The organism is Paenibacillus solani, from assembly GCF_050475945.1.
Lineage (GTDB): Bacteria > Bacillota > Bacilli > Paenibacillales > Paenibacillaceae > Paenibacillus_AQ > Paenibacillus_AQ solani_A.
This window is the reverse complement of the sequence record NZ_JBCMXJ010000010.1, coordinates 1-230,686: the sequence shown is the minus strand read 5'-3', so window position 1 is coordinate 230,686 and position 230,686 is coordinate 1. Positions and strand designations below refer to the sequence as shown.

At 45.3% G+C, this 230,686-nt stretch carries 181 protein-coding genes, 7 pseudogenes and 1 riboswitch (1 of these 189 cut by a window edge); of the genes and pseudogenes, 24 read left to right on the top strand and 164 right to left on the bottom strand.

What is annotated here, in order from left to right:
• The 4 genes and pseudogenes from ABEQ74_RS12155 to ABEQ74_RS12140 all read right to left on the bottom strand — a co-directional run.
• On the bottom strand, positions 1-4 hold the beginning of the coding sequence (locus ABEQ74_RS12155) for an alpha/beta hydrolase (protein WP_430122439.1). 785 nt of this gene lie to the left of the window's left edge; only the first 4 of its 789 coding nucleotides appear in the window; the start codon lies at positions 2-4; the stop codon falls past the left edge of the window.
• Positions 5-139: 135 nt separating this feature from the next.
• The gene (locus ABEQ74_RS12150; protein WP_430122572.1) at positions 140-361 is read right to left on the bottom strand and encodes a DapH/DapD/GlmU-related protein; all 222 of its coding nucleotides are present in this window, start codon (positions 359-361) and stop codon (positions 140-142) included.
• Positions 362-589: 228 nt separating this feature from the next.
• Positions 590-751, bottom strand: a pseudogene (locus ABEQ74_RS12145) (maltose acetyltransferase domain-containing protein); the annotation flags it as partial.
• Positions 752-835: 84 nt separating this feature from the next.
• Positions 836-2,212 carry an MATE family efflux transporter gene (locus ABEQ74_RS12140; RefSeq protein ID WP_430122438.1) on the bottom strand — a complete coding sequence of 459 codons (1,377 nt, stop codon included), beginning with the start codon at positions 2,210-2,212 and terminating at the stop codon, positions 836-838.
• A 121-nt stretch (positions 2,213-2,333) separates the two neighbouring features.
• Between ABEQ74_RS12140 and ABEQ74_RS12135 the strand changes: the two genes are divergently transcribed.
• Entirely contained in the window at positions 2,334-3,224 is an 891-nt protein-coding gene (locus ABEQ74_RS12135) for a helix-turn-helix domain-containing protein (protein WP_430122437.1), read from the top strand.
• 511 nt (positions 3,225-3,735) lie between these two features.
• On the opposite strand, the gene ABEQ74_RS12130 is transcribed toward ABEQ74_RS12135, so the two are convergent.
• From ABEQ74_RS12130 to ABEQ74_RS12120, 3 genes are all read right to left on the bottom strand, one after another.
• Complete coding sequence (locus ABEQ74_RS12130) at positions 3,736-4,953, bottom strand: MFS transporter (RefSeq protein ID WP_430122436.1); 1,218 nt, start codon at positions 4,951-4,953, stop codon at positions 3,736-3,738.
• Positions 4,954-5,020: 67 nt separating this feature from the next.
• The gene (locus ABEQ74_RS12125; RefSeq protein WP_430122435.1) at positions 5,021-5,596 is read right to left on the bottom strand and encodes a TetR/AcrR family transcriptional regulator; all 576 of its coding nucleotides are present in this window, start codon (positions 5,594-5,596) and stop codon (positions 5,021-5,023) included.
• 239 nt (positions 5,597-5,835) lie between these two features.
• Positions 5,836-6,042: a hypothetical protein gene (locus ABEQ74_RS12120; protein ID WP_430122434.1), complete on the bottom strand. Its 207-nt coding sequence runs from the start codon at positions 6,040-6,042 to the stop codon at positions 5,836-5,838.
• Positions 6,043-6,187: 145 nt separating this feature from the next.
• Here ABEQ74_RS12120 and ABEQ74_RS12115 point away from each other — a divergent pair, with 145 nt between their 5' ends.
• A complete protein-coding gene (locus tag ABEQ74_RS12115; protein ID WP_430122433.1) occupies positions 6,188-6,796 on the top strand; it encodes a TetR/AcrR family transcriptional regulator in 609 nt (202 codons plus the stop codon).
• An 830-nt stretch (positions 6,797-7,626) separates the two neighbouring features.
• On the opposite strand, the gene ABEQ74_RS12110 is transcribed toward ABEQ74_RS12115, so the two are convergent.
• Positions 7,627-8,697 (bottom strand): serine hydrolase domain-containing protein, encoded by a 1,071-nt coding sequence (locus ABEQ74_RS12110; protein WP_430122432.1) that lies wholly within the window; start codon positions 8,695-8,697, stop codon positions 7,627-7,629.
• Between the two features lie 232 nt (positions 8,698-8,929).
• Here ABEQ74_RS12110 and ABEQ74_RS12105 point away from each other — a divergent pair.
• Positions 8,930-9,372: pseudogene (locus tag ABEQ74_RS12105) on the top strand (Lrp/AsnC family transcriptional regulator).
• Here ABEQ74_RS12105 and ABEQ74_RS12100 read toward each other — a convergent pair.
• The 9 genes from ABEQ74_RS12100 to ABEQ74_RS12060 form a co-directional block, all read right to left on the bottom strand.
• A complete protein-coding gene (locus ABEQ74_RS12100; RefSeq protein WP_430122579.1) occupies positions 9,297-9,620 on the bottom strand; it encodes a hypothetical protein in 324 nt (107 codons plus the stop codon). The pseudogene ABEQ74_RS12105 and the gene ABEQ74_RS12100 sit on opposite strands and share 76 nt — an antisense overlap.
• Before the next feature lie 558 nt (positions 9,621-10,178).
• Positions 10,179-11,051 carry a metallophosphoesterase family protein gene (locus ABEQ74_RS12095; protein WP_430122571.1) on the bottom strand — a complete coding sequence of 291 codons (873 nt, stop codon included), beginning with the start codon at positions 11,049-11,051 and terminating at the stop codon, positions 10,179-10,181.
• Positions 11,052-11,089: 38 nt separating this feature from the next.
• Entirely contained in the window at positions 11,090-11,962 is an 873-nt protein-coding gene (locus ABEQ74_RS12090) for an EamA family transporter (protein ID WP_430122570.1), read from the bottom strand.
• A 143-nt stretch (positions 11,963-12,105) separates the two neighbouring features.
• The gene (locus tag ABEQ74_RS12085; RefSeq protein WP_430122431.1) at positions 12,106-12,873 is read right to left on the bottom strand and encodes a DeoR/GlpR family DNA-binding transcription regulator; all 768 of its coding nucleotides are present in this window, start codon (positions 12,871-12,873) and stop codon (positions 12,106-12,108) included.
• A gap of 259 nt (positions 12,874-13,132) precedes the next feature.
• Positions 13,133-14,170, bottom strand: a complete 1,038-nt coding sequence (locus ABEQ74_RS12080; RefSeq protein WP_430122430.1) for an NAD(P)/FAD-dependent oxidoreductase — start codon at positions 14,168-14,170, stop codon at positions 13,133-13,135.
• A 168-nt stretch (positions 14,171-14,338) separates the two neighbouring features.
• A complete protein-coding gene (locus tag ABEQ74_RS12075; protein WP_430122429.1) occupies positions 14,339-15,925 on the bottom strand; it encodes a helix-turn-helix domain-containing protein in 1,587 nt (528 codons plus the stop codon).
• Positions 15,926-16,077: 152 nt separating this feature from the next.
• Positions 16,078-17,064 (bottom strand): ABC transporter substrate-binding protein, encoded by a 987-nt coding sequence (locus ABEQ74_RS12070; protein WP_430122428.1) that lies wholly within the window; start codon positions 17,062-17,064, stop codon positions 16,078-16,080.
• Positions 17,065-17,603: 539 nt separating this feature from the next.
• On the bottom strand, positions 17,604-18,170 hold the full coding sequence (locus ABEQ74_RS12065; RefSeq protein WP_430122427.1) for an NAD(P)H-dependent oxidoreductase: 567 nt from the start codon (positions 18,168-18,170) through the stop codon (positions 17,604-17,606).
• 429 nt (positions 18,171-18,599) lie between these two features.
• The gene (locus ABEQ74_RS12060; protein WP_430122426.1) at positions 18,600-19,787 is read right to left on the bottom strand and encodes an MFS transporter; all 1,188 of its coding nucleotides are present in this window, start codon (positions 19,785-19,787) and stop codon (positions 18,600-18,602) included.
• Positions 19,788-20,118: 331 nt separating this feature from the next.
• On the opposite strand from ABEQ74_RS12060, the gene ABEQ74_RS12055 reads away from it, so the two are divergent.
• Positions 20,119-20,709, top strand: coding sequence for a TetR/AcrR family transcriptional regulator (locus ABEQ74_RS12055; RefSeq protein ID WP_430122425.1), 591 nt, complete (start codon positions 20,119-20,121; stop codon positions 20,707-20,709).
• A 178-nt stretch (positions 20,710-20,887) separates the two neighbouring features.
• On the opposite strand, the gene ABEQ74_RS12050 is transcribed toward ABEQ74_RS12055, so the two are convergent.
• Both ABEQ74_RS12050 and ABEQ74_RS12045 read right to left on the bottom strand, forming a co-directional pair.
• Positions 20,888-21,559: a hypothetical protein gene (locus ABEQ74_RS12050; RefSeq protein ID WP_430122424.1), complete on the bottom strand. Its 672-nt coding sequence runs from the start codon at positions 21,557-21,559 to the stop codon at positions 20,888-20,890.
• A gap of 296 nt (positions 21,560-21,855) precedes the next feature.
• Entirely contained in the window at positions 21,856-25,182 is a 3,327-nt protein-coding gene (locus ABEQ74_RS12045; RefSeq protein WP_430122422.1) for a chitinase N-terminal domain-containing protein, read from the bottom strand.
• Positions 25,183-25,408: 226 nt separating this feature from the next.
• Between ABEQ74_RS12045 and ABEQ74_RS12040 the strand changes: the two genes are divergently transcribed.
• Positions 25,409-26,998 carry a bifunctional metallophosphatase/5'-nucleotidase gene (locus ABEQ74_RS12040; RefSeq protein WP_430122421.1) on the top strand — a complete coding sequence of 530 codons (1,590 nt, stop codon included), beginning with the start codon at positions 25,409-25,411 and terminating at the stop codon, positions 26,996-26,998.
• A 170-nt stretch (positions 26,999-27,168) separates the two neighbouring features.
• Here the strand turns inward: ABEQ74_RS12040 and phnE (ABEQ74_RS12035) are convergent, their stop codons facing one another.
• The 5 genes from phnE (ABEQ74_RS12035) to ABEQ74_RS12015 form a co-directional block, all read right to left on the bottom strand.
• Positions 27,169-27,975, bottom strand: coding sequence for a phosphonate ABC transporter, permease protein PhnE (gene phnE, locus ABEQ74_RS12035; protein ID WP_430122420.1), 807 nt, complete (start codon positions 27,973-27,975; stop codon positions 27,169-27,171).
• Positions 27,976-27,993: 18 nt separating this feature from the next.
• Entirely contained in the window at positions 27,994-28,812 is an 819-nt protein-coding gene (phnE, locus tag ABEQ74_RS12030; protein ID WP_430122419.1) for a phosphonate ABC transporter, permease protein PhnE, read from the bottom strand.
• A complete protein-coding gene (gene phnC / locus ABEQ74_RS12025; RefSeq protein WP_430122418.1) occupies positions 28,805-29,590 on the bottom strand; it encodes a phosphonate ABC transporter ATP-binding protein in 786 nt (261 codons plus the stop codon). Before phnC ends, phnE (ABEQ74_RS12030) begins: the two co-directional genes overlap by 8 nt.
• 120 nt (positions 29,591-29,710) lie before the next feature.
• A complete protein-coding gene (locus ABEQ74_RS12020) occupies positions 29,711-30,811 on the bottom strand; it encodes a phosphate/phosphite/phosphonate ABC transporter substrate-binding protein (RefSeq protein ID WP_430122417.1) in 1,101 nt (366 codons plus the stop codon).
• Between the two features lie 357 nt (positions 30,812-31,168).
• Entirely contained in the window at positions 31,169-31,432 is a 264-nt protein-coding gene (locus ABEQ74_RS12015) for a hypothetical protein (protein ID WP_430122416.1), read from the bottom strand.
• Between the two features lie 631 nt (positions 31,433-32,063).
• Here ABEQ74_RS12015 and ABEQ74_RS12010 point away from each other — a divergent pair.
• Complete coding sequence (locus tag ABEQ74_RS12010) at positions 32,064-32,987, top strand: alpha/beta hydrolase (RefSeq protein ID WP_430122415.1); 924 nt, start codon at positions 32,064-32,066, stop codon at positions 32,985-32,987.
• Positions 32,988-33,134: 147 nt separating this feature from the next.
• On the opposite strand, the gene rarD is transcribed toward ABEQ74_RS12010, so the two are convergent.
• From rarD to ABEQ74_RS11990, 4 genes are all read right to left on the bottom strand, one after another.
• On the bottom strand, positions 33,135-34,013 hold the full coding sequence (rarD, locus tag ABEQ74_RS12005) for an EamA family transporter RarD (protein ID WP_430122414.1): 879 nt from the start codon (positions 34,011-34,013) through the stop codon (positions 33,135-33,137).
• A 135-nt stretch (positions 34,014-34,148) separates the two neighbouring features.
• Positions 34,149-34,553 carry a hypothetical protein gene (locus ABEQ74_RS12000; RefSeq protein ID WP_430122413.1) on the bottom strand — a complete coding sequence of 135 codons (405 nt, stop codon included), beginning with the start codon at positions 34,551-34,553 and terminating at the stop codon, positions 34,149-34,151.
• Positions 34,554-34,575: 22 nt separating this feature from the next.
• Complete coding sequence (locus tag ABEQ74_RS11995; protein WP_430122412.1) at positions 34,576-35,004, bottom strand: hypothetical protein; 429 nt, start codon at positions 35,002-35,004, stop codon at positions 34,576-34,578.
• A complete protein-coding gene (locus ABEQ74_RS11990; RefSeq protein WP_430122411.1) occupies positions 35,001-35,180 on the bottom strand; it encodes a hypothetical protein in 180 nt (59 codons plus the stop codon). The genes ABEQ74_RS11995 and ABEQ74_RS11990 overlap by 4 nt, the downstream gene beginning before the upstream one ends.
• Before the next feature lie 265 nt (positions 35,181-35,445).
• Here ABEQ74_RS11990 and ABEQ74_RS11985 point away from each other — a divergent pair, with 265 nt between their 5' ends.
• Entirely contained in the window at positions 35,446-35,790 is a 345-nt protein-coding gene (locus ABEQ74_RS11985) for an alpha/beta hydrolase family protein (protein WP_430122410.1), read from the top strand.
• Positions 35,791-36,033: 243 nt separating this feature from the next.
• Here ABEQ74_RS11985 and ABEQ74_RS11980 read toward each other — a convergent pair whose 3' ends face one another.
• The 20 genes from ABEQ74_RS11980 to ABEQ74_RS11885 form a co-directional block, all read right to left on the bottom strand.
• On the bottom strand, positions 36,034-36,243 hold the full coding sequence (locus tag ABEQ74_RS11980; protein WP_430122409.1) for a DUF6366 family protein: 210 nt from the start codon (positions 36,241-36,243) through the stop codon (positions 36,034-36,036).
• A 154-nt stretch (positions 36,244-36,397) separates the two neighbouring features.
• Positions 36,398-36,577 (bottom strand): hypothetical protein, encoded by a 180-nt coding sequence (locus ABEQ74_RS11975; RefSeq protein ID WP_430122408.1) that lies wholly within the window; start codon positions 36,575-36,577, stop codon positions 36,398-36,400.
• A 108-nt stretch (positions 36,578-36,685) separates the two neighbouring features.
• A complete protein-coding gene (locus ABEQ74_RS11970; RefSeq protein WP_430122407.1) occupies positions 36,686-36,895 on the bottom strand; it encodes a hypothetical protein in 210 nt (69 codons plus the stop codon).
• Positions 36,896-37,273: 378 nt separating this feature from the next.
• Positions 37,274-38,581 carry an MFS transporter gene (locus tag ABEQ74_RS11965; protein ID WP_430122406.1) on the bottom strand — a complete coding sequence of 436 codons (1,308 nt, stop codon included), beginning with the start codon at positions 38,579-38,581 and terminating at the stop codon, positions 37,274-37,276.
• Positions 38,582-38,647: 66 nt separating this feature from the next.
• The gene (locus tag ABEQ74_RS11960) at positions 38,648-39,325 is read right to left on the bottom strand and encodes an ArsR/SmtB family transcription factor (protein ID WP_430122405.1); all 678 of its coding nucleotides are present in this window, start codon (positions 39,323-39,325) and stop codon (positions 38,648-38,650) included.
• Between the two features lie 609 nt (positions 39,326-39,934).
• Positions 39,935-40,387, bottom strand: a complete 453-nt coding sequence (locus tag ABEQ74_RS11955) for an HIT family protein (RefSeq protein WP_430122404.1) — start codon at positions 40,385-40,387, stop codon at positions 39,935-39,937.
• Positions 40,388-40,755: 368 nt separating this feature from the next.
• Positions 40,756-41,889 (bottom strand): DNA polymerase III subunit beta, encoded by a 1,134-nt coding sequence (gene dnaN / locus ABEQ74_RS11950; RefSeq protein WP_430122403.1) that lies wholly within the window; start codon positions 41,887-41,889, stop codon positions 40,756-40,758.
• A gap of 16 nt (positions 41,890-41,905) precedes the next feature.
• The gene (locus tag ABEQ74_RS11945) at positions 41,906-42,142 is read right to left on the bottom strand and encodes a CopG family transcriptional regulator (RefSeq protein ID WP_430122402.1); all 237 of its coding nucleotides are present in this window, start codon (positions 42,140-42,142) and stop codon (positions 41,906-41,908) included.
• 652 nt (positions 42,143-42,794) lie between these two features.
• Complete coding sequence (locus ABEQ74_RS11940) at positions 42,795-43,271, bottom strand: GNAT family N-acetyltransferase (protein ID WP_430122401.1); 477 nt, start codon at positions 43,269-43,271, stop codon at positions 42,795-42,797.
• Positions 43,272-43,694: 423 nt separating this feature from the next.
• On the bottom strand, positions 43,695-44,819 hold the full coding sequence (locus tag ABEQ74_RS11935) for a glycoside hydrolase family 88 protein (RefSeq protein WP_430122569.1): 1,125 nt from the start codon (positions 44,817-44,819) through the stop codon (positions 43,695-43,697).
• A 13-nt stretch (positions 44,820-44,832) separates the two neighbouring features.
• Entirely contained in the window at positions 44,833-46,719 is a 1,887-nt protein-coding gene (locus tag ABEQ74_RS11930) for a DUF2264 domain-containing protein (protein ID WP_430122400.1), read from the bottom strand.
• Between the two features lie 32 nt (positions 46,720-46,751).
• Entirely contained in the window at positions 46,752-48,353 is a 1,602-nt protein-coding gene (locus tag ABEQ74_RS11925; protein WP_430122399.1) for a response regulator transcription factor, read from the bottom strand.
• Positions 48,325-50,142 carry a sensor histidine kinase gene (locus ABEQ74_RS11920; RefSeq protein WP_430122568.1) on the bottom strand — a complete coding sequence of 606 codons (1,818 nt, stop codon included), beginning with the start codon at positions 50,140-50,142 and terminating at the stop codon, positions 48,325-48,327. The genes ABEQ74_RS11925 and ABEQ74_RS11920 overlap by 29 nt, the downstream gene beginning before the upstream one ends.
• Positions 50,143-50,275: 133 nt before the next feature.
• On the bottom strand, positions 50,276-51,637 hold the full coding sequence (locus ABEQ74_RS11915) for an ABC transporter substrate-binding protein (protein WP_430122398.1): 1,362 nt from the start codon (positions 51,635-51,637) through the stop codon (positions 50,276-50,278).
• A gap of 129 nt (positions 51,638-51,766) precedes the next feature.
• On the bottom strand, positions 51,767-52,588 hold the full coding sequence (locus tag ABEQ74_RS11910) for a carbohydrate ABC transporter permease (RefSeq protein ID WP_430122397.1): 822 nt from the start codon (positions 52,586-52,588) through the stop codon (positions 51,767-51,769).
• Between the two features lie 138 nt (positions 52,589-52,726).
• Positions 52,727-53,635, bottom strand: a complete 909-nt coding sequence (locus tag ABEQ74_RS11905; protein WP_430122396.1) for a carbohydrate ABC transporter permease — start codon at positions 53,633-53,635, stop codon at positions 52,727-52,729.
• A 311-nt stretch (positions 53,636-53,946) separates the two neighbouring features.
• On the bottom strand, positions 53,947-56,715 hold the full coding sequence (locus ABEQ74_RS11900; RefSeq protein ID WP_430122395.1) for an FIMAH domain-containing protein: 2,769 nt from the start codon (positions 56,713-56,715) through the stop codon (positions 53,947-53,949).
• Between the two features lie 626 nt (positions 56,716-57,341).
• Positions 57,342-57,563, bottom strand: coding sequence for a hypothetical protein (locus ABEQ74_RS11895; protein ID WP_430122394.1), 222 nt, complete (start codon positions 57,561-57,563; stop codon positions 57,342-57,344).
• Between the two features lie 585 nt (positions 57,564-58,148).
• Positions 58,149-58,421, bottom strand: a complete 273-nt coding sequence (locus ABEQ74_RS11890) for a hypothetical protein (protein ID WP_430122393.1) — start codon at positions 58,419-58,421, stop codon at positions 58,149-58,151.
• A gap of 131 nt (positions 58,422-58,552) precedes the next feature.
• Entirely contained in the window at positions 58,553-59,305 is a 753-nt protein-coding gene (locus ABEQ74_RS11885; RefSeq protein ID WP_430122392.1) for a S1 family peptidase, read from the bottom strand.
• A 343-nt stretch (positions 59,306-59,648) separates the two neighbouring features.
• Here ABEQ74_RS11885 and ABEQ74_RS11880 point away from each other — a divergent pair, with 343 nt between their 5' ends.
• Positions 59,649-61,625: an ATP-dependent DNA helicase gene (locus ABEQ74_RS11880; RefSeq protein ID WP_430122391.1), complete on the top strand. Its 1,977-nt coding sequence runs from the start codon at positions 59,649-59,651 to the stop codon at positions 61,623-61,625.
• A gap of 98 nt (positions 61,626-61,723) precedes the next feature.
• Here the strand turns inward: ABEQ74_RS11880 and ABEQ74_RS11875 are convergent, their stop codons facing one another.
• The 8 genes from ABEQ74_RS11875 to ABEQ74_RS11840 all read right to left on the bottom strand — a co-directional run bounded on the left by ABEQ74_RS11875 (position 61,724) and on the right by ABEQ74_RS11840 (position 68,640).
• Positions 61,724-62,449, bottom strand: coding sequence for a hypothetical protein (locus ABEQ74_RS11875; RefSeq protein WP_430122390.1), 726 nt, complete (start codon positions 62,447-62,449; stop codon positions 61,724-61,726).
• The gene (locus tag ABEQ74_RS11870) at positions 62,436-63,158 is read right to left on the bottom strand and encodes an ABC transporter permease (RefSeq protein WP_430122389.1); all 723 of its coding nucleotides are present in this window, start codon (positions 63,156-63,158) and stop codon (positions 62,436-62,438) included. The genes ABEQ74_RS11875 and ABEQ74_RS11870 overlap by 14 nt, the downstream gene beginning before the upstream one ends.
• On the bottom strand, positions 63,155-64,009 hold the full coding sequence (locus tag ABEQ74_RS11865) for an ABC transporter ATP-binding protein (RefSeq protein WP_430122388.1): 855 nt from the start codon (positions 64,007-64,009) through the stop codon (positions 63,155-63,157). Before ABEQ74_RS11865 ends, ABEQ74_RS11870 begins: the two co-directional genes overlap by 4 nt.
• Positions 64,006-64,638: a TetR/AcrR family transcriptional regulator gene (locus ABEQ74_RS11860; RefSeq protein ID WP_430122387.1), complete on the bottom strand. Its 633-nt coding sequence runs from the start codon at positions 64,636-64,638 to the stop codon at positions 64,006-64,008. Before ABEQ74_RS11860 ends, ABEQ74_RS11865 begins: the two co-directional genes overlap by 4 nt.
• A gap of 632 nt (positions 64,639-65,270) precedes the next feature.
• Complete coding sequence (locus tag ABEQ74_RS11855; protein WP_430122386.1) at positions 65,271-66,197, bottom strand: hypothetical protein; 927 nt, start codon at positions 66,195-66,197, stop codon at positions 65,271-65,273.
• Positions 66,181-66,774, bottom strand: a complete 594-nt coding sequence (locus ABEQ74_RS11850) for an RNA polymerase sigma factor (RefSeq protein ID WP_430122385.1) — start codon at positions 66,772-66,774, stop codon at positions 66,181-66,183. Before ABEQ74_RS11850 ends, ABEQ74_RS11855 begins: the two co-directional genes overlap by 17 nt.
• A 215-nt stretch (positions 66,775-66,989) precedes the next feature.
• Positions 66,990-67,739: a MerR family transcriptional regulator gene (locus ABEQ74_RS11845; RefSeq protein ID WP_430122384.1), complete on the bottom strand. Its 750-nt coding sequence runs from the start codon at positions 67,737-67,739 to the stop codon at positions 66,990-66,992.
• Entirely contained in the window at positions 67,714-68,640 is a 927-nt protein-coding gene (locus ABEQ74_RS11840; RefSeq protein WP_430122383.1) for a DUF2268 domain-containing protein, read from the bottom strand. Before ABEQ74_RS11840 ends, ABEQ74_RS11845 begins: the two co-directional genes overlap by 26 nt.
• Positions 68,641-68,975: 335 nt before the next feature.
• Here ABEQ74_RS11840 and ABEQ74_RS11835 point away from each other — a divergent pair, with 335 nt between their 5' ends.
• A complete protein-coding gene (locus ABEQ74_RS11835) occupies positions 68,976-70,148 on the top strand; it encodes a DUF418 domain-containing protein (RefSeq protein ID WP_430122382.1) in 1,173 nt (390 codons plus the stop codon).
• Positions 70,149-70,580: 432 nt separating this feature from the next.
• On the opposite strand, the gene ABEQ74_RS11830 is transcribed toward ABEQ74_RS11835, so the two are convergent.
• The 12 genes from ABEQ74_RS11830 to ABEQ74_RS11775 form a co-directional block, all read right to left on the bottom strand.
• Positions 70,581-73,928 carry a M14 family metallopeptidase gene (locus ABEQ74_RS11830; RefSeq protein ID WP_430122381.1) on the bottom strand — a complete coding sequence of 1,116 codons (3,348 nt, stop codon included), beginning with the start codon at positions 73,926-73,928 and terminating at the stop codon, positions 70,581-70,583.
• Between the two features lie 45 nt (positions 73,929-73,973).
• Entirely contained in the window at positions 73,974-74,966 is a 993-nt protein-coding gene (locus tag ABEQ74_RS11825; RefSeq protein WP_430122380.1) for an LCP family protein, read from the bottom strand.
• Positions 74,967-75,007: 41 nt separating this feature from the next.
• Positions 75,008-75,700 carry an SGNH/GDSL hydrolase family protein gene (locus tag ABEQ74_RS11820; protein ID WP_430122379.1) on the bottom strand — a complete coding sequence of 231 codons (693 nt, stop codon included), beginning with the start codon at positions 75,698-75,700 and terminating at the stop codon, positions 75,008-75,010.
• Positions 75,701-75,745: 45 nt separating this feature from the next.
• Positions 75,746-77,557, bottom strand: a complete 1,812-nt coding sequence (locus tag ABEQ74_RS11815; protein WP_430122378.1) for an acyltransferase family protein — start codon at positions 77,555-77,557, stop codon at positions 75,746-75,748.
• Positions 77,558-77,738: 181 nt separating this feature from the next.
• Positions 77,739-78,878, bottom strand: a complete 1,140-nt coding sequence (locus tag ABEQ74_RS11810; protein WP_430122377.1) for a hypothetical protein — start codon at positions 78,876-78,878, stop codon at positions 77,739-77,741.
• Complete coding sequence (locus ABEQ74_RS11805) at positions 78,871-80,340, bottom strand: ATP-binding protein (protein ID WP_430122376.1); 1,470 nt, start codon at positions 80,338-80,340, stop codon at positions 78,871-78,873. Before ABEQ74_RS11805 ends, ABEQ74_RS11810 begins: the two co-directional genes overlap by 8 nt.
• A 2-nt stretch (positions 80,341-80,342) precedes the next feature.
• Positions 80,343-81,041 carry a response regulator gene (locus ABEQ74_RS11800; RefSeq protein ID WP_430122375.1) on the bottom strand — a complete coding sequence of 233 codons (699 nt, stop codon included), beginning with the start codon at positions 81,039-81,041 and terminating at the stop codon, positions 80,343-80,345.
• A gap of 514 nt (positions 81,042-81,555) precedes the next feature.
• Positions 81,556-81,921, bottom strand: a complete 366-nt coding sequence (locus tag ABEQ74_RS11795; RefSeq protein ID WP_430122374.1) for a winged helix-turn-helix transcriptional regulator — start codon at positions 81,919-81,921, stop codon at positions 81,556-81,558.
• 494 nt (positions 81,922-82,415) lie between these two features.
• Positions 82,416-83,417, bottom strand: coding sequence for an NADP-dependent oxidoreductase (locus tag ABEQ74_RS11790; protein ID WP_430122373.1), 1,002 nt, complete (start codon positions 83,415-83,417; stop codon positions 82,416-82,418).
• Between the two features lie 96 nt (positions 83,418-83,513).
• Positions 83,514-83,837 carry an ArsR/SmtB family transcription factor gene (locus tag ABEQ74_RS11785; protein ID WP_430122372.1) on the bottom strand — a complete coding sequence of 108 codons (324 nt, stop codon included), beginning with the start codon at positions 83,835-83,837 and terminating at the stop codon, positions 83,514-83,516.
• A gap of 714 nt (positions 83,838-84,551) precedes the next feature.
• Positions 84,552-85,640 (bottom strand): stalk domain-containing protein, encoded by a 1,089-nt coding sequence (locus tag ABEQ74_RS11780; RefSeq protein WP_430122371.1) that lies wholly within the window; start codon positions 85,638-85,640, stop codon positions 84,552-84,554.
• Positions 85,641-85,750: 110 nt separating this feature from the next.
• Complete coding sequence (locus ABEQ74_RS11775; protein WP_430122370.1) at positions 85,751-86,686, bottom strand: ketopantoate reductase family protein; 936 nt, start codon at positions 86,684-86,686, stop codon at positions 85,751-85,753.
• A gap of 196 nt (positions 86,687-86,882) precedes the next feature.
• Between ABEQ74_RS11775 and ABEQ74_RS11770 the strand changes: the two genes are divergently transcribed.
• On the top strand, positions 86,883-87,458 hold the full coding sequence (locus tag ABEQ74_RS11770) for a TetR/AcrR family transcriptional regulator (protein ID WP_430122369.1): 576 nt from the start codon (positions 86,883-86,885) through the stop codon (positions 87,456-87,458).
• A gap of 97 nt (positions 87,459-87,555) precedes the next feature.
• Here ABEQ74_RS11770 and ABEQ74_RS11765 read toward each other — a convergent pair whose 3' ends face one another.
• The 12 genes from ABEQ74_RS11765 to ABEQ74_RS11710 form a co-directional block, all read right to left on the bottom strand.
• A complete protein-coding gene (locus ABEQ74_RS11765) occupies positions 87,556-88,314 on the bottom strand; it encodes an ABC transporter permease (RefSeq protein WP_430122368.1) in 759 nt (252 codons plus the stop codon).
• A complete protein-coding gene (locus ABEQ74_RS11760; RefSeq protein ID WP_430122367.1) occupies positions 88,311-89,096 on the bottom strand; it encodes an ABC transporter permease in 786 nt (261 codons plus the stop codon). Before ABEQ74_RS11760 ends, ABEQ74_RS11765 begins: the two co-directional genes overlap by 4 nt.
• Entirely contained in the window at positions 89,093-89,815 is a 723-nt protein-coding gene (locus ABEQ74_RS11755) for an ABC transporter ATP-binding protein (protein WP_430122366.1), read from the bottom strand. Before ABEQ74_RS11755 ends, ABEQ74_RS11760 begins: the two co-directional genes overlap by 4 nt.
• 89 nt (positions 89,816-89,904) lie before the next feature.
• Entirely contained in the window at positions 89,905-90,915 is a 1,011-nt protein-coding gene (locus ABEQ74_RS11750) for a sensor histidine kinase (RefSeq protein WP_430122365.1), read from the bottom strand.
• Positions 90,912-91,589 (bottom strand): response regulator transcription factor, encoded by a 678-nt coding sequence (locus ABEQ74_RS11745; RefSeq protein ID WP_430122364.1) that lies wholly within the window; start codon positions 91,587-91,589, stop codon positions 90,912-90,914. Before ABEQ74_RS11745 ends, ABEQ74_RS11750 begins: the two co-directional genes overlap by 4 nt.
• Positions 91,590-91,658: 69 nt before the next feature.
• Positions 91,659-92,786, bottom strand: coding sequence for a Ger(x)C family spore germination protein (locus ABEQ74_RS11740; protein ID WP_430122363.1), 1,128 nt, complete (start codon positions 92,784-92,786; stop codon positions 91,659-91,661).
• Entirely contained in the window at positions 92,783-93,877 is a 1,095-nt protein-coding gene (locus ABEQ74_RS11735; RefSeq protein ID WP_430122362.1) for a GerAB/ArcD/ProY family transporter, read from the bottom strand. Before ABEQ74_RS11735 ends, ABEQ74_RS11740 begins: the two co-directional genes overlap by 4 nt.
• Positions 93,878-93,880: 3 nt before the next feature.
• Positions 93,881-95,377, bottom strand: coding sequence for a spore germination protein (locus ABEQ74_RS11730; RefSeq protein ID WP_430122566.1), 1,497 nt, complete (start codon positions 95,375-95,377; stop codon positions 93,881-93,883).
• 171 nt (positions 95,378-95,548) lie between these two features.
• Entirely contained in the window at positions 95,549-96,478 is a 930-nt protein-coding gene (locus ABEQ74_RS11725; RefSeq protein WP_430122361.1) for a chlorophyllase/cutinase-like alpha/beta fold protein, read from the bottom strand.
• Positions 96,479-96,739: 261 nt separating this feature from the next.
• Entirely contained in the window at positions 96,740-97,174 is a 435-nt protein-coding gene (locus tag ABEQ74_RS11720) for a universal stress protein (RefSeq protein WP_430122360.1), read from the bottom strand.
• Between the two features lie 5 nt (positions 97,175-97,179).
• Positions 97,180-98,412 carry a CynX/NimT family MFS transporter gene (locus tag ABEQ74_RS11715; RefSeq protein WP_430122359.1) on the bottom strand — a complete coding sequence of 411 codons (1,233 nt, stop codon included), beginning with the start codon at positions 98,410-98,412 and terminating at the stop codon, positions 97,180-97,182.
• 219 nt (positions 98,413-98,631) lie between these two features.
• Entirely contained in the window at positions 98,632-99,198 is a 567-nt protein-coding gene (locus ABEQ74_RS11710) for a helix-turn-helix domain-containing protein (RefSeq protein WP_430122358.1), read from the bottom strand.
• Positions 99,199-100,031: 833 nt separating this feature from the next.
• Here ABEQ74_RS11710 and rsgA point away from each other — a divergent pair.
• On the top strand, positions 100,032-101,105 hold the full coding sequence (gene rsgA, locus ABEQ74_RS11705; RefSeq protein WP_430122357.1) for a ribosome small subunit-dependent GTPase A: 1,074 nt from the start codon (positions 100,032-100,034) through the stop codon (positions 101,103-101,105).
• Between the two features lie 249 nt (positions 101,106-101,354).
• Complete coding sequence (locus ABEQ74_RS11700; protein ID WP_430122356.1) at positions 101,355-102,161, top strand: aminoglycoside N(3)-acetyltransferase; 807 nt, start codon at positions 101,355-101,357, stop codon at positions 102,159-102,161.
• Between the two features lie 150 nt (positions 102,162-102,311).
• Here ABEQ74_RS11700 and ABEQ74_RS11695 read toward each other — a convergent pair whose 3' ends face one another.
• The 3 genes from ABEQ74_RS11695 to ABEQ74_RS11685 form a co-directional block, all read right to left on the bottom strand.
• Positions 102,312-103,370: an alpha/beta hydrolase gene (locus ABEQ74_RS11695; protein ID WP_430122355.1), complete on the bottom strand. Its 1,059-nt coding sequence runs from the start codon at positions 103,368-103,370 to the stop codon at positions 102,312-102,314.
• 323 nt (positions 103,371-103,693) lie between these two features.
• Positions 103,694-104,332 carry a L,D-transpeptidase family protein gene (locus ABEQ74_RS11690; RefSeq protein WP_430122565.1) on the bottom strand — a complete coding sequence of 213 codons (639 nt, stop codon included), beginning with the start codon at positions 104,330-104,332 and terminating at the stop codon, positions 103,694-103,696.
• A gap of 692 nt (positions 104,333-105,024) precedes the next feature.
• Complete coding sequence (locus ABEQ74_RS11685) at positions 105,025-105,453, bottom strand: MarR family winged helix-turn-helix transcriptional regulator (protein WP_430122354.1); 429 nt, start codon at positions 105,451-105,453, stop codon at positions 105,025-105,027.
• A 161-nt stretch (positions 105,454-105,614) separates the two neighbouring features.
• On the opposite strand from ABEQ74_RS11685, the gene ABEQ74_RS11680 reads away from it, so the two are divergent.
• The gene (locus ABEQ74_RS11680; protein ID WP_430122353.1) at positions 105,615-106,925 is read left to right on the top strand and encodes an amidohydrolase family protein; all 1,311 of its coding nucleotides are present in this window, start codon (positions 105,615-105,617) and stop codon (positions 106,923-106,925) included.
• Between the two features lie 86 nt (positions 106,926-107,011).
• On the opposite strand, the gene ABEQ74_RS11675 is transcribed toward ABEQ74_RS11680, so the two are convergent.
• Both ABEQ74_RS11675 and ABEQ74_RS11670 read right to left on the bottom strand, forming a co-directional pair.
• Positions 107,012-108,358: a lytic polysaccharide monooxygenase gene (locus tag ABEQ74_RS11675; protein WP_430122564.1), complete on the bottom strand. Its 1,347-nt coding sequence runs from the start codon at positions 108,356-108,358 to the stop codon at positions 107,012-107,014.
• A gap of 702 nt (positions 108,359-109,060) precedes the next feature.
• On the bottom strand, positions 109,061-111,892 hold the full coding sequence (locus ABEQ74_RS11670; RefSeq protein ID WP_430122352.1) for a hypothetical protein: 2,832 nt from the start codon (positions 111,890-111,892) through the stop codon (positions 109,061-109,063).
• 344 nt (positions 111,893-112,236) lie between these two features.
• Between ABEQ74_RS11670 and ABEQ74_RS11665 the strand changes: the two genes are divergently transcribed.
• Positions 112,237-114,492, top strand: coding sequence for an MFS transporter (locus ABEQ74_RS11665; RefSeq protein WP_430122351.1), 2,256 nt, complete (start codon positions 112,237-112,239; stop codon positions 114,490-114,492).
• 164 nt (positions 114,493-114,656) lie between these two features.
• Here the strand turns inward: ABEQ74_RS11665 and ABEQ74_RS11660 are convergent.
• The 14 genes and pseudogenes from ABEQ74_RS11660 to ABEQ74_RS11595 form a co-directional block, all read right to left on the bottom strand.
• A pseudogene (locus ABEQ74_RS11660) lies at positions 114,657-115,818 on the bottom strand (MFS transporter).
• Between the two features lie 24 nt (positions 115,819-115,842).
• Positions 115,843-116,661: a MerR family transcriptional regulator gene (locus ABEQ74_RS11655; RefSeq protein WP_430122350.1), complete on the bottom strand. Its 819-nt coding sequence runs from the start codon at positions 116,659-116,661 to the stop codon at positions 115,843-115,845.
• A gap of 154 nt (positions 116,662-116,815) precedes the next feature.
• A complete protein-coding gene (locus ABEQ74_RS11650; protein WP_430122349.1) occupies positions 116,816-117,988 on the bottom strand; it encodes a PQQ-binding-like beta-propeller repeat protein in 1,173 nt (390 codons plus the stop codon).
• 236 nt (positions 117,989-118,224) lie between these two features.
• Complete coding sequence (locus ABEQ74_RS11645; RefSeq protein ID WP_430122348.1) at positions 118,225-119,304, bottom strand: WG repeat-containing protein; 1,080 nt, start codon at positions 119,302-119,304, stop codon at positions 118,225-118,227.
• Between the two features lie 373 nt (positions 119,305-119,677).
• Positions 119,678-121,090 carry an erythromycin esterase family protein gene (locus ABEQ74_RS11640; RefSeq protein WP_430122347.1) on the bottom strand — a complete coding sequence of 471 codons (1,413 nt, stop codon included), beginning with the start codon at positions 121,088-121,090 and terminating at the stop codon, positions 119,678-119,680.
• Between the two features lie 367 nt (positions 121,091-121,457).
• Positions 121,458-122,660 (bottom strand): macrolide family glycosyltransferase, encoded by a 1,203-nt coding sequence (locus ABEQ74_RS11635; RefSeq protein ID WP_430122346.1) that lies wholly within the window; start codon positions 122,658-122,660, stop codon positions 121,458-121,460.
• 57 nt (positions 122,661-122,717) lie between these two features.
• On the bottom strand, positions 122,718-123,236 hold the full coding sequence (locus tag ABEQ74_RS11630) for a GNAT family N-acetyltransferase (RefSeq protein WP_430122345.1): 519 nt from the start codon (positions 123,234-123,236) through the stop codon (positions 122,718-122,720).
• Between the two features lie 24 nt (positions 123,237-123,260).
• Entirely contained in the window at positions 123,261-123,713 is a 453-nt protein-coding gene (locus ABEQ74_RS11625) for a MarR family winged helix-turn-helix transcriptional regulator (RefSeq protein ID WP_430122344.1), read from the bottom strand.
• Positions 123,714-123,863: 150 nt separating this feature from the next.
• Entirely contained in the window at positions 123,864-125,012 is a 1,149-nt protein-coding gene (locus tag ABEQ74_RS11620) for a hypothetical protein (protein ID WP_430122343.1), read from the bottom strand.
• A 156-nt stretch (positions 125,013-125,168) separates the two neighbouring features.
• Positions 125,169-127,100, bottom strand: a complete 1,932-nt coding sequence (locus ABEQ74_RS11615) for a fructose-1,6-bisphosphatase (protein WP_430122342.1) — start codon at positions 127,098-127,100, stop codon at positions 125,169-125,171.
• A gap of 263 nt (positions 127,101-127,363) precedes the next feature.
• On the bottom strand, positions 127,364-127,675 hold the full coding sequence (locus ABEQ74_RS11610) for a S41 family peptidase (protein ID WP_430122341.1): 312 nt from the start codon (positions 127,673-127,675) through the stop codon (positions 127,364-127,366).
• A 9-nt stretch (positions 127,676-127,684) separates the two neighbouring features.
• Entirely contained in the window at positions 127,685-129,115 is a 1,431-nt protein-coding gene (locus ABEQ74_RS11605; RefSeq protein ID WP_430122340.1) for a S41 family peptidase, read from the bottom strand.
• Positions 129,116-129,276: 161 nt separating this feature from the next.
• Positions 129,277-130,443, bottom strand: coding sequence for an MFS transporter (locus ABEQ74_RS11600; RefSeq protein ID WP_430122339.1), 1,167 nt, complete (start codon positions 130,441-130,443; stop codon positions 129,277-129,279).
• Between the two features lie 87 nt (positions 130,444-130,530).
• Positions 130,531-130,842, bottom strand: a complete 312-nt coding sequence (locus tag ABEQ74_RS11595) for an ArsR/SmtB family transcription factor (RefSeq protein WP_430122338.1) — start codon at positions 130,840-130,842, stop codon at positions 130,531-130,533.
• A 126-nt stretch (positions 130,843-130,968) separates the two neighbouring features.
• Here ABEQ74_RS11595 and ABEQ74_RS11590 point away from each other — a divergent pair.
• A pseudogene (locus ABEQ74_RS11590) lies at positions 130,969-131,181 on the top strand (MFS transporter); the annotation flags it as partial.
• 120 nt (positions 131,182-131,301) lie between these two features.
• Here the strand turns inward: ABEQ74_RS11590 and ABEQ74_RS11585 are convergent.
• The 20 genes and pseudogenes from ABEQ74_RS11585 to ABEQ74_RS11490 form a co-directional block, all read right to left on the bottom strand.
• Complete coding sequence (locus ABEQ74_RS11585) at positions 131,302-131,853, bottom strand: NADAR family protein (RefSeq protein WP_430122337.1); 552 nt, start codon at positions 131,851-131,853, stop codon at positions 131,302-131,304.
• Positions 131,850-132,743 carry an NUDIX hydrolase gene (locus tag ABEQ74_RS11580; protein ID WP_430122336.1) on the bottom strand — a complete coding sequence of 298 codons (894 nt, stop codon included), beginning with the start codon at positions 132,741-132,743 and terminating at the stop codon, positions 131,850-131,852. The genes ABEQ74_RS11585 and ABEQ74_RS11580 overlap by 4 nt, the downstream gene beginning before the upstream one ends.
• Before the next feature lie 25 nt (positions 132,744-132,768).
• Positions 132,769-133,779, bottom strand: a complete 1,011-nt coding sequence (locus ABEQ74_RS11575; RefSeq protein WP_430122335.1) for an AAA family ATPase — start codon at positions 133,777-133,779, stop codon at positions 132,769-132,771.
• Positions 133,776-134,456 carry a nicotinamide riboside transporter PnuC gene (gene pnuC / locus ABEQ74_RS11570; RefSeq protein WP_430122334.1) on the bottom strand — a complete coding sequence of 227 codons (681 nt, stop codon included), beginning with the start codon at positions 134,454-134,456 and terminating at the stop codon, positions 133,776-133,778. The genes ABEQ74_RS11575 and pnuC overlap by 4 nt, the downstream gene beginning before the upstream one ends.
• A gap of 460 nt (positions 134,457-134,916) precedes the next feature.
• Positions 134,917-135,048: pseudogene (locus ABEQ74_RS11565) on the bottom strand (ATP-binding cassette domain-containing protein); the annotation flags it as partial.
• Positions 135,049-135,274: 226 nt separating this feature from the next.
• Positions 135,275-136,276, bottom strand: coding sequence for an aldose 1-epimerase (locus ABEQ74_RS11560; RefSeq protein WP_430122333.1), 1,002 nt, complete (start codon positions 136,274-136,276; stop codon positions 135,275-135,277).
• 66 nt (positions 136,277-136,342) lie between these two features.
• On the bottom strand, positions 136,343-137,197 hold the full coding sequence (locus tag ABEQ74_RS11555; RefSeq protein ID WP_430122332.1) for an MBL fold metallo-hydrolase: 855 nt from the start codon (positions 137,195-137,197) through the stop codon (positions 136,343-136,345).
• Between the two features lie 53 nt (positions 137,198-137,250).
• Positions 137,251-139,008 carry a glycoside hydrolase family 2 protein gene (locus ABEQ74_RS11550; protein ID WP_430122331.1) on the bottom strand — a complete coding sequence of 586 codons (1,758 nt, stop codon included), beginning with the start codon at positions 139,006-139,008 and terminating at the stop codon, positions 137,251-137,253.
• A gap of 81 nt (positions 139,009-139,089) precedes the next feature.
• Positions 139,090-141,603, bottom strand: a complete 2,514-nt coding sequence (locus ABEQ74_RS11545) for a family 43 glycosylhydrolase (RefSeq protein ID WP_430122329.1) — start codon at positions 141,601-141,603, stop codon at positions 139,090-139,092.
• 96 nt (positions 141,604-141,699) lie between these two features.
• Entirely contained in the window at positions 141,700-143,460 is a 1,761-nt protein-coding gene (locus ABEQ74_RS11540; RefSeq protein WP_430122328.1) for a glycoside hydrolase family 2 protein, read from the bottom strand.
• Positions 143,461-143,476: 16 nt separating this feature from the next.
• The gene (locus tag ABEQ74_RS11535) at positions 143,477-144,520 is read right to left on the bottom strand and encodes an acyltransferase family protein (RefSeq protein WP_430122327.1); all 1,044 of its coding nucleotides are present in this window, start codon (positions 144,518-144,520) and stop codon (positions 143,477-143,479) included.
• Between the two features lie 18 nt (positions 144,521-144,538).
• The gene (locus ABEQ74_RS11530; protein WP_430122326.1) at positions 144,539-145,345 is read right to left on the bottom strand and encodes a carbohydrate ABC transporter permease; all 807 of its coding nucleotides are present in this window, start codon (positions 145,343-145,345) and stop codon (positions 144,539-144,541) included.
• Positions 145,346-145,347: 2 nt separating this feature from the next.
• Positions 145,348-146,235, bottom strand: a complete 888-nt coding sequence (locus ABEQ74_RS11525; RefSeq protein ID WP_430122325.1) for a carbohydrate ABC transporter permease — start codon at positions 146,233-146,235, stop codon at positions 145,348-145,350.
• Positions 146,236-146,314: 79 nt separating this feature from the next.
• The gene (locus tag ABEQ74_RS11520; protein WP_430122324.1) at positions 146,315-147,667 is read right to left on the bottom strand and encodes an ABC transporter substrate-binding protein; all 1,353 of its coding nucleotides are present in this window, start codon (positions 147,665-147,667) and stop codon (positions 146,315-146,317) included.
• A 308-nt stretch (positions 147,668-147,975) separates the two neighbouring features.
• A complete protein-coding gene (locus ABEQ74_RS11515; RefSeq protein ID WP_430122323.1) occupies positions 147,976-148,914 on the bottom strand; it encodes an ArsR/SmtB family transcription factor in 939 nt (312 codons plus the stop codon).
• Positions 148,915-149,121: 207 nt separating this feature from the next.
• A complete protein-coding gene (locus ABEQ74_RS11510) occupies positions 149,122-150,087 on the bottom strand; it encodes a glycoside hydrolase family 43 protein (protein ID WP_430122322.1) in 966 nt (321 codons plus the stop codon).
• Between the two features lie 39 nt (positions 150,088-150,126).
• Complete coding sequence (locus tag ABEQ74_RS11505; RefSeq protein WP_430122321.1) at positions 150,127-152,859, bottom strand: glycoside hydrolase family 2 protein; 2,733 nt, start codon at positions 152,857-152,859, stop codon at positions 150,127-150,129.
• A gap of 147 nt (positions 152,860-153,006) precedes the next feature.
• Positions 153,007-153,551 (bottom strand): annotated as a pseudogene (locus ABEQ74_RS11500) (sugar ABC transporter permease); the annotation flags it as partial.
• 87 nt (positions 153,552-153,638) lie between these two features.
• Entirely contained in the window at positions 153,639-153,776 is a 138-nt protein-coding gene (locus tag ABEQ74_RS11495) for a hypothetical protein (RefSeq protein ID WP_430122320.1), read from the bottom strand.
• Between the two features lie 129 nt (positions 153,777-153,905).
• Positions 153,906-154,268, bottom strand: coding sequence for a hypothetical protein (locus tag ABEQ74_RS11490; protein WP_430122319.1), 363 nt, complete (start codon positions 154,266-154,268; stop codon positions 153,906-153,908).
• Positions 154,269-154,400: 132 nt separating this feature from the next.
• Here ABEQ74_RS11490 and ABEQ74_RS11485 point away from each other — a divergent pair, with 132 nt between their 5' ends.
• Positions 154,401-155,324, top strand: a complete 924-nt coding sequence (locus tag ABEQ74_RS11485; protein ID WP_430122318.1) for an ArsR/SmtB family transcription factor — start codon at positions 154,401-154,403, stop codon at positions 155,322-155,324.
• Here the strand turns inward: ABEQ74_RS11485 and ABEQ74_RS11480 are convergent.
• The 9 genes and pseudogenes from ABEQ74_RS11480 to ABEQ74_RS11440 all read right to left on the bottom strand — a co-directional run bounded on the left by ABEQ74_RS11480 (position 155,299) and on the right by ABEQ74_RS11440 (position 161,561).
• Positions 155,299-155,595, bottom strand: a complete 297-nt coding sequence (locus ABEQ74_RS11480; protein WP_430122317.1) for a hypothetical protein — start codon at positions 155,593-155,595, stop codon at positions 155,299-155,301. The genes ABEQ74_RS11485 and ABEQ74_RS11480 overlap by 26 nt on opposite strands.
• 324 nt (positions 155,596-155,919) lie before the next feature.
• On the bottom strand, positions 155,920-156,192 hold the full coding sequence (locus ABEQ74_RS11475; RefSeq protein ID WP_430122316.1) for a hypothetical protein: 273 nt from the start codon (positions 156,190-156,192) through the stop codon (positions 155,920-155,922).
• 278 nt (positions 156,193-156,470) lie between these two features.
• A complete protein-coding gene (locus tag ABEQ74_RS11470) occupies positions 156,471-157,685 on the bottom strand; it encodes a hypothetical protein (RefSeq protein ID WP_430122315.1) in 1,215 nt (404 codons plus the stop codon).
• 32 nt (positions 157,686-157,717) lie between these two features.
• Complete coding sequence (locus tag ABEQ74_RS11465) at positions 157,718-158,125, bottom strand: hypothetical protein (RefSeq protein ID WP_430122314.1); 408 nt, start codon at positions 158,123-158,125, stop codon at positions 157,718-157,720.
• A gap of 76 nt (positions 158,126-158,201) precedes the next feature.
• Positions 158,202-158,591, bottom strand: coding sequence for an Imm10 family immunity protein (locus ABEQ74_RS11460; RefSeq protein ID WP_430122313.1), 390 nt, complete (start codon positions 158,589-158,591; stop codon positions 158,202-158,204).
• 40 nt (positions 158,592-158,631) lie between these two features.
• Positions 158,632-159,474 (bottom strand): annotated as a pseudogene (locus ABEQ74_RS11455) (ADP-ribosylglycohydrolase family protein).
• 54 nt (positions 159,475-159,528) lie between these two features.
• A complete protein-coding gene (locus tag ABEQ74_RS11450) occupies positions 159,529-160,041 on the bottom strand; it encodes a hypothetical protein (RefSeq protein WP_430122312.1) in 513 nt (170 codons plus the stop codon).
• Positions 160,042-160,076: 35 nt separating this feature from the next.
• Positions 160,077-160,961, bottom strand: a complete 885-nt coding sequence (locus ABEQ74_RS11445) for a YwqG family protein (protein WP_430122311.1) — start codon at positions 160,959-160,961, stop codon at positions 160,077-160,079.
• Positions 160,962-160,994: 33 nt separating this feature from the next.
• Positions 160,995-161,561 (bottom strand): hypothetical protein, encoded by a 567-nt coding sequence (locus ABEQ74_RS11440; protein ID WP_430122310.1) that lies wholly within the window; start codon positions 161,559-161,561, stop codon positions 160,995-160,997.
• A 136-nt stretch (positions 161,562-161,697) separates the two neighbouring features.
• On the opposite strand from ABEQ74_RS11440, the gene ABEQ74_RS11435 reads away from it, so the two are divergent.
• Positions 161,698-163,083: an SMI1/KNR4 family protein gene (locus ABEQ74_RS11435; RefSeq protein ID WP_430122309.1), complete on the top strand. Its 1,386-nt coding sequence runs from the start codon at positions 161,698-161,700 to the stop codon at positions 163,081-163,083.
• Positions 163,084-163,252: 169 nt separating this feature from the next.
• Here ABEQ74_RS11435 and ABEQ74_RS11430 read toward each other — a convergent pair whose 3' ends face one another.
• Entirely contained in the window at positions 163,253-163,930 is a 678-nt protein-coding gene (locus ABEQ74_RS11430) for a hypothetical protein (protein ID WP_430122308.1), read from the bottom strand.
• Between the two features lie 236 nt (positions 163,931-164,166).
• A complete protein-coding gene (locus ABEQ74_RS11425; protein WP_430122307.1) occupies positions 164,167-165,528 on the bottom strand; it encodes a PQQ-binding-like beta-propeller repeat protein in 1,362 nt (453 codons plus the stop codon).
• Between the two features lie 184 nt (positions 165,529-165,712).
• Between ABEQ74_RS11425 and ABEQ74_RS11420 the strand changes: the two genes are divergently transcribed.
• A complete protein-coding gene (locus ABEQ74_RS11420; protein WP_430122306.1) occupies positions 165,713-166,246 on the top strand; it encodes an RNA polymerase sigma factor in 534 nt (177 codons plus the stop codon).
• Entirely contained in the window at positions 166,206-167,603 is a 1,398-nt protein-coding gene (locus tag ABEQ74_RS11415; protein ID WP_430122305.1) for a DUF4179 domain-containing protein, read from the top strand. Before ABEQ74_RS11420 ends, ABEQ74_RS11415 begins: the two co-directional genes overlap by 41 nt.
• A gap of 264 nt (positions 167,604-167,867) precedes the next feature.
• On the opposite strand, the gene ABEQ74_RS11410 is transcribed toward ABEQ74_RS11415, so the two are convergent.
• The 4 genes from ABEQ74_RS11410 to ABEQ74_RS11395 form a co-directional block, all read right to left on the bottom strand.
• A complete protein-coding gene (locus tag ABEQ74_RS11410) occupies positions 167,868-168,929 on the bottom strand; it encodes a suppressor of fused domain protein (RefSeq protein WP_430122304.1) in 1,062 nt (353 codons plus the stop codon).
• Between the two features lie 279 nt (positions 168,930-169,208).
• Positions 169,209-170,240 (bottom strand): aminoglycoside phosphotransferase family protein, encoded by a 1,032-nt coding sequence (locus tag ABEQ74_RS11405; protein WP_430122303.1) that lies wholly within the window; start codon positions 170,238-170,240, stop codon positions 169,209-169,211.
• Positions 170,241-170,479: 239 nt separating this feature from the next.
• Positions 170,480-171,040 (bottom strand): GNAT family N-acetyltransferase, encoded by a 561-nt coding sequence (locus ABEQ74_RS11400; RefSeq protein ID WP_430122302.1) that lies wholly within the window; start codon positions 171,038-171,040, stop codon positions 170,480-170,482.
• Positions 171,041-171,252: 212 nt separating this feature from the next.
• Positions 171,253-172,110 carry a helix-turn-helix domain-containing protein gene (locus tag ABEQ74_RS11395; protein WP_430122301.1) on the bottom strand — a complete coding sequence of 286 codons (858 nt, stop codon included), beginning with the start codon at positions 172,108-172,110 and terminating at the stop codon, positions 171,253-171,255.
• 109 nt (positions 172,111-172,219) lie between these two features.
• Between ABEQ74_RS11395 and ABEQ74_RS11390 the strand changes: the two genes are divergently transcribed.
• Positions 172,220-173,380, top strand: a complete 1,161-nt coding sequence (locus ABEQ74_RS11390) for an epoxide hydrolase family protein (protein WP_430122300.1) — start codon at positions 172,220-172,222, stop codon at positions 173,378-173,380.
• Positions 173,381-173,895: 515 nt separating this feature from the next.
• On the top strand, positions 173,896-174,372 hold the full coding sequence (locus ABEQ74_RS11385; RefSeq protein ID WP_430122299.1) for a GNAT family N-acetyltransferase: 477 nt from the start codon (positions 173,896-173,898) through the stop codon (positions 174,370-174,372).
• A 362-nt stretch (positions 174,373-174,734) separates the two neighbouring features.
• Here the strand turns inward: ABEQ74_RS11385 and ABEQ74_RS11380 are convergent, their stop codons facing one another.
• Positions 174,735-176,504, bottom strand: coding sequence for a glycoside hydrolase family 2 protein (locus tag ABEQ74_RS11380; protein WP_430122298.1), 1,770 nt, complete (start codon positions 176,502-176,504; stop codon positions 174,735-174,737).
• A 135-nt stretch (positions 176,505-176,639) separates the two neighbouring features.
• Between ABEQ74_RS11380 and ABEQ74_RS11375 the strand changes: the two genes are divergently transcribed.
• Positions 176,640-177,437, top strand: coding sequence for a helix-turn-helix domain-containing protein (locus tag ABEQ74_RS11375; protein ID WP_430122297.1), 798 nt, complete (start codon positions 176,640-176,642; stop codon positions 177,435-177,437).
• 109 nt (positions 177,438-177,546) lie between these two features.
• Here the strand turns inward: ABEQ74_RS11375 and ABEQ74_RS11370 are convergent, their stop codons facing one another.
• The 23 genes from ABEQ74_RS11370 to ABEQ74_RS11260 all read right to left on the bottom strand — a co-directional run bounded on the left by ABEQ74_RS11370 (position 177,547) and on the right by ABEQ74_RS11260 (position 223,298).
• The gene (locus tag ABEQ74_RS11370; RefSeq protein WP_430122296.1) at positions 177,547-177,978 is read right to left on the bottom strand and encodes a hypothetical protein; all 432 of its coding nucleotides are present in this window, start codon (positions 177,976-177,978) and stop codon (positions 177,547-177,549) included.
• 449 nt (positions 177,979-178,427) lie between these two features.
• Complete coding sequence (locus ABEQ74_RS11365; RefSeq protein WP_430122295.1) at positions 178,428-179,795, bottom strand: M20/M25/M40 family metallo-hydrolase; 1,368 nt, start codon at positions 179,793-179,795, stop codon at positions 178,428-178,430.
• 93 nt (positions 179,796-179,888) lie between these two features.
• Positions 179,889-181,169: an ACP S-malonyltransferase gene (fabD, locus tag ABEQ74_RS11360; protein ID WP_430122294.1), complete on the bottom strand. Its 1,281-nt coding sequence runs from the start codon at positions 181,167-181,169 to the stop codon at positions 179,889-179,891.
• Positions 181,170-181,191: 22 nt separating this feature from the next.
• The gene (locus ABEQ74_RS11355) at positions 181,192-181,908 is read right to left on the bottom strand and encodes a thioesterase II family protein (protein WP_430122293.1); all 717 of its coding nucleotides are present in this window, start codon (positions 181,906-181,908) and stop codon (positions 181,192-181,194) included.
• A 40-nt stretch (positions 181,909-181,948) separates the two neighbouring features.
• A complete protein-coding gene (locus tag ABEQ74_RS11350) occupies positions 181,949-182,920 on the bottom strand; it encodes a hypothetical protein (RefSeq protein ID WP_430122292.1) in 972 nt (323 codons plus the stop codon).
• Between the two features lie 33 nt (positions 182,921-182,953).
• Positions 182,954-193,252, bottom strand: a complete 10,299-nt coding sequence (locus ABEQ74_RS11345; RefSeq protein WP_430122291.1) for an amino acid adenylation domain-containing protein — start codon at positions 193,250-193,252, stop codon at positions 182,954-182,956.
• Between the two features lie 14 nt (positions 193,253-193,266).
• A complete protein-coding gene (locus tag ABEQ74_RS11340; protein ID WP_430122290.1) occupies positions 193,267-194,067 on the bottom strand; it encodes a CPBP family intramembrane glutamic endopeptidase in 801 nt (266 codons plus the stop codon).
• A complete protein-coding gene (locus ABEQ74_RS11335; RefSeq protein WP_430122289.1) occupies positions 194,064-194,873 on the bottom strand; it encodes a CPBP family intramembrane glutamic endopeptidase in 810 nt (269 codons plus the stop codon). Before ABEQ74_RS11335 ends, ABEQ74_RS11340 begins: the two co-directional genes overlap by 4 nt.
• The gene (locus ABEQ74_RS11330; protein ID WP_430122288.1) at positions 194,870-195,751 is read right to left on the bottom strand and encodes a CPBP family intramembrane glutamic endopeptidase; all 882 of its coding nucleotides are present in this window, start codon (positions 195,749-195,751) and stop codon (positions 194,870-194,872) included. Before ABEQ74_RS11330 ends, ABEQ74_RS11335 begins: the two co-directional genes overlap by 4 nt.
• A gap of 300 nt (positions 195,752-196,051) precedes the next feature.
• Positions 196,052-208,222, bottom strand: a complete 12,171-nt coding sequence (locus tag ABEQ74_RS11325; RefSeq protein WP_430122287.1) for an amino acid adenylation domain-containing protein — start codon at positions 208,220-208,222, stop codon at positions 196,052-196,054.
• A 24-nt stretch (positions 208,223-208,246) separates the two neighbouring features.
• Complete coding sequence (panD, locus tag ABEQ74_RS11320; protein WP_430122286.1) at positions 208,247-208,630, bottom strand: aspartate 1-decarboxylase; 384 nt, start codon at positions 208,628-208,630, stop codon at positions 208,247-208,249.
• A 524-nt stretch (positions 208,631-209,154) separates the two neighbouring features.
• The gene (locus tag ABEQ74_RS11315) at positions 209,155-210,216 is read right to left on the bottom strand and encodes a glycosyltransferase family 2 protein (protein WP_430122285.1); all 1,062 of its coding nucleotides are present in this window, start codon (positions 210,214-210,216) and stop codon (positions 209,155-209,157) included.
• 221 nt (positions 210,217-210,437) lie between these two features.
• Positions 210,438-212,714 (bottom strand): DEAD/DEAH box helicase, encoded by a 2,277-nt coding sequence (locus tag ABEQ74_RS11310; protein ID WP_430122284.1) that lies wholly within the window; start codon positions 212,712-212,714, stop codon positions 210,438-210,440.
• 119 nt (positions 212,715-212,833) lie between these two features.
• The gene (locus tag ABEQ74_RS11305; RefSeq protein WP_430122283.1) at positions 212,834-213,568 is read right to left on the bottom strand and encodes an ABC transporter permease; all 735 of its coding nucleotides are present in this window, start codon (positions 213,566-213,568) and stop codon (positions 212,834-212,836) included.
• Positions 213,565-214,410 carry an ATP-binding cassette domain-containing protein gene (locus tag ABEQ74_RS11300; RefSeq protein ID WP_430122282.1) on the bottom strand — a complete coding sequence of 282 codons (846 nt, stop codon included), beginning with the start codon at positions 214,408-214,410 and terminating at the stop codon, positions 213,565-213,567. The genes ABEQ74_RS11305 and ABEQ74_RS11300 overlap by 4 nt, the downstream gene beginning before the upstream one ends.
• Before the next feature lie 138 nt (positions 214,411-214,548).
• Positions 214,549-215,484, bottom strand: a complete 936-nt coding sequence (locus ABEQ74_RS11295; protein WP_430122281.1) for a LytTR family transcriptional regulator DNA-binding domain-containing protein — start codon at positions 215,482-215,484, stop codon at positions 214,549-214,551.
• A 345-nt stretch (positions 215,485-215,829) separates the two neighbouring features.
• The gene (metE, locus tag ABEQ74_RS11290; protein ID WP_430122280.1) at positions 215,830-218,118 is read right to left on the bottom strand and encodes a 5-methyltetrahydropteroyltriglutamate--homocysteine S-methyltransferase; all 2,289 of its coding nucleotides are present in this window, start codon (positions 218,116-218,118) and stop codon (positions 215,830-215,832) included.
• A gap of 411 nt (positions 218,119-218,529) precedes the next feature.
• Positions 218,530-218,735, bottom strand: a riboswitch (cobalamin riboswitch).
• 133 nt (positions 218,736-218,868) lie between these two features.
• On the bottom strand, positions 218,869-219,387 hold the full coding sequence (locus ABEQ74_RS11285) for a redoxin domain-containing protein (protein ID WP_430122279.1): 519 nt from the start codon (positions 219,385-219,387) through the stop codon (positions 218,869-218,871).
• Positions 219,388-219,478: 91 nt separating this feature from the next.
• Positions 219,479-220,213: an ABC transporter ATP-binding protein gene (locus tag ABEQ74_RS11280; RefSeq protein ID WP_430122278.1), complete on the bottom strand. Its 735-nt coding sequence runs from the start codon at positions 220,211-220,213 to the stop codon at positions 219,479-219,481.
• A complete protein-coding gene (locus tag ABEQ74_RS11275; RefSeq protein ID WP_430122276.1) occupies positions 220,206-221,003 on the bottom strand; it encodes an ABC transporter permease in 798 nt (265 codons plus the stop codon). Before ABEQ74_RS11275 ends, ABEQ74_RS11280 begins: the two co-directional genes overlap by 8 nt.
• A 20-nt stretch (positions 221,004-221,023) precedes the next feature.
• The gene (locus ABEQ74_RS11270; protein WP_430122275.1) at positions 221,024-221,635 is read right to left on the bottom strand and encodes a nitrous oxide reductase accessory protein NosL; all 612 of its coding nucleotides are present in this window, start codon (positions 221,633-221,635) and stop codon (positions 221,024-221,026) included.
• Positions 221,632-222,960, bottom strand: a complete 1,329-nt coding sequence (locus ABEQ74_RS11265; RefSeq protein ID WP_430122274.1) for a right-handed parallel beta-helix repeat-containing protein — start codon at positions 222,958-222,960, stop codon at positions 221,632-221,634. Before ABEQ74_RS11265 ends, ABEQ74_RS11270 begins: the two co-directional genes overlap by 4 nt.
• A complete protein-coding gene (locus ABEQ74_RS11260) occupies positions 222,957-223,298 on the bottom strand; it encodes a hypothetical protein (RefSeq protein ID WP_430122273.1) in 342 nt (113 codons plus the stop codon). Before ABEQ74_RS11260 ends, ABEQ74_RS11265 begins: the two co-directional genes overlap by 4 nt.
• A gap of 304 nt (positions 223,299-223,602) precedes the next feature.
• Here ABEQ74_RS11260 and ABEQ74_RS11255 point away from each other — a divergent pair, with 304 nt between their 5' ends.
• On the top strand, positions 223,603-224,103 hold the full coding sequence (locus ABEQ74_RS11255) for a hypothetical protein (protein ID WP_430122272.1): 501 nt from the start codon (positions 223,603-223,605) through the stop codon (positions 224,101-224,103).
• Positions 224,104-224,171: 68 nt separating this feature from the next.
• On the opposite strand, the gene dcuC is transcribed toward ABEQ74_RS11255, so the two are convergent.
• The 6 genes from dcuC to ABEQ74_RS11225 all read right to left on the bottom strand — a co-directional run bounded on the left by dcuC (position 224,172) and on the right by ABEQ74_RS11225 (position 230,106).
• Complete coding sequence (gene dcuC / locus ABEQ74_RS11250; RefSeq protein ID WP_430122271.1) at positions 224,172-225,605, bottom strand: C4-dicarboxylate transporter DcuC; 1,434 nt, start codon at positions 225,603-225,605, stop codon at positions 224,172-224,174.
• A 26-nt stretch (positions 225,606-225,631) separates the two neighbouring features.
• Positions 225,632-226,552 carry a ribonucleoside hydrolase RihC gene (rihC, locus tag ABEQ74_RS11245; RefSeq protein WP_430122270.1) on the bottom strand — a complete coding sequence of 307 codons (921 nt, stop codon included), beginning with the start codon at positions 226,550-226,552 and terminating at the stop codon, positions 225,632-225,634.
• Between the two features lie 64 nt (positions 226,553-226,616).
• Entirely contained in the window at positions 226,617-227,501 is an 885-nt protein-coding gene (gene rbsK / locus ABEQ74_RS11240; protein ID WP_430122269.1) for a ribokinase, read from the bottom strand.
• A 13-nt stretch (positions 227,502-227,514) separates the two neighbouring features.
• Complete coding sequence (locus ABEQ74_RS11235; protein ID WP_430122268.1) at positions 227,515-228,489, bottom strand: LacI family DNA-binding transcriptional regulator; 975 nt, start codon at positions 228,487-228,489, stop codon at positions 227,515-227,517.
• Positions 228,490-228,751: 262 nt separating this feature from the next.
• Entirely contained in the window at positions 228,752-229,498 is a 747-nt protein-coding gene (gene map / locus ABEQ74_RS11230; RefSeq protein WP_430122267.1) for a type I methionyl aminopeptidase, read from the bottom strand.
• Between the two features lie 5 nt (positions 229,499-229,503).
• Entirely contained in the window at positions 229,504-230,106 is a 603-nt protein-coding gene (locus tag ABEQ74_RS11225) for a TetR/AcrR family transcriptional regulator (protein WP_430122266.1), read from the bottom strand.
• Between the two features lie 221 nt (positions 230,107-230,327).
• Between ABEQ74_RS11225 and ABEQ74_RS11220 the strand changes: the two genes are divergently transcribed.
• Positions 230,328-230,600, top strand: coding sequence for a hypothetical protein (locus tag ABEQ74_RS11220; RefSeq protein ID WP_430122265.1), 273 nt, complete (start codon positions 230,328-230,330; stop codon positions 230,598-230,600).
• The last annotated feature ends 86 nt before the right edge of the window (positions 230,601-230,686 follow it).

Below are 230,686 nucleotides of genomic sequence, written 5' to 3'. Positions count from 1 at the left end.
CCATGTTTGCTCCTTTGGTAAGAGTTTTTACTTAACTAATAAATATAAGTTATCCCCTGCGGGGCATCGATTTTCAGGTCGATTGTTGTTTCTTTGTTTCCCATTCAACCTTATTAACAATTCTAATTTATCATTTACTTTAATATTCAACCTGATCGAAACGCATATCTTTATAGTAGAACTCTCTATCATAATCCGTAATCTCCCGAAGAACTCTGCATGGATTTCCAACAGCTATTACATTCGCAGGGATATCCTTGGTTACCACACTACCGGCACCAATTACACTGCCTTTGCCAATCGTAACTCCTGGTACAATAATCGCTCCGCTCCCGATCCACGCCCCATCCTCAATGACCACTGGTAATGCAAACATCCCGCCTTCTTTGCGCTTTTCTGGATGTACAGGATGATTCGTTACAGCAATCGTAACATTCGGGCCAAACATGACATCATTACCAATCGTAACTTTATAGTCGTCAACCACGGTTAGATTAAAATTGATATATACATTATTTCCTACAGTCGTATTTGAACCATAAGACATGCGAATGGGCGGCTCCATCCATACATGTTCTCCAATTCTTCCAAAAAGTTGTTTCATCAATGTTTTGCGCATTTCAATATCATCCGGATGCAAATTATTAATTTCATAACATATTGCCTTACCACGCTGACGTGCCTTTGCCAACTCTTCAGCCTCTTTCGGATAATTAGCATCGCGATCTGTAAATAATTGTTTGCTAGCCATTCGTTCTTGGATATTCATGCAACATTCTCCTTTATACCTGCTTATATTTATTAGAGTAAATTGCATAACCCTTAATGATCAGGTTTATGCAAAGTTTCTAGTTATGTTGTTAAGCCACTTAAACTGTCGATATCGAATAAAAGCAATGGGTAATTTAATCATCTCGTCTAAGCTGATGACGATATACAAAAAGATTGGGGGGACATTCCAAACAAAAGCACATAGGTAACTAAGCGGCAGAATAATTAACCACATGACAACAGTGTCACACCAAAATCCAAATTTAGAATCCCCACCAGCCGTGAATATGCCTGCTATAGTTGTGGAGTTTATCGATTTGGCTATACAATAACACGCACTAATAAACAACATGCCATCTAGGTAATTTTGAGCAGATTGATTCAAATTGACGATGGAGTATACCAATGGTTTAATGAACAAAATCGTGCAGCCTGCAAGGACTCCAAATATCAAAGCATAAAAACACATTTTGTTGCCCGCATGTTTTGCTTTCTCGTTTTCACCCTGTCCCAAATACTTTCCAACAAGTACAGAGCCCCCAGTAGCGATACCTCCACAGAGAACCACAGCTAGATTTTTAACTACAGACGCTATGGAATTTGCTGCTACCATATCGGAGTTCACATGGCCAATAATTGCAGCAGTAGCGGTAAGAGCTCCTCCCCATACAATATAATTCCCCTGAACTGGCAGAGTATATTTTAAGAAATCCTTTAATAAATTTCGTTGAATACCGTCACGTACAGGCAAACGAAAACGAATAGATCCCTTGGTTATGGAGTGAATGATACAACACGCCAGTTCAATAATACGTGCTAAAACCGTGGCAAGAGCTACAGCTGAAATGGCCAGTTCGGGCCTTGATGGGAATACAACAAAAATGCAAATGGCATTGAACAAAATGTTTATTATCAAACATATGGAACTAATCCACGCACTAAGTTTTGCATTTTCCATACTTCTAATCACACTGAGATACATCTGCGATATTCCCATCACAAGATAAGAAAAAGAATTCATTTGTAAAAACCTTGAGCCGTATTGAATCAGTTCTGCATCATTGGTGAATAAACGCATAAGTGTATCCGGAAGGAAGAAGGAAGACAAAAAAAACAAACTGGAGACACAAAAAGAGAACATGCAAGCGATGCTAAGAACGCGCTGTATGGTTAAAGTATCCTTCTTCCCCCAGTATTGTGCAGTGAGGATACTTGCCCCCGCTGACATCCCCATGTAAAACAAGGTTAATGCAAAAGTAATCTGCCCTGCGAGTGATACAGCTGACATTGCAGATTGACTAATCATCCCCAGCATAACTACATCAACGGATATCACGGTTGCTGATATTAAATTTTGTAATGCAATGGGAATGACGAGTGTCATTAACTCTCGATTAAAATCACGATTACCGGATCCTTTGAGTTGTATGCGGTTTCTCATCTATATCCTGTCCTCTTTGCTGATTTCCACAATATAAGGATAGGATAACATCGTTGTTATTTCCATTAATATTGGCTATAATTTTGTAAAAATCGTATATATTCATAGGGTGATTTTGTTGATGACAAACTTAGAGGTGTTTTCTGATTTATCAGAGCGTTTGAAATACAATCTTCCTGATTTACCGCTTTATGTTAAAAAGGGAAGCCTTCATCAATTTAACAATCATGCGGCAGTAGCGCATTGGCATTTGGACATAGAGTTTATCTACGTATTTCAAGGATCGATGGATTTCTCTGTTAATGGAAGTATCATTCGATTGCATCAAGGAGATGGACTTTTTGTGAATAGTCAACGTTTGCATTTTGGTTATTCTCTTGCAGACCACAACGATTGTTTATTCCTTGTTGCCGTCATTCATCCCTCTATCCTTGGTGAGAAGCCTTCATTTATTCAAACATACTGGGGGGAAAAGTTTAGTTTCATGATGGCTGATTTTGTTGTGCTTACAGATCAGGTTGATTGGCAGCAAAGAATTTTACTGTCCATTCAAGAAATCTATCAGGAAATGCACAAGGACCATACACCTCCCAATCCGCTTCGTCTGGCATCACAGGCTTTATCTTTGTGTGCAACAATAGGGGATCATTTGCAACCCATTTCTGGGCAACCTGGAGTATTGACGCATGTTCAGGAAATGACTCGTTTCATTCATCAAAACTATGACCAAAAAATAACTCTCGAGGAGATCGCCTCTGCAGGAGCTGTTTGCAGAAGCCGTTGTTGCACATTATTTAATAAGTATGTGGGCCAGACGCCCAACAACTATGTCACTCAATATCGCCTTCAAAAAAGTTGCGAAATGTTAACAGAAACACGAAGATCCATAAGTGAAATCGCACTTGCTTGCGGTTTTCAGAGCGCTAGCTATTTTTCTTCCATTTTCCGTAAGCAGATGGGTGTAGTTCCGCAAAATTATCGGAGAAAATTTATGGATAACGACTCAATTTGAATGAAGCTAATAAAAAAACGTTTGTAAAAAGACGAATCACAACGGTTTTCAATCAAATATCTTTTCAAAAACCCGTAATATAGAAATTCAAACAACCAGGAGTACGGACTTTACGTAGAGGAATAACCTGGTTTCTTACGGAGTGCTCTCAGCGTCTTTTTAGATATTTTGTGGCAACTTATCTAATCGATAATCGGCTCATGTTCTTGTCCTCTACGGTAATCGGTACAAGTACTTGTCATTTGCTCGGGACAAGAACTTGTACCGATATAACAAAAAAGCCGCTAAAATAGCGACTCTCAATGGGGCTATGTTCTAATACCCCGACATAAGCGGCTCTGGATATAGGCGATCTAAAGCACAGAGCTGATAATCTCCTCCCATCCCATGTTTTACGGTGTCAGCTTTTTGGAGCAGGTATTCTTGGGCATAATTGCCCTAGAATACCGCTGCACTATTCAGCTAATGTTCCTCGTTAGCTTAGAACGTGTGGATTACTCAACTGTGCTCCTCAATCCATGAGATTTTCCTTCCTTAATCTCGAAAACTCCGTCGCATAATACGCCATGGCTATGGCCGGTAAGGCGATTCCGATCAATAGTGCCGCCTCCCAGCCCCCCATTGCGTAAGCCCATCCCCCTGTCGCAGAGCCGATAGCGCCCCCTAAAAAGAAAATGGCCATATACAAACCGTTAAGCCTATTGCGAAATTCCTCTCCTAAAGAGAAAATCACCCGCTGCCCGAGAACCATGTTGGCGGAAACCCCCATGTCAAGTAAAATCGCCGCAACTACGAGGATGGGGACTGCTAGTGCAGAACTTGATGGAACCAGCAAGGGAAGCAGTCCGGATAAGATAACGATGGCCAATGCCCATCCCGTAGCCGGACGAACCCATCCACGGTCTGCCATACGGCCCGCCGCTGGTGCCACAACTGCCCCCATTACCCCGACTAATGCGAACAGAGCGACCTCCTTCTGAGTGAAATGAAACGGCGGACTTGTCAATACCAACGGAACTGTAGTCCAGAATAAACTGAACGTTCCGAATACACAAGCATGATAAATTGCCCTCCGGCGCAATGCCGGTGTTGCCTTCAGCAGATGCAGCATGGAGTGCAGGAGCGCCGGGTAAGTTGTAGCGGTCGAAGGCTTCCTTGAGGGTAGTGCCTTTGACAATGCAAGAGCCAGCGCGAAAATCAATGCTGCGGAGATGAAATATATGGCGCGCCAGCCCATATACTCCGCCACCAAGCTTGAAACGGGACGAGCGAGCATAATCCCCAGAAACAGCCCGCTCATGACGTTGCCCACATTGCGACCGCGCACGGCTTCAGGTGAAAGATGAGCCGCATACGGCACAAGGATTTGTGCTGCTACAGAACCTACTCCGATCACTAGTGAAGCGGTGAGGAACAGGATGGCACTTTTGATTACAGCGGCAATTGTCAAAACGGCGGCTGTAAGGAGCAATAATGAAAGGATCAACTTACGATTTTCCAGGATGTCTCCCAACGGTACGATAAATAACAAGCCGATCCCGTAGCCGACTTGAGTCAACGTAACGATGAGTGCGGCAGCCCCGGAGGAGAGCCCGATGGTTGAACCGATCGAGCCTATCAATGGTTGAGCATAATAAAGATTTGCCGCTATGATACCGCAAGCGGCTGCCAGGATAAAAATCAGCGATGGCGAAACCGATTTTTCCGTTGGAATGGAAGCTGAATGCATAGAAAGTCCCCCTTTGCTCACCAGAAATTTTCTGGAACATTCGTTCCGAAATGTGCAAAAAAAATGTTTATAGCATTTCCATCACCATGTCTATCATCTGCTGCATCTTACTGCGGTCACCCTGCACCTTCGCAACGATATTTATACTATGATTCAGGTTTGAGAGCAGATAAGATAAAGTCTTGATATCTTTCTCAGGCATGATTTCTCCCGTTTCCTGACCTTTGCGCAGCAACTCGTAGAAGAATTGCTCCAACTCGTCAAACCGTTCTCTGATCAACGCATTCAGTTGCTCATCTGGCGAATCCATGCTGACTGCTGCATTAGTAATGAGACAGCCCTTCGGCGACTCGCCGTCCAAGGCGGAATCGATGTGTATCTCGAAGTACTGCCGGATTCCCGATTTTGCGGATGTCGCATTGACGAGGATGTCCCGTTTGGCTTGCTTCCACTTCTTGTACCAGTTGATCGCCTCGATATAAAGCGTTTGTTTGTCCCCGAACGTTTCGTACAGACTTGATCTGCTAAGATCCATAGCTTCCAGCAAATCGGGAATGCTTGCCGCTTCGTAGCCCTTCTTCCAAAAAACGAGCATTGCTTTATGAAGCACCGCTTCTTTATCAAACTCTTTGTAGCGTCCCATGGTTCTCCCTCCGTTTCTGTAGGTAAAGTATACGCTTTTCCGGAACGATAAGTCCAGTATTTTCTGCAGATATGAAAGTTAGCTCAGGCTGGGATAAGATGGATTACAGACTTTTAAGTGAGTGGCTTCGGCAACACCTCAATATTTCACCCTACTTATGATACGGTCCACCGCGCTGCCTGTAACGGCAAGTATGAAGGCCATCCTTTTCAGGATGGCCCGTTCTTCTGTCTTGAAACCTAATCTCTGCCTGTCAAAAGTCGTCTTCCGAACTGCAGTCGTGCTTCAAGCTCGATCTTGTTTTTGCAATCTTCGCAGCAATGCATTCCTGTGGAATTTCGTTTCACACGGTCATAAGCCTGAGTCCCCTCAATGACATAAAACTCTCTTCTGCAACTATAACAGATGCAATGAAGACGAAAAAATCCATCGATATGTTCTTGCATTGAATCCCCTCCCGTCAATCACAGCAAAGTCCAGTACTATTGACGTGATAACTGCAACGCGATATAACTAAATAAATTCTAAATAACACACTGTATTAATTATTTTAATACAGTGTGTTAAATAAAACAAGGGGGGCGTTTACCGTTGCCGAAAGTTGTGGACCACGAACAAAAAAGAAAAATGATCGCTGAATCAGCATGGAATATTATTGAAGAAAAAGGGATCGAACATGCGTCAATCCGTGCCGTTGCAGCTGCGGCAGGGTTGTCGCCCGGCGCATTGCGGCATTATTTTTCAACACAGGACGAGCTGTTGTTATTTATCGTGGATTATTATTTGACAAGAGGAGCTGCCAGAGCAGAGGGGTCCCTGGATGTAAGCCCTATTCCGATGAAGGCAGCGAGGGAAATTTTGTTACAACTGCTCCCTTTGGATGCGGAAAAACGAACTGCCGTCGGAGTCTGGTGGATCTTCGCCATCCGATCCCTCACTAGTTTGGCATTACAAGCTAAAAAAGACGAGCTCACGGACGGACTCCACTACCTGACTAAATCCGTCCTCGAAATTCTAGCCAAGGCGAAGCTACTCCCCTCTTCGGTTGACATTCAACTCGAAACGTTAAGATTGGCCGCGATTGTCGAAGGCTTGACGATTCTCGCATTGCTCCGCCCGGAGCTCTACACACCGGAGACTGTTGAGCAGATCGTCGCCCGCCATCTTCAGGAGTTATGCTCGCAAGCTACGGATGGATAAGCATGTAGACGAAAAAACTTCACTTTATATGTGGTACGTTTTACCGTACCACATATAAAGTGAAGTCAAAAGGCACCCTAACGGGTGCCTCAGGCTGTCGAGAAAGTCTCGACAGCCTGGAGATAAGATAACTATTGTAATGATAGTTGTCTTATCTTTTTTTATATACCTAGAGCAATCTCTAAACGACAATCGGAACATGTTCTTGTCTCCCGACAGGACTGTCTGCAACAATATAGTAATAACGATTGTGTGTTACCCCTGCCTTGCCTACATATCCCCCTTAGCATGTTGCCCCGCTTTTGCAGTGATTTCATTTTGAGGTTTACAAGTGCAATACCTATGATAATTAGTCCCACTAGCATCTTGTTAGTAATCGTTTCTCCAAAAAGTGAACGCTAATCACGATCGCAATAAGAGGGACCAGAAAATTAAGGCATCGTAGTACCCCAAATAATTAAAGAATAGTATTTTTAAAATCCTCAACATAGTTCATATTGTATTTGTTCGATTTCGAATATCAATGCTAGTGACATCTCGTTCTATCTTATAGCCAAATGCATTGTGTTCTTCAATTGTAAACAAATAGGTTTGTCCAGATTCATCAAAGATATGAAGTCATACTTCTGAAACGGATTTACCAGAAACAAATGGATAGGGTTTCTTAATCTCATCCTTGTTTTAATCATCCCTACAGCCTGTTAGTTGCATAAAAACATAATTAGATGCTTGGCTAATCGGTAATCGGCTTATGCTCTTGTCCCTCGACAAGGAGCAATTGAAGTATCCTGCCTGTTAGCTTAATGAAATTGCATGGAAACCTATTATTTCTACACGATTGCTTCCATTATTTTTTTACCTATAGGGTCTACAAAAACTCCTTGAGAAGGCTCTTTTTTAGTAATCCATTTTTTTAATTGATCAACATAATGATCAACAATGGAAATTGATGCATAACAATAATTTGACAGTAATACAATCCCTATTCCAAGTTCCTTAATCAACGCTAAATAACTATTAAAACCATATGTGGCCCCGTTATGCCAGAGAATATCTTTTTCTAGAAGTTTATCATTGCCCCAGCCAAAATATCGGTTGGAATCTCCATTCAATATAGGGATATGACTTTTTTGTAGTGTAGAGGCTAACGGATTATCATCATTTAGATTGGCTTGGACAAATAAACTCAGATCTCTAATAGATGACTTAATCGCGCCCGCACCTTCGTGAACAGAAAGATCCCAATGAGGGACTTTTTTTCCGGTTGAAGTGTGCCCATTCAATAATCTGCTTTTCTGTTCTGAATCAAGGATTACGGCTGTCTCACCCATCTTTAATGGGCCCGTTATATATTTTTTTAACAGATCGTCATACGTACTTCCTGACACTTTGCATAGAATGTTTCCGAGTAAGCCCATACCGGTGTTGGAATATTCAAACGAACCAATGCTATCGGTGTAGTCAGCATTAGATAAAAAAGCAGTCAAATCATCCTCGGAATAATTTGAATAAGGATTCAATCTGTTTTTAGACAGATTTAATTTGTTTTTAGCCAAAAAGTGATTTGTTGCCAATATCGGTAATCCTGAGGTATGAGTAGCAAGATTTTTCAAGGTAATCTTATTCAAGTATTCGTTTTCAACATTGTGCAAGTACCTACCAACAAAGTCATTCGAGGAAACCAGTTTTTCACGTTCCATTTCTAATAAAAGTATGGATGTAAAAAGTTTGGTTATGGAGCCGATTTCAAACAACATATTTTCAGGAGAGATCGTACTTTTCTTTTTAGTATTACAAAATGAATAGTATTCAGTATCTCCCTTCCTAATAATCCCGATAACAAGATGTATATGTTTCCTATCTTTCGTGTAATCTGAAACAAAATCTTGTAAATCCTCCATAGTAAAAGTTACTCCTTATAATTTTATGATTCATTCATTACTCGAAAGTTGAATCACGTTAATTAACCTATTTTTGAAAATCCGAATTATGTATTCGTTACCAACTCTCAATTTTCCTGCCCCGTTGTCTTAATGGATTCATTTAATCAGTTCCTCGACACCATGTCGCCCTTAACGCGATCCAGGTAACTATGATATTCAATTAACCTAAATATTAAAAGGATGCGATAATATGGATCAGATCGATAAAAATATTCTTTTTCATCTGGAGAACCAAGCCAGCATATCCATAACCGAATTAGGAAAGTTGGTGGGGCTATCACAGCCAGCCGTCACGGAACGCGTGAAACGTATGGAAGAAAACGGAGTAATTGAAGAGTACCGTACCATTATTAATCCAAAAAAACTCGGCAACAAAGTACATCGTATCTACTTTTTCGGACCAGGGAATGCCATGCTTTCCTTGAATTCTGCCGTTCTTCTTCCGAAGTTGTGGAATGTTATCGCGTAAGCGGGGAACACAATTATTTGTTAAAAGTTATGACAGACTCCATTGCAGACCTGGAAGCGTTCGGAGATCAGTGTGATAAATACGGGACCTATACGACACTGATTGCAATGTCTTCGCCTATTGCACATAAAAACCTCATCGAAGGAACCAATATTCTCATCTGAGCATTGCGCATATATTCAGAGACCGCCCCATCTATCCGTTCCATGGATTGGGCGGTCTGTCTATTATAATTGAAGCTTTTGCAACGGATTCCTGACGATCGATTTTCATTAATAACGTAACCAAGTTGTCCGGCAAGCGCCTGCGTTACGTCAAAATCACTCGCAATCTGGGGCAGTAGCCCTGCAGGCAGACTTTCCTTTTCAGTATCGATGTCATCTTTGACAGTATACATTTCGTTCGAGATCACAAAAAATGCTCCTTTATGCTGTATTTTGAGATAGCTCAGATGTCCATTTGCTATCTTTGATAAGCTTACAGAATTATGCTCTCATTTTGCATACAGCCTTAAAGGTAGTTGAAACTTATCACAAGGATAATCCATTTATTTTGAAATGTTTACTTTTATTTTAGTGGTCTGCTTACTTTCAGATACTATGGTTGTGCTAATCTGCCCGTTAGCTTAGCGAAAAATGGAGCAGCTGCTAACCAGCCATCTGCTCCTCGCTGTTTTGGACTATCGTTCCCCGTTAGTTTAATAAAGAACATGAGAATCACCTAAGTTCTTTGACGAAGCAAAACATAAGTAAGCACAATTATACCTAATCGGCAATCGGATCATGTTCTTGTCCTCCGTCATATTTTTCCCACTCACAATAAATGAAGTTAAGGCCATGCTAATGGCGTTTAGCAGCTTTTCGAACCATGACTTACTTCTCCATGAAAAAACCTCCATCAATCCGACAGCCGTGTTCACTCTAATGAACCGATGTACTTCGATGGAGGGTGCTTTTAAAACATGTTCCAATTATTCAAGCTGCTCAGGTATTCTACATTCAAATCGGGCGTTCTCAAGCCACTCGCCAGCAGCAAAATCCCGCCCCCTGACGATGACACGATCTTTATAAACTTCGACGAACAGCCCCTGACTCCCTTCCTTATGCTCGTCTTCGTCCGTCCATAAGTATGCAACCGACGCGGCGTTAAACATATAAGGTAATCGTTCCTGCCCATCGAACATGGTATAAGGCGCCTCTAGTTCCCAGTGAGTGTGTCCGGTGAAGAGCATTGCGTGCCGGTGCTTGGAGAGCACTTCCTTGAGCGCTTCATCTTGAGTAACCCCATACCACCGCTGCGACTCGTAAGATCCCGCGACGGTATCTTTAAGCGGCTGATGCAGGAAGACAAAGGCCGGACGAGCCGGGTTCTTGCTCTCGTTTAGCTTGCTGTCCAGCCATGACAGCTGAGTCTCCGACAAAGAAGCGAATAGCTCTAGCCCTTCCTCGGTTCCGAGGAAGATAAAGTGATACCCATTCACCCAGTGATCGTGGTATGCCCCATTCATACTCGTGGCATCTTGATAAGCTCCCAATCGGGAAAGCCAATGTCCCCGACCGACATCGTGATTGCCTGAAGCAAAATAACTGACCGGCAATCCGGCACCATGCTCCCTCCATATTCTTTGAAACTCCGCATATTCCTCTGTATGCCCTTGGTCAGTAATATCGCCCGCGTGCATAATTCCGTCACTGTCAGGCGCCACCCGCTTAATATCTTCGAGCGCCCTTGCCAAATTGCGATTGTACGTATGTCCGGGGTCTGACCTCACGTGCGTATCGGTAATCACCTGAAATTGGAGCAGCACGCTCCCCTCCCGGTTTCTTCCCTCTTCATTCTGCATATTCAAGCTCTTCTTCCTCCTTCAAACATGATGTCTAATTAAATTCCCAACATGCCTACAAGCAAGATGCCGGTAAAAATGATGCTTGCCGATACGATTCGCAGTACCCCCTTTCCTTCCTTTAGTAACAACACTCCCATCAGGGTGCCGAAAACGGTTCCAATTTCTCGAAGAGGTGCTATGTATGTTAATGGCGACATACTCATGGCGAACAAAAACAACAAATAGGAGCCTGGTGAAAGAATTGCACCTGCTGCCAGTAGTTTTCCATGCTCTCTCATCTCTCTCAACCAGCGTACTTCCCCGAAGCGGATAAAAGGGGCGAGACCCAGCATAAATCCGATATTGGAAATCTCCAGAAGCAAAGTTGGGGAAAAATGCTGGAGATTCACTTTGTCTACCATCACGTACGACATCGTACAGAATCCTACGGCTACAGTATTGAAAAGCACTATTCTCGGGACTTGAAATCGTTGCTTCTTCATCGAGATGCCGCTTGATAGTATGAAGCCGAAAGCAATCAAGCCGAGTCCTAGCCATCCCCAGATGGATAACCGCTCGTTCAGGAGGATGACTCCGCAAAGAGGCAATAAGAAAGTGGATATCCCTCTCATCATCGGGTAAACCTGGGATAAGTCGCCAAAGGTTAAGGACTTGGATAAGAAATAAGCATATCCCGCCTGAATTAACAGAGACAGGAATAACAGGATATAACCTGATAAAGGTGGATTTGCTGCGGCGATTTCGGCAATAAAGCCTGGGAGAAGAACAAGCGTAGTAGGAATATATATGATAAATAAAAACAACTGCTTGTTCTCGCTCTTCTTAGCCAACATATTCCATACCGCGTGCGCCATACCAGAGCCCAGTACCAATAATACTGCAAGTGAAATAATTAGTTCTCCTCTCATAAACACAATAATAAACCCTTATTCACACACAAATACACATATATACAACTTGATTCCGATATTATCATGGGGAATTCTTACTGTCAATTCAAAATGAACAAAAAAAAGAACCTTGACAAAAGGTTCTGCTTATTCCTGTGATATTAGTTGCAATCGATCTTGACCCCCGCCTCCTTGTATCGTTCAAGAACACCATGTTCTAGCCGGGAATCCGTTATAATCCGCTCAATCTTATCCAAGCTGCACACCGGTGTGAGCGAAACTGCGTTAAACTTGCTGCTGTCTGCTAACACGATGACCCTTTGCGTCCGCTCCAGCATCTTCTTCTTCAATTGAATCTCACTTATGCCGTAATCCGTCAAGCCTTCGGTCAAGGATATGCCGCTTACGCTCATAAAGAACAGGTCGGCATGAAACTGTGAGACGAACGATTCGGCATAATCGCCAACCACGCAACATTCCGAGTTGCGTACCACCCCTCCGATAAAGATAATCGTGAACTGGGGTTTTACCATGAGTATCGAGGCGATCTGAAAGGAATTTGTCAATATCGTCAATCGATCAAAGCGGGCCATCAATGCTTTGGCGAATTCAGTATTTGTGGTGCTTACATCCAGGAACAAGGATTGTCCTTCTTCCACGTAGCGGAGGGCAATCTGGGCCAACTCGCGCTTCTCTTGAAGTCTCTTCATCTCTCGTACGGTGAAAGGGAGCTCTATCTGATAGTCCACTGCGGGTAGGGTCGCCCCTCCATGAACCCTTTTCAAGAAGCCTTCCTGTTCCAGGTATTCCAGATCCCTTCGAATCGTCTCGAAAGAAACTCCGAATTGCGCAATTAATTCCGATGTCTTGACCGATTGGAATTCATGAAGGAGCTGCATGATTTGTTGATGCCGATCATGTACAAGCATTCGATTTTCCCCCAATAATATGACTACGATCATTTACTAATACAAGAATACCACAAAAACACAAAAACACACATTCATCTATTAATTTTAACTACTTTTTGTTTTTTTCATGACTCGGAACAAGAACTTGTGCTGATAAAATAAAAAAAGTCGCTAAATAGCGACTCTCAATAGGTCTATGTCATGTCCTCCGACATCTCTCATACACCATATAAAGGTAGAATAGATTTCTCGTCCGCTCTAATGATAGCAGACCCTGCTATTCATCGGATACGCCAAGCGCTTTGTTCCGTTCTTTAAACCTCTCATTATGCGACGATACATAAGCCATTCTTGGTGCCTCGGGATCCATGTAATGTTTGGCGCTGTTAAGCGCTAAGGCCGCATCCGTGAACGCCCCTGCAATGAGGTTGAGCTTGCTTTCGTAATTGACGAAGTCGCCAGCCCCGAATATGCCCGGCAAGTTCGTCTCAAGTTTCGGGGTTACAAATATGTTCCAGTCGTCCATATCCAGTCCCCAATCCTTAATGCCTGTAAAATCGGACTTCAGCCCGTGGTTGACGATAACCTCGTCTATTTCTAGCTCGTGCGAGTCCCCTGATTCGGCATGGGTAATCCTCACCCGTTCAATCGTCTTTCCGTTGCCGCTGTATAACTGCGTGACTTCATATGGTGTAAGCACATCGGCAGAAGACTTCTTCATTCGAACAATGTTTTTCTCATGTCCGCCGAAGCGGTCGCGCCTATGCACGACTGTGACCTGAGCAGCGATGGGAACCAGCTCGTTCGCCCAATCGACAGCGGAGTTTCCCCCACCCGAAATAAGCACTCGTTTCCCCCTAAAAGGCTCTAGCTCCTGCACGGTATAGTGAAGATTGGACACCTCATAACGCTCAGCTCCCTCCAGCTCCAGCTTCGCCATTCGCAGAATGCCGCGGCCGATAGCCAGAATGACCGTGCGTGTCCAGTGCTTCTCCCCTGTTGCCGCCTCCAGAATGTACGTCGAATCCGCTTGTTTCTCCAATCCGATAATGTGTTGGCCGAATACAATTGTCGGGTCGAACGTCTTCGCCTGCTCCGACAATTGGGCGATTAACTTCTCGCACAGGATCGGTGTAACCCCTCCAACATCCCAAATCATTTTCTCGGGATAAATAAGCATCCGCCCGCCCAGCTCGTCTTTAGCTTCTATTAACTTCGTCTTTAAATCCCGCATTCCACTATAAAAGGCAGTATACATTCCCGCAGGGCCACCGCCGATAATTGTCACATCGTATAATTCAAGCTGCTCAGTCAATTGATGTCCTCCTCCAGCCGGCTCATGAAACGTCCATGCTATGATAATCATTATCAACCTAATTGTAGCCTCGGCGACGTGACATTAACAATGGACAAAATCGACGGTTGCTTTATACAAAATACAAAAATGGAGGATGCAGACCTTTGAGTGGCAAGCAAAACCAAATCAAGCTAACGAACGCAGTATATCATCGATTTTTTTACCGTTGGAAATAATTCCGTTATTCATCCAAGTTAGAAAATCAACCTCGTAAACGCGGTTGTTTCGTACAGCGGGCAGATCACGCCACTCTGGCTGCTCCAGCAGTTCCCTCTCCTTTCCTTCTGCTTGGCTATGCCACTTATCGAAAGTAATGAACAGATGATCCGCGGTTAATGTACGCAGGTCCTCTACAGAGAGATTGAACATGCCCGGCCTATTCGCTTTTGAAGCTACACCGACTGCGGAGTGGGAGCGCAATCCAACATCGCCATAGAGAACAGTCGAAACAAAGCCTTGCCCTTCATCCGTATATTGAATGATGTGGTCCGCCGAGATACGCAAAAATGCGACCGTTTCACCTTTCATAACCTGACTCAGCATAAGACTCGCGCTCCGTGCTTTGAAATCATACTTTGCGATAGCATCTTCGGCCAATTCCGTGCGACCGAAATAATCGGCGACGGTACGCAGCAGCGTACGCCAATTATGGGTCTGCTCACGCAGGATGCACGTGTTGGATATGCGTCGGCACTGAGAATATTGCTGCTGCTGGTAACGATCCATAAGCAATATCAAATCCGGCTTATAACCGGAAAGCGCGTCAAAATTGCCGCCGTTCTCATCGAACGTCGGAATATGGTTTAATCCTAGATAGTCTTGTTTTCCCCATTTCGCATGCCAATATTGAGCGATAGGCTGCATATCCAGCGCGACTATGAAATCCTCCAAATACGGCGCTACTACTCTAAGCTTTCCCTTGCGGCTGCGACGGTATTGTCCGGGCGATATGCCAACCGTCTGCTTGAAACGGCGATTAAAATAGTATTCATTGTTGAAACCTACATTCAGCGCAATATCGAGCAGCCTGTCATCGGTGCTTGCCAGCCACTTCTTGGCTCCATTAATCCGTACTTCATTCAAAAACTGGAGCGGCACTTGACCCGTAGCCTCTTTGAACAGACGAGTATACTTCCAGCGATCAATGCCTGCGAGAGAGGCCAGCTCCTCCACGGTCAGAAGCTCTCGGTAATTCTGATGAATATGCCGTATGCTAAGCTCTACCCCATGCCGCTCGATATCCGTTCCCTCATCCTCGGCTGCAGGTCCATTTTGGCGAAATAGAAAGAGCAGCAACTCTTGAAATCTCACAAAACGTTGGAACAGCTCGAGCCCGCCTGTCGCCCAGCGGAGTCCATATAACTCATCAAGCAGCTCCACCATCTTAGAAAAGGGTGCGCAGGCCAGCTCTTGCTTATCCGGCAGCAAGCTCGAAGCTGCATCATAGCCGCTCGTTTCGAAACACAATCGGTAATAGCTGCAGCTTTTAACCTTTTGAACAATAGATAAAGATCTCCCAGGTCCCTGCAAATAGCATTTTCCTTGTCCCGTCCCGCTCGTTATAATGAACAGTTCAAAGCTATCCTTATCGTTTCTATCGCTGCCGTCCAAATCACTTATGTCTGCTTGCTCGCCAACAACGATCAAGCGGATTGAACGCAGCACATAATGGACTGGAGCAGTCCCAGCTGGTTTGTGCTGTTCAATATCCATCGTTACCATCAACTTCCTTTTTAATTGATATTCATTCTCAATGAATATAGTGTAAATCAAAACGAGCCGCCCATCAACCTTCGTTGAGTAGCGGCTCTTTCTCACTTATGGCGATGAGTCCAGCCAATGAACTCAATCACTCTTATTTCCTGCTAAGAAGCCAGCAATCGAAGTAAATCATCCATCTTCAATCCGTTGGCCGTAATGGCTCCCGTCTGCCAATACGATCTTTCTACGGGATATACATGGCCGTTCTTAAATGCAGGAACGGTCTGCCATAGCGGATCTGCCTTCATTTCCTCAAGCGCTTTCGTGTTGCTCTCTTCCTCCCAGGTCCCGTTGGATGGAAGCAAAATAATATGGTCCACATCAAGCTCCGGAATAACCTCTTTCGACAATACGATATTGCCCTCGGTCATCGCCTCGGCGAAGCCCGGTGCCTTCAAACCAAGATCCTCATACAAGATTTGTCCAACAAACGTGTTGTGAATGCCGAAAATATTCATCGATTTGTCTACGACATTCATTCGCAGAACAACAAGCTTCTCATCGCCAATCGCCGCGTTCAGTTTCGCCTTCACATCGACAATACGGGCTTCGTAATCGGCAAGAACCTGCTCCGCCTTCTCGCTGAGACCAAGCAATTCGGCGATTAAGGTCAATGTTTTGCGCGAATCCGCAAGTACGTCGTCCGGCAAGCGGAACGTCGGCGCAACCTTGGAATAAAGCTCGTATTGTGCTGCATCGACCTCCCCGGCGCCGATGATCAAGTCCGGCTCGGACACAAGCATAGCTTCGATGCTGCCGGTCACGTCGAACAACGGCACTTCCAGCTTCAAATAATCCTGCTTGCCCCACATTGGGTTATAATATTGCACAATAGGAGTTACCCCAAGTGCAACCAAATAATCTTCACGATAAAGAGCCGAGATTCGCTTTGGATTTGTCGGAATCTCTACCTCTCCGAAAGCATCGGTTACGACGCGCTTTTCCGTCTGAGGCGGAGATTCGCTTGGAGCTACGGTTGCCTGTCCAGGCTGATCGGTAGCGCCGCCTGTCGAGCCGCAACCTGTCACCGTAATCATTGCTGCCGTTATAAGTGATATCCATCCTTTTTTCATAAATCCTGAACTTGCCATGATTTAATCCACTCCCATAAGTTTTATGTTTTGTAGCAAAACAATTCGTTAATTAATAATGATAATCATTATCATTATGCTTGAGTTGATTTTACCCCAAATTGGATTACATGCTCAATATACATTCTCTACGAGAGGCTTTATACAAACTCGTCACTTCTATTAACGAAAAACAATAAAACATACATGACCCTCGACCGGGTCACAGACTATGATGAAAATTTTCATAACATTTAATGTCCTCTAAACCCTCCAATACTGCTAATGAACCAAGCAGATCTAGTGGCTTTTTGCGGTGGTTTGATCCCGAAACAAATACGGACATTCGGAACAATAAGCGAAGAGTTGCTTGAACTCGGCGAGTGACTTTAGATCACCATCAAATCGGTAATCGGACTATGTTCTTGTCCTTGGCTCTGGACACGAACTTGTACCGAAAAAACAAAAAAGTCGCTAAAATAGCGACTTTAATGAGTCCATGTTCTTGTCCCTCGACAAAACTAACCGCTCGTCCCTCTCCTTATCTTCTAAAACATTACTTACGCTTTGCCTATTAACTCCTCGATTTGCTTCAACCAAGCCGTTCGCGTCGTCTCGTCGGAGCTCGGTACAGACTCGAAAATTACATGGTGCAATACCTCTAAGCCACAATATTCAAATATACCTTTGTCGGAAGTTAATAGTAGCGCCTTATCCATGCCAATGGCTGCATATTGGGCATGCGATTTCCCTTGTGTGTTAATAATGAAGGCTTTTTTGCCCTTCAACAATCCCTTCTGTTCTCCATTCACGTAGCGGTAGGCAAATCCGTAAGTAAAGACCCGATCAATATAACCTTTGACGATTGCAGGTAGTCCTGTCCACCAAATCGGATAGATGAAAGTGATGACGTCCGCCCACTTCAAATATTCATGCTCCTGTTCAATGTCCTCGCCGATTCCACCCAAAATTTCACTACTACTGATGACGGGTTGGAACTCCATCGCGTACAAATCGCGCACGACAACTTCATGCCCTTTTTCCTGAAGTCCTCGGACTGTAGTCTCCAGAATGGCATGGTTAAAACTTTCTTTTCTCGGATGGGCATACACAATCAAATCGTTCATAGGGAGGTCTCCTTTCATTTTGCAAGCATTATAAGAATTATTGATTGATCAATTACAATTAACGAATGTAACGAATACATTGTATATTTGTAGGAACTGCCTATCTAGATCCCTGGTAAAAGACTTTTTTACAAATATGAGGTCGTTAAGAGGAATCGTTTATCTTATTCAATGAGAGGTAGTCTTCGAATTGTGTGATTGATCAATCACTAACATGTTGATATTTTATGTTATCTTTTCCAATAATGCAACCCTTATTGATTTATAAATTCCGGTACCGGTACCGCTAGATCATCATTTCCCAAGCTTTCTGGTGCGAACCTCCCTCGTTCTCTCGCTCTCTCTAGCCACCATTTCAATTAAGCACGCAACTTAGCAGCGGGTTGACGGACCAATTAATTCCCCCATGTAACCATCTAGATGCATGCATCATGACTGCAGTTTTTTACCCACTGACTGCCCCGCCGAATACCGTGATAACATGCTGAACAAAACAAACACGGCAATGATGGCGATGAGTACGCCGAGTACCCCGAACCAAGTAATGGATGCCAAAGAAACACGGTTAACGATGAGCCCGCCCATTCCTGCGCCAACTGCCATGGCAAGCTGCATCATGGAACTGTTCAAGCTCAGCATTACTCCCGAAGATTCAGGAACAAGCGAGGCCAGGTTAAATTGCTGGGCAGGTGCGGATGACCAGGCGGCAAAAGACCAGAGGATTAAAATGGCGAATACGGCAATGACCGACTGTCCGACTAAAGATAGCAAAATCAACGAAATGACGTGAAGCACCATCCCTGAAACGAGTGTGGATTTGATGCCACGTTTGTCCGTGTTGTAGCCACCGACTTTTGAGCCAATCAAACTGGCAATGCCGAACACGAACAGAGCTGCACTTATCAATGATTCATTTACATGAGTCACCTCTAGCAGAAAAGGGGTGATGTAGGTATAGGCTAGGGAATATCCTCCCAACCAGAAAAAAGTAATCGCTAAAGCTACCAAAACCTGAGGTTTTTTTAACAAAGCAAATTGGTTGATTAATGGGACAGGTTTGTCGCCCTGCATACGTGGAAAAACCGCAGCTATGATAAGCATGGAGATGACCCCGACAATTGCGATGACCAGAAATACTGCTTTCCAGCCAAAAGCCGAGGCTACCATTCTGCCGAGCGGGACGCCAATGATGAGCGAAGCTGTAATGCCCATAGTGACGTTAGCGATGGCGCTGGCCTGCTTACCTGGCGGAGCGATTTTGGCGGCGATGCTAAGCGCGTTAACGGTGACTACCCCGGCGCCTATTGCTGTTATGATTCTCGCGGCAATGAAAAGACCGAAGCCGGACAATGTATAGGTCAGCAGATTTGCCGCAATAAAGAGACCTAGCGAATAAAGGAGGAGCTTGCGCCGATCCATCTTGGCCGTCAGCGCCATCAATATAGGTGTGGCGATCGCATAGGCCAGGGAATACACCGTGATAAGCTGGCCTGCTGTCGCAACACTTGTTCCCAGCGTCTCCGCGATCCGATCTAATATCCCAGAAATGACGTAATTGGATGTTCCAACTAAAAAGCTAATTAAGGCTAGGACGTAAACTTTCCATGTGCTCTTCATAATTCACTCTCCTGATGTGTTTTAAATAACTATTTTTTTAATAACAATCTTTAATTGCATCGATACTAGCCCGTTATGATTCTCCAATCTCTAACCTGGTTCTCGAATAACATCAAAAATGGTTGGTGCTCCATCATTAGTGACGGTTTGTGAAACTGACATGTTTCTCCTCCTTTTGGATAAGCGGTATACAACATTTGTTGTTTGAACAACATACGTTGTATTCATATGTTATAATTCCAACCAGATGTGAGCAATCATCAATAGCCGTGAACCGTTGTATAGACAACACCATTTCTATAATGTCGTTTTATTAGGGGAGAGTTTAACTATGACAGTTAAAAAGAATGAAGCTGATCCTCGTGTGATACGTACACGGCGACTTCTTCAAGACGCTTTTGCTTCTTTAATTGAGGAAAAAGATTTTGACTCGATAACCGTTAGGGATATAGCAGAGCGGGCTACGGTTAACAGGGCGACGTTTTATGCGCACTTTATAGATAAATTCGAAATTCTTGAGGCTAGACTCATGGAATCATTTATGACAATTATAAATCGTAGAATAAGCGGTCACGAAGTATTGAATGAAGAAACCATTCAGAGCATCTTTCTGGGTGTATGCGATTTTCACAAGAGTCTAAGCACGATGTGCAAAAGAAGAAATACATCACTCGGGGCTGTCTTTGAAACTCAAATAAAGGAAAAAATTCAAGCGATACTTCTTTCCTTTATTGACAAGGACAAGACACAATCGAGTCCACACGAGCAATTCTTAATAAATACAGCTTCTATTATGTTAAGTTGGGGTATGTATGGATTGGCTTACGTCTGGAACAATGAGGGTGGGCTAATAAGTGCGGAATCATTCGTTGAACAGAGTATGCCCTTGGTGATGAACGGAGCCAAAGAACTGCTGGAATAGGGCCTGTCGCTAATGCTGTATAAAAACAAGATGCATACCAAAAAAGACCCACTCTCACGCCTTCGCGAGGAGTTGGGTCTTTTTTTTTGAGTTAAACGGAATCTATATCTCTTTAATTCGGAACCCGTATTCCTAACGTCCCCTAATGTATTATGGTTCAAAAAAATATAAAAAAATATCATTTATGTTTTGTGAGCCTTAATGCTCCCTCTTTCAAGGCAATCGTATCAGAACTTGCATTTATTATGTAAAAGTAATATTGCCCTGATTCCTCAATAGTTAAATTGTAATTCCCCATTAATTGATCGAATTTTTGCCATGGATTTAGAACACCGTCTTTAACATAACCAATGAATATATTTTGATATTCGACCACCTCCGATTTATACTTTTCAAATTCATATTCTACAGAGTCACCAGCTTTTAGCTCCCATCCCCTTCCATTCGTATCTGTTAAGACGTTTACTGAACCATTTACAGTAATGATCTCAGGGGAAATAAATACTCCGTTTTTTTCTTTTGTTTCTATTTCAAAAATTGAGGGAGGTATAAAATTTTCTTCCATTGTCTCTGTGATAATCCGGTTCTCAGGAAGACTATTTCGTGTTCTATTCTTTAATTCTTCTGGTGAGTACTCGACTCCATTAGAATCAATATATACCCCGTTTCGATATATCATATAATCACCACTTGATTCTTTTCCAATTAAATGGCGATTAGTATCAGTTATTAACTCTGTTTGTTTTACTTCTTTAGGAGTACAAGCAATAATTGTTGATAAACCAAAAGCCATTGTACCAATAAACAAACTTTTCCGGAGTTTTTTAAAGCCACTACTATTTGACACCATAATTATGAATCACCTTTCGTTTAGACGTAATTACCAGACATCTGGAAAAATTCAAACCATGATTTATAAAAAAATCATAACACATCGAAAAGGGGTTCTCATCAAATATTGTAATTTTATTCCTATATACTTAAGCCGCTGTGTTAGGAAAACACAAATCCCTCATTTTTACGATATTCCCGTCGAGGAACCCAGCATAAATTGTTTGGATGGATAATTCCTACCAATAGAAAGGCCAATCGGTTCCGAACTCCCCCGGTCCGATCGGCCTTTCGCTTGTCTTACTATATAATGAATTAAGCGGCGTACTGCGGCAGGAAGCTCCCTGCTCTGACACGGACCTGAATACGGTCGCTTTGAGTTACGCCTGCAGCATTGATCCATTCGGCATAATACTCGTAAGAGCCTGGCGCCCGATTATGGATTTCTGTGGCAGCCCGCTGCATCGAAGGAGAAGCGTTAATTAAAGCCTGGGTGTCGACCAGAACGCCGTTCTCATAGAGACGGTACTCGGTAGCATTCGTCCCCCACCACATGTTCACGCTAATCTGATAGCTGCCATCTTCGTCCCAATTGTCATGCGACAATACTGGCTTGCCCGGCGCAGCATCCGTCACCGTTACGCGAAGCGGCTGGGACTGCGATACTCCCCAGGCATTTACCAATTCACCGACATATGTATATACGCCGTTGGCTTTTCCTGTAATATCGATAGAAGCTGTCTGCATCGAAGGAGAAGCCTCCTTCAATGGGATGCTCTGAATCAAGACGCCGTCTTCATACAGTTTGAATTCGGAACCGTTATTTCCCCACCATAAATTCATCGTCACCTTATAATCGCCGTCTCGAAGACCTGTATCCGAACCATTATTGTCAGACAGTAGAGGTGTGCCCGGCGCTGCGCCGGCATGCGGCTGCTTCACCTGGAATACGGCCCGGTCCGAGGCTACGTTACCTGCGGCGTCTTCTACACGGTATTCAATGACATGCTCTCCTGCTCCCAGCTCCTTGGCGCTGATCGCCTGACCCTCTTCAACCGGCTGGCCGTTGAGGAGAAGCTTCTGGTTCATGACCCCGGAGAGCTCGTCCGTGCTATGAAGCTCAAATTTCAGGATATCCTGCTCCCATACGTCTCCAATTCGGTTCCCCGATTGAGTCAACGTCACGTCGGGTGCTGTCTTATCCAGCTTGATTTCTACCTTCTTGACCTCTTCAGCCACGCCGCTGGCAGAAGAGTAGTATTGAGTGACATTGACTCCCTCTCTGTCGACAACTAGTGGACCCGAGTATACGGACTCAGCCCCATCATTCAACCGATAGGTTGTCGATACCGGCTCCGAACCCGTAGCCGTCAAGGTAAGGGTTACATTCCGGTTAAACCAACCGTTCGAGTTCGGCTGCTCCGATAGAGCGGCAGAGGTTACCGGTGGAACGTTCGCCTGTGCAAGCGAGATATCGTTTATCCCCCGGACCTTCAATTGATATACGTCTTTAAAAATCGAAGACACACCTTGAAGATTTACAATCTGACCTTCTTCATAAGGGAAGTCTGCGAGTGCCAGCCCTGTTCTGACATCCACGCGGACATGATTGCTGACTCCATTTGCGCTGATCGCATCAAATTCGAAGGAACCAGATGGAGATGCCGTAATGATATTGGTGATTTCTACCTGCTGAAGTGCAATCAGTTGACCTTGATTGGCAGCATTGACGGAGTCGACCTTAACTGCCTCCGGCAGATCTGCCGTCGCGATCTTTTCGATCAAGACTGGGCTCACTAATTCAAGCTCTGTGTTATAAAGAGCTGTCGAGGCCGTAAGCTTAACCTTATCGCCTTGATGAAATCCCGTGCTGCTCTGAAACACATAGATTCCGCCGGTAGCATCCTGCAAATAGAAGGTTTGCCCACCATAGATGCCTGGTTCAGTAGTTACAATACCTTGGACCGTGATCAGACTTCCTTCCGGCATGCTTCTTCCTTCCGCGATCGTAATCACTTCCGGGATCGAGCTGCCTGCATCCGGCAATGGCTCGGCAGGCACGTTACCCAGCGTCACGGACTTGGTCAGCAGATTATTACCGTTCTGCCGCAAGCGTAAATTGGCCGCCCCGGAAGTGCCTGGCTTGATGCGTATCTTCAAATCCTTATAGGCCCGCCCTTGACTATCAGCGGTCAAGCTGAAGGCATCACTATATCCATACGCGGCAGGCCAGGTTCCGTCCGCTCTTTGCGTCATGGCCACCTGGGTTCCTCCAGTCACATAAATTCCTGCACTAAAGCCGGTCACAGTTGAATTGGAAGGGAGATTCTCGATAAGAACGCGAATTTGGAACTCTGATGCATTGGGAAGAACCGATTGGTGGACAAAGCTGTAAACTGGCGATGCACTCACTGTAGCTCCACCGTAGGAACCTGGCTTGAAGGTTGAGCTGTCCCACCATTTATAGCCGGCGGCCGGCGGAGACCATGGTTCTGGCTGGGGCTCCGTTGAAGCCTCAGGCGCTTCGAAGGAATGCAGTTTTGTCGCCTCATCCAATTGAAGGTCATCGACTTGTGCCAGACTTGTATAGCTCTCCTGTTCGGCCAGCCAATTGATCAAATTGACTAACAAAATGGCATCATCCTGCTCCTTAAAGCCATCATAGGTCGTCTTTTTAGCTCCTGTCTCTTCGCGCAAATATTTTGGCGTTGCATCTTCTACCGGAGAGGAATCACCAATGAAGGCTGCTTTACCCAATCCGACCTTTGCTACGGCAACATAAGGTCCCTCCTCTACACCGCCGCCGTTATATACGCCCTGATCGACCGCGCTTCCCCATGCCTCATTCGTCTGCGGGAGGTACACAATGCCCTTAGCCTTTGCCGGATCGGTAATCGCTAGCGTAGAACCGGCATGCATCGCAACTCCGTTAACTCCCTCAGTGATTCCGAAGGCCTGATCCGGCTCTACAATATGATTGGCCGTAATGTCGCCCAGTGCGTTATACCGAAAACGAACCCCGAAATGGTCCGCAAGCCAATCCGAGCTGACAACGCCTTGCATTGCCTTCGAGTTTCGCTCTTCCGAGCTCATGCCCTTAGTTGGATCCTCCCAGGCCCCTCTGCGGTACCCGTTGATCGCTTCGGAGCCGTCCCAGCGGTTCTTGTTACGGTCAGCATTATAATGATCTCCAATGAAGAATATACTTCCTCCATTCTGGACATACTGCTCCATCGCAGCCTGCTCGCTCTGCTTGAAGGGAATGTTTGGCTCAGCAATAACAAATACAGAATAGCCACTTAGATCACTGTAGGTAATCGGTGTTGACTTGCGCAGTTCGGCGACATCATACCCGTCAGCTGCCAGTGCTTGTCCAAAATCGGAAAAACCGCCGTCAATTACCCAGTCTGCGGCACCAGCGGTCTGGGCATGAGTATTGTCAAAAAGTATTCTCTTACCGGCATTCTCATTTACCACTTTGGCAGCAATGTAGGGTGCGGGATCGTTCGGACCCTCGGCTTGCACAGGTGCGAGAATCGCGCCCAGCTCCAGTTGAATCGTAAATGCCAAGGATACAGCAAGCCCGATTCGCAACCACTTCGCCCCGATCTTCTTCCCAAGTCCAACCAGCTTTCTGCTCATAATTTCCCTCCCATGAGATTAAGAGTTGAGTAACACCCTTATTTTTACATGGGATTATTAGCTAAAAAGTAAGGTTGTGTAAAATATGAAGAAATATATTCTTCTTTTCATCGGTGTCCTGTAAAAATAACACTGCGTTTACCATACCGCCGAAGCAGTTGTTTATAATAGCTGTATTCCATGCAAGTTCTGCATTTTTCTGATCGGCATAAGGAGGCAGTCATTAATGGCATCAATGAATTCTATAAGTCTGACAATTCTGCATACAAGCGATATTCACGGTCACCTGTATCCGACCGACTACCGCAGCCCTGGCGACAAGCCGCTTGGCCTTGCCAAGCTGTCACGTCTGATTCAGAAAGAGAGAAGCCGGAGCACAAATCTGCTCCTGATTGATAACGGAGACTTGATTCAAGGAACGCCGCTGATGTATCACTATGCCAAGTTAAACCGCCACGGTCTGCATCCTGCAGCCAGAGCGCTGAATGCACTTGGATATGATGCAGCCGTGCTCGGGAATCACGAGTTCAATTACGGACACGAGCTGCTTCGACAGGCGATCAGCGATTCCGATTGTCCCTGGCTATCTGCTAACATTGTAAACAAGACTGACGGGAAGCCCGCATTCGGCAAGCCATATCGAATCTTTGAGCTTCCGCAAGGCATTCGCATCGCCCTGCTCGGACTTACCACCCACTTTATTCCGAATTGGGAGGAGCCGAATCACATCGAAGGCTTGTCCTTTATTGATGCGCTTGATGCTGCTGAGTACTGGGTAGACAAGATTCGCTGCACTGAACAGCCGGATGCGGTAATTTTGAGCTATCACGGAGGCTTTGAACGCGATCCCATGACTGGTAAAGCAACCGAACCCTTAACCGGTGAAAATCAAGGGTATGCTATATGTGAAACGATCGCGGGTGTCGACGTACTGCTCACCGGCCATCAACACCGTCTGTTAAACGGGGAAATTAACGGGGTAGTCATTACGCAGCCTGGCAGTGCCGGACAAGCGGTCGCAAAGGTAGAGCTTGAATTTCAAGCGATTCCAGAGGGGGGATGGCGGCTATCGGGCAAATCTTCCTCTTTGCTTATTGTAGATGAAGCGGATCAGGAGGATGAGGATTTTTTGGCTCTATTTGCTGAGGATGAACGACAAACGCAGTTTTGGCTCGATCAACCTATCGGACGCGCCGAGGGGGACTTGTCGATTCCAGATCCGTTTACAGCTCGTCAGGCAGATCATGCCTTTACGGAAATGATCAATCGGATTCAGATGGAGGTGACCGGGGCTGAGCTCTCTCTGGCTGCCATCTTTACCAATGAAGCCAGAGGTTTCGGAGAATTAATTACGATGCGGGATGTGGTGTCCAACTACATTTATCCTAATACGTTAAAGGTTGTCCGTATGCGGGGCAGCGACATCCGAGCCATGTTGGAGCAGACTGCTGAGTACTTTGAGGTGAATGAGACCGGTGATGGACTGTGCATTGCGCCGTCATATCTGGAGCCAAAGCCACAGCATTTCAATTATGATATGTGGGAAGGCATCGACTATACGCTCGACATCTCAAAGCCCGTCGGACATCGGGTGGTCAGATTGGAGCGCCACGGAGCACCAGTGGATCCAGATCAAAGCTTCGACGTTGTCATGAACAGCTACCGTGCTGGCGGTGGCGGTAACTTCGACATGCTGAAGGACGCGCCTGTAGTTCGTGAAATTCCGACCGATATGACAGAGATTCTTGCAGATTACATTTCCCGGCTAGGTGTGCTCCAGGCGACTTGTAATCATAATTGGGAGGTTGTTTACTAAGCTCATTAAGCAGCCTCTTCCCTCTATATCCACAACGAAAAAGGCGGCGCCAGAGACGCATTCTCTGACGTCGCCCTTTTTCAGTTAAAGTTGGCTGCCGATTTCTTCATCGGGATGCCGTTTCAGTTGCTAAGGGCAACTCTGCAGTGTGCCAACCGCCTGTCCCCTTCTTACCCTTTTACCAGCTTCGTCCGAAGCTTGTTGGATATCCACTCGATGATCAGAATCAGAATGACCAATCCGATCAGAATCGCCCCGACTTGATTCCACTTATACCCGTTCATGGCAAAGATCAGCGGCGCACCGATCCCTCCTGCGCCAACCAAGCCCAGGATGGACGCTTCACGCATATTCATATCGAACCGGTAAATGGTTACCGAGAGGAACAACGACATCAATTGCGGCAAAATGCCGTAGCGTACTTTTTCAAAGGTTGTGCAGCCAATGGAGGTCATGGATTCGAGCACCTTGGTATCCAGTTCCTCAATCGCATCCACATACAGCTTGGACAGCATTCCAACCGACGTAATCCCTATCGTCATCACGCCTGAGAAAGGTCCAGGACCGGAGACGCGGATGAACATCAAGCCATACACGAGGGCCGGAATGGTCCGAATGAAGATCAGCAGCAGGCGGATAAGCCAGGCCACTGGCTTGGGTACGATATTCGAAGCAGCCATAAAAGCAAGTGGAACGGATAAGATCGCCCCTACAATAGTTCCCAGAAATGCAATAGCCACCGTCTCAACCAGCAAATACAGTACACTCTGTTTGGAGACGCTGAGTAGCAAGTTCAAGTCGGGATTCATAATTCCGGTTATAATATTCTGAGCGATGTTGAGACCACTCTGATGGATATCCTTCAGATTAACAGCAGCAAGCGACCAGACAAACAGCGCAATAATAATCACCGTAAGCGTAAGCACATACCGCAAATTACGAGGTTGGGCCTGAAGTTGCTTCTCAATATTCGTCACTGACTAACCTCCTCTCTTTCATCCAATCCATTTTTTACGGAAATGCTCACTGACTGTCTCAATAAGATAAACCGTGATCACCAGTGCCAGAATGATCATCCCTACGTTCTGATAATCACGCCAGCCCAAATCTTCTTTAATCAACAGGCCGACTCCGCCTGCACCCACGTATCCCAGGATCGCCGCATAACGTACATTTCCCTCAAAGCAGAACAGCGAATTGGACAAATAGCTTGGCAGCACCTGTGGAAACAAGGCATAGCGGAATGCCTGAATTCTTGTCATACCGATGGATTCCATCGCTTCAAATGGACCCATATCCACATTTTCAATCTGCTCATACAGCAGTTTCCCCACATAAGACAGTGTGAACAGCAGAATCGCTACTACGCCCGCGGTTGGCCCTAAGCCAAAGATGAAGGTAGCAATCAAGGCTGTGACGAGCGTCGGCAAGGTACGCAGCAGACTCAGAACAATTTTAAAGAAGGCTGTCACAAACCGGTTTGAAATGACATTGGACGAAGCCAAAATCGCTATAGGCAGTGCAAGAAGCGCACCGATCATAGAACCGATCAGCGACATCTGCAAGGTGTCTACAAGCGCTCCCCACAATCTAGGAAAGTACGCCCAATCAGGCGGAAACATTTCGCGAATCATCCCGAATAGTTTGCCTATTCGCACAAACAACACTTTTAGATTAAAATTCGTAAATTCCACGGACAGAGTAACTGCTACAATGATAAGCAATAGAATCAGCGGCGTGCGGGAGCGTTTCTCCAGAACGATCTTGCCGTTCGGAAGTGCAAGCTTTTTAGGCGGAAATAGTTTGTCATACATAAGCAATCCCGGCCTCTGTTTGAACTGACATTTCCTCCTCAAAACGGCCGCCGTAAATCTCGCCAAGCACTGCCGTAGTGACCCCGGAAGCCTCCCCATCAAAAACGACCTCGCCCTGACGAATGCCAATAATGCGGTCGGCATATTCCAGTGCTACCTCGACATGGTGGATATTCATAATCACCGAGATGTTCATCTCTTGGTTAATACGTTTGAAATCATCCATGACCATCCGGGATGTTACCGGATCAAGCGAGGCAATCGGCTCATCCGCCAGAATAATATCCGGATTCTGAGCAAGCGTCCGCGCCAGTGCTACCCGCTGCTGCTGACCGCCTGACAACTGATCCACACGCACATATGCCTTATCGAGAATACCTACTTTATCCAATGCCTCCAGTGACTTGATCTTATGATCCTTCGCAAAGATTCCGGTCAGCTTGCGCCACAGCGGCAGATCAGGGACAAAGGAAACCAGTACATTCTTGATCACAGAAGTTCTTGTCACCAGATTGAAGGATTGAAAAATCATGCCGATTCTCCGGCGGAACCGGCGAACTTGGCTTCCCTTCAGCTTCCCTACATCTACGCCATCCACATTGAGCTGGCCTCCGGTGATCTCATGCATTCGATTAATGCAACGGATCAGTGTAGACTTCCCCGCACCGGAAAGACCGATGATGGCGACGAATTCGCCCTGCTCGATGGACAGATTAATATTTTTCAAGGCTGTAGTTCCATTTGCGTATTTCTTCTCCACTTGTTTGAATTCAATCATGACATAAGCTCCAATCCTTTAGTTTCCGTAAAAACGTGAAAAAATGAGGGCATCAAGTTGCCATGATGCGCTCATTTCATTTCAAAGCTTCCGCCCTAACTTCCTCGCCTTGATCCTGGATTACTGCTTCTGACTCTTGATCAGCTCTTGAGCCTTGCGTTCATTATCATAATCCGAGGATTTTGCTTCTTGGTAGCCTTCATGACTGTACACGGCGATAACTTCTTTTCCTTTGTCAGTTTGAGCAATGGCGATAAAAGCCTTTTGCAATGCAGCCTTGAATTTGTCATCCATCAGTGAAGAGTTTTTGCTTACGCTGATGGTATCGTTATAGATTCCTTGCGTAACTCCGATCACATTCGTCTCATCCCAGATCGAAGCGGAACGGCTGAATTCGGTTGTCCATTTTTCTTCATAATCTCTTCTTGCATCAGCAAAAGCTACAATGATATCCACTTGACCAGCTGCCAGACGGGCGAACGAGCTTCCATAAGAGTCTGAGGTCACCACATGTTTCAGATCTGTGATGCTCTTGTTGTAGTTATTTTGAAGCCACAGTGTCGGGTAAATGTAACCCGCAGAAGAAGAAGTCGACATCACTGCCCAGTTCGCGCTGTCCAGATCTTCCCAAGTCAAGGATTCGCCTGCGTTCACCTTGGCTGCCAGCTCCTTACCTTTATCCGTTGGGCCAGCAATGGCAATCGAACGATAGTAAGTTGCTTGCTTGTCTGTAGGTGCCGTCGGTTTATTGTCGTTCCAATCTTTCGGACTATCGGAATCGTTGGACAGACCCGCACGGGTAGCAGTCAGAATTACATCGGCACCGTCATCATACAGGGCATATGTTCCACCCGGGATGAACCCGATGTCCGTCGTCCCTGCCGTCAAAGCCTCACCAACCGCCTCATAAGTCGTACCAACATCGATCGTAACCTTCTCCACATTGTAGCCCTCAGTAGCCAATTGCTCTTTCAGCAGATCCTTCAATGGATCTGTTGCCGTAATGATTTGGTCAGGGTCTTTGGATGGAACGAAGCTGACCTTAAGCTCCTTGATCTCTGTTGCAGAAGTTGTTGATTCTTGCGCCGTATTCGTCTGAGGCGCAGGAGTCGTATTATCCGCTGCCGCTCCGTTATTTGCCGTGTTTCCGTTAGAACCGCATCCTGCAAGAAGGCCCACGCCTAATGCAAATACTGCAGTTAACATCCATCTGTTCTTCACTATCAAATACCCCCACTATTTATAATTCGGATTTGCCGAGTGTCTCGCTCCCCTATTGCAAACCCAAATTCATCATACAAGCCTTTTGTTATCGAGTGATTATCTACCTGTAAAAAATTTGAAGTGCTCATTTACATAGCGTTGACTTTATGAAAACAAACCTCTAGGGGCAGGGACAGAATCTATATTGTAGCTTACTGCCAAAGCAATAGCGCATCCAGGAGAGCGCTGTCATGTATAGATCAGAACTTGATAATATGAATATAAAAAGCCGCTTAATCAGCGGCTTCTAATGCTACTATGTTTTTGTCACCCGACAAGTAATTGTCTCTTTGTTTCTTTCAAATCTTGTGCAGCCTAACCATATAAATAATCGATAAAATGATCAATAAGTTCATCGCTCTCATTTATCTTAGTTAGCATTTCTTTTAAATGGTCTATAAAACCTTCCAGCAATTCATAAGATTCATCATCGATTATTTCTCCATTATATTTTTCATGTATTAATTCTATTGTAGTTGATAGGTAATCCAGAAAATCGGAAAATGAGTTTGCAATCGGAAAAAGTACGCCTCCTTCCCATCTTGGCGAAGAACAAGATTTTTGGAAGGCCAAAGACAAAGAGGAGCATTTCCTAAATCAATCCCCATGCTTTTTAGCTCATGCCCATCATGCCGAACATCACACATGATTTCACAATGTTCATAAAAATATTTCAACTCAGGAGAAAGATGAGTTTTTTATCTACTTGTAGTTGTACTGATTTCGACCTATAACGTGCGCCACCTTTCTTTACAACAGGGGATTCTATTTGCGGATATTTATTCATGGTCTCTATAAAATTTAATACCGACTTCTCTAATTGATTCACCAAGGATCATTCCTCTCGATTAAGATTTACTAGCGATATGTTGATTTACCATTTATAACAAGTAATGACTTAGTGTAAGAATAGTCCTAACTAAATTGAAAGTCTACATGCGCTAAGCGATTGTCTCTTCATGAACCCCCTTAATCCAATAATATCGACCTTCTAATACTAAGGTAGATAATAGATTAAGATTAGATTAGTGGATCGCTCATGATCGGTCGGACTTCAGAACAGTGTTGTACTGTTATGATTAATAAACGAGTAGATTTTCTCACTTCATTCTGTTTAAATAAAAAATTGCAGGAGATCAAGGATACATAAGCGCTAAAACAACTGATTTACTAAGCAACTCTGATCGGAAGAAATGGAGGATAGCAATCAATGAACATATCTTTTAAAGGAATAAAAATGGCATTTATAATGCTGCTCATTTTGTTAGTAACAATTACGGGATGCACCAGCACAACACCGGTATCTCCAAATAAAGATCAATCTTTACCTAATCAATCTCAAAATACGAACCCTGCAACAGAGTCTGTTAAAGAAAAACCACTTGCCGAAGTGTCGAACATAGCAACAAATCCACCAGTTAAGTATGAACCTGCCTGGCCGGATCGTACAGTGAAGTCTTCTAATGGGCATCTTTTGAATCGTTGTGTTCCTGATAGCCTGCACGATAAAGCAACTACATTGACAACCAGCGATGGGGTGTACCTGTCGGCACTTGTGCTTGGCAGCGGAGATAAAGGGGTCCTGCTTGCACATGAGCAAGGCTATAACATCTGTTCTTTTCTTGACATGGGAACTGAACTAGCTGACAGTGGATATCTGGTTGTCATTCCTGAATATCGTAATCATGGTGCCTCACAGAATTCTCCAGAGGATAATCAGAATATAGATCGTGATGCAGATGCAGCATTAAGCGAACTCAAACGATTGGGCGCACAAAAAGTGTTTTTGGCAGGAGCTTCCTGTGGCGGTAGTACAGCAATCATTGCAGGTGTTCGTCAAGAGCTGCCTATTGAGGGGCTCATTATTCTATCTTCTCCTGCACAATGTGGGCCCCATGATGCCATTCCAGGTGTCAAAAAGATTAAAGCACCATCCTTGTTTGTATTTTCGCCTGGTGATTATGGGGGGTCAATTGAAAAAGAAGTGCGCAAATTATATCAAGCTTCCGGAGCAACTGATAAAGAGCTGATTGTGGATGAGAGTGGTTATCATGGGACCGATATGTACCACAAGGGAGAGAACGGTGATGCATTAAAGTCCAAGCTCGTTGAGTTTGTTAAAAAGGAATTTTAATTAAAATATATAGATGGCATTCCCTGTTCTTAGCTCCCCCCTAATTTACCAGCCGATCAGCACAATGTACTCACCGCAAACGAAAAAGGCCATCTCCGCCCTTCGGACGGAAATGGCCCTTATGCCGTTACAGGGACACGCGTGCCGTTAGCTCGCCTTCGCGAGTTTGGCGCTGCGAATTGATGACGAAGCGTATACGACAAGTGCTGTCCAGATGAGCGCAAAGCCGACAAGTAGAACCGGTGAGACCGATTCCTTGAACACAAAAACGCTCAGTATTAACATGATCGTCGGCCCGATGTATTGTACGAACCCGAGCGTAGACAGCGACATACGGGCGGCCGCCCGCGCAAAGAAGAGCAGCGGCAGTGCCGTTACTACGCCGGAAAGAAGCAATTCGATGAACATGGGCGCAGGCAGCGTCCAAGCCGTCGTTTTTCCCACGGCGGCCAAATAGATCCAGTAGCCGAGCGCGATGGGCAGGACTACAGCGGTCTCCGACAACAAGCCTACCGAAGCGTCTTGAACGATCTTCTTCTTCGCGAGACCGTACAAGCCAAACGACACGGCTAGCGAGATTGCAATCCACGGGAACCGCCCGTAGTCGATGGCGATGATGAGCACCGCTGCACCAGCGATGGCAATCGCGAGCCATTGGCCACGGTTTGGCTTCTCACGAAGGAAGACCACCGCAAGCAGCACGTTCAGCAACGGATTCAAATAGTAGCCGAGACTTGTCTCGACGACATGGCCGTTGTTGACTGCCCAGATGAAGATGAGCCAATTTGCAGCGATCAACAATCCGCTAGCGGTGAGCGACAGCAGGACCGAGCGATTAGCCGCAATCCGTTTTAAGTCACCCCAGCGACGCTGGACTGCTACGAGAATACCCATAAAGACGAACGACCAGACAACCCGATGTGACAGAATCTCGCCTGCCGGGACAGCGTCAAACAACTTCCAATATAGCGGGAGAATCCCCCACATAATATACGCGATAATAGCATTGACCAATCCGTTGTTCATAATCCAAATCCCCTTCTCACTCCGATGTCTTAACGGATTATACGCCTAGATCCTCGTTTTAGTAAAGGGATTAATAGTTTTTTGGCCCAAGTAAACTGCCTATCAGTGTAACTGAATGTATAAGCCTCTTGCTAGCTATTGATAATAGATTTCTTTCTGCTTCCAGATGCCATTGTCACACTCGATGTTGGATCTTAACTCTATGTTTACATAATCTCCCCAATAACCCATTGTAATAGAGTTTTCAATTATTGAAATCCACTGCAATGACACGATATAATTTTCTATTTTAACATTACTGTTTTCATAGACCTCTTTACAATAAAGCTGCACTCCATTATCAAATATATCTATTTTAGATAGAAAGTGTTCAAACATTTCTTGAGAGATATTCGGGATACCGTCTACTTCTATTGACCAATCCAAATCGGCGGATTCTAACACTATTTCATCTTTTGATTTATCCGCGTTTTCCCATGCTGTCAAAACTTCATTTGCTGAGAATCTATTGAATTTAAATAACAGGTGTTGTTTTGTCATTCGTGTTACTTCCTTTCAAATTTCATTTACCTCTGCTCAAAAATTCATCAAGCATCTTCTTGCTTTCTCCTAATGAGCGGAGTTGAACCCTATCTCCTCTTTCATCTAAAGTAAAATGTCCTTTGAAAGCATCTGGCATGGCATGATACTGTTGTTCCTCCTGCTCATATGCCTGAATAAAACAGGCATATCCATATTGATTTACTAAATACGGCAGTCCGAAAGCAGAACGAAGCAGCTCATATTCTTGATAGTTATAAGGTGTGCTTTCAGGTCGCTTCATCAGAATTTCCGTGAATTTAGACATTAGTTTCTCTACTTCTTTCTCAGTCGCATACTTGGCATAGCCTCGAACTGCAGTCAATCTCATATCTAGATAGCGCTCTTTTTTAAATGCTTTTAAGAAGAATTCCTTTAAATCAATATCTTCACAGAATACAAGTGCTTTCAAAATCGTGTTGCGAATGTACAATTTTTTGCTTTAAAATAGAGTTCTGTTAAAAATTCAGCATCTCCATGAGACAACGTTATATCTTTACATTTTTCCAGTGACCTTTGGAAATCGTCTTTATTTTCAAACCCTTTCTTTTGGGACATTTTCTTAAGCTCTTCCATTATGTTTATCACTTGTATCCCTCCATCATTTTCTTCTCATTTCTGGCTTCACCTTATTCCGAGTAGGAGATTCTATTATTGATTTAGATCACGATTTTTCAGTAGTATCGTCATTTCTTTTGCTGTTTCTTGCTTACCTCTAGCAAACCATTCCTCAATCCATCCGAACAATTCCATAAGAAAAATACGCTGAGACATAAGCACCGAAGTTTGGATATTCCGGTTTCGGTCCGAAGAGTTCTTTGAGCATATCCTTCAGAAGATAGAACAAATTTCTTTGACTAAGGAGCAGATAGAAATCTTTGTTTTTACTAAAGTGTCCAAACAAACGATTACAACAGATATGTTAGGAACGACAAAATATGATGAAGCGGTCAAAGATATATCACCATTTATGTGGATCGATGATGTCCCTATGCTCGCTGCCTATGGAAAATACGATAGAGTAGCTCATTTCGGAACAGTTAAATATCTGATTAACGCATTGGAGAAATACAAAGTTCCCCATGATTATATCGAGTTCTCCAATTCAGGACACGGTCTGCAAAATGACAATAAGCTGTATGCAAAATATCTTGACAAGATGAATGAGTATCTGGAACGGTATATGGAAAATGAATAAACCTTCAGGAGGAAAACATGGCCTTGATCGTTTGTTGTTATATCAGGATGAGGTGGAAAATATCCATCAACTAAAATCTAATTAATTATCAGGACAAGAACTTGTACCGATAAAACAAAAAAGCCGCTAATAGCGACTTTTTATGACGCCAAGTTCTTGTCTCTCGACAATAGTTTATTAGTTCAGAATGGCGTAAATATGCTTTTTTCAAAAATTATAACCATTAATTAAAATTTCCCTGACTTAAAAATATTGGGCAACTATAACAACAATAATAACAACAATGATTAAAATTAAAGTGCCTTTCCAACCTAAACTACTTACCAAATTGACTAAACTACTATGCTGAGACCTATCCATTCCGTCTTTCAAATGACCAAATGGATTATTTAGCAATTCTTCTTGTCTTAGTCTTTCCCTTGTTCTTTCAGGAGTTTCATAATCATTGTTCATTATTTACCCCCTAGGTATAAAATTTTAATTAAATATCTAAGTTCCACCATATGGATGAATTGTTATAATTATAACATTAATATATTATTGGATGGGATTTATTTGTGCTTTTAATTAAAACTTATTTTCAGCTAGATAATCATTCACATCCTATTTAGACACTTACTGATATAATTGATCCTACCCTTTGAAGAATTAACATCCCATTATCAATACTCTCAATGAAGTACTTTTTATCATCTAAAATAAGAACATCACTTTCCTGCAATTTGACTTCGCTTTTAAAATAAATGAGGTTATCTGATCCAATTACTGCTCCTTTATAGTAATTCATGCTGTCTCAACTCCTTTCGTTGTATAAATTTAGCTATTTTCGTATAATCAAAGCCCAGCGCCTCACGTAGGACGAAAATCGTCCGCTCTGTCGGCGTTTTTAATATGGTTAGTTTTTATTCTGTCTTGCTTTAGCCACTCTTGGTAATTGTTGCTCAAATATTCTTAATACATTTGAAACCAAATGTTCGCTAGGATTTTCGTTGTCTTTAATAACTGCATATATAAGGTTCAAGAAGGTCTTTGCATCTTGCTCTGTTAAACTTTTGATCGATTCCAGGGTACTATCATTTGAAAAGTTTTCTTCTTTTGTCCTCATAACTAACCCTCCATTTTAATATCACTTTTCTTCCGTTACAAAGTATTAATACGTTGTTTCCAAGATATCTCCCTTGTTTTTACGCATAGTTATTTTTTTCCTGACTTAACATGAACAACCACTGAAAATAATTCCCCTTAAAAAAATAGCTCAAAATAATCGAATTGTTGTTATTGTTTTTAAACCAATTTCAAGCTAAAAATATGAGTTGGCGCCATGTCACGAGCATTCCTCAAATTCATTTGAATTCTACCGCCGTTGGTCCCCCCCTCCCATGCAATGCGCAGTCGCCGGATTATAACGTTGAAGACAACAAAGCATGAGTAATGTGATCGTACAAAAAAACCGACTATTTCATGAGAGTCGGTTTTTCTCACATTATAGAGAGAATTGGTTTTCGCTTTTTTCTTGACGTCGCCACAATATAATCGGGATAAGTAATAAGGAAAGTATACCTCCGGAAACGGTAAGCATGGCGTAACTGGATTGAGCTACCACCATACCAGAGATGGCACCACCTGATGCACCTGCTAAAGCAATTAATACATCAACTGACCCTTGTGTTTTAGCGCGATTTGCTGGAGTTGTTGCATCCACAATTATCGCAGTTCCACTTATCAATCCAAAGTTCCATCCTAATCCTAGAAGAGATAGGGCAACGATCAAGACGACCAAGGAATCCGTTGGGGCAACTGCAGCCACGATCCCTGCAAGCAGAAGTGTAATTCCAGAAGCAACTGCCATCGCTGTACGACCAATCTTATCTACCAGAACACCAGTAACAAGGGATGGTAAATACATCGAGCCGACATGAAACCCAATGACAAGGCCCACTTCGCTAAGTCCATGCCCATGGTGTCTCATATGTACGGGCGTCATTGTCATGATGGCTACCATAACAATTTGCGTTAAGATCATAACTATTGCGCCAAGAGTGATTCCTCTCTTTTCTGCTCTTTGATTAACTTCTTCCTTTAATGAAGAGGCATTATCATCGTCCTTTCTATGAAGAGCAATCGCATTAGCTACCAACAAAGGATCGGGACGCAAAAAGACAAGTAAAACAATTCCCGCGAGACCGTAAGCCGCCGCTGCCAGTAAAAATGGGCCGGCTAAACTGGGGATACCCAATGAGAGTGCTAAATCACCAGTGACGTTCACTAAATTTGGACCTGCCACTGCACCAAATGTAGTAAACACCATCGCTGTACTGGCTGCAGTTGCCCGTTGCTTTGAGTTTGCGAGGTCGGTCCCTGCATAACGTGCTTGTAAATTGGTTGCCGTTCCTCCGCCATATATCAATAGAGATATTAATAGCAGTATAAGGCTATTTGTCATGGCAGCAAACACGACACCAATTGCTCCTAAACTTCCCGCTAGAAATCCCATGCCCAATCCCAAATTCCGTCCATATCGCTGGGAAAGACGGCCAACAAGAAAGGCCGCAGCAGCTGAACCTAACGTAAATAGAGCTGTTGGAACACCCGTAAAACTGTCAGTTCCGAGCATGTCTTGAGCCAAAAGTGCTCCCACGGTAATTCCCGCCGCGAGACCGGCACCTCCAAAAATTTGGGATATGATGACGGTGGTTAATGTCCGCCGATATAATTTACGTTGTTTTTCTGGTGAATCAACATAGCCCTGTATAGATGCTGGCAGCTTCTTAAGGTCCTTATTTAAAGTCATTAGTCCCGACATCCTTCCACAGTAACCAACTGTATGAATTTAAATTGATTTCTGACCGCTCTTGGTTTACCCGATAACCTCCTTCTCACCAGTTGGCTTGGTTATAATAGTATTCCAGTCTTGAACCCTCATGCTGAATCGAGCTGCATCCAACCCTCTAGATTTTAATAACTCAATTGCCTTTACAGACATTAGACAGTACGGGCCTCTGCAATACGCTACAATCTTAGACTTTACTGGTAATGAATCTAACTGTTCAGCTAACTCTTCAATCGGTATTGAAATAGCACCTGGAATGTGTGCAGCTTCAAATTCATCCTTGGGTCGGACATCAATAAGCGTCACTTCTCCTGCTTCCCTGCGGCTCAAGAGTTCTTCCAATGATATTTCTTCTATATCCGATAGCTGATCCAAAAATTTATTCTTGATATGCTGCACTTCAAAAAGCTGTTTCTCAGATAACCTATATAAGGAATCTAAAAAGTGTAAAACTGCAGGATCTGCAAGTTCATAAATAACAAAATTTCCTCGTTTCTTAAACACTACTAATTTAGCATGATGGAGAGTTTGGAGATGCTGAGAGACATTAGCTATAGACATGGAAGTGATTTTCGATAAAGCTTCAACAGATTTTGGTCCTTGTGTTAAGATTTCTAGGATTTCTAATCGTTTGGGACTTGAAAGACATTTACCAATTCGCGTAAATTCCTTATATAAATTATCCTTAAAATCTCTCTCATTCATCGTTCCAACACCTCGGATTTTATTCAATTGATTTCTTGAATAGTTTATTTTCAATTCCATCTTGTGTCAACTTAATAAATATCTTTGATATGAACAGGCAGCCTATAATTATAATTTCTAGTACAAAAAAACCGCACACAATGGTGCAAGCTCTCCTATTACACAAAAAACAAACCGCGTAAAACACACGGCTTCTTCAATTAGTTCATTCATATATAACATTCTGCCGATTAACTCCAGGATTGGATGAACGCACGGATTACGCTTTGGATATATATCAGGGTTCCTTCCTGGATGTCTCTATCCCCTGAACGATCCAGATGCTTCAGGGCATTCTCCAATTGATGAACCGCTTGTTTCATTTGTGACGGTGCTACCGAATAAATATCAGGAGCCCCTCCGTAAGTCGCTTATTAAATTGAAGTTGACATACTTAACTTTTAATTAGCTCTTCATTCCTATCCAGCTAACCTACTAGATACTTCAATGAAATAAAAAGGAGCCAACTCGCGAAGCGGCTCCTGTACTATTTTTCCCCAATCCTCTTGTAAGGCCCACGTAATCTCAGCTCGATCCTCTATTAGGTTAATCAATCGCTTCTCCTAAATCTTAAATGTTTTCATTTATCCAAGCACGCAACCTATCAGCATAGTAAGCGCGTTCATCCGGATCGGTCTGAGAACCCTTTGTCAGATAAAGTTGATCATTCACATATCTAGGATAAACATGGAGATGATAATGCCACACGTCCTGATTGCCAGCAGGCTCATTATGTTGCCGCGTAGAAATCCCATCACATCTATATGTACTTTTCATTGCAAACGCTGTAAGCTGAGCCGCGCGGTGAATTTCAATAGCATAATCCCCAGGGAGTTCAAAAATGTTCTCGAAATGTTGATTAGGAACAACAAGAACATGTCCTTTATTGTTAGGCCACCATTTGCTCGCTATAAATGCGGTTACATATTCATTCTGATAAATGATCTCTCTCTGTTTAGTACCCATATTAACAGGGCAAAACGGGCATTCGTATCCTTCAGGCATATGAGAATATGTTTTCATTGTTTCTAATTCAATCCCTTCACATTTTTCACATTGAGATTATAGACGCTGGCAACCTCTGTTCGTTGCGTTATTCTGCCCATTACTTAATGAAATTGGATCGAAACATAGCTTGATACTTGTCTAATCGGTAAATGGCCTACTCGGGATAAGAACTTGTACCGATAAAACAAAAAAGCCACTATTTTTGCGACTTACAAAAGGATTATGCTCCTATCCATCGACATCGACAGCCCTTTAGTTGGATAAAAACAGCCGATCACGTACTCCTTTCTTCTATGAAACTAACGTTTCCGTTAGTTTAAAACAGCATTTAATCTGTAGGAGATAGAGATGTAGTATGATGATGATCTAATTGAAACCAATAATTAATTATGTGTTCGTACTGGTGTAATTAAAAAAAGGGTGGATGAATCGATATCTTCAGGTATTAGGATTATGGGACTTACTTTTCCAGTAAACCTAATTCTGATCTTCTCACTTTCAATGGATCGGAGTAGATCAACTAAAAGCTTTCCGTTAAGGGAGATGTTAAAATCCTCCCCCTCCATTTCAATTAAGGGTATCTCATTTTGGATCTCCCCGATATCGGCTGTCTGAGAAAACAGTGCTAAGGCACATGTAGTTGTCGCTAATTTTATTATACTTTCACCCGCTAATACAGAGACGCATTCCACAGCACGTAACAAAAGATTTGATTCAAGTAAAACTTCAGATATATAACCTTTAGGGATTATATTCATTATTGATGGAAAGACACCATCAATTAGAACAGAATCAATTTTTAGTTCATTCGTAGTAAATCTGACTTGATTTGCAAACGTAACAATCTCAGTTGTATCATCATCATTTTTCAAGAGTTTTGATATTTCATATAGATTTTGGGCCGGGATCAAAATTTTTGTATTGTTGTTCCAATTATTTTCGGTATAAATAGTTCGAGAAGCAAGGCGAATTCCATCAGTAACAACTAATCTCAGATAATCATTGTTATAATCGAACGAAACTCCCGTCAACACCGGTCTCGCTTCGGACGATGAAGCTGCAATTGCCACCTGCCTAATTGTTGATTTCAGTAAAGAATTGTTTATTCTAAACTTAGCATTCATAGGGTAATCTTTATTAATGGACGGAAATTCGCCAGGGTCCATACCTTGTAACCGAATCTGTGAACTACCAGATATAATTGTGAGAATTAAACCTTGATTAACCTCAAATATAATTAACCCCTCGTTAAGTTTGCGAATGACTTCAATAAAATACCGTGCTGGTACAACAATTCCACCTGTTCTATATATAATCAATGAATCACTGTCCTGGGAAACCCTATACTGTATTGTCATACTTGTGTTACTTGTCGTAAACACTATTTCGGTTGTATGTACCTCTATACATATGCCTGCTAAAACGGGTATTAGGTTGTTATGTGATACAGCTTTTAATACAAGTTGCAGAACGTTAATAAGAGAATCCTTTCTTATATCGATTAGCAAAGGTTCCACCTATCTTCCAAATAAATTAATTTGAATAAAAAGATTCAATCATATTGCGGATGACCTGCGAACGGGATTGATTGTTGTTCATACACTCCTTTTCAAGTCTCTCCCACATATCATCTGTTAAGGTTAATGATACTTTCTTAGTAATGCCTATACTCTTTCTACCCGCTCCCTCTCTCAGACCACCTCTTGAGAACAAAAAACCTAGTTGACCTTCCTTATTGGATACACCTATTTTTATGTTATTATCGCTCAATCCGTTCCCTCTTCCTTCGCGATTTTGATTTAAGTAACTTTTTTCAAAATGACTTACTTTCATTTTATCACATCAATTTCGAGCTGGCAATTTTTTTCAAATGATGAGTGGGCTATCTAAGTTTAGAAAACTACAATTCTACTTCCCTGTTCGTTTGCATAAAAAGGCAGCTGATCGCTCTGATCAGCTGCCTTCTCTTCTTTATGTTTTAGTTATTCCAATGTCTTGCTCAGTTGAATATCATATTCCTCAACATAATTGCGGTAACGTTCACCACTAAAGAAATCCACAATATCTTTATTAATTTCTGGATACAGTTGAATAGAATGTAACTCCGAAATAGGGATCCACTTGACTCCACTCTGATGAGTGTCTGAATTTTCAGGAAGTTTGGGAATCGATCCTGGTTTCAACTTACATTCAAATGTAACTCCTACTGAGTGAGTATCTCCATAAATATAGTTGGTTTTCGTTGGTTGATATTCGTAAACGAAAGCAACTGGACCAACTTCGACCTCTATCACATCCCATTAGGTATAATATGTTCTATACAACGTAGCACAACGGTGCCTGCAGTAATGAAAAACAACGATTAATCTCTTTTATAGCCTCGCTGCCGTCTTTCAATTCGTCGTTGAGTTTCCAATAAAAATCAGAGTGTCAACACGGTTATTAGTTCGTCTCCAATGATTTCGCCATTGTCACGGAACCCGAGGCTTTCATAAAGTTTTTTAGCGGGCAAGTTATCTGCCTTATAAGAAATCCAGCAGTAATGTGCAGGCCCAGCCGGATAGGTGCGTATAAATTCCAAGATTTTGTTCATAGCTTCTCGACCGTAGCCTTGGTTCTGAAATTGCTTGTCAATCATCAGTCGTAAGATACAATAGCTGTCGTGTGCGATTGATGGGAGGTCATATCCGGTAATTCCATAAGTCAACATAACAAAACCGACAGGCTGCTCATCGGAGTAAATGGCAAACGGAAGTGGATGTCCACCGTTGATAGCAAGGACATAGCACGAAGCCACGCTTGACAGATTGGACGCAACGAAACGCCGTTGTTCTTCGGAAACTTCCAAGTTAAATATGGCGCGTCGATTTTCCAGCGTTATTTTTCTAAGGGTAATCATGCAGATCGTCTCCTTCATAGATCCAGGTTTTGCGCCGCGGTCGCATGTATAACTTACAGTTTTCACCAAAAAATTAATAGACTTATGTTGGATTTTTTTATATACTATTATGTATCCATGGCATTTTTAGGGTATCCTTTTTGGCATATGACAATCGGTTAATCGGCACATAATTGTGCCGGTTTTATTTTTTTGTAAGTGTATCTTGTCTGATAGTTAGCAAAAGGGCATCTGCCGCCGTCGATCAAATCATATCGGGAAATGTAATAAAGTTAAATACAGATATAATGAACAAATTTGACGGATACCGCACGAGTTTTACTCTTTGGCAATTGCTGTTTTAACCTCATTCATGCTGAAAAACCTCTGCACGCAATTGGTCGCCCACAGAGGTTTTCACATCACCGTTATGCTATTTTCCGCTTATACTTCATACCAATAGCCCTTAATTCCTTGTTCGAGCCGAACCAGGGCTTCCAAATAATAATAATCTCCCCAGATCATATAATCATCCGGTGCCCGGTCCCCTCTCACATGGTAGGAGCCGTGCTTCAACAGCCCCTCCGCATCCGGCAGATCCATCGTTGAATAATGCTCCACCAATGCCTTCATGCTGCGATGCAAGGCATCTTCGAACAGCAACCGGTCCGGGTCACGGTCTTCGATCAGCTCCAGCAGTTCCAACAGGCCGCATGCCGTAATAGCCGAAGCCGAGCTGTCGCGAGGAGTGCTCTCCTCAATCGGCACATCGAAATCCCAGTAAACAACCGCATCCGCCGCCATATGTCCGATGAAATAACGGGCAAGACGTTTGGCCGTGTCCAAAAAGTCCTCATGCTTTGTATACCGGTAGGCGAGCGCAAATCCGTAAATCCCCCAGGCCTGACCGCGCGTCCAGGTCGATCCGTCTTGGTACCCTTGATGGGTTCCACCGCGAATCGCTTGTCCATTGTTAACATCAAAGTAAAACGTATGGTAGGAAGAGCCGTCTCCCCGTACCAGAAACTTCTGGCTCTGCAAAGCGTGTTTCATGGCAACATCGTAATATTTGGCATCACCTGTCTGCTCATGAGCCCAGAACAACAGCGGAAGATTCAATAGACAATCAATAATGATCCGTCCCCCGTTCTCGGGATCATCCGCTTGTCCCCACGCCTGAATAATCTCCATATGGGGACGCCATCGCGCCAACAAGGTATCTGCCGCCTGCAATGCTACAGTCCGGGCGGTTTCACTTCCCGTTACACGCCACTGCGCTACCGCAGACAGGGAATATAGAAAACCGATGTCATGGTGGTCCAAAGCGACGTGCCGGTCCAGCCGTTCCTTGAAATGGGCCAGATACGACTCGGCCGCCTCCTTATAAAAGGGGTCCTGTCCATATTCGTAAGCAAGCCATATCATGCCGACATAGAATCCTTCGATCCAGTCGTTATTATCTCCCCACTCATATTGCTGTCCCTCGATAATATGAGGCAATTTTCCCGGATGCTTCACTATGTTTTGCTTTATTTTCTGCATCGCATCCTCGATGGCGCCTTTCCACATATTCATCCTCCTCTTACCCCTTGTGTGTTAAGTGCGACAAGTCCAAACAAAATCGGACGCTTCCGTTCCTCGGATCTGTAACCGAGATTTTCCCTTCATGGCTGCACTCCACGGCGGGAGGAAAATCACAGCCTATACGATTCTCTTCACAGTTGGAAGCACCGTATACGGCCGAGATCAGCACATGTTCTCCCGGTTCCAGCCGGGCAGTTAATGTTGGGATCATCGTTCTCGGTTTGAGCAGGTTCGTATTGGCTTCCGGGTAGACAATAATGGCTCCACCGTATCCCTGCACATTCACAATGCCGCTGATTCCCCCAGGCATCATCGCGGCGATCCGGTCGGCTTCTGCCCTGACCGCTTCCGTCTCATTTAGAGCAAAATCCGTCATCCTTCCGACGGCGAATCCGCCCTCTGCGGCAGTCAGGGGCCGGTCTGAACGAATACGGTGAATCCGCACATGCCACAGTCCAGCAGGAATCAGCCATGTCCGTATTTCAACGTCATGCCAAGGGAGCCATCTGGAATAAACATGCGACTCTTCAATTCGGAATTCCTCGCAAAAACGCCGCACGCGATAATGCTCGTCGCATTCGCTCAGGGCAAGCATCGAATCATAAGCCCCTTCTCCGAGACCATAGTACCCTTTAGGAACACTGAAACCAAAGCGTGTAGAGTAGGCGAATTTGGCATATTTAGCTGCACTGTGCGCCATCTCGAAATTCGCCATCTGCCCGGATGCCAAAGCCGTAATATGGCCATCATTCTCCGGCTTGCATATCAGCATTCTGGCATGAGGCTGAACTGACACCGCTTTCAAACTTGGCAAGGGCTCTTCCTCCACGCTCCAGAACGGGTGATCGTCAGGCAAATCCAGTATCAGAAATGATTTAAACGCCCAGTACGGAGATCCCGGAGCATTATAACTCTCCCCCATCACCAGGTTGGGGTAAGCATACCCGATGCTTAACAGACCGTCTGTCGTAAAAATGGGCTGGTCAAACCACCAACGTAAATGCCTCATAATGATCCCTTTGATCACGCCGAGGGAGAATGGCTCAACACCGGCATATACAAGCGCACACCAGAAGGAGACCTGGGCGAAGCGGTAAGTCTGGCTGCGTCCGAAGGGAAGACTGCTTCCGTCCTCGGCAAACCAATAAATGAACTGTTCGGCAAACGTCTTTGCCCGCTCCTTGTACATCAAAGCACGCTTGGGATCATCCTGCTCCATCAGCTTTGCATAAATCAGCGTGTAGAAATGCATCGCAAACGGAATGTAATAATCGCGCTGGTCCGTCTTGCCGTCGGAATACCATCCATCACCCAAATAGTAGGTATCGATCATATCCAAATATTCATCCATGATGGCCTGATCATAAGGCATGCCTACCTTCTTGAAACCCATATTAACCAGCACGGTAAACATCAGCCAATTATTCGGATTGGAATGGTCCACCAGATTGATCTGATTGAGCCAGCGGTGCAGTCGCAGCTTCTCCTCCTCCTGCAGCGGCTCCCACAGCTTATGCGGAGCAAGCGCCAGTCCCAATCCGAACACCGCCTGCTCAACCATCCGCTGATCCTGGGTCACGAAGTCTCCCCAATATTCGGCATGCCCCGGGTCCGTACCGTTCACGATCCCTTTCAGATACCGGAGCCATAAATCCGATTCGCCACCCCCGCCGGCGTGCGGAATCAGCCCCCATAGCGGCCTGGCAAACGACTCCATCAGCGCGATGGCTTCATTATGTATGGCTGCAGTAGATCCGAGTATCAGTCCTGCGTTTCCCGGCGTGAAATGCAGCTTGATGGGCTCCAGCATATCCAGGACGGCTTTCTGCAAATCACCTTTCGTACGAAGTGCATTGCCTTGCAACGCTCCAGTTGTCTGCTCCATGGTCTCGCTTCCTTTCTCTTATTCGCCATCAATCAATTCCAAGACGTAAACTCGCTCGGCGTCATGCCGATCTCCCGCTTGAACAATTTGATAAAATAACTCTTGTTGGCATAACCCAGATAATCCGATATCTCCTCTACCGTCTTATTGGACTGCTGAAGCAGTTGCTTCGCCTTTTGAAGTTTGACCATATTGACATATTCGATAAAATTCTGGTTGGTTTCACGTTTAAACAGGCGGCTGAAGTAACTTGAATTCAGATTCAAATAACCTGCCATCTCTTCAAGCGTCAGCTTCTCGGTCACGTGCTGAATGACATATTTCTGTGCCCGAATGATCTCTGAACGCTTGGAGCGAATGGATAATACACTTAATCTGCGGGATAGCTCTGTCAGATAGACCACGATCCAGCTCCGCAGATGCTGCATGGAATGAATGTCGTTGATCACGTCATACAGCTTCTCTTCGGTTATGCTATCCTGAACCTGCAGCGTCACTTTCGTTTTCATCTGTAAATCCATAAGCAGCTGCAGCACCCATTCCTTCACATCCGCTGGAGGAAACCGGTTCGCCTCCACCCATGCCGCCCAATCCTTGACAATCTCCTCCAAATGCTCCGGCCGGTTTAAGGCCAAGGTATCATTGATTCGCGAGAAGAATGTGGCATAATCGTCATACATATCCCCGCTGGCGAAGGAGTTCTTCTCGAACCGGCAGATGCTGGACTCCTCCAGGTAGAAGCGATGGCTCCATTCCTTGAGCATCGGCATTAATACCATTCGGAGCTCTTCAGGTCCTACAGTTTCTCTTCCTAACAAACAGGTGACCGATATTTTTAAATATTGTTTTACCGCCGTTATGGCCCGCTGAAGAGAATAATACAGCAGCTGCTGTTCCTTGGCAGGATCCTCGCAGCATACCAGCACAACCAGTTCTTTGTTGCTGAAATGGAAAATGACGCTGCGATGCATCGAATCGAGTACTTCCTGCAGTACGTTCTCGACCGCAAATGCAATCGTATAATCGTTCATTTGGCGTGTCCGTGATACTTCAGGCATGCGGTCGATAGAAACAACGAACGGGAAGTAACATCTCGCCTTAAGGTCGACCCCGTACATCCGGGCCTGCTTAATCCACGCTTCCTTGGTCCAGGATAGCTGGTACAGCGTATCCTTCAGCAGTTTATCTTTCAATGCGGGTCGGTTGAGTGATTCTTTGTGCATATACATCATGACTTCTGCCGCTTTATGCTTTTCCGCGTTCAAATCAGCGGCCATGGTATGCAGCAGTTGTTGAAGCTGATCCACATTCAGGCTTTCTTTCAGGATATAATCGTTCACTTTCAGTTTCATGGCTTGCTGCGCATAATGAAATTCGTTATGGCAGGATAGAATCACTGCCCGAAACTTTGGGTTCGCTTCATTGAACTTTTCAAGCATCTCCAGGCCGTTCATCTTGGGCATCCCGATATCTGTGATGATAATGTCAGGCTGCTTGCCCTTCGCATCCTCCCAAGCCTCCAAACCGTTCGAGTAACAGCCGATCAGCTCAATGTCCAGTTCCTTCCACGCAATGCTCTGTGACAAATAACGTACAACAGGGTAATCATCGTCCACCAGAATCGCCGTCAACATCCAGTTCACCTCTCTCCACTTCGAATGGAAACCTTAACGTGATGTTTGTTCCTATATCTTCTTCACTGTGAATCTCCAGTTGGGCGCTAGTCCCGTAGATTAGACGAAGACGCTGGAATACATTCTTGACGCCAATGCCGGAGAATCCTTTTTTGGCAGGAGACGCGCTCTCCTCCTGAACAGGGTCCACATTGGCGCGCAAGATTTGAAGCGTGCTCTCACTCATCCCGATTCCGTTGTCACGAACGGAGATGCTGATGTCATTGGCTCCTTGTTTGGTTATGTGGACCGCTTCAATGAAGATAACGCCGGCAAATTGTTCATAGCCATGAATGATTGCGTTTTCAATGATCGGTTGAATCATAAAGCGCGGAACCAATGCCCTCTCGCAGCCTGCCTCATAATTCACCTCAAGTCTCACCTGGTTGGCATGCCGGAAATTCATCAGCCGGATGTAGTGGTGAACCGTCTGCACCTCTTCATAAAGCGGAATAAATTCGTTGTCACGGTTAATGGTCATACGAAGCAGGGAAGATAAGGAAGCAATTAATTCGGCATTCTCTTGATCCCCTTCAATCAGGATGTTAAGCCTGATCGAGTTCAGAAGATTAAACATAAAATGCGGGTTAATCTGAGCCTGCAGCATCTCTAGTTCAGCCTTCCGCTTCTTGGTCTGCTCCACCGTAATTTGCTCGATACTCGATTCAATCCGATCCAGCATATGATCAATCGTCTTCGCAAGCTGAGTCACCTCATTACTGCCGCGGATACCCGAGCGAATATCCAGCCGACCGCGGCCAATATAGGTGATAAAGCTGCTGAGCTCCCTCATCGGTTTCGTAAATGCCGAGATCAATACCATCAGAAGAATGCAGAACAAGGTAAAGAACAGCACCTGCAGTCCAAAGCTGGTTAATAAAATTTGTTTGTACTTGGAGACCGCCGAGGATAATGGAATCAAACTGACCAGATTCCAATCATTCGGGCGAATGGACTGTTCGGCATAGACGTATTCCTGCCCCTCCATGTGAATGGTTCGTGTAGGTCGGTCCTGATTCCACCAGGTCATTCTGCTTCCGATCAGGGACGGATCAGAGTGGGAGATGACCATGCCCTCCTCGTCCAGCAGCATCATATTCTGATCAGAACCGGAGCCGCTTTGAAGATGGCTGCGGATTTTGCGTTCATTCACACTGATAATCACATATCCGATGATGCTGTTAGAGGACGTTCTTATCGGCCGCCCGATCGTAACCAGATAAGAATCCTTCTGGCCCGCAGCAAAATAATTGTCCTGCAATCCCACCCAATAAGTGGAGAACGGGGGAACTTCATTCATCTTCATGAACCACTCCTGCTTGTATAAGAGTGCCGGGTTAAAGTCGTCGTGTGCATAGTTGGTATATGTAAAATCGTTCTTTCCAAGAATGGTGACATAATAATCGTCATGCTGTCCAAACAGCTCATCAAGCAGCCGGATCAATCGGCTGTGACTCACAAGCGTCTCGTTCCGGTATGCCTGCGACCCCTGCTTCTGACTGGCAATAATCTGCTGTCTAATCTCCGAATTCATCAGCACCATGTTCGACAACTCCAACGTTTGGTCCAGAACGCTGTTCACATCGGATTGAACCGCTCGCAGGGCATCCTCAGAGCTGACAATGGCTCGGTCCAGCAGAAGGTCTTTGGTTAAATAATTGGTCAGCCCATAGATTCCGCCAAGCGGAAGCAGAAAACATAGCAAAGCCGACCAGATCAATTTTTTTCGCAATGAAAATTTGGGAATCATCACCGATGCAGTCCTCAAATCCTAATGAATTGGAATAGGGAAAACCTGAGTTTTCCCTTGACCATCCTCTTATCCTGTTGCTTCATTCAATGCTGCTGACTACCGCTTTTTACTGAATCCTACGGATACCAGCCTAATTTTTATTACTGTTCACGACCTCGGTAATCTTTTGGTCGATGCTGTCGATCGTCTTATCCAGATCGTCCTTATTCAGAATATACAGCTCAGCTTCCGGAATCACAACATTTTTTGCTTCCTCGGCATATTTGACAGGCACAGGAGCCGAACCCGGCACGGTGTTATGAATCGTATTTTTCAACGACTCCACATCTATCTTCGACGGGTCCTTGGAGGAACCCACAATTGTGTCGATCAGTTTATCCGTGTCCGACTTGGCCCAGCCGGAGAAGACTCTACCACCGATCTCAAGTCCCTCGGATGTATACCATCTGACGAATTGATAAGCAGCCTCTTTGTTTTTGGATTTTGCAGCCACAGCCATATAGGTCGGTTGAACCGGGGAGTAATGCTTGCTCTCCCCTTCCAGCTTAGGCAGAGGAGCAAATGCGGTTTCGAAGGTAGCCGGAATGGCATCCGTTCCACCAGACTCCGCTACCATCCAGTCGCCCATTGGGAGCATGGCGGCAAGCCCGTTGAAATATTGATTACGGTAAGCCAATTTTTGCGAAATAATGTCTTCGTACGGATTCGCGCTTTTATCCTCATACATCATCCGTTTCATCATCTCCAGATTGGCTTTCAACACCGGATCTTTGGCATTGGACGTCCCGTCCCCTTTGAGAAACGTGTTGTCCGACGGCTTGCTCATCAATTGAAGCTGGAAATAGTCAGGCCAATTGTGCAGGTAAGCGCCGTACCGTTTCTCTGCTCCGTCTCCCTTGGTCAGCTTCTTCGCATACTCCTCGAACTCTTTCCAGGTCCAATCCGTAGGAATCGGCAGACCGGCTTCTTCTAACATCGGTTTGTTCAAAATTACGAACCACCGCTGCATGGAGGATGGGAGTGCATATATTTTGCCGTTGACTCTGGTATCCACCAGATACTCCCCGTCGTATTGGTAACCCTCTTGTTCGATGTAGCTATCAAGCGCTTCAAAAAGTCCGATATCTGCCCGCTGCGAATAATTCGTATAAGGAAGTTCAACGATGTCGAGCTGATCGTTCGAGGCAGCCATCAGGTCCAGTTTTTGCATGGAAGCCAGTGAATCTCCTTTTTCGTTCAGAAGGTCCAGCTCCACCTTGATATTTGGATATTTCTTCTCGAATTCCGGTATGATCTTGCTCCACTGCGCTTTTGCATCCGTCTGCCAGGTGCTTAATTTCAATACAACAGGAGTTGGTTCTGCTTCCTTGCTTGATCCCGAACTGCCTGAAGCAGCCGGATCGGAAGTCGTGCCGCCACCGCCCCCACAGGCCGAAACGACAAGTGCTAAAGATAAGCTGAACAGCATCGCGGGTATTCTTTTGATTTTCATATAGACCCTCCTCTAATGTAACTGCTTGCGTTCATACATTGAAGTAAGTGCTTACAAAATCATCCTATCATGATCGATCTTTAGGCGTAGTTGCTAATTTTTACGGAAGCGAAACTATTTTGACTTATATCACCCCTTTACTCCGCCAAGCGAAATACCCTCGATGACCTGCTTCTGACCGATGGCAAAAATAATCAGCAGAGGCAGTATGGCCGATACTGCACCAGCCATCATAAGCGAATACACATCCCCGTATTGGTCCCCAAACAGCCGGATGCCAAGCTGGATCGTAAACAGGTCCTTGGATTTCAGGAAGATTAACGGGTACTGGTAGTCGTTCCATGTCCAGATAAACCGGAGAATGGCATAGGTAGCAACCCCTGGACGGATCAGCGGAAGGGCGATCTGCCAGAATGTGCGGAAATGACCCGCGCCATCCATTTTGCCGGACTCGATGTATTCGTTGTTCACGCCCATAAAAAATTGCTTTAACATGAATGCTCCGATAATGCTGAAGCTGTTGAGCAGAATCAGACCCGTATGGGTATCAATCAGATTCATCCAATTGAATAGTAGGAACTGCGGTACCAGGGAGGCTTGTGGCGGAACCATGTACAAGGCAAGAACTAACACAAACATCCCGTCTCTGCCACGAAACCGAAGTTTGGAGAAGCCATATGCGGCGAGCGCACACACAAACACGTTGATGACCGTTGTAGCTATCGTGATATAAATGGAGTTCCAGTAATAGCGTACAAACTGTCCGCTCCATACGGTTCGGTAATTCTCCACGGCATTCCAATGTTCCGGAATCCATTCAATCGGAAATTTGAATACGTCCGTTTCGAGTTTAAAGGAGGTCGACAACATCCATACAAACGGTAGAATGAACAGGACACCGATTAAAGCCATGACGATGGTCCAAATCAACTTGGATATATTTAATTTCATGGGGTACCTCTCCTCTCATTGAAATTTGTTTAAAAGTGCGAGTTTAAAAAGTCAGGCTTTCCGGCTGAATTCAATATTCGATGTCGATTAAGCTTCTTGTGCTGCTTCGTGATCAAAGGATGACTTTTTGAACAACCTCTAATAGTTGACCCATTTCTTCTGAACCAGCATCTGCGCACCTGTGATCAGCAGACAGATCAGGAACAGAATCAAGGCCATGCTGGAAGCGTAACCCGTCTTCAGCTGGTTGAAGGCCGTATCGTACAGCTCATATACAATGACGGTGGTGGAATTGGCGGGTCCGCCCTGGGTCAGCACCTGGATCAGATCAAAGATCTTGAAGGTACCGATAATCCCTGTCACCAGTAAGAAAAAGGTGGTTGGCGATATGCACGGCAGCGTAATGCTGCGAAATTTCACCCATGTATTGGCTCCGTCAATTTCAGCTGCTTCATATAGATCCTTAGGAATGGATTGTAATCCGGCAATATAGATGATGATGTTGTACCCGAGCAGGATCCACACTTGGATCATCATTAGAGACGGGAGTGCAAAGTCAATGTCTGCAAGCCATTTCGGCGGATTGTCGATGCCAAGGGACATCAGCATATTGTTCACGGGTCCGAGAGAGGGGTGAAACAGAACCTGCCAGACCATAGCCACAGCAACGATGCTCGAAATATAAGGAAGAAAATAAATAACCTTAAAAGCATCCTTAAGATAGACATGCCGGTCAATAAGCACCGACAGCACCAAAGCCACAATCATGGTAATCGGTACGGTAATAATGAAGACCAGGTTGTTCACCAGGCTTTGTATAAAAGCGCTGTCATGAAATAAGGTGATGAAATTGCTTAGTCCTGTAAATTTGATTGCACCCATTCCGGCTACGAAGTTCCATTTCGTAAAGCTTAGCAGCAAGGACCCGATAACGGGTATCAATGTCAGAATGAGAAGCCCAAGCATTAAAGGGGCAACAAATAAATATCCGGCGATTTGCTCCTTTGCTGCCATGCTGAGATGGGCGGATTTGTCGGTTCGTTTCATACGTCTCTCCTCCTGGGCATTTTTGCTTAGCACCCCGTTCGCTTGAAATCTTGGATCGAACCTGATGCTGCTTTTCTCATAAATCACTGTACCTTCATTGTAAAAAAGTCGCCTGCTGCTTATAAGAAATAGAAATGTGCGATTTGGAACAAATTTTACTTTTTGCGCGTTTGTGAGGATCATTATACATTCACAAAACGAGAAAAAGAGCTCAGCGGCTAAGTGCCAACTGAGCTCGCACAAAAAGAGAGCATGGATGGGTAAAATCCAGCTCTCTTCATTGGATCAACTATAATTGATCCGTTTATCTATTAATGCCAGGATTGGATGAACGCGTTAAGTACACTTTGAATGTATATCCGTGTTCCTTCCTGGATGTCTCCATCCCCTGAACGATCCAGATGCTTCAGCGCATTCTCCAACTGATGAACCGCTTGTTCGGGGCGGTCCTTCCCATAGTGAAACAGTGCTTGACGGATTGCATTAGAAAGCTGCTTTGCGAGCGGGTGTTGTATCTCACCTTGATCGATTCGAGATTGGATCAATTCGGGCAGCTGATCCGGCGTGACCGTCTCCATATAGGTTATGGATGCATCATCATAATACGCCTTCGTTGTCCAAAGTTGGGAACAGAAAAAGACCAGTCTGACGTATGCTGCATTATCCGGAGCGACGGCGTTCATCTCAAGCTGCTGCCATTTACCACCGCCTGCTGTAATTTGAAGCGAGGTCCCGCCCACTTGCTTATGGTTGGCATCATAGTAATTCATTGAAGCGAGGGTGCGTCCTTCCTGCAGGTAAACCTGGAATCTCGCCGAATACGCTGTACCTGGTATTACGGGAATGGAATCGGATGCGACCGCTACCGTTTCCGTTGTGGAAGTGTCCGTTATTTTCAGGCTGCTAGGCCCACTTACAGTCTGCTCATCACTTAGCCCAAAAGACACGTTTGGCGTTATATTGAACAAGGAGCTCCAGCCCGGGATCACCCCGTTATCTGCAGGTTGGTCAAAGCTTCCGTTCATTAGAGGGAGCTCGATCGGGATGTGTACGGCTCCGTTGCCCTTCGTCACTTCGATTTTATTAAGTAACGTATCATCTGAATAGTAGATATGCCCGTCATCGCCAAGCGTCATCAATTGCGTTGACGACAGCGAGATTGCAGATTCCGGGTCATTTGGATCGACTACGGTTATTCTGCCCGCAAGCGTCGTAACCATATAGCCGTCCTCGCTCCACCGGATGTGAACTGGACGCCATCTTCCATAATTGGATACGGACGGATAAATATTGGCGCTCTTCACAATGTCCATTGTCTCAGGATCCATCGCGAAGATTAATCCATCCGCTGCTGCCCAGAGCATTCCGTCAGGACCGAAGCTAAGTCCGCTAATCATAGCAGGCTGAATGGATGCGCCGGGAATTGCAGGAACGAATTCTTGAAGCTTTCTTCCACTGGCGATATCCCATACAAAGATTTTAGCTGCCGTCTCGGTCGGATCGATCCCCAGCCCGCCAGCGACGGTCGTTGAACCGTACAGTTTGCCGTCTCGGATGGCAAGGCCGACGATCGATTGGTTGTGCACAACATCTTCATAGACAGTAAAACCGTTCTCAGGACCGAGCGACGGATTGTACACGGTCAGTGATCCGCCAAGTTCGCCGTAGTCTGGAATGGTGCCGATAAACAACTTGCCTTCGCCCGGCGTCATGGCGAACGGTCTGTCTTGTTGAGGAATTTTATATATCTCTTTGGGATTGACCCCATCCTGAATCGGCTGGTTCACATCCAGCTCCCAGATATAACCTCCCGGATAAAGACCGAAGTACATTTTGTCACCAAGCGCAGCCATCCCTTCCGCCTGCCCTAAAGAGAAGGTTTCTATTTCACCGGAAATCGGGGAATATGCCGCCCCTTTCCCGCCCGGATAACCGCTCATGTACAGCTTGCCGTCCGGCCCTTTCTCCAGCGTCTGAATCGGAATCGGATTACCGGAGAACGGGTAGGTAACCGACTTGACCTTCTTCGTCTCCAGGTTCATGTAAGCCACCGCTCCCGACCACATGATGGTAGCCAGCGATTTCCCAGGGAGCTCCGGATCGTTTGGCATCTCGACCCACGCAGTATTGCGAAGGTAGGTGGAATATTCGATTCCTGTGTCGACCGCTTCCATCGTGATAAAATCGAGTTCCATCAACCGGTTGTTCTGTACGAAATATACCTTGTTGCTGCCCGGCTCGCCAAAGGATAAGCGAATTCCCTTATTGTGCAGAAAATAGGTATCGCTCCAATCCCCGGCTTCCGTGTCATAGAACAGCAAAGCGTTATTCCCGCCGCTCAAGCCAGCTACGATGTATTTGCCTGCCGCATCAAGCTGATACACTTGCGCAGTCTGTACCGCACCGCCATATGTCGGCAGCGGAATCTGTTCCTTCTCTCCCGTATCCACGTTCACCTTTACAAGGCTACCCTGAATACCGATACCAGCATACAGGTATCCATTATGATAGGCTGTGGCTCGGGTATAACTTTGACCAGGCATTACGTTGCCGTAATCCTTCATCTCGCCGGTGGAGGGATCGTATCGGCCAACCTTGGCATTCGGATAAGAACCGAAATATACTCTGCCCAGTTCGTCATACGTCAGCCCGTATACGACACTCTCGCCGATCCCGCCCAGGTCGCGCAGCTCCTTCGTTGCAGGCGAATACGTATACAGCTTGCCATTACCGCCAATATAGACTGTACCGTCCGGCAGCGTGATATGCGTCCAAGAGCTCTCGGTTCCTTCCAATCTGTATTTGCGCAGCACCTCCTTGCTCACCAGATCAACCACCTGGAAAATGGCGGGCTTGCCAGTTACCGTTGTATACATGACATCTCGGCCATCTTCTTTTCCGAAAGTCGCGTCAAAGACAGCTACATTCTCAATCGGGGAACCGATGGAGACCGGCTCGCCGAACGCTTTGTCCACCCGGGCCTCCGCCGGAGCCGTGAGCCACCATTGCGAAACCATAACCAACATGAGCGAAAGAATGGATACAGTGCTTCTTTTTGCGTACACGATCCTTTTTGACATTACTGTAGTCCCCCATTTCCTATGAATTTTGTAAGCGCTTTAAATTGATTCGTCAACTGATTCACGCGATTTCTTTTACCCCCTCCTCATGCTATAGTTCTTCTTTCTGAAGCAATAAAGAACAGGCGCCAGAACTCGATTGATATCGGATTTTAGCTCATTCCCCCTTCTTGATCATGGTCAATACCATCGATGTCACCATGATCCATAATTTATTGCCTGTACAGTCATTCGCTCTCTGAAGGTGTCCGATGTGATCTACTACTGTGCAATCCTCCAACATCAAGCGAGCATAAGACTTAATAGGCTGCTTTAGTATAAGGACACCCTCATATTTTAGTAAAGTTGCAAATTTCCATGGGCTGTTGTTTTTTCTGGTCTGGCCGCTTATCAAACCCTGCACATGAATCAATTAAGGGGGAAAATAATGTGTAGAAATTGCTAAATGGGTAGAAAAACATAAACGGATGAACATACTGTGGGGAGATGATTGTTCCCGAAGTATTGTTTTCTGAGGATGCATGGCATGGAGGACACAAAACATTAACGGCCGCTTCTCAGAGCACAGGTTACATCTGAAATCTTTGGATTGCTTTAAACGAAGTCTAAGAGACTGTTACCTTGGTCTATTCTTTCCTTTTTTTATTTCTTTTTTTTCTTCTAAAAAAATCGAACTTGATCACATAATCAAAAAGAGAGGTAATAACAACAGCTCCAAGTGGAATCATTGAATATACCCAAAATGGATTATTTGGAGCTTCACCCGGAGGGGCATCCGTTAAAATCTCAAAAAGGACGACACAATAAATCATGGCAACTACAATACCTGTTATGTTTCTTTTTTTCATAGCTGTTTCCACCTCAAGTTTAAGCTTTGTTGTTCAATTATCGATGATTCAGATTAAGATAGCTTTTGAAATCTTGGATTTCTAACGATATTATGTTTTTGTCTTCCCGGCAATCATTATTAACACATGACTTGTACCGATAAAACAAAAAAGCCGCTATATTAGCGACTTTCTTAGGAACCATGTTCTTGTCTCCCCACAACTTTGAATATGTGTCCAAGATCACTTATTGTGCCCTATATCCTTTCAACTACTTATTCCTCTGCTTTGCAACTTGCATACCACCGATGAAAAGCATGATAATCCCAATTACGGCTAGAATTATCTGAACTATGAATGGACTCAATGAAAACACAGTTTCACCTTGCCAGTGCAATCCGAACAACGTTTCATTTAGTCCCACCATCGCCAATATTGGCTTAAGAAGCAAACTGAGCGCTAATAATACGATCCCGCAATTAATCTTGCTATTCATTGATTCAAAACCTCTTTTCCAAGTAAGATAAATGAAGCGTGAATATGTAGTTATACGATGTTTATTGCTAAATGAAATACGGCAAAACTTCTTAATATGATAAATTATTGTTAGAGTAAAAATAGTAAGAATTTGTTTTCTTTCATTTTCTTTATAAACTTAACAATTCCTCGAACAATAATGATTGACAAAATGATAACAATGACTGGACCAACTTCTAACATAAAAACAGGAATTAAACCTGATAATGAAACAAGAATCTCGTAAATAAAGAAATAATCAACGATTCCAGCAACTACAATAGACATTAAGATGAATTGAAATTTCTGATAATAATAACTTAGTTTATAATAAGCTCTTCTTAAGTAATCAAAAGCTTTCATACTTCACCTCAATGTAATTTATTTACAACATGATACGTTTACGTTTAAAAATGGTTTCAAATGAAGGTTTAAACAAATCTGCCCTCTAGTTGAACAAAAACAGCCGGTCCATGTGGATCGGCTGCCTACTACTATTGAAACATAATCTTTTCATATTTCTCCAAATATTCAATTGGAATAGCAAGACCTACGGTGGTAGAATGGTCTTCCTGTGATGTAGTTGTTGTGGCATACACAACTGCAATAACCTTCCCCTTATTGTTAATAACAGGGCTGCCGCTGTTTCCGTTATGAATTGGCGCCTGTATCATCAGCATAGGAAGCTGGAGACTTTCTGATGGTGTTAAACCTAGCACTGTGCCTTCAGTTGCGATTCGGTAGAATCCTAGCGGATTTCCGATAACATGAATAGGGTCGCCTTCCTCATACGCTATCTCTGTTTCCAATTGCAATGTAGGTAGGTTGTTCGCATGGTCTCTAATTTGAAGTATGGAGATATCGATCTCGCTGTCACTTACGATAACATCTGCCAGATATGTTTTTCCATCAAGGAATTGGATTATGCCAGCCTTGTCATTATCCATAACATGTTGATTCGTAATAATGATTCCGTTTGGAGCGATATTAAACCCTGTACCTTTACGATCGCCGATACTAACGTTGACAACGGCTTGCTTATATTGCTGGATCTGTTCATCTTGTGATAACTGTGAATCCTTTTTCAAAAACCTTAGTGTCGGTAGATTATATACCTGCGGTATAAAAGCAATTAGATTACCGAGTAGCAGAATGGCCAGCATAACAATAATTGTTTTTTTGATCCATGTTCTTTTTGGCGGGGGATTAAGCTCATCTTCTTCATCGTCATCCTCCAGGTTCCACAATTCTTCTTGCCATTCAACTGGGATATCGGTATCATCTACCGGATCGGCGGGTGTTTTGGGATCATTCAGCTCATCGTTACGGATGGGAAATACCTCCCTACTAATGAGAAATAGAATAAAAACAATGATACAAGATGATTATACCAAACCTTGGCATACTGTGATCGGAAACGGCTGGATAAACGTATAATACTAGTAAAACAAGCTACAATCTCATTGGACTGCAGCTTGTTTTTTATTATTTATCATTTTGGTTTTGAAAAATACAGATTGCCAAACCTACTCATTCATGTGATAATTATAGTTTTCCTACTAAGAATATGATAGTGTCGGAGGCGTAAGCGTGGAGCGATATCCTTTCTCCTATGATCCGTCAGAACCGTTCGTTAAGCAGGTCGGCGATTGGGTTGCGGATGTTTTTTATGATGTGTTACCTGAACATGGATTTGATGTCCGTGATGAACAAATATTTATGGCTTACCAGTTGGAAAGAGCCTATGCTGATAAGAAAACTATTTTTGCAGAAGCTGGGGTAGGTACGGGAAAAACACTCGTGTATCTGCTTTATGCAGTTAATTATGCAAGATATACACGTAAGCCTGCCGTGATTGCCTGTGCAGATGAGTCGCTCATTGAGCAGCTTGTGAAACAGGAAGGCGACATAGCTAAGCTTGCCCGTTATTTGGACTTACAGATTGATGCACGGCTCGGTAAATCTCCTGATCAATATTTATGTCTTAAGAAAATAGACGGTGTTCGCCTGCAGGATGAAGATGCGGCGGTTATTGAAGACGTGTATGAAAACCTTCCTGATTTTGTTCATTCTCCAGGAACGATGCAATCTTTCTACCCTTACGGCGATCGTAAGGATTACCCACATCTGAATGATGAACAGTGGAATAAGATCAACTGGGATTCATTTCAGGACTGTTTTGTATGTGATAAAAGACATCGCTGCGGCATGTCCTTATCTCGGGACCATTATCGAAAATCTACAGACCTTATTATCTGCTCCCATGATTACTACATGGAACATGTGTGGACCTATGAGGGAAGAAAAAGAGAAGGTCAGCTTCCCCTCCTCCCTGAACATAGTTCTGTTGTCTTTGACGAAGGACACTTACTCGAATCGGCTGCACAACATGCCCTCAGTTATCAGCTGAAGCATAGTGCATATGAAGAGATTATTACTCGTCTTCTAGATGGAGAGATCAGAGAAACGCTAGCTGAACGAATTGAAGATTCCATTGATCAGAGTCAGCTTGTATTTTCTCTGGTAGCGGAGCAAAGTACAGCGATACCCGGTTCTGATCGAAAACAAATCCACATTGATGAGAAGCTTCTAAAAGAACTGAATCGCTGGAAAAGTACCATAGAAGCTATTGATGAAGAACTGGTCTTTGAGAGTGGCCTGTATACGCTTGATGAATATAAGCTGCGTATCGTTGAAGAGCATCTGGAGATGATCCAAACTGCGCTCCATCTGTTTCGTGAGTCAGATACCTACATTTGCTGGGCGGAAGAAAATGACGATGGTGCTGCAACACTTGCCATTATGCCGCAGACGGTCAAGGAAGTGCTAGAGGAACGGGTATTCGGTCTTCAGATGCCGATTGTATTCTCGTCAGCAACCTTATCGGTAGATGGATCTTTTGATTACGTAGCGGGAAGTCTCGGAATCAGCGAGTTTTTATCCTTTTCCGTGGATTCTCCGTACGATTATGAGAAGCAGATGAAGCTATTAGCACCGAGTGAACTTTTGCAAGATGGAGAGATTGGGACTGAAATTGCTGCTGAGAAGAAGCTGGACCTGGCTGCCAAGTTGATCAAACGTACCGGAGGACGAGCTCTATTGTTATTTAGAACAATGAATGAGCTGCACGAGTTTAAGCAAGCCGCTTCGCACCATCCATCTCTCACATCTTATACCATGCTGTATGAAGGTGATCGTGAGATTAGCAGCCTTATCTCTGAGTTTCAAAATACAGAGGAAAGCGTGCTCTGTGCGGCAAGCCTATGGGAGGGTCTGGATGTGCCTGGACCTTCTTTATCCAACGTTATAATTTGGTCACTGCCTTATCCCCCGGAAGATCCTGTTTTTATAGCTAAACGGGAAGCTGCTGATTCAGCATATGAAGAAGTAGACCTGCCATATATGCTGCTTCGCTTACGGCAAGGATTAGGTAGACTCATTCGCTCATCGACGGATCAAGGGATTGCAGCCATCTTGGATGCGGAAATTTTGCTCAATCAGCATGTCAGAAATCGAGTTGAAGCCGTATTGCCGCCTGGAGCTACACTTGAAGTAGAATCGTTGTAGACATTCGAAATCTTTTAATTGGAAACTGGAAAAAGACCTGTTCTTTAACGCAGTTCAAGTCAGAAAGTAGACTTGGAGTGTGTCAGAACAGGTCTTTTTTATATATGTTTGTTACTGAAAATAAATATCATAAATAGTAAATACAGCGTGTGAATGACCAATCCGATCATGAAATAAACATTGGCTAAAAGTGGTTCGTTCTGTATGTACAGATGAAGCACCTTCGCCGGCCAATATGTAGGAACTCCAGCTCCGAGGTATCCCCAGGCATTGGGTATGAAGTAAGCAACTACAGGGCCTATGATCAACAAGCCTCCGATTTTCGATAAGGCTAGCCCTTCTACCTTATTTTTTGCAAATGCCGCCAGAAGTAAAGCGAACAGTGGGGCCTCCAAAGCAAGTAATAACAAGACAATTAGATACTCCATGCGAAAAAAAAGAAGACCGGAAAAACATAAGTATAACAAGGATAAGACAGTAGATAGCATCGTAGGAAGAGCCAGCCTGTAAACTAAATAACCTCGACGCATGAACGGTGTCACCGAATAATATGCAATAACATTCTCATCACGTTCGTCAAGCATTAACAAACCTACAAGCATTCCGATAAGTAAAGGGGGTATAATCATCAAGAATGAGGCTGAAAAAACACGATATTCCTCCAAGTTAAAAGAATAGTATGATTCGAGCCAATATGAAGCAACGGGAAAACCATACCGTGATAATAGAAGTAATGCGAGTGGTCCAATCAATGCTGCAGTCAAAACCGGATCTCGCCAAGCATACCGGAGATCATTCGCGAGGAGGGCTCTATATTTTACCATTCTTCGTTTCCCCCTCACCGATATGCATCAGTACATGCCGTTTGTATGTGCGATATGTCCATAAGTAAGCCCCATAATTCCAAATGATCAGGATGGTTATAGAATATAGAATTTCTAACAGATTCTCTCCCCCTTTAGGTGAAACCAGCAGACGTAGTGTCCCCTCTGTCGGCAGAAAAAGAAATAAATCCGTATACCACCAATCGAAGAATCCGAGCAGTGGGAGGACGAAGGGCAACGATTTAACCTGGATCATCAGAATAAAGCCGTTGATGGTTCGGTAGCGTGCCGCCACGCCGATCGATAACAAGGTCATGAATGATGAGGTGAGCAAGATGCCCACAGAGAATGCCAGTGGTGAACCCGGTAAACTGCCTGAGGCCAAATGAATGACCCATCCTGCCATAAGTGACAACAGAGAGAGCGAACCTGATTTTGCGAGCAGATATTCCCGCAAATGAATTGGGGAGACGAACAGTGGATCATGAATCCCTTGGTCCCTTTCCAGTAGAACGATACCGCCTGCCATAATTAAACCTAAAGCACAAGGATCGCTAAAGGTTAAGACAACTGCCGCTTCATCCCGATACGGCTCAGGTATAAGACGGAGTAGTACCCAATAAACGGCGCAAACCAATAGGTAAACAAAGTAGAATCCGTGCCGCCATTGGAAACGCAAATCGAAGGTAAATAGAGCTAAGCCTCTCATAAAAGCTGCCTCCCTGTTACCTCTATAAATATTTGTTCTAATGTCGCTTCCTGCGAATGAATGGTTTCAGGAGGATACTCCTGAATGAATCTAAGAAATTGATCATTCTCTCCAATTCCGCCAAGAGGAAATACCACTTCCTTCAATTCACTATCTCTTCGGTACTCGATACGAATCGTCTTCTTCCCTTTGCGGAGTTTCAAATCCCTTGGTGAATCAATTAATTTGATTTCGCCATCCACGATGAACGCAACGCGATCGCAAAGTTCTTCTGCAGCCTGCATATTATGCGTCGTTAATAGTATCGTTTTACCTGCCGCTTTTTTTGCCAGAATCATTTCCTTCATTTTTTTGGCATTGACCGGGTCCAATCCGGAGGTTGGTTCGTCCAGAAATAAAATATCCGGATCATGCAGCAGTGCTCGGCAAAAATTTAATCTCATTTTCATCCCCTTGGATAACTGGGAAACCTTCATATGTGCTGCATCGGAAAGATCGACCAGTTCCAGCAGCCGCATGGGTTCCTCTATATTCCCACTATAGAGGGAACGAAATAGCTTCAAGTTTTCCAGTACCGAAAACTTGTCATAGAAGTTCGGGAATTCAAAGGCAACCCCAATCCGTTCGTAATAGTCCGGACCCATTTTCCTAATTTCCTTATCCATTACTTTTATACTTCCATGGTAACCCTTTAGTACTCCGATCAAGAGCTTTTGAGTTGTGCTTTTACCTGCGCCAGATGGACCGAGGAAGCCAAAGATTTCTCCACGCGGAATCTCAAAATTTAGCCCGTGAAGCGTTCTTTCCTTTTGTCCCGGATACGTGAATTGGAGGCCTTTTACATCTATCATACCTGATCTCCTTCCCCCACTTGCTTCGACATAGATAGCATACCTGTAGCGAGTACTTCTACAAGCAAGTCTATTGTTGCGGTGAAATGCTCCTCTCCGATTTCGTTCTTATGGAGCGTCAGCAGCATCAGGGAACGGATCATGCTAACGATCGTTTCGGGTGCCACATCGGCTAAAATGCCCTCCATCTGCCAGGCAGCGATCACAGGGCGAAGCGCATCATGATCCTCGGTAAAATTGTGCTCCAACAGTGATGGAGGCAATTTCCTAAATAATTGTTCCATCTCACCCTGGCTCATCATTTGGCGCAGTAACGGACTTTCATCCATCATATGGAACGAATGCAGAAGAAACCGTTTTATGCCTTCCTTGCTGCAAGTTTCACCAGGAGGGAATAATTCCAGAATGGTTTTGCGAATTCGTTTCTCCTCTTCCTGTATCAATTCAAAGTACAGTTCCTCTTTCGAGCCAAAAAACATGTAAAACGAACCTTGCGCAATCCCTGCCGCTCTAGTTAACTCTTCAATGCTTGTTTTTTTAAGTCCCATCTTTTCGAAGCAGTGTCGTGCCTCCTTCAACATTTTATCGCGAATCCAATCCCGTTCCTGATCGGTAAATTTTTTGGGCATATTAATCCATCTCCTGATACTTTATGATTGTATGAATAAATTTATTTTATATTCACAAAATACTCTTCCTCAGCTCGAATGTCAATTAATTTGGTGTTTCCAAGAAATCTTCATGGGTTTCTATGGCATGGATCACTGTTGATGAATATCTCATGGGCCTTATTCAAGGCAAATGTACGCGTCAACCGTTTCCTATGGCTTCTAATGGTTGCTGTTGTTCGTTCTATTCCACGCACTCCTGATGTATTACACAATTAATGGGATTAGTTTCTTAGCTTCTTGCCTGGCCAGTGAAAGTAAATACAATCTCGGACTGGGGGCTGTGTTTGTATTACTACAAATGCTCGGTGATACTGGAGAGAGGTTGAACTGGATGGGGAATTAGCCTTCGCATAATATCACTTCCGATATGATTATTTGTTTAAACAAATGAAGAGCGGAATTAATCTACTACTCTACTGATTTCCACTTCAGTCTTTTGGTAGTCACTGAGGCCATGTGCACTCTGCTTCAATGGTAGTATCAAGGTTTTGAGTTGTTGGAGCGGTATAATCGGACGGTGTTCTTGTCCCATACCAAAACGGGAATCACCCCAATTGAACTGGAGTAGATTCCCGCTGTTTTAGTGCTTATTATTCTAAATAACCTTCGGCAAGTTTCATCAAGGTTTCTTTGCTTACTTTATTCAGGTCTCCACTTATACTATAGGCGTATTTTACCTTTTTGTCTGGGCTCTCGTATACCCATTTCAGCTCGTGCCACTGCGAAGGACCAAATTCGGTATGCAGCATTTCTACTCCCTTCACTTGAACCTTCTCCTGCTTAAATTCAACTTTCTCGTCAATATACCCTATCGGCGCGCTTTTCCCGCTCAGATTATTGATCATAACTACGATTTCATCTTCGCCATTTTGATACGTAACATTGAGAAGGGATAACTGATCTGTCATTTCCACAGGCATCATGGCATATCCCTTATTGGACTCTTCCGCCTGCTTTCTCAGCTTTTCTTCAACTCTCTTTTTTTCTTCCGAAGAAGGAGGATTCACTTCCTGAGCATTTTTAAAGATTACGTCCGCCTTTTGGAATGTATAGTTTCCATTGACTTTGTCTGCGATCTTAATGGATTTATCCGTAATCTTATCGCGCAATTGAGAAAGATCTTGGAAGTTAGTCACCTTCGTTCCAAGAATTGTTTCATGATTCGGGTTATTGGCAACCATATAGAACAGCCCAGCTTCCCCGTTCTTTAGCACCTTATCCTTAAGTTCATAAAATACCTTGTAACGCTCTATCTCATCTTTTGATTCTGTTTTTCCGTACTCTTGCGTCGATTTAGTCTCATATACGACTTCGCCATCCTTATTCGTCAAAGAATGATATTGAACTGCCGCATAACCCGTGGAGGCCATTAACATCATTCCTACAAACGCAGTCAAAGCAACCTTATATTTCATAAAAAAACTCTCCTTTTCTTTTGGCTTAGCATGTAGTGTTCTCATTACTTTTCCTGTCAAGTCGACGTCGGGAATGCGATGGTCATCAAACAGTTTTTTCAAATCCCGATCCCTGTCCATATTCATACTTTCCCACTCCCTTCGCTTGAGCATAATACTTTCGAAATTTTGCAGATGTACGTTCGTATTTCTTACGAAGGCTGGTGCTGTTTTTGCCGAGAATCAATTCGATCTCCTGGTAGCTTTTATCCTCGATACAGCGTAAGATTAACAAGTTGCGCTCATCCGCCGTTAATTTTGACATGGCTTGATGTACGGATTCATCAAAATAGTTGGCTTCAATATGTAAATCGACTTCATTATTTTCTTTATCATCCTGATAAAAGAAAGGTAAATATTTCACCAACCTTCGTTTACGGATAATGTCGATACATTGATGGTATGCAATCTTGTATATCCAGGCGTTAAAATTGATCTGATTTTGGGTGTATTTGTTCAACATGCGGAAAGTCTTCAAAAATACTTCTTGTGCGTTATCCTCGGCTTCGGCATAATTCCCAAGCATATGATAACAGTAGCGAAAAATCGGTTTTTGATAAATCTCCATGATTATCTCGAATTTTTCTGTCTTCCCATCCAACACCTCTGCAATGACCTGACTTAACTCCGTATCATTCAAGCCGTCTCCCCCCTTTCACTCTATACAACGAACAGCTCGCCCCATAATGTGACAGTACCAAAAAATAAACTACAATCTAAACCGAGAGTTTAATTAGTTATTATCCTGACCGTTAGCTTAACAAAGGCAGCCGATCATAATGATCAGCTGCCTTTCTTATATTGATTGTGCTTTGTATCCCGTTAGTTTAATCTGCATCTATCCAACTTTTCTGTTCATGATTTAGATATATAATGCATGATAGCACTGTGCAGGAAGTCTGCGAAGTCTTCATTGCCATATTGATTAATATGGTTTTTCATTCGTATATCGTATTTGTACGTATCGGCAATGCAGGTCAGCAGATTTGAATCACAAGTCATGAGCTGCTCCAAATGCTCCCTCCACTCTGCGATTAATCGCTGCACTATAGCGGAGGAAGGAGACTGATTCATATTGGATGCAATATTTTTAAACACTTGTTCAACACTAGAAAACAGCTTCACTCTTTCATCTGATGATAATTTTTCTAATCTTTCATTATACTCTTTATAGGCCTCTGTCTTGCCATAAAAGAAACTCGCCTCATTCGCATATTGTTCTTGCAATGGCAACACGGAGGAACTATCAAAAACATGCAAACTGCCAATATCTTTCCCTGAAACGTACTCATCGATAGCGGTCTTGATCGTTTCTAGTTTTTTTATTCTTGCTTGTAAAACATGACTTTGGTTGTTCATTATTTGTTTCTGTTCTTTCCTGGTGAGCTTTAAAATGTCCGCAATCTCTTTCAAAGAAAAATCCAGTTCCTTTAGGAAAAGAATCGTTTGAAGTTTTTCCAAACTGCTTCGATCATAGAGGCGATACCCTTTCTCTGTCAGGTGCGTCGGTTTAAATAAATGAATTCTATCGTAATAATGAAGGGTACGAGCTGTAATGCCGGTAATCTGAACTATATCTTTAACCGTTAATAATTGTTTTTTCATCCCAAAATCCTTCTACTTCGTCTAGTATTTGAGCAGCAGGTGTTATGGTGGCCTCAAAGATCGTTTTTCCGGTTTTTCTTAAATAATACTGAATTAGATGATATCCACAAGCGTAGCCAGCACTATAAGGCATATTGACCGGTTGTAGATTTTGAAGCTTGGCGATCTCATCACCGTAAAGATACGGGGCCAATTGATCAAACCCGGTCAATTGTAATTGCTCTCTTAGTACAGGCTTTATGTGTGTGTTAAGTATTTCTGCGTTTGTTCTTGTTACCCAAGGGCCGAGAAGTTCCTCTCCAAACATGAACGTTGCATAGTTTTCAGCTAATCCTTCACTTACAAGTAGCTCGCCCAAATTAACGGTGTGGTCCCACTGAATGAATTGATATCGTACATTATGGTTACATTCGTGTGCCAGCGCAGCCTTCATTCGAGGAATGGTGTACTCATTCGGCAAGAGTGTACCCCAGATAAATCCCGGAATGCCACCAAACCCGCTATATCCTTCATTTATGGTTAAGGCATGGCTATCCGGATTTCCTAGTTGAATGGTAAACAAATAATCGGATACGGGGAGGTTAATTTCATGCTCTACAAATAGATTAAGGCTTTTCTTCACAGCATGCTCACACTCTAACCAAAATGATTCGGACGAAATCAGCTCAATCTCTGCACAAATCTGAGAGCTAATCTGATCAGGGGATCGATGCATCATACTATTAAACGTAATAACGTCAAAACCATTCGACTCTTCAGCTCTAAAAGGGATCTGTTGAATTTGCCATTGCTTCATAAAGGGAGCCATCATTTCATTTCTGAATAATTCAAGCTTTTCTTCGGGCGAAGCTTGGGCAACTTTTTGATAAATTCGGTCTGAACGCAATGTTTTTATGTTCATATCTCTCACTCCTAGTTATGTATTCATAGAGAATTATGCACTATGACCTAACGTCATGGTCAAGAACTATGAATCAAATACTGAAAAGAACCTTTTTGCGGTTATTTACAATCCTTCTCGAAAAATTCTCCACGTAAATGCACCGATTTATCGAATTGTTCAGAAAGCAACTGTGCTACGGTTGATTTTCAACTGCAAGCCAATGGATCTTCTTGTGACATTTTGTTTACATATTGATCAAACTTTAGCGATATCTGCTCGATATAGTGGAAAATGTATGGATGCGCGAGGTCAAGTAATCACTGCACCTAAAAACAATAAAGGAGGAATATCAATTGTCAGTAGTATTACATTCGCCGGATGGGTCTCCCCATGAAAACAACACCGATAATCGGGAAAAGCCGGCACCTAACCGTTCGGGAGGTGCAGGGCGCCTTACGGCCCTTGATGCTGCGAGAGGTTTGGCCGTGATCGGCATGTTTTTACAGCACTTCGCATTAAACGAACGAAATGCATTCGTGGCAGGGAATACGACGCTATTATTTGTTCTCTGTGGAGGCATTTCCTACTCGATTATGGCTGGACGAATGAAAGAACGCGGGACGGATGCAACCGTTTTTCGATCAAGAATGCTTGCTCGGGCAGTATTTGTGGATGTGATCGGCTACTTGCTTATCCTGCTAAATACCCCTTATGGTATTATCTTACCCGCCTATGCTGCCATGTTCGTCTTGGCATTGGTACTGGTTCACCGTTCGACGCGCGCACTTGTGTACACCACACTTGCCCTGCTGTTGTTAGCCCCACCGCTCATGCTTTTAGGAATGAGCGTCTTATCGGGTGCGTATCTGCTCCAAGATATTGCCGGTGGTCCGATGTCTGCTCTCGCACTTGCACCTGCTTTTGTAGCAGGTATGGTGATTGGACGTCTCGACCTGACCAACAAGCGAAGAGTAATGTCACTTGCAATCTGCGGTTCTATTACGCTCGTCATCAGCAAAGCAATAGGTGCTTATGTTCTCCCAGATTTAAGTATAGCATTTAAGTCGTGGCTCGTTAGTGTTCAAGGTCCGCATGCCACTCCGCCTGACCCATATGCCATATGGCCACTTAATGCCGATCCGCCGCTCTGGCACATGCTCCTAGCGACAACGCCTCATACTGCATCTACGTTTCAAACGCTTATTGGACTTGGCATTGCACTTCTGGTAGTAGGACTAATGTTCCTCGTTCCGAGAAAAATGATCGTTATTTTAACTCCCTTTGCAGCAGTCGGCCGTGTGGCACTTACGATGTATGCTGCACAGTTCGTCGTTGTTTGGGTACTTACGCTATTAGGGGTCGAATATAGCTTAAGCGAAATTTCACTTGGTGATTTACTCGTCGTGGTAATCACGCTGGTGATCGGCTGGATTCTTGCTCGTTTACCGAATGGTCCGCTCGAGTCCATCATGCGACGTTTCGACCAGATATTCAGTTCCTTCGGTTCAGCACCGACACTCAAATAGAAAGTTCTGATGGTACTATCAAAAATTCATGTCAAACAGTCCACCCTTGGGTGGACTGTTATTTTGGTCATTTAGCGTCAACCGCCGTACCACGAATGGGCCTGTACCCTTACCTCCCATCTGAACTCATCATTTCAACGTGTGAACGAAGCAAATTCATCCAAAAGTAACAAACCGACTAATGAGTCATACATCAGATGAAAGATATGAAAAGGTTTGCTTGATCCCGACGCCGTAGGTACCGTGATAAAACGATCTCCCTCTGGGATAATCCGCCATAGTAAACAGTATTCTCTCTGGTCTGCATGTTACTAACCGCACAATGATGCCATTTTGTACGACGTTGGAGCGTTCCTAGATGTCAAAGCTTTTTCTTCTTGGGCAATGTGCAATTAACCCCACTCGAACTCGAATGGGGTTACATACCATGAATTATGCCGGTTCTTCCTTAAGTTGCATCATCCGGTGGATTATCACCGCAGCCTGTACCCTGTTGGCGCTTTCTTTTGGACCGAAGGTGGTCAAGGTAACGCCTTGAAGGATTCCTTTTTGGGTCAACAAGGCAACGGCATCTCTCGCATAAGGGGCAATGGTATCTTTATCGGTAAATTTAGAAAATGATTCGTCGATGCTGTTAATTGAAGTATGCTCAGTGAGCTTCAGAACATTAGCAGCCATTTGAGCCATTTCTTCTCGCGTAATAGCTCGATTGGGCTCAAAACGACCGTCTCCCAAGCCATTAACTAGTTTGGACTCAACAGCTGCCGAAATATAAGGATAGAACCAACTTGACGTTGGAACATCGGTAAAGGAACTTCCGGCTTGTGCATCGGTTTGATTAAAGCCCTTTACGATCATCGTCGTAAATTCTGCACGAGTCAATTGCTTCGTTGGTTCAAAGCGATTTCCGCCTGTACCTTGCAGAATCCCTTGACTTGCCAATTCGCGGATTTCATCTCCTGCCCAAGATTCAACGCTTTTTAAGTCATTACACGCTACATTTGATCCGGAATCCTGAGTCTCAGTTGAAACTGAATTGAAGATGGAATTGGCCAGCAATCGGTATTGATGCTGAGAATGGGCCGCGTTCGTCAAATCGTTAGAAAACACCGTCACATTTTTGTTATTTTCTTTATAGGTGAAAGCCATGATTTGGCCCTTGGCGGCATCATGTCCTGGCCACCAGCCCGACTTGTAAAAATGGTCTTGGTCGCTGAATGTAGCAAGCACTTTTGCTGTTTTGGGAACAGATGTAATATAGGAGCCGGATACGGTATATAAATGCTCCTGTTCATCGTAAGGTCCGGTGATGACATTATCCTGGTTGACGTCTGCCAAGAATACTCCTTCGTATCGCTGCCATCCTGGCCCCTTATAGGAGAATCCGGGAATCAAGTCTTGGATATTCATCATGCCCATGTATCCATAGGCGATATAAGGTTTTCCCTTCTCCACCATATCGGAAAAATCGAATGTATTGACGAGTACATCAGCCTTCGTCTGATCTGAAGTGACATCGAAGCCCATTCCTTCCAATACAAATACGGCCTCACCTAGCGCTGCTACTGTCGAACGTCTAAGTTCCTTTCCATCCGGTTTGTTGTTGCCAAATGAACTCACGTTAAGAAAATATTTTGAAGCTAGTGGATACAAGTCGACATAGGAAACAACGAAATCACCCATTTCGTGCCCTTCACCGCGTGAAGTAAGCATGGTCACATCCTTGCCTGCAGCAAGTAAATGATTTACTGCTTGGATTGCGTCGTTATTGGTATTGCCGATCAGCACGTAATCTGTATGGCCAGGCACTGTCGTCGCTGGAAGCGAAACCGAGGTTACCGGCATTGTCTTACTTGTAAATGCAAGCGGCTTTCGGATAGCATATGAATCAAAACCGCGCAGATCAGGGAAATTTTGAACAATTTCTCCGGCGACAGATTCATAATCGGATACATCCACTCCGTCATACAAGACTAGATTAGCTATCCCTCTCAATGCCTGATGCATATTGACAACAAATGATCCTTCAGGATATGTCTTACCATCAATGCTGACAGCTTCTGTGGAACGTTCGACCTGAACCCCATTACGAAGAAAATACTCAATCATACGGTATGCTTCAAGTGGATTTTTTTGAAGCTTCTTGTCGATTGGCAACACGTAATATTCCGGGAAAAAATTCTGCATCCCCTGACGTGGACGACCGATTTGATTATTTTTAGCATTGACCAAATATGGATCTACTGCATGATCGTCAATATTATGAACCCCGCGTTTATAAATCTCTAGTTGGGTTACAAACAGTTTTTCTTTATTATTCATCACGTAGGATGTAGCTGCTGCTGTACTGTAGTATAAGGCCTTTGTGGATTCTTCGTTATTCTCGGGAACCTCGAGCGTGTGTCCCAATGCACCATGATGCATGGCGAATACTGCTGTGTAGGCCGGTGACGCATCATCCCATCCTGAAGCCACACCCTTAGACTGATAACTCGGTTCTTCAACGGATTTCCGGTGTTCTTCGTAAGGAATATGATAATAATGATAATTCGTATTGGCTATTCCGGCTTCACCCATGGCTTTCGCTTGTTCTACCATATTGTCTATCATCAAATCATATTCGATGTTTGGATCATGCGGCGGCGTGGCCGGTTCAACGAGAAAACTTCTATCGAATCCATGTAAATCCAGAAACGACAGAGGAGACCATTTTGCAATCTGTTCCGTAACGCTGCGTGACTCTGGTTGGGTTTGGTAGGAGTTGTCCCGGTTCAAATCGAAGTCATTAGCGTTCCCTCTTGTCGTATGAACGCGTCCATCCGGATTGTTGGTATAAACGAATATGAAGAACACATGGTCTAACGCATCTTCTACATTAAGTGAGACTTTGCTCGGTTTCCCAGTCGGCAAAGTAGTGTTATACGTTATGCTCTTATCCAAAGCTATGGACTTAAAATAGTTAAAGATCGCATCGACTCCAGGGGACTCATTTGGGTGAATATTATTTATCCAGACCGGTACAGCATAGTCACCGAATGCACCCGATTTAATATCCTCCTGTAATTGTTCGGGATTATTCATCATGGCCGGATGGGTTACATTTTGATATTTGTCTACAGTCGCCTTATTCTTGGCAACAATCGTAAAATAAATATCTCGACCTTCCACTGACTTTCCGATGGATGTGGTTTCAATGTATCTTCCATTTTTCTCAGCTGCTTGAGCTGTCACGGCATCTATCTCCGGCTTCAGCTCATCATAAGTAATGAAGCTTTCGTAAGGTGTTAATTTCACGGGTGCCTGGGCAATAATTTGTCCATTAGCCACCGCTGCCAGTTCATATGTGCCCATTAGTGACCCAAATCGCTGGGCCTGCAAGCGTGGCTCGGCCAGATTGGTCGAACCAAAAGGCAGATCAAAGGTAACGTTGGCCGTAAACTCTCCATTAATCACCTTCTCACCGCTAACCGTGATGAAAGCCGGACCGGTGTAGTCACCTTGTTCGAATGTTTTCCATTCAGATAGTGGTTTATCATCATACGTCCAGCGTATACTTTCCGCTTTCACACCTATTGGAAGATCAAACTTGACTTGAAATGTTCTCTTCTCCGTCATCGATGCAACATGGTTGCTCATTTTTAATATTTGAGTTGTCACTGGGTTCTTCACGTTCCTCTGTGCGGACTGAGCCAAAACCATGCCGTCAGGAATCGTGTACATCAAGACCAAAAGTGTTACCAATAATGTGATTACACTTTGATTCATTGTTTTCTTAATCATCTTGCTCCTCCTTTTCATTTTACCATCCCTCTGGTCCCTCATGTACTATTGTTGTTCTACATCGCCAGCTTCAGCGGGATCTGGCTCATGTGCTTCAATCATATTCCGGACATACTCCTTAAGATCATTGCTGCTTGACACGGTCAGCACTGCTGCACTTCCAACATAGGTCTCTTTGAGCAACTCCATCGGAGGGATTTGCTCACTTGCCTCGACCTTGCTCTTATATCCGACCGATGCCAGTTGCCACATGTCGTCAACCGACAGATTCGTATCAATATATGGACTGACTTCTTCTAGTATGGAAGGCAGCTTCATGATAGATGTCGCGCTTTTCATTTTTTCGACGATGGCATTGATGAAATCGCGCTGGCGTTTCGTTCGAGCATAATCGGACAGAGCATCATGACGAAAACGAACATATTGAAGCGCAGTGGTCCCGTCTAAATGCTGCTCTCCTTCTTTCAGGTTGATATCGTACTCATGCTTGTCGGCAATACTACCATAGTTCATATCCTTCTCAACATAAAAATCAATCCCCCCTACAGCATCCACAAGTTTGATAAATCCCTGGAAGTCTGTGTATACATAAAATTGGATTGGAATACCAAGCAAGTCACTTACTGCACTCATAGCCGTCTTGGGTCCGTGCGTTATCGCTGTGTTAATGCGGTTCTTGCCATGATCCGGGATATCGGTATAGGTATCACGGAGAATAGAGAATACATGAATACGCTTATGAACAGGGTCTAAGGAAACCACCATCATGCTGTCAGATCTGGGAATCTCGCCTTTTGTGCTTCCTCGAGCATCAACTCCCATTAATAAAATATTGACTGGCTCCGTGCCTAACCACTTGGGAGGTTCTACGACTTTCTCATCATTCGCCATCACCTTAGAAAAAGGAGAGTTATCCGAAGTTTTATTTAAGCCTTCCAAGATTTTATAAATTGACAAGAAATAATAAAGTCCAAAAGCGACTACTGCAAGTAAAATGATGATTAGTATGGCTGCTTTTTTTTTCTTTTTTAGCGGCATATGGTTACTCCTTTCCTTCGTCTTCAATAGAGAAATTCAACTTATTTTTCCTGCAAGCCTTGTATGAGAAGTGAAGCATAAAATCGGCTACCATCCGGCTTCAGATGCACCCCGTCTTTGTAAAAATAATCTTCTTTCCCTTCGCTCGCTGCATACCAATCCACCACTTTTGCATTTTCGAAATCACCTACAACATCCTTGATGTTAGAATTCACGGTATCTTGCCATCCTTTTGGAACTCGGGTTGTTACAACCAAAACTTGTTTAGCTTTGGCAAGGGATGTCAACAAACTACGAAGTTGATCTTTAGAGAAGGGACCGTTGGTTCCAAGTTCTACAATGATGCGGTCTCCCAATTTTCCCTGTGCACTTAATTCTTCAATTAATTTTCTGGCCTGGGACATCTGTCTGCCCACTTTTCCATCAACGGTAACCTTCGGGAGCTTCTCCTTCAGGTAGGGCTCAACTCCAACGATGACCGAATCTCCTATGACCGTAACTCCTTCTCCGTCGATAGACGCTGATTCCGAATGTTTAGTCTCTTTCAATGAATGGATATCATTTTTTGGCTCAGTCTGAGTATGAATTGAAATCTCTTTGGATGATTCAAAAGATTGAATACTTGTTTTTTCTGGTTCGCTATCAGCAGGGGCCTGTGAGTGGAAGCCGAGATATCCCAGGGCGAAAATCAGGAGAGCAAGCCCCCACACCATCAATGCTTTTCGTTGTTTCATTTTTCATTCCATCCTTTCATTCACATATATCTTGGGTATTGTAAGCTATTCATTTTGTTTGAGATGTTCAACCAGTAGAGACGCATAAAATCGAGCTCCCTCTGGGGTTAGATGAACACCATCCTTAGCAAAAAATTCACTCCTGTTTTCACTAGCAGAATACCAATCTATAATTTTCACATTCTGATAGTCATTCGCAACTTCTCTCAAAGCATCATTGACCGTATTCTGCCAACTTTTGGACACCCGTGTAGTTACGAGGTAAAGCTGCTTGTCCTGTAAAGAATCCAGCATGGATCTTAGTTTACTCTTGTTAAAGACCCCATTGGTTCCCAGTTCAATGATGATGTGGTCTCCTAATTTTCCTTTTAACTGTAGTTCATCCACTATCTCTTGAGCACAGGACATCTGTCTGCCGACCAAGCCGTCAACCACAATACCGGGAAGCAACTCTTTCACGTAGGAATCCACATCCAGTGTAAGAGAATCACCGATAAGTGTGATGCTGTTCCCTATATTAGTAGAGTTGACGAAATCATCGTCATGATTTGTTTGCTGATTGTCATTGGTGAATGGTTGATGAAGATCAGTCATTTTCTGATCGTCATTTAGCCCGGTGTTCTGAATGCTCGCCGGTTGAGCCATTTCTGATTGAACCTTGGTTGCATTGGTTATCCAGGAATGAGCGATGAAGAAGGAGATCAGCGTTACACTCAAACCGATCATTGGTTTAAACCGATCATGACGCCGAATAACACGCCATTTAGCCCGGAAATTACCCCTGCGAATCGGTTCTTCAATGTACTTGTACGATAAGACAGACAACAATACAATAATGGCGAGTTGCAGTAAAATTTCTGTAAATCCAAGTCTTTCACTATTTGCATCTGGCCGCATTAAGATAATGACGGGATAGTGCCAAATATAGAGACTATAGGAATGCTTACCGAGCCAAGTTAGTGGTCGACATCCCAAGATTTTGCCTAGATGGCTTCCCGGATGCACCAACACTGCAATAATTACGGCGGTAACCAGGGACAAAGAGAGAAAACCGTACTGGTACAACGAATCCTCATACTCATTCGTACGGTGAATTAGTATAAGTAAAACGAGCAATCCTAGCGCACCAATCATATCAAGCGATATGCGCGCCGCAGGTGAAGTCTTCTCGCTCAGCTTCCAGCTCGGCCATCCGACCGCCAAGGCAGCTCCAATCAGTATGGCGAATGCCCTGGTGTCCGTTCCGTAATAAACTCTGCTAGGATCAGTTCCTGGCACATACATTAGAGTCATCGCCATCGCGGACACAGACACTAATACCAACAAGTACAACAATAACTTTCCACGCCGCGGTGCAAACCTTATGCCGATGAATAGTGCGATGGGCCAAATAACGTAAAACTGTTCCTCGATGGAAAGCGACCATAGATGTCCAATAGGCGAAACTGGACCAAAACTCTCAAAATAGGAAACTTCATGAAATATGAGGAACCAGTTATTCACGTAAAAAACAGAAGATATAAAGTCTCCTTTTAGTGACAGGAGTCTGGTAGGTTCCGTAGCCACTAACCACACTGCAACCAGAATAAGCATGCTTAACATAGCAGGCAACAATCTACGAAACCTTTTCATCCAAAAGTTCCAAATCAATATGCGTTTATTCACTGTCCACTCCATAAGGAGCTGATCTGTAATCAGGTAACCGGATAGGACAAAAAATACTCCTACTCCCAGTAATCCGCCTTGGGCCCACTTCAAATCGAAATGGTAAGCAATGACAGCCAAGACAGAAATGGCTCGTAAACCATCGATTCCAGGCATATAACGCTTCATCGGTTGATCCAATTTCCCACTCATCATGTTTCATTCCTTGTCTGTATATGGGCTATATCTCATTTAATTAATATAATCAGTGAATGTCGCCAAAGTTTGATCAAGATGTAAACAAATTGTCACAACGGACACATCCATGTTGACAAAGAAAAACACCCTTGTTACGGATAATGGTCCGTCACGAGGGTGTTTGGATGAAGTCACACTATTCAAGTTCAATTATGAATGAAGGGCCTTTTGAGTAGTCATTTTGAATGATATTCGGATTCGCAAATGCCTTGGGCCCTTGAATGAACAGACTTGTATTGTCCGAATTCCATTTCATATTCATCGGGATAATACCGTGGTATACGGGCTTGTTGTACAGCACATTTCTCCCTTGCATTTTGCCGACATAGACAACATCTTCATCTTGCAGCGAATAGGCAATAATTTTTTTGTCCTGGGAAAATTCATAAGCATACACTTTTTCCAAAATAACCGACAGTTCGCCGTTTCGCAGATCGTATTCGTACAGTGTGCCGTCCCTTCCCAGAAAAGCAAACTGATCGTTCCCGATCCAGGTAACCTGAATTTCACCAATTTGGCGTTTATATTTGGTTTCAAAGTGATCATCTACCAGTTTGCCAAGCACAATGGTTGTCTTGCGTATATCGGACGCATACATCGTAATCAATGCGCTGCGGCCATCATTAGATACGTGAACGCTAAGCAGTGAGTCGCCTTTCTCGAATTCGTTTAATGCGTAGGGTTTGGAAACCCCTGATTTCGTGTCAATTACCCGCAGGCTGTTCTTGTTGCTATCAACCGAGTCCAGTACCAAACAACTTATATATTGGCTGTTGTCTGACCAGGACATGTCCTGCAAGTACTTCTGACCGCTGGTACTGATCCTGTCGATCTCTGTTTCTTTAATATCCTTCAGTGAAATGACCTTCAAGCTTGCCTCTTTTCTGGTCATGATCATTTCGGCGACATGTTTACCGTCTGGCGAAAGCGATATTCGGGAATTATTCATGTTAATCTCCGTAATGTTTTCGCCTTGTTCAAACGGATAGGCCAAACGTTTTAACATGAAACGTCCAGGCAGGTCCACAGTCTTAAATGAACCAACGATCGAGTCGGTTGAGGACCAACCCAACCAATGGCCCGTATCAGCATTTTCATCTGGCAGGCGATAGATCCTTTTGACCTGAACTGGACTTGAATCCTGTGGGGCTTGTTCCATCTCTTCGCTGTCGGTTATAACAATGGTTTCGCTTTGTACTCCGGTACTGCAGCCTGACAACAGAAGGAGGAGTAGAAAAAGAATCCATAACATCCATCCACCATATTTTTTAGCCATGAGATTTCACTCCCTTAGTCAATTGCAGACCGTTAAATTCGACGGTAACAGTGGTATGGTTATCTTGGTTTACGATGGAGATCGAACCCTCCAATTCATCAACAATGGACTTGACGATACTTAACCCCAGTCCGACGCTGCCCTCTTCCGAATGTTTGGAGTGAACCAAGTAGAATGGTTCAAACATTTTAGAGAGTTGATCTGCATCGATAGGGTCACTTTCATTGTCAATCGTGAAACGGATTTTTCCATTGGTTTGAAGACCCTTTACCGTTATTTCGGAGAAAGCCCAACTGTATTTGATTGCATTGTCCAGCAAGTTAATAAAGAGTTGACGCACTCTGTCTTTCTCGGCCAACACGTATAATTCGTTCTCAATATTTACCGTAATGCTTTTTTTATATCGCCCTGCACGAATGGCCATCGAATCACAAACATCCCGAAGGACAGATCCTGCTTCAATTTCTTCCAGCTCGTAATTCGTCGCTTGACGCCGCGAGACTTCAAGCAACTTCAATACCATAGTATGCAGACGCTTGCTCTCTTCGATGATGTGATTGGTGCCCTTTTCAAAAAACTTCGGATCACGCTCACCGTTGGCCTTGATTAACTCAGCATACCCTAGGATTGAGGTTAACGGGGTTTTGAGTTCATGGGTAATGTTATCGAAGAAACGTTTTTCCTGCTCATGAAGCTCTTTGAGTTGGTCCCGATCCTTTCGGATGATGTTGATCTGTTGGCTGATTTGATCAATCATGTCATTGAAATTTTCGGCAAGTCGACCGATTTCATCCTTTCGTTTAAACTGGATGCGAACGTCCAAATTTCCGTTTTTAACCTCAGAGGAGGCCCGGGCAAGTTTACCAAGCGGAAGCGTGATATGCCTGGATAGAATGTATGAAAACAGAAACGCTGCAGCGAAAATAGCCAACGTAATGTAGAGCGTAATATTCAAAATTCGAATACTTTGTTGGTACAGCAGGGTGAAATCTTTAGAAAATCGCAAAATGCCGACCTTGGATCCATCAATGACAACGGGATAAGAAAACAAAACGGATGTCCGATTCTCATCATAACGAATGTTATATGCTGTCTTGCCATTAATTGCTTCTTCCAAATCGTGTTTCTCCTGCTGCAAGAATGCGGATTTATCCGAAGAAAATAGCAAATCACCCTGTACCGTATAAACGCCGACGCTGTTTCCAGTGGCATGATAAAGGTTCTTCCCCAGTTCCTCGGCCATCTCTCCGAAATACAGCTCATTATTCGAAAAGTGATTAATCAGGAATGCTTGACGGACGTATACGTTACTGTTGTTTTTAAGCCCCACCAACTCGGTCGTAATCAGATTTTGATTGCTTGTTCGAATGAACTCCTTCACCGTTTGATTCAACACGATAAAAGAAATGGAGAAGATTAATAGAAACCCGAGCAGGAATTTAAGGCTGATTCTGCGTATCATGCTCAATCACCTGTTTTCTTAAACTTGTATCCGATCCCGAATACCGTCGCAATACATTCGGTTCCTTCGAGCTTTTTACGAAGTCGTTGGATATGCGTATCGACTGTGCGGGTATCCCCTACAAAATGATATCCCCATACCACGTCAAGCAATTCGGAACGCGTAAAGGTTCTCCCTGGATTTCTGACCAGTGTTATGAGCAGATCATATTCTTTGGGAGTTAGTTCAACGATTTGATTGTTTATTTTCACATATCGTTCACCGAGATTGATTTCAACATTGTGAAAACGAATTACATCTTTCTCAAAACCGTTTTTATCCCCGTGATTTGCTTGCTCAATTCGGCGAAGAATCGTCCGGATTCTAGCAACAACTTCGCGCAGGTCGAACGGCTTCGTTATATAGTCGTCTGCGCCAAATTCAAGGCCCAGGATTTTATCAGTGATATCGGACTTCGCAGTAATCATGAAAATCGGTATGTTATAATCTGCTGTTACCTTTTTACATATATCCAGTCCACTTTGATCAGGCAACATCCAGTCAAGCAGCAAAAGGTCAGGCTGAAACTGCTGCAGTTCGCTCATTCCCGCTGCTCCATTTGAAGCCGATCGCGTTTGAAAGCCCTCCTTGGTAAGGCCGTACGAAAGCAAATCAGCAATCGCAGTATCATCTTCAATAATGAGTATTTTTGCATTGTTCATAGTATTCTCCGCCTCTTTTCTTACTGATGCGAGCAATGTTCACGGCATCGTTTATTAATGTTAACGATTTGTGTAGGATTAATCAAATCAATATGAAAAGGTTGCGAACATTCAATTTTCGGCAAACGAAGTAAATTCGTATACTATACTTAGAATCCGAAATTTGGAGTATAAAAGAAAAAATACGCAAGTTTTAACTGCACATCCAGCTGTTAGAGAGTGTCTAACAATTTGGGGTGCAGTTCAATTTAGCAACTTTCATTACGACCATGTTCTTGTCCCTCGACACTTTTCTTCTGAGTGTGGTAATATGATCCCTCTTCATTGAATCTATAACTATTAATCATTCTCCCTTCACAGTAAAACATAGCACCCGATTAATCTCATTCCCAAATAATATAATATTCGGAAACGTGGTACCGTTACCTAAAAAGGAGCAGCTGCCAAGAGGCAAACTGCTCCATACTGTTTTCAACTAACATTCTCCAGAAGTTCAATTTAGAATGATGTGTAATTAATTTAATGATAAATCTATTCTCTGTTCATCGGAGAGATATTGCAGCCCCCATTTGCACATTTCTTCAAGGATTGGCATGAGAGTTTTACCCTTTGGAGTTAAAGAATATTCCACTTTTAGTGGTGTTTCTGAGTACTCCACCCTTTTGATGCTCCCGCTTTCTTCTAGCTCTTTCAATTGAGAACTCAACACCTTATGTGTGATTCCTAAAATACTTCTCTTGAGTTCACCGTAGCGTAAAAATTTTTGGCATGCTATTTGATACATGATTTTCATTTTCCACTTTCCGCCCAAAACGGTTAACGTGTAGTCAAATGGAGTCAGGAGGTTATGTTTTCCACTAAGTTCGGAATCATTGGTCATCAAGATCACTTCCCTAAATGTAAGTACGCACTTCAAAGTGCGTACTTTATTATTCTTAAAGCACGTGTCTACTCTTAACAGAGTACATAAATATAAAACCGATTTAAACGAGCAAGAAATGTATAAGTTAATGATTGGTTCGGTTGTACCTAGACCAATCGCGTGGGTTTCCTCTAAAAGTAAAGAAGGGATTCTTAATTTAGCTCCCTTTAGTTTTTTTACAATTGCCTCTCGTACCCCACCGACATTATTACTTTCTATTGGACCCGGTGTAGGAGAAAGGGCTGGCACAATTAAGGATACACTTACCAATATTTGTGAGGTTGGTGAGTTTGTCATAATATGGTATCTGAATCATTAGGAAAAGCAATGCAGCGTTCGTCTGCCAATCTAGAAGCGCAGATGAATGAATTTGCGGGCTGTGAAATTCTCCTGTTTATGAATTGTCGGTAATCCAAGATGATGACAAATGGCTTGTAATTTATGAAGCGTAGTTACTTTATTTTAATTACAACCTTACCTTTGGCACTTCCGCCTTGCAGATACGAGAACGCTTGCACCGTCTGATCCAAATGATACATCTTATCAATAACGGGCTTAATGTGGCCGCCTTCAATGAATTCTTTTAGAACCCTTAATTGTCTTCCACTCGGCTTCATAAAAAGGAAATGATATGTTGCATGGTACTTCTTCTCGAGCGCTGTGATCTTACGGCTCACGATAGACAGAATAGCCGTTTTCATCCAACCCAACTTTGCTTCTTTCCCAAATCTTGCGTTTGGCAAGCCAGAGACGGATACGATTTGTCCCCCTGGCTTCAGGACACGGAACGATTTTTCTAAAGCCGCTCCTCCCAGAGTATCAAAAACAGCGTCATATCCAGACAGCAATTCTTCAAAGTTTTCTTTCTTATAATTAATGATCAGATCTGCGCCCAACGATTTGACCAGTTCATATCCTTTATCGCTTGCTGTTGTTGCAACAAAAGCTCCCATCCATTTGGCCAGTTGAATGGCGAACGTTCCCACGCCTCCTGAACCTGCGTGAATCAGAATTTTTTGGCCCTTTTGGAGATGCAGAATATCGGTAAAGGCTTGGTAAGTCGTAAGTCCGACCAATGGAATAGATGCAGCTTCTTCAAAGTTCAGATTCTGCGGCTTTAACCAAATATCTTCCTCGTGTACAGCAATGTATTCCGCCAATGTGCCGATGCGACTCTTTCGTGGTCTGCCATAAACTTCATCACCCGGTTTAAATGCATTCACCCTCTCGCCAACTTTAACGATGACGCCGGAGAAATCATTGCCTAAGATTAGAGGGAACTTGTAATCCAACAGGAGTTTTACTTTCCCCTCTTTAATTTTATAGTCGATTGGATTTAAGCTGGCTGCATGTATCTCCACTAACACATCATATTCACCGATTTGAGGCACTGGTTGATCAGTCATGACGTAGGGGACATTTTTACCGTATTTTTCAATCGTTATTGCTTTCATTTAGTATCACTCCTATTATGGTTATTGGTTTAAACAAATGAACCAATTGAGCAAAAATAATCTTCTCTACAGTATTCCATGTAAGCCTTTGGGTAATCACTGAGGCCACGTGCACTCTGCTTCAATGGCAGTAATCAAGGTTTTGAGTTGTTCGAGCGGTTTGCGGACAGTCAATACATAATAATTTTCGACGCCCTTTTTCTCGGATTGAATAAAACCGGACTGTTTCAGCACCTTCAGATGATGGGAGACAGCCGGTCTGGATAAATTTATATGGCTTGCTATCGCATTTACATTAAGTCCCGATTTGTTCTGTGCCAGCACCATAATAATAGCTTGACGGTTTTCATCGGTCAGCACTTCCAACAGCGGGATCGACTCTTTGAATTGTTGCAGAACTTGCTCGGTTCGCTGGCTCATGCGATCCACCCTTTCCGTTCATTCGTTTAATCATTTAAACATAATTATAAAATATATGCTTTATAAATTCAAACGAAAACAGCTTATCTCGTAAACACCTGCCTGGCTTACATTTTACATTCGAGTTTGTGCTAATATTACGAACAGAGTGCGGTGAGTGAACATAACCACCTGCACTCTGTTTTTTGGTTGCTCAGTAAAGGGTAGGAATCGGAGGGCACGATACAGCATCAATAAAACGCGGATCAATACCATAGAAGTACCAGTATGAACCGCTCCACCTATACCCTGCAACCCCCTCCATATCGACATATGTCGGATAAAACCAGAAGTTCTCACCAGACCTAAGCCAAACATAGGTATACTGGTAAACACAGTCGATGATATAAGAAACAGCGGGTTTCGGCGGGATGAATGAGGGCGGAGACAGCGGTGGTTGTCTCATGGAGTTGTTGTTTCCCATATGAGCCATAACATCACTCCTTGCGGAAGATTTTCAGTATTTGACATGAAATTTTAAATTATCCTATGTAGGTGAATAACCACTTGATTGTACAGATGCCTACCTTTTTTGGAAATTTAGATATTTTGCTAACCCGCCCGTTAGCTTAAAGAAAGTGACAATCACATCCCTTTATACTTTCAGCAAAATAAAGTCTATAACAAAACCCTCCAGCAAATTATGCAGGAGGGTTCATGAAGTACTTAATAAAGCTATTTATTTTCGAATATCAAAACAGTTTGGGGATTCGTCATATATTCTACGGGAGATCCCAGCAGCTCGGACACGAAGCGTACAGGTACAAAAGAACTGTTCTTCTTCAACAGTAATGGCGCATCAAACGAGATTGTTTTACCATTTACGTTTGCTTTCTTTTCATTCACTTTCCAGCGGATCGTAGTGTTGTCTTTGCTGATCGTTACCTCTTGTTTGCTTTGGTTCCATGTTACCTTCGATCCCAATCGCTCTGATACAAATCGAATTGGGACATACGTTCGACTCGATGCAATAAACGGGGCCGCGTTAAGTGCAAAGGAGCTTTCCCCTATGAAGGCCGTTTTACTCCCCATCACTAATCGCTGGGCTTTCCGTTGAGATTTGGGGTAAGCTTCCCCACCAAGCTTATTAAGTAGTTGATACGTTTTGGTCGCACTTCGTACATCCAAGTAGTTTCCGTTTAATTGTAATGCGTATCTTAGCGCACCGGTGTCATAATGGGTATCAAATGCATGATTTCGAATGGGATCCAAGTTCCATACACGGTTATCCGATAAGTATAAGTAATTAAGTTCGTCTAGGGACTTTAAGGGTTCAAGATTGTAAACCAAATTAGAGTTTAGATTCAAGGAAGACAGGTTTGACATTTTTTTCAGTGGATCAAGTTTCTTAATCTGATTGTTCTCCGCGTAAAGAATTCTCATTAACGTCATCCCTTCAAGCGGACTGAGATTCGAAATTCGGTTACTTCCGATGTCAAGGTTGCGAATGTTTGTTAATGATTTGAGTGGCTTGAGGTCGACAATTTTATTGTTGGACAAGTCAAGGTTCGTCAAATTTGAAGCATATTGCAAACCTTGAAGGTTCTTAATTCCTCGATTAGAAAGATCAACAACGGTTAATGATTCCATCTCTTTTTGCGTAATGTCCGCATCTTTATCTTTATTTAATACTTCTCTTATTGCTTGCTCCAACTGTTCGTCCTGGAAACTTACATCTCGGGAAGCCTGCTCCATAGATGCTTCTCCTGGTGAGCTAACCAATAATATCATTACTAATACTAGACTTGAAAAAACCTTGTTCATTTCGCTCATTTCTCTCCTTTTCTACTGGTGTCTAATGATATTGACGTTATAACTGAAAAAGAGTTGCAGCCACCTAGCGATGGCTAATAGTTCCTATCTAACTTGATTTATTATTGCAGCGGGGTGTAATTGATGAGTGTATCCCAATTGGGTGTGGCCACGTTCGCTCTTATCTTTAAGTCAGAAAATGCTTGGTACAACGCAGCCATTTCGTTGGCAGAAACCGCTTTATTGCTTAGCGTAATTCTGCCGATTTGGGTTGCTAGTAAAATTTTGAGCGCAATGTAAATCACCTTGCGATATTTTCGGACAAATTTTTGTTGGTTTGCAGGTGTAATTGAATAACCGTTTTTCACCAACACATTATGACCTTCATCTATTGCATCAATGACGTAATTAAGCAGCCTCTTGTCTTTGGCTGCTTTGCGCAGGTCCCCATTATACGAGACTGCAATGTGATTCAAAGGCAAGATCATCACGAAATGACTTTTTAGCCATTCATCCATATTTGCATAGGTGATCGTTGTATATTTGGTGGATTTTAATGCTTGGTCAATAAGCGATCTCCAGTTTAGCTGTTCTCCCAGTCCGCCGAGAATCAATTTTACCTTTGGACCGTGCAAGCAGTTTACCCGACCGTTCTCTCTCCAACCGGCAAGCTCCTGAAAAGCAAAGGCAACCTTTTTCTCTACGGGGCTATTGGATTCCAAATAATTTCGCATTTCAATGGGGCTTGCATTATTGCCCATAATAATAATATATTTACTTTGATTTTCTGCAAGAACAGGAAGAACTGCGTCGAAATCCGGATATTTCATTACGACAAAGATAAGATCATAAACATCCTTCGGCTTCAATTCACGAATCACGTTTACTTTATCGATCGTGGTTCGGAGTTGAAAGTAATGACGGATCACATTACCGTCCTGTTGTAACTCATCCGCCCTCCGTCCTCTGGCTAACATTGTGACTTCGTTGCCTCCACGTACTAACTCGTGAGCTAAATAACTACCCAATACCCCTGCTCCGTATACCAGTATTCTCATATGTATTCCTCCAATTTGGTTTTTCATAAAAGTTTTTAAATATATGCACAACATATTTAAAAATTATTTGATTTGATTTTATCCTCCATCCAAATGATTCGTCAATATTTTTTTAATTTTCCGGTGTTAAATTTAAAAACATTTTTGAATTGTGCTATATTGACTGTATAAGGGATACGAGACGGAGGAATGTGTAGTGAATAAATTCGAAATAAGGACGCAAAAAAAGAAAACCGCTGTTGTTAATGCGGCATTAAAGCTCTTTAAAGAAAAAGGGTTTGTTCATGTCAGCATAAAAGATATCGCTGCTGAGTCCGGTGTATCTTCCGTATCACTATATAACTACTTCGAAAACAAGGAGGGGATTGTCAAGGAATGCGCAAACGTTTTAATGCAGGATACCCTTCGTATGGCAGAGGAGATCATGAGCCAAGACATTGATTTCAAGGACAAAATCATTCATATCTTTAATATCTGCTCCGATCAGGACTATCAATTGCTGGGTTCTCCGGGCGCCGTAGATGATCATGTGTTATCGAGTCTATATAGTGAAAATACGAATAAAATTAGAATTCATATGCTTCAAGAGCTTATAGAACTTGCGAAACAAGATGGAGCTATTCACTCTTCAATTTCTCTGGAGACGGTTCTCGACTTGTTAAACGCGATTGGGACACTTCAATTATCATGGGCAAGATCAGGGAACTATAAAGAAAAGATGGCCGAGTTGAACCGTTTGTTGTTATTCGGGTTGATTGGTAATGGTAAGTGATTCATATTTAAATGAAAAATCTAATTTGGCCCGCTAACACAACGAAAGCAGCCGATCCTTCAGGTCGGCTGCTTTCGTTTTAGAATTAAGGCAAACCTTAGGCATCACGCCTACGGTACAATACAATGGATGCAGTAATTAATATCAGTGTCCATAACATTAAAATCCCTGTTCCTTGCATTGGTGTAAAGGCATTTGTTCCATCAGGAGAAGGTGGCATATACATATAAGATCCTGCCGTATCCGGAAAAAAGCTTCTAAATTTAGGCAGAAAATCTGTAGTTAAAGGACTAACAACGAAATAATAACCAAGCAGGACAACTAAAGCTGAAGTGGTTCGTCTAAATAAAGACCCCATAGCTGTACTGAGAAGTGAGGTTAATGTTAGGTAGCCTGTTGCCCCTACCAATCCTTCTAGTATTGCGTCTATTTCAAATCCTGCTGATGTATCTCTCATCATTACAAAAGTATATAGCACGCCTGATGCAGCAATAATAAAAGCCGCCGGAATGGTGATTATTGCTAATGCCGTATACTTCGTGGATAATTGAAACCCGCGCCAAGGCATCGTCGTTAAAGTCGTTCGAATCTGTCCACCCGTATACTCCGAACAAGCAGCTAAGATACCAAGAATAATGAACCCTGCTTGAAGATATCCCATAGAAGCAAGACCTATACTCAGTATACCCTGCGTTCCTGCTTCCTCTTGTAGACCAGCAGAAGTAAAAGCTGCAGCTAATAATAAATTGAGAATGAATGTACCCATCAGAGTGATCCATATCCATGGCAATGTAATTAATTTATCTTTTTCAGCACGAAGAATTTTTATTATCTTTCTACTAGATGAGACACTCATGACGCAACGTCCCTTCTATGGAATATAATAGCTGCAACAATGAAAATAACGACTACCCAGGCAAACATGACCAAACCGCCTGTGAACGGAGTGTGGAATCTATCGAATAAACTGCCTGTCGGTGGAGTGTTAGATTTATCGCTCGTAAACATAAACATTTCAAGGCCGGCACGATCTGGTAAGTAAAACGCCAACTTAGAAATCTTAGAAAGCAGGACACTAAATGATACAACGGATGAATTTATCATGAGCACTGTTAGGGGGATGATGCCATTCTTAGTGAGTAAAGTAATCCCAAATGCTAAAAGAGCAGTAAATACCCAGTAACAAACGGCGCCGATCAGTCTAGACCATTCAAATGCAGGGGCATACTCACCAAGTATATAATGCGTTGTTGGCACAATGGTTATCATAGCAACAATACAAAGCAGTATGCTGATCACTGTCACCACGCCTGCTTTTGCCAACAAAAAATGAAACCGGGACTTCACAACAGTTAAACTTGTTGTAATCTGTTGTCCTCCACCCGACTCACTGCTCTCCGTCAGATACTCACTGCTAACCGCAAGCACACCAAGGATGATGACACCTTGTACACCAAAACCAAGTCCAATATAGCCAACTTCCGATAGCCGTGTGCTAACTCCAGCTATGATCTCTTCTTTTTGTGCTAAACTGTCCAAGGCTGCAAAAACAGCAGGGGCAAATGCTCCAATAAGAAAGGCAAGCCAAATGCTTGGAAGAGAGAACAATTTAGATAATTCTGCGTTGAATGCTCTCATACAACGTCACCTGCATGTTCAGATGTCAGGGCAAAAAAGGCTTCCTCCAGCGTCGAATGGTTACTTATGATTTCTTCCAATGTTCCATCTGCAACGATTTTTCCATGATTAATAATCACCGCATCGTCAATAGTCTCTGCAAGCTCTCCCATGAGATGACTGGATAGCAGCACCGTGTTACCAGACGCAGCACGTTCACGTAAGAATGTCCGAATCCAGCGAATTCCTTGGGGGTCTAGCCCATTTACGGGTTCATCCAAGATTAAGATTTTGGGATCACCAAGAAGTGCAGCTGCCATTCCAAGTCTTCTCCCCATACCAAGTGAATAACTTCCAACCCTTTTCCCGGCTGCATTAGTAAGACCTACAATTTCCAGAACTTCCTCGACACGTGAGCTAGACAATCCTGCGGCACGAGCAATCCAACGCAAATGTGCCCGTCCTGTTCGCATACGATGAGCTCCAGACCCATCAAGTGCAGCACCTACTGTTACTAGAGGATTATGTAATTCTGCATATGGCTTGCCATTAATGAGTGCACTTCCTGAGGTGGCTCGATCTAATCCAAGCAGAATGCGAAGCGTAGAGCTTTTACCTGCCCCATTCGGACCTAAAAAACCAGTTACTCTTCCTGGTCTGGCTTTAAAGCTAATACCTGATAAGATTTCTTGAGCTCCGCGATGTTTGACTAAGTTATTTATTGTAAGCAACCATATCACTTCCTTTCTGATATGGCTTTCATTATAAAGGTACAAAGTTACATACCGGTTATCATACTGTTTACTTCTGGGTTAATTTCAGGTTACGATCACGATTTACCAATAACTACTCTCGTGCCATTTTCATTTGATGTAAAATCAGCCTTGAGTTTCATTTTTTGTAACATATAATGACAAGTCGATAAGCCAATCCCTGCCCCACGATCATAGGAGGAGTTATCCATACCTGGACCTCTGTCTGCAACAATGATCTGTTCTTTTTCTACATCCACCACAATGTTTGCGTATTTCCCCTCTGCTGCATGACGCAGAATATTCTGAAATAAATTATCCAGAATCCGAGTCATCCATTGAGGGTCTGCTTCCCAATAAAAAGTTGCGTCTCCTGGTAAATCAACATCGAGTTGAATTTCTTTTTCTTCAAATACGGGGTACCACGCAGCAACAGATGCTCTAACTAAGCGTCCAATATCTGTTGAAACGGGTACAAAAGGATGTTTCCCCGATGTAAGCAATGTATAGGTAAGTAAATCATCCATTAGGTCCCCGACTCGTGAAATCGTATGGTTGATCTCTGTTAAGGAGTTTTGTCCTTCTTGACTCAAGGATTCGTGATTTAATCTGGTAACATGTCCTCTTAAAATGGTAAGTGGCGTTCGTAAATCGTGAGATAAATTCGCAATGAGCCGATGTCGTAACAATTCCTCTTCATATGCTCGTTTGCGGCTGCCTTCCAGCTGCTGAATCATCCAATTAAAAGAACTTCCTAACTGGTCTATCTCATCCATACGATCCGCTTGAACAGATATGGGTTTAGGAAATGAGGTATTCTTAGCTGAAAATGACATGACTTCCTGTAAGCTGATGAGACGTTTACGAAGTTTCAAAAAGAACAGCCAAGATAAGATAACGAATGCGATCAGAATAAAACCAAAAAATAGCACGGTAACGTAGAACAAATTTAACGTATTTAGATCTTTTTTATGGATTTCAGAAAATCCAATAAATGCACTGAAGATAATGAGTATCATTGGAGGAAAAAAGATAAATAGAAAATGTACTTTCAGAAAACGACGAAATAATGATCTATTCTGTTTCATAGTTTCACCCGATAGCCTATTCCCTTCAACGTTTCAATAATCTCCGGGGAATCTGGATGACGTTCCAGCTTTTGGCGCAGCCTGTGGATATGTACCATCAGTGTTTTATCACCTGTTATGTAGGTTTCGTTCCAAATCGCTTCATAAATTTGTTCTTTTGGCAAAACTTGATTAGGGTGTCGTAAGAAGTACATTAAGATTTGATGCTGTTTCCCTGTTAGTATAATTTCTTCGCCTGTGCGTTTGTCATATACCATTTGGGCTTCCGGGTCTACTTCAATCTGATTTCCTAGTGAAATACGTTCGGAATGTGTTCCACCCCTTCGACGGATTAACACTTCCAATCTTGCAACCAATTCATCCGTATGGAATGGTTTCGTTACATAGTCATCAGCAAATTGTAAACCATCTACCTTGTCATCAATCGATGTTCGAGCAGATAACAGCAAGATAGGAACAGCAGGAGCTGCCTTTTTTAATCGTTTCCCCACCGTAAATCCGTCTAAACCGGGTAACATGATATCCAAAATAACGACATTATGCTGATTTACTTCATTTTCGGCTCCTTCACCAGAAAGCAGCCACTGAACCGAATATCCTCGCTGTTCCAATTCTTCTTTTACCCAACTGCCTATCTTTTCATTATCTTCAATATATAACACGCTTCTTTTCAAGTAACATCCCTCTCTCTAAATAGAGTTCACTATTAGACAGATTAACACACAATTAAAAAAATGGTTTCCCTATTCTACTGCCCCAGTTGCGCCGATTCGAAGGTTAACCTCTACTTGAAATTTAGCTCGGGCGAGCTCTTCCACCCAGTTATCCTGGGCGGCCTTGTATATAGGATAATGATATGCTCTTGCATACAGGCCGAAGCCTACCGGGTCAATTTTGTGCTGCTGAAATTTACCGATGAGTTTCTCAATGCTTTTCTTCATTTCGTCGCTTAAATCACTCGCCATTTTCTCGGAATTCTCCAGAAGCTCATATTCAAGAAACTTTTCGGTAATGCTGACAAACGAGTTGATCTTAATGTTGTAGTGGAACCTGCCATCTTCATATGAAGTTTTAATCTTCACAGAAATGTTCCCTATGCTAAAACTCACCAAATCGGTGTTAAAAGGCAACCGTTCCTGCATCCCCTCTATAGGAAAAGTGAGGCTGACTCCGGGTTTAGATTCTTTCTTTAAAATTTGCAGAAGTGAGGTTTCTTGATAGCTTAGCGAATCCCGGTACTGGCCTTCTTGAGATAGCAGCGTCGTGCCCTTGAGCAATATCTTACCATTCTCAATCATGATCTCCGAGATGGCAGGGGTTATTGCACGGTCATGCAATTGTCTATGAAGCTCTTGCTCCGTCGTTTTTACCGTTGTTGACCTTCTGCTTCCCGAATCGATCAGCCCTCTTAAAAACACAGAAGTCGTTGGCTGATCCTTTGCTTGAAAATGAATGATATCGGTAACGGGACCATCATAAGCAATGACGCGGTCAGTGATCGTATTGCGAGGGTCGCGGAACGTAACATCCAGCACTTTAAACCAATCCTTATATTGAAGCAGCTTCTTCCCCACAATGATCACCTGGTAATTGCGAAAGGCAACGGTCCCCGGAAACTGGGCGTCTTCCTGATTTCTTGCCTGTCTTAAACCTTCTGCTATTCCTTCCCCTTCCCGACTTTTCTTCTTAATGTCTTTGCTGAATACCGGTGCTGACAAATAATAATGAAGCTTTCCGTCTATGACGTCCAGACCGAGGGCTAAAGGTACAGTTGCATCTTCAAGATTGTTTTTGTCACTGCTGCAGCTTATCAGTGCAAGCAGCAGCGTGCAGCTCATTACGACAGCAGAGAATTTTTTGAACCATCTCATGATCGCCTCCCCCCTCTTACCTTTTTGGCGATGGCCATATACAGAAGAAGGCATACAGGCAAAGCAAATTCCATCACAAAACCAGTGAGGCTTAGGAAGTTATTAACTCGAGCAGCATCGATAAAGCTGGGCTTATAGATGAAAAAACTAACCGCAACTGCGAAACACCACACAACAAGACTCCCTCTTTCTCCACCCCTTCCTAATAGCCATGCCGAATTCATGGATACAAGATGCATGGAAGGGATCCATACGCAAGAGAACACAAACAGATAAAATGCAATGAATGGAACTTCCACCCGCTCGATAAACTGAAGTTCGATCGACTTCATGATGCTGATAACAGGATCATTGAATTCGCCGATTTCATCAGGACTGAAATACACAAAACACACAAGAGTAATACCCAAATATACAAGGCAAGTGAGCGTATTCGATATCACCATAGCTTTCAAAGCTTTTTCTTTATTAACGAGATGGGGGTAAATAAAGAACACGAGACCGATGCCCAGCATCGGAAAGAAAATGATTTTTACGGTTGAAAGCACCGGAAGCCAGCCCTCTTTTAAGACAGGCAGCAAATAGAGCCAGCGAGCATGGCGAAGCGTAGACAAATAAACGAAAGGAATCCATATGGAGATAAGCGTTACAATTTCACAATACCGTCCGATTGCCTGAAACCCATGCTGGGCAATTTGATACGTAGGTATGAGCAGGAGCAGTACTATAACATAGATATACGTGCTGGGCAATAACCAAAGTTTCATGACAAGCGAAGCGATCATAAAGCCGTCATAAGCCAGTAACAAATAATAGGCCATAAATATGAAAGCAGCCATTTTAGATGCCCAGACTCCCATATAACGCTGTATCAACTCTAGTATCGAACCGTTTGGACTGTTCTTCATCAACTTAACGAGCGCTACGGATGCCAATGTTGCCATTCCCCAGCCAAAAAAAATCGCGATCCAACCATCCGTTCCCGCTTGCCTAGCCAGTTCTCGAGGGAGGGATAGAAAGGCTACGCTGATTTGAAAAGCCGAAACCATCAGTGTGAATTGTAGCGTGGATACCGGACGAGTCGTCTTCATCTCTTATTTCTTCTCCTTCCAGCCTCGGTTCCTTCCTTGTCGTCTTTCTTGGATTGTTCTTGTACTTAAGGGACGGTTGGACATCAGCCAAAGCGGCATGCGCAGAAAGGTATCCTTCCAGTCTGGAGCTTTAAATGGTGCAAGCGGTGTACTGTAGGAGGTATCCAGCGAATTCAGCGTAATGAGTCTCGCCGTGATGGTCATCATGCCAACGACCAGGCCAATGAAACCGAACCAAGTCGCAAGAACCATGATCATGAACCGCATGATACGGACCGCAGCCATCATGTCTTGATTCGGGATAATAAAAGAGGAGATGGCCGTAAAAGCAACTACGATCACCATGACATTGCTGATCAGCCCTGCTTGCACTACAGCCTGTCCGATCACGATACCGCCGACGATCCCTACAGTCTGTCCGATCGGCGCAGGAAGCCGAACTCCCGCTTCCCGTAACATCTCAAGGGTAATTTCCATAATAATCGCCTCCACGAATGGAGGAAACGGAACTTGTCCCCGTGATTCGCCAAGTGTCAGCAGCAGTTTCATGGGTATGATTTCAAAATGATAGGAGATGACCGATATATAAAATCCGGGCAAAAAGATAGCGATAAAAAACGCAAATATTCGCAGAATGCGAAGGAAAGACGATATCGACCAGCGAGAGCTGTAATCATCCACAGTTTGAAAAAAAGACATGAAAGTTACAGGCGCTACCAAAACACTGGGCGAACCGTCAACGACAACGACGCAGCGGCCTTGTAATATATGAGAAGCTGCCGTGTCCGGCCTTTCGGTCGTAAGGATCTGTGGAAATAGTGCAAGGGGCTGGTCTTCAATGAATTCTGCCAGCTCACCTGTATTAATAATGGCATCTACATCAATGGCTAGTATTCGTTCCTCGAACACCTGAATAATCTCTGGCTCTACAACATCTTCCAAATAAACCAAAGAAACCGCCGTTTGTCCCCTTTTCCCAACGATATAACGCCGCAGCTTCAGCTCTTTATCCGGGATATAACGACGGATCATGGCAATATTCTGAGAGCCGATTTCAATGAATCCTTGATGTGCACCTTTCAGTGAGGGCTCCTGCTGCGGATCTTCAATCGCGCGCTTTGGCAGTCCCTTCGTATCCAATATAGAAGCAGTGGATCGGCCTTCGATGAAGAGCAAGCTGTTACCGAGCATAATGTTCAGCTTGAGCACATCCCACTTGGACTCCGGTATTACATAACCTACATTTGTGACGAAGTCTCCGGAAGGGTTCCCCGATTCAAGTTGAAGCGGTGCGAGAACGTCTTGATTGAGACAAGTCTTGTCGGTTAATTCGTCCATGTATACGAGAGCCGCTTCTTCCCCAGTTTGTTTAATATGCAGCTTACGTATGATCAAGTCGGGTGTGTCACTGAAGTCTTCTTCAATTCTGTCTATAGATTCTTTTATGTGTGTGGTAATGTGTTCCCCTTGCCCGAAATTGGCTGATCGCTCCTTCACTATCCATTTGCCCCCTTCATCCCCGCATGTTTTCCTTATTATGACGATTTTGGGCGTTGATATGCATTTCCTAGTTTCATTACGGTAATATCTCTTATGAAGGCACAGAAAAAGCACCCGCTAGGGTGCTACTTCATAAACATATTTGTTAGAATAATAATTTCAGTGTTATGGTTATGGATGCACGAATTTTTTATCATCCATATTTGCTTGTATAACATTCACCCAATTTGTATTATGCATCATCTCGGAAGAAACCCCATGAAATGCCTTCATGGCTTCCTGATCATCAAGCAGCCAATATCTCATCCAAGCCGTCAAGTACCCCCTATGATTACCACCATTACCTTCGATCGCTGTATGAGCTGCACCTTTTGCCATCCCCATCATAACAGGCGTGCTTGCGTTAGTACTTTGCAAGGCCAATTGATTCGTTGATACTGGTGAGATTAGAAAATCTCGTGTACCGCCCATAATGAGAAAAGGAACTGTAATACGTGCTGTATCGTACACATCTTTTGGATCACAATGCTTCAAATCCGGGAGAGCAATGGATACAACCGTCTTAATCAACGATCCTTTTATATAGTTGGTATGAGCATTAATGGCGCCTGTAGACCCTTGAGAATGTCCAGCTACACCAATTTGGTCCATTTGTATTTTTTGATAAAACAAGCTGTTTGCTTGCTCGTTTTCATTTTTCAAATATTCAATAGCCTCCATAATTTCTTTGCCTGTTCCTGTTGTTTTGCTGTAGGAATCTATTACGATGAATCCCCAGCTTGCAAGATGAGTTAAGATCCCATCATAACGATCTGGCGTGGCATCTGTTCCATTCCCCCATGAAATAATAGGATAGGATTCTTCTTCTTGAAATGCTGGGTAGTATATTCTAAATAATGCCCCCCCGTTCATACTCTTAACTTCTTCTACCTTTACATGATAGCTTCCTTTCTGTGCATACCGCTGCTCAATGCTTCCTTCTGCAAGTTCCGGTACATTAGAATGAATGATGATTTGCATGAAAATGGTTATTGGGACTGCAACGATAAGGACTAAAGCTGACAACCATAAAATCCACTTTCGTTTTATCAAAACCGTCATACGCGTGACCTCTACGATAGTCTATAGATTTCTCTATCGTATTTTCTGTTGAAGTATGAATCTGATTGAATATACGTAAAAGATGTAGTTATGTTTCATTTACTTACCCATAGATTCAAACACAGGCACCTCATGGGATTTCATTAATAACACAAACGAAAAGCAGCCGATCGTTATGAACCGGCTGCCTGCTTGTCTTTATTGTGCTGAGACCTACTCCGCTAGTATAACAATGTATCATCTCTGCAGTTCCCGAAGTAGCTAATGGACAATGAGGACTGGGCATTTTGATAGCTGTGAAACCTTGTGGCTGACACTTCCAAGCATCATTTCTTTTATGCCGCTTAGCCCACGGCTTCCAATAATAATGAGTTGCTGCTCGGTATCCCTTGCATATTTTAAAATTTCATGTGCAGGATCTCCCTTAAGGTGAACTGTTTTCGGGTAAATCCCCGCAGATTTTTCTAATTTGGATTTGGCTTGTTGCAACTGTTCCAAACTCTCCTTCTCCATCTCGTTCAATATTTCTTCTAAGAAATTCTCTGGTACATATGTCATACCATTCGAGACATAATCCTGGCTGACATTAACCAAGGTAACTTGAGTTTGTTTGTTTCGGGCTATTTCAACGGTTGCATCGAGGAGTTTATTCGTTATTTCAGCTTTATCAATGGCCACAATAATTTTATCAAACATATTTATCATCCTTTCCGTGGTAGCTCGTAACTATTTCGGCTACCTACAAAACGGTTTCTTGCTGCTCCTATACCGACTAAAAAGAGTAAAACCGAAGCACCAAGCAGAATGAATAGTGGCAGGTTCCAACTATTTGTTGCATCATGCAGATATCCTATGAGGGCAGGACCGATTGCGGCAAGTAGATATCCGATTGATTGCGCCATGCCAGATAGTTCTGCTGCTTGATGTGCATTTTCAGTACGCAACCCGAAAAACATCATAGATAAACTAAAGGCGAAGCCTCCACCAATTCCAAGCAGTATAATCCACAATAGAATGATACTGGAGCTTCCGTAAAGAAGTCCGAGCGTTCCCGTCAAAAATAAAATGGTTGTGATGACCACTAACAAGCGTTGGCTAGACATACGCCCAGCAATAACGGGAACAATAAAGGTAAATGGAAGCATAGATAACTGCATGAACGAGAGGTACCATCCTGATTGGCTGGAGTCAATTCCTTGCTGCTTTAAAATTTCAGGCAACCATGCGACCAACACATAGAAAACCATGGATTGTATACCCATAAACAAGGTTACTTGCCAAGCAAGCGGGGATCGCCAAACATTCACATCTTTGCTGGCCATCTGTTGACTCGTCGTGGCTGTTTGTTTCGTTTGATTTCTTAATTGGGGTAACCAACAGAGGATCGATACAAAGCTTAGTATCCCCCATATTCCCAATGCTCCCTGCCATTTTAGGCCTGCGTTCACGGCTAGCGGTACACTGATTCCCGATGCGATTGCTCCACATAAATTCATTGAAATGGAGTAAACACCAGTCATGGAGCCAATGTTATTTGGGAAATCCCTTTTGATTATACTTGGCAATAATACATTACATACGGCGATTGCGAATCCAAGAATTGCTGTCCCAATAAACAGATTGGCTGCGCCAGATATAGATCGTATTACAATACCAACCGTCAGAAGGATCAGGGCGATCATTATGATACGTTCAACCCCATATCTTCGTCCTAATTTTGGTACTAAAGGCGATAATAAAGCAAAGGCAAGCAAGGGTACCGTTGTGATCAAACCTGCTAATGTATTTGAAATATGAACGTCATCCCTTATGAGACTCACTAAAGGACCGACTGAGGTTAAGGGACTACGTAAATTAGCTGCAATAACAATAATGCCGAGAATGATCAGCCCTATAGAGGATGGTACGGCTTTTTTAATGTGTTTGTTCGGCATTCTTCATTTCTCCTTCTTGATTTCAGACGTATTATTTCTTTCCTGCTGATTGAAAAACTATGCAATAACATCCGCGCGAACAATAAAAGTATAGTATACTATATTATTTTTAACAAGAAGTATTTTGTAACATACAAACACTCATCTAAAAACAAAAATACAACTCTGCATTTCCGTCACGGAATTCGGAGTTGTATTTAATAAGTGGAATTTCGACTTTTAGAAACCATACTTTAAGGATATATGGAGCACTGTTTCGCGATTCGTATGATTGGTATAAGAGTGAGGACAATCTGCACGAAAACTGATCGTATCATATTGATTTAATGTGTAAATCTCACCATTGACTTGAATCTCAATGGATCCAGTCATTACTGTCGCAATTTCTGTTGTATTCACATGATGACCTTCAGGGTGATACGAGCTATTTGGTTGTAAGTAAGCCCGACACATTTCAATATCCTCGCTTGCGTTTTTAAAGACTGGTTCAATGATCCAATTTTTTTGCTCATTAGAAAACCGCAATCCCTCGCCTGCTCGATACAAAGTAACAGGTTCTTCTGATTTGAACAGAGCAAATAACGGTAAAGACATACCTTTTGAAATTTTCCATATAATCGCCAAGGTTGGATTTGTTTCGCCACGTTCGATATTCCCCAGAGTAAGTTTGCTTACGCCCGTTATTTCCGCTAAGTCGTCTAAGCTCATGTTTTTTTCTTTTCTGTACTTTTTCAAGGCAGCGCCTAATTGTAATACAATTTGTTTTGAATCATTGACTTCATCCAATTGATACTCACCTCAAGAAATAACTTTATAGCTAGTATATTGTTTATCCAGACTCTTTTCCATACGATTAGTATTTGGTCGTGGATCACACTCCATGCAAAATTCTGCCGTCTACGTAACTAATCTGACCGTTGGTCTAAAAAGTCTACTACACAAATAAGGGTTTTTCAATTTTGACAATACAATATATGATAAGAGACTCTTCTCTTAGCCTATCTATAGCCAGGTATGTGAGTGTGAATGCTTCAGCAGCCTTATATGCATCTAATGTTTCTGTTAATTCTAGTCGCGATTGCGGCTTTTTTATGTATCCCGTTAACATTCATATGATATTGAGTTAATTTACTATTTTACATCAGAACACAATCCCGGTTATGGTAATTATGTGATTGCCCTTTTTTAGAACTCAGCCATTCTTAATATAAGAATGTGTGAAAGGCTCCGTTGTATCGCGATCTCTGATTTACCATCTTTAACACAAACAGTGCTGTAAGGCATTGATTTTTTTACCAAAATAGGTTATTTTATAGAAAGCTTAGCGATAAGCAAGTTCCTGACACGAAGGGAGATGTGTTTTAATGGCAACTACTTATATGGTGGTTTGGTCTTAAAACTGAATAGCAGGCATATGTGAAAAAAAGCGGGAAAATGCCCGTATTATTCGGTATGCCACTCAAAGTAACCTTTCGTGAATACTGCTGTTTGCAGGATACGATGAAGGTCGTATCTTTTTTGCGTCCTGATGCCGCGCGACAGCAGCTTCTTTAGAGGCTGCTTGTCCGTGGCATTTTTGCGTCCAAAAAACAACATTAAAAGGAGCTCACAAAAAAATCATGATGGATTTAAAAAATTATGGCTACACAGAAATAGAAGCAATTCCTGAGGGATTATTGCCCGGCAGGGTGACGGAGCTTCGACGGGAACGCTTCACGGTTATGACTGAGCTCGGCGAAGTAATGGCGGTACTCAGAGGGATGTTCTATTACAGCGCGGAAACGCGCGTAGACTTTCCATGCGTAGGTGATTTTGTCTTGCTGCAATATAACGAGAGCGGAGATTCTCTCATCGTTACGGTTCTACCCCGCCGTTCCAAGTTCTCACGCGCGGATTACTCTGGGCATGCCGTAGGCTATGCCAAAACCGTAAGGGAACAAGTTGTTGCAACCAATTTTGACTATGTGTTTATCCTCTCTTCTCTGAATGGGGATTTCAATGTGACCCGTATCATGCGGTATCTGACACAAGCCAGGCAGAGTGGCGGTCAGCCGGTCGTCATTCTGACCAAGGCTGATCTTGTTGAAGATCCTTATCTCTCACTCGCAGAAGTTACAAAAAACATCTCTGATGTGCCGGTTCATGCGATCAGCAGTCATACAGGCATGGGGCTTAATGAACTCAATCCCTACTTGATGCCTGGTAAAACAGCCGTATTTCTCGGCATGTCCGGCGTCGGTAAATCGTCACTGCTCAATGCGTTGATGGAACAAGACGTAATGAGGGTTCAGGAGATTCGGGAGGTCGACAGCCGGGGGCGGCATACGACAACACACCGTCAACTTTTTATGCTCCCCTCCGGTTCGATGGTCATCGATACACCGGGTATGCGTGAGCTTGGGCTTATTGATGCCGACGAAGGCATACGTGCAAGCTTTACCGATGTTGAGAAGTGGTTCCCGCAATGTCGATTTACAGATTGCCGTCATCAGGCCGAGCCGGGCTGTGCTGTTCTCGCCGCGCTTGCCGAAGGTTCATTGCCGCGTGAACGGTGGGAGCATTATGTGGCTCAGCAGGATGAGAATAAGTATGTCCAAGATAAAACGAACTACCTCATCGACAAGAGAGCTCGAAACAAAATGACCGCCATGCGGAGTAAGCAAACGAAGAAAAACGGAGGATGGAAAAAATGATAGGCAGCAGATATCGTAAAGGCTATCTTTTTGTCTTGTTCAACTAACTTTTATTGTAGCGAATTCGTTTCTGAAGCATAACAGCCGTCTTCATAAGACTCATTGTATAATTCAGACCTTCTATGTATAATTCGGGAAGGAACTACATTCTACAACATAAGGGCTATGCTTTTCTGGCGAGCAGCCAGTAACAACCCCGCTCATGCAGCGGGGTTGTTTTTTTATGTTGTCATATCGGGAGGGGAACACATGGAGGAACAAGCAAAACAGCCGCGAATGATTTTAACGAGACAAGACCTCATCGAACAGCTCGGACGGTGTGGGGTATCAGCAGGACAGACCTTAATCGTTCATACTTCTTTGAAAAGCCTCGGTTATGTCGTTGGAGGAGCGGAAACGTTCATCCACGCGCTGCTCACGCTCATTGGAGAGCAAGGGACGGTGATGATGCCGGCGCAAACGTGGAAAAATCTTGATCCAACGACCGGCGTTCATTGGGATGCTGAAGAAGCTTGGTGGCCGATTATCCGGGAGCAATGGCCCGCTTACGATAAATCGGTCACCCCGGCGATCGGGATGGGTGTCATCGCCGAGATGCTCAGGACATGGCCAGGAGCGAGGCGCTCCGATCATCCGGCAAGGTCTTTCGCGGCCCTCGGCAAGCATGCTGAATATTTAACGGAAAACCATGATTTGAGTCATATTTTTGGCCAAGGCTCCCCTCTCGACAAGCTGTACGAACTGGATGGTTATGTACTACTCATCGGTGTCGGTCACGACAAGAATACCTCACTCCATCTTGCGGAGACCAGGGCCGATTTTCCCGGAAAGACATATGCGGATGAAAGCAGCGCCATGATTATTGACGGGGAGCGTAGGTGGGTGGCCTATTCGACGCAAGCTGTTGATGATGGAGACTTTAACCGGCTGGGGGCCGAGTTCGAGCAGGAACATCGTATCACTGTGCATCAGGTAGGAAACGCGTTTGTCCGGTTGATACGCCAAAGACAGCTGGTTGACTGGGCAACCGCATGGATGGAGCGCAACCGGGTGTAAAGATTGGAAAAGGCATATACGGAGGGCGCCACCTTGGCGAGATCTCTGCATATGCCTTCGCATCTTTGAATTTCTACTCAGAAAACTTCCATTATCCTGCCCGTTAGCTTAATAAGAACAGCTACCTATGACTTCGGTAAGATTGATACCCTACTTCTTCTTTTTAACAATGATGATGGCTACGACAACAAGTAAAAATAATATTCCGACTCCAATGATTGTAGGATTCATAAATGCTGTCTTCTCTGATTTGTTCTTATAAACAGCGTCTGATGTATTGTTAGGGGATTTATTACTATCAACATTGTCTGCTGTATTCTTAGAGGCTTCATTACTTTCATCATCTGTACTAGTTGTTTGACCAAAGGAATCATTTACAAAAACCAGCAGTTTGTCGGCTAATGCTATACGCTCTTGTTGTTGTTTAACCGTCGAATCCTTGGAACGCTTGGAATATCTCCCCTCTTCAGATAACATATCTGTACCATGTTCACTACTATGGGTTACATTAAACTGCTTTTGTTTTGAGGCAGATGCTTCATAAAGAGCTTTTACTTCATCATAATAATTTCCGGTAGGATCTTTCTCTGCTACAGCGAAAAAAGTGGGTACATCAATCTTCTTAACACACTCCAACGCGCTTATTGCTGGGTTAACACCAAATTGTCGTGGTGAAGATAATATCCCCAAACCTACTAATTCCGGTATGTTTGGCGCAGCGACAGCTGTAGAAGTACCTCCAATGGATGCTCCCATAGCCAAGATTTTAGTTGCTCCTCGTTCTCTTAAAACTTGGGCAGCAGCCAGTACATCTAAATCTCTACGATAAGTTCCTTCTCCAGATACCGAATCAGAAGGTTCATCATTTCTAAATGCCCAAAGAATCACCATATAACCTTCGTTTACAAGTCTTTCTGCAAAAGGAAGCCAACTATCAACCATCCATCCATTTTCATGACCTAGTGTGATACCTTTATTACTATTACCTAATACATAACCCGTTAATTTAACTCCATCTTGCGTAACAAACTCAACAGCATTAGCAGGGTATTTCTCTGGAAGACTCCCTAGAATGCCACCTGTAGGTACATCTTTTCCAGTTGCTACAATAATGCTTGTTTCATTTTTATCTTCAGCAAATACAACGGAAGGTAAAAATATTACCACTATACAAAGTAGTGCAATAAGATGCATGGCTTTTCTTTTCAACTTAATTCAACTCTTTCTTTTTGTACTCGATTTTGAAAAATAATGCTTATGACGTTTCAAGTTTCTTTAATTATGAATGAGATACGGAATACACTGATCAGAATATTTTACTATATGTATGTACCATCCTGCCAGTTAGCTTAATAGGGTTCAATGGCACCAGACAATAGATATAATCATCTACTCAATTATGTAATTGATTATAACAGAAACTTATATGCTTAAAACAAAAAAGCCGCATATAATGCGACTTACAAAGTCTTTCGATATAGATGCAATATTTTGAAGAGGCTTGTGATTTGTTTTCTTTGCTTGGTTCTCATCTATTCAATCAAGCCTAACTCTTCATATACCTTTCTAGAAACAACACCATTTGGAATAAGGTGATGATCTCTCTGGTACTTCTTAAGTGACTCGGTTGTATTGAAGCGGAACTTCCCGTCAGATTCCCCGTTGTAATATCCTGCGCTTTTTAGTCGGGATTGAATAAGCTGCACATCTCCACCAACATCCCCTTCAGCTAAATCCCTCGGATTTTGATCATTTTCTCCAAGTACATGACCGTATATCGTTACTTTGGTTCCAATCGGAATTAATTCGTACAGTTCAATGACATCCTTATTATGCATTCGGATGCAACCATGGCTAAGATGTTGCCCTATTGAATAGGGCTTATTCGTACCGTGAATTCCAAAATTGCCCCACGGTACATTTAATCCTATCCAGCGTGGGCCAAATGAGGGCCCCCAATTGGTTCCCTTATATTCAACTCTAAAATCTCCAACTGGAGTTGGTGTTGACGGATTGCCAACTGCTACAGAGTAGGTCTTAATTACTTGCCCATGTTCTCGTACAATTAATTTGTGACGTTCAGGGTAAATTGCAATCTCAAGATTGCTCTTATCATGTATAATCGGCAAGGCAGGAGTAGTTAAATGAAATACTCCTAGCATTGACAACATGATAAGAATTAATTTTTGATTAGTTAGTATCATGTGTTTTCACCATGTTATTTCATATTGATCAAACATCTTTAATATTTAATCAATGACGCTATTTTATACAGTTTAATTTGTTGATTTTCTCCTTGTATTTCCAGATCATCAATAAGATATATTCTGGATTCAGCTTCTTAATGAACTGTTAATTCGTATTATGGTTCAATAATTTGTGTGCCCACATTCACATCGTCTACCTTCCATTTGCCATCAACAGATTTATAGAACACATAACGATCAACAAGCTTGAGGTTGACAGGACCACTTTCTAAATAGGTAGATTGATGCATTCTTGCCACTGTGGTGCTGTTGTAAGTGATATCGGCTTTTTTTGTTAGTAAGGCGTTATTATTAATCCCTTTACTGTAAATAATTTTATTTATAAATGAGTCAGTGAAATAAGGTCTAAAATAAGTTCGAATTTGCGAAAAGTTTGATAGATCGGTGGCTTCATTTATCTTCTCATTAAGTATGTTTAAATCCTTTGCAAAATACTCCCTTCAATTAGGTTAACGTAATCTTAATAGATAATGCTGCAGATTATAATTAGGTATACACCAACTTTGTAATATACGAATCAAGAGAAAAAGTATGAATCATACATAAAACAAAAAAACCGCAATTTATGCGGCTTTTAATGTAGGGAATCGTCTTCTCTAGATGCGTTCATTGATTTTAAGCAATAATTTCTTTAAGACTTGTTTCTCCTCGTCGGTAAGAACTTGAACGATATCTTCCTCCACCATTTGGAATGAGTCTTGAAAGTCTTCGATCAGTTCAATTCCTTTTGGCAATACATATATATTTTTTTGCCGTTCATTATTGGCTGGTATTTTACGTTCGATGAACCCTTTTTGCTCTAAAACTTGAAGCATGCTCGTAATGCTGGCCCCTCGTAAGTGAAACCGGTCTGCAAGGTCCTTTTGAATAATTTGATTATTTTGGTTCTCGTAGATATATTCAATTACTTTTCCTTGTTGAGCGTTTAACCCCAGTTCTTTTATACTCTCGTCCGCTCTTTTCTTTAACTTAAGACCGATAATCTGAAACAAATCCAGATAAGGCGTATCCTTTCGGGATTGCATAACCATCCCCCTTCCCTCTAATTGTTAGAAACCTAATTGTAAGTAATTAAACTATACAGTGATCCTATAGGATTGTCAAAGAAATATTAGTTTGTTGACAGTTAGGAACCTAACAGTTATACTCCGAATTGTTGAATAACAAACACCTGGGAGGAATTCAAATGGAGAATATAACTCAAAATGCTGCGTTAAAACAAGTTACGGCGATTACAAATGTACGTATCTTTGATGGAGATCAAATTATTGCGCCCAGACATATTATCATTAAAGGGGAGTCCATTTTTTCAATTGGCGGAGACATTCCAGCCGATGCAACAATTATCGATGGAGAAAATGGGACTCTAATGCCTGGTCTGATTGATGCACATGTGCACACCTCAATCGGCGGATTACGAGATGCCTTAAAATTCGGGGTTACAACAGAACTCGAAATGAACGGCGATTTTACTAAACGAGGGCGCGAGATTCAGTTGAAAAATGTGAATGACGTCGCAGACGTCCGTTCTGCTGGCACAGCCATCACTGCCCCGGGCGGACACCCGGATGAATTACTGCCGGATGGAGATGAAATACCGGAATTCGTATTAAAGGAACTAGAGAAGTTATCGGAGGAAGACCGTGAAGCGATGTTGGCCGCATACGCCCACGATCACGAAGAAATACCGCAAGTGACAACGGTGGAAGAAGCGATTAAACATGTGCATACCCAAGTGGAGAATGGTGCCGACTATATTAAGATCATGATTGAAGAAGGAACGGTTATGGGTGCACCTGGCCTGCCTGTACTAAGCGACGAGATTCTAAAAACAGCTGTGACAGAAGCCCACAAGTTCAATAAGTTGGTCATCGCCCACGTCTTGACGGCTCGTTCATCGCAAGAAGCCATCGATTTTGGAGTCGACGGGTTGGGTCATTTGTTTATCGACAGACCCGATTACACGCCCGAGTTAGTGAAATCCATAGCGGATTCAGGCGCTTTTGTTACACCGTGCCTGGTGTTGAATTCATCAATTATTGGAAACTCAGCATCGGAATTGGCGAATGATCCTCGTGTTCATTCCAAGTTAAGTCCGGATTGGATTGATATTTTGAACTCAAGCTTCAATACGTACCCGCAAGGCAATATGGAGAACAGCTTTAAGAATGTGATGGACCTTCACCGTGCCGGAGTTGATATTCTGGTAGGGACGGATGTCGCGCCAGTTCCCGTTCCGAACCTTGGCGGTCTTGCCCATGGGGCCAGTGTCCACCACGAAATGCAGCTGCTGGTGAAGGCCGGATTCACTCCGATCGAAGCTCTTCAGTCGGCTACTTCCAAATCGGCCCGCTCTTTTGGTCTTCATGATCGCGGCCGTATTACCGAAGGTGCGCGCGCTGATCTTATCCTCGTAGACGGTGACCCGATCACTACTATTTCGGATTCCTTGTCGATCAAATCTGTGTGGTTCAATGGTTCGCAGCAACTCAGTTAATCCGATTCGGTCTCCGAATCTACCATGAAAAAGAAGCCCGACGCTCTTTGCAAGCGGCGGGCTTCCTGTTCTTCTAAAGCCTTCGTTTATGGTTGTAGCTGCCAGAGCGCAGGCACGTTGCTAGGCTCCCAACCCGGCAAGGAGGTATGGTTCTGGATGCATTTGTATACCTTGCCGTTATAGGATACGAGTGTATTGGCCGTATAAGCGGTATTTGGCGCCCATGGCGTTGCACTCGGACCGTCAGGCGTTGTCACGGTGACAGCATTGCTATCGCCCGATTCGTTGTTGGACGAGTCGAAAGCGCGAACCGTGAACGTATATTGCGAGTTCGGCGACAAACCGGTAACTTCCTTCTCGGTTGCCGTTCCAGTGACGGTAGCGATCACCGTGCTACCGTTGTAAATCCGGTAACCAGCGACGCCGGAATCATCTGTGGATGCATTCCACATCAACGTAACTGACGTCGATGTCGGCGTTCCCATTACATGCAGGCCGGTCGGATTGGTCGGTGGTGTCACGTCAACCGGTAACTGCGCAGTCGTAAACTGGACACTATTGCTGCTCTGCGACCGATTGCCGGAAGTATCAAACGCCTTCACCGCTAAGTTATAAGACGTGCCTGCCAATAGATTGGTGAGATTGGCGCTCGTCTGATTAGCTGTCGTAGTGGCAATGACATTGCTGCCGTTGTACACTTCATAACCCGCGACGGCTTTGTTGTCTGTCGAGGCTCCCCAAGTCAGCGTGGCCGTTGTTGTGCCGACGTTGCTGACGGCCAAATTAGTCGGAGCCGTAGGCGGAACGTTGTCGCCAGCACCGAATTGAGCATCAATGACGATGTACCAAGCATTTTGAGTATCCGCGATATCCCATACGCCGAGGATAACATTGTAGCCGTCTCTTTGCGGCACGTTACAAGTGTGAGTTAACGTTGCTGGCGGCTGCTGGCCATTCCCGTTGATCGTACAGAACGGAGTCAGATCAAATTGGGCACGTGTTAACGGTGCATTAGGATTCCAATCCGGCTTGGTGATGAAGTAACGGTAGCTTGTCGTGGCATGACGAGCAGTAAAAATCCAAGTAAAGTTGTTGGTGCCGCTGGTCATATTAACCTTGTTCCAGCGTGTGGCTGATTGCTGATCAAGCTGAGAGAAGCCGGCAAGACCGGCGCTGGCGATTTTGCCATCAGGCGGCCCGGCAGCAGGAAAGCCCTTCGGCCCCTCGAGGCTTTGAGGTTCGTAGATGATCGGGCCACAGTTGGTATTCAATCCGTTTTTACACTGGATCGCGCGGCTGGCCGGATCATTAATATATCCGTGGGCCGATACGTTTTTTGAAAACGCAAACATACAAGCGAATACGAGCAGAAGTCCGCCGCCAATCATCATTAAACGCAGGGTGAAACTGGAATCCGAACGGGTTTGAAACATCATCACATTACCTCCCATTATTTGGTTTGGTCATGATAAACCTTTCATTTTCCGACACCATCTTTGCGCATTCTTTAGAACTGCCTCCTCTCTTGAATATGATCCTACCAATGCTGTGCACAACCGTTAACGTGTGGGCATCCGCTCCTTTTTAAGCCGATTTATACAAACTCCTAAGGAGCTTATATACTCTTACAAAGTCAGGAATAACCATACCTAATTGCATTTCTGGGAAGCGTAAACAAGCCGGTTTGAAATCTTCGCGGGAAGGGGAAATTAAAATAAACGTGAGCAACTCTGCTCTACTATAATGAAGCAGCTATGTAAACTGCTGATGATTACTAACATTCATAGCGCGCAATGATTTAGAGGTCGGAACCAAGCTTATGAGTAAAGCATTGAGGGGTATGGGATCATGTCTTAATGTGGAGGAATCTATATAGAAAGGTATTACAGGGATTGGTCACAATGGAGTCGTGTTTAACGGAGTGTCAAAAACTGAGTGAAGTTAAAGTATGGCCCAGTAGAGACGAATGAAATGTTACCAGTAATTGGTTGTATTTATTATTAAATAATAACCATTTCTTGTCAAGAGTGTATTTTATCTGATTTCTTTTTCCCAGTATAATGGATCACTGTATCATAAAATAAAGAGCCGTTGTCAAAGACAACGGTCTCTTAATGCTATATTTCTTAATAGTTTTAATAAGGGCCGGTTATTTTCACCTTGAGTTTGTTGGATTCAACCGTGACCCCGTTTAATGTAATTCGGATCGACAGCTCGGCTTGGCCCGGATGCTTGGCGATAATCTCTCCGCTTGGATCGATCTCCGCCTTATCCGGACGGCTGCTTATATATTCAATGCTCGCGCCGGATAACTCCTTAGTTGTTCTTCCTTTCTCAAGGAAGACTTCGTAGGAATAATCGACTTTATCTCCAGGGTGGAGCTGAAGCGACTCGGCCGCCTTAAGCTGTATTTTGTCTATCTGTACCACTAAATTCGGATCGCTGTATTTCATCAGCTCGCTGCCATATTTGAAATATAAGTTGCCAAAGTCGTCCTGTGCTAACTTCTCTGCATTGCTCTCCAGCAAAATGGACAGCGTTTTGCTCGCTGCGTCGATCTTAAACATTTTACTCGTGTACGTTTGGTCAGCAACATAGCCGGTAAAAATGGTTCCGTAAACATTGCCGTCGGAGCCAACGGTCAAGTGGGGATTGCTGTGGGCATAATCGGCGGTAGGAAACAAATCGTCGCTGTAAATAACCTCCTGACGGTCCGGATCATAGATGAACAGTGCCCCGAGCGCCATCCCCCATATGTTGCCATCCGGGCCCCATATTAAAGAGGTTACTGCTTTTTTGCCCGGAACAGGTACCTGTTCAAGTTCTACTCGGCCCGAAGCTGTATCGTAAATGGCGAGCTTTGCTTCTCCACCGGTCATCGCGCCTGTACCCATAAATAGCTTTCCATTTTTATAGAGCAATGAATTGATCGAATGTCCTGCAATAATGTCCCGCTTCACATCGAACTTCCTAGTAACGGGATTGTAGATTGTTAGAGCCCCGCCTGTTTTGCCTGCAATCGGATAGGACCCGATGTATAACAGGTTTTGTTCTGGGACTCCGAGCATGGCGACAGGCCGGTCTTGATCGTAACCCAGCTGGTCAAGCCGTAGCGGATTATTTGGTTCCGATGGGTCTGTTCGATTCCATGGTTTGGCCGGATCGTATTCAAAGATAGTGGCTTTAGGATAAACGCCAAAATACATTTTTCCGTTCAAGGAGCCGAACCCCTCGACTTGGCCGATCTGAGGATAGTGCTTGGTTTCATTGCGTGTCGGTGAGTAAATTCCCATCCCCCCGCCTGAAATGAAGCCCGAAGACAACATTTGCCCGTCTGTGCTCTTCCCGATGTTAAACAATTCTACAAACTGTGGCGGAAAAGGAAGCTCCGGGGTCTCAATCAAACCGGTCTCCAAATTATAATAGAATGCTCTTCCGCTATTCCCAGCCAACCCGACCAATGTCCAGCCCGGATGCTTTGACTGGTCAAGCTGTACATAACCAAAAGCGACACCCGCTCCCTTAACATCCACACCCAGCGAGCCATAAACCCCCGTACTCACATCGTATGAATAGAGAGACCACTGCTGCGCACCTCCAGGAAGGGTCTCGTAATAAGTGTAGAATACTTGTTTGCCATCAGGCGATAACGGTGAAAATCCCCGGGTATTATAGGCCGTATTTTTATTTATGATCCAGCTTGCAGAATCGGGGTCATACACAAACATGACAGGTCCCGGATCCACACGCACGAATAATTTACCTCCTGCATACTGGAGATCGTAAACCGAAGTCATGCCGTTAAATTCAGGCGGATTAAGCGTTATGGATGTACCACTAGCGAGATCGTATTGATAAAGCTTTGCTACATCGGCTCCCCCTACATAGATCACTTGGCGATCGGAATCGTAAGCAAGGCTGCGGATGTGAGCTTCTTTGGATGAGGACTTGAAGGATTTAAGGATACGAGTCTGGTCAGTTACGGGATCATATTCAAACAGCGTTTGGGAATATCCTGTTCCTCCATACACTTTGCCATCTTCTCCGGCTACAAGCGTCCAGATGACAGTATCGGTAGGAACCGGTTTTCCAATGGCGCGCAGCTTATCCTCCATCGGATCATATTGAAACAAGGTTCCGTTCGGCGTGCTGCCAATGTATACCTTTCCGTCGGAAGCTGTCACAATTGCCCATGCTGCAGATACGCTGCTCCCGTCAAGTGCAACTAAAGGATGGGTTGCCTTCACTTCTTTCGTTTCTACATCCATCACGATGAATTGTGCCGGATCGCCCTGAGCGACTGTAAATAAGGCATCCCGCCCATCCCTGTCTTTACCGAAAGCAGCGGTCATCAGAGTTAGACTCGAAGATTGCGGCCCTAAATTCGTTAAATGCGGCGAGGAATTTTGCGTTTCCAATGCTACGTTGTCAACGAAATACCTGCCTGTCTGATCGCTATTAAAATAGAAGGCTGCCCTGACCTCTACTGCATTTTTAGGTGCGGCGGCAGCCACCCTTAAACTTTGCCATTTGCCCAAGGGTTCACCGACCAGGCCGCTGACTACAGAGACAAGCTTACCGTCTGCATCATAAAACCTGAGGTCGGCTTTGCCGCCTTTGCCTTCCTCTGAAAGCACCTTTGCTGTCATAATGACATTACCAAATGGCTGTGCTGCGTAGGCGTCACTCACCGCTCCGGAGCCTGCTGTGGGCATCAGGCGTTCCACCTGAAGACTTCGCTGCCCCTCCTCAAAAACGGACTCACTTATGATCAGGGCAGTTGCATCTTCATCAGGCTGCCAGCCCGGTAGACGACCATCTTCTTCCGAAATCTCAAAGCCGCCGTTGACCAATACGTTGGTCGAATTATCATCTGCATACGTTTTTGCTATTGCCCACTCAACACTTGCGAACATCATGATAGCCGTTACTACTACAGCAACCCGACTCCTCCACTTGCTTCTCACTAAACTCTCTCCTTTGCGGTTAAATTTTCTTGCAATTTGGGTAAGCGCTTTCAGAAATCGTTATCATCTTATCACACCCTCTCTTTCGTATACAAGTAAAATACATGTATTTAACGTGCGGTATATCTTTCTTTTCACGTATCAAATTGTTTAAAGCTTCATTACTGAAGTGGACATAAGCTTAATTAGTGTTAATAACTTGAATTTTCAACCAAAATATAGCATGAATAGATACATAACAATTCGTTCAATGATTGTGTTCGATCAGGCCCAATGATCAACGTCTTTTTCATTTTTTAAAGGGTCGTAATCAAGCAGATCTGAATAAGAAAGGCGGAACATCCATGTCAAAAATTGATTTAAGTTCGGAGAAGAGAGTTAAAAGGAGATTGTTACCTAAGCTTCCTCTTCCTCAGATCTCCCCACTTCGTTCGGGTTGGAAGGGAGCGCTTATCGCACTTTCTTTGGTTACGTTGTTCATTTTTTTGGTGCAGGCCTATTATTATCTTGGTTCGCGGGGCATTCTGGACTACTTCGTAGGTACCGTACTATCCTTGCTTGCAATCCTGATTATTATGGGAGTCGTTGCCGGTTTATTTCATTGGGCGAAAAAGATGCCTTCCCGTTACATATGGTTTATGCTTGCGTCGTTTGCCTTGCTGTTGATCAGCTTTTTGGGGCCACTGTCACTAACGATACTCGTTCTTCTTGCCATCATCTTATGCTCTTCTTTGCTTGGAGCCTTGATTTATCGATTGATGAAGGGAGCCTACCGTGAAGCTGCGAGATGGGTAAAAGTAACAACAGGTACAGGGACTGTCTTTCTCTTCATTTTGTTCTGTATATTAGGATATTGGCTTACGAGCGGTAGTGTTGTCGAACTTAAAGTGCCCTATCCCCTGCAAACCGTCAAAACCGAGAAATACAAGCAGACTTCTTTGGCTAATCCGGCCGAACTCGGGACTTTCCCCGTAAAGTCGATAACCTATTCAAGCAATCCAACATATCGCAAGGATCTGAACGTCCCAGGGCATCTGACAACGGAGACTGTAGATGGATCGGCTTTTGTGGGTAATTGGTCATCTCGGCGTACAAACACCTTCGGTTTTGGTCCGGAAGCCATGCCGTTAAATGGCACGGTCTGGTATCCAGAAGGCGATGGTCCCTTCCCGCTCGTGTTAATTGTGCATGGTAACCATCTCGCGACCGATTACTCCGATCCCGGATATGCTTATTTGGGCAAATTGCTGGCTAGCCGCGGATATATCCTAGCTTCGATTGATGAGAATTTTTTAAATAGTTCTCCTTACGACGACCTGTTTATTCTCGATGGGTTAAAAGATGAAAATCGCGCCAGGGGTTGGTTATTGCTGGAGCATTTGAAGACGTGGGAAGCATGGAACTCCTCAGAGGGAAATCCATTCTATGGCAAAGTAGACATGCAGCAGCTCGCCCTGATAGGGCATTCTCGAGGAGGCGAAGCTATCACGATAGCAGCAAACTATAATGAATTGACGACGTACCCTGAGGATGCAAACATCAAGTTCAACTACCATTTCAACATTCGTTCCCTCATATCGATAGCAGGAACTGATATGCAGTACAAACCAGGTGGGCAGCCCATCCACCTCCAAGACGTCAACTATTTGGCCTTGCACGGCTCTAACGATATGGATGTAAACTCATTTATCGGAGCAAATCAGTATTATCGTACCCGGTTTACGGAGAATAGCAATTACTTCAAATCTTATGTGTACATCTATGGCGCGAATCATGGGCAATTCAACACGGCATGGGGCAGAACCGATGTTACAGGGCTTGGAAATCTGCTATTTAACACCGCCGAACTGCTTTCTGGTGAACAACAGCGCGAGGCTGCGGAGGTACTGATTTCGTCCTTTTTGGAGGCAACACTGAGAGACAAGGACCAATACCGGATGGTGTTCCAAGATCTTGGGTACGCCAGGGAATGGCTTCCCAATACGATGTATACCAGTAATTATTGGGATGGGAAGACCACCATGGTGAGCAGTTATGAAGAGGATTATGATCCTTCAACAACTACGCTGCCCGGTGGCCGCTTAGAAGGAGAATCCCTGAAGGTCTGGAAGGAAAACAAAGTGAAAATGGTACACTCGGGTGATCAATACAGTGCTGCTTTCCTGGAATGGGATAACACGGCTGCTCCTTCCACTCCAGTCTATAAAGTCATTTTGCCTAAGTCGACCATCCAAACCTCCAAGGATAGTGCCCTTGTATTTTCCATGGCTAACAATGATAAACTTCTTGATGCAGGCGATACAGATGCTTTGGTCGATTTGACGGTATCCGTGGAAGATGAAAAAGGAAATACTAGCAGCTTGCCTTTAAGTCACATCTCTCCCCTACTTCCCATGTTTGAAGGCGTTCTAGCGAAAAGGCCGCTAGGTTTCTTAAAGACCACCAAAGAGCCCGTATTTCAGAACTTTGTTTTTCATTTAACCGATTTTGTTGAAGCCAACTCCCAATTGGATCCGGAACGAATCAGCAAAATCAGTTTTAGTTTTGACCGATCGACTAAAGGTAATATTTTAATTAAAGACATTGGTCTCCGCCAATGACAAAGATATTTCGTAATGGCACTGCGAGATGCTGCTTACTTTAAGGAAAGTACACGATACAAAAACACATTGGCCCCACGCACGTTAACGTGCGTGGGGCCTTATTCATCACCCTATTTCATGATTCCACAATCATATTACATAGTCAATTTGTGCTACTTTAATCAAACCTTTTTCTCAGACCTATTGCTCATTCTTTTAAATAGCAAGATGGCAAGGAGTAAAGCTAAACATACAGCGGCAAAACCGAGCCAATTCAAATACAGGACAGATGTACGACTGACGACAAGCCCGCCTAATCCAGAACCCAGTGCAAAACCAAATTGGATAAACGAAGTATTTACGCTAAGTGCAATGTCCGGATTTCGAGGCGCAAGAGTAACCAGAAATAGTTGCTGAGCAGGAGAAATACTCCATGTTGCTAACATGAAAATCATGAGTACCACGATTAATATAAAGAGATTGACACCGGCAAGAGCGAATAAAAGAAGAGTCACCCCTTGTAACAGGAGCCCGAGATAAATCGTAAATTTCGATCCCTTTGAATCTGCTAACTGTCCTCCAATTTTTGAACCGACAAAGCTGCAAATGCCCGCCAGGAAAAGAACACCGCTAATTTCGGTCATGGAAAGAGAGGACGTCGCTTGCAAGAACGGCGTAATATACGTGAACAGTGTAGCATAGCCACCAACATATAATAACGTAATAACTAATGCAATCAGAATAGTAGGTTTTTTCAAAATAGAAAGCTGCATTCTGAGAGTAACCTTTTCTTTTTCTTTGATTGCCGGAACCTTTTTATAGATGATAAATAACGGAAGAGCACTTAATAAACCGATTAAAATAAATAGAACTCTCCATCCAAATATCTCACTAAATGCCAATAGGAACACCGAGCACTAGCGAACTGCTAAGCCCCATCAAAATGATTCCGATGGCGTTGCCTCTTTTTTCTTTTTCTACGAGTCTTGTCGCTACTGCCATAGCTACAACGGTAGTCATTCCACCGCTAGCCCCTTGAATAATTCGTACCCATAGTACTGATTCATAAGTAAGATCTACTAACATGAGTCCATTGCTGGCAATGAACACACCAAGGGTAGTCATCAGTAGCTTTTTGCGATCTATATTGATCGTGAATGTAATTAACATTGGAGCGATAATCGCCGCTGCGAGAGCAAACACAGTCACCAGCAGCCCGGCTTCGGAAGTAGATACTCCCAAGTCCGTCGTGATCATTTCAATGACTCCTGTAATAATGTATTCAATGGTCCCGATCAGAAAAACAGCCAGTGCCAGGATGTAGATGATTCCTTTATTTTTCAATTTACTCCACTCCACCTTCTTCAATTATCTATGTATAATTGGGATTTGTATTTCTATGAATTGTGCATCTTGTTCTGCAGATATCGGTAAATATAGTTCCCTACCCGCTTCGTTTTCCTTGATCTGATAGTTATTCTTCTCAATCCATTTAGCTAAATGAACACAGGCCGCACCATCAAACTTAGAATTTGAGTGAAAAGCCATCGTGGCCATCATTGGCTCTGGAGGAAGGGTCCGAAGCTGAAACGGGTCCGGAGAAGATCGTAGATCACAGGTTAAAAAATAACCGACTTCAAACTCAAACTCATCCTCTTTTCCGTCGATTTCTTTCCACAATACAACCTGAGGCCCTAGAGTCAATTGGCGAATCTCCTTGGTTAATAGCTCATCAAACTGACGAAACAAATCTGGAATATCCTCTTCTCTCCCGCATGCTGTCTGAAAAAGAAACGATTGTGCACCTTCCGCTTTGACTCTGATTTCTTGACCTGTTTCGAATTGACCCTCTTTTTCTATAAGCTGCATACGCTCCTCAATCCTGACGAGCTTAGCTTGTTCTGTATCAATAATTTGCTGGATTTCACTTCGTTTCAGCTTAAACATCCCTTGAATATTCTCCAGTGTAATATCCTCCTGGAGCAGCTGTATGATCTGTGGCAATGTGAAACCGAGTTCCTTATAGATTAAGATACGGTTAAGCTCAAGAAGCTGATCTGCGGAATAGTAACGGTAGCCCGTATCGTGATCGACCTTTCTCGGCTTAAGTATGCCGATCTGGTCGTAATAACGCAGTGTTTTTAATGAGACCTTGCTTAGCCTGGAAAACGCACTGATTTTGAACAAAATATCAACTCCAATCTATGACATAATCTGATTATACAGTTTCCCGTGCAGGGGAAAGTCAAGGGTTTAGACAACGAAGACACCCCCGAGAGCAACTTTTACGAGGGTGTCTTCATTAGATTCTACGTTTGTACTGCCATATCTTTAATACAGTCTACATATTATGCAGATCGTACTTGCTGATGCCTTTTCCATAACTGTCGATAATATATAAATCGGTTTTGTTATTGAGAAGCTCATAATCACTGTTGTTATAATATTCATCTTCAGTGAATGACTTAATGACGTTCAAATTCTTGGAATCCATTATGATGATTTCGTACTTATTGCCCTTATTAACGGTAAACATGAAGCTCTGTTGGTCCTTCGCTACATATGCTAAGCTCCAGTAACGATTATAGCCGGTACCTATAGGCTTGTAAGACTTGCTGGAAATCAGCTTGCCGTCTGAAGCATAGAGCTTTAAGGTATCGCTTTTACCATCGATAAACAGAAAGCGATCCTGAAGTGTGTACACTTCTGTCCTACCGTTTACATATGGAAGTTTTTTTGTCCATTTTAACTGCCCTGAAGGATTGAAAGCTTTGAGCGTTAACGTATTCTTAGCAACATTTTGAGCAATCAATGTGCCATCCTTCAGTACATTTACAGGGAGGTATGAATTGCCGTCTGTTACTGTTCTGATTTTTTTACCCGTGGCGAGGTTAATTATATATGTATTCGGGTCATCATTATAGGTTTTAGCAAACACATAGTCCCCTTCTATATTGACAATCAAATACGGCACTGTGTATTTCTTGGTTTTATGGCCAGCGGAGTCATAATAATATAAGGTGGATTTGTGATCCTTGGAGTCTGAGACGACATACAGGCTGCCGTTATCCCCCGGGTACATATTTTCATAATAGTAGTAAGAATCGTATGGTTCCTGTGAAAAGGGAAGGGTGCTCGTCCATAACTTCTTACCTGAAGCCAGATGCATAGCGCTAATCTGATTCTTTTTTTCTACCATAAATATGTATCCATCCTCTGAGGGAAAGAAGCCAAAATCTTGCGGGATGGACCATCTGATTTGCCCTGTCGTAGGGTCAATATTTTCGAGATAATTCTTGTTGGCAGCGGTTTTCAGTCCAAGCAGGCTCTCATTCCCTTGGGAATCCTTCACGATCCCCCAATTATGAATAGTAGGAAGACTCCATGTTCCCTTGGCTACATCAACTACCCACTCGGGCTGCGAGAGCTCTTTAGCATGCGCTGGAGTGCCATAGGCGAGCAGCGGCATGATGATACTGGCGATAAGCATACTTTTAGCGAATTTCCATTTCAAAGATGAACGACTCCTTCATGTTAGGTATATTAGGTCGAATATACTATAACACATCATGATAATTTGGACCTATTAAAAATTGATAGTGGGATTGTTTATTTTCCTCTCGTGTTATTAAAAAAGGCCGACCATCGGCCGGCAGTATTGATAGTGTGTTTGAACATGTTCCATGTTATGGCTCTATCATTTGTCTGCCTACGTTCACATCGTCTATCTTCCATTGGCTATCAACAAACTTAACGCTGCTTAGGCGGCCATAGGATGTTACCTCTCCGATCTATATATCCTTCGATATAATCCTCTGAAATTGCTGTATGAAGATATACCTTCGCCAAGTCACCATAAAAAGAATCTGCCCATTCAAATTGCGGCTTGATCACAAAGAACCCAGATTTATCTATGAATCCATAGGTTCTCCCTCGACTCGCAGGAGCTAGTCCTCCAGAAAAAGTTCCCCCTGCCTTGATGAACTGGATGATCTTTTCGCCTTTCTTGTTGATATAGAAGGATGCCCCATTACGTTCAACGAATGCTAGTCCTTCTGAGAAAGGTTGAGCGTTTGTGAACTGAGGTTTTAGGAGGTAATCACCTTTTGAATTGATATATCCGTATTTTCCGTTAACGCTCACAACCGCTGTGTCTTCGGAGAATTGCTTAGCATAATCAAATTGTGGCGATATGACCATCTTACCTGAAGTATCGATATACCCGTATTTTCCCTTTGCACTGAGCTTCACTACCGCCTTTCCTTCAGAGAAATCGAAGGTCTCGCTATATCGGTAAGGGATGACAAGCTCACCCTTAGTATTTATAAAGCCGGAAGCCTTTCCTTGATTAACACGTGCTAGCCCTTCCGAGAAATTGAAGGCTTTGTGGTAAATAGGCTTGATCGCGACCTCCCCTTGTTCGTTGAGATAACCATACCGGGTCACTCGAGTACCATCAGGTGTTCGGCTTTCATCCATAAAGAGTGCCCTCCCCTCGTACAGGGGGCCACATTTATTCTTCAAACACTCGAAAAGTTTATTCCCAGCTGAATTATAATAAACTTGTTTATTATTTGTATGATCCACAATATAGTAAGTTGTAGACGCTAGACCTGGATATACCAGATTTTCGTAGATGGGCTCTACTATAACTTCACCGTTGCTGTTGATAAATCCGAATTTTCCTTTTTGCTCAATGGGATACAATAGGTGGTTAGTTGAGGCATTCAATGACTTAGAGTCATCTGCATTTACTTCATGATGAGTAGTCCCAGCAAACCCGAACCCCATGTACAGAAATCCCATGAATACGATGACCTTCTTTAGCAATGAGTCCACACTCCTTTTTATAATGGCTGTATCTAGAACTGAAATTTATAATTGTAAACGGTACATTAAGAAGTAACGCAAATAATAATTTTGAATATAAGCATATTCACTTCACCATATGATTCACTCTTCTTGCATATCCTTCAATCTTAATTAACGTCAATAAGCAAAAAAAGTTACATAGAAAAATTGAATTCGATGGAAAAGAACCTTTAAATATTGTTGGAATAAATTCACTCATTATCTAAAAAAGAGCAGCCGGTCAAATTGACCGGCTGTCTCATTGTCATCATTGAACTATCGTCCTCAACATGAGGATTGTTCCAAAGTTAGCTCATTACAACCATTGAAAAAAACTTTTCTCCTTAAATAATCACCTATAAGGTGTAAATAAGTTAACCTTACGAAAATTAATCAATGCATCAAATGTCTCTTCTAAATTCATATCTAAATAATAATTGTCATTGTTACGGTTGTTAGGATCATTCAAATCAAAACCATTAAGAGAACCGATATGTGGCATTTTCAACTGATCTTTTGAGAGTAGTCGCTTTAATTGCTTATCTTCCTTTGCACGATCAAAATCCAAGAAATAAACATCTTCTGGTAATCGCGTGAATGAACTAAGTAACAGGTTATCACTATGAACAGTTATTGTAGGCGGATTCTTTTCAGTTATTATCATGGAGTCTGCTGCTAATACACCCACATTAAAAGAGGTTCCAATTGAATAATATGCATCACCATAACTCTTCTTCAAAAGTTCGCCTAGATAAACCGTATTATATTTGTCGCTATCTATTCTGATCCCACGATCTCTTAGATCTTTGGCCATATATTCCCCTAATTTCATTTTATTATAGAGATGACCATTATGACCTACAACTAAGATCGGTCCGTTCACTTGATTTAATATCCAATCTACTTTTTCTTTCATTGCTGCATCACGATTATTCGAACCTGAAATAGAGTGTAGGAAACCATAACTTTCACTAAAATCTCGTAGCCATGAATTATTTATCGTTGAATAAAGAACATGTACAGACCTTGCATTCTGCAAGGCAACCTCATACGATTGTTTGCTGGATTTGGATATAAGATAATCAGCATTCATATTCATTTTGTGTATCAATTGCTCAATACGTCGAACATCATTTTGTAGCAGAGGACTCCATCTTTTTTGAACCTTTATATAATCAGTTTCCGTCATATCGCCCATTAATTGTCTGGATAAATCTTTCACCATCTTAACATTCACAAAGACATTTCTAATCTCTTGATATAAATCACTATCCACATCTTGTAAGTACTTTTTAAGTAAGGGTAGTATTAGCTCTAATCGCTGAACATCCATACCCCAATATTGCAATTGTTCTTCACTAGACACGGATCGATTATATTCACGCATCCAATTAAATAACTCAGCCATCTCTTGCGTATGGTACAAGGGAAACCAATCTTTCCACACATCTTGCAACTCTATCTCTTCGCCCGAAAGATATCGATTCATTAATTCAGAATTGGCATAATCCTCTTCCACTACTAAGGTGCGAACACCATAGTTTTCAACAAGAATCTTTAATACATCAAGCCGTACAGATTGAAATTCAGCATTGTTATGACTCGCTTCGCCTAAACCAATAATTTTGACACCCTCAGGGATTGTCAATTGATTAACAGGTACTGCATACTTCTCTAACTTATCAGTTAGTTCCTTTGGCTGACTTGAACAAGCAGTAAGTAAAATCAAGATAATGACCATCCATGCTAATAAAAATCGCCTCATTGCTAAGACACTCCTCTCCGTAGTGAATTATCTTCTACTTACTTCGGGCGGACCTAGCGACTTTAGCCGAATTGCGTAAACAATGTGTTACCTGCCGGCGTACTTCTCCTCTGCTCTCTTTTATAGTCTTCTATGTATGTTTCGTGATGATACCTAGGAGTAAACCTTTTGCAAACTTCGTAATTTTTCCATATGTAGAGTATTCGTGAAATTATTAAACTATCCTGCCCCGTTAGTTTAATGAAGAAAAAGCGGAAATACTTATATAATCGGTAATCGGTTGGAAGTGGAATTGTTCATTTCCCTATCGTAATATAAAAAAGGCCGACCACCGGCCGGCAGTACACAAATGCTCGTGAGGCATGATTTAATTATTCAATCCTAGACTTCGTTTATATGCGAAGATTTCTTCGACGGCTCGATGGTATCCTCCCGCGGCCCGAAAAGAATCACCCGTTTCAAGGGCTGCCTTTTGCATTGATTTGTTCTTGAACACGCGTTCTGCCGTCTCTCTCAGTTCTTCCGAAGTTAACCCTTCTTGATTTAGATGGACGCCTGCTCCGATTTCAGCAACACGCTTCGCCACCATAGGCTGGTCTGCACTTTGGGGAATTACAATTAGCGGCACACCATAATAAAGACCCTCGCTCGTGCTGTTCATGCCGCCATGTGTGATAAATAACTTGGCTTTTTGCAGTACTTCGAGTTGCGGAACGTAGCTGTGAACGGAAAAATTCTTTGGGATCTGCCCCAGTTCAGCAATCGGGGTTTGCCCGCCGAGGGATAGAATTACGCTGTACTTCGTTTCTCCAAACGCAGCAAAACAAAGCTTATAGAAATCCACAGCCTGATTGATAACCGTGCCGAAGGATATATAAATCAGGTGATCTGTGTCCACATGAGCGAAATCAACAGGACCACTTGAACGCGGCACGATTGACGGGCCAATGAACTTGAAACTATCATCGAAGCTTACTCCATCTGGTTGGAAGCTTTTCGAGGTATAGACGATGCTCAATGGCGCAGGATTGCAGGAAACCTCGTAGGCAGAACCAACGTGTACATTATATTTCACTTCCAACTCACTGGCTAAGTGCTGAAACTCCTGTTGTGCACGCTCATTTACTTCTACCGGAATATGGCTTGAAAGCTGTTCTTGTAGACGGTCAAAGCTGTGTTGTTGAGATGCAAAGCTCGTACACGAATTGATTGCCGGCAAATTGAGGATTTGAGCAAGTAAACGGCCGCAGCCGAACATCGAGTCATGAATGATGTAATCAAATTCTTTTCCCTTGGTTTGCTCAAGAACGCTGGGAATGATGATGTCAGCAGTGCGCAAAAGTCCACCCACGCGTCCCCAGGGGCTCCTTCCTCCAGCCAAAAAAGCCTCCACAAATTTACCGATATCAAACGTGATTACTTCTACGCCCTCCTGTTCGATGCGATCACGGTATTGATCCGCTATACAATAAACAACTTCTTCCTCACGACGAACCAGTTCTTGAACAAGGCCAATGGTTGGATTAATATGGCCTTCGGAACCTGCATTGATAAATAAAACACGTGCCATCGTCATATCCTCCCTCATAATGAAGCACATTCAACGCTCATACGAATGTACTAAAATTTATACCAAGGTTTTCGTCATAATAAAATCAACTTGTTCTTCATCACCCATATAAAAAGAATGAGCTCCGGTTTGAACAAACCCCATCTTCTTATAAAAAGCTATCGCATTCTCATTTCTTTCCCATACACCTAACCAGATACTCTTTTTATTCCGTTCTATCGCAATTTCGATAGCCTTGTTTAACAGATATTTACCAAGCCCAAGTTTTTGAAATTTGTTTCTTATATATATTCTCTCGATTTCAAGCGAGTCATTGCCCATGTTTTCGGATTGAGCATTATTGATATTTACCTTTAAATACCCAGCGATTTCTTCATCAGAGGATATGAAGTAGAATGCCGAGGAGATATTACACAGTTCTTTTTCTAATTGGTTTAAGTTAAATGCTTTGTCCAAGTAGGCTTTCATGTTTTCAGGTGAATTTTGATTCTTAAATGTGGTATCGAACGTTTCAACACCAACTTCCTGAAGCAAGCTAAGATCATCTGCCGTGCACTTTTTTATAGTTATAGTCAATGTTATGGTCCTCCATATCATAAATCAGTAATTTCTTTTGTTTCCCTTCTTCACATACTCCCAGTCTTTTTCTACATTTTTGGAAACTTTTGTTAGCATGTTTAATAGAGATTCTGTTTCATTCTCGCTGAGCCCCTCTAATGCAATGGTATTGGAATAATCATGTTCCCGTTTGATAAAAGGATAAATTTTCTCCCCTCTTTCTGTCGGAAAAAGTCTTTTGATTTTTTTATTATGCTCATCATCTATTTTTTCAATAAAGCCTTTCAATTCAAGTTTTTTTATCGCGCGGGCTGCGGTTGTCCGATCTACCTTTATCATCTCGGCTAACTTTTCCTGTATGATTCCTGGGTTCTCACATATTCGTACAAGGTATAAATACTGCCCTTTTGTCAGATCGTAGTCTTTGAATTCAATATTGCTTATCGAATCTAATGCTCTGGCGATTTTTCCGATTTCGCGGAGAATTTCCATCATCCTGAACTCCCTTAGCACGTTAATTTTGATGCAAATGCAACAAAAATGATATTTCCTAGTTTACTCTATTTTTTGTTGTGTTTGCAATAATGCGCATAAAAAAAGGCCAGCCAGAATTTCTGGCTAACCTATAAATACGTAATCAACTAGTTATCTATAAATCGAGGCCAAATAAATTTGTCCATCCTCTTCCTCATAATGGAACGACAGCTTGCCTGAACCAAAGTTGTAGATCATGTCGTAGACTCCTTCGGCTTCATTGAAATATTCATCATTCGGTTTGCCAAGCCACAGTTTAACTGTAGACGGGTACAGATTGCGCTTTTCAGTAAACATGTTGAATACCATAACTCTTGCATTGGAATCTAGCTCATGGAGATAGTAATCGAAGCCAATTGCATAGTTTGGATAAACATAGAAGGCACCCCATTCACCGTTCTCCCGCAGCTTGGCTTTTTTAAGCGTACTTTGGAGCGATTTATGAGTCATGCCGAGCTTGATCCCTGGCTGGTCGGGAAGAATCCCTTTCTTTGCAGCAGCCTTCAAGCTTTCGAGATAAGCACGGTCACCCATTCCTGAGTTAGGCCAGGATGGATGATTATAATCCATGTACCTTGTATCGGCCAGACGCAGTTCCAGCTTATTCACGTTAAGTTTGAATGTATTTACGGCATACTTGGCAACAGCGTTATTGTAAAACTTGAACTGTACCCGCGCATCTGACAGCATGCGCACACCGTCTCCCCGTCCTGCAGGATAGTAGTCATCCATTTTTTTGCCATTGTGATTGACAAACTTCACGGGCATCAGTGACCCCGAACGAATAATGAAGGGGTTAGCCAGATTAAAATTGGATGTCCCCCATTCCGTGATCATCAGAATATCCGGTGTCCCCTTTTCTTTGCTTTGAACCGTATAATGCCAGGTCTGAGGCAGCGTAACTCCGCGCAGGCCAAGGTTCACGGATTGTATCGTACCATATGTCGCTCCTTTTTTGACAAGTGCTGCTTTATATGTACCTGTGTACTGCTTGTCCCCCGGCTTATTTCCGGTCCAATAGTCCTTTTCGATCAAGGTTGATGATTTTTCATCTTGAGCGAAAATATAAACCGTGTAAGAGTTCTGATACGCATCCCGTAGAGTAAAAGACATTCTGCTTATCTTTTTTAATTTCTCTACAGGCATGCTCTTCCCTTGTGCCTGTGCAAAATCTGCTGACACGAACATGCAAACTCCTGCTAAAATAATCGTCAACAGAAAAGTGCACAGCCATGTTTTGTTGCGAAAGTACTGAACCATCCTTCGTTTTCCCCCTGTTAATTGAGATGATATGTATGTTGTGCCGTATTTGAGTTTATCATCTTCCGGGGGTATTTCCCATAATAAAATGTCGATTCTTCAGTGTTAAAATCGAAATTTGTCAGTGAACTGAAGTGGGAATCAATGAACTGAAGTTCAAACCATGTTGCGATATTCCAGAAGATTCTTCAAATTTGAGATTTTCTGCAGCAGCTTCTCCCCGACATTGGTTTCCCTCACCAGCTTACGCTCCAGTTCTTTGTCCACAAGTCTTTTTATAGACAATACATCCGTTCCGTTACATAACACATCTTCTTTAGAATTGAAATGCTGATGGGCGACGAGCTGCATGCCAAAGGAATTATACAACAAGGTATATCCGGCGATGCCCGTTGTGGATTGATAAGCTTTGGAGAAACCGCCGTCAATGACGACCATTTTCCCGTTTGCTTTAACGGGATTCTCTCCACGGATTTCTCTAACTGGCGTGTGGCCGTTAATGATATGTCCTTGATCCGGATTCAAACCAAACTCCATCAGGATTTGCCGGCAGATTTCCTCATTTTCACGCAAATGATAGTAAGGGTTCTTTCTCTCCTTATGGGTTTCGTTATCTTGGATAAAGTACCGTTCAAAGGTGGTCATTTCTCTCTTTCCAAAGAGCGAGGAGCATTCTCCTGTCCAGATGTACCATACCATGTCCGTTGCCAAATCATCCGTCTGTTCCGGATGTGCAAAGGCGTAACGTAAATAATATTCAAAAACATCGATGAGCCCACGACCCGAATACGTCTTGTCTTCAATCTGCATTTCTTCCATGTATCCTTTTTCGTCCAAAGGAATACAACCGTGGATTAACAAATTCCCGTTATATTTTAAATAAAAGCTGCCCTTTTTCATAAGAAAATGCATATGTCTGGCCAGCTTTTCGGAATGCTGAACGGAGAACAGCAGCTTTTCCATTACCTGCTGTTCTTCCTCCAGTAATTGTTCAGGCTGCCGCGGATTTACGGATGCGAAACAGGTGTTTTCCAGCGGGTAAGTTTTTCCACCGATCTTGATCTCATTTTTGTCGTAATCGATCTGCTCAAGCATAAGCCTGTCAGACATATTAAAGTATGGGCGTCTCTTGATAATCGGGATTTCAAGCTTAAACTGGATTATGGCAATGGCTTGATGAATTTTTGTAATCTGCAGGATTTCCTGCTCCGATATGTTATGGCCGGCCTGCAGTTTCGGTCTGAATGCCGGATTGTCATCATAGTATTTCTCCGCCAAGTTTAGCAATGGGCGAAGATTGATCCCGTAAACATCTTCAATGATGTCCAGATTGTCGTATCTGGCGCAGATTCGGATAATATTTGCAAGACAGACCAGGGAACCCGCATAGGCACCTATCCACAGGACGTCATGGTTGCCCCACTGAATGTCTACAGAATGGTAGTTGATCAGCGTGTCCATAATTTTATCGGGGTCTGGCCCACGGTCATAGATATCTCCGACCACATGAAGATGGTCAACCACCAGGCGCTGGGTCGTATAAGCAAGGCCTATAATGAGCTTGTCTGCCTGGCCCAAGGAGATAACTTGCCGGTATATTTCCTCGTAATAAGGATCCTTATTGTTGGTCGAATCGGTTTTGTAAAGTAGCTCTTCTACAATATATACAAACCGCTCCGGCAGAGCTTTACGCAGCTTCGAACGTGTATATTTGGAAGAGGCATAAGAAATGAGCTTAAGCATGTGCTCAATCGTTTGTCTATACCAACGGTTCAAGGCTTGTTTATTGCACAGGTCTCCTTTAACCAGCTGTATTTTTTCTTCCGGATAATAAACTAACGCCGCAAATTCATTGATTTCTTTATCCGTCCAATCCTCACGGAACAAATCTTTGATTTTCTCTTTAACCATACCCGATCCGTTTCTTAATACATGCTGAAAAGCCTGGAACTCCCCATGCAAATCACTGACAAAATGCTCAGTTCCCTTGGGAAGATTACAGATCGCTTCAAGGTTGATGATTTCTGTTACGACTTTTTCTTCCGTATCATATTGCTGGGCCAATAATTCTAGAAATTGTGCATCCAAAACAGGTGCCCCCCTCAAGGAATATGGTGATTTATGCAAACGGAATAATGGCACTCTCAAGATGCCATCCGAACAGGTCGTTCATGCTGTCGATGTTATCGCTCCTTATGTAGTATAGTTAACCAAAAAAATAAAATTATTTGTGTGTTGGTATCAAGAACGAGCTTATATACACATAAAAAAACCAGAGACCATGGGGGTCCTGGTTATTATATTGCTATCGATTAATTCAGGGTCCGTACTCTTTTAAGAAATCTCTGTTTTTAATCACCATCATCATTAATCAATTCTACAGCTTTCTCAATGTACTCGTCTCTGCCTTCCATAAGTCCTTCAATGGTTGGATCAAGACGAATATGTGGCTGCAAGCCTATTCGTTGTGTAGGTTTCTTCTCCGGATCAAATATACCGATTCCAGTTATAGCGGTTTTTATTTTTCCTGGAAGCATAAAGATACGCATATCACCATCAGTTCCGGCAGATGGTCTTCCGAGAACTATGGAGTTTTCTGTATTTCTGAGCGACATCGTTGTAAACTCACCGCTACTAATCGTATGTTCATTGATTAAAATCACGACTTTTCCTTAATAAACCTCGTTATTTGAATCTTGAGGTTTCCCTGAGATCATGGGTTCAAAATAATAAAATTCACCAGGGACTGCACGATTGGGGGCTGAAGCTGTGGCAAATACTTTTTCTGATGGAATCAGATATTTGGCTAATTCATAAGTGATTATGCTAGAAGGGTAGTTTCTAAGATCAATAATCAGACCTTTCGTGTTCCACCTCTTTTTCATGATTTTATCAATCTCTCCATCTTTCAAGAGACCAACATTAATATAGTAGATTTCTCCGTTCTCCATCGCTTGTGATTTTGTATCAACTCGGGAATAAATGTCTTGTTGACTGCCTACTGCACTAATATTCATCCTATTTCCCCGTCGTATGACGGTAACGTCCGTATTCTTCTGCTCGGTTCGAAATAGATCAAGAAAAAATAAGCTAGACGTGTCTTCTCGTGACTGTGATATATATTTCCTTCTATCTTCTAACAGCTCATCGATACTTTTGTCGCCAACAGTTAATATAATGTCTCCGACTTCAAGTCCACATTTGTTCATTACTTTACTTATAACAATCTGATTGTTAATCTCAATAAAGTTTACGGGAAGCCGATATGTACCGTAATAATCAGTAATTACCTCTCTATTTTTGCCCACCAAAATAGCGTGAGAATCATGTATCTTAGTTGTCAGTTCCGCTAAGGTCCTGAAATAAGAATCGTAGTCCGACCCATCTATTATTTTGGGGATAAAGTCCAGAAGTACTTGGTCCCAATCCTCTCCGATGACATCTTTATATGGATAGTAATATTCAATAATATTCCAATAGCGGAATAAACTTAGCAGCCTGTAGCCTGTATCATCGAAATTCATATTCGAGTACGGATTTTCTTTATCCATAAAAGTATAGTAGGAATCCTCCATAAAACGAACATATGCATGTTCACGTTCTGATATATTAGAATCCAGAAGCTTGGATAATTCAAGACTCAGATCTGTTCCGAGATATTCCTCGTCCTTGCACCAATCTGTGGATGGTCTAAGCTGTATGGAATCTTCAGAAAATTGATATTCTTTTTCAAGCTCACCAGGAATGGATTCGCTACCTAATGAATGAACCCACCCATAGAGAATGGAGTTAACATCCGAGTCTTCTGCTAAAATAGAGGGCATGATCCGAAACAACTCATAATCCCAATTTATATCTCCAGATATAACCTTAGGATGATGATATTTCACCACTCCCCATACCTTACTTAGCTTAGCCAGATCCTCAATCTTTTGCTCAGAAAGACTGGAAAATTTCACGCCACTTCCTGCATCAAATTCACGATCCTTCTCCCTCTCGAGTTGATTGCTCTCTTGTGAGGTAGAACATCCTGCGATAATGAGGGTAAACAATACACTGAAAAACACCAGGAACTTCCAGTTCCTGCTTTTTCCTTCTCTCATCTTTTTCCCCACCTTTCAGCTCAACAATTTATCATATTATCATTCGTGCAAATAAAAAATCCCAGCCTTAGATATTTCACTTATCCTAGGCTGGGGCTTATGTTGTCTGTGCTTTAACCGTAATTATACAGATAATAACAAAAAAGGTGAAGAGGCCGGCATCAAGATGGTTGACTACTAGATTTGAAATGTTTCACTTTTATGATGATCAATAACAAAGAAAGCAGTGTGAATAGGATGCCACTCCAGATCAGTTGGTGAATTCCTAATTGAGAAATAAACCAGCCGCCAATAGAGGTTCCCAAAGTAATTCCGAGATTTGAGAACGAGACGAATAAACTGTTGCCGAATTCAGGGGATTCTTTTGCCTCACTCATTAGCCACGTCTGACCTACGATTAACCCACCTGAATGTATGATTCCCCAAATAAATACCATAAAAATCATGGGAACGAAATAAGACCCTAAATAGTAAACCAATAAATAAGCTAATAAGTATGCAATTAGAAATGATATTACGGTGTTTACGATATTTCTTTGCAAAAAGGCTCCAAACAAATGATTACCTGCAATCATAATGATGCCAAATATGAGTAACATGACACTGATGAGAGAGCCATTCATGTTGGTTACTCTTGCAAGGTACTCAGCAAAGTAACTATAGACCGAAAACATGGCTGCAAAAATAAACACAACCGCTGCAATATTTAACCATAAACCCGGCTTACGTAAGATACCAATCTGTTTTCCAAAGGACACTCTTTCTTTTACCGGCATAGAGGGAAGCAAAGTAAGGATCCCTATAAAAGCAAGCGCGTTTACCATTGCTCCAAACAAGAAAGCAACTCCCAAGGAAAACTGTTCTGCAAGATAAGAAGTCAATGGTACACCTAGAGCAAATCCCACGGTAACTCCAGTGAATACCTTCGTAATGGCTTGACCACTTTTCTCTGGCTGGACAAGTGAAGCTGCAGTAACAAGTGCTATGGAAAAGAAGAGCGGATGAAGCGCTGCAGGGAGGATGCGAAAAATAAGCATGACTTCAAATTGTGTTGTAAAAGCATAAATAATATTAGAAATAACGAACATGAATATTGCTGTTAGTAATAGTACCTTACGGTTAATCCCAGATACTAGTATGATTAGAAATGGCCCAGAGATCGCAACTACAAGAGCGAATACACTTACTAATAAGCCCGCTTGTGAAGTTGAAATTGCAAATTTTTGCGCTATTTGTGGTAATACCCCAACAATACTCATTTCTGTTGTAATAATTCCGAATACACCTAATGCCAGCATAACAATAAGCAAAGGACTTACCTTTTTCATTTGTAAAAACTCCATTCTTTTATGTATCATATACTTATATCTAGATAAATAGATATGTTATTTCAAAAAAAAGTCCCTCCTCTCTTTTTATAATTCCTTTTGAACATAGTCGGCGAACTCTTTTATTGTCCTTTCATTCCGTCGATAATATGTCCATTTTCCAATACGTTCGGATTCTAATAATCCTGCATTTTTCATTGTTAATAAATAACTAGAAATAACCGACTGCGCCAGCCCCGTCTTCACTTGGATTTCTCCAACACATACTCCAACTTGAAAACTAATCCCTTGTCTTAGATAAGGCTCTTCATCAAAATAATTCTCTGGCTCTTTCAGCCATAATAAAATTTGCTGTCGCGTTTCATTTGATAATGCTTTATAGATTAGTGAAGGTTCCATAACCAATATTATATCTATTTTTATAGATTTGTAAATATGTTTATTCAGTCTATTGGTTGCAGAAGTCGATGAATAAATTATCGATTCGCCTAAATATCACGAAGCAGCGATGTATCTAACATCTCTTTGGCACCCGCCGCTTTCTCAGCGCAGACCATGAGTTTATGGTTCTTATCCAATGCGGCTGCCCAAGCGATTAATGCGCAAATTGTTAAATTCTATTCACCTGCCACTGAGATGTTATATTTTGGTGTCATCGGAGGTGCAGCAATCCTGCTCAGTATTGTGCTCTTCTTGTTCTCCTCGAAAATCCAGGGGTATATGAAAGGGATACAGTAAACCAATTAATCTTATTTCCGTCATGTAATAAGCTCCCCGAGAGAACTTATCACATGACGGATTTATTTTTTATTCAACACACAGATCTTTTCTTGGGAGGCTGGATAATCTTTTATAAAACTAACTTCGCAGCAGCTCGTCCCGCGCTTCAGTCAGCGCAAAACCCAGCAAGTTTCTGCCCCGCCATTTCATGGGATTCTCCACGTTCGGATTGGACTGGTGCAAGCCGATTCCCCATATCCGGTCTTGCGGGCTGGCTTCAACAAGGATGCGCTTCTTCGTCGACTTAAGATATTCGCCCAGCCTCGGATTCTGCGAAAATTTGGCTAAGCTGGCTCTTTTAACGATACCGTAACATTCTTTGTCCCAAATATCATTATCAAAATTTCGTACCGCACGCCCATAAGCTTTCATTTCCTTGGGGTGCTTCGCTTTAAGAATCGACTTCAGCATTTCGTCATCACCGAACAGCCTAGCCTTCTCAGCCATCATAAACTGCTCGGCGCAGGAATACTCCGTTCCCTCTACCGTGAAGGGGCACATCCACCATTGGCTGAAGCAGCTTTTATCGACGCTCCCGTCTTTAGACGGCGTATGTCCCCAAAAGAATACGAACTTGAATGTTTCTCCCTCGTTATACGCCTTTCTTAACTCATCAAGACTATAAATCATTGAGTTTCCTCCAAATTTCTCCGATACAAACGGGATGGCCGATGTCCCGCATTCTCGGTGTAATGATCGGTTTCCGTCACTAGCTCGGCTACTTTGCGACGGAAGGCTGCCTTTAACAGCTCTTTATCCATAATGACCTCATAAACCTGCTGCAGTTCCGTCAAGGTAAAAAGCTTTGGCATCAAGTGCAGCGCAATATCGGTATAAGTCACTTTTCCCCGCAGCCGCTCGATAGCGCATGCTATGATCTTCGCGTGGTCAAACGCTAATCCTTCATTGGAAACAATCTCGTACTCCGTGCTAGCTGATGTTGTCTTCGCTGTCACCTTCCTCGCGACGACTGCCGTAAGTTCTTCTGTTTCACTGCTTAGCTTCAGTTCGTACTCCAGCGTCTTGACGTATCCGTCTTCAAACAGCTCTTTCTGCTCCCGCAGAAGCCGATAGGATACTTTAAACCAGGCGGCGTCAGCTGCATCGTCTCCCGACTTAAGCTCCAACTTGTCGCTGTTGATCAAAGCCATATAGCTGCAGCTTATCACCCAGGTTCGGGGGTCGCGCCCAATATCACTAAACGTATATAACTGCTCCAGATAGACATCCTCAACGCCCGTTTCTTCACGCAGTTCCCTAGCCGCTGCCTGATCCGTCGTTTCAGTCGGCAGAACAAATCCGCCGGGAAGCGCCCATTTGCCGAGGAAGGGATGACCTCCCCGGCGAATGAGCAGGACGCGGAGCTCTTTCTCCGGCAGTCTGCGGTAGCTGTCCACCTCTGCTTCCGTCACGGTGAAGATCACCATATCTGTCGCCACCGAAGGTCTCTCGTAATCACCTGCACGGTACTGCTCCAAAAATTCGCGTTCCGTAAGTCCATCCTTATCCAATAAATCCACGTGAGTCTGCCTCCTTGATTTTGAATTAACCGTTCAGCTCTCCAAAGTAGTTTCCGTAAGGCTCGAACTTCGCTAACACTTCATCTACCTTGCGCATGCGCTCTTCCAGGCTTCCCCGCAATGTAATGTAGGGAATCCGACGTGTTTTTAGATCCGCAATAATCTGCTTATGAAAAACATGCCGCTTCTGATCCCCGCTGCGGTCCCATGTATCGTCGTATGGAATATCATCATCGCACAGGAAGAACAGATCATAGCGCTGCGCGTTTTCCAGAGCAATTCGGGTTAATAAATCAGGGGCCCGGCCGTGGTAATCCAGGGCGAACATATACGTTGTAATCGCATTGGTATCAACGAACAGATACCGATTCGCCGAAAGCAAAGCCTGCTCTTCACGCTCGATATGACCTATCGCGATTTCATCGAATGCGTCGAGGCCGATTCTGCGGTCCACCTGATGCTCTGTCCAATAATCGCGTCCGTATTCGCTCGCGAAGGTCGTGCCATACCGCTGTGCCAGCGCTTCGGTAATCGTCGACTTTCCAGTCGACATCGCTCCCACGAAGACCACTTTCGTGATCAAGTCCCGGTACACGATATCACTTACGAACTCCCTGTACTTATATGGATCCGATCGAATCATCGTCGCTGAGATCGGAACCCGCCCGCGGGCTTCATCTACCCGCCGGTCTATCGCACCCAATGCTAGGCTCATATGATCTCCATAAAACTCGCTCGAGTAAAAATGTGTGACTTGCTCACCGTGCAGTAAACCGAGTATATACTGTTCTTCCCGAATCTCATGCTCTCTGTCATTCGAATACCCATCGGGGCCGTCCCAAGCTTCAATTACCCTGACTGTCGGATAAAGCTTACGTATCCAATTCGCACGGACATGAAGCGGGATCGGGGTGACCGTCGTATCGTATATGACTACGATCAACTCATCGACCTCTTCCAGCGCCGTTTCAATCATGAACTGATGCCCTTTGTGAAGCGGAGCAAACTTCCCAAGTGTTAGTCCAAGTGTTTTCATGCCGTTACCTCCCTAGCTCCTTTATTCCAAATGTAATATCCATATACCGCATTGACCAGGTACGCGCTCCACATCACGATCATCATCAAGCCTTCGCCGCTCCCCTCAAGCATCCGAATCACCCACAATAACACCGTAAACAAATTCAACACAATATAGACCAGCCATTGTTCCTTGAATCTTCGTACCATTAAGAAAGTTGCCACTATGGATAGCACGGTCGTAGTGGCATCGATGTAAGGCGAGTTCTGCCCCGGAATGAACGAAAGCCCGAATCCCAGCAGCAAACATCCTATAATACAGACCATCCCAACTAGGAACAGTCCTCTTAGATCCATCTGTCGCATGGTCAGCTTACCGTCTTCTTGGCGGTTATTTTTCCACATGTAGAAGCCAATGACATTCATAGGAACGAAGAACAGCAAATTCAGCATGACTTCTCCAAACAAACCGTTAATGTAGGCCAAATAGGCATAACCAAAGGTATTATACATGCCGAACACATAGCTCATCAGGTTGCCCTTCGCAGCTAGCACGACGCATAGCACTCCAGAAATAAAAACCGTAAATCCGAATAAAGAGTCCTTTGATATCACCGTAAATCCAACAGCGATCGAGGTAAACAGTACCAACCACGCGATTTCGAACAGATTCCAGTTATCCGTAACCCTCTTCACTTTGCATCCCCTCCACTTTCTCCACTCGTTTGCAGAGTGAAAAACACAATCACAACTTAGTATCATTTTGTTAATAACAATTGGTTACTATCAAAATTAACAGAAAAGCCTGCGAAAGGCAAGTGAATTCTTCCTCTTTATGCAGGACGGTTCTTATTTATGGATGGTTTATTATGGCAAGGAATATGGCAGAGATTGTGATAAGGAACATAAACCCGTTTCTCTTGACATCGCACGAGGCTCCTGCTGATTAATGACCGTACTATGATACAAAAAAACGATCCATCATTTGTTTCTTTTCTTCTGGACTTCTCAACAGAACGATCACTGGTGACGATACTGGATGTCTCGGATACGAACACGACGTCCATAACGCCTAATCAAGTCAAATTTGCACTCTCAATTACTACCAAGTTCACTGCGATGTAACCGGAAACCTTGAAGCTGAACTTCCTGATCGGAGCACTTTGATCAACGTTGATTTCCCCGCTCCGTTCTCCCCCATCAACGCATGAATTTCACCCTTCCGAAAACAAAAATCGACATTCGAAAGTGCCACGACACCCGGAAACTCCTTCCGGATTCTCTCCATTCGCAGCAAAATTTCCGAATCCACTCGCTCACCCTCTTTCTTTGTTCATTCCCATTTTAGAAAGCAGGGGGCCTGGTTGTATTTAGAATAATGAGTCTTTTTTTAGCATTTCGCACTTTTGGATGAGGGGACTTTAGTTCGATGCAAAAAAAGCACATCCGGTCACAACGTTCCAAATGTGCTTGTCTATTATGGCTAAACTTGCCGTTAGCTGGCTGTACCCCGTTTATCCCCGCACGTACAAGCGGCTGCTCTCCTCCCAAATCTCGCCGGGCTCGAGGCTGAACCGTCCAATTTCATCGGCCGGCAGCTCCGAATTCGGAGCATTTACCAGATTGATCTGCGGCTCAGGACAGAAGAAGCCCTCTTGCGCACCGTTGTTCCAGATCATCCATTGCTTGTAGGATGTTCCTACATCGTACACAAGCGTAAGTTTGCGGCTCAGGTCGGTCAGCTCCATCCGGCTTCTACCGTTCTGGGCAACCGAGGTATAGTGATTGTCCATGCTCTCGAAGAACGGATAAACGCCCTCGCCCTTCATAAGCAGTTCCTGCTCAGAGAGCGACTGGAACCGGCCCGTCGGCAGCATCCGTTCATTCAATTCCCACCGCTCCCCGATCGTCAACTTCAGACGATAGTCCGCGGCCGCGCTTCCTTCAGCAAACGGAGCATTGACTGAGGTATGGAAGGCTAGCAGGCAGGGCATCCGCTCCGTACCGGTATTCAGTACCATAACCTGCTGGGACAAGCCTTGTTCACTCAAGCTATAACGAATCCGCAGCTTATATTTATATGGAAAATATGCATAAGAATCGTGATGCTCATCGACTGTCATGATGATAGATACATAGCTTAGCGTTTCCGTGATACCGTATTCCTCCACTTGCCATGGAATGTTGTAGAGAAATCCGTGCAGATGGTTGCCGGTCGCAGGCTCATTAACCGGAAACTGATGGACTTTCCCCTTCCAAGGAAATTTGCCGTCTTCATAACGATTCGGCGGAAACAGCACCGGAATGCCATGAATCATCGGTCTCGCCTTGAAAGAATCCATCTCCTCGGGTCCCGGCTCATGAAGCAGCCGAAGTCCCCGCTCAACATCGCGGAAGGCGATCAAATTCCCGCCGATTTCCGGCAGCAGAGCGGCTTCGTACCGTCCCGCTTTCAACCAGATGGCGGACTCTCCCTGATATTCTCCTTCGTAAGCTCGCAGTTCAAATGCACACATATGCAACTCTCCTTTAATTTTGCGTCCGGCCTAATTCGGTAATCAGACTCTATATTTACTTGCACACTATTTAACAAATGTTCTCGAAGACACGTACACATAACGTTCCCCGCGCGCCATGACATGACATTTCTGTCCGGGATACCGCTCATATAGATAATCGAGGAAATAACCCGGTTTCTCGCTGTTTCCGGCAAAAACGTCATAATGCAGCGGAATGACGGTCTCCGCTCCGATCCGGACGGCCAATTCGGCGGCTTCTCTGTAGTTCATATTGCCGACGATGCCTTGTTCCCTGCGGAAATAATCCCCGCCGTTGATGGGCAGCATAGCTACATCGGGTGAGATCTCAGCGAGCTGCTCCGTCAAACCGGGATAGATCACCGTGTCCCCTGCATGATACAGGGTGACTCCGTTAAGCTGAAGCACATATCCGACGCTGCGATAATAGCCGCCATCATCCTGTTCAAGTTCCTCATGTGCCGCGGGAATGACCGTAATCCGCAGCTTGGAAAACAGCTCCGTCGGTTCGGTTGCATCCACCGTCAAAATGGAGGATTCACCCACGCCCATCCGAAGCAGTTCCCGATGACAGCACGTCGGAGCCATTATCGGCGCCCCACCGTTATTAGCGTGAAAGACAGTAAGGGTGCCTTCATCCATATGGTCGTCATGCTCGTGCGTAATCAGGCACACATCCGCCTCCGTAATGTCCTCGGGGGTAATCGGGGCAGGATAGGAACGGACCGGACCGGTCCGGTCCAGAAAATCGGATACATACGGATCAATGTAGACTGTGATCCCGTCCCCCTTAATAATGACGCTTTCCTGTCCGAGGAACCAGATCGCCAAGGTTCCGTACGGAACCTCGGTCTGATGAACTTCTTGAATTAGTGCAGCTCCAGTCTTAACAGTATTCATAGTCACCCTCCTTGCGCTAATCTGTCTCTACATGTTGATGTTTAATCAGATGTTTAATCCTCAATGGCCGCTTTGCGCGAATTAATCCGGCGAATCGTCTCCAGATCGAATTTCGGCCGCCGGTCGTAGGTGTACAACCCGTTCACTTCCTGTTCTACATCGTACAATTGGGTATAGCAGAAACCGAACATCATCGGATGGTCAAGCAACGCATCAGTCAAGCCCTGGTAGCGTTCGAGGAATTCCTTCTCCGAACCGGGTCTGTCACCGTAGCCCCAGGACTTCTCGTCTTTCTGGTCTGGATTCCACCAAATTCCGCCGTATTCACTGATGAAGTAAGGCTGACCGGCATACGTTTGTCTGTCGGAGAATCTCACAAATACCTCTCCGCCGTGCTTCATCGGTTCATATCTGGCCTTGAACGTCTCGGGATTCTGATCATAATCATGGAGGTCAAAAATGTCCGTAACCACATGGAAATTGCCGCTCGTATCAATCACCGGACGCGTCGGATCCATTTGCTTCGTAACCTCATAGACGATCCGCAGCACCTCATTATCCTGCTTCGTACCGTCCCGGTCCCAGGTCTCGTTGAACGGACACCAGCCGATCAAGGCAGGATGGTTGAAGTCTCTGCGCATCCCCTCAAGCCATTCCGGCAAGAAGGAAGACAACCCCGCAGGCGTAGTAATATCGAGCCCCCAGTTGGCATGTTCTCCCCATACAAGATATCCCATCCGATCTGCCCAATACAAGAACCGCGGCTCGAACATCTTTTCATGAAGCCTTGCTCCATTGAAGCCCATCTCCACAGAAATTTCAATATCTTTGCGCAGCGCTTCATCATCCGGAGCGGTATAAATGCCTTCCGGGTAAAAGCCCTGATCCAGCACCAGCCGTTGGAATACGGACTTCCCGTTAATCTTGACCTTCATTCCGTCGATCATTATTGTACGGAGTCCGAAGTAAGCCCGTACCTTATCTTCCGGTACTCCCTCTTGGCGAAGAGACAGTTCAAGGTCATAAAGTCTGCCGTTTCCGACTTCCCAGAGATGAACCTCGGAGAGAGGGAGAGTCACGTGCGCATAAGCGCCGGTTACGATGGCGGAAGCTTCGCCGACCACTTTTCCCTCATAAGAGGCGGTTACGGTCACGGTCGCTCCGGCCACTTGGCCCCCAATCGCAAGCTCGAGATGTACGCAGGCATTGTCCGGATCCGGCACCAGCTTCATGTTGGACAAGTAAGCATCCGGCACATGTTCGAGCCATACCGTCTGCCAAATGCCGGTGGTACGCGTATAGTCGCAGCCGTGCGAATGAAATCTTTCACTCTGTTTGCCTCGCGGCTGTCGACCGGACCGAACGTCATCCTCGGCCAGTACCGTTATAATATTTGTCCCCGAAGCAAGGTGCTCCGTGATATCGAAGCTGAAGGAGGAATATCCCCCCAGATGCGTTCCGACAGAGCTGCCGTTTATCCACACTTCAGTTTTGTAGTCGACAGCGCCAAAATGAAGAAGAACTCTCCCAGCCTTCCATGCATCCGGCACTGTAATCTCTCGTCTGTACCAGACCGCGGCCATGAAATCCTTGTACTCCACGCCCGACAGCTTGCTCTCCGGACAGAACGGAACAGTAATCGTTCCGGTCAATTCATGATCGCTCTTGAAATATTCGCGCTCTTTCCCGCTTTGTCCATGATCGATTTCAAATTGCCAGGAGCCGTTCAGATTGATCCATTCCGAACGTTCCCATTGGGGTCTTGGATACTCGGGACGGGGAAGAGATTGAAGCGCATTTGATTTGGTCATATTAATGGACCTCCTTTATTTTCGATGCAATAAGCGTCGGTTCTATCAATGCAATGCAACCGGGATGGGAAAGGTCCGCCGTTATCGTAACGGCTCGACCTTGACCCGGTCAATGCGGACCGCGACATCCGAGCTTTGCAGGCCGATCTGTCCCTGAAGAAACGGAGTGGTACTGCGATCGGTATAGGAGAGAACCGGTTCGCTCGAATCCCCCGTATAGACTTCGATCGTCGAGCCTCGTGCGGTTACTTTCAAATGAAGCTTGCCGTCTGCTCCGGGAGAGTCCGTTCCCCAAGGCTTGCTTATTAAAGAGGTAGTGCCGTAGTTAATTTTATCGAGATGCAAGCCTTCGGTATCGGCATAAACATAATATCCGCGAACAAAATCGGATCGATTCTGGTTCTGATCAAGCCCGTTAGCAGGCTCCGAGGCGCGAATGAGCAGCCCGGCGCGGCCCGTATCCTCCATCCTTCGCAGATTCGCTTCAACCGAATAATCGGACCAACCGGGCTCGCCGGTCAGCGATTTGGCAGGCGACACCGAAGATGCCCGTAACTCCTCTTCCTTTACGGACCACATGCCCTCAAACCGGGTCCATCCAAAATCGTTTCCGTCGTCAAAGTTGTCCTCCCATGCTTCCACGGGCTGGTAACGCTCCGCCCGGAACCAGTCCAGGTCCAAAGTTCCCGCCGTGATTTCCAGCCTCCACCGCTGCTGTCCCGCCGGCAATTCTACGCCTTGCGCGGAAACCGTCTGCCATTCTCCCGCCTCCTCCTGGGCTGCAGTAAACGTAGCGATTTCCTTATCATTCTCATCGATTATTCTAAAAGTCGCGTTCTCCGCCAGAGGCCGGATTCGGAAATGAATCGAATATTGTCCGGCTTCATCCACGTTCACCAGGTAATTCGCCCACTCCTTCTCTTGCAAACCGGTCAAAACATAGCCGCCGGCTTCATTGGTCTTCATACTCAAGGTTCCGGGGCGGTAAGGAGACGCACCATCACCGTCCGCTTTCTTAACGGCCTTATAGGCTTTGCCCTCCGCGCCTTCCTCAAAGTGAACAGTCTGCACGTGACCCGGAAGCGGCTGATAAGCGTGCCAGTCGCTACTGCCGTTCACATCATTGCTATACACAATATAGCCGAACCGCGCATCTAAACCTGAAGCCGCATAACCGATGGAGCCTCCTTCAGTCGAAGTCGAGCCGGTAAACTTTTGCATCTCATCGATATATATACGGAGTTGGGTATTCCCTTCACTCACGGCATTTCCGGAGGCATGCTCGATCCGGATCTTATGCCACTGGCTGTAGTCGAAGTCCGCTGGCAGATCGGCTTCGCCAAGAGCCTGCTCTTTCCCTCCCGACAGTTCGGTCACTTCCAGCCGGCCCGCCGCCGGATTCAGCCAGACGGTGCCGTAATTTTGCTCATCGCGATATGAGAATACGGCCCCGACTCTGGCTTCCGCCTTCGCTTCGCTCTCCGCGCGAACGTGGAATTCGGCCGTATACCCCGGCTCGGTCTTGGACTTCGTCCGCAGTATGGCTATGCCGGAAGCATCCGCCGCCCGGACGCCAGCGCCTTTGTCAGGATCGACCGTCCAGTCGCCTTTGCCGGATTCAGTCCAGGACTTGCCGAGCCTATCCCGTTCAAACCGGTCGGCAAACGCAGGCATAGCCGGAGCCGGCTGCGGCGTGTCCGTCGGACCCGCTACCGCAAAGTCATCGCCATTCCAAAAGAGCCGATCCAGGTTCATGTGCCGCAGCGGCCCGACAATACCGGGACCCTCGAGGTTATGGTAAATCATGTACATGGAGTCGAGATCCGGTCCAGTAACGAGCGAGTTATGGCCCAGTCCGACGGTCTTCCCTTCTGTCCGGATCAGAACGGGGTTCCCTCCAAACAACTCGAATGGCCCCAGGGGTGATTCGCTGACCGCCGCATCAATCCGGTACCCGTTGCTGAAGACATGATTCCCAGTATAGGTCATGTAGTACAAGCCGTTTCTTTTGAATACTGTCGGCCCTTCGGTCCACCCGTCCATATAGGCTCCGGTGGGCGAGCCAGGGGCAGTTACGGACAGCGGAGAATCCATCGCTGCGGCATCAATGCCACCGGTTCCGGCGTAATAGAAGTACCAGGTCCCGTCATCGTCTACGAAAGTGGAGGCATCAATCGTTCTTCCGAAATTGTCCGTTGCCACTCGGAAAGGCCCGACAGGCGAGTCGCTTTCGAGCACATAATGGCCGTTTCCAGCCGGAGAAGTATACATATAGAATTTGCCATTCCAGTATCGGACTTCTGGCGCATACGCCGCCATCGTAACGAGGTCCTCCGTGCATAAACCGCGATAGGTCCAGTCCACCAAATCCGGGGAACTCCATACTTTGACCCCTGCGTCGGTATCCCGCGTACTTACGTACAAGTAATAATACCCGTTGAACGAGAAAATAAAGGGATCTCCCAGCCCGTACTCTTCCCATTCATCCGCTAATGACACGGGATTGCTCCATGTCCGGACCGGCTCCCGTTCCACGGACGAGCAGGCCGCTGTTACCAACAGCAGCATGGTCGTCATCCATTTTCCTAAGCGCACAACCACTCTCCCCTTTCAAAATAACCCGGCGAGACCTCTCCGCCTCCCAAGAAAAAACGGCAGAACCGTCGAATAACGTTATCTGCCGTTTTTAAATTATTTTCGAGTTCCCTCCACGATCGCGCGGATTGTCTCCAGCGGAATCTTCGGCTTCCGGTCATAAGTCAGCAAGCCGTTGATCTCCTGCTCCACATCGGTGAATTGCGTGTAGCAGAATCCCTGAATGATCGGCGATTGTACTATCGGCTCCATGACATTCTTGAGACGCTCCGTAAAGTCCTCTTCATTCACGGCCCCGGAGTATCCCCATCCTTCCCACTCGTTCTTCTTGAAGGAAATGCCGCCAAACTCGGTTGCAAGAATCGGCTGGCCCGCATATGGGAAGCCAGGGACAAGAATCCAACGGTTCCCCGGTTGGGCGCTCAGCGCCGCCTCCTTAGTCGCATAGCGCTCCGCCAGCACTTCGCGCCGCCATTCATAATCATGAACGGTTACCAAATCCGTACTAACTAACTCCCAACCGTCATTAGAGATGACGGGCCGCGTCGGGTCCAGCGACTTCGTCATATGATAGAGTGATAAAGCATGCTGTTGCTGCTGCTTGTCGACCAGGATATTTGGCACGCCCCAGCTCTCATTGAGCGGTACCCATACTACGAGGCAAGGATGATTATAATCCCGTTCCACAGCCTGAATCCATTCCTTCGTTATCCGTTCCACATAAGGCCCGGAGAACTGATAAGCGTTCGCCATTTCGCCCCAAACCAGCAAGCCCAACCGATCCGCCCAATACAAATAGCGCGGATCTTCGATCTTTTGATGCTTACGCGCACCGTTAAAACCCATTTCCTTGGTCAATCCCACATCCCTTCGGAGGTCGTCATCGCTCGGGGCGGTCAGAATTCCTTCCGGGAAATAACCTTGGTCCAATACCATTTTCATGAAATAAGACCGGTTATTCAGCAGCAGCTTTCCGTCCTCAATGGATATTTTCCGCATTCCGAAATAGCTGCTTATCGTATCGGCAACTGCGCCGTCCACACTCAGGGTCAATTTCAGATCGTACAAGTTCGGTTTCTCAGGAGTCCACCAGCGTCCCAATCCATGGTCATTGAAATCTTCGAGATGAATACGCCGGCTCGCCGACTCGTGTCTTATTGAGAACGTATCTTCCGCTACAAATTCACCGTTAAAAGTGACGGCCGCTTTAATGCTGACCAGAGCGCCCGGACGATAGCCGGACAGGAAAACGTCCAGTGCGATATCATTTACGTCTATATCCGGAGTCAGGCGAATTCGACCGATATAGGTTTCCGGAACCGGTTCAAGCCACACACTCTGCCAGATACCGGTTGTTCGCGTATAGAAGATGCCGGCCGATTTCTCTTCCCAAAATTGCTTGCCCCTAGGTAGGGTCACATCCCGGCTATAATCGGTTGCCTTCACTACGACGGTATTGTCACCATCGGTAAGGACATCCGTAATATCCGCATGGAACGGGGTATGGCCGCCCTCATGAAACGTTACCAGTTTGCCGTTCACCCATACCTTCGCCTCATAATCGACAGCGCCGAAATGAAGCAGCAGCCTGCCTTTTCTATAATCTTCGGGTACGGAAAATACTTTGCGATACCACACCGTATCATGAAATGTTGTATCGCCGATTCCACTTAACCGGCTTTGGTAACAATACGGCACGATGATTTTGCTGGCGAAATCATGATCCTCGTACCATGCTTCCCGCTCGCCCATCCCGTGATCGTCATAATCGAAATCCCATTGCCCATTCAGACTCATCCAGGCTTCACGCACAAATTGCGGACGAGGATATTCATTGCGTACCAGTTGATCAACCATAGTTTCTACTCCTTCTTTATCCGGTTGTTATATTTTTAGTGTTATTGATTGAAGTAGCGCGGCGCGCAGGTTTGGTAATTATCCATATGCTGAACCCGATGACGGCAAGCAGTCCGAGTTCCATCCAGAACGAATCCAGCAACCCAAGCAGCAGCAACGGCTGATTGGATTTCAAAGCAAAAATAAGCACATTGCTCATCACAAGGAACCAAAGTACATTTCGTCCCATGGCCTCCAGCGGAACAAACGGCAGAGAATATTTCTCCATCAGCTTGGACAGAAGGTAATATCCGTACAGCAGCAAAGCAGGACCGATAATCCACCAAACCGACGGCGGAAAACGTTCAGGCAACGAAGCACCGGGGCCCGAGAGCCACTTCCAGACAAACGCCCCCGAAGCAAGCAACGCTCCCGTCAGCACACGCCAGTCCCAACCGATGCGATACCGGGCAAAGAGCATGCCTAGCAGATAGTAAGGAAAATATTGCACCACCGGAAAAGAGGCGAAATCCCGGGTTCCCAGCAGCGGTGCCCACGCAGGCGCATGAATCGCTCCGTAAGGAATCCATGTGGTCAGAAGCAGGAGTCCAGCCGCCGTGAACCCGATCCATTTTTGCCCGACCATCCATTTTAAAGGTACGAACAGCAACAAGCCGAGCGCGATTAAATAAGTAAATGAGGCCAGAAATTCCGACCAGCCCGGCATATCGTTCAACAGCAATATCGGTTTGATCGTTTTCCATTCCAGCGGTCGTTTATCGATAAACAGCCGGTATGCCGTCCCGGAAATATAAAAGGCGAGCAAAGTTTTGAACGCCGCGGCAAGAATGCGATGCCAGACTTCGGTGAATGACTTGCTATAATACGCTAACTGGCATACATACCCAAAGCTGAACACAAATCCAGAGAAGGTGATCAAATTAATGAGTTCAATCCATGTCTGCCCTTGCGGATAAATCATCGGGTCGCTGAAAAATTGCAGGCTATGGCAATACACCATCCCTAACACCAGCAAACCTTTAAAAATATCAATCGCTCTTTCACGCTGTCGCACAGCCACAACCGTTGCTCCTCTCGATCACCCTTTAATTCCCGAAAGGCTGACCCCCTTAATAATCTGACGCTCGAAGATCAGGAACAGCAGCATGATCGGCAAGGAAGCTACGGTATTGATAACCATCGGCTTCACGTAATCTTCCGTGTACTGATTCATCAAGGTAGGAATCCCCATCGGCAACGTGAACAGATTATCGTCGGTAACCGACAGGAACGGCCAGAGGAAATTGTTCCAGGAGCCGATAAACGTCAGGATCGCGATCGATACCAGTGCGGGACGGGTAAGCGGAAGCATAATGCTTAGAAAAATCCGCCAGATTCCGCCACCGTCAATCTGCACGCTTTCCAGGAGGTCGTTCGGAACTCCGTCAAAAAAGCTTTTGAGCACGATAATTGCAAAAGGCGAAGCCAGAACCGGAAAAATCAGACCCATGTAAGAGTTCAAAATCCCCAAATCTTTGGCAACCTGATACAGCGGAATGAGAATTGCTTCTCCTGGGATAAGCAGTCCAGCCAAGATGAAGAAAAACATAAACATTCTGTACCGGAACGGGATTTTGGACATCGCAAACCCGGCCATCGCCGCGATCACTAGTGTCAAGAGAGTCACGCATATGGCGATAAAAAAGCTGTTCCAGGACCAGTTGAGCAATTTGGTGTCGGTGATGACTTCATGATAGACCGCGAAAGAATAAGGAGGCGTAAACCAGTCCACAACGGACGTGATCTTCATACCTTCCTTTTTCACGGATACCACGAGCATCCAGACGAGCGGAAAAGCAAACAATATTGCCATGAATATAGAAAAAATCCGATAAAACCATTTCATCTCTAGTTCGCCTCCTTCCGGTTATTGATCCAGTATTGCAGCCCGGACAGTACTAAAAGAATAGCGAACAACATATAGGACATGGCGGCCGCGTACCCTAAATCGTTCTTGCGGAAGCCTGTTTGCCAGATCAGCTGGATGACAGGACGCGTCTGATCCAGGGGTCCCCCGCCGGTCATGACATAGATTTGCATGAACACTTTAAATGAAGCTATAATTTGCAGCATCGTTATCGTCTTTGTGATCGGGCTGAGCAGAGGGAGCGTGATTCTCCAGAACAACTGGGCATCGGAAGCCCCGTCCAAACGCGCCGCTTCATAGACTTCCTCAGACACATCCTGCATTGCCGATAGATACAAAATAAAGTTAAAGCCGACCGTCCACCATAACGTTAATAGCGAGATCGCGATCCAGGCCAGATTCGTTTCCGACAACCAAAAGATCTCGGAATTTTCGGGAAGCAATTTTACTAAATGAAGCAAAGAGTTTACAAGCCCCGTATAGGGCTGAAACACGAACAATCCTAAAAAGGAAGCAACCGCCACAGAGAGAATGCTCGGTATAAAAAATACACTCCGGTAAAACCTTTGCAGCCTGGAGTTGCGGTTGGCGATGAGTGCCAAAATAATGGCCAATACAATCATTAGTGGCGTTGTGATAATGACGAAAATCGTGGAATGCCAAATGGATGCCCAAAAATCATGATCTTGAAACATCCGTTCATAATTGCCGACTCCAACGTACTTCATTTTCTTGATCAGCGTCCATTTATAGAAGCTCATCTCTACGCCCTTGATCATCGGCCAAATGGTAAACATGAAATAAACGACCAAGAAGGGGAGCAGGAACAGGAGTGCCTGTACGTCTGCTCTCAATTTATTCATTTTCATAAGCACCAAACCTCCCCATATGACCGGCAGACCTTACGGCAAATGCCGCAAAGTCCGCCGAATTCATTACCTTGATCTTCTATTCGCTTAATATCTTCTGCACTTCATCCGACATTTTGGCGATACCGTCGGCCGGGCTTAATTTGTTCGCCCATACTTCATTCAAATATTTAAACATGGCCAAGTCACGAATTTGCCAGTTCTTTGTAGAAGGCTTGCTGAATTTAACGGTAGAAGCAACGGATACATAGTCGCTGCGGTAAGGAAGGTCTTTAAATTCCTGTTTTTCAAATACGGACGGTTTGGATGGAATATGCCCTGCTTTCGCCCATACCTGACCGTTGTCTGCCAGCCAGTTTGCAAAAGTAATCGCGGCTTTCCGTTTCGCAGGATCTTCCTTCTTTGTTACTGGGAGAATTACAGTATGCGAATCGCCCCAAGTTGCTTCTTGATCGAACACTTTCGGGATCGGCATTGCTCCGAAATCAAGATCCTTTGTGGATTCCCAGGTTCCTGTCGCCCAAACCCCGGTCATCATGATGGCCGCCGTACCACTTTGGAAGTTTTTGTAGAAGTCGGGATCGTTTATTTTGATCACTTTATGTTTATGGAATAAGTCCTGGACATACTGAGCCGCTTGAACCGCTTTGTCCGTATCGATTTGTGCCGAGCTCAGATCATCAGAAACGACGTCGTTGCCGCCAAGTTGAGAATAGAGCGCCCACCACAGACGGAAAGGGTCATCGTTGGAGTTAGAAAGAGCAAACGGCGTTACTTTCTGAGGCAATTTCTCTTTAAGCGTATTCAGGAAAGCAACAAACCCGTCAGCCGACTGCTCCATAATCGGCTTGCCTTCATCGTCCAGCAGTCCGGCTTCTTTCAGCAGTTTTTTATTGTAGTACATAATGAAGGGATGCGTATCGATCGGCACCGCATAATGCGCTCCGTCCACTACGGAAGCCTCCAGGATATTCTGATTAAAGGTGGACCAGTCCACACCAGCCGCGGTAGCCACGTCGTCCAGTTCGGAGACAACCCCTTGGTCGATCAGGTCAGGCAGCCGGGATATGTGCGAAATGCCGACATCCGGTCCGTTGCCGTTACCAACAGCGGTAATGAGCTTCGTGTAGTACTCTCCCCACTCCAGCTTCGTATTTTTGACTTGAATGTTCGGATATTCCTTGTTAAAGGCATCAATCATCGCCTGCATGTTGTCACCGTCACCGCCGGAGAACAGTGTCCAGAAAGAAAGGGTTACTTTTTCTTCATCGCCTTTTGAAGCGCTTCCATTATCCTGGCCAGCAGTCCCTTCATTTGTAGCTGCTCCATTATCGGTTCCCGCATTACCGTTGTTGCTGCCTCCGCCGCATGCGCTTAACAACATTGAGAACGCAAGCACCAAGGCAAGCATGAGTCCAAAGCTCTTTTTCATGTTGACCTCCCCTTTAAACTTTTGATAAAGGTACGCAACATCAATATTGTTTTATTACACGTTTTCTGTACCTTTGAAGCTAATATAAAACTGTACGACCTGTTTGTCAACGGTTTCAAACTATTTTTTTGTAATACTTTATCAAATAGATCATTTGTTACAATTATATTGTAACAAAAGGGACATGCTCCTGTTTTCGCTTATAATAAAAAGACAAGCTCGCTTATGCCTCCGGACTTCAATAGGTCAAAAGAAAGAAACGATGCCGCAAAGGATAGATCCTATGCACCACCGTTTCTTTTCGTTTTTTATTCGGTTTCATCCAAGGTATAGGATACCCGCATAACCAAATCCTGCTCATAGTCGCCGAATTGTTTGCCGAAGAGATTCACGCCGCCTTTATGCACTGCATCCGGCTTCACCCCGATCCGGATTCTCAGGCTCGGGCGCTGGTTCAGATTCAGATCGTTTATCGTGACGTCCGATACCCTTTGCATATCCAACGTAGTCCGTTCCCGGTCGATGCGCCATGTCTTCAGCAGTCCATATTGCGTCGTCCAATCGAGCCACCATGACGGATTAAGCAAACCCCGCCGGTCCCCGAAATCTCCCGGACTGGTCCACATTCCGATCTCCACTCCATTGACCCAGACGGAAATATCCGATGGCCAATTATTGTCGTAATTTGGCGCCTCCGAACACATTTCCATGGATAGCTCAATCGAATGAATACTCGCGTTCTGGGGAATTTCCAGAGGGAGCAAATATTCCACATACCCTTTTCGGAACCAAATAATCTGAGCCGCCACATGCTTTGGATGATAAAAACTAGCCGGCTCATCCTCTCTAACCAGCATTCCTTCATGCGTGGCCATTCCGCACGTCGGGTGAACCTCGCAATCGCTATAATGCCCGATCGGCATTTCCACCTCATAAAACTTCATTCCGTCCTTCGTTGAACGGACCATCGAATTCAGCGAGATCAGAATATCATCATAATTGCGGCTGCATACCTTCATAGCCCCACGAACGGCCGGAAGCAGTTCCGTGTTGATAAGTTTGGCAGCTTCCAGCACCTTAACATTGTTCGCGACCGTTGAAACCGGGAGCTGCAACGCTTCGGCAATCTCAATAACATTCATGCTCCGCGTATTGAGCAGCCGAAGAATATCGACCCGTGAGCGTGTTGAGAGGGCGTGAGCGACCTGAACCAATTTATCGGCTTCCTGTATACCGACTTCTAGCATAAGAACCTCCCACAATATTTACAAAAAATTTACATTCATAATCTCTTATGTACTTTACTACAAGAAGCTGTATTAAAGCAATATTATTAAACATATCTAGCTTCTGCTATGGGGCGCGGTTTTGAGCTGCAAAAAAGAAGAGAACCGGCGTAAATAGGCCGGTTCTCTTCTCTTATATACACAATAATTTTGCAACAAAGAATTCTTTTATTCTCCTGAAGGCAAAGGAATTGGCTCTCCGGTTGCCAAAGGAGCGCCGAAATCGGGCATTCCGTTCTCCTTCCAACCGAACTTCTGCATCCTTGTGCTGCGCGGTGTTCCCTCCGAGCGCGCCTGCTCGGTCTCGGAATACGAGTAGGCGTGATAAACGAGCCAATCCTCGGAACCGTCCGGCGAAACCGTGAAGCTGTTATGCCCCGGCGCATAGACACCCGACTCGGGATTCTTGGCGAATACCGGGCCGTTATTCTTGCTCCATGCTTTCGGATCCAGAAGATCTTCGGAATCCAAAATTGTTGTCATTCCCAGACAATAATCGTCAGCCCAGGTCGCACTTGCCGAAAAAACGAGAAATATACGCCCGTTGCGCCGCAAAAATACCGGCCCTTCATTAATTGCCATGCCCCCTTGTTTTTCCCAAGGGGCGGTCGGTGCAGAAATCAGTACATTGGGGCCCGTCAATGTCCAGGGATCGGACATGCGGGCTGCATATATAGCGGATCCGTAATCGGGAAAATGGCCGTAACCGGAATAAAAGAAATATAAATTCCCTTGGTGCGGTAACACCGTTCCGTCCAACCCCGGAAACTCGGTATTGATGGCTCCTTTAAAGGACCACTCCCCCGTCATCGGATCATCGCCCGTAAGCTGAAGCACGCATACTCTCCTCGTATCGTCCCCGCCACCGTCATTGGCGGTATAGTAGATGTACCAGCGGTCCCCGATCCAATGGAGTTCCGGCGCCCAGAGGTGATGCGAATAGGATCCGGCTGCAGGGGGGCTCCAGACGGTTGTCGGATGATCATGGCCAAGTCCCGTCATTGTTTTGCTGTGCCAAAGCGCAATTCGATCTCCTAGCGTAACCGTCATGTAATAAGTGCCGTCCGTATGCTTAATGATCCAGGGATCGGCCCCCTTCGTTAAGACGGGATTGCTGAAGAACCGTTCGGTCATGTTATCCTCTCCTTCCTCTTCAAGGCAAAGTTCACTAACCTAGCTATACCGAACCGTCAGATCCAGCGGATAACGACCTGAATTACGTCCGTACAGGGCGATGCCGCCGGAGCCTGCCTGGAGCTCGAGCCGGAAGGTTCGTCTGCGGTTCAGCTCGGTCAGCAGCTGAACCGGAACGCTCAGCTTGCAGAGGTAACCGTAGGAGCCCGCTTCGTCCAGCTTGTTCGCCACAGGCTGATAATGCCAGGACAGCACGCCTCTGGCGTCGGCCGGGTCGTCCGGCAGTACGAATGTATCTACTTGTTGTCCGTCAATCAACACATTCAGAAGGGAAGGATGCTTTACTTCATCCGTCATGTAGTAGGTATTCGTATTGTATTCCACTTGCGCATCGGCACCGTGCATTGCGCCGATCCCCATATCCGTCGATTTCGAGCCTTCGATGTTTCGGGCCAGCACCCGTTTTGAGCTTGCTTCAAACAGAATTTCTATATTTTGAACCAGCGCCTTCTCATTCGTATCCGGGAGGACAATATCGTAGACGAAACGTCCCTCTCCCGCACCGCTTACTTTGGCATCCTGAACCGATTTCCAATGATTGTTGAAGCTCTGCTCCGCATAGGAGCTTACCGGCAACTGGATCAGGCCGTCGGTCTCATTCCCTCTGACATCGAACGCAATGAAATTCCGCATGACCGGCTTGCCTTCGGAGTCGGCCAGCGTTACGGCCAGTACGGCCACCGCATCCTGCTTCGGCATCTTGACACGAAGCGCAGGAAGCTCGGAGACGCCATATCCGTCCCAATCCACCTGGATGCTGCCGCTGTCCTCAACGATCAGCGAGCCATATCCGTCGTACCGCAGTTCCCATTTCACCTGCATTTGCTGCCCGTGATACTGATCGGAATAGCTAGAGCGCAGCATTGGAATCTCGGCTATAGCTTCAGCAGGCAGAGTCTGACAAGGCGGAGCATCCAGGACGATGAAGTCCGGCGAATGAAGATCTGCGATTGTCATGTCCGGCACCAAATCGCCATAGCCAAAATCTTTGCCGCTGCCATCCAACCGGTAATAGCCGTTGAATTCATTCGTCACATCGCGGAATTCGGTGAACACAAAGCCGCAGAGCTTATCATGCTTCCTGAACTCATTCATCATATAGCGATAATGCCAGGCCAAATCACTGTCGCCCGCTCCGCCCTCGATTCCCCACACATTGCCGCATTCACTATTCATGAGCGGCGCATCGGATTGGACATGTCCGCCGATGTAATTAAACGAAGAGCCCGGATAGGTCTTGGCATCAATCTCATCCAAATGCGCCTGGACCTGCTCGTATCCATTAATATAGAAGTGCCAAGTATTGATGTCGCTCTCGACATGGTCATAGTTGCAAGGGGAATTATCCTCCACGAGACGGGTTGGATCGAGCTTTTTCGCCCAGAGATATTGTTCCCGAACCCATACCTGCGTCTCCGGCAGATAGCTGCTCTGTTGCTCCGCACCGCCAGTCACGTCCATGGTCGCCGGATCCGTTTTCAATCCCCAGGTCTCGTTGAACATGACCCAAGAGAAAATCGATGGATGATTGTAATCACGCTCAATAATCTCCAGTGCTTCGCTCTCGTAAGCTTTCCGGGCTTGCTCATCCGGGTTGCCCCAGAAGCAAGGCATATCCTCCATAACGAGAAGTCCCAGCTTATCCGCCCAGTACAGCTTGCGCGGCTCCTCCGGCTTAATATGGATCCGTAAAAAATTAAGGCCGAGACGCTTCATTAAATAAATCTCGTCATGCATTTCTTCATCGGAAGGATACGTAAAGTATCCGGTCTTGTGATAAGACTGGTCGAGCGTACCGTTTAAATACACCGGCTTGCCGTTAAGCGTGATCCAGCGGTAATCCCGGGTTCCGAACCGGGCTGTACCGATTTTCCGGATACCGAAATAAGTGTCAACCTGATCGCTGTCTGAACCGCTCCGGAGGCGAAGCTGTCCTTCATACAGATTCGGTGTCTCCGGAGTCCACAACCGGGGCTGCTTCACTTCAAACGTTGTCGCCACTTGATTCTCTCCGGCCTGAAGTTCCAGCGCCATCCGATGCTGTACCGTACCCTCCGCAAAATCGACGCTTAATTCTACCGGCCCGGCTTGATCCGCATGAACGGTAGCCTCAAGCTCTACTTTTCCGTCGATATGCGTTCTGAATTTGGCTTGACCGATATAATTCTTTGGACGCGCCTCCAGCCAGACTGTCTGCCAAATGCCCCGAATCTCGCCATAGCCTTGCTTGCCTCTGGCCTGATAGCTGTGATCCTGGTCTTCCGTTCGGACCACGATGATATTCTCTCCGTCCTGCAGCCAATGGGCGGTGATCTCAAATTCAAATGAGCCGTACCCGCCTTGATGCGAGCCTGCATGTTCCCCGTTGACCCAGACATCGCACAAATAATCCACTGCGCCGAAGCGCAAGAAGAGACGTGCATTTTCTTCGGATGGAGTCCATTTTATCGTACGGCGGTACCAGCCAATTCCCTTCACATCCTTGCCAATGCCTGATAATGGGCTTGCCCAGGAGAAGGGAACGATGATTTCATCTTCAAAAGGAACGCTACCGCTCTTGCTCCATTCTTGTTGAAGTCCTTCATTATTCGCATCAAAGCGGAACGACCATGAACCGTTCAAATTGGCCCAATCTTCGCGTTGCCAGTGAGGATGTAGAAATTCAGGGCGGGGAATCCGCGCTGTTCCGGCAGTGAAAGTTGCTGTACTCACGATATGCACAACCTTTCATTTCATGATTTGGTCCTATTCTATCACCGATATTTACATAACACAATATATATTGCGTTTTCATAATGATAGCGTTTCCTCACTTCAAGACCATATCTGTCCCCGGTTTCAACCCTTGACGCTGCCGAGTAGTGCAGCCAGGTATACAATCGTGTTGAAGCCGAACTCTTTCCATACATCTGTCACAACCAGGGTAATCGGGAACCAGCGGTTATCGCCCAGGAAGTAAACCGGTTTAAATCCGAACAGTTGGATGACCTGATTGACGATCCCTTGTGAAGGCGACAAAATGTCGATCAGAATCCCCCCCAGAATGACCCAGGACAGAAAATGGGGCAAATAGACAAGCGTTTATACGCTTCTCTTCAGACAATTTTTCCGCACCTCGTTAAGCAGCAAGGCGATCACGATCGGCACGATCTGTCCGGCAATAATTTTCAAGCAGGCAATATAGATGGTGTTCCAAAGCACCCTGAACGTATCTGGCATATTCATCACATAGCGGAAATGCTCCAGTCCCACCCAAGGATTATCGAGAAGCGGGCGGCGGGGAGAAATTTGACGAACGCCAATGATAAACCGAACAGAGGGACATAACTGTAGATTAAAATCAGAAGCAATCCCGGCAACAGCATAAGATGAAGCGGAAGCTCGCGTGCGGATTTGCCTGACATATGATCACATCCTTGTCTTGTTGGAGGAAGGGAAAGCGGGCTGACCGCTTTCCCTTCCTGTTGAATCTTTGCTTTGGCTTGGATGGTCTACTTATCGGCATACCATTCGTTTACTTCTTGGGTGATCTGGTCTCCGCCCAGATTCTTCCAATTCAGAACGAATTGATCAAACTCGTCGACCGAGGCCGCTCCCCTGATAATCTTCGTAAACGTCTCCTTGAGCAAGGTGTCAAGCGTCGTGCCTTTCCTCCCATCGTCTGCGCCGGGGAGCCATAGAATTCGTTTCTCAGAATCATGTCATTTTTAACGTAATCATCGATGACTTTGAACGAGCCGTCCGGTGCATATACTTTCTCATCGCCCCAGAAGGTGTTGTCTCCGTCCCGGAAGGCATAGATTCTGTCCAGGAGCTCGCTTTCTGACTTGTTCAGCTTGGAAATTATCCTTGGTCTCTATCGCCTGCTTCACATTATTATAGACGCCCAGATTTTTCCGGACCGGTTCTCCGGCGATGATCGCGTGCTTGAAGAAATTTATATCTTCATTGCCGGGAGGAATCGGATTCATCTCCGGATGATCGAAGTTATCATTCATCCACAGATTCAATATTTTGACGGCTACTTCTGGATGTTCCGATCCTCTAAATCCTGTTGTGATGTCCCATTTGGAAGGATACGAAAAAAGTCGAATCTTATGGTAGAATTGATCAGAGTGCAATTGTGCTCATTCTATCATCGGAATTGAAGCGCTTCAATGTACATTGTAATTTCACAATAGCATCACTTTCTCTATAAGTGCGAGTCCAAAAAGTCAGATTTTGAAAAGGGTGGTTTATGAATGAATGAAACCGTGCAAGACATCATCCGTTATCCTGCTTCGCGCATTCTCGATGTAGCCAAGGCGCTGTCGGGCGATCTGCGTGTCCGGATTCTTGAGGCTCTGGGGGATAAGTCCATGAGTGTCAGCCAATTGGCCGAAGCGTTGGGAGTGGCCCAGCCGACCATTTCAATTAATGTACAGACACTGGAGCAGGCCGGGCTGGTAACTTCAGTGCAAGGGGCCAATCGGGAAAAAATCTGCTCCGTAACCTGCCGTTCCATCCAACTGGAGCTCCCGACCAAACCCGGGGACGGCCTTCACGCCATTGAAACCATACATATGCCGATCGGCATGTATTCCCATTGCTCGATCAGCCCCTCCTGCGGCATGGCCGCCAAAGACGGCTCGGTCATCGGCTCCCAGGATGATCCCCGCGTATTTTTCATGCCAGAGCGAATTGACGCTTCCCTGCTGTGGTTCGCTGGCGCCGGTTATATCGAATATTATTTCGCCAACCCGCTGCCGCCGGGCGTATCGCTGGATGAGATCCGCATTCGAGCCGAGCTCTGCTCCGAAGCGCCGGCATGCCATATGGAGTGGGCATCGGACATTACGCTCACGGTTAACGACCATCATGCCGGGACATGGACCTGTCCTTCCGATTACGGCGACCGCAAGGGCAAGCTGACCCCGGAACGCTGGAAGAGCGGCACGGAATACGGGATGCTGACCGAATGGCGCATCACCAACGCAGGCTCCCTGGTGAACGGGCAGCCTGCGGCGGATACAAGCATCGATATGCTCCAGCTGTCCTTCAATCAGCCGATTGCCGTTCGGTTCGAGGTCAAGGAAGATGCCGTCAATAAGCATGGTCTGAACTTGTTCGGCAGCCAATTCGGAGATCATCCGCAAGATATTGTGCTGGAATTCATCCGCCGCCCGGAGAACGAGTAGCCGGATTTGTCTCCCATAGGGATATCCAGGATCTTGAAACATTCTTTCCTGCATAAGCGTAAAAAGAGTCAGACAGCAGTGGCCGCTGTTTGCCATCCTTCTTCGGAATATACTGGCGCTTTACGGGTTGCGGGTGATAGTTACCTTCTTTAAGAAGTCGGTGACATTCCTGCGGATGACTCACTTCGCCTCTTGGCTTATAGCGCATCTCGCTACGAAAAAAACTTCCATGCAGGGGAGGGTCTCCCCAGTTCACTGCATCTTCTTTCATACCATGCCGATCTCCTTACGCCGGAGGATTCTTCACTGCCGCTCCAAGTTCCTGACAGTTTCCATGGCCTTCATCCATTGTCTCAAGATTCGGTTTCCTCTTTTCCCCCTCGCGGGGCCCTTTTGACGACGCGGTAAGATTCACTTTATGTTACGGCCTGATATGTTGCTCGCCCTGTCTCTGACAGGTACTTTTGTCGATACGCTTTTACGTACAGATTTCGCTCCTCCCGCAACTGGACTTTCACCGGCTAGAAGATGCGTGCTTAGCTGGGCACACAAACAACAAAAAACGCCTTGCGGCGTTTCTAAGAATCGTGTTCTGTTATTCTCCTTCTTTTCCAGTTAGTTCGACGCTCAAACTCCTCATTCGCTCTAAATTCCGGGCGTCTGACGCATAGGCGGGATAGGTTTTTGTGCCGAAAATATTACCGACCTGCGCCAACCCCTTCTCATTGGACGAAGGCTGCACCAGCTCCCGCTTATGATTGAATAACCGGCCCGTAATCTCCCGCCATTCCTCCGAGGTGCAGATGTGGAAGTAAGTTTCGGCCATGCCGGACGGCAGCGGGTTGATCCAATTTTGAGCCCTGGCCATAACTCTCCAGCGCGGGTTCGCTTTTGGATCGTCTCGTGAGACAATTTGCGCGGTTGATTTGCAAAGCATTGACCCTGATGGGAACTCCCCTGCTCTCATAATCCTCGGCCATTTTGAACGTCAACAATAGCATCCCATTTTCGAATCGCCATACATCTTATAAACACTATAAGGCCAGTTGTTGCGGTACTCACCGCGCAGATTATCGAAGTCAATTTTCCGTTTGGGATCAAAAAAGTGCTTAATGTTCGTGGTGCGTTAACTCCAAGGTCTTTTAATCAATATTCTCGAGCTGCATCAAACCATAGTTGAGCCATCTCTTCCGTTATAGGCTGTCCTATCAGGTGATCGGACTGGCTGAGTTGCCACACTGCTTCGCCAAGATCTTCTCTTTCGGTGGTTTCGATGCCCTTAAGGTTATTGAAGCGCAGGGTGAAAGTAGTAATGGCTGCCTCGGCATCAGCAAGGCTACGGGCCTGAGCAAGGGAATTCTGTGCAATCTCGTAAGCTTCATTAGCGAGCTTGGCAAGACGTTTGGGCCAAGACGAGAAGGGTCGGCCATATTCAGTCGTCCACCACTCAGGTTTCCGTAATTGGCTTACTGAAGCATGACCGGTCCACGGACGGACTTTGGCACGTGATTTCAGTTGCTGCCTTAGGCGCTTACCCGTGGTCTCTTCCACATTGTATGCAATAAATCTGTCAAGCAGCGGCCAGGTGTCCAAGGAGGGGAAGTCGTTCAAATCAGGCATAAAGCGCAGCTCCAGATTGGTTAGCCGGGTATGGCGAGCTAACAAGTCTATATCGCTGAAGTTCCCCCACAAACTCAGTGAGTCAAGATTCGGGAACCGCTCCAGACAGTCCAGTGAGATGGGCTGGCCCAGCGGCATATTTTGGAGTGTCAGGCTTGTCACCTGGTGCAATTCACCGAGATCAGGCAATGTGAAAGGAGGATCAGTCTTTCGTCTACCGGTACGCGGGGCCAGTGTCAGAAAATCTGGCAAACTGCCCGTGGCTGAGAAGCGTGATAGATTGCCGGACACGTTCAGACGGAAAGAACTCTTTGGAAGTTTCAAATGCAGGTACCCACCGGCTGGGTCCAGCTCAATATGTAAACTATGTATAATGGACTGGGTGGCATCCACCAGCGTATCGGCAGCCAGGGTTGGAGCCCATGTTATCTCTTCAATAGGGCGTGTGCTGGCCCAATCTATGAAACCCGTGTCACTGCCCGAATAGTATAGGAATCGCGGCCAGGGCGAGCCCGCCGGCGTAGCAAAGACATTGAATACGGTCCAATCAATGCGCGCGTCTGGCGAGACATGAAGGTCCGCTTTTTTCCCCAAATGCGACGGTCCGATAGATAGGCTGCCCACTCCGGGGCGAATGTTAAGATTGTGGCTGTGTGGACCCGTCAGGTCAATGGGATAAGTAACGTCTTCTCTAATAGAAGCAGATGTGCGAGCTTGGTTATCATTTGGCACTTCCTTCATCCTTTCTTTTAGCTTTGTTATAGATTCGTCTCTCAAGCATTAATTCCGTAGTACTTTTTATAGTTATTGATTATTTCACTCTTTGAAAAGTTAGCAAAATCAGTATCTTTACGTTTCTTTAGATGATTCGTTTCCTGATTCGCTTCTTTACTTGCTATGGTCATTAGATAATTTATTGTATTATCATATCCTGCACCGAATAGGAGCTGCACATCAATATAACAACTTGTATCAAAGTTCTTTTGCTTTGCTTCCCAAATAATTAAACTGTCTTCAACTTCCCCAATGGAAAATAACATGATACAAAGGGTTTTAAGGTATTCATTATCTTCGGAATCTTCATTATTAATTTCTTTCTCCAATAGACACCTTAATGTCCCTCTATATTGAAGTTCAGGCTCTAAGCCATATTTCTCTAAAATCGCCTCTTCTTTGTTCATATCATTCACTCTTTCATGTTTAGGTAGAATCGCTACCTCTAATTAACATTCTTTCGGGCATCCAATGTAAAGTTATTTATAAATACGGGACGTAAGTAATTTCTATCTCTTGATCTACATTAAGCTTATTAAAATAACTGATTAAGGCGTTATACCTTTCTTCATCAATATCATATTCAATGTTGATTGAACCATCTACGCCAAGAGATCTTGCGGTCTCTTTTGATAAATAGATGGAAATTAACTTTTGACTAAGTGTTATCTTTAATATCCCCCCATACTCAGACCTAGTTTCACTGTTGAGAGTTATATGAACCTTATTCAGAATGGGTATGTCTTCAATATATAAGGACTTTTGAAATAATACATACTCATTGGTCTCATATTCATCATCTGCAAACCCAATTAACAATGTCTCATCCTCAACACCAAAATAAACAAATGAGGCTTTTAGTAATATTGACACATACTTACTCCTCTCTCACCTATAATGTCATAATGTCTTCCTATGAAGTCTTCATTACATACAATTGCGAAATCGTATGCTCAAGTCTCTCTTTAATAAGAATCGCATTGGCATAGGGAGCTGAAATACCTTCATAGCCATAATAAATACCTGCCAGCCCTCCGGCAATGGCACCAATCGAATCCGAATCACCACCTAGATTTGCTGCCTTCTGTACGACTTCTTCAAAATTGGATGAATGAAGCAAAATATGTAGTACCCATCGGAAAGTATGTACGATAAAACCACTTGGTGGGCAATCCGGATGCGCTTCTATATATTCTTCGTATTCACTTCCAGCAATCTCGGCTTTAATAGATTTTTCTAAATCTTCCCCCTGCAGCAGACGGTTGGCAATTCGGTTATACATGACGCAGACTTCGGCACACCTGGGATCATAATGCGTCATTCGGGACTGCGTAATCGTCACATGATCGATATCAGCTAGTTCCTTATAAGCCAGCGCCACCGGCAGGCACCGCATGAGCGACCCATTCCCTCCGCTTTGTCCCATGTCCATGTGAGCCACAAAAGCTGCTTCAAACCAGTCTCCTTCATATTTTTCAAAAACATGACGAATGATGTTTCCGATATCTTTAGGGCGCGATTAATACCATTCCATAAAATAACGCCCGATCGCTTCCATAGGCTCCTCCGCATTCTCGAGTATCCCATCCGCTACGCAAAGCGTCATCATTGTATCGTCGGTTACTTCTCCCGGTTCTAGGCTCCATACCCCGCCGCCGACGATTTCGGTCAAATAGCCATGCTTTTTCTTAATCTCCTGCTCTGTCATAAACTCAGTTGTTCCGCCAAGTGCGTCTCCTACAGCCACCCCATACATTCCACCCTTGATGCGGCTCATTAATTTATTGTCCATTCCAATCCCTCATTCTGCTCAAACTTGACTCCCCATAACTTCAGCTCGAGTAAGGATTACCCACTGATTAACTTCATCGTATCCAGATACTTCGGCGATCAGACGACAGCGCGGGTACATCCATTCAGCTGGGGTTTGAGATCTCAGAACGGATGTGTCCGTTATTCCTACAGCATGAGGTTCCTGTAAATTAACCAAAGTACCCTGTGGAAAAAAAGCTTCTAGATACCCTTCCACTCGAGTCCCGACAGGGAACAGACTTTGGGTCCGATTCCAATCTTCCATACTGAGCTGAAGCTGCTCGTGCCAGAGTTCCTCGAATTCCGCCTGACTAATTTCTTCGTAATAGGATTCCTGCGCATCTAGTGGATGTTCTGCTAGCATGAAATGATATTGCTCATGCTTGCGATTCGATGTGATACAGATAGCGTCATCATGATAAACCATTTGTCTGTATGCCACACCGTCATTGTCAATTTCAAAATACCAGGTTCCCATTCCCGGCTCCTGTATATCTTTTAAATATCTCAACACAGTCACTCCAATCACTGAGAAGTATTTCTGGCTTAGCTTGAATATAGGGAGCAATACGTGTTAGCGAAATTCCCTGCGAGCAGATCTTCTTTCCGAATATAAAACTGTAATTCTCCAGCGTCCCACCAGCAGAAGCCCACATCCTGATCGGAGTCTAGCGCGAGCAACAATAGTGTATCCTGCACTTCCTGCTTCGCTCTATCGGCATCACCTTTGAAAAGATCCGTAATCTTCTCCATTGCAGATTCTATTGAATAGTTATACTGTTGGCCCGTCAATAGATGAAGTGCTGCTTCGTATTCACAATCCCCATGCTGGGTAGAGGGATAACCGAACATGACTGCCAGGTCATTTGAGTTCTCATCGTTCAATTCGAAGCATAGCTCTTCATATTGTTCATAATCATGCTCATCGTCTTCGACAATATCATAATCGACATAACCATAATTGGGAGGTTCCATCGTGGATCTAGCGCTTACCCGATAACCGGTAAACTCACCCTCTAGGGCAGTTACTTCAGGGGAATGGTAACGTGCAGCTTCCTGAAGTTTATCTTCTGATAGATAGATGATCTTGTGCTCGATTCCATATGCAGGTTCATCCACTCCTACAAAAAAGTACAACATGCCCTGTGCAGGCAGCAGTGCTGATGCATCATGAGTTGCCAATTCACTTAAACGCAGCTGAGCCAAAAACGTCATAGACGTTCCATCCGAATCCACAGGCCATTCTATCATGGCAGGAAGATCTGGATCTCCCCCGATACGTGATGAGCCTATTTCGTTGTATGTTTCGATCTCTTTCTTGGACAAGCGAATGCCTTGACGTACAGATTCTTTCAAATAGTCCATCGCATGTTCAAACTGGAATTCATGGACGATATGTTCGAGCTTATTTTGATTGTTTTCACTTAGCATCCTTATACCTTCCTTTATGTATAAAAATCTATTTTAGTAGGTCGAACTTTCAATCTTAAAATCTGAATGGATATCAAATTCCGCTGGCCCCTTCTTATCTGTCTTTCGCAAAACAAATTCAAATGTGGGTTCGTAATATGAATCCTGCAAAGTCTCTCCACCCAATACCTCTATGCTGTACCATCCGTTTTCGATTTCAATCATTGGCTTGTTGTATTGCCGATAATGATCAAGTAAAGCGTTGACTCTTTCGTTAGTGAATTGTTCCAATATTCTCCAAGTAAACAGCATCAGTATGTTATTTTCAACTTTAAGCGAATAGCCTTCACGTCTGAATTGTAAACGGCTATCTGTTTTCAACAATTCCGGAGTATCATCAGAAAGATTAAATATGATGGTATAGGGATAGTTTTCAATCCCCACCATGGGAAGTATGATACCATCAAGTACCACATGATCGCCGCTCTCGTTCGTTGTGAACTCCATTGCCAAATTGTCGGAATAATTATTAGAGTGTTTCCAGCTTTCAAGGAGCAAAATATCTCCGAGAATAAAATAGTTTATAAGATCATTCAGCACTTCGTTAAATTTGTAAATCATGTTAAACTCCTTTTTTTGATTAATTTTAACATGTAGGAAAGTTCTAGAATCCCCCATTTAGAGATGTTACTATTTTAAGGGAGTGGCTACCAGTTACATATGGAGTAATTTTATAAATAATCATTTGGAGGTAGAAATGGAACAAAGGCTTATTGATCAATTGAAAGAATGGCATGAAGAAGACGAACATCAGCAGATTGTCGATTCGCTTTTAGCAATTCCGGTTGAAGAACGAGACTATGAATTGATCAGCCTTTTGGCCAGAGCTTATAACAATTTGGGGCTTTACGAAGAAGCGCTCTGTCAATTTGATATCATCTCTGAGGCTGGCAAACAGGATCCTCTATGGCATTACCGCATAGGATTTGCTCTTTATCACTTAAATCGTTATGAGGAAGCAGTTCAAGCTTTCAGCAGGTCCGATCAATTAGAGCCTGGTGTTGAAAGTACGGAATATTTTTTAAGTGAGAGTACCTATAAAGCGAAGAAACAGCAGAGAGAAGAACTCCGGTTGGCCAAGAAGAAAGCTTCCCTGGTGGAGCATAGTGGTTCTGTAGAGGTCAAGGCTGCTTTTTCAGATACGTTTCTAAGTGATTTCTGGGATGACAGCGAGTATGCAAGAGAGTCCTATCAATCTGATCCACCCACGGATGAACTAATCACTTCTATAGAGAAAGAGCTTGGTTACAAGCTTCCTGCCTCTTATATTGAGCTTATGAAGCAGCAGAATGGCGGAGTGCCGAAGAATACAAACTTTCCGACAGAGGAACCCACTTCCTGGGCCGAGGATCATATTGCGATTACGGGTATTATGGGTATTGGGCGCGAGAAAAGCTATTCCCTATGCGGAGACTTGGGAAGTCCGTTTATGATAGAGGAATGGGGATATCCTGACATTGGAGTGGTGATTTGTGATTGTCCTTCAGCCGGTCATGATGTCGTCATGTTAGACTATCGAGCCTGCGGTAGAAACGGTGAACCCGAGGTCGTTCACGTCGATCAAGAAGATGACTATGAAATTACGTTCCTCGCAGATAATTTTGAAGCGTTTATTAAAGGCCTGGTGAACGATGAAGCATATGATACTTCGGAGGAAGACAAAGAACGCGATCTTGATAAAGTAGCACACGGCAAATTTTCTCCTCTGCTGGAGGAGCTGTGCTCGCGGGTAACTGAAGTAGAGCTAATTGAACAAAAAATCCGCAGTATATGTACTCAAGTTGTAGAAGAAAAAGGCCATTTTTCTTTACATGCCGATGAATTATCGTATCTCATGTATGATGTGCAATTCTGGTTATATACGAAGTCATATCCGGACACCAGTCGTGATCAATATGTGGCAGCCTATCAGAATATCATCGCTTTTGGCGGAGAATTCGGCACAGGCGGATATGCCCCCGCCTTCATTACAGATTGGCTTGATGTCCGCATCAAGGAAGGATGCATTGTACAGGATCACGGGAATATTCAGTTTACCGATTCGTATGTAGAGGAAGTAATTAATAAGTTAAAAGAAGTCTAAGTGCAGATCAGCTGCAGATCAAGTTCATACCTAGAAATGAGTAAGAGTCCGCTTCTAAAGCGGGCTCTCATTATGGTGATCTTATCTTGATCTCCGTTATCCATGGGTTGAGCGGTGGTTTTGTCCTCATCTTTCTATCAGCGCCTGGCCACTCGTCTCTAAATGGTTATTACGAACCGATATATAACTTATTTTCCGCGAAGATCGCTGAGTACCCACGTTTGTACAACTCAAAATAAGGTGCGAACGGATCCCCTTCCAGCCCATAGCGATGCCACTGAAGATAATAGGAGATCCAGTAATCACAGGCAATCGAGTAGTACGCCTCATCCAATACTTCAATCGGTTCATCGTAATCCTTATGATTGCTGATGATATCGAATATCGTGTCATAAATTCCGGCATCATATTGCTCGCGAATATCATTGATCGATCCATCGGATACAATCCTAATCTCTTTGATTCCAGACAGGTAAACTGCTGCGTCAGTTGTATCGTTTTTTTCAGAGCATTCGTTTATTAGTTCTTTCAAACTTTGAATAAATTGTTTACCATAGTCGATTAATTGCTCATTGGGTTCGTCACAAACTTTACTATTAAAATAGCCCGGTATTTCGCTCCCACGGAAATCCTCAGGGTCAAGCATTTCATAAATTCGCAAAATTCTCTGCAAATAAGCATCTCCATCTGCAAGAGGTTCAAAGGTTTCCTCTACCCCTTTTCCATTTGGCATATACATTTGAAAATACCCATAAAACAGAGCTTCATCAATATCGGATTCATCAGGTTCCGGCTCTTCATCTATAAGTTGAAATAAATATTTAGAATAAATCTGTTTATCTACCATATGTATCTCTCCTCTGTTCGCTTATGAGCGGCGTGATGAGCTATTTCTAATCATATCCTATGCTGACATCATTCCTCAATAGTAGCTAAGAGAGAGCTCGTCATCTATAAGGACTAAATGTGAAAAACCGTTTCCTCAATAAGAAAAAGCGTCTCCTGAGAGACGCTGTTATAACACCTGCAATTAGATTGAACAATATTCTGCAACCTTCTTCATGAATGTTTATTATATTCTGCTCACTTCAGCGATGCGGGTAGCTTCACTCCGATGAGTTTCCCTTCGCCTTGAATGATAATCATATCTCCTGTTTTTAGGGTCGCCCCGTGTAAATCTGACCCCGTTCTTACTCTAAAAACAGGCTTGGTTGTCAATAAATTGATCCCAAGCAGTGTGCCATTTCGCTGTGCTCGGTAAACTCCTTTTCCATACACATCAGCCTGTGCTAAAGGTGCGTCCCCATACCAACCGACCTGTCGATTGTTCACCATTTTAATACCAGCCAGTTCATTCGTTGTATCAGTGAAAATGAGACGGTCCTGCAACCAGTTATCTCCATTAGGAATCTTATACGTTTGAAGTGGAACCTGATTGGCTTTATAGGAGTTAAAATCATACTCAGCTACCTTATCACCTTGTTGAAGGTATATCTTATTCCCACGGATTAGTAGATCACCTTGTCCATACGGATATGGCGGCTCTCCTGACCGTTTCCAGCTGTATTCACGGGTTCCTTTCTTCACCCCAGTCTCCAAATTGTATACATTGACGATGACTTTGCGTTCCGGTTGTGACTGATAATCGGTCATTAGTTGAGAATGGTAATCAACCGAGTACACGAAACCATCCTTAATATGGATCGCTTCTCCCTGACCGAATACCCCCCATAGCTTCTTGCCTGTTTTCTTGTCAAAAGCGTCCAGCTGTACAGATGTTAATGCCCCTTGTACATAGAAAGTCCGAAGAATGACTCCATTCGATTCCTCAAGGTAATCAGTCCCGCTCCCATCTGCCATGGGTTCGTCTGTATCCCAGCGTAACTTACCTGTTGTTTTATCAAAAGCGAAGGTTTTACTGCCTTGGATGACATATAGCGTGTCAGATAACGGCACAATTGCCTCCGTACGAAGCCGAGTATCGATATATGTGGATGAGCTCGACTGCCATTTCATCTGTCCAGTTTTCGCATTCAGTGCATAGGGCTTGTAATCTCCTGAAAGTCCATAAATCACACCTTTATCATATACAACATAAGGTATCAGGTTTTTACCATAACTCCATAGTTGCTTACCCGTTTTCGCATCCAGGGCGACTAACTTTTTACCAACAAAAGTAAATACTTTGCCTTCCTCCGCAGCAGCATTGTTATCTGAGAAGTACATTTCGTTCCTGTCTAACTTGTTGTCTACCTTTAGCGACCAGGAAGGCTTCAGTTCGGACACCTCAATCTTGGAATATGAATATAAGTTATTGACTGAAACATCAGCTTTTTCAGCATTCGCCTGTAAAGAAAGTGAAGAAGATACTAATAGACCTGCAAGTACACCTGTAGCTATATGTTTCAAAAGAAGTTCATTTGATCGTTTCTTAATGTTCAGCATAATTTTCCTCCTCTTTTATATGGTTTTTTGTCCATATGATAATAAGACACTCACTAAAAGGTAAATGTTGCAAATTTATTGATGAATATGGTTTGTTCTTAGTATGAGATTTTCTACTTTTCTGGGAAGTTCGGGAACCGAAACAATATAAGTTGCATATTACCAGTGAAAGGAGCGTGAAGATGTGGAACAGGATGAGAGACTCAGAGATTGGATGACGAAATATACGAACCGTCTATACAGACTCGCGTTTACCTTAACCTATAGTAAGGCGGAAGCTGATGATCGTGTTCAGGATGGTTTCATCAAAGCCTATTATGCAATGAACTCATTTGATCACCAACGTGATCCTTTTTCATGGTTGGCGAAAATCGTAATTAATGAATGCAAAATGGCAAAAAGACGATGCTTTCGAGAAATTGTTACCGACATCCTTCCAGAGCGGTTGACTGCAAGTACAGAGGAAGCCGTTGTGAGATTGAGTACAAACGATGAGATGTATGAAGCAATTTTAAAATTGCCAGAAGAGATGCGCATTCCGATTGTTCTCTACTACTTTGAGGATCTTAGCGTTCAACAAATTTCTGACATTACGGGTATCAAGGAAGGAACTGTGAAATCAAGAATGGCACGTGCTAGAGCAAGATTAAATCGTTCGCTAAAGGAGGAAGAATCCTATGATCGAAAAACAAATTCAAAATGCGAGACGACCTTATGAGTCTATGAACACTGATGTGAACCATCTGATGGAGCGGGTTCAGCAGAGAGTTGGCGGTAAGGATGTTAAAAGCAACGATCATAGGAATCACTTACGTCGGGTTTTTCGAGGATTATCGCTCACCTTTGCGGGAACAGTTATGATTTTAGCGGTAATCATTGTGAGCGGCTTTGTATCTCCAGCTATGGCATCCGTATTGAAGGAGCTCCCATACTTTGGTTCAATTTTTCAGAATGATGTGTCCACCTATGTCAAAGATATCGGTTTGAACAAAGCTTCTGAACAAGGTATGAGTGCACAAATTGGGCAAAGTGCGAGTGACAAAGGGATTACTTTAGAAATCCAAGAACTAATTTATGATGGTGATCGTCTCTCCATTGGTTATTTACAACATTCTGAGAATCATTTTACAGTGTTTGAGAGTCCGATGGATGATATAGAATTTACAATTGATGACAAGCCCTACAACGACAGTATTTCTGGAAATGGCCCACAACCATTAGATAGCAGAAACGGAATTGGATTAATACACCTTGAACCCCTTAAACAAAAATTACCGGATGAATTCGTATTAACAATCGAAGTGGGAACCGTTGGCGGAATAAAAGGTAATTGGGACTTTTCGATACCCGTGAAAAAGACCGTAACAGGAATAAAAACAGTAACTCCGATGATAAGCTCTTCAAATGGAGAAACATCGATGCTACTTAAACAAATATCCTTTAAACCTGGAGTTATGAATATGGAATATGAATTCAGAAGAGCAGCATCAAAAGCAGGGGATCCTATGTACGATGTCATCGCTATTACAGATACTGGAGAAGTGTTGAAACAGTTTGGTGGAAAAGGGAATGGTTATGTTGAGGGCGATACGCATATTCAGTATTGGAGCGGTCATTTTGATGAGCCAAAAGTAATGCCTAAGTCCATCACACTCCTTCCCCACTTAGCCGGTGAAATACCAGTATACGGGAAGAGAGTACCGATGAAGTATGAACCTTCGACAGATCACCCTTTTATCATTCCTCAAGGGGAATTAGGTAGCCTACTTGTTACAAAGGTGGAACGCTTAGAGGAGGTAACACTGATACATTACCGGAAAGAAGGCAATGATCCGCTTCAACAAACAGAGTTAATTGTTGAAGATACTGAAAGCAAATATCACTTTACTCCTTGGGAGGGTATAACCATTATTCCTCAGGAAGAAATAAAGACAAAGCTAGTTGACGCCAAGACTAAGTCATACATAGCTGAGTTGCCTGCTCAAACTCTAGATCAGTCTTTGATTTTTATAACTCATGAATATAAGCAGCCTCTTTTCCTTAAAGAATTAGAATTGGTCATTCCCATTCAATAAAGTGTAACAAGCAGTCATCCGTATTGTGAATAAGAAACGAACAGTTCCCAAGTTGGAACTGTTCGTTGTTGAGTACAGCTTTAGTACTAACTCAAGTTATCTTATTTTGAAGAATAGTTAATTATCATAGCTTCTTGGGTAGTTTCATCATAAGCGATCCACAACTCATCTCCAACCACTACACCATACACGGGTTCAATCGTCTGATAAATTTGGTAGATCACTCCGTCCTTATCCGCTCCCTGCTTACTTTGGATTAGTCTGTTATCCGATGGTTGACACTACATTTCCATCCTGATCCTTGATGTACGTTTTAACGACTTGTATGATTAAATGCTTATACGAAGACAAACGAATTTCTTCTTCTTTGGGCTGCAGTTTGAGCAAGAGCTCGTTGACAACTGTTTCATCTAATCTTAAATAGACTTTTTGCTCATCGATATCGAATCCAGTCGTTGCAGACGGCTCCAATATTACGCTTATCTCTTTGCTCATTAACATCAATTCTTTACCTTTAAGAAGTCGGCCGCGCAACAGTTTTTGGACCGTTTCAGCTTGTTTCGCTCCTAGTGTATGTACAGACGGCTTCTTACTGAACAAACCACTCTTACCAGTTTCCCAGGTCAATTGATCCACATATAAAAATCCGGTACTCGAACCGTCACGATCTATGCCTTTTTGAACACTTTCCTGGATAACAGGAATTCGCAAGATAGAATTTCGCGATAAATCCGTGATATAACCCGGAATTTCTTCTTTTCCAGCCTCAAGTAATCCGCGTGTATTCCATATTTTCATAGCTTCCAGTTCATCTTCCGTGATCCCCACCATTTGAATAAACTCAACGCGTCCATTAGGCGTAGGAATTATATCAAGTTCTGGATCCGGTATAAAGGCAAGTGCGGTTAGTTGTGTATCAGCTCCCAAGCAGATAGGTCCATTCGCATCCAAATAATCACCTGCAGCGAATACATTACCGCTGTTAAACACATATCGTGCCATATTTTGAAGCAGGTTTAATGCCCATGCCGGAGGCTCCTCCTCTTCTTCACTTCGGGCCACTCGAAAAGTAAGCTCAAATCCGTACCCACTATACTCAGGATCCTCCGATTCCTTTTCATAGAGTTCCGAGAAACCAAAAGTTACGATATGCCAGTGGGGAGAAGGTAATTCCGCTTTATAAGCACTAAGACCATCTAATGGATCTTGACCGCCAAGAATATAGGGCAGTGAGTTGACATAATGCTTCGGTTCCTGTTCTCCATACAGCTTCGTGACTGCTTCTTCAATTGCATCCCATCCTGCTGTGCTTTCTTCTGTCGTCATTATTTTTTTCCTCCATGTCAGATAGTTTTCAATTAAATTCATTCTGGTATCTATTAACGCAAATTTATTAAGTAAAAGCAGTTTTGACTATCATTATGTATTTACGACAAAAGTTTTTATAAAATTTCTTATGGTAGTATACCTGAGATGGTTCTCCAATTCCATAAACGCCAAATTCAACATTTGCCTTATACACTCGTCATTCTAGTGAATACAAAATACCCCAGCCCTAGATTACTCTTATCCCAGGCAGGGGTATTAACATCATTTAACAATAAGTCATCGTGCAATTCCGATCTCATAGATTTTTTGCAGGGTGTTGAGGTGCAGCGTTCTTTCATCATCTGTTTCTTGGAGTTTGTTTCCCGATCCTGCGTCCATATACCACTCTACAAGCCTGTATCCGAACATTAGAAGAATCAACTCATAAACGCAGTTATCCGTAATATGTGAAATATTCGTGTATTCAGAGAAGCCCTTGTAATACGCCGGGATACATCTACGGAAGTATTCAACCATGTCTTCAACATCGGCTTCGTCCGCGATCAGACTTGCCATATCTTCACCTAGATAACCCCACCCTGTGGTATCCCAGTCGATAATGATGGTTTTACCTTCTGAATAGAATATGTTTGCCACCCAAAAATCCCTGTGGCACAGCACGATAGGCAGCTTCTCAAGACGATTAAATATCTCGTCTGCGTTCTCATCAATGTCGATGAGCATTTTACATAGGTGTTTCGGGATCTCGCAATCGTCAGAGCGTATATAATCGTACACTCTATTCCATGACCGATAATGAAGATAGAAGTTCTTCATATAATCCACTTTGCTCAAGTTGGTCAAGTTCTGTAAAACAACAGGCTGTTCGGCATATAACTTGCCTTGGAATCTTCCTAATTCCTCGGCTGCACGTTCATACATATTACCGGTCAAGTCTAAACCCGATATACCGTCGATATATTCCATCCATATCTGTGTTTCGTTTTGTTCATCGTTCATTTCGGCATGATAACATTCAGGCCATCGGAAAGATTCAGAGAACAGAGCACCGAAATTGGATTTATAAAAATCATATTCCCTACGCCATGAATCGGAATCACCGTAACGCTCAAATTTCTTCTGCGTTTTTGAAACGATTCTATAGGGCAGCTCCACGCCAGCACTAGTTGTAGCACGGCCCGTTACAAGCTGTACATCCCCCAGTGTACCGCCTTGTAAGGGTTTGCTTTGGAAATCGACCCTGATTATTGTGGAACCGAGCATTTTACTTATAACCTCTGTCAGCGTTTCAGCTTTTATTTCACTCATTTGCATTCCTCCCATTGTATCTGATTTGCTTGTCGTCATTTTTATGTAAGTATAAATTGATCATAGAGTTTGGATAGGCCTTTTTGGGTTCGTGGTACATCACCATCATAAATGAAAAGAAGAGCACGATGAAGGTTAACTATAGATTTACTCATTTATTACCTCTCTTGTTCTAATCGATATTCGGTTTGATAAAAAACAAAAAAAGCCGCTAAATAGCGACTTTCAATGGGATTTATTCACCATGGTTTTGCCCCATACTCTTCTTTTAATATCGAATAATGTACGCTATCTGTTAGGAACCCTTTTACCATATGGTTTCTGCGACGGGTACCTTCATATGTCATTCCCAAGCGATCCAATACTTTTCCAGAAGCACTATTTCGAACATCATATTCCGCAAATACTCGTTCTAAACCTAGTGTGTTGAAGGCTAATTCGAGTATTAATTTCCCTGCTTCTGTCATGTAACCATTACCCCAATAACGCCGGTTTAATGTATAACCCAGTTCACCACTTTTATTATATTCATGTATTCTGAACTCGATCGTTCCTATCATTTTGTTGCTTTCTTTTAACAAGATAGCGTATTTCCCTGTAGGCTCTTTGAAGAAATAGTTAGCTATTAAATTCTTGGTTTGGTTTATATCGGTATGTTGGTCATAAATGAAACGAGTAGTTTGCTCATCCGATGTATATTCATACATATCTTCAGCATCCTCAAGGATAACCGGTCGTAAGATGATACGGTCACTTTCCATCTGACTGTGTTTAACCATTAATAGATTCATATTACTCATTTAACATTCCCACTTTATTATGTAATTTAAAATTTCCGCTTATTTATTAAACTTACTGCTAATAGTAGCATACTACAATTAGAGTTGAACAACTTTGAAATTTTTTAAATTAGTGAAAGAACTTATACTATAAACCAAAAAAGCCGCTAAATTAGCGACTTTCAATAGAACACGGTTCTTCCCTCTCGACATTTTGTCTGTTAATACTAAATCTATTGAACCCTGGCGAACGTTCGAGTGATGTTTCTATATTTTGTTGGTGAGATGCCTTTTTTAGCCGTAAATTGCTTGATAAAGTAAGTGTCATACTCAAATCCAGTTGCACGCGCAATTTCATTAAGCTTCATTCCCGTATGAGTTAATAGTTCACTTGCAACTTTTAGACGATGTGAAAACAAGTAACCCATTGCTGTATGACCGCATCTTTCCTGAAATAACTTATTCAGAGTCACACGATTTAAATGAGCGCAATTCGTTAGATCATCCAAGGATAACTTTCTGGAATAGTTCGTGTGTATATATTCTAGCACTGAATCAACAGGGGATTGTTCGCTATTTCGATTTAAATCCTCAAGCAAACCTAAAATTTGAATAAGATATTTTTTGACTCTGCATACCCAGCTTGCATCACTTTGCGCATGCACTTCCATCCCTAATATAAAAAACCATTCAAATAAAAGCGGATATGCTTTCTCAGTGATATATGGTACAGCTATATATGGATCATCTCTTTGAAATAGGGATAGCCCAGTTTGTATACTCGGCCCCGTGGGTAAGTAGTAATCCTGCGTATCGGAAAGAGTAATGGTGTTAAGAAATTCGAGATGAAATCGAAAAGATTGTGCGGCAACGTTATGTTTCTCCAAGACTTTCATTTCGTCATCTTCGGCCAAGCAAAGGAACGCGGGAGCGGAAATAGAAACAGGCCGTTTATTTAATGACCCACTGATGCTTCCTGACGTGATGAGGATCAAAGTAAGACGTTCAGGATAAGGAAGCTTGCTAAAATCTTCTACTGCGGTAAATTCAATATTTACAGTTCTGTTTTTGTGTCGGTCTACTTGCGGCATAGCCATCACCTAATCAAATAGTATAGTTTAATTCTTCAGTAATGTCAGTGTACCACACAAGTGTAAGGGATATAATTGTGGTGCAACAACATAAGGAGGGATATTAACTATGGCTATTGAGCGTTTTCAAATCCATGTCTCTGACGAAATCCTTGACGATCTATCGTACAGATTGCATCGTACTCGCTGGCCGGATCAATTGGAACATGCGGGATGGGAGTACGGTACAGAATTAAGTTATTTAGAGTCACTCGTTACGTATTGGAAGGATCACTATGATTGGCGAGCCCAAGAATCCAAGTTAAACCGCTTGTCACAGTTTTGCTGCCAGATCGATGGTATCGATGTGCACTTCGTGCATGAGCATGGTAAAGGGCCAAACCCTCTTCCCTTAATTCTTACTCACGGATGGCCCGACAGTTACCTTCGTTACCAAAAGATCATTCCTCTCCTTACAGATCCAGCCAGCTATGGCGGAAACCCAGAGGACTCTTTTGATGTGATTGTTCCATCTTTACCTGGGTTTGGATTCTCCGGTCGCCCTAGACATTCTGGCATCAACAATTTTCATGTCTCGGAAATGTGGGCTAAGCTCATGACAGAAGATCTTGGCTACCAGAAATTTGCTGCTGCAGGCGGCGATATTGGCTCTGGGGTTACAAGATACCTGGCATTCAACCATCCTGAATTGTTATTCGGTATTCATTTAACCGATATTGGTATCATAAGGAATCTTACGACTTCATCTGATGATGCAAAACTTACAGAAGAAGAACTGCAATATAAAAAAAGCGCATCGGAATGGATTGCTCAGGAAGGTGGCTATATGTCCCTTCAATCGACGCGCCCCCAAACCCTTGCTTATGGACTTGCCGATTCACCTGCAGGTTTGGCTGGCTGGATTATTGAAAAATTTCGTGCATGGAGCGATTGTAAGGGTAACCTCCAGCAAAGTTACAGTGAGGAAGAACTAATCACTCATGTTATGATATATTGGGTTACGAATACATTTGGTTCGTCGGCACGAATGTATTATGAAAATTCGCATTCTTTACCACCATTGGATTATATCGAGGTGCCGACAGGCATCGCACTTTTCCCTGCAGATATTTTGTTACCACCCAAGGAATGGGCTGTACGTAATTTAAATGTAACTCGCTGGACTCAGATGCCTCGCGGGGGACATTTTACCGCTATGGAAGAACCCGAGCTTCTGGCCCAGGACATTCGTGAGTTTTACAGGCCTTTTAGAGAGAAAAAGAATTACTAATATTCATCAAGATCCAATCATGGGCCTACTTAATTCAAGCTTAGCATTGCTTCAAAAGGATGTAATGAACGCACATATAAGTAGGCACTTACTTAAATGTAAGCATGACAAAAGCTGCCCGGATTCCTTGGCAGCTTTTATTGTTGATTGAATTCGTGTGCAAGTTCATTGAACCTACTCTATGATACGGACTCTTCATATTTCCACTTATTAGGGAGCACACATTATTTCTATTACAGCAAACAGTGTGCGGGTGTATTCGCTAAGAGATTATTCTACTTTGGAGGGACAGTTGGGTAAACCGTTCAATCGAAGATGCTTTCTCGTTCCAAATCCTTGAGATGCTGTGGGAAGGGATCAAGTTATTAATCGTAGATGTAATGGGGTTGAATTAACGACTGCAGGGAATATATTATTGATCATGTGCTCACGATTGGTGACAACATAGCCCATCTTATTATAAAGGTGGGTACAGTCACGTTTTATAGCTAACACCTAATTGAGGGAGATTGTATATGATTATTCGAGAAATGAAAAAAGAAGACAATGCAAAAGTAAAAGAAATTATACAAGATTCACTAGAATCGCTTGGATTAGCAATCCCTGGGACAGCGTATTTTGATCCTCAACTTAACGACCTTTACCACTATTACAATCATTTACAACATGCGAACTACTGGGTCGTTGAAATGGACGGAGAAGTTGTTGGCGGGGTCGGCATAGCACCGTTTAAAGAACAAGAGGAAGTTTGCGAATTACAGAAATTATATTTAAGTCCAAAGGCACAAGGGTTAGGACTCGGAAAGAAACTGATGGAAACTGCCCTGTCTTTTGCCTCAGCGTACTATGCAAAGTGTTATTTAGAAACAACGCATGAATTAATAGCTGCTTGCAGACTGTATGAGAAATTTGAATTCACTCTGTTACAAAAGCCACTACCAGGTTCTGATCATTCTGCTATGGATGCTTGGTATATCAAAGAATTGAATTAACTATTGAGAGTCCATTGTTTTAGTATCAAATGACCTGCTAGGGAACTATAAATAAAAATGATACAGAGTGCGATTAGTCTCATCGCAAACCTGCTCGTTACGGTAAAAGACAACGGCCGAGAATATGTAGGAATGCCGTTAAAAAACTATTTGTCCCCCTAAAGAGAGCATCCATCGACATCATGTAAACCATTTCCACATTCTGTGTCATTGGAAGCTGCTTTTACGAACAAATTCATTTCTAAAAAGCAGTCTACCCTTGCTTGAGGGTGAACTGCTTATCTTCATCATACTCATCCTACATTTATTTTAGCTTGGTCTTCCCTTTATCCGTATGGTTCCCTTCTTTCTTCCTTGCTTCCCTACTCCAAATTAATCTCCCTGATTTTTTCCAGCGCCACTTTCGGTTTTCGGTCTTCGGTAAGCAAGCCGTTAACCTCATGTTGCACGTCAGTAATCTGCGTATAACAGTATCCGGAAATAAACGGAATTGCTTTAATCGCTTCGGTTATGCTGCCGAAGCGTTCCAGGAAAGCCTCCTCGTTATCAACCTGATTGCCGTAACCCCAACCATGCTCGCTTCTGAAAGCTATCCCTCCAAACTCGCTGATGATAATCGGTTGGCCTTTATAACTGTAGCCTTGGGCAAATGCAAATTTCCACTCGTTGTACGTACCGCTGCTGCCTGTAATCGAGTCTTTATCCTTATATGTTTCGTACAAATCTTCACCCCGTTCCACATAATCATGCAGCGTCAAAATATCGGAAATAGTATGCTCCCATCCATCATTCGTGATGACTGGGCGATAAGGATCGATAGATTTGGTCAAATAGTAAATACCTTCGGTGAATTTTTGCTGCCGCTCGTCATGGATAATATTTTGGATGCCCCAGGATTCGTTAAAAGGCACCCAGGTAATGATACAGGGATGATTGTACTGCTGCTGCACAACCTCAATCCATTCTTTGGTAAAACGTTCCACCAACTCATCATTAAATTCATAAGCGGCCGCCATTTCAGACCAGACCAGCATCCCCTTGACATCACACCAGTAGAGGAACCGGGCGTCTTCAATTTTCATATGCTTGCGCAAACCGTTGTACCCCATCGCGGCGATTGTCTCGATATCTTCGATCAGCGCTTCTTCTGAAGGAGGCGTCAGATGACTTTTCGTCCAGTAGCCCTGATCCAAAATCAATCTTTGATATAGGGGAATATTATTCAGCAGGATTTGGCCGTCTCTGATCGAGATTTTGCGCATGCCGAAATAAGAGCCCACCCGGTCGATCTCTCGTTCACCTTCATATAGCACAAACTCCACATCAAACAGATTTGGATTGCCCGGAGACCACAGGTTTTGCAGCCAAGGTCCGTTGATGCCATTCATCATGCCGGTTTCCACCGTCAGCCAGGCTCTGTCCACCGAAAGGCTCATCTTTCTTACCGTGTCGCCCTTAAAGGTTATTTCGGTCTCCAGTCGGAGAAAATTTTTGTTTTTAGTACCGTTAAAGCGGAAGTCAAACCGAATCATTTGGCGGTCAATGTCTGGCGTCATTTTCACCCTATCCAAGCGGGTATCATGGACATGTTCGAGCCAGACGCTTTTCCAAATGCCTGTCGTCTGAACATAAAACGAATCATGATTCCGTCCGGACCAGCGCTGCTTGCCTCGAGGCTGTAGACAGCTATCGCTGTCTTCCACTTTCAACACAATTTCATTTTCCGCCTCTTGCAAAAGCAGATCGGTAATATCAAAGGAAAACCGAGTATACGCCCCTTCATGCTCCCCCGCAAAACGACCGTTCACCCAACAGGTGGCTTTGTAATCCACGCCTTCGAAGTGCAGAATAGTTTGTCTCCCTTCCGCTTCTGGTAAAAGTGTCAGTTTTCTATGGTACCAGATATGCGCATGGAATTTCTCCTCGCCAATCCCGCTTGCCTGGGTTTCATAGGTAAACGGAACGTTTATTTTGGTTGCGGCCGGAAAATGGTCCATCCACCGCTTTGCAACTCCGACTTTGTCATCATCGAAGCTGAAATCCCACTCCCCGTTCAGATCCAGCCACTGGCTCCGTACAAATTGGGGTCTTGGATAGTTTTTTATATAAAATTTCGTAGCTGCTGTAGGCATCTTTGCATCTATCCTCTCTATGGTCACTGAAGTATACTCTGTATTTCTTATCACAGATTACTATCTTGTTTAGAGATAGAAAATGATTTATCCTATCCAATGACTGATCTATTATCCTTTGAGGAGTGGGATTCATTGATACATCTAAAGCGATGCGGATATAATGTGATTCATCCGGAAGGCTTTACTGTCGATCGCCCGGAAGGCTCAGGGGATTACGTCTTTTTATTTTTTCGGAGCAAAATGGAGCTCAGGATTCATTCCCAGTCTGTGATTGCTGAACCTAATACCTTTATTATTTTCAATAAAAACAGCCCATATTTTTATCGGGATGTCGAACAACCTCTGATTCACGATTGGTTCCATTTTGAAATGGAGGCTGCGGCTGCAGATGATTTTTTTGATCGGCTGAATCTCCCTCTAGATACCTTAATCAAAGCTTACGACCCCTTCTATATTTCCAGAAAAGTGAATGATATTCATTGGGAGAATCTGCAGAACGGAACTTTCCGGGATGAGATCATCGAGTACACCATTCGCTGCCTGTTCATGAAGCTTAGTGATATTCGAAATCATCTGGAGCCAGACCAACAGATTAGTAAATACTATGACCAGTTCCTAAACCTGCGAAATGAAGTTTTCAGTTCTCCTTCTACTTGGTATACTGTCGAGTACTTGGCTGACAAGATGAATATGAGTCGATCTTATTTTCAGCATATATACAAACAAATCTTTGGCGTATCGGTAATTAACGATATTATCCTTAACAGACTAGGGTATGCCTCCTATTTACTGAAGAACACATCGTATGCGGTCAGCCATATTTCTGGAATTTGCGGTTATGAGAACGATGTACATTTTATGCGGCAATTCAAGAAGTTCACAGGACTAACTCCAAGCGAATACAGAGGAAGATCTGATATTGGGCAATAAAAAGAGAAACCCCGCGTCTAGTGACGTGGGTTTCTCGACAATCTGAAAGCTATGGCTGGATGCTATACCTTGATTTCTCGGCATTAGTATTCCCTAACTAATCCTTTTCTCAGTTCAAGTCTGAATGCAATTCATTGTTCCTTGTGTCGAAGGCCAGATTGATTTCACCGTAACCAAGATGCTTAGCGTTATTTTCTGTCAACTTATTTTCTTTAATGATGCAATTTTCCGTCCTCCTGCGATCTTCGTCATTGCCTCCAAGCGTAATGCCTGCTGCTTGAATAACACCATTTCTTGCCTGATCTTGAGCAGGGTTTGGTGCGATGCCTTCAAACCCGATGATGTCGATGCCTATATTGTTGTTATCGTGCACGATATTCTGCGTAATACGAAAGCCGTCTACATTTTCATTAATCGCCATCGCTTCGCTGGCTCCCAGCTTCAGGTTATACAACTCATTCTGAATAATGACAATCTGCTTCAATGAAGTAGCCGAGTTACCGTAAACTGCAATGCGCCTCCTATTTGCTGAAGAACACATCGTATGAGATCAGCTATATTTCTGGAATTTGCGGTTATGAGAACGATGTACATCCCCCCCAGAATACGCAGACCATCCACGAATAACTAGATTATCTGATGTAATGGTATTTACCTATTATGTACGTGATTTGTAAGCCCATAGGTAAATCCACATGCGAAGCGGTTGCGGGTCTCCAATGATAATTCTAATCTCTCCTTCATATCGTTCACATCTTCATCTCTAACGGATAGCCCGCTCTTGTTCCCAAGACAAAAACACCTTCAAAATTGTCCCCCATATCTTACGACATGGAAGCTTTCTCTCTTGAAGGTGCTTTTATATCTCATGTAATAGGGACAGTCCCCAGCGAGTGTCTCACAGAACTTGTTTATTTATTCTATGCACAACTTGCATGTTGAACTAATGGTATGTGCATGGCAGGCTGATCATTCATTCGATGACAGCTACTATGCTCCGTACCGCTCGAGCACCCGGTAAATCGCATCGGTGCCGAAACCGATCGCTTCTGTTGGAATGCGTTCATCCGCAGCATGAATCAGCTTAGTAAACTGCATGTCCTTAGGCAGCGGCATTGGCAGGAAACCGTAGGTTTGGATGCCAAGCCTCGCAAATAATCTTCCATCCGTCCCTCCAGGCAGAAGCATCGGCACCGGAACGGCCTCCTTATCCGCTTCTTTCAGCACATCGGACAGCAAACCGAACATCCCCATGTCGGGAGCTGCGACGCATGGGTCATGGCGCAGCACTTCTAAACGAATTGAATCATCAATCGCGAATCGGCGCAGCTCGTCTATAAATTGCTGAGGAGTGATGCCCGGCAGCGTTCGCCCATCCAGCTCGACCGTAATTTTGCTTGGATGAACATTGATTTTCTCGCCGCCACGAACGACGGTCGCGCTGACCGTATTACGCAGAAGTGGGCCGAACGTCTCGCCTTTCTCCCCCAGCAATTTCAGTATGATGCCGCCCAGCCGGGGACGCAGCAGCCCTCTCAGCAGCAGTCCCGGCAACAGCGGCAGCGCGGCGGCCATGCCTTCAATCATCAACCGGGCTGCCGGTGTCACACGTATAGGCAGCGTATTCCTGCTAAGCGATTGCAGCATATTCCCTAATTGCCCCATACAGTCAGCTCCCGGTTTGCCCAAGGAACCATGGCCTCCGTCCCCTCGAATCGTCGCTTTGAGCCAACATAACTGTTTTTCGGCTACCATAATCGGATAAAAGGTTCTCCCGAGTGCATGAAACGCGAAGCCGCCAAATTCACCGAGCGCATACTTTACACCCGCAAAATAATTGGCATGCTGCTCTACTAGAAAGGAAGCCCCGTATTCGCCCCCAGCTTCCTCATCGCTGACAATCGCCAGAATGAGATCACCTCGCAAGTGCAGCTTACGGACATGCGCGCGGAGAAAAGCTGATACGAGCATCGCCACGCCGCCTTTCATATCAAGAGCGCCCCGACCCCAGACGAAGCCGTCGTGGACGTCACCACCGAAGGGATCGCGGCTCCAGGTTTGTTTATCGACACCTACGACGTCGACATGACCGTACAGAAGCAGCGGCGGTGCCTCTCCGCTTCCCTTCATTCTGGACAACAGATTGGGCCGGGCCGGATCAAGCGCTACAATCTGCGTATCAATGCCCGCATCCTCAAGCAGTTGCCGGATATACATAATACATGCGGCTTCCTCGCCCGGCGGATTTGTTGTGTTGAAGCGGATCAATGCCTGCAAAATCTCTACTGGAGACGGCAGCTCTGCGTGACGCCGGGCTCCGTCTTGTTCCAAATTGTCATTGACAAGCCCGATACCCATGCCATGCTCCTTCCTATAAAAGGTTGTTCATTCGACCGATTTTACATCGGAAGCATAAGCTTCGGTGTTGAAACCTGCCTTATTGAACATGCACTATAATAGACTGCCCGAGTAAGTCCGCTCTTCTGAAGAAACGCCCAGCAGGCCGCGCAGGTTAAACTCATCCTGTAGTCTTTCAAGTCTGCGCTCTTGCTCTTCGGCGGATGTGCCTTTGGTGCGAAACACCGATTCCAGCATCGCCAACGCTTGCCGAACATGCGCCTCCGCCACTTGTTCTCCCGTCACCCGCAGACGGTCGACCAAAGTCTGTACGCCACGATAAGGTAAAACCACGCCTTGTTCATATTCCGCTGCGTTCCAGTTGCGGTTGCGGAGGCAAGTGGCGATAGCCTGACAACGAGTAAGCAGTTCAATGGAATAAACGTCCGTCTGCTGACTCGAAGCAACCAGATGTGCCTCATCCTCCTTGTCGTCAAAAGCGAATACTCGCAGTCCAGCGGATGGAGCCAGTCGTTTCAGCACATTGCCCGGACCGAGTTCGACGGCAGTGGCAATGCCCATGCTCTTCTGAAATGCAAGAACCGCTGGCCAATTGACAGGGTCCGTCAATCCCCTTTCCAGCATAACGACGATCTCCTCCGTATTTTTGTATGGATAGCCCGTTAACGAGGAAACTACGGGAAAATCTAATTTTCCAAATGAGACATGGCTTAGCACTTGGGCGAAATGCTCCGCCGCCGGCACCATCAACGGGCTATGAAACGGCGCACTGACCTGCAGCGGAATGACAGAGGCACCGAGTGCTGACAGTTTTTCGGACGCTTCTTGGACGGCCTCTTTATGGCCCGATATCACCGTTTGCCGCTCTGAATTTATATTCGATATTACAACAATGCGACTTTCGTTTGCGCGACCTGCGCTTCTTTCCAAGCATATGTTAGCGACAACATCAGGACTCGGCCCGTTAACGGCGGCCATTGCGCCGATTCCCGCAGCAGCAGCTTCCTGCATCAATTCGCCGCGGCGGCGTACGAGTCTAAGCGCATCAGGAAACGATAGGGCTCCCGCACAGGTTAAAGCGGTAATCTCGCCCAAGCTGTGGCCGGCAGCCATCGCCGGAGTGTACCCCCATTCCTGGCTGTAGACGCGGTACATCGCCACGCCAAGCGCAAGAATGGCGGGCTGCGCGATGTCCGTCCGCGTCAGCTCGGTCAACGGACCCTCAAACATCAAGCTATCAAGGCGCATACCAAGAGCTTCGTTAGCTTCCTCCATCGTCACTTTAACTGCGGCATACCGCTCGCTGAGCACTTTCCCCATACCGACGCGCTGCGATCCCTGACCGGGAAACCATATCGCATGTTTGTTCAGCATCTACCATCACGCTCCTTACGGGTCAGATCGGGGCAGGAGCCTCGGTCAGCATTTTGTTTATCACTTCTACAATCTCATCTTCTCGCTCATGCAGGAAAAAATGTCCGCCATTAAACAGCATGAGCTCGCTCCCTCGCATCGCATACTGCTCCCATTCACTGAGCGAACCTTCGACGCAGATGTCATCCTTGCCACTCAAGATGGTGAGCCGGAGCGGCAGCGGCGACCGCATCCGATGCTCGTATTCGCCGACAAGCTTGAAGTCGGCTCTTAGAATTGGCATAAACATATTCAGAAGCTCCTGATGCTGAAACAGCTCGTCGGGCATGCCGCCGAACTTCTTTAGTTCATCGAGAAATTCGCCATCCGGAAGCATATGGATCCGGCGAGCCTTCTCCTGTTCACAATGCGGCGCCCCTCTGCCGGAGAGGAAGACTGCCGAAGGCAGCGGGAATCCTTCCTCGTTAAGCGCATGCAGCAGCTCATATCCAAGCAGACTGCCCATGCTGTGGCCGAATAAAGCATATGAATCTGAGGTAAGAGCCGTCTCCCTCACCACCGGTAGCAAATCCTGCAGGGCTTCTGCCACGTTCGCATAATACGGCTCACCCATGCGGCTTCCTCTGCCCGCCAATTCGGCAGGCACCAGACGAACGGCAGAATCCAGCTTGTTCGACCAGCGCTTGTACACTTGCGCGGAGCCTCCTGCATATGGCAGACAAATCAAAGATATCGTCATAACACCCGCCTCCCGAGTAACATGTTGGTGTAAGTTGTCTTTACGCGCCAGCGACAAGAGTGGTCCAGAACGCTTTTTCCTTTGCGAACAAATTGTCAGCTAGCGCCAGCTCTCTTCCGCGTTCGAAGTCACCTGTTACAAAACGGTCTTTCAGTAGATCCCAACCTTCCCGTACTGCCCCCAGCTGACCGGACAGAGAATCATACAGCGCTTCGCCTATCAGCCCCTTCTCTTGCATGGAGCGAAGCAGCGACGTATTGGCAATATGCCGATTACAGATGATATTGACTCCCACTAGGCCATAGGTTAAATGTGCTTGCTTCTTCTCCGGATCGGAATCTACATTCCACATGCCTTCTACTGAGAACTCCCCAAGCTCTCTCGTCAGCCGCTCCGCATTTTCAACCACTTCACCGAGCTTGAGTTCGTAGGGCTCAATCTTTTCCTGCAGGTTATATACATAGTAAGCTGGCCCCAAATAGTCCGGATTCACATTGTATTCCGAGTTACCATACGCCTTGAGCAGCCTTTCCTCCGGCACCTCATGCTCTTCGTAGCCCGCAAGTGTGTCGTCAATGACATAAAAGACGCCGCGCTCTATGTCATATCCATTAAAGAGCGAATAATGATACCAGTGGAATTTTTTCCATGCCATGCTGCCTGGCAGCCAGTCATACAGATCGACATTTACGCTTAAGTTGCGTCCGCCCGCAAGCATTCCCCTGATTTCCTCTAGCACCGTCTCCTTGCCGCGGAAATGACCGGGTTCGATTAAACGGATCACCCGCGACAGCGGGAATCTTGCAGGGTCGTCCAAATAATACAGCGTATCAATTGTCGGATAACGGAAGTCCTTGTCCGTTGCGGCCTCCCAAGGAAAGTAACGGTAAATGTTCAGATACGCGGCATCCTTATAGCTTGGTTCCACAGATACCGCAATTGAAAATGCCTGGTTCAGCATGCAGTTCATCCAAAATTCGTTAAATGGTTTCCTTTCCATCGACAGCTTCATTATTAGCCGCCTCCTTAAGCTCGGAATGTTGGTTCAAGCAAGCTTGCTTGGCTCAAGCACAGCACTGATTTTTTTCTTAGCTCCATCTTCGACTAAGGCGTATATGATCGCCGTATAATCATCCGCCAGCCCCCGGGCAGTCTCTTCATGGAAAAGACTTGTCGCATATTCCAGCCCTAAGCGAATCTTGCCCTCCCGCTCCATCGCTTCGAGCGTTAAATCGAATTTGCTGACACCGGGTTCGAACTCCTTCGGATCAAATTCAATGCCACCCGAACGGTAAGCGACGCGATCGATATTTTGCAAAATAAACATCGTATCGAATAACGGATTGCGGCTGCGGTCTTGTTCAATTGCCAGCTTTTGTACCAAATCTTCAAACGGATAATTCTGATGCTCCAGTGCCCGCAGCACATCCTCATGCAGCTCGGACAAATAATCACCCACGGTCCGGTACGATTCCGGGAAGCTGCGAATAGCGACCGTATTGACAAACATTCCGATCAGCCCTTCCAGCTGCGCATGATTACGGCCAGCAACCGGCGTGCCGATAATGATATCTTCTTCACCGCTCCATTTGCTCAGGAGCATCGAATAAGCACCGAGCAGCACCGTATACAGCGTTGTACCACGCTCGCGCGCAAACGCCTTGATCTTGAGTGTCAGCTCTTCATCCAGGTGGAAGTTGATTAAACCGCCCTTGAAGTCTTGCAATTCCGGTCTCGGCAAGTCCGTCTTGAGCGTAAGTGTCGGAAGTTCTCCTTCGAACGCTTCCAGCCAGTAGCGCTCATGCTCCATATAGGTTTCGCTGCCGATCTGGTCCTCTTGCCATACTGTGTAATCGCGATACTGGATACTCAGCTCCGGCAGGTCGCCACCGCCGTACAATGTGGTTAGTTCCTGCAGTAGGACACTAACGGAGACGCCGTCGGTAATAATATGATGAAGATCCAGCAGAAGTAGATGGCGTTCCTCGCCAAGCGGAATCAATCCGGCACGGAATAGCGGCAGGCTGCTTAGATCAAAAGGACGGATAAATCGCTCCATCAACCCGCTGATGCCGCTGAATAATTCTTCGTCTCCGCCTGCAGAGAGCAGCTTGCCCGCCGCCATTCTCAGCCTGGCGCCCTGCTCCAGCGTAAATACCGGCTCCGCATGTACGCGCTGGCGGAACTCATCATCTTCGTGATGGAACGTCGTTCTGAGTGATTCATGGCGGCGTATCATCTCAAGGATAGCTTCCTCCAGCCGCTCTACATCGAGCTTACCTTGCATATGCACGGCGAACGGTACATGGTACATCGTTGCCTCGCCCGAGATCAACCCCATCATATATTGGCGGCGCTGTGCCCTAGACATCGGGTAAAACTCGCGCTCCGGCTGTTTTGGAATGCTCGTGACCGCCATAGTTCCACAAGTGTCCAGATGGGCAGCCAAACCTTCAAGTGTGGGATTCATAAAAATATCGCGCAGCGGCATTTGGATGCCAAAACGTTCTGCAATGCGGCTAACCATGCCCGCCGCCTTTAGGGAATGCCCGCCAAGCTCGAAAAAGCTGTCCTTGGCGCTAATTGAATCCGTTCCGAGCAGCTCTTTCCAAATCTCCGCCAGCTTGCGCTCTGTATCCGTTGATAGCGGAACAAGCTCGCGAATGCCCGCATCGGCCAGTTCCGGCTTCGGCAGCGCTCTTCTGTCGATTTTTCCCGTTGGCGTTAGCGGAATCGCATCCAAAATGACCATGAAAGCTGGAACCATATAAGAAGGCAGCTTGTCCCCAAGATATGCGCGCAGCTGTAGGGTCAACTGGTAGGATGGTGCGGCGCCGTCCTGCTCTGCATTATTTGCCGCAGCTTCCTGCATAACGACATACGCGCAAAGCGCATATTCTTCATCCTCTTCCTGAAATGCGGTGACGACCGTTTCCTTCACCCTCTCATGCCGAAGCAGCAGCTGCTCAATTTCTCCAATCTCAATTCTGTGGCCTCTGATTTTCACCTGGAAATCACGGCGGCCCGCATAGGCAAATTCCCCATTTTCAAGCCTACGCCCTAGGTCTCCTGTGCGATACATCCGTTCTCCCGGTGCATACGGATTCGGGACATAAGCGACATCCCATTCAGGATGGCTGAGATACCCACGCCCGACGCCCGGCCCGCCGATGCATATTTCGCCCGTCACGCCTGTCGGCTGCAGCTTCAATCCTTCGTCAAGCACCATCATGACGGAACCTTCGATCGGTGTGCCGATCGAAATGTCCTCGCCTTCGGTCACTTCCCGGATGGATGTCCACACCGTCGTCTCCGTCGGACCGTACAAATTAAACAATCTGGCTCCTGTAGCAGAGCGCAGCCTGCCGAGTACATCGCCCGTCAACGGTTCTGCCCCGATCATCAGTACCTGCAGCTTTTGTAAGCCCTCCGTTTCACCTTGCTGATTCATCCACCATTTAAAGCGCGATGGCGTAATTTGCAGTACATCGACGCTGTGCGTATCAATCAGGCCTTGTAGCAGGACAGCGTCGCTCCGTTCCTCTTCGCTAGCGAGTACAATCCGCATGCCCAGTGTGAGTGGAAGCAGATTTTCAACGACAAAAATATCAAAGGATACCGATGCCATCGCCAGGATGCTCTGGCCTTTCACAAACGGAATCCGGTTTCGGAAGCCGCTGATAAAATGCGCCAGGCCGCGATGCTCGATCATGACCCCTTTGGGACGCCCGGTCGAGCCTGACGTATACAGCACATACGCCAAATGGTCCGGCTTATGGCCAGTTTCCGGATTGCCTCTGTCCGCCGCATACATCTCCGGATCGTCCAAATACCACTCGGCAACGGCTCGCGTAACGACTCCTGCAAATGCTTTTTCTGTCAGAAGAAGTGCTTCGCCGCAATCTTCAAGCATCCAGTCGATTCTCTCTTTCGGATAAGCGGGATCAATAGCGACATATGCGCCTCCGGCTTTCAGAATACCCAAAATGGCAACAAGCAGAAGTGGGCTGCGGGACGCCATCAACGCGACAATACTTTCAGGCCCCACACCCTTCGCCCGCAAGGAATGGGCAAGCCGATTCGCACGTTCGTTCAGCTCAGCGTACGTTACCGTCTCTGTTCCGAATTGAATCGCCGGCGCATCCGGCGTACGTGCCGCCTGGCGCTCCACTTCCTGGACGAATCCTGTCCATTCCGCCGTTGCTTGCACGGAAGCAGCCGCTGCGTCTCCTTGCCGCTCTGTTATGCCTTGTTCAATTCGGATTTCCATCCTGTCATTGCTCCCCTCTCTGTTCGCGGCTTGTACCGGCTTGCTTCCTCCGGTCAACAGAGCCAGCAATTGCTCCCGCTCACTTTCACCCATCAGCTCAAGCTCACCGATCGTGCGATCCTGTGATCTGCACATCTCCCTTACAAGTACGGTATAGCTCTCCGCCATGCGGCGAGCGGTTTCCTCTTTAAATAAATCCGTTGCGTATTCCAGTTGAAGCTCGATTACCTCTTCCCGTTCCACCGCTTCCAAAGTCAGGTCGAACTTGCTTGTTCCTGTCTCGAACGGTATTTCGTCAAAGACTACACCGTCAGCTTCCATCACCGCACGGTCCATATTTTGCAAGATAAACATGACGTCAAACAACGGATTGCGGCTTCTATCCATATCTGCCTGCAGTCCCTCGACCAGCTCCTCGAAAGGGTATGTCTGGCGCGAAAGTGCATCTACAACGTGGTTATGGAGTTCCGCCATATAGGTTTGTAGCGTCTTATCTCTTTCCGGCCTTGTCCTCAGTGCCAACGTATTGACGAACATGCCGATCATGCCGTGTGTATCGGCATGATCCCTGCCGGCGGCGGGGGTACCCACAATCACTTCGGATTGTCCGCTGTATTTGGCCAGCATGGCGGCAAAAGCGCCCAGCAGCACCGTATACAGCGTTGTCTTCGCTTCCCGCGCGAGTTTTCGTACCGCAGCTGTTGTCAGCGCGTCGAGCCGGAATGAGTGGCGCCGACCCTTATAGCTCGGCAGAGATGGCCGCTGCCGATCTGTAGGCAGCTCCAGCACAGGAAGCTTGCCTCCGAAAATATCCATCCAGTACCGTTCATGCTCAGCATAACCAGCATTTGTAAACCCGGCTTCCTGCCACACCGCATAATCGCTGTATTGTATGCGCAGCTCCGGCAGTAATTGTCCGGCATACAGCTGTGACAGTTCATTCACCAGTAGACTGGAGGATACGCCGTCCGTAATAATGTGATGAACATCCAGCAGCAACAGATGATTATTCTCATTCAGCCGCAGCAGCCCTGCCCGCAGTAATGGCAGCTTGTCCAGATGAAAAGGGCGCTGGAAGACTTCCATCAGTCTCGTTACTGCGGTAGCGTTCAGCGTTGCTTCCGGCACCACTTCATCCCCTGCCAACACTGCAGGGTCCAGTACGTCCAGCTTGAACGAATACGGAGGATGAATCATTTGCCTGAATTCTTCTTTTGTCATATGGAAGGTTGTACGTAAGCTTTCGTGGCGGTCTATCAGTGCCATAAATGCATTTTCCAGCCGTGCCACATCGAGCTTGCCCTGTAAGCGAAGCGCGAACGGAACATGATACATGGTGGCATCTCCGGCTAGCATTTGCATCATATACTGGCGGCGCTGGGCGCGCGACATGGGATACCACTCACGGCGCTCTGCCTTCGGGATCGGCGCGGATGTCGTAACGTCTTCTCGCTCCTTCAGCCAGACGGCCAGTTCCGCAATGGATGTCAGCTCAAATATCACACTGAGTGGAACCAGGACGCCCGTCGTCTGCTGCAGCTTTCCCGCTAGCACGGCGGCCTTCAAAGAGTGGCCGCCAAGCTCGAAAAAGTCGTCGTGAATGCCGATTGGCCCGGCCGAATCGCCCAACACTTCCTCCCAAATGGCTGCAACGCGTTCTTCCATCCCGTCTCGAGGCAGCTCCGGCTGTCCTCCCTTCCGAAGTCCGAGTTCCGGCTCCGGCAAGGCACGCCGGTCCACTTTCCCGTTCGGCGTCAGAGGTAATGCGTCAATTCCTGTGATATATGCGGGAATCATTGCCTCCGGCAGCTTGTCTTTCAGCTTCTTTCGCCATTCCCGCGAAGAGAGTTTGCCCGATGCAACCACGTACGCACACAGCTCCTTGTCTCCGCTTGCCTGCTCACGGACGACCACAGCCGCATCCTCCACGTCTGCAAGGGAAAGCAATTGCGAGCGAACCTCATTCATTTCAATCCGTACGCCTCTGATTTTCACCTGTTGGTCGACCCGCTCAACGTATATCGCGTTGCCGTCAGGCAGCCATTTTGCGATATCGCCAGTACGATACATGAAGCGGCCCTCGTGGTACGGATGAGGCAAGAAGCGCTCGGCTGTCATATCCGTCTTATTCACATAACCATCGGCAAGTCCGCTGCCGGCAATATACAACTCTCCGACTGCACTTATAGGAGCTAGCTGCCCGCCATAGCCGAATATATAAATTTCGACATTGTGCATCGGCCCGCCAATTGGTACATAGCCACCGCGATAAGCACCCGGCTTGTAAACGTACATATTGGAGCAAATCGTCGCCTCCGTCGGGCCGTAGCCGTTCATAATCCGGATATCAGGATTAAGCTTCGTATACAGCTCCAGCGTTTCGTCTTGAATCGGCTCTACTCCAACAAGCATTTTGTCTAGCGTAATTTCGGAAGCCGATTGATCCAGCAACCACGCCACCTCTTTTAACAAAGACGGCGGCAAATAAGCGAATGTAATTCGCTCTTCCGCTATTACTTCGGCAATTCGCCGCGGATCAAGCAATTTGGGTTCCGGGTAAAGCACCGTGCAAGCTCCGAACATAAGCGGCATAAACAACTCCGCTACGCTGACATCAAACGAAATATTGGTCAGACTGAGACATCGGTCTCCCTCACCGTATTGTCCTTCGAAAAACATCCTGAGTGAATGTCCGAAATTGTAGAAACTGCGGTGTGGTACGATGACACCCTTCGGCTGACCCGTAGAACCGGATGTATAGATGACATACATCGGATCGGATGAATCCTGCGGCAAAGGGACAAAGTCATCGTCCCCATCGGAGAACAGCGTCTCATCCGCAATATCCAGCACCTGTAAGGAGGCAGGCAAGAAGTCCACGGTTCTAGAACGTGCACCGTCCGTTAATACCAAATCCGCGCCGCTGTCCTGCAGCATATAGCGGACTCGTTCCTCGGGATAATGCGGATCTACAGGCATATAAGCGCCTCCGGCTTTCATAACGGCGAGCATAGCAGTCAGCATAGGGATGGAGCGTTCTGCCATGATCCCAACGACGCTTCCGCGTCCAACACCTTTGAAGCGCAAAGTTCGAGCTAGCGCATCGGTACGGCGATCCAGCTCTAGGTAGGTCATGGATTCACCGAGGCAAGATACGGCCAGCAGATCAGGAACGGCTGCCGCCTGTTCCTTGAAGCAATCGTGCAGACAGCGTGGAGTCGGAAAGTCCGCTTCGCGCCTTCCCAGTGCCAACAGTTGCAGACGCTCCTCCTCCGTCAGCATCTCCGTTTCGCCGAGCTTTGTGCCGGGATGGAGCGTCACGCTGCGCAGCAGCTGCACATAATGCCGCATGAACCGCTCGACTGTCACCCGGTGAAACAAATCGGTATTATATTCCACGACAAGCCGCAGTTCCGCACCAATCTCCACCGCCTGAATCATCAAATCGTATTTGGCTGTGCCATGCTCAAAGCGTTGGTGGCGATATGACAAGCCCGCTGATGAAGCGTTTGGAATACCCAGGTTTTGCATGATGAACATCGTGTCAAACAGCGGACTCCGGCTGGCGTCTCTTCTGTCGATCCACTGTGCGATCTCCTCGAATGGATAATCGGCGTGAGCGTAAGCCCCAGTCGTCATCTCTTTGACTTCGGACAAAAAGGTTCTAAACGGCTTGTCCGCGCACGGATATGCTCGCAGCGCCAGCGTGCCTGTGAACATGCCTGCGATTGCTTCCAGCTCGCGTCTGTTCCGTCCCGCAATCGGCGTGCCGACGGCAATGTCCTCCGCCCCTGTATAGTGGGCGAGGAAAGTGTAATATGCCGACAGCAGCACATTAAACGGAGTCGTGTCCGACTCAGCTGCTAAGCTGCGCACTTCCGCCATCAAATCGGCCTCGACGTACACATCGAACGTTTCGCCGCAACTGCTTTTGGCGGGCGGACGCGGGGCATCGGTCGGGAGCGAAAGCATCGGCCAGTCTCCCCGGCATTGCTCGCGCCAAAATCGTTCATCGTCTCTGGAGAGCGGCCTGCCCTCCTGCCATACTGCATAATCCTTGTATTGCAGCGGTAGCGGCAGCAACGAACCACCTTGATATAAAGTCATCAGGTCGGATAGAAGAATGCCCGCAGACATGCCATCAGATGCAATATGATGCATATCAAGAAACAGAACATGGCGCTCCGGCCCTATCGTGAGCAAAGCAGCGCGGAGCAGCGGGGCCGTATCGAGCAGGAACGGCCGGAACAAGCTTTGCAGTACACCATCCACTTCTGTCTCATCGACTTCCAAGCGAATCAGGCGGAATGGAATGGCATCGTGAATGCGCTGCCTGATCTCTCCGTCGATGACGTGAAAGGTGGTGCGAAGTGTCTCGTGACGCTCCACGATGGCTTGCAAGACAGCTTCCAGTCGGTCTGCATCAATAGCCCCGTCCAGATGCAGCAATTCGGGCAAATTGTAACTGCGATCATCCGGCATCGCCTGCTGCTGCAAATACATGCGTTTTTGCGGCGATGATACCGGATAATGATCTTGCAGGGCCACCTTTGGAATCGGCTCCAGCTTTACACCGGACAAAGTGCTTGAAGCTCCAGAACCGTCATTATCGCTGGTCGCCGCTCGACAATCAGCACTGCCAACCATTTTCCTGTTAAGAGTACCTGCTACAGCTTGTCCTTCACGTCCGTCGTCCTGCGCTTGTCCGCCGTTCGCCATGTGCTCGCTGTTCCCGACATCAGTTCCTTGTTCTTCGTGCTGGGAGTTCGTTCTTTGCGCTGTCGCCGCGCTGCTCTCCCTGACCAGCCGCTCGATCAGCGCTGTAAACGAAGGCAATTCCGCATGGCTCAGCAAATCGGCCACCTGAATGCGAACCTCCGCGAGCTCGCTGATCCGGTTTACAATTTTGAGCGCAATAATGGAATCCCCGCCTAGCTCATAAAACCCTGCATCCGCAGGCAATTGATCATAACCGAGCAGTTCCCCCCAGACATCTGCAACACGCTGCTCCCATTCCAGGCCGGAACGCTCCCCTGTTAAGGCAACGCTTTGGCGATGGCGCTGACTCTTCATCCCGCCGCCTCGCTCCAGCTCGGCTTGCCATCTGGCGAAGGTCTCGTTCATTTCTTGCTGGAGTTCATCTGGGATATCGCCACCGAGCGAATATCCGCTCCAGACTGCAAATGGCGTATGAAGCTCCGATCCAGCACTGGCCTCTTCCACCCAACAATGGAGAGAATCGAACGGATAGGTAGGAAGCGACAGTCGCTTTCTGCGCTGTCCGAGGTAGATCGTCTTCCAGTCAATTTTGTCCCCGTCCACGTAACGCTGGCCGAGCTCCAGCGCTTCCATATCCCGTTCGTTAGAAACGGGATATTGGTGAATCTTCCCGGATGCAGCTGAATCGGCCGTCCCAAAGAGGACGTTCGGCAGCATAAGCCCGGTAAATCCGCTTGCAGCTACGGCTTGCAATGTCTGAGCTAGCTCTTCCCAGCTGCTTACAGCAATCGCCAAGCGATACCGATAGGCTCCCCGGCCCACGGCCAAGGTGTAGCAAAGGTCGGCCAGATTGCAGCTCACATCATCTCGATGCTGCAGAGTCCAGTCCCGTATCAGCTGGACGAGTTGTTCCAGTGCCGTCATGCTATGCGCGGACAAACAGAACAGTTCCACCCTATCCGAATGATCCGAAGGTACCCGGGCTGGAGCCTCCTCCAGCACAACATGACAATTGGTTCCACTCATGCCGAACGCGCTTACTCCACATCTTCTTATTTCGCCGTCCGTCTCCCATGGTGTCAATTCATCGTTGACATAAACAGGCGAATCCACAAACGAAATATTGCGGTTCGGTGAGCGGTAATGTAACGTTGGCGGAAGCTGCTTGTGGACAAGTGACAGGATCGCCTTGAGCATCCCGGCAATGCCAGCGGCATGGTCGAGATGACCGATATTTGTTTTCAACGAACTGATAGCGCAAAATTGTCGTTTATCGGTATATCTTCTGAAGGCGCGCGTCAATCCGTCGATTTCGATCGGATCGCCCAGCGAGGTCCCCGTTCCGTGTGCCTCCATATATGTCACCGTTTCAGGATCAATGTCCGCATCTTGCCAGGCTCGCGCAATGACGTCTTCCTGCGCAAGGGCGTTCGGAGCGGTAATGCCAACCGAACTGCCATCCTGATTCATCGCGCTGCCTTTGATGACGGCATAAATGGAGTCACCGTCTTCATATGCTCGGGAAAGCGGCTTCAAGAGCAGTGCAATTACACCATCGCCGATGCCCGTGCCGTCTGCCGAGTCATCGAACGTTCTGGCCCGATTATCGCTTGACTCGATGCCAAGACGTATGCCGGTATCCAGCGGCAGCACATTAATTTTGACGCTGCCGGCAATCGCCGTCTCGCATTCGCCGCTGCGGATCGATTGGCATGCCAGATGGACTGCAATCAGCGAAGAAGAACAAGCAGTATCCACGCTGATCGCCGGTCCACGCAAATTAAGCAAATACGATATTCGGCTCGGTATCATGGAGCTCAGATTGCCGGGCGCTGCCATGGACAAGGCGTCCGGGTCCAGCGCTTCGATGATTCGCTTGTAATCATGCAGCGCGTCGCCGTTATAACCAATAAAGACGCCAGTGCGCGAACCGTGCAGTGCATCTCCACCATAACCCGCATTTTCAAGCGTCCCCCAGGCCGTCTGCAGGAACAGACGCTGCGCCGGACTCATCAGCGATGCTTCCTTGGGCGAGAGACGGAAAAAAGAATAGTCAAAGCTTGAAATATCCTCGATATACGCCCCATCATAAAAGGAAACAGAACCGTATTGCGCCTCCATGCGGCGTAAGTACGGCTTTAATTCATCTTTGCGCGAATTCGGAAAACCGCCTACCAGGTCCTTGCCGCTTCGCAGAAGCTCCCAGAAGGCATCATGTGATGCCGCGCGCGGCAGCTTGGCGGATATTCCGACAATCGCAATATCTTTGAGGGAAACATTGGAGATGGTGCCCCCGCTCGGGCGCTTCCGCTCAGATGTGTCTTTTTTGGTATCCAGCAAATCCAGTTGAAACATGGCGTCTTTCCCTCCTAGTTAGAAATGAAATTGCTGACGTCCTGTTCTTTTGCCGCTTTACCGCTGCCACGAAGCAGAAGCAAAACATGCGCCGCGATGCCGAGTCCGCTGATCAGAGCTAATAATCCAAGCATTCCGGACTGCCAATCGTCTGCCCATCGCAGCACGATAAACAAAGTGCCTGTGCTACACACATGAGCTGCAAGTGAGCCCCAAAGCGAATGTGAGCCTGCGCGGATGAATCCATATACAATTGCGCCCAGCGCTGCAAATGCACCAACCGTTACATTCATAAAAATCACGCCGAACAATACGGCCTGGAGCAGAACTGTCCACAGAACCGAAAGACGTTGGCTCAGCGTATGGAACAGCATTCCTCTGAACAGCCATTCCTCAAGCAGAGACCCCAGCAGCAGGCTGCCGAGCACAAATATGATCAGGCTGCCGCCTGCAACAAAAGCCACCAGATCCGAGATGGCCGGAAAGGTCACTTTTACCCACGGAAGTCGAGTAAAAACGGCGATAAACAAGCCCAGCCAGATGCCCGTCCCTGCGGACAGCAGCAGCGATCTGCGATGCGCAGGAACAAATCCCAAATCCTTTAGCGAGATTTTTTGCCAGCGAAGCAGCAGGAGATAGATCGTAAGCACGATAATATTGGATACAATCATCACAATGCCGGAATTGTCTCTGATCCAGTCTTTCAGCCCCGGATCGCTGACCCAATTGTAGAGGACTTGATTGACAAGCATCACAATTGCTGCATAAATGACCAAATATAAGACGGTATTTCCAGCTATCCGCAATTCTTTCACGTTGGCGTCACCGCCTCAGAATACGGAGGAACGGTGATCGAAGATCGATGCTTGACAGCAAGGAATATGCCAACAGCAATCATGGCAGCTGCCACAGCCATCACGATAGACATGACGGTTATGTCCCTCGTCTCCGGACCGTAATGCCATAGTAGGTACTGGCTGCCCTGACAGGCGATTTGCGCGGCAATCGGCGCCCAGATGGATTTAAACCAGACATACAAGAGTGCAAAAATAACCGCGCCAAGAAATCCGTACAATGATAGTGGAATATCTCCGAGAAAGAACAACGCCCCATACAACACGCCCTGAATCACAATTGCTATCCAAACCGGAAGCACCCGTCTGAACTCATTCATCAGAATGCCTCTGAACAACGTCTCTTTGTAAATATTTCCGAGAATCAGAAAGACCAGAAATACATACCATTCTGCACGGTTCAAGTAATCAAACAATTCAACGAACTTGTACTTGTCCGATGCAATGACAGGAAGCCGGGAGAATGCGACCGTAAACAGGCCGGCTCCAAGCCCGATCCATAAAGCTATTGCTACCGATTTGCCGTCCATTACACGAAACTTAGCCGCCTTGAACAGATTTTCCTTAAATAGAAATCTCCAGGCCAGCAGCATGAGCGGCAAACCCACGATATCGTTCAAAATAATGACGGTTACCGTGTTTTGCTCAAACCACGCGCTTCTGGGATAAACATAATTAAAAAATAATTTCTGCGCGGCAAGAAACCATGCAAAATACAGGCCGATAATAACAGCCACGCGAGCCAGCATCATTTCCCACGTTTTCATACGGTCAGCCCCCCTTTTGTGCTGTCGGACTGAGCGTCAGTCGTCAGTCCTTGACCTGCGCGAGCACCAATACCGCCATTGCCCGAGGTCCGCCAGACATAGACGGAGCCTCCAATCAACGCAGCCAGACAGAGCGCTGTAATGATATACAGCAAAACGTCGTTCAGCTTGCCAAACCATTCGTAGAACCCGATGTATTTAAACAGAAAGATGGTCCCCATCGCCGTATTCTGTACCAGGATTGGTGCCCAAAGCGACCCGGTGCGCAAATACAGCGTCCCGTAAATCAGGCCCGAACCAATGCTGATGACCGAAAGAGCCACACTTGGCTGGAAGTAGGCGTAGGCTGCGGCTTGCAGCACCAAGGCCACATATACAGGCATAACCCTGCGAAGCTCTCTGAAAATAAGGCCTCTGAACAATATTTCTTCAAATGCCGGACCGATCAAGCCTGCGCCTAGAATGACATACCAGATCGAATCTCCCCTAATCAGATCATCCACCAGCGCGGGAATGGACGGAAATTGCCGCGCGATATCGTCAATGACGATAAGGCCGATGCTGAACAAGCTTCCGGCAAGACCCAGGCCAATCATCAATAAGACACGCGAGGCGCGTAGCCGTTTGAAGCCCGACGCGCGAAACAGATTTTTCTCCGCATGGGGCCAGATCCATCCTTTGATTAGAAAGATGAGCATGTATATAAGTGTAATCAGTGTGAAGAGTACGGCCATAAACATGGCCGGGTTGCGATCCAGAAATTTGGCAAAGGACAGCGTCACCTCGTAATTGTAAGTAGAGCGAAGGAGATAGAGCAGCGCATAAAATACACCGAGATAAAGCGCAATATTCCCTAACATGGTCAACACTTTTTTCACAGGAAAGCTCCTTTCTTCCTTCTGTCATTACGTGTTTAAAAGTCAGACCTTCAGGACCTTGGGTACGTGAGCGAACCTAAGATGTTTCCGCAGGAAGCATGACTTCGTGCGCATCTTCTTGGGGCCCGGATGAATTCAAGATTCAATACCTTGTAAGCTCCAGTGTTACTTCGTGCCTCCTTTGAATCGCGGTCGCTCTCCCTTGAATTTGCCTAGATTGGTTTTCTAATCAAAAATGGACTTTTTAAACAACCTCTGTCAGATGTATGCTCAAGCTCTGGTACAACTAGGTTTGGCCTACTAAGCCCCTGAGTCGGCGCTATCGGCAGCCGCACGATATTGCTCGACGACACTCGACAGCAGCTCCAGATAAGCGGAAGCCCACTCCAGCACCGCCTCCTTGCCAAGGCGCCGTGCATCGTATATCCATAACCCGCCAAGCTCTGACGTCCCTGCCCTGCTTGGTGCGGCAGCGCAATCCATATACAGCACAACATCGAATCGTTCTAATAGCCCCTCCCGCTCCTTGTAGCCGTGCTGCGCTGCGCCTGCAAATAACGGGAACAAGGTAAATCCGGCTTCAGCTTGCGGCTGCTTTCTGATTTGCCGTGTGGTATAACAATCTCCCGCGCTCACCCGTTTAGCAGCATGCTGCAGCAGCGTATCGAAATCGCGCACCTCCGCAAAGTCGATTTCCTTCGGAGCAATCAGCCCGATGTCAGTCATTGCCGGAAGAATAAGCCGGCTCATGCCGGATTCACCGCGCCAGAAGTACAGATATACGGCATACGCGGCCGCCTCAACGGTCACCGAGCGAGATGCCGACAGTTCCGCAAGCCCTCTTGCAACCGCTGCGTCCAGTTGGAACTGAACGCTCCCCATACGCTCCGCGACATAGCTGTTACTGTGGCAGTCCTCTTTCACAGGTAACCCGCTCCAGCTCCAGCTCGCGAGCTCGCGATTTCTCGACTCCAGGTAAGCCGCAAGCGATGCGATCGTTGGATAGGTGAACAAATCCGTTACGCCCAGTGCGCCCGGATACAACTCCTCAAGCTGTTGATGCGCTCGTACCAGCAGCAGTGATTCTCCTCCCACATCAAAGAAACGATGATGGATGCCGAAGTCATCTCTTTGCAGAATATCGCGCCATACGGCTGTGATCGCCAGTTCGATATCACTTGCCGCTTCGACAAAGGGGATGGTGTTATCCACCGTCCACTCCGGTTCGGGCAACTGCTTGCGGTCGATTTTGCCGTTTGGAGACAGAGGCATGGTCGGAAGTTCCACCACGGTCTGAGGAGCCATATAATCCGGAAGGCGAAGCGCCGCGAAATCCAGCAGTTCCTGATGGTTAACAGGTTCGGAGCATACGATGTACGCGCATAAATATTCGCTTCCGCTTGTGGCGTCCCGCTTCATGACCACAGCTTCCGAAACCGCTGGATGACCGAGCAGCACATGCTCAATTTCCCCGCATTCAATGCGCTGGCCCCTTATTTTTACCTGATGGTCGATTCGACCCAAATATTCGATCGTCCCGTCAGGCAGCCATCTGGCAAGATCACCCGTCCGATACATCAGACAGCCAGCCGCAAACGGATTATCGACGAACTTTTCTTCCGTCAAATCGGGCCGGCCGATATAACCCCGCGCTAGACCTGCGCCGGATATGCAGAGTTCCCCGGCAATCCCAACAGGTTGGAGCTTCATTGCTTCACTCACGATATAAAGTGAGATATTGTCGATCGGCTTGCCAATCGGTACATTGAACGAAATATCCTTGATCGGAATATCGCCATCAGAGCAATCGTAATAGGAAACGTCAACCGTCGCCTCGGTCGGGCCGTATAAGTTCACAAGTCTGGCATTGAATGGAACTCCTATCCGCTCGCGGAACCGCCGCACATGATCCGCAGTTAGTACTTCTCCGCTAGCAAACACATGACGCAGGCTCTCCAGCCTGGCATCGCCGCGCAGCAGAACAGGATTCTCCAGGAACAGATGCAGCATGGATGGCACAAAATGCATCGTCGTTACACCATGCCGCACGATTGTATCCACTATAAGCACAGGGTCCTTTTCTCCGCCTGGAGGCAGCAGAACCAGCTTGGCTCCCGCAAAGCTCCACCAGAACAGCTCCCAGACTGAAACGTCGAAGGTTATCGGCGTTTTTTGCATAATGACTCCGCTTGTATCCAGTCCGTATTGCTTCTGCATCCAGCCGATCCGGTTGATTACGGAATGGTGTTCGATCATGACGCCCTTCGGCTGACCGGTCGATCCCGAAGTAAACAGCACATAAGCAAGCGAACGTGAATCATGCAGCTTCTCTACAGGGGAGTCGTCCTGCTCTTGCTTCAGCGCGTCATGAACGTCGATACATGCCAGAAGCGTCTCCAATTCTTCAGGGGCGTTGCCCTTCGTCAAAACTAGCTTGGCTCCGGAATTGCCCAGCATGTAGCGGATTCGCTCCTTCGGCAAGCTCGGCGCAACAGGCACATAAGCTCCGCCGGCCTTCAACACGCCAAAGATGGCAATCATCATCTCTATGCTGCGATCCATCACAACGGCTATGCGTTCCTCTCGCTTGATCCCCTGCTTTCTGAGCGCTTGCGCCAACCGGTTCGACCTCCGGTTCATTTCCGAATACGTCAAAGTTCCTTCCTGCGATGTAATCGCAACGGCATGCGGCGTTTCCGCCGCTTGTCTTTCGAGGTAAATCTCTATCGTATCGTTGCTTGCATACGGCACGACCGTGCGATTGAACGCTTCGCTCTGGGCCGCTGCACTCGCGTCACTTAACAGCCCGATCCCTCCAAGCGGCCGTTCCGGCTCAGCCAATGCAAGGTCAATAATGCGGAAATACCATTCCGCCATTCTGCGTATGCTGTCTTCTTTAAACAGTGCCGTTGTATATTCAATCGTCAAGGCTGTGCCTTTAATGCCCTGATTCGCAATCTCAAACGTCAAGTCCAGCTTTGATACGCGATTGTCCGGGACTTGCACCTCGAATTCCAAGGCGTCTGCCGCTGAGTGCCCAGCCTCCATATGCTGCATGACAAACAATGTGTCAAACAACGGATTGCGGCTTAGGTCGCGAGGCACATCCAGCATCGTCACCATATGCTCAAACGGAAGCAAGCCGTTCTCTAATGCCGAAATCATTGTTTCTTTGAGCTGCTCTGCGAACGCTCTGAATGACAGTTCGCCGGATGGCTGGCTTCGAATCGGCAGTGTATTGACAAACATGCCAACCAGAGATTCGGTTGCTGGGTGGAAGCGGCCGGCGATCGGCGTGCCGACAATGAGATCGTCTTGCCCCGTCATCAGATGCAATAACGTATGGTAGGCGGCAAGCCAGATATGAAATGGAGTCACGTCCCATTGCTCCGCCGCAGCCGAGGTGCGCTCGGCAAGCTCTGCTGGAATCGGCAGCGCCAGCTTGGCACCTTCGAAGCTTTGTTCAGGCGGACGCGGATAATCAATCGGCAGTTGCAGCACAGGCAGCGTACCAGCTAACCGGGTCGCCCAATATTGCTCTTGCTCCTTTCTCGCCTCCGAAGCCATCCAATCCTGCTGCCATACGGCAATATCCTTAAATTGAATGGTTAGCGGCTGCAAGGAGTTGCCACGATACAGCTGCTCGAAATCGTGTGCCATAACATTCATGGATACGCCGTCTGCGACAATGTGATGAATGTCCAGCAGCAGTGTATGCCAACTCTCTCCGTCCGTCGCCAGATACGCCCGAATTAACGGTGCCTTTCGTAAATCGAACGGGCGGATGACCGCGCGTGCGAATGTATTCAAATCCGCTCCATCCGTCAAGGCATGAACAGCGAGTTCGAACTTAACACGTTCCTCAACACGCTGAACTGGTTTGCCATCTACCCAGTCAAAGCTGGTGCGCAGCGGTTCATGGCGGTCGATCAGTCCTTGAATTGCCTCGCGAAGCCAGTCCTGATCAAGCTTGCCCCTCAGGTTCAGAGCAAGTGGGAGATTGTAAGCCGTGCTGCCTTGATATAGCTGCTGTAATACAAACAATCTGTTCTGCGCGAGTGACAACGGGTAGAACGGCCGACTTTCCGCCAGGGCAATACCTACGGCCTGCTTAGCAGCTGCATTATCGATACGGGCTGCCATCTCCCGCAGCAGGGGAGCAGCGAATACATCCTTCATTGAAAACGCTGCTTCGTAACGATGCTCGATCAAGCCTGCAAGCTGTGTTGCACGTAAGGAATGGCCGCCCAATTGGAAGAAGTGAGATTCTCTCCCGATAGCCGCTGTGTCGTCTGGCCCGTTTGTGGTCAGACCGAGCACCTCACACCAGAGCTCGGCCAGCCGCTGCTCCGTCACTGTAGCCGGTGTCTCGCCGCGAGCCGCCGATTCAGTGAACCGAGGTAGCGGCAGGTGGCCGCGGTCGGTCTTGCCGCTTGGACTTAACGGAAAAGCTTCCATAGCAACAAAATACGAAGGAATCATATACTCCGGCAGCAATTCCTTAATTGCGGCCCGTAGGTTTTCTTCTCCCGGCCTCTCCCCAGCTGCTGTCACGAGATATGCACAAAGTGCTGGCTCTCCCGCAGGGTCCATCACCGCCATTACGACGGCATCGCGAACTTCAGGCTGCAAAAGCAGAGCATGCTCGATCTCTCCGCATTCGATGCGAAGACCGCGCAGCTTGACCTGATGATCAATGCGTCCCAAATATTCAATATTGCCATCCGGCAGCCATCTTGCAAGATCCCCGGTACGGTACAGCTTTTCTCCTGCCATAAATGGATTCGGAACAAAGCTTTGCTCCGTCAAATCCGGCCTGTTATAATATCCGCGTGCAAGACCGGCACCCGCGATGCACAGCTCGCCGGACACACCGATCGGCTGAGGCCTCATCCGTTCATCCACAATGTAGAGCTGGATGTTATGGATTGGCTTTCCAATCGGAATTGTATCTTCACGAACCTCCGGGCAATCATAATAGCTGACATCGACTGTCGCTTCCGTCGGGCCGTACAGATTAATAAACTGGCATTGACCTCCCCTGCGCTCCATCAGGCTGTAAAAACCTTTGACATGCCTAGGCTTGAGCGCTTCACCGCTCGCAAACAAATATCGAAGGGAACAAAGCCCGACTCCTCTGCCACTGTCCGCGGCATAGTTTATAAAGACACCCAGCATGGATGGCACAAAATGCATAACGGTAATGGCCTGCTGCTCAATTGCGCGCAGCATGACAGACGGTTCTTTCTCCCCGCCAGGCTCCAGCAAATATAGCGAAGCGCCGGCAAAACTCCACCAGAACAATTCCCACACGGAAACGTCAAATGTGATCGGTGTTTTTTGCAAAATAACGTCGCGCTCATTCAGCGGATAAACCGTCTGCATCCAGTTCAGCCGGTTGATCACCGCCTGGTGCTCCACCATAACGCCTTTGGGTTTGCCGGTGGAGCCTGACGTATAAATGACATACGCCAAATTTCTGGGACCCGATTGAGGCGACAGGTTCATTTCTTCTTCGCCTCTCGGCAGCTCTGATGCAGTGACAGTCGCAAGCACGTCCAGATCGAGCGTTTCTCCCTGGAAGGTTGGAAGTGTTGGAATCCACTTGGCTCCCGCCAGAAGCAGCCTGGCCCCGCTATCCTCCAGAATGCTTCGGATCCGCTCGGACGGATGCTCAGGATCGATTGGCAAGTAGGCCCCTCCGGCTTTGAGCACCGCCATGATCGCAATCATCATGGACAACGAGCGCTGAGCAGCAATCGGCACAATCGTTTCGACCGTAACTCCTTTGCCTCTCAGCACAGCAGCCATACGTTCGGCGCGGTTATTCAGCTCCCCGTACGTCAGCGATCCTTCTGCCGACTTCACCGCCGGGAGGTCCGACCACCGCCGAGCGGACTCGGCGAACCATCCGTGAATCGTCTTCTCCGCCGGGTATGGATATCCCGTATCATTCCATGCAGCAAAGGATGCTTCTTCGTCAGGTGTCATCATTGCAACATCGCCACAGATCAGGTCGGGACTAGCGGCCATTTGCTCCAAAATGTAAAGCAGCCGCTCCGCCAACCGCTCCATCGTGTCTTTATAAAACAATCCCGTATTATACTCCAGCTCCGCGCGCAGCCCCCCTTCGCCGTCGCTGTACAGATCAAGCTTGAGGTCCAACTTGGATGTTCCGTGGCTAACGGGCAGAGGCTCCATGCTCCAGCCGTTGCCATGCGCCGCGAGCTTCTCATCGTCAAATTGGTTGTGTACGATCAGCATCGTGTCGAACAGCGGGTTGCGCGATGGGTCATGCGGATACCCGGCCGCTTCCATCATGTGCTCGAAGCTGACATCGCCATGCTCGTAAGCGGCAAGCAAACGTCCTTGGGTCTCAGCGACAAAATCCAGAATCGGCAGATCGTCCGCCACAACCATCCGAATCGGAAGAAACTGGTTGAACATGCCGATCATCCGGGCTGTGTCCGGATGCGTCCGGCCTGCTGCCAAAGAACCGATAGCAAATTCCGACTGATGCGTCGTTCCTTTAAGCAACAGTGCGTAAGCAGCAAAAAGCAGGCTGTTCATGCTCACTCCAGCACTTGAAGCCATTTCTTTTAGCTGTGTGGCGAGTGCTGCTGGGATGTGGAAAGTATAGGTATCGCCTGCAAATGTTTGACGATCACTGCGTGGCTGATCCAGCGGCATATCAAGTGGCGCTGGCAGTTCTGCAAGCTGGTCCGTCCAAAATGCCCGGATTGCCCAGGCGCGGTCAGAGCCGGACTGCCTTTCCTGCCAAACGGCATAATCCTTATAATGCAGAGCCAAAGGCGCAAGTTCCGCGCCATCAATTAAAGCAGTCAACTCCTCCAGCATCAGCTTGACGGATATGCCGTCTGCCGTGATGTGGTGGATGTTGAGCAGAAGATAAGCCTCTGCTTCTTGCGATTTGGGTCGGCAATAACAAGCGGCAATCACGGGCGCTGTGGCTAGTTCAAGCGGCCGGAAGAATTCACTACAACATTTCTCCAGCGGCATCTTAGCAAGCTCTGTCGTTTGCAATACGAAGTCGACCGAATCGTGCACAATCTGGGCGGCAGTTCCGTTGATCCAATGATAGGAGGTCCGCAGCGGCTCATGCCGTTCGATTAACTTCCTGAGTGCTGGTCCGATTCTGGTCTCATCCACCGCGCCCGACAGTTTAAGCGTAAGCGGAATATGATAAGTTAGGCCGATATCAGCCATACTTTCCGCCAAAAACATGCGCCGCTGCGGCGGGCTGAGCGGATAGGATGCGGCTTTTGGCGCGCCTATAATAGGTTCGTACGCTTCCTTGACAGCCATATCGATCCAGGCCGCCTGCTCTCTGACCGTCGGCAGCTTGAAAATTTCCTGAAGCGGCATGCGGACCCGGCATTGCTTGTAAATTGCCGAGGTCAACGCGGCCGCCTTCAGGGAATGGCCGCCATGCTCAAAGAAGTGATCAAGCGCGCCAACCTGCTCCGCATGAAGCACTTCTTTCCATAGTCCTGCGACAAGGACTTCCGTATCTGTGACGGGCGCATCATATGGGACTGCTCGCTTCGGGGCAGGCAGACGTTTTTTGTCCACCTTGCCATTTGCGTTGAGTGGCAGCTTCTCCAACTGCACAAATGCGGCGGGAATCATAAATGCCGGCAGCTTACCCGCCAACTGAACACGAATGTCTTCCTGTTCTTCGGTTTGCTCCCCAACGAGATAAGCGCATAAGTACGGCGCACCATCATTCTCGATAAGTGCTACAATCGCTTCCTTGACGCTCGCGCAATCCAGCAGCCTGCTTTCGATTTCGCCCAATTCAATCCGGTAGCCCCGCAGCTTGACCTGACTGTCGATCCGGTCCAGAAACTCCAAATTTCCGTCAGGCAAGCGGCGCACCAGGTCGCCGGTTCTGTACACGGTTTCGCCTTCCCGAAACGGATGAGGCCGGAACTTCGAAGCGGACTGCTCCGGCAAATTCATATAGCCGGATGCAACGCCGTCGCCAGCAATCCACAGCTCGCCTGGAACCCAATCCGGCTGCAATCGGCCCTGTTCGTTCAGCACTAACGTTTCCGAACATGCGATCGGTACTCCGATCGGAACCGTGACCGTTCCTTGTTCATCCCATGCTTCCGTGACCCTATAGCAGGTAGCAAACACCGTCGTTTCCGTGGGTCCGTAGACATGCAGCAGCACACCCGGACCAAGCACGCGGAGCGCTTTGCGGATATGCGGCACGGAAGCCCGCTCTCCTCCAAATAAAATATGGCGCAGACCATGCAGCGCCTCCAGCCCATGATCAACCAGCGTATTGAACAGCGCCGTCGTCACAAAGAATACGGTAATGCCTCTACACTCAATCAGCTCTGTCAGCCGCATAATGTCGGCAACCTCTTCTTCGGCGACCATCGTCAGTTTCGCACCGTTCAACAACGCTCCATAGAAATCGAACGTTGAACCGTCAAAGGCGTAGTTGGAAAGCTGCAACAGCGCATCATTTTCCGAAATGTTTACATAATCAGTATCGACGGCAATCCGGGACACATTGCGGTGAGTGGTCATTATCCCTTTTGGCTTGCCCGTCGAGCCAGATGTGTACATAATATAAGCGAGATCATCCGCCGTGCCGTCGATGTCCAGATCATAAGTGGACTCATCGGCCCAAACCGAATCGAGCCCATCCATGTCGATCACATCTATGACGTCACCGGCAAGCCTTGTGCCCATCTCTATCGTCGCAGATGCAGACACAATTGCCCGCGCTTCCGTATCCTGAAGCATAAACAGAATCCGTTCTTCGGGATATTGAGGGTCAATCGGCACATAGACGGCCCCTGCTTTCAACACAGCTAATATCGCTGCAATCATATCGGGCGAGCGCATGAGCAGCAGCGCTATCTTCATCCCCGGCTCGATGCCACGCTGCACAAGCACGCGCGCGAACCGGTTGGCACGTTGATTCAGCTCACAGTAGGTATACGCCCGCTCGCCCATTTCGACGGCAATCTGCTGGGCTGTCTCCACGGCTTGCAATTCAAACAGTCTGTGCAGCGACATCTCCTTCGGCGCCGTGGCGAATGAACGGCTAAGCCTTAGCAGTCGTTCCAGCTCCTCTGCATCAACGAGATCAAACTCACCAAGCGTCGAATGCGGCTGCGCGATGATTGCCCAGGCCAGTGCTACATAATGCCGGGCTAATTGCCTGACGGCCTCCTCATCGTACATATCCAGCACATACTCCAGCGAAAATACTATGCTTGTTCCGTTATCCTCGCACTCCCAAGTCAGGTCAAACTTAGCTGAGCCGCTGTCCATTGCTTGGTGTTTATAAACGATATCCTTGCTGCGCCATTCGGGCAGCTCCATGTTTTGCAGTGTAAACACCGAGTCGAACAGTGGGTTCCGCCCATATTCCCGGTTCACATTCGCTAGCTCGACTATTTCTTCATAAGGCACATCCCCGTTGCCGATAGCCGCCAGTGTCTCCTTATTAACCAGCTGCAGCCATTGATCGAAGCGCAAATCGCTTTGCCCGCGTAGGCGGATCGGTACCATATTAACGAACATTCCGGCCACATTTTGTATCTCGGACCGTATTCGTCTTGCAGCTGCTGTGCCAACAACAATGTCGGATTCGCCTGTATATTTTGAAAGGAGCGCATAATAAATCGATAGCAGGACTGTATATAATGTGACTCCCTTGCGTTTAGCTAATATACGCAGTGCTCCGGCAAGCTCTGGCTCCAGCTCAAAATGCTCGACTGCTCCGCGATAGCTTGGCGTCTTCGGCCTTGGGCGCGGGGACGGAATCACCGGAGAGGGTACACCCTCCCGAAAGATCTCACGCCAAAATAACTTTTGGCGCTCCAGCCAGCCGCTGCTTCGGCCCGCGTCCTCCCACAGAGCCACATCCCCACTATGAATGGACAACGGCTCCAGCGTGTTCCCATCGTATAATCTAGCAAGATCGGACATTAGAATACCCATCGACGTTCCGTCCGTAATGATATGATGCATATCGAGCAGCAGCACGCGAGATTCGCACCCCAGGCTTACAAGTTCCATGCGCAGCAGCGGCGCTTGGTCCAGGCGAAACGGCTGTAGGAAGCTGCGCTTTCGCAGCGCCAAATCTGACGCCAGCCAGCCGCTTCCATCAAGGACGGCAAGCGGAGGCTCGCCCACCTGTTCGATCCGCTGCATTACATTGCCATCTTCCATATAAAAGGACGTCCTCAGCGCGGGATGCCGATCTATAAGCGCTCGCCATGCTGCTCTGAATCGTTCGATATCGATCGGGCCCTCTACCTGGATGGCAAATGGCAAATGGTAGGCCAGCAGCCCTGGATTCAGCTCTTCCAAAATGAACAGCCGCTTTTGCGCCGCGGTAGCCGGATAAATCGTCCGCTCCTCTGCTTTGACTACCGGTGGCGCTACGGCGAAGGCATTTCCTTCGCCCTTCTGCATCTTGTCCTTCAGTAATCTCGCCAGTGAGCACACCGTATCATGCACAAACAGCTCGGTAAGGGTAAGCTCGGCGCCAAACGCCTCTTGCAGCCTGGTTGCTGCATAAGCCGCCTTGAGTGAATTGCCCCCTTGCTCAAGAAAACTGTCTTTCCGGTTTATGTAATCCTTTTTCAATATTTCACGCCAGATGGATATGATTCGCTGCTCCACCTCCGTAGCCAGCTCCAAATCGATATCCCCGCTCAAAGCATCGTCACTTTCAGCATCACGTAGCTCCAACGCGGCCGCTGTTTCCAGCTCAGCCAGCTCAGCAAGCACTTCGGCATACTCACCTTCACGCAGCGCTTCTGCCAATACGTAGCGTTGAATTTTGCCAGAAGTTGTTTTCGGAATTCGCCGAATGGGGACAACAAAACCAATGTCGAGACCGGCCGCTCCGTTCAGAAGTTTTTTCACCTCGAACATCAGCGGTACAAATTTGTCTGTCTTACCGCGATGCTGGATAAAAACGGCGATAGCATCCCGTTTGCTCTCTGTATCCTGAACAGCGGCAATCGCCGTTTTCCCGATTTCGGCCCCTTTCAGGCCGCTGATCAGTGCCTCCAGGTCATGCGGATACACATTTTGCCCATTGACAAAAATAACGTCCTTCATGCGGCCCGTCACAAATAAACGCCCTTCCAGCAAGAAACCTAAATCACCTGTATTCAACCAGCCGTCCGGAGAAATGGTTTGCTTATTGACATCGTCCCGCTTATAGTAGCCCCTTGTTACGTTGCGACCTTTAATATGAATTAAGCCTACGCTGCCTATCGCCGAAGCGTTTCCCGCTTCGTCGCAAATGCGTACCTCGCACTCTTGTACAGGGAAACCCAGCTCGACGATCTCGATTGCTGTATGATCTCCGTGCGTGGCTATTTGTACAGGCTGTCCAATAGCAAGAGATTGGCGCTCAAGCATAACGGTATTTAAGGGATCTTCCGTTTCTGGAAACGTCACAGCCAGACTCGCTTCTGCAAGACCATATACCGGGAAAATGCAATTTTCCTTCAATCCGTATGGTTTCATTGCTTTCAAAAAATCACGGCAATGAGTGGCCGATATCGGTTCGGCCCCGTTAAATATCAGCCTGACGCAAGACAAATCCCAATCAGCCGCTCCGTCCGGCTTCCAATGTTGGAGGAAATGCACATAACCAAAGTTGGGCGAAGAAAGGCATGTTACCCGATGCTTATGTGTAAGTTCCAGCCATTTCATCGGATGGAGCACAAACGTCGAAGTGGGCAAGTGCAGCTGATTCATGCCGCAAAAAAGTGGTGACAGGTGAAAGCCAATGAGCCCCATATCATGCGTAAGCGGCAGCCAGCTTAGCGAAAAATCCCGTTCAGTAGAATGTGCGCCATGGATAATGGCACGCATGTTCGACAGAAGATTGCCGTGTGTCAAGACGACCCCCTTCGGATCTCCGGTAGAACCCGATGTAAACTGGATGAATGCAGTGTCTGTCTCGTCTGCATCATACGGCTCAGCTTCAGGGCGGTTAGCATCCGCTGCCGCCTTAAGCACCTCGGCAATTGGCAACTTGCTGGCCTCGAGCTGGGCCAGTGCCTCCGTCTCCCCATGCTTTGAAGCATAGCTTTGAATTCCTGGCCAAAGGTCTTCATCGCAGAGAAATTTAAGCGCTTCCAACTGTTTGCATACCTGAATCAGCTTTTTTCGTCCTTCGTCCGTACGTGCCGCAGTTATTGGTACGGGGACAATGCCGCCGAGCACGCAAGCCCAGAACAGAAGGATAAACCGTTCGTTATCCTCCGTCTGCAAGACGGCAAAGTCGCGCGGGCGAAGACCCTGCTCGTGCAGCAGATGAAGTGCTCTTCCTGCTGATGAAAGTAATTGGCCGTATGACAAGTACCGCTCCTGACCGCTTTCGCAAAATAAAATTCCTGCGTCGTTTTCCTTACGTTCCAGCAATACACCAGACAAATTACGGATGGTTCTCATCATCTGCGCCCTCCGTTCTGTGTTTTTTCACACCGTTGTGGAATGCAATTCCTGATAATCCTCCCTTACGATGCGATTATGCTCGTCCAGTATGACAACATGCGGACGATACGTGCGGGCTACCGATTCCTCCATCATCGCGTAAGAAATAATAATGACCAGGTCACCCGGCTGCACCAGTCTTGCGGCGGCGCCGTTCAAACACACGATACCCGAGCCTCTTGGACCAGAAATGACATACGTCTCCAGCCTCGATCCGTTATTTAGATTGACAACTTGCACTTTTTCGTTCTCCAGGATGTTCGATGCATCCAAAATATCCTGATCAATGGTTATGCTTCCTACGTAATTTAAATTGGCCTCTGTCACGACAGCACGGTGAATTTTGGACTTATGCATCTCTCTAAACATGAATTCACTCTCCTTGTGGAGTAGTTTTTTGAAAAACTTAGCTAACCTTAAAATCCTCCTTTTTTATCTAAAATTCTTATTAAGAAATATTCAATGTACAAACAAATCTACGTTGCTTCTCTTACTTGACAAGCAAGAACAAGTTCTTTTAATCAAGCTCAGATAAAAAGAAATACTGCGACAAAATCCAACAATGTGGCTGTAGGTACGGAACAAGCAAGTTCGTATATGTGAGATCATGTTGAATGGGTTACTTCTTACAGTTGTGATGGGGGGCATGTTGACTGGCAAGCTCATGCTGATTGTGTGGAATCTTGGATTGTTCGTTGCTGTGCAAAGGGGAATTCGACATGTAATAAGGTATAACTGTAAAGAATTAAAGCGTTGAGGTGCAAGTTGATCTTAATCTCATAAACAGGTAATTTATTGAAACCTAATTTTATAGTAGTGCTAAACTTTCACTTGTAATAGGGAGACAATCATACAATAGAGGGGGAAATTCTTTTTACTTTTTTTGGCAAGCCCTACCACAAATTAAGAGCTTTATGCAAAAAAACATTTCCTCTCTTGCTTGAACACAGCAGCTTTACAAACAAAAACAGATTAAAAATCGTAACTTTTGATCGAATGGATTGGCGACAATATTGGAGCGCTTTTTTGCGGTCATGACGGTTCAAATAGCCGAGTGTATAGTATTTGCTTGAGATGCCGATGTCGATGTAATAGAGCTGTTTTGCTTTTTTGTTGATGGAGTCGGACTTAGCGACTAAATCCCGGATGTGCTCGCGGACCTTGATCGACTTGAAGCTAAGTCCCTCGATTTTATTGTATATTTCCTCGTTGAGATGAATCGTATCGGGATCAAGCTGCCAGCGGTCGCAAAATAAATAGAGGCTGTCGGGAGATTCCCGGTAGACGGAATGAGGTTTGGTTTGCAGCGCAATTCTGTATTTATCGAAGAACCGGAGTAGATAAGTTGTATCTTCTCCCAGATAAAAATCTTCGTTAATCAACCCGACTTCGCCCAGTAGCTCCCGTCGGAAGACCATCGTATTCAGTTGAAAAAAATTGCGCGTATGTGACAGAAAAGCCTCAAATAATCCTCTTTCGAATACGATCGTCTCTTCGTCATTCCATGTTTCGAATGTAGTTCTCATGGATCGCAGCAACTGCCGCTCAACCTTGTTGTCGAAGTTATAGGAGGTAATATCACCATGCTGTTCCACCCACAGTGCAAAGCTGATATCCGCTTTTGTTAATGCGAGCGTCTCTATACTGTCAGTCAAATGGTAAGGATACCATTCGTCATCGGAATCAAGAAAGGCCAAATACTCGCCTTGGGCGGCCAGCATCCCCGTATTTCGCGCGCCTCCCGGTCCTTTTTCCCGTTCATTGCGCACATAGCGGATTCGCGCATCTGTGGTTGTCCACTCGCGGATTGTCTCTTCCGTAAGATCGGTGCTTCGGTCATCAACAACGATCAGCTCCCAGTTGGCGTAAGTCTGTCGCAAGATGGACTCGATCGCTCCGGAAATGATCTGCGCCCGGTTATACGTTGGCATCACAATGCTTATTAATTTATCCATTCACTTCACTCCAATCAATGGAAATATATTCCTTAAATCATCGTCAGTGTAAATGCGGAAGTGGGAAGCCGTCAAGTCCAAAAGGCACTGTTCCCAGGATTTCTATTACCTCTTATGAGTCTGAAATTACACAAAAAAGGACGGTGCTCACTAGCTCCGTCCTTTAATAACACTTATAGAATGATTAAGTCAACGATGCCTGCTGAAGAAGATTGCCCGGATCAAATTTTTGACCACCCGAAGATTGGCCTCACAAACTTACGAATCCAAAAAGCAAATACAGTCATTGGAGTCCATGAACTACGTCTATTCTCCAAGTATTGATCGTTGATAATATAAGTCCGCGTGGAAGCAGGGCTCTTCAGCCCGAACTCTTCCCACTTCGCCGGATCATTCGAACCTTCGAGCTTTTCGAGCATATCTGCAGACGATTTATTAATTTTCTCCCGCATCTGCTCGTAGGCTTGGGTGATCTTAACATGAAACTCGTCGATCGGATTGTAGCTGGCAAGGCTCTCCAAATGAATACCTTCGCGAATGTAAGAAATGTATGACAGATGGTCAGCCCAGAACTTGTCGATATAAAAAAGCCGTACCCGCTGCTCCGAAGGGCTCATCGATGTTTCGCCTTTTAAAATTCTGAGCCGTTCCTCGTGTAGAATTCGCCTCTGATCCTCCACCATATCGGAATAACAGTTCAGTTCCTGACGAATATGGAAATTTTGGCCCATAATCACACGCTGAACATGCACGATTTGTCTGCTAAGCACCGGATCTTCAAGAGCCTCCTCCTGCCTAGGAGCTCGAATCGCTTTACTCATGCCGAACCGAAGCAGCAGCTCATCCTCCAAACTTACAAAAAAAACGGAATCTCCCGGGTCACCTTGGCGGCCTGACCGCCCGCGCAGCTGGTCGTCGATCCGCATGCTTTCATTCACATGTGTACCAATCACGTACAGTCCGCCCAGCTTGGCGACAACTTTCGCTTGAGAGGGATCGCCTCCACCGAGTCGGATATCGACGCCGCGTCCTGCCATATTCGTTGATACCGTCACAGCGCCGATTTCTCCTGCTTTGGCGATGATTTCGGCTTCTTTTGCATCATTTTTTGCATTCAGTACATGACAAGGTACACCACTAGCAGCTAGCGCTTCCGCCAGCATATCAGACTCCTCGACGCTTGACGTACCAATCAGAATGGGACGACCCGTTCTATGGACGGTTGAGATTTCTTGTACAAGCGCTTTAAGTTTGGCTTCTTTATGGGTAAATATCCGGTGCGGATGATCGATCCGTATGTTTTGCCGGTTGGGTGGGATCTGTACAACCTGCAGTGCATAAATTTCTTCGAATTCCATTGCGGAAACATGTGCAGTAGCTGTCATACCGCAAATTTTTGGATATAGGCTAAGGAAATGCTGAAGGGTGATCATCCCGAGAATTCTCCCGTCGGCTGAGGGTTGCAGCCCTTCTTTGGCCGCAAGCGCGGCTTGCAGCCCGTCAGGTAAATACCTGTTCTCTGCCACACGACCGGTATATTCCTCGATCAATTCAATTTTACCGTTCCGGACGATGTAATCGACATCTTTTTTTAATAATGTTTCCACATGCAGTGCGCAATTTAATGAGGTTAACAAATGGCTATTATGGCTATCGTACAGATTGCCGCAACCCAGCAGTGACTCTGCTTTCGCTGAGCCTGCCTCATTTAAGTATACGTTCCGCTGGAACTCGTCGAAGTCGTAATGCTCATCTTGCTCGAGCTGTCTGGCCACTTCTGCGAAACGAATGCCATCGCTTTTGGAAGAAACTGAATCGCCAGTGATGACAAGCGGTACCCGCGCTTCGTCGAGAAGCAGTGAGTCCGCTTCGTCGACAATGACATAGTGGAAAGGACGATGAACAGTATCAGCTTCGCTGAGTGCAATCGTGTCGCGCAAAAAATCAAATCCCGCTTCTTTGGCCGTAACATAAGTTATATCTGCGGCATACGCTTTCCGTTTTTCGGACGAGCTCATTCCTGCTTGAACCGAATTTACCGTTAATCCGAGGAAGCGATAGATCGGGCCCATCCACTCCGCGTCCCGATTTGCCAAATAGTCATTAAAAGTAAGAACATGGACGCCTTCGCCAGTTAGCGCATTTAAGTAAGCAGGCATAACCGCAGAAAGTGTTTTTCCTTCGCCGGTATGCTGTTCAATTAAAAATCTCTCGTGCAGAGCGATGGCAGCCATGATCTGGACCTCATAGGGTTGTAATCCTAGCTTTCTTTTCGCTGTCTCGCAGACGAGTGCATAGGCATCGACAAGCAGCTCGTCCAAAGGCGTGCCCGATTTTGCTTCCCTTTGCAGCCGTAGAGATTCTTCCAGCAGCTGCTTTTCGTCCCATGTTTCCAGATTGCGCTTTCTGATAAGCTCGGCTTTGTCCCGATAGCCCTTCAGCTTAAGCCGGGTGTCGTAGTCTTTGAACTTTTGTTTCAATGTGACGGCTAAATTCATCGGAATTTGATCCCTCCTCGGTAGAATTACGCGATTCTAAAGCGGCAAAAACCTAAATTCCCCAATATTGTAGCACCGACTCCAGTATAATGGTCAGATACCTCTTGGTAAATTTCTCCTTACTCATCTTTTAAACGTCTTTGATACAAAACAACAGATACAATCATAAATACAATCATCCATGCCAAAATAATGAGGAGGGGTTTTAATAAATCCCCCGTCGTAAAGCCTGTGTTGGGTATACCTAGTAAATGTACAAGTTGACTGCTTGGCGCATACTCCAACACTTTTAAAATTGGATAATCATCCACTAGAAACGCCCCCCATGGTGCCGCAGTGAATACGAACGCCACAGGAAGTATAGATAACGATGCTTCAAGCAACGTCTTGGAGAATAAGCCGCATATCGTCCCGGCTGCTATGTATATAATAATCGAGAGAATGATCGCTGCCGCAAACGCCCATAGACTAGCTGGCTCATAGCCCATTATATACGTCGCAATAGCCAGAACAACAGCAGACATTACAAAGACTAAAGTACTTTTACCGACTAAAACATCCATAGTCGTGGCAGGAGTCATCATTAATGACCGTAGAGTGTTACGCTCCTTTTCTTCCGCAAACAAGCTTACTTGTACTAAACACGTTAGTAACACAAATGAAGTATTGAGAACAAGACCGAAAGCGAAAGCTCCATTCGCAGATGGGCCTATACCCAAAGTCGGGCCTGCACCTCGAAAAAGAAGTGCTAATATAATTGGGAAAATCAAACTAATGGAGATTGCATAATTGCGTGAAAACTCTTTGTAATCCTTCACAAATATCGCTCGAGAACGTTTTAATGAGATACTCATAGTAACTCACTTCCTGTCATTTTAATAAAAATATCACCTAGACTTGGCTCTTTCGTTTCTAATCGATCGATAAACCCTCGTTTCATCCAATCAGCGATTTTGTCAGCCGTTCCTTCATCGAACGGAAGCTCGTAAGCCTCCCCATTGATTAATTCAACACAAACGACGTTGTCTCGATGTTGTTTTTTTAGTTCTTTTGGTGAGCCGATGGTTTGGATCTGTCCTTGATATAGAATCGCTACACGGTTACACATCAATTCGGCTTCAGCCATATCATGCGTAGTTAAGAAAATCGTTGTTCCGTTCTCATTCAAGTAGCGTAAGCCTTTATAAATATGTGCTGAGTTTACCGGATCTAAAGCTGAAGTAGGCTCATCTAAAAATAATAATTCAGGCTCATGGATCACCGCGCATGCCAACATGACTCGCTGACGCATCCCTTTCGATAACCGATTAACTTTCTTGTGGCGTTCTCCGCTCAAATTAACAAAATGCAGCACCTTCTCAACCGAAGATTTAGGAAGATCATATAATTTACGATATAGCGCAAGATTTTCCTCAATCGTTAATCTCTCATATAGACCACTATTATCCGTCAAAATGCCAAAGCGCATCTTTTGAGCGGACTGATGCATCATTTCCGCTGGCTGATTAAAGACATTTGCCTGTCCACTCGTTGGACTTAACTGAGCCGTCAAAATCTTAATTAATGTCGTTTTTCCCGAACCACTCGGACCCAGGAAACCAAAAATTTCTCCTTTCGGAATGGAAAAAGACACGTTCGATAACGCATCCTTATGTCCAAATTTTTTTCGAATATGTTCTACTTGGATAACTTCCATGGACACCACTTCCTTCTAGTTGATGGCTTAAATATATACAGATTGCTTGCTTCGAGCCATCAAAACCCGCCGAAATGTAGCTATTATCGTCTGAATGGTACCATAGAATGCTTGATTGGTTCGATATTACCTCGGAAATTAAATGTTAAGAAGTGCTTTTAATTCATGCAATTTTGAACGGGATAACGGAACCACGGCATCTATACCTATATTTAATCGCAAGCTGTAGCTATTCTTCGTCCATGTAATAATCTCTCTTACTTTTTGCAGATTAACGATATAGGATCGATGACACCTAAAAAATCCGAAATTCAATAATCTCTGCTCGAGCTCGGTTAGCGTCAAAGCACAGTCATAATTTTCTCCACCCACATGAACAAGGATCGAGCCATCCATACTTTCTATATAATCGATTTCAGGAGGATCAAATAAAATCACTTTGTCATTTCTTTTCGTAGAAATCTTCTGTAAGGTTATATTGGCCTGGTCTGGTTCCTGCACTTCTTGCTTATCCTCTTCTGAGTCCAAAATATCCAATTGATGAAATCCAGACTCGTTCAATCGATAAATGGCATCACAAGAAATAATGGCATCCTCTAAATTCGAAGTTAAAATTAAAATCTGCTTTTCTTTCGAAAGATCCTCCAAAATCCGTTTAAATTGACGACGATCTTGCTCTTCCAAGTAAAAGTAAGGTTCCTCCAGTACAAGTGTAGGTTGATGCGCAAAAAAGACACGGAGCAATGTCACATACATCCTTTTCGATGGGTTTAGATCCTTGATTTTTATCTTCCGTTCTTCTTTTAAAGCAAAATAATCCATTAACGAAGCGACACGTTCATTACTTTCTGTTACTTTGATTAGAAATGTGAGTAGCTCTTCCACCGTTAAACGCATATACTCACCTTGCTGAGCTTGAAATATATAAAATTGGGAATGATCAACTAATTGATCCATTAATAGCTGCTTTCGCTTCACATCCGTTATAATTCCTATCGATTGACGAGTTGTCATATGTAATTCAATCTTTGGTAGAAGTAATTCCCCGTTATTATAAACTGGTTGAAATTGCATGTGGTCCCCCCGGTCTGTGTGCCTATAGGATATATATACCAATTATAATGTTGGGATACTTTTTTGTCAGTTTCTCTTGAAAATATATCGGCATGTCTTATCTAAGCCTGTCATTATATATTTGCTTTTTTGACCATAGAATAGATTTCAACAATGTTTAGGTTGGGAAAGTACAAGGAGATTTTTTCTTGCAATACTCTTATTTAATCAGATCATTTGTCAAGCATTTTGAGGGCTGTTCTATTTTGTGGGGGCTGAGTTGATCAATCACTTACCTCATTAGGGAAACTATCATAAATAAGGGATGTCCCAACAATAATCATATTGGGACATCCCTTATATTAATTAGACAAGCGAAGTATACTTATCACGTGCAAGTTGCGCAGCCTTAACCATGTTTCGTAGCGAAGCGACGGTCTCTTCTCGACCGCGCGTCTTCAAGCCACAATCTGGATTTATCCAGAACAGCTTCGGATCAAGCACACGTAAGGCGCGGTCGATCATGCCGCTCATCTCCTCTACGCTTGGCACACGCGGACTATGGATGTCGTATACACCAAGACCTATACCTAGCTTGTAGGTATTTTCCTCGAAGCTGTGAATAAGCTCACCATGGCTGCGGGAAGTCTCGATCGAGATGACATCTGCATCCATGGCCTCGATTGAGTCGATCATATCATGGAATTCACAATAACACATATGGGTATGAATCTGTGTTGTGTCCTGTACGGTGCATGTTGCGATCTTAAATGACTTTACGGCCCAATTCAGATAATCGGCCTGCTCGGATTCCTTCAGGGGCAGACCTTCGCGTACGGCCGGTTCGTCGACCTGAATCATGCCGATGCCTGCCTTCTCCAGCGCCTCAACTTCCTGTCGAAGCGCATAGGCAAGCTGATAAGCGACCTGCTCGCGCGAGATATCGTCACGAACAAAGGACCAGTTCATAATTGTAATCGGTCCTGTTAGCATCCCTTTCACCGGACGCTTCGTTCGCGATTGTGCGTAAACGGTCTCCGAGACCGTCATCGCCACGTCGAAAGCAACATCCCCATAAATGACCGGCGGCTTCACGCAGCGCGAGCCGTAAGACTGCACCCATCCGTTCTGTGTGAATGCGAAGCCCTCCAGCTTCTCACCGAAGAACTCAACCATGTCGGTTCTCTCGAACTCACCGTGTACGAGAACATCAAGACCAATCTCTTCCTGAAGCTTCACCCATGTATCAATCTGCTCGTGAATGAATGAATGGTATCGCTCATTCGACCACTCGTCTTTGCGCCACAACTGACGCGCCTTGCGCACTTCGGCTGTTTGCGGGAAGCTACCGATCGTCGTCGTCGGGAACAGTGGCAGCTGCCATTTCGCCTGCTGATCGAGATGGCGCGCCTCGAACGGCTTGTAACGGTTGGGCTCCTTATTTGCAATAGCTGCTACAGCCTCTTGCACGTCACGACGATTTCGAGCCGCGGAATTCCTGAGCAGGCTAAGTGCCTCATCCGAAGCATTCAACTGTTCGCGCACGACGTCTGTCCCTTGCGAGACGGCCTTTGTCAGCAGCACAAGCTCATCCAGTTTCTCCTCAGCGAAGGCGAGCGCCGCCTTCAACTCTGCTGCAAGCTTCGTCTCACGCTCTGTCGATACCGGCACATGCAGCAAGCTGCAGGACGATTGCACGATCAATCGCTCATCCGAAACCAGCTTTGACAGCTCATCCAACAGAGCCAGCTTCTCGTTCAAATCCGCTCGCCAGATGCTTCTACCATCAATGATGCCTGCACCCAGAATCTTAGTGTCAGGGAAGCCGTGTTTACGAATAGCTGCCAGGTTGCCGCTCAAGCCGTGGGCCAAATCAAGTCCGATCCCTTTGACTGGCAGCGACACGATGTCGCGATAGTTTTCAATCGATTCAAAGTACGTTTGCAGCATGATGTTAAGCGACGGTACTGCCTCGACTATCGTCGTATAGATCTTTTTCAGCCGCTCTATATCTTCATCCGAGAGTTTCATCACAACAATAGGCTCATCAATCTGCACCCATTTTACGCCTTCACTCTCAAGCTCGCGAAGGATCTGTACGTAAATCGGAAGCAGACGATTGAGCCATGCATCCGTTTCGCTTGCCGCATATCCCTTAGATAGCTTCAAGAAAGTCAGAGGTCCTACGATGACTGGTTTGCCCTCGATGCCGAGTTTTTCCTTTGCTTCCCGGTAAGCCTGCAACGGAAGGTTCTCCGTCAATATGGGTTCCGCATCGCTTAGTTCCGGCACAATATAGTGATAATTGGTATTGAACCATTTGGTCATCTCGCTTGCCGTTGCATCCTTAGTGCCTCGCGCAATACCGTAATAAACTGACAGCGGTACCTTGCCACCTTCATATTTAAATCGCTTCGGGATGATCCCGAGCATGACCGCGGTATCCAGAATATGATCGTAATTACTGAAGTCATTGACCGGAATAAGCTCGATTCCCTTTTCTTGCTGCTTGCGTAGATGATTTAACCGAATCTCTTGTTGCTGCTTTAAAAAAGTCGCCTCGTCAATCTTCCCTGCCCAGAACGCCTCAAGTGATTTCTTCCATTCTCGATCAACGCCAATGCGCGGATAACCTAAAATACTGCTAACTGTCATATACCATTCTCCTTTTTGATTGTTGAAATCAAGTGCTTCCTCACTCCACAGACCTCTATCGATGACTAATTTAACGAAGAAGCTTATTCAATTGTTTCCGCCATCGCTCTTGTGTGTCTGGTGAGGTGAACTCTAAATGATGAAGAAGGCTACAGTATGCGTCGGCATTCAAGTTCGCAATAACCCCGACCATCGTTTGCTCATCTTCAACATGAGACAAAAAATGGATCAACTCGTGCCGCATCGATGGAACCCTCCCCATATAGGCCGAAATTGTGGACGTCTATACGTGCCGCATCTCCTGACAACAATAAAAGGCGCCTTTCCTGTAAAAAAAACATAGGGAAAGACGCCTCCATAATCTCAAATTATGACGGTACATCTAACACCTCCCTATCTCCCGTAGGTACAGTAGTGCTGTCAGAATAGGCAGGTCTCCTGGCTCCGGGATCGTCACTCGGCAGCAACCTTCCCGATCGATTTAGATCAGTGGCTGAATGTGCTGCCTGCTCCTCCGTTACAGTGGCGGGACCGCGTCGGTATTGCACCGAACTTCCCTTTTAAGTCAAACTGGCAAGCACGCTTGCCAGTTTGACACCTATTCCCACTTATGCAATTTGGGCAAAATGAATTACACTTACATCTTACTCGACAACGAACGATAATGACAATAGAAAGAATGATTGACAGGGGCAAACTGTATCACATGAAACGGAAAATTGGTTTATTTATTCGGAAGCTAAGCAATTTCTATTCGTCCTGCTTGATTCGAGCCATGAAGTTTAAAATATCATCCATTTCGGTCATTTCTCCCTCGTGTCTCTCTACTATAGTACCATCCTTATCAATCAAGACCGTGAGGGGCATCCCGACGACTTGGTATTTTTGTTTGATGTTCAGATCGCTGTCCAGTACTATCGGAAATTCAATCTCATACCGGTCCACGAATTTTTGAACCGTCTCTTTGTTCTCACCGACATTGATCGCAAGCATTTCCACACCGGAAAGCTTATACGCCTCGTTAAGCAGCGGCAGCTCATTTACGCATGGATTGCACCAAGATGCCCAGAAATTCAGTATTACCCCCCTCCCTTTGTAATTTGCCAGACTGATTTCCTCCCCCTTCAAGCCCGATGCTGAGAACGTCGGCGCTGACTGTCCTGGAACAGCCTGATCTCGAGGGGAACCATAAAATTGGGTTACCGCATACACTCCCCCTGCCACAATGGCAAACAGCAATACATATTGAATCCATTTGCGGATATTCATCTTCAACCAAAACTCCTTGATCACGAATTAGAGGAACTCCCTATGATACTAAAAAAGGAGTAACCCGATATGAACATGCTGCCTGTAAGATTTACGAAGGAAATCCTCCGGTGATCCCAAACAGCTCTCTGAATGCTTCTTGCAGCCCTAAGACCCCGTGGCTCTGCCGAATATCTTCCTTTTTTCCATCGAGCACCACGTTTCCGTCTCTTAAAAATACGATTCGATCTGCTAACGCTTCAGCAATTTCTAATTGGTGTGTTGAGAAGAGAAGCGTTTGACCGTTAGATACGGCCTGCCTCACGAGCGTAACGAATGTATCCATCCAGTATGGATCAAGACCATTCGTGGGTTCATCCATAATGATGAGCGGTGGCTCCGCCAGCATTGCCTGTGCAAATAATATCCGCTGCCTCATGCCTTTGGAGAAGGAGACGACAGGCTTGCTGCCAGTATCAGAAAGGCCAACCATCGATAACACCTCCTTGACACGATCTTTTCCTAGGCCGCGAAGCTTTGCCCAAAACAACAGGGTCTCCAGTGCTGTCAATCCCGGGCTGAATCGATAATCATCCGGCATAAACCCTATGTTATGAGCATACTTCCGTTGGTTATCCTGCCATGCTTGGCCGTTGACAGTGATGGTTCCCTTCGTAGGTTGCACAATTCCCGCCAGCATGCGCAGCAGCGTGCTTTTCCCTGCGCCGTTTCCTCCGCACAAAGCAACGGATTCTCCTCGAGCGATATGAAGATTTACTTCCTCAATAACGACCTTTCCTTTAAAAGCTTTATGTACTGAATCGAACCGAACCAGATGATCATCCACGACCTCTCCCCCTTTCCCACAGGCCATAGGCAATGGCCAGAGCAGCACTAATCCAGATCAACATAGCCCCCAAAAACACAGGCGTCCCCCAGAAAGATCGAATCCATAATATCCAATCGTAATATTTGGGGCCGAGCGTTGAACCTCCCCCCAACTTGACGACAGTAAAGAGACGCGTCAATTCGGCAGGATTCAAGAAAGTCAGTGTCGTTACCGCCGGTTTAATCCACGGATATGGCATCATACCCAACAACGCTATGAGGATCGATGGCCATGCAATAATAGTAAAGAACCAGACGCCAACCGCGATGGTGAGTGCCTGCCAACGGTTGCGGGCGAGTGATCCGATCAGTATGGCGATTCCGAGAAAAAACAAGGATAAAGAGATGGAAAAGAAAAGGAGCTGCCTGTACGTTGAAAAATCAAATCCATTGCCAATGAACCAACCCACTGTTCCTGACAGCCCAAATCCGAAAGCCACTATCGATAATAAGACAATGGTAAGCCCGATAAATTTGCCGGCCAAAAATGACAAGGTGCCCAGCGGATATGTCGATAGAAGTTCCCAGTTGCCTTCCTCCTTCTCACCGGTCAAGGAGAATGAACCTAACATCAGAGCCATTAGAGGCAGCAAATACAACGCCAGATTTAACATAGTACCGCTTGTTCCTGAATATCCCTTTACATAGCCTTGTGCGTTAATCATCATCAGACTCAGCATGAATACAGCGAAAAGGGCCATGAATGAATAGGCCCAAGGATTTCGAAATCCAATTTTCATCTCTCTCATGGCAACATTCCCCACTACGCTCACGAACCGTGTCCTCCGGTTGTTGGGTGATCGGCACCGCTAGAATGACCTTTTTCTTCATCAGGAGCATGTTTTGACTCTGATTCACCATGTCCCTCCTCCGATGAGTGCCCATGCTCATGCTCATGCTCACCTCCCATGTCCATCATATCCCGATTGACTTCCCATGAGTGGTTGGAGAGTTCTTCTGCTGTCATGAGCTTACCTTTACCTTGTTCTTTAATAAAAGCAGAGGCATCCGCTTCTTGTTCAAATGACACAATTCCATATGCCATAGGCGTTTTATAGGAAGAATCATAAGCATAATATGCTTTCTCATAACGAAGCCATTGTTTGGTATTATAGTCCCGTACGAAAGCAGCGCCGATCGTATCGGTTCCGTTCTCGTTCTTCCATGTGTTTAAGCAGCCGATATCGTCGAATTTGAGCGATTGGCCGTCCTTTGTAATGATTTGAGTCGCATATTGATCGTCTTTGATGGCCATCTTGCAGATGACGCAAATATCCGTATCTTCGTTGATTGCCTGTGGCTCATACTTGTCTTCTCCGCAAGCGGATAAAAACAGCAGTAAGGCTATCATAATTACGGTTAGTCGAAAACCTTTTTTCATGTACTTCGTCTCCTCACCCATAAAATGAATATAAACGTGCTCCCAAGTAATACAATTCCCGTAAGTCCAGTCTTAACATTGGATTCCGAATCCCCTTGTTGATATTTGCTATTAGGCATGTCCATTAGCGGTGCCATATCCGTAGTCCATCTACTTCGTTCCGTCTGGTAGAGCCCTTCCATAAAAACCATCCCAGGTGATTGGAAAAACAATTGGAATGCGGGCCGTTTTTGCGTCAGACTCTGAAAAAAGGGATTCATCGCATAAGATATATCACTTTTTCCGTCTCCATCTGCATCAATGCCACGAAAATTGTCCCAATAATTATTCGAGATCCTATTCTCCTCACTGCCTCGTGTCTGCGCGTCCGAAACATTCCCGATAAATTGATTGCCTTCAACGACATTGTCAATAGATTCCAACATCTGCATACCAACAAAATTATAGCTTACTCGATTGTTCTCCAATAGATTGTCGGTTGATAGCTCTATGTACAGGCCGACCCGATTACCGACAACCGTATTATCCGATACGGTTGTCTCGTGAGTGTCATAAAGTAAAATACCTTGCGAGTTCACGTTTTCACTTTGCTTGGTAAACGTATTCCCGATAACTGATACTTGCCGTGCCGCCATCACCATTGCACCGGTCACATTCATTTTCCCCTCATTTTGCCGGATCATTGTACGATTCGTGTACATGCAGTGAACACCATAGCGAGAACGCTCAATCACGTTGCCGTTGACATAGGTATCGTCGCTGTTTTCTAAATATATGCCATCAAGAACATCGTGAATGGTATTATCGGTGATGTTCCAGCGGTGCCCATTATATAAATCCATGCCGTTGCCTTTGTCGGCCATTTGCACACCTTCTGCAATCCATTCGATCGTATTATTCCTCAGTGTCCCATCATCCGCGTCGCGCACCACTATTCCACTTCCGCTGGTCTGGATGTTCAAGCTTTCTAAGACGGTATGATGACCATTGACTTGGACTGTCGGCGTTTCTTTAACCATCTCATCAATGATCTGCAACCCCATAATCGTTGTATTGTCAGCTTTTATCGTTACGGCCGGTAGCGGACTCATATTTCTCAGTACGATCGTGCCGTCTTCTTCCGGCAGTATGGTTAATCGCTTGTTAATAGTAATCGGACCTTGGTAAATGCCAGGCTTCAGTATGACCGTATCTCCCGGATGGGCCTGGTCCACGATTTCTTGCAAACTCACCCCCTCGCCTTCGGCTCCGACCGAGCTGTTCGGTAGTAACAACAAGGCAACCAAAAACACGAGAATGCAGCATTTGTTTCTAAATGTTGTCATAAAACTTCGACCTGTTTCTTCTTTATGATGTGGTTATCGTCTTCATACAAGTGAATAAAGTCTGCTTGCAATCCTGTATCAGGGAAGGTGAATATGCCGATAAATTTTCCTTCCCCTCTATTAAAGGCATCTAAGAGGTTTGGCTTATCGTTGTTGGAAACAAGAATACCAGTAAACAAAGCTTGTAGTTCCACCTGAGTTCCGACCTCTACGATCTGGGAGTTCGTAGAAGTTTCTACTTCGACAGTACCTAAATCAACAAGTTCCTTTCCTAAATAAGCCGTTACGATACATAGCAGACACATCGCTATCAGAAATGAAACGGCTTTTAGCTTCATACACTCACCACTCTTCCCATACAGATTTATCTATTACATAGTAACAAGTCGAATGATTTTGCCCTATAACTCTATCGAGCCATTTCTAAGGTTAAAATTCGTCAAAATTGTGTCGTCCCACGAAAGAGAGTGTTTTATGATTTTTTGCAAAAAGCATTTGTGGGATTGTCATCAGCTACGGGTTGTTTGATTTTCCAACCAAGCCAGTAAGGTTACCGGTCAAGACAGCGGGACTCGCTTTTCACAATCACGACACCAGTGTATCAACCGGTAATCACCATCGCTAAGAGTGCCTCAACGTCCAGTGCCGCAGTTGGTAATTCCATTACTTACACCCTACATGTCGGATGGCCGGATGGTTCAACAGGATGCTGTATCCGAGAGGGTTGCTCTTGAGATTCTAGATGCCCATATCACTGTATCCGTCCATTCGCCTTATGACAGCACAGAGCCGGGAGAAAAAGTGTCCTTTTCTCTCAAACTGGAGAATGCGGGAAGCTTAGGTGCGGAGGTCACACTTATCGACTGGATCTGTGAGCCCAACATCTTCGAGGAGGGATATGTTATCAAGGGAGGGCAAATCTTGACTGTTCATCAAGCCTACACCTTGGGCACTGTTGCTCCTGGTGAGGCGCTGTCATTTCATTACAGTGCTCGAATTCGACATACGGTGGATAGCTTAATCGAGGAAGTGAACGGCTACTTTCTATTTAGGAGCCATGCAAAGGTGGGCGATTGTGTCCACGACAGCAAGTTTAAATCGGAGATGATAACATTAATCTTGGAATCGGAGGAAGATGAATAAAACCAAATAAAAACAGGGATGTCTACTCAGTCTGAGAGACATCCCTGTATGCTTATGATCCAAACGAATTATAAGAAGCAAATCATAGATAATATGAACATAAACACTACGCCAGCAATCATCGGAACGGACGTTCTTTTTACAAGGGCAATCGGATCTGTCTTCACGGTTCCAGCAACAATGAGGATAACTGCTGCCACAGGTGAAACTGCTCTGAAGAGGTTGCCTGACAGACCGAGTGGTACAGAAATAGCAATCGGGCTAATGCCAGCTGCCACTGCCAATGGCACGATCAGCGGTACCATGGCGAAGATGAGAGCCGTACCACTACCACTCAATATAACAATGAGAGCCGTTAATGCTACTAAGATAAGAGGTAAGATAAAGTCTAATCCATTACCTTGGATGCTTTGCATAGCGGATTGAAGCTCGTCAACCAAACCAATTGATTTCAGACCTGTAACAAATACCGAAGCCGCTACGAGAAGAGCTACAATGGGAACAGCTCCACCCATTCCTTTAAAGAAAGTTTCTGTCTTTTCAAGAACGCTTTTGTTTCCTTTATGTCTGATTAATTCACACACAATCGCCAGAACAAAGGATACTAAGGTGGCAATCTCAACGCTAATATCAATGGATTTGCCAGTCGTTAATTGAACAGCATAATTACCTAGCAACAGAATAATTGGGAAGATCGGAAGTATAGCATAAACGGTTTTAAATAATTTGCCTCCCGTGATTTCTTCAACCTTGCCCGCATCCACTTGCTCAAGATCATCACCTGCAGGATTTTGCAGAGCTGCTTTTTTATCCATTCTCTTCTGCCAGAAATAGTGAACAATCGCTATAACAAGCAGAGTCGGGATGGAAATCAAAGCATGATATTTAAATACATAGTCTGTTACGGTTAACCCAGCAAATGAAGCGTGTTTCGCTAATTCTTCCGCGATCGCTACGTTGTCGCTACCTAATGGAGTTGGAACAATCGTAGCTGAGGTGGCGATAACCGCTCCTGTCGTTAATGCCGACATCCCCGCTTTTCTTAATATAGGGTACAGTGTTGCTAGTAATATAATGGCCAAATTCGAAGCACTTGGGATAACGAGTGACAATGCATTTCCTAGCAAATATACAAGTGGAACCAGAACATAAACGGATTTGATCTTTGAAATAGGTTTAGTTAATGCGCTTACAGTAACTTCATTCGCACCAATCGATGACATGTAAGCTGTATATCCTCCTAAGAGGAGAATAATGAAACCGGCAGCAGTAAGGGTCTGCTTAAACTGTGTAATAATGACTTGAAGTGGATCCAGCCAAGCTGATCCCATTGAAACAAAATCTTTGACTGCGATCTCTTTTCCCATGGCAGTACTGACTAGAATCAGTACGATACCAATAAGGAACAAGGAAATCTTAATATCCATCTTCTTAATCAACATATATATAACTACCGCCACAGCGATTATAGCAGAGCCGTACATGATTATATTAGAATCCATGGTATGGTTGGGCCTCCCTCTGGTTGTTAGTTACACTTCTTCAAGCTATCCATGAACCATTGCTTAAACATATCTGGATCTATATCTATACAAACTTTGGCATTATGAGGTTTTCCTAAGTAACCTTTCAAATCTACGATGGTACATCCGGTTGTCATCGTGCCGTGTAATTCTACATCAAGGAATGTATCTACGACTTGGAACATTTCCGGTTGCAACAAATAAGCGATTGCCGTGCTGTCATACATTTTCAATCCGGTTTTCATGCTGCCGCCTCTGTATTTCTGGAATAGCTGATAAATCATATTTCCTGTCTGATTCATATCCTTCAGCTTCGCACTATCCTCAGGATATACCAGGGCTTTCAGACCAACATCGAGCCCCACCATCACAATTGGCAACTCACTCTGGAATACGATCTTCGCTGCTTCAGGATCAGCAAAAATATTAAACTCCGACATAACACCTGCATTACCGCGACTTGCTGAACCTCCCATAAATACAATTTCAGCAATGTTGTTCTTAACTTCCGGATACATTTTTAGCAAAAGAGCAATATTCGTTAATGGGCCAATCGGAACGATGGTCATTGGTTCTTTGCTGTCCATAATGACACGATACATTGCGTTTACAGCATTTTCTTTCAGCACAAGCTCTTCCGATGGCTCATCAAACTCAAAACCATCCATTCCTGTCGAGCCATGTATATCACTAGCATCAATAGGGTCTTTGATAAGTGGTCTGTCGGCACCAAGAGCAACCGGTACATTTTTATTGTAAAATTTTAGCAATCTCAAGGCATTAAACGTTACTTTATCAAGTCCAACATTCCCAGCAACCGTAGTGATGAGACGAACATCTAATTTTTCACTATAAAGTGCAATGGCTAGTGCGACTGCATCATCAATTCCTGGGTCTGTGTCAATAATTATAGGTCTGGTTGTCATAGTAAAACTCCTCCTAAAATCTTATGTGGGTTCTTAAAATGATATATAGCTTTTTATGGACAAATCATCCTTGGCTATTGATAAACTCTTCGACCTCGGCACTGGTCGGCATTCCTGTCTGTGCTCCAAGCTTAGTCGTTGATAAAGCAGCAACGGCATTGCCGTATTTACATGCATCTTTCAAACTTAGTCCTTTACTTAGTGCATGAGCTAATCCGCCATTAAACGAGTCACCTGCTCCAGTCGTATCAACAACATCTACTTTGTAGGCAGGTATGATGACTTCCTCTCCATCTTCATAGATACAAACGCCTTGACTACCTTTTGTGACGATGAGTTTGCCGTCTAACTCTTCTTCAGCTCTATCTTGTCTAAGCAGCTCTTGTTCATGTTCATTTGGAGTGAAATAATCAACATCCTTAAGCAATTCTGACGGTAATGATTGGATCGGTGCCGGATTTAGGATTATCTTGACTCCGTTTTCTTTGGCAATTTCAACTGCCTTTTGCACACCCTCTAACGGTATTTCCAACTGAAGGACTAAAATATCACTAGCTGCAATCACATCTCGCTTGGATTCAACAAACGATGCCGTAACGTAATTATTAGCTCCCGGGACAACAATAATACTATTATCTTGATCAGACACGATAATTGTAGCCGTGGCAGTTACATCTGTAACCGGTTCCACATTGCTCACATCAACACCTTGTTCTTGCAAATGAGCTACAATATCCTCACCAAATCTGTCATTTCCTACACAACCAAGTAGTTGGACTTGTGCTCCAAGTTTGGCCGCCGCAACTGCTTGATTGGCACCCTTTCCTCCGGGATTCATTTGGAAATGCTCACCGAAGAGCGTTTCCCCTCTCTTCGGTATTTGAGAAGTGATTGTAACTAAGTCCATATTTATACTTCCGAGAACAGTAATTTTTGGTTTCTTATCCATCTCTATCTACCCCTTAGGTTGAATTTCTCTCTATAAGGTTCACATCAAATTTATAATATGTTTGCCCAACTTCTTGCTGATTCATTAAACTAACTAACATCTTTGTCGCCTTTTCACCCATTTCGTAAATCGGCTGTACAATGGTCGTTAATTCTGGAATCGTTACAGAAGATAACTTAATTCCATCAAATCCAACAATCGCGAGCTCGTCAGGCACCCTTGTCCCAAGCTGGTTAGCAGCCTTCATAGCGCCTATCGCCATAATATCATTCGCAGCAAAAATACCATCAATCTCAGGGTGGGTCTTTAAAAGTTCCAGCGTTGCTTCGATCGAAGATTCCATGTCATAATCTCCGTCGACAATGTAGCTTTCACTGAACCATGACTCCTGCTGAACGACTTCTCTATAACCTTCACAACGTTCGTCCGCATTAACTACTCCTTGAGGTCCTCTGATGTGTGCAATTCTGCTGCATCCTTTACTCATCAGATAACGAGTAGCTGTATTGGCCCCTTTCATGTTCTCCACTACAATCGTCGGAAGCCCTTTGCTAATCTCTCGGTCAATGCTTACAACAGGGATATTAAGTTTGATAACCTGTTCAGCGGTCATTGTATTTGATGAAACTATGATACCGTTTACATAGTTCTGCTGTAACATATCTAGGTATGCTTGTTCTTTCACTCTATCTTCATCCGAGTTGCATAGAATGAGATTGTATCCAAACTTGGAAGCCGTATCTTCGACAGCTCTAGCTAACTCGGGAAAGTAAGGATTCATGATATCCGGCACGATTAAGCCAATCGTACTCGACTGTTTCTTGAACAGACTTCTAGCTACTTCATTTGGTTTGTAATTCAATTCTTTAATCGCTTGCTCTACCATTTCTCGTGTATGCTGTCCCACATATCCTTTGTCATTGAGTACTCTGGATACAGTAGCAACAGATACACCAGCAAGCTTAGCCACTTCTTTTATTGAAGCCATATCTTCACTCCACTTTCAGAAAGGGTAACCGGTTACACATAGAAATATACTCCTAATTGTTTCATAAGTCAACACCAAGTTAGAAAGCATTTTGATTTATGATTCTTTAGGGTGAGAACATCTCATATAACTTCATTTCAACGAAATTAGTTTAAGTCGAATAACATTAACCCTATAAAGCAATAAACCCTGCTAGCGGAAGCTAGCAGAGTTGAGTCAGTACAACGATACCCAAATATTTCCTTTAGTAAAAATCGACTATCTATTGTTCGGTTAATATTATTGGGCCATCCGCCGTGATAGCAATTGTATGCTCGTACTGCGCGGAAAGCGACCCGTCAGCAGTTCTGGCGGTCCATCCATCTGCGTCAATCTTCATCGTTGCTATTCCGGCATTTAGCATCGGCTCGATCGTGAGAACCATCCCTTCCTTCAAACGGAATCCCTTGCCCGGCTTCCCGACGTGGGGATAATTAGGTTCCTCGTGCATTTCTCTTCCTACGCCATGACCGAGCAGATCACGCACGACCGAGAAACCGTTTTGCTCGGCATGTGTTTGAACCGCATGCATCACATCACCGATCCGGTTTCCGACCAGAGATTTTTCGATACCAAGGTCCAAGCATTCCTTCGTTACTCGCATCAATTTACGGGCTTCTTCCGATACCTCGCCGATCGCATAAGACCAAGCAGAATCGCCGATCCAACCATTCGCCTCTGCGACGATGTCGATTGTAACGATGTCACCTTCCTTGAGCGGAGTCTGGTTCGGAAACCCATGCGCGATGACGTCATTGACAGAGGCACATGTCGCAAACGGATAACCATTATATCCTATCGTATAAGCCTTGGCGCCACTCTCCTTCAGGAACCGCACCGCGAACGACTCAATATCGAGCGTTGTGATACCCGGTCGGATCATATCTGCTAATGCTTGATGAAAAGCTGCAACAATTTGACCAGCCCTTCTCATTTCTTCAATTTCTGCTCTAGATTTCAGGACGATCATCCCATTCATCTCTCCTTATTCTGTATGCCTGAAAAAATCATATCGACGATCCCTTCCACATCCATCTCGCTCCGCATATTGTGGTGGATATTTAATGCTGTGTAGCCAATAAGCGAGCCAAAGATCAGATTCGCTGTTTTCTCCGGGCTTACGGGACTTATACCTGCACGAATCAAATCAACTAATGGTAAAAAGATCTGTTTATGAAATTCATCAGACAGCTTACTGAACCGATTCCCCGGGAAGTGATGAAAATTATCCGCAACCGTTTTAAGCAATATAAATACAGAAGGATCCTGGATACACTTCTGCAGGAGCAGCCTGGAGAACGACTCAGCTTTATACAAACTGCTGCTGTCCTCCGTCAAAGCGGGCTGTACGGTCAACTCCGTTTGACTCAGGGCATCCCATAATAAATCTTCCAAAAGCATGTATTTATTTTTGTAGTAATGATAAACGGTACCGTAACCGAGCTCAGCCTTGACCGAAACATCGCGTATTTCCAATTGGATGCCCTTCTCCAAATATACTTCAGCTGCCGCTTGCAGAATTTGATTCATTCGCATTTCCCGGATTGCTTCATTTTGTTCTTTGGTACGTGGTGACATGGCTCCTCCTTTTTAGACCTTCTGTAATGTCGATGTAAAAACAATATATATCATTTGGTCGTACGGATCAAGTTAAAAGCGTTCTGGATTCTTCTACCGGAACGATTTGTGTAAAACCACCAAGGAATTTTTTTAACTAACGAAGGATGAGTCAATTCTAATTCAAAGTGATATAACGTGATATGTTATAATGAACAACAAATATAAAGGGGGCTTATATTATGGACTTATCAATCTTAGCTCTTATCTTTGTTGGGATTATCTCCATTTATGCTATTGCATTTACCATGATAATTAGGTTGCTTGGCCGGAAATTCAAAGACAAATCTAATATGTATTTTCTGTATGCCTCCATTATCTTGGTTATCCAATCTTATCTAATAGTCAAGGGGTTCTTAGGAAACCAGCCTATAAGTTCAGTCAATATTTTATTTTTCTTAATGGGATTTATGTTGATCTTCCAAGGAATAAAACGGAAAAAATTAAATGTGTAAGTTGCTCTTCTTTAATCAATAATCAGTGCGGACTTACACCAGTAAAACAAAAAAAACCTGAACGTTGGTCATACCCCTGTCAAGTA

Coding starts and splice junctions, on each gene's coding strand:
- ABEQ74_RS12140 (WP_430122438.1), bottom strand. CDS start 2,212: ATGAGAAACCGCATACAACTCAAAGGATCCGGTAATCGTGATTTTAAT.
- ABEQ74_RS12135 (WP_430122437.1), top strand. CDS start 2,334: ATGACAAACTTAGAGGTGTTTTCTGATTTATCAGAGCGTTTGAAATAC.
- ABEQ74_RS12130 (WP_430122436.1), bottom strand. CDS start 4,953: ATGCATTCAGCTTCCATTCCAACGGAAAAATCGGTTTCGCCATCGCTG.
- ABEQ74_RS12125 (WP_430122435.1), bottom strand. CDS start 5,596: ATGGGACGCTACAAAGAGTTTGATAAAGAAGCGGTGCTTCATAAAGCA.
- ABEQ74_RS12120 (WP_430122434.1), bottom strand. CDS start 6,042: ATGCAAGAACATATCGATGGATTTTTTCGTCTTCATTGCATCTGTTAT.
- ABEQ74_RS12110 (WP_430122432.1), bottom strand. CDS start 8,697: ATGGAGGATTTACAAGATTTTGTTTCAGATTACACGAAAGATAGGAAA.
- ABEQ74_RS12095 (WP_430122571.1), bottom strand. CDS start 11,051: ATGCAGAATGAAGAGGGAAGAAACCGGGAGGGGAGCGTGCTGCTCCAA.
- ABEQ74_RS12090 (WP_430122570.1), bottom strand. CDS start 11,962: ATGAGAGGAGAACTAATTATTTCACTTGCAGTATTATTGGTACTGGGC.
- ABEQ74_RS12085 (WP_430122431.1), bottom strand. CDS start 12,873: ATGCTTGTACATGATCGGCATCAACAAATCATGCAGCTCCTTCATGAA.
- ABEQ74_RS12075 (WP_430122429.1), bottom strand. CDS start 15,925: ATGGATATTGAACAGCACAAACCAGCTGGGACTGCTCCAGTCCATTAT.
- ABEQ74_RS12070 (WP_430122428.1), bottom strand. CDS start 17,064: ATGGCAAGTTCAGGATTTATGAAAAAAGGATGGATATCACTTATAACG.
- ABEQ74_RS12065 (WP_430122427.1), bottom strand. CDS start 18,170: ATGAACGATTTGATTGTGTATGCCCATCCGAGAAAAGAAAGTTTTAAC.
- ABEQ74_RS12060 (WP_430122426.1), bottom strand. CDS start 19,787: ATGAAGAGCACATGGAAAGTTTACGTCCTAGCCTTAATTAGCTTTTTA.
- ABEQ74_RS12055 (WP_430122425.1), top strand. CDS start 20,119: ATGACAGTTAAAAAGAATGAAGCTGATCCTCGTGTGATACGTACACGG.
- ABEQ74_RS12050 (WP_430122424.1), bottom strand. CDS start 21,559: ATGGTGTCAAATAGTAGTGGCTTTAAAAAACTCCGGAAAAGTTTGTTT.
- ABEQ74_RS12045 (WP_430122422.1), bottom strand. CDS start 25,182: ATGAGCAGAAAGCTGGTTGGACTTGGGAAGAAGATCGGGGCGAAGTGG.
- ABEQ74_RS12040 (WP_430122421.1), top strand. CDS start 25,409: ATGGCATCAATGAATTCTATAAGTCTGACAATTCTGCATACAAGCGAT.
- phnE (WP_430122419.1), bottom strand. CDS start 28,812: ATGTATGACAAACTATTTCCGCCTAAAAAGCTTGCACTTCCGAACGGC.
- phnC (WP_430122418.1), bottom strand. CDS start 29,590: ATGATTGAATTCAAACAAGTGGAGAAGAAATACGCAAATGGAACTACA.
- ABEQ74_RS12010 (WP_430122415.1), top strand. CDS start 32,064: ATGAACATATCTTTTAAAGGAATAAAAATGGCATTTATAATGCTGCTC.
- rarD (WP_430122414.1), bottom strand. CDS start 34,013: ATGAACAACGGATTGGTCAATGCTATTATCGCGTATATTATGTGGGGG.
- ABEQ74_RS12000 (WP_430122413.1), bottom strand. CDS start 34,553: ATGACAAAACAACACCTGTTATTTAAATTCAATAGATTCTCAGCAAAT.
- ABEQ74_RS11980 (WP_430122409.1), bottom strand. CDS start 36,243: ATGAACAATGATTATGAAACTCCTGAAAGAACAAGGGAAAGACTAAGA.
- ABEQ74_RS11975 (WP_430122408.1), bottom strand. CDS start 36,577: ATGAATTACTATAAAGGAGCAGTAATTGGATCAGATAACCTCATTTAT.
- ABEQ74_RS11970 (WP_430122407.1), bottom strand. CDS start 36,895: ATGAGGACAAAAGAAGAAAACTTTTCAAATGATAGTACCCTGGAATCG.
- ABEQ74_RS11965 (WP_430122406.1), bottom strand. CDS start 38,581: ATGACTTTAAATAAGGACCTTAAGAAGCTGCCAGCATCTATACAGGGC.
- ABEQ74_RS11960 (WP_430122405.1), bottom strand. CDS start 39,325: ATGAATGAGAGAGATTTTAAGGATAATTTATATAAGGAATTTACGCGA.
- ABEQ74_RS11955 (WP_430122404.1), bottom strand. CDS start 40,387: ATGAAAACATATTCTCATATGCCTGAAGGATACGAATGCCCGTTTTGC.
- ABEQ74_RS11940 (WP_430122401.1), bottom strand. CDS start 43,271: ATGATTACCCTTAGAAAAATAACGCTGGAAAATCGACGCGCCATATTT.
- ABEQ74_RS11935 (WP_430122569.1), bottom strand. CDS start 44,819: ATGTGGAAAGGCGCCATCGAGGATGCGATGCAGAAAATAAAGCAAAAC.
- ABEQ74_RS11930 (WP_430122400.1), bottom strand. CDS start 46,719: ATGGAGCAGACAACTGGAGCGTTGCAAGGCAATGCACTTCGTACGAAA.
- ABEQ74_RS11925 (WP_430122399.1), bottom strand. CDS start 48,353: ATGTTGACGGCGATTCTGGTGGACGATGATTACCCTGTTGTACGTTAT.
- ABEQ74_RS11920 (WP_430122568.1), bottom strand. CDS start 50,142: ATGATTCCCAAATTTTCATTGCGAAAAAAATTGATCTGGTCGGCTTTG.
- ABEQ74_RS11915 (WP_430122398.1), bottom strand. CDS start 51,637: ATGAAAATCAAAAGAATACCCGCGATGCTGTTCAGCTTATCTTTAGCA.
- ABEQ74_RS11910 (WP_430122397.1), bottom strand. CDS start 52,588: ATGAAATTAAATATATCCAAGTTGATTTGGACCATCGTCATGGCTTTA.
- ABEQ74_RS11905 (WP_430122396.1), bottom strand. CDS start 53,635: ATGAAACGAACCGACAAATCCGCCCATCTCAGCATGGCAGCAAAGGAG.
- ABEQ74_RS11900 (WP_430122395.1), bottom strand. CDS start 56,715: ATGTCAAAAAGGATCGTGTACGCAAAAAGAAGCACTGTATCCATTCTT.
- ABEQ74_RS11895 (WP_430122394.1), bottom strand. CDS start 57,563: ATGAAAAAAAGAAACATAACAGGTATTGTAGTTGCCATGATTTATTGT.
- ABEQ74_RS11890 (WP_430122393.1), bottom strand. CDS start 58,421: ATGAAAGCTTTTGATTACTTAAGAAGAGCTTATTATAAACTAAGTTAT.
- ABEQ74_RS11875 (WP_430122390.1), bottom strand. CDS start 62,449: ATGGTAAAATATAGAGCCCTCCTCGCGAATGATCTCCGGTATGCTTGG.
- ABEQ74_RS11870 (WP_430122389.1), bottom strand. CDS start 63,158: ATGAGAGGCTTAGCTCTATTTACCTTCGATTTGCGTTTCCAATGGCGG.
- ABEQ74_RS11865 (WP_430122388.1), bottom strand. CDS start 64,009: ATGATAGATGTAAAAGGCCTCCAATTCACGTATCCGGGACAAAAGGAA.
- ABEQ74_RS11860 (WP_430122387.1), bottom strand. CDS start 64,638: ATGCCCAAAAAATTTACCGATCAGGAACGGGATTGGATTCGCGATAAA.
- ABEQ74_RS11845 (WP_430122384.1), bottom strand. CDS start 67,739: ATGAAAAAACAATTATTAACGGTTAAAGATATAGTTCAGATTACCGGC.
- ABEQ74_RS11840 (WP_430122383.1), bottom strand. CDS start 68,640: ATGAACATAAAAACATTGCGTTCAGACCGAATTTATCAAAAAGTTGCC.
- ABEQ74_RS11830 (WP_430122381.1), bottom strand. CDS start 73,928: ATGATTAAGAAAACAATGAATCAAAGTGTAATCACATTATTGGTAACA.
- ABEQ74_RS11825 (WP_430122380.1), bottom strand. CDS start 74,966: ATGCCGCTAAAAAAGAAAAAAAAAGCAGCCATACTAATCATCATTTTA.
- ABEQ74_RS11820 (WP_430122379.1), bottom strand. CDS start 75,700: ATGAAACAACGAAAAGCATTGATGGTGTGGGGGCTTGCTCTCCTGATT.
- ABEQ74_RS11815 (WP_430122378.1), bottom strand. CDS start 77,557: ATGAGTGGGAAATTGGATCAACCGATGAAGCGTTATATGCCTGGAATC.
- ABEQ74_RS11810 (WP_430122377.1), bottom strand. CDS start 78,878: ATGGCTAAAAAATATGGTGGATGGATGTTATGGATTCTTTTTCTACTC.
- ABEQ74_RS11805 (WP_430122376.1), bottom strand. CDS start 80,340: ATGATACGCAGAATCAGCCTTAAATTCCTGCTCGGGTTTCTATTAATC.
- ABEQ74_RS11800 (WP_430122375.1), bottom strand. CDS start 81,041: ATGAACAATGCAAAAATACTCATTATTGAAGATGATACTGCGATTGCT.
- ABEQ74_RS11795 (WP_430122374.1), bottom strand. CDS start 81,921: ATGACCAATGATTCCGAACTTAGTGGAAAACATAACCTCCTGACTCCA.
- ABEQ74_RS11790 (WP_430122373.1), bottom strand. CDS start 83,417: ATGAAAGCAATAACGATTGAAAAATACGGTAAAAATGTCCCCTACGTC.
- ABEQ74_RS11785 (WP_430122372.1), bottom strand. CDS start 83,837: ATGAGCCAGCGAACCGAGCAAGTTCTGCAACAATTCAAAGAGTCGATC.
- ABEQ74_RS11780 (WP_430122371.1), bottom strand. CDS start 85,640: ATGAACAAGGTTTTTTCAAGTCTAGTATTAGTAATGATATTATTGGTT.
- ABEQ74_RS11775 (WP_430122370.1), bottom strand. CDS start 86,686: ATGAGAATACTGGTATACGGAGCAGGGGTATTGGGTAGTTATTTAGCT.
- ABEQ74_RS11765 (WP_430122368.1), bottom strand. CDS start 88,314: ATGAGTGTCTCATCTAGTAGAAAGATAATAAAAATTCTTCGTGCTGAA.
- ABEQ74_RS11760 (WP_430122367.1), bottom strand. CDS start 89,096: ATGAGAGCATTCAACGCAGAATTATCTAAATTGTTCTCTCTTCCAAGC.
- ABEQ74_RS11750 (WP_430122365.1), bottom strand. CDS start 90,915: ATGAAACAGAATAGATCATTATTTCGTCGTTTTCTGAAAGTACATTTT.
- ABEQ74_RS11740 (WP_430122363.1), bottom strand. CDS start 92,786: ATGAGATGGTTCAAAAAATTCTCTGCTGTCGTAATGAGCTGCACGCTG.
- ABEQ74_RS11735 (WP_430122362.1), bottom strand. CDS start 93,877: ATGAAGACGACTCGTCCGGTATCCACGCTACAATTCACACTGATGGTT.
- ABEQ74_RS11725 (WP_430122361.1), bottom strand. CDS start 96,478: ATGACGGTTTTGATAAAACGAAAGTGGATTTTATGGTTGTCAGCTTTA.
- ABEQ74_RS11720 (WP_430122360.1), bottom strand. CDS start 97,174: ATGTTTGATAAAATTATTGTGGCCATTGATAAAGCTGAAATAACGAAT.
- ABEQ74_RS11715 (WP_430122359.1), bottom strand. CDS start 98,412: ATGCCGAACAAACACATTAAAAAAGCCGTACCATCCTCTATAGGGCTG.
- rsgA (WP_430122357.1), top strand. CDS start 100,032: ATGATGGATTTAAAAAATTATGGCTACACAGAAATAGAAGCAATTCCT.
- ABEQ74_RS11700 (WP_430122356.1), top strand. CDS start 101,355: ATGGAGGAACAAGCAAAACAGCCGCGAATGATTTTAACGAGACAAGAC.
- ABEQ74_RS11690 (WP_430122565.1), bottom strand. CDS start 104,332: ATGTTGTCAATGCTAGGAGTATTTCATTTAACTACTCCTGCCTTGCCG.
- ABEQ74_RS11685 (WP_430122354.1), bottom strand. CDS start 105,453: ATGCAATCCCGAAAGGATACGCCTTATCTGGATTTGTTTCAGATTATC.
- ABEQ74_RS11680 (WP_430122353.1), top strand. CDS start 105,615: ATGGAGAATATAACTCAAAATGCTGCGTTAAAACAAGTTACGGCGATT.
- ABEQ74_RS11675 (WP_430122564.1), bottom strand. CDS start 108,358: ATGTTTCAAACCCGTTCGGATTCCAGTTTCACCCTGCGTTTAATGATG.
- ABEQ74_RS11665 (WP_430122351.1), top strand. CDS start 112,237: ATGTCAAAAATTGATTTAAGTTCGGAGAAGAGAGTTAAAAGGAGATTG.
- ABEQ74_RS11640 (WP_430122347.1), bottom strand. CDS start 121,090: ATGAGGCGATTTTTATTAGCATGGATGGTCATTATCTTGATTTTACTT.
- ABEQ74_RS11635 (WP_430122346.1), bottom strand. CDS start 122,660: ATGGCACGTGTTTTATTTATCAATGCAGGTTCCGAAGGCCATATTAAT.
- ABEQ74_RS11625 (WP_430122344.1), bottom strand. CDS start 123,713: ATGATGGAAATTCTCCGCGAAATCGGAAAAATCGCCAGAGCATTAGAT.
- ABEQ74_RS11620 (WP_430122343.1), bottom strand. CDS start 125,012: ATGGTTCAGTACTTTCGCAACAAAACATGGCTGTGCACTTTTCTGTTG.
- ABEQ74_RS11605 (WP_430122340.1), bottom strand. CDS start 129,115: ATGAGAGAAGGAAAAAGCAGGAACTGGAAGTTCCTGGTGTTTTTCAGT.
- ABEQ74_RS11600 (WP_430122339.1), bottom strand. CDS start 130,443: ATGAAAAAGGTAAGTCCTTTGCTTATTGTTATGCTGGCATTAGGTGTA.
- ABEQ74_RS11595 (WP_430122338.1), bottom strand. CDS start 130,842: ATGGAACCTTCACTAATCTATAAAGCATTATCAAATGAAACGCGACAG.
- ABEQ74_RS11585 (WP_430122337.1), bottom strand. CDS start 131,853: ATGATTTATAGTCTTGATGAGTTAAGAAAGGCGTATAACGAGGGAGAA.
- ABEQ74_RS11575 (WP_430122335.1), bottom strand. CDS start 133,779: ATGAAAACACTTGGACTAACACTTGGGAAGTTTGCTCCGCTTCACAAA.
- ABEQ74_RS11560 (WP_430122333.1), bottom strand. CDS start 136,276: ATGTGTGCATTTGAACTGCGAGCTTACGAAGGAGAATATCAGGGAGAG.
- ABEQ74_RS11555 (WP_430122332.1), bottom strand. CDS start 137,197: ATGAATACTGTTAAGACTGGAGCTGCACTAATTCAAGAAGTTCATCAG.
- ABEQ74_RS11550 (WP_430122331.1), bottom strand. CDS start 139,008: ATGACCAAATCAAATGCGCTTCAATCTCTTCCCCGTCCCGAGTATCCA.
- ABEQ74_RS11540 (WP_430122328.1), bottom strand. CDS start 143,460: ATGGTTGATCAACTGGTACGCAATGAATATCCTCGTCCGCAATTTGTG.
- ABEQ74_RS11530 (WP_430122326.1), bottom strand. CDS start 145,345: ATGAAATGGTTTTATCGGATTTTTTCTATATTCATGGCAATATTGTTT.
- ABEQ74_RS11525 (WP_430122325.1), bottom strand. CDS start 146,235: ATGAAAATGAATAAATTGAGAGCAGACGTACAGGCACTCCTGTTCCTG.
- ABEQ74_RS11520 (WP_430122324.1), bottom strand. CDS start 147,667: ATGAAAAAGAGCTTTGGACTCATGCTTGCCTTGGTGCTTGCGTTCTCA.
- ABEQ74_RS11515 (WP_430122323.1), bottom strand. CDS start 148,914: ATGCTAGAAGTCGGTATACAGGAAGCCGATAAATTGGTTCAGGTCGCT.
- ABEQ74_RS11510 (WP_430122322.1), bottom strand. CDS start 150,087: ATGACCGAACGGTTCTTCAGCAATCCCGTCTTAACGAAGGGGGCCGAT.
- ABEQ74_RS11480 (WP_430122317.1), bottom strand. CDS start 155,595: ATGAAAGAAGATGCAGTGAACTGGGGAGACCCTCCCCTGCATGGAAGT.
- ABEQ74_RS11475 (WP_430122316.1), bottom strand. CDS start 156,192: ATGGCCAGGGCTCAAAATTGGATCAACCCGCTGCCGTCCGGCATGGCC.
- ABEQ74_RS11470 (WP_430122315.1), bottom strand. CDS start 157,685: ATGAAGGAAGTGCCAAATGATAACCAAGCTCGCACATCTGCTTCTATT.
- ABEQ74_RS11465 (WP_430122314.1), bottom strand. CDS start 158,125: ATGAACAAAGAAGAGGCGATTTTAGAGAAATATGGCTTAGAGCCTGAA.
- ABEQ74_RS11445 (WP_430122311.1), bottom strand. CDS start 160,961: ATGCTAAGTGAAAACAATCAAAATAAGCTCGAACATATCGTCCATGAA.
- ABEQ74_RS11440 (WP_430122310.1), bottom strand. CDS start 161,561: ATGATTTACAAATTTAACGAAGTGCTGAATGATCTTATAAACTATTTT.
- ABEQ74_RS11435 (WP_430122309.1), top strand. CDS start 161,698: ATGGAACAAAGGCTTATTGATCAATTGAAAGAATGGCATGAAGAAGAC.
- ABEQ74_RS11430 (WP_430122308.1), bottom strand. CDS start 163,930: ATGGTAGATAAACAGATTTATTCTAAATATTTATTTCAACTTATAGAT.
- ABEQ74_RS11425 (WP_430122307.1), bottom strand. CDS start 165,528: ATGCTGAACATTAAGAAACGATCAAATGAACTTCTTTTGAAACATATA.
- ABEQ74_RS11415 (WP_430122305.1), top strand. CDS start 166,206: ATGATCGAAAAACAAATTCAAAATGCGAGACGACCTTATGAGTCTATG.
- ABEQ74_RS11410 (WP_430122304.1), bottom strand. CDS start 168,929: ATGACGACAGAAGAAAGCACAGCAGGATGGGATGCAATTGAAGAAGCA.
- ABEQ74_RS11405 (WP_430122303.1), bottom strand. CDS start 170,240: ATGAGTGAAATAAAAGCTGAAACGCTGACAGAGGTTATAAGTAAAATG.
- ABEQ74_RS11400 (WP_430122302.1), bottom strand. CDS start 171,040: ATGAGTAATATGAATCTATTAATGGTTAAACACAGTCAGATGGAAAGT.
- ABEQ74_RS11395 (WP_430122301.1), bottom strand. CDS start 172,110: ATGCCGCAAGTAGACCGACACAAAAACAGAACTGTAAATATTGAATTT.
- ABEQ74_RS11390 (WP_430122300.1), top strand. CDS start 172,220: ATGGCTATTGAGCGTTTTCAAATCCATGTCTCTGACGAAATCCTTGAC.
- ABEQ74_RS11385 (WP_430122299.1), top strand. CDS start 173,896: ATGATTATTCGAGAAATGAAAAAAGAAGACAATGCAAAAGTAAAAGAA.
- ABEQ74_RS11380 (WP_430122298.1), bottom strand. CDS start 176,504: ATGCCTACAGCAGCTACGAAATTTTATATAAAAAACTATCCAAGACCC.
- ABEQ74_RS11370 (WP_430122296.1), bottom strand. CDS start 177,978: ATGTGTTCTTCAGCAAATAGGAGGCGCATTGCAGTTTACGGTAACTCG.
- ABEQ74_RS11365 (WP_430122295.1), bottom strand. CDS start 179,795: ATGGGTATCGGGCTTGTCAATGACAATTTGGAACAAGACGGAGCCCGG.
- fabD (WP_430122294.1), bottom strand. CDS start 181,169: ATGCTGAACAAACATGCGATATGGTTTCCCGGTCAGGGATCGCAGCGC.
- ABEQ74_RS11355 (WP_430122293.1), bottom strand. CDS start 181,908: ATGACGATATCTTTGATTTGTCTGCCATATGCAGGAGGCTCCGCGCAA.
- ABEQ74_RS11350 (WP_430122292.1), bottom strand. CDS start 182,920: ATGAAGCTGTCGATGGAAAGGAAACCATTTAACGAATTTTGGATGAAC.
- ABEQ74_RS11345 (WP_430122291.1), bottom strand. CDS start 193,252: ATGTTTCAACTGGATTTGCTGGATACCAAAAAAGACACATCTGAGCGG.
- ABEQ74_RS11335 (WP_430122289.1), bottom strand. CDS start 194,873: ATGAAAACGTGGGAAATGATGCTGGCTCGCGTGGCTGTTATTATCGGC.
- ABEQ74_RS11325 (WP_430122287.1), bottom strand. CDS start 208,222: ATGATGAGAACCATCCGTAATTTGTCTGGTGTATTGCTGGAACGTAAG.
- panD (WP_430122286.1), bottom strand. CDS start 208,630: ATGTTTAGAGAGATGCATAAGTCCAAAATTCACCGTGCTGTCGTGACA.
- ABEQ74_RS11315 (WP_430122285.1), bottom strand. CDS start 210,216: ATGGATAAATTAATAAGCATTGTGATGCCAACGTATAACCGGGCGCAG.
- ABEQ74_RS11310 (WP_430122284.1), bottom strand. CDS start 212,714: ATGAATTTAGCCGTCACATTGAAACAAAAGTTCAAAGACTACGACACC.
- ABEQ74_RS11305 (WP_430122283.1), bottom strand. CDS start 213,568: ATGAGTATCTCATTAAAACGTTCTCGAGCGATATTTGTGAAGGATTAC.
- ABEQ74_RS11300 (WP_430122282.1), bottom strand. CDS start 214,410: ATGGAAGTTATCCAAGTAGAACATATTCGAAAAAAATTTGGACATAAG.
- ABEQ74_RS11295 (WP_430122281.1), bottom strand. CDS start 215,484: ATGCAATTTCAACCAGTTTATAATAACGGGGAATTACTTCTACCAAAG.
- metE (WP_430122280.1), bottom strand. CDS start 218,118: ATGACAGTTAGCAGTATTTTAGGTTATCCGCGCATTGGCGTTGATCGA.
- ABEQ74_RS11285 (WP_430122279.1), bottom strand. CDS start 219,387: ATGAATATCCGCAAATGGATTCAATATGTATTGCTGTTTGCCATTGTG.
- ABEQ74_RS11275 (WP_430122276.1), bottom strand. CDS start 221,003: ATGAGAGAGATGAAAATTGGATTTCGAAATCCTTGGGCCTATTCATTC.
- ABEQ74_RS11270 (WP_430122275.1), bottom strand. CDS start 221,635: ATGAAAAAAGGTTTTCGACTAACCGTAATTATGATAGCCTTACTGCTG.
- ABEQ74_RS11265 (WP_430122274.1), bottom strand. CDS start 222,960: ATGACAACATTTAGAAACAAATGCTGCATTCTCGTGTTTTTGGTTGCC.
- ABEQ74_RS11260 (WP_430122273.1), bottom strand. CDS start 223,298: ATGAAGCTAAAAGCCGTTTCATTTCTGATAGCGATGTGTCTGCTATGT.
- dcuC (WP_430122271.1), bottom strand. CDS start 225,605: ATGGATTCTAATATAATCATGTACGGCTCTGCTATAATCGCTGTGGCG.
- rihC (WP_430122270.1), bottom strand. CDS start 226,552: ATGACAACCAGACCTATAATTATTGACACAGACCCAGGAATTGATGAT.
- rbsK (WP_430122269.1), bottom strand. CDS start 227,501: ATGGATAAGAAACCAAAAATTACTGTTCTCGGAAGTATAAATATGGAC.
- ABEQ74_RS11235 (WP_430122268.1), bottom strand. CDS start 228,489: ATGGCTTCAATAAAAGAAGTGGCTAAGCTTGCTGGTGTATCTGTTGCT.
- map (WP_430122267.1), bottom strand. CDS start 229,498: ATGATCGTCCTGAAATCTAGAGCAGAAATTGAAGAAATGAGAAGGGCT.
- ABEQ74_RS11225 (WP_430122266.1), bottom strand. CDS start 230,106: ATGTCACCACGTACCAAAGAACAAAATGAAGCAATCCGGGAAATGCGA.
- ABEQ74_RS11220 (WP_430122265.1), top strand. CDS start 230,328: ATGGACTTATCAATCTTAGCTCTTATCTTTGTTGGGATTATCTCCATT.